This window comes from Dactylosporangium cerinum, from assembly GCF_042653625.1.
GTDB classification, from domain to species: Bacteria; Actinomycetota; Actinomycetes; order Mycobacteriales; family Micromonosporaceae; genus Dactylosporangium; species Dactylosporangium cerinum.
This window is the reverse complement of sequence record NZ_JBHSIU010000018.1, coordinates 281,591-462,590: the sequence shown is the minus strand read 5'-3', so window position 1 is coordinate 462,590 and position 181,000 is coordinate 281,591. Positions and strand designations below refer to the sequence as shown.

At 72.1% G+C, this 181,000-nt stretch carries 167 protein-coding genes and 1 pseudogene (1 of these 168 only partly in view); 97 read left to right on the top strand and 71 right to left on the bottom strand.

Translation table 11 applies throughout. The features are described from left to right. Positions 1–76: 76 nt before the first annotated feature. Positions 77–364, bottom strand: coding sequence for a winged helix-turn-helix transcriptional regulator (locus ACFPIJ_RS17715; RefSeq protein ID WP_380116180.1), 288 nt, complete (start codon positions 362–364; stop codon positions 77–79). Between the two features lie 259 nt (positions 365–623). Between ACFPIJ_RS17715 and ACFPIJ_RS17710 the strand changes: the two genes are divergently transcribed. The 6 genes from ACFPIJ_RS17710 to ACFPIJ_RS17685 all read left to right on the top strand — a co-directional run bounded on the left by ACFPIJ_RS17710 (position 624) and on the right by ACFPIJ_RS17685 (position 5,112). Continuing rightward, positions 624–779: a hypothetical protein gene (locus tag ACFPIJ_RS17710; protein WP_380116177.1), complete on the top strand. Its 156-nt coding sequence runs from the start codon at positions 624–626 to the stop codon at positions 777–779. Beyond that, on the top strand, positions 779–1,927 hold the full coding sequence (locus tag ACFPIJ_RS17705) for an HAD-IA family hydrolase (protein WP_380116175.1): 1,149 nt from the start codon (positions 779–781) through the stop codon (positions 1,925–1,927). Before ACFPIJ_RS17710 ends, ACFPIJ_RS17705 begins: the two co-directional genes overlap by 1 nt. 288 nt (positions 1,928–2,215) lie before the next feature. Beyond that, positions 2,216–2,527, top strand: coding sequence for an EthD family reductase (locus ACFPIJ_RS17700; protein WP_380116173.1), 312 nt, complete (start codon positions 2,216–2,218; stop codon positions 2,525–2,527). A 225-nt stretch (positions 2,528–2,752) separates the two neighbouring features. Further along, positions 2,753–3,358 (top strand): AAA family ATPase, encoded by a 606-nt coding sequence (locus ACFPIJ_RS17695; protein ID WP_380116171.1) that lies wholly within the window; start codon positions 2,753–2,755, stop codon positions 3,356–3,358. A gap of 130 nt (positions 3,359–3,488) precedes the next feature. Further along, complete coding sequence (locus tag ACFPIJ_RS17690; protein WP_380116170.1) at positions 3,489–4,091, top strand: GNAT family N-acetyltransferase; 603 nt, start codon at positions 3,489–3,491, stop codon at positions 4,089–4,091. Between the two features lie 73 nt (positions 4,092–4,164). Further along, positions 4,165–5,112, top strand: a complete 948-nt coding sequence (locus ACFPIJ_RS17685; RefSeq protein ID WP_380116168.1) for a phosphotransferase family protein — start codon at positions 4,165–4,167, stop codon at positions 5,110–5,112. Between the two features lie 75 nt (positions 5,113–5,187). On the opposite strand, the gene ACFPIJ_RS17680 is transcribed toward ACFPIJ_RS17685, so the two are convergent. Further along, entirely contained in the window at positions 5,188–5,505 is a 318-nt protein-coding gene (locus tag ACFPIJ_RS17680; protein ID WP_380116167.1) for a hypothetical protein, read from the bottom strand. Between the two features lie 58 nt (positions 5,506–5,563). Here ACFPIJ_RS17680 and ACFPIJ_RS17675 point away from each other — a divergent pair, with 58 nt between their 5' ends. From ACFPIJ_RS17675 to ACFPIJ_RS17665, 3 genes are all read left to right on the top strand, one after another. Then, positions 5,564–6,088: a DEAD/DEAH box helicase family protein gene (locus tag ACFPIJ_RS17675; RefSeq protein ID WP_380116165.1), complete on the top strand. Its 525-nt coding sequence runs from the start codon at positions 5,564–5,566 to the stop codon at positions 6,086–6,088. A gap of 229 nt (positions 6,089–6,317) precedes the next feature. Continuing rightward, positions 6,318–8,435: an outer membrane protein assembly factor BamB family protein gene (locus tag ACFPIJ_RS17670; RefSeq protein WP_380116163.1), complete on the top strand. Its 2,118-nt coding sequence runs from the start codon at positions 6,318–6,320 to the stop codon at positions 8,433–8,435. A 164-nt stretch (positions 8,436–8,599) separates the two neighbouring features. Then, complete coding sequence (locus ACFPIJ_RS17665; protein ID WP_380116161.1) at positions 8,600–11,332, top strand: TIM barrel protein; 2,733 nt, start codon at positions 8,600–8,602, stop codon at positions 11,330–11,332. Here the strand turns inward: ACFPIJ_RS17665 and ACFPIJ_RS17660 are convergent. Genes ACFPIJ_RS17660 through ACFPIJ_RS17650 form a run of 3 tightly spaced genes read right to left on the bottom strand, consistent with a single transcriptional unit; the run spans position 11,317 to position 14,144 of the window. Then, on the bottom strand, positions 11,317–12,111 hold the full coding sequence (locus tag ACFPIJ_RS17660) for a citryl-CoA lyase (RefSeq protein WP_380116159.1): 795 nt from the start codon (positions 12,109–12,111) through the stop codon (positions 11,317–11,319). The genes ACFPIJ_RS17665 and ACFPIJ_RS17660 overlap by 16 nt on opposite strands. Beyond that, entirely contained in the window at positions 12,108–13,310 is a 1,203-nt protein-coding gene (locus ACFPIJ_RS17655; RefSeq protein ID WP_380116158.1) for a CaiB/BaiF CoA transferase family protein, read from the bottom strand. The genes ACFPIJ_RS17660 and ACFPIJ_RS17655 overlap by 4 nt, the downstream gene beginning before the upstream one ends. A 24-nt stretch (positions 13,311–13,334) precedes the next feature. After that, positions 13,335–14,144, bottom strand: coding sequence for an IclR family transcriptional regulator (locus ACFPIJ_RS17650; protein WP_380116156.1), 810 nt, complete (start codon positions 14,142–14,144; stop codon positions 13,335–13,337). A gap of 150 nt (positions 14,145–14,294) precedes the next feature. Between ACFPIJ_RS17650 and ACFPIJ_RS17645 the strand changes: the two genes are divergently transcribed. From ACFPIJ_RS17645 to ACFPIJ_RS17610, 8 genes are read left to right on the top strand one after another with little or no spacing between them, the layout of a single operon-like run. Next, positions 14,295–15,812: an aldehyde dehydrogenase family protein gene (locus ACFPIJ_RS17645; protein ID WP_380116154.1), complete on the top strand. Its 1,518-nt coding sequence runs from the start codon at positions 14,295–14,297 to the stop codon at positions 15,810–15,812. Continuing rightward, entirely contained in the window at positions 15,809–16,795 is a 987-nt protein-coding gene (locus tag ACFPIJ_RS17640) for a zinc-dependent alcohol dehydrogenase (RefSeq protein WP_380116153.1), read from the top strand. The genes ACFPIJ_RS17645 and ACFPIJ_RS17640 overlap by 4 nt, the downstream gene beginning before the upstream one ends. Further along, a complete protein-coding gene (locus tag ACFPIJ_RS17635; RefSeq protein WP_380116152.1) occupies positions 16,792–18,540 on the top strand; it encodes a thiamine pyrophosphate-binding protein in 1,749 nt (582 codons plus the stop codon). Before ACFPIJ_RS17640 ends, ACFPIJ_RS17635 begins: the two co-directional genes overlap by 4 nt. 48 nt (positions 18,541–18,588) lie before the next feature. Next, the gene (locus ACFPIJ_RS17630) at positions 18,589–19,737 is read left to right on the top strand and encodes an ABC transporter substrate-binding protein (protein WP_380116150.1); all 1,149 of its coding nucleotides are present in this window, start codon (positions 18,589–18,591) and stop codon (positions 19,735–19,737) included. A gap of 56 nt (positions 19,738–19,793) precedes the next feature. Continuing rightward, entirely contained in the window at positions 19,794–20,663 is an 870-nt protein-coding gene (locus ACFPIJ_RS17625) for a branched-chain amino acid ABC transporter permease (RefSeq protein ID WP_380116148.1), read from the top strand. Beyond that, positions 20,660–22,462 carry a branched-chain amino acid ABC transporter ATP-binding protein/permease gene (locus ACFPIJ_RS17620; RefSeq protein WP_380116145.1) on the top strand — a complete coding sequence of 601 codons (1,803 nt, stop codon included), beginning with the start codon at positions 20,660–20,662 and terminating at the stop codon, positions 22,460–22,462. The genes ACFPIJ_RS17625 and ACFPIJ_RS17620 overlap by 4 nt, the downstream gene beginning before the upstream one ends. Next, a complete protein-coding gene (locus ACFPIJ_RS17615; RefSeq protein WP_380116143.1) occupies positions 22,459–23,175 on the top strand; it encodes an ABC transporter ATP-binding protein in 717 nt (238 codons plus the stop codon). The genes ACFPIJ_RS17620 and ACFPIJ_RS17615 overlap by 4 nt, the downstream gene beginning before the upstream one ends. Continuing rightward, positions 23,172–24,017, top strand: a complete 846-nt coding sequence (locus ACFPIJ_RS17610; protein ID WP_380116142.1) for a DMT family transporter — start codon at positions 23,172–23,174, stop codon at positions 24,015–24,017. The genes ACFPIJ_RS17615 and ACFPIJ_RS17610 overlap by 4 nt, the downstream gene beginning before the upstream one ends. Positions 24,018–24,046: 29 nt before the next feature. Here the strand turns inward: ACFPIJ_RS17610 and ACFPIJ_RS17605 are convergent, their stop codons facing one another. Beyond that, positions 24,047–25,015 (bottom strand): ThuA domain-containing protein, encoded by a 969-nt coding sequence (locus ACFPIJ_RS17605; protein ID WP_380116141.1) that lies wholly within the window; start codon positions 25,013–25,015, stop codon positions 24,047–24,049. A 329-nt stretch (positions 25,016–25,344) separates the two neighbouring features. Here ACFPIJ_RS17605 and pqqC point away from each other — a divergent pair, with 329 nt between their 5' ends. The 3 genes from pqqC to pqqB are packed head-to-tail and all read left to right on the top strand — an operon-like array spanning position 25,345 to position 28,306. Next, entirely contained in the window at positions 25,345–26,088 is a 744-nt protein-coding gene (gene pqqC / locus ACFPIJ_RS17600) for a pyrroloquinoline-quinone synthase PqqC (protein ID WP_380116139.1), read from the top strand. Next, complete coding sequence (pqqE, locus tag ACFPIJ_RS17595; RefSeq protein WP_380116138.1) at positions 26,085–27,473, top strand: pyrroloquinoline quinone biosynthesis protein PqqE; 1,389 nt, start codon at positions 26,085–26,087, stop codon at positions 27,471–27,473. The genes pqqC and pqqE overlap by 4 nt, the downstream gene beginning before the upstream one ends. Beyond that, positions 27,470–28,306, top strand: coding sequence for a pyrroloquinoline quinone biosynthesis protein PqqB (gene pqqB / locus ACFPIJ_RS17590; RefSeq protein WP_380116136.1), 837 nt, complete (start codon positions 27,470–27,472; stop codon positions 28,304–28,306). Before pqqE ends, pqqB begins: the two co-directional genes overlap by 4 nt. Here the strand turns inward: pqqB and ACFPIJ_RS17585 are convergent. Both ACFPIJ_RS17585 and ACFPIJ_RS17580 read right to left on the bottom strand, forming a co-directional pair. Then, the gene (locus ACFPIJ_RS17585) at positions 28,295–29,425 is read right to left on the bottom strand and encodes a cation:proton antiporter domain-containing protein (RefSeq protein ID WP_380116133.1); all 1,131 of its coding nucleotides are present in this window, start codon (positions 29,423–29,425) and stop codon (positions 28,295–28,297) included. The two genes, pqqB and ACFPIJ_RS17585, sit on opposite strands and share 12 nt — an antisense overlap. Before the next feature lie 122 nt (positions 29,426–29,547). Then, the gene (locus ACFPIJ_RS17580; RefSeq protein ID WP_380116131.1) at positions 29,548–31,059 is read right to left on the bottom strand and encodes a dihydrolipoyl dehydrogenase family protein; all 1,512 of its coding nucleotides are present in this window, start codon (positions 31,057–31,059) and stop codon (positions 29,548–29,550) included. Positions 31,060–31,403: 344 nt separating this feature from the next. Here ACFPIJ_RS17580 and ACFPIJ_RS17575 point away from each other — a divergent pair, with 344 nt between their 5' ends. From ACFPIJ_RS17575 to ACFPIJ_RS17565, 3 genes are all read left to right on the top strand, one after another. Continuing rightward, a complete protein-coding gene (locus tag ACFPIJ_RS17575) occupies positions 31,404–32,171 on the top strand; it encodes an SDR family NAD(P)-dependent oxidoreductase (protein WP_380116129.1) in 768 nt (255 codons plus the stop codon). 147 nt (positions 32,172–32,318) lie between these two features. Next, positions 32,319–32,765, top strand: coding sequence for a DUF6325 family protein (locus ACFPIJ_RS17570; protein WP_380116127.1), 447 nt, complete (start codon positions 32,319–32,321; stop codon positions 32,763–32,765). A gap of 74 nt (positions 32,766–32,839) precedes the next feature. Beyond that, positions 32,840–33,037: an SHOCT domain-containing protein gene (locus ACFPIJ_RS17565; protein WP_380116126.1), complete on the top strand. Its 198-nt coding sequence runs from the start codon at positions 32,840–32,842 to the stop codon at positions 33,035–33,037. 452 nt (positions 33,038–33,489) lie between these two features. Here ACFPIJ_RS17565 and ACFPIJ_RS17560 read toward each other — a convergent pair whose 3' ends face one another. Next, the gene (locus ACFPIJ_RS17560; RefSeq protein WP_380116124.1) at positions 33,490–33,645 is read right to left on the bottom strand and encodes a winged helix-turn-helix transcriptional regulator; all 156 of its coding nucleotides are present in this window, start codon (positions 33,643–33,645) and stop codon (positions 33,490–33,492) included. A gap of 344 nt (positions 33,646–33,989) precedes the next feature. On the opposite strand from ACFPIJ_RS17560, the gene ACFPIJ_RS17555 reads away from it, so the two are divergent. Beyond that, positions 33,990–34,877, top strand: a complete 888-nt coding sequence (locus tag ACFPIJ_RS17555) for an alcohol dehydrogenase catalytic domain-containing protein (RefSeq protein WP_380116122.1) — start codon at positions 33,990–33,992, stop codon at positions 34,875–34,877. Between the two features lie 65 nt (positions 34,878–34,942). Here the strand turns inward: ACFPIJ_RS17555 and ACFPIJ_RS17550 are convergent, their stop codons facing one another. The 3 genes from ACFPIJ_RS17550 to ACFPIJ_RS17540 are packed head-to-tail and all read right to left on the bottom strand — an operon-like array spanning position 34,943 to position 37,241. Further along, positions 34,943–35,581, bottom strand: coding sequence for a DUF998 domain-containing protein (locus ACFPIJ_RS17550; RefSeq protein WP_380116121.1), 639 nt, complete (start codon positions 35,579–35,581; stop codon positions 34,943–34,945). Beyond that, the gene (locus ACFPIJ_RS17545) at positions 35,578–36,834 is read right to left on the bottom strand and encodes an RNA polymerase sigma factor (protein ID WP_380116120.1); all 1,257 of its coding nucleotides are present in this window, start codon (positions 36,832–36,834) and stop codon (positions 35,578–35,580) included. The genes ACFPIJ_RS17550 and ACFPIJ_RS17545 overlap by 4 nt, the downstream gene beginning before the upstream one ends. A gap of 26 nt (positions 36,835–36,860) precedes the next feature. Continuing rightward, on the bottom strand, positions 36,861–37,241 hold the full coding sequence (locus tag ACFPIJ_RS17540; protein ID WP_380116118.1) for a YciI family protein: 381 nt from the start codon (positions 37,239–37,241) through the stop codon (positions 36,861–36,863). Between the two features lie 155 nt (positions 37,242–37,396). Here ACFPIJ_RS17540 and ACFPIJ_RS17535 point away from each other — a divergent pair, with 155 nt between their 5' ends. Genes ACFPIJ_RS17535 through ACFPIJ_RS17525 form a run of 3 tightly spaced genes read left to right on the top strand, consistent with a single transcriptional unit; the run spans position 37,397 to position 39,514 of the window. After that, positions 37,397–37,975 carry a dihydrofolate reductase family protein gene (locus tag ACFPIJ_RS17535; RefSeq protein WP_380116116.1) on the top strand — a complete coding sequence of 193 codons (579 nt, stop codon included), beginning with the start codon at positions 37,397–37,399 and terminating at the stop codon, positions 37,973–37,975. A 19-nt stretch (positions 37,976–37,994) separates the two neighbouring features. After that, positions 37,995–38,819 (top strand): alpha/beta fold hydrolase, encoded by an 825-nt coding sequence (locus tag ACFPIJ_RS17530; RefSeq protein WP_380116115.1) that lies wholly within the window; start codon positions 37,995–37,997, stop codon positions 38,817–38,819. A gap of 11 nt (positions 38,820–38,830) precedes the next feature. Then, the gene (locus ACFPIJ_RS17525) at positions 38,831–39,514 is read left to right on the top strand and encodes a DUF998 domain-containing protein (RefSeq protein ID WP_380116113.1); all 684 of its coding nucleotides are present in this window, start codon (positions 38,831–38,833) and stop codon (positions 39,512–39,514) included. On the opposite strand, the gene ACFPIJ_RS17520 is transcribed toward ACFPIJ_RS17525, so the two are convergent. Further along, on the bottom strand, positions 39,405–40,085 hold the full coding sequence (locus ACFPIJ_RS17520) for a peptidoglycan recognition protein family protein (RefSeq protein WP_380116111.1): 681 nt from the start codon (positions 40,083–40,085) through the stop codon (positions 39,405–39,407). The two genes, ACFPIJ_RS17525 and ACFPIJ_RS17520, sit on opposite strands and share 110 nt — an antisense overlap. A 210-nt stretch (positions 40,086–40,295) precedes the next feature. On the opposite strand from ACFPIJ_RS17520, the gene ACFPIJ_RS17515 reads away from it, so the two are divergent. Next, positions 40,296–41,024, top strand: coding sequence for a lysozyme (locus ACFPIJ_RS17515; RefSeq protein ID WP_380116109.1), 729 nt, complete (start codon positions 40,296–40,298; stop codon positions 41,022–41,024). Between the two features lie 256 nt (positions 41,025–41,280). Continuing rightward, the gene (locus ACFPIJ_RS17510; protein ID WP_380116107.1) at positions 41,281–42,603 is read left to right on the top strand and encodes a ricin-type beta-trefoil lectin domain protein; all 1,323 of its coding nucleotides are present in this window, start codon (positions 41,281–41,283) and stop codon (positions 42,601–42,603) included. A gap of 49 nt (positions 42,604–42,652) precedes the next feature. On the opposite strand, the gene ACFPIJ_RS17505 is transcribed toward ACFPIJ_RS17510, so the two are convergent. Beyond that, on the bottom strand, positions 42,653–42,865 hold the full coding sequence (locus tag ACFPIJ_RS17505; protein ID WP_380116105.1) for a hypothetical protein: 213 nt from the start codon (positions 42,863–42,865) through the stop codon (positions 42,653–42,655). A 31-nt stretch (positions 42,866–42,896) separates the two neighbouring features. Between ACFPIJ_RS17505 and ACFPIJ_RS17500 the strand changes: the two genes are divergently transcribed. Then, positions 42,897–43,649: a class I SAM-dependent methyltransferase gene (locus ACFPIJ_RS17500; protein ID WP_380116103.1), complete on the top strand. Its 753-nt coding sequence runs from the start codon at positions 42,897–42,899 to the stop codon at positions 43,647–43,649. Here ACFPIJ_RS17500 and ACFPIJ_RS17495 read toward each other — a convergent pair. Continuing rightward, positions 43,594–43,947 (bottom strand): STAS domain-containing protein, encoded by a 354-nt coding sequence (locus ACFPIJ_RS17495; RefSeq protein WP_380116102.1) that lies wholly within the window; start codon positions 43,945–43,947, stop codon positions 43,594–43,596. The genes ACFPIJ_RS17500 and ACFPIJ_RS17495 overlap by 56 nt on opposite strands. Before the next feature lie 25 nt (positions 43,948–43,972). Further along, positions 43,973–44,704 carry an AfsR/SARP family transcriptional regulator gene (locus ACFPIJ_RS17490; RefSeq protein ID WP_380116100.1) on the bottom strand — a complete coding sequence of 244 codons (732 nt, stop codon included), beginning with the start codon at positions 44,702–44,704 and terminating at the stop codon, positions 43,973–43,975. A gap of 260 nt (positions 44,705–44,964) precedes the next feature. On the opposite strand from ACFPIJ_RS17490, the gene ACFPIJ_RS17485 reads away from it, so the two are divergent. From ACFPIJ_RS17485 to ACFPIJ_RS17395, 19 genes are all read left to right on the top strand, one after another. Continuing rightward, the gene (locus ACFPIJ_RS17485; RefSeq protein WP_380116099.1) at positions 44,965–46,914 is read left to right on the top strand and encodes a phage tail sheath family protein; all 1,950 of its coding nucleotides are present in this window, start codon (positions 44,965–44,967) and stop codon (positions 46,912–46,914) included. 4 nt (positions 46,915–46,918) lie between these two features. Beyond that, positions 46,919–47,413: a phage tail protein gene (locus ACFPIJ_RS17480; RefSeq protein WP_380116098.1), complete on the top strand. Its 495-nt coding sequence runs from the start codon at positions 46,919–46,921 to the stop codon at positions 47,411–47,413. A gap of 4 nt (positions 47,414–47,417) precedes the next feature. Continuing rightward, positions 47,418–48,068 carry a hypothetical protein gene (locus tag ACFPIJ_RS17475; protein WP_380116097.1) on the top strand — a complete coding sequence of 217 codons (651 nt, stop codon included), beginning with the start codon at positions 47,418–47,420 and terminating at the stop codon, positions 48,066–48,068. Continuing rightward, the gene (locus ACFPIJ_RS17470; protein WP_380116096.1) at positions 48,065–48,934 is read left to right on the top strand and encodes a hypothetical protein; all 870 of its coding nucleotides are present in this window, start codon (positions 48,065–48,067) and stop codon (positions 48,932–48,934) included. The genes ACFPIJ_RS17475 and ACFPIJ_RS17470 overlap by 4 nt, the downstream gene beginning before the upstream one ends. Continuing rightward, entirely contained in the window at positions 48,931–50,052 is a 1,122-nt protein-coding gene (locus tag ACFPIJ_RS17465; protein WP_380116095.1) for a Pvc16 family protein, read from the top strand. The genes ACFPIJ_RS17470 and ACFPIJ_RS17465 overlap by 4 nt, the downstream gene beginning before the upstream one ends. Then, positions 50,049–51,956: an ATP-binding protein gene (locus ACFPIJ_RS17460; protein ID WP_380116093.1), complete on the top strand. Its 1,908-nt coding sequence runs from the start codon at positions 50,049–50,051 to the stop codon at positions 51,954–51,956. The genes ACFPIJ_RS17465 and ACFPIJ_RS17460 overlap by 4 nt, the downstream gene beginning before the upstream one ends. Then, the gene (locus tag ACFPIJ_RS17455) at positions 51,949–52,131 is read left to right on the top strand and encodes a hypothetical protein (RefSeq protein WP_380116091.1); all 183 of its coding nucleotides are present in this window, start codon (positions 51,949–51,951) and stop codon (positions 52,129–52,131) included. Before ACFPIJ_RS17460 ends, ACFPIJ_RS17455 begins: the two co-directional genes overlap by 8 nt. After that, positions 52,131–52,775, top strand: coding sequence for a hypothetical protein (locus tag ACFPIJ_RS17450; RefSeq protein WP_380116089.1), 645 nt, complete (start codon positions 52,131–52,133; stop codon positions 52,773–52,775). Before ACFPIJ_RS17455 ends, ACFPIJ_RS17450 begins: the two co-directional genes overlap by 1 nt. 1 nt (position 52,776) lies before the next feature. Then, entirely contained in the window at positions 52,777–53,043 is a 267-nt protein-coding gene (locus ACFPIJ_RS17445) for a hypothetical protein (RefSeq protein WP_380116088.1), read from the top strand. 4 nt (positions 53,044–53,047) lie between these two features. Continuing rightward, a complete protein-coding gene (locus ACFPIJ_RS17440) occupies positions 53,048–54,136 on the top strand; it encodes a hypothetical protein (protein ID WP_380116087.1) in 1,089 nt (362 codons plus the stop codon). Next, the gene (locus tag ACFPIJ_RS17435) at positions 54,136–54,621 is read left to right on the top strand and encodes a phage baseplate assembly protein V (protein WP_380116085.1); all 486 of its coding nucleotides are present in this window, start codon (positions 54,136–54,138) and stop codon (positions 54,619–54,621) included. Before ACFPIJ_RS17440 ends, ACFPIJ_RS17435 begins: the two co-directional genes overlap by 1 nt. After that, positions 54,618–54,950 carry a hypothetical protein gene (locus ACFPIJ_RS17430; RefSeq protein WP_380116084.1) on the top strand — a complete coding sequence of 111 codons (333 nt, stop codon included), beginning with the start codon at positions 54,618–54,620 and terminating at the stop codon, positions 54,948–54,950. The genes ACFPIJ_RS17435 and ACFPIJ_RS17430 overlap by 4 nt, the downstream gene beginning before the upstream one ends. Then, complete coding sequence (locus ACFPIJ_RS17425) at positions 54,947–55,318, top strand: GPW/gp25 family protein (protein WP_380116082.1); 372 nt, start codon at positions 54,947–54,949, stop codon at positions 55,316–55,318. Before ACFPIJ_RS17430 ends, ACFPIJ_RS17425 begins: the two co-directional genes overlap by 4 nt. Continuing rightward, a complete protein-coding gene (locus tag ACFPIJ_RS17420; protein ID WP_380116080.1) occupies positions 55,315–57,651 on the top strand; it encodes a baseplate J/gp47 family protein in 2,337 nt (778 codons plus the stop codon). Before ACFPIJ_RS17425 ends, ACFPIJ_RS17420 begins: the two co-directional genes overlap by 4 nt. Continuing rightward, positions 57,648–60,179 (top strand): baseplate J/gp47 family protein, encoded by a 2,532-nt coding sequence (locus ACFPIJ_RS17415; protein WP_380116078.1) that lies wholly within the window; start codon positions 57,648–57,650, stop codon positions 60,177–60,179. The genes ACFPIJ_RS17420 and ACFPIJ_RS17415 overlap by 4 nt, the downstream gene beginning before the upstream one ends. Further along, positions 60,176–62,209 carry a hypothetical protein gene (locus tag ACFPIJ_RS17410; protein ID WP_380116076.1) on the top strand — a complete coding sequence of 678 codons (2,034 nt, stop codon included), beginning with the start codon at positions 60,176–60,178 and terminating at the stop codon, positions 62,207–62,209. The genes ACFPIJ_RS17415 and ACFPIJ_RS17410 overlap by 4 nt, the downstream gene beginning before the upstream one ends. Then, positions 62,206–64,701 carry a hypothetical protein gene (locus ACFPIJ_RS17405; protein ID WP_380116074.1) on the top strand — a complete coding sequence of 832 codons (2,496 nt, stop codon included), beginning with the start codon at positions 62,206–62,208 and terminating at the stop codon, positions 64,699–64,701. The genes ACFPIJ_RS17410 and ACFPIJ_RS17405 overlap by 4 nt, the downstream gene beginning before the upstream one ends. A gap of 242 nt (positions 64,702–64,943) precedes the next feature. Continuing rightward, the gene (locus ACFPIJ_RS17400) at positions 64,944–69,650 is read left to right on the top strand and encodes a hypothetical protein (RefSeq protein WP_380116073.1); all 4,707 of its coding nucleotides are present in this window, start codon (positions 64,944–64,946) and stop codon (positions 69,648–69,650) included. A gap of 16 nt (positions 69,651–69,666) precedes the next feature. Next, complete coding sequence (locus ACFPIJ_RS17395; protein ID WP_380116071.1) at positions 69,667–71,157, top strand: eCIS core domain-containing protein; 1,491 nt, start codon at positions 69,667–69,669, stop codon at positions 71,155–71,157. Between the two features lie 4 nt (positions 71,158–71,161). On the opposite strand, the gene ACFPIJ_RS17390 is transcribed toward ACFPIJ_RS17395, so the two are convergent. The 6 genes from ACFPIJ_RS17390 to ACFPIJ_RS17365 all read right to left on the bottom strand — a co-directional run bounded on the left by ACFPIJ_RS17390 (position 71,162) and on the right by ACFPIJ_RS17365 (position 78,381). Then, on the bottom strand, positions 71,162–73,909 hold the full coding sequence (locus tag ACFPIJ_RS17390; protein ID WP_380116069.1) for an AfsR/SARP family transcriptional regulator: 2,748 nt from the start codon (positions 73,907–73,909) through the stop codon (positions 71,162–71,164). A 93-nt stretch (positions 73,910–74,002) separates the two neighbouring features. Continuing rightward, the gene (locus tag ACFPIJ_RS17385; RefSeq protein ID WP_380116067.1) at positions 74,003–74,557 is read right to left on the bottom strand and encodes an RICIN domain-containing protein; all 555 of its coding nucleotides are present in this window, start codon (positions 74,555–74,557) and stop codon (positions 74,003–74,005) included. Positions 74,558–74,650: 93 nt separating this feature from the next. Continuing rightward, positions 74,651–75,757: a nucleoside hydrolase gene (locus tag ACFPIJ_RS17380; RefSeq protein ID WP_380116066.1), complete on the bottom strand. Its 1,107-nt coding sequence runs from the start codon at positions 75,755–75,757 to the stop codon at positions 74,651–74,653. 88 nt (positions 75,758–75,845) lie between these two features. Beyond that, entirely contained in the window at positions 75,846–76,940 is a 1,095-nt protein-coding gene (locus tag ACFPIJ_RS17375; protein WP_380116064.1) for a hypothetical protein, read from the bottom strand. After that, positions 76,937–77,446, bottom strand: coding sequence for a SigE family RNA polymerase sigma factor (locus ACFPIJ_RS17370; protein WP_380116201.1), 510 nt, complete (start codon positions 77,444–77,446; stop codon positions 76,937–76,939). The genes ACFPIJ_RS17375 and ACFPIJ_RS17370 overlap by 4 nt, the downstream gene beginning before the upstream one ends. 65 nt (positions 77,447–77,511) lie before the next feature. After that, complete coding sequence (locus ACFPIJ_RS17365; RefSeq protein ID WP_380116063.1) at positions 77,512–78,381, bottom strand: SDR family NAD(P)-dependent oxidoreductase; 870 nt, start codon at positions 78,379–78,381, stop codon at positions 77,512–77,514. A 71-nt stretch (positions 78,382–78,452) separates the two neighbouring features. Here ACFPIJ_RS17365 and ACFPIJ_RS17360 point away from each other — a divergent pair, with 71 nt between their 5' ends. Continuing rightward, the gene (locus tag ACFPIJ_RS17360; protein ID WP_380116062.1) at positions 78,453–78,881 is read left to right on the top strand and encodes a winged helix-turn-helix transcriptional regulator; all 429 of its coding nucleotides are present in this window, start codon (positions 78,453–78,455) and stop codon (positions 78,879–78,881) included. 5 nt (positions 78,882–78,886) lie between these two features. On the opposite strand, the gene ACFPIJ_RS17355 is transcribed toward ACFPIJ_RS17360, so the two are convergent. Continuing rightward, positions 78,887–79,765: a hypothetical protein gene (locus ACFPIJ_RS17355; protein WP_380116061.1), complete on the bottom strand. Its 879-nt coding sequence runs from the start codon at positions 79,763–79,765 to the stop codon at positions 78,887–78,889. Between the two features lie 162 nt (positions 79,766–79,927). On the opposite strand from ACFPIJ_RS17355, the gene ACFPIJ_RS17350 reads away from it, so the two are divergent. Both ACFPIJ_RS17350 and ACFPIJ_RS17345 read left to right on the top strand, forming a co-directional pair. After that, on the top strand, positions 79,928–81,007 hold the full coding sequence (locus ACFPIJ_RS17350; RefSeq protein WP_380116060.1) for a hypothetical protein: 1,080 nt from the start codon (positions 79,928–79,930) through the stop codon (positions 81,005–81,007). A 65-nt stretch (positions 81,008–81,072) separates the two neighbouring features. Continuing rightward, complete coding sequence (locus ACFPIJ_RS17345; RefSeq protein WP_380116059.1) at positions 81,073–83,472, top strand: Hsp70 family protein; 2,400 nt, start codon at positions 81,073–81,075, stop codon at positions 83,470–83,472. A 46-nt stretch (positions 83,473–83,518) separates the two neighbouring features. On the opposite strand, the gene ACFPIJ_RS17340 is transcribed toward ACFPIJ_RS17345, so the two are convergent. Then, positions 83,519–84,748 carry a GNAT family N-acetyltransferase gene (locus tag ACFPIJ_RS17340; RefSeq protein ID WP_380116058.1) on the bottom strand — a complete coding sequence of 410 codons (1,230 nt, stop codon included), beginning with the start codon at positions 84,746–84,748 and terminating at the stop codon, positions 83,519–83,521. Between the two features lie 150 nt (positions 84,749–84,898). Here ACFPIJ_RS17340 and ACFPIJ_RS17335 point away from each other — a divergent pair, with 150 nt between their 5' ends. From ACFPIJ_RS17335 to ACFPIJ_RS17325, 3 genes are all read left to right on the top strand, one after another. Continuing rightward, positions 84,899–85,690 carry a class I SAM-dependent methyltransferase gene (locus ACFPIJ_RS17335; protein ID WP_380116057.1) on the top strand — a complete coding sequence of 264 codons (792 nt, stop codon included), beginning with the start codon at positions 84,899–84,901 and terminating at the stop codon, positions 85,688–85,690. A 266-nt stretch (positions 85,691–85,956) separates the two neighbouring features. After that, the gene (locus ACFPIJ_RS17330) at positions 85,957–87,687 is read left to right on the top strand and encodes a tetratricopeptide repeat protein (protein WP_380116055.1); all 1,731 of its coding nucleotides are present in this window, start codon (positions 85,957–85,959) and stop codon (positions 87,685–87,687) included. 126 nt (positions 87,688–87,813) lie between these two features. Continuing rightward, on the top strand, positions 87,814–89,073 hold the full coding sequence (locus ACFPIJ_RS17325; protein WP_380116053.1) for an ammonium transporter: 1,260 nt from the start codon (positions 87,814–87,816) through the stop codon (positions 89,071–89,073). Positions 89,074–89,304: 231 nt separating this feature from the next. On the opposite strand, the gene ACFPIJ_RS17320 is transcribed toward ACFPIJ_RS17325, so the two are convergent. Then, complete coding sequence (locus ACFPIJ_RS17320) at positions 89,305–89,775, bottom strand: RrF2 family transcriptional regulator (protein ID WP_380116052.1); 471 nt, start codon at positions 89,773–89,775, stop codon at positions 89,305–89,307. Between the two features lie 90 nt (positions 89,776–89,865). Here ACFPIJ_RS17320 and ACFPIJ_RS17315 point away from each other — a divergent pair, with 90 nt between their 5' ends. Then, positions 89,866–90,366 carry a cupin domain-containing protein gene (locus ACFPIJ_RS17315; protein ID WP_380116051.1) on the top strand — a complete coding sequence of 167 codons (501 nt, stop codon included), beginning with the start codon at positions 89,866–89,868 and terminating at the stop codon, positions 90,364–90,366. Here the strand turns inward: ACFPIJ_RS17315 and ACFPIJ_RS17310 are convergent. Continuing rightward, positions 90,340–91,836, bottom strand: a complete 1,497-nt coding sequence (locus tag ACFPIJ_RS17310; RefSeq protein WP_380116050.1) for an ankyrin repeat domain-containing protein — start codon at positions 91,834–91,836, stop codon at positions 90,340–90,342. The genes ACFPIJ_RS17315 and ACFPIJ_RS17310 overlap by 27 nt on opposite strands. Positions 91,837–91,903: 67 nt before the next feature. Between ACFPIJ_RS17310 and ACFPIJ_RS17305 the strand changes: the two genes are divergently transcribed. Further along, entirely contained in the window at positions 91,904–92,929 is a 1,026-nt protein-coding gene (locus ACFPIJ_RS17305) for a Gfo/Idh/MocA family protein (protein ID WP_380116048.1), read from the top strand. Positions 92,930–92,958: 29 nt separating this feature from the next. Further along, a complete protein-coding gene (locus tag ACFPIJ_RS17300) occupies positions 92,959–93,573 on the top strand; it encodes a lyase family protein (protein WP_380116047.1) in 615 nt (204 codons plus the stop codon). 6 nt (positions 93,574–93,579) lie between these two features. Here the strand turns inward: ACFPIJ_RS17300 and ACFPIJ_RS17295 are convergent, their stop codons facing one another. Then, a complete protein-coding gene (locus tag ACFPIJ_RS17295) occupies positions 93,580–94,200 on the bottom strand; it encodes an NAD(P)-dependent oxidoreductase (protein WP_380116045.1) in 621 nt (206 codons plus the stop codon). A gap of 94 nt (positions 94,201–94,294) precedes the next feature. On the opposite strand from ACFPIJ_RS17295, the gene ACFPIJ_RS17290 reads away from it, so the two are divergent. The 6 genes from ACFPIJ_RS17290 to ACFPIJ_RS17265 all read left to right on the top strand — a co-directional run bounded on the left by ACFPIJ_RS17290 (position 94,295) and on the right by ACFPIJ_RS17265 (position 99,792). Then, positions 94,295–94,582 carry a putative quinol monooxygenase gene (locus tag ACFPIJ_RS17290; RefSeq protein WP_380116043.1) on the top strand — a complete coding sequence of 96 codons (288 nt, stop codon included), beginning with the start codon at positions 94,295–94,297 and terminating at the stop codon, positions 94,580–94,582. Between the two features lie 44 nt (positions 94,583–94,626). Then, complete coding sequence (locus ACFPIJ_RS17285; protein WP_380116042.1) at positions 94,627–95,244, top strand: TetR/AcrR family transcriptional regulator; 618 nt, start codon at positions 94,627–94,629, stop codon at positions 95,242–95,244. A gap of 75 nt (positions 95,245–95,319) precedes the next feature. Further along, positions 95,320–97,527, top strand: a complete 2,208-nt coding sequence (locus ACFPIJ_RS17280) for an MMPL family transporter (protein WP_380116041.1) — start codon at positions 95,320–95,322, stop codon at positions 97,525–97,527. 47 nt (positions 97,528–97,574) lie between these two features. Then, complete coding sequence (locus tag ACFPIJ_RS17275) at positions 97,575–97,982, top strand: PPOX class F420-dependent oxidoreductase (protein WP_380116040.1); 408 nt, start codon at positions 97,575–97,577, stop codon at positions 97,980–97,982. 17 nt (positions 97,983–97,999) lie between these two features. Continuing rightward, positions 98,000–98,842, top strand: coding sequence for an MEDS domain-containing protein (locus ACFPIJ_RS17270; RefSeq protein WP_380116038.1), 843 nt, complete (start codon positions 98,000–98,002; stop codon positions 98,840–98,842). Continuing rightward, the gene (locus ACFPIJ_RS17265) at positions 98,839–99,792 is read left to right on the top strand and encodes an anti-sigma factor RsbA family regulatory protein (RefSeq protein ID WP_380116036.1); all 954 of its coding nucleotides are present in this window, start codon (positions 98,839–98,841) and stop codon (positions 99,790–99,792) included. Before ACFPIJ_RS17270 ends, ACFPIJ_RS17265 begins: the two co-directional genes overlap by 4 nt. Here ACFPIJ_RS17265 and ACFPIJ_RS17260 read toward each other — a convergent pair. Continuing rightward, positions 99,789–100,583: an AraC family transcriptional regulator gene (locus tag ACFPIJ_RS17260; RefSeq protein WP_380116034.1), complete on the bottom strand. Its 795-nt coding sequence runs from the start codon at positions 100,581–100,583 to the stop codon at positions 99,789–99,791. The two genes, ACFPIJ_RS17265 and ACFPIJ_RS17260, sit on opposite strands and share 4 nt — an antisense overlap. A gap of 55 nt (positions 100,584–100,638) precedes the next feature. Here ACFPIJ_RS17260 and ACFPIJ_RS17255 point away from each other — a divergent pair, with 55 nt between their 5' ends. Both ACFPIJ_RS17255 and ACFPIJ_RS17250 read left to right on the top strand, forming a co-directional pair. Next, positions 100,639–101,643, top strand: a complete 1,005-nt coding sequence (locus ACFPIJ_RS17255; protein ID WP_380116033.1) for a zinc-binding dehydrogenase — start codon at positions 100,639–100,641, stop codon at positions 101,641–101,643. Between the two features lie 75 nt (positions 101,644–101,718). Beyond that, on the top strand, positions 101,719–101,952 hold the full coding sequence (locus ACFPIJ_RS17250; RefSeq protein ID WP_380116032.1) for a hypothetical protein: 234 nt from the start codon (positions 101,719–101,721) through the stop codon (positions 101,950–101,952). Between the two features lie 79 nt (positions 101,953–102,031). Here ACFPIJ_RS17250 and ACFPIJ_RS17245 read toward each other — a convergent pair whose 3' ends face one another. After that, on the bottom strand, positions 102,032–102,274 hold the full coding sequence (locus tag ACFPIJ_RS17245; protein WP_380116031.1) for a hypothetical protein: 243 nt from the start codon (positions 102,272–102,274) through the stop codon (positions 102,032–102,034). A 106-nt stretch (positions 102,275–102,380) separates the two neighbouring features. Between ACFPIJ_RS17245 and ACFPIJ_RS17240 the strand changes: the two genes are divergently transcribed. Then, positions 102,381–102,641, top strand: a complete 261-nt coding sequence (locus tag ACFPIJ_RS17240) for a hypothetical protein (protein WP_380116030.1) — start codon at positions 102,381–102,383, stop codon at positions 102,639–102,641. 34 nt (positions 102,642–102,675) lie between these two features. On the opposite strand, the gene ACFPIJ_RS17235 is transcribed toward ACFPIJ_RS17240, so the two are convergent. From ACFPIJ_RS17235 to ACFPIJ_RS64570, 3 genes are all read right to left on the bottom strand, one after another. Beyond that, positions 102,676–103,248, bottom strand: coding sequence for a hypothetical protein (locus ACFPIJ_RS17235; RefSeq protein ID WP_380116029.1), 573 nt, complete (start codon positions 103,246–103,248; stop codon positions 102,676–102,678). A gap of 98 nt (positions 103,249–103,346) precedes the next feature. Then, entirely contained in the window at positions 103,347–103,604 is a 258-nt protein-coding gene (locus tag ACFPIJ_RS17230; protein WP_380116028.1) for a carboxylesterase family protein, read from the bottom strand. Beyond that, positions 103,597–104,331 (bottom strand): hypothetical protein, encoded by a 735-nt coding sequence (locus tag ACFPIJ_RS64570; RefSeq protein ID WP_460492078.1) that lies wholly within the window; start codon positions 104,329–104,331, stop codon positions 103,597–103,599. The genes ACFPIJ_RS17230 and ACFPIJ_RS64570 overlap by 8 nt, the downstream gene beginning before the upstream one ends. A gap of 141 nt (positions 104,332–104,472) precedes the next feature. Here ACFPIJ_RS64570 and ACFPIJ_RS17220 point away from each other — a divergent pair, with 141 nt between their 5' ends. Further along, positions 104,473–104,937: a PucR family transcriptional regulator gene (locus ACFPIJ_RS17220; protein ID WP_380116027.1), complete on the top strand. Its 465-nt coding sequence runs from the start codon at positions 104,473–104,475 to the stop codon at positions 104,935–104,937. 15 nt (positions 104,938–104,952) lie between these two features. Here ACFPIJ_RS17220 and ACFPIJ_RS17215 read toward each other — a convergent pair whose 3' ends face one another. From ACFPIJ_RS17215 to ACFPIJ_RS17195, 5 genes are read right to left on the bottom strand one after another with little or no spacing between them, the layout of a single operon-like run. After that, positions 104,953–107,124: an MMPL family transporter gene (locus tag ACFPIJ_RS17215; protein ID WP_380116026.1), complete on the bottom strand. Its 2,172-nt coding sequence runs from the start codon at positions 107,122–107,124 to the stop codon at positions 104,953–104,955. Between the two features lie 28 nt (positions 107,125–107,152). After that, on the bottom strand, positions 107,153–107,956 hold the full coding sequence (locus ACFPIJ_RS17210; RefSeq protein ID WP_380116025.1) for an ABC transporter permease: 804 nt from the start codon (positions 107,954–107,956) through the stop codon (positions 107,153–107,155). Further along, on the bottom strand, positions 107,953–108,906 hold the full coding sequence (locus ACFPIJ_RS17205) for an ATP-binding cassette domain-containing protein (RefSeq protein WP_380116024.1): 954 nt from the start codon (positions 108,904–108,906) through the stop codon (positions 107,953–107,955). The genes ACFPIJ_RS17210 and ACFPIJ_RS17205 overlap by 4 nt, the downstream gene beginning before the upstream one ends. Positions 108,907–108,926: 20 nt before the next feature. Further along, positions 108,927–109,772, bottom strand: a complete 846-nt coding sequence (locus tag ACFPIJ_RS17200) for a DUF4097 family beta strand repeat-containing protein (RefSeq protein ID WP_380116023.1) — start codon at positions 109,770–109,772, stop codon at positions 108,927–108,929. 33 nt (positions 109,773–109,805) lie between these two features. Next, positions 109,806–110,321: a toxin-antitoxin system HicB family antitoxin gene (locus ACFPIJ_RS17195; RefSeq protein WP_380116022.1), complete on the bottom strand. Its 516-nt coding sequence runs from the start codon at positions 110,319–110,321 to the stop codon at positions 109,806–109,808. Between the two features lie 114 nt (positions 110,322–110,435). Between ACFPIJ_RS17195 and ACFPIJ_RS17190 the strand changes: the two genes are divergently transcribed. Next, entirely contained in the window at positions 110,436–111,197 is a 762-nt protein-coding gene (locus ACFPIJ_RS17190; RefSeq protein WP_380116021.1) for an alpha/beta hydrolase family protein, read from the top strand. Between the two features lie 15 nt (positions 111,198–111,212). Here ACFPIJ_RS17190 and ACFPIJ_RS17185 read toward each other — a convergent pair whose 3' ends face one another. From ACFPIJ_RS17185 to ACFPIJ_RS17155, 7 genes are all read right to left on the bottom strand, one after another. Beyond that, a complete protein-coding gene (locus ACFPIJ_RS17185) occupies positions 111,213–111,593 on the bottom strand; it encodes a VOC family protein (protein ID WP_380116020.1) in 381 nt (126 codons plus the stop codon). Positions 111,594–111,750: 157 nt separating this feature from the next. Then, a complete protein-coding gene (locus ACFPIJ_RS17180; protein WP_380116019.1) occupies positions 111,751–112,689 on the bottom strand; it encodes a C40 family peptidase in 939 nt (312 codons plus the stop codon). Next, complete coding sequence (locus tag ACFPIJ_RS17175) at positions 112,686–113,786, bottom strand: mandelate racemase/muconate lactonizing enzyme family protein (RefSeq protein WP_380116018.1); 1,101 nt, start codon at positions 113,784–113,786, stop codon at positions 112,686–112,688. The genes ACFPIJ_RS17180 and ACFPIJ_RS17175 overlap by 4 nt, the downstream gene beginning before the upstream one ends. A 34-nt stretch (positions 113,787–113,820) precedes the next feature. After that, positions 113,821–114,600 carry a serine hydrolase gene (locus ACFPIJ_RS17170; RefSeq protein WP_380116017.1) on the bottom strand — a complete coding sequence of 260 codons (780 nt, stop codon included), beginning with the start codon at positions 114,598–114,600 and terminating at the stop codon, positions 113,821–113,823. Continuing rightward, positions 114,597–116,342: an ABC transporter substrate-binding protein gene (locus tag ACFPIJ_RS17165; RefSeq protein WP_380116016.1), complete on the bottom strand. Its 1,746-nt coding sequence runs from the start codon at positions 116,340–116,342 to the stop codon at positions 114,597–114,599. Before ACFPIJ_RS17165 ends, ACFPIJ_RS17170 begins: the two co-directional genes overlap by 4 nt. 16 nt (positions 116,343–116,358) lie before the next feature. After that, complete coding sequence (locus ACFPIJ_RS17160; protein ID WP_380116015.1) at positions 116,359–117,345, bottom strand: ABC transporter permease; 987 nt, start codon at positions 117,343–117,345, stop codon at positions 116,359–116,361. A 4-nt stretch (positions 117,346–117,349) separates the two neighbouring features. After that, positions 117,350–118,348 carry an ABC transporter permease gene (locus tag ACFPIJ_RS17155; RefSeq protein ID WP_380116014.1) on the bottom strand — a complete coding sequence of 333 codons (999 nt, stop codon included), beginning with the start codon at positions 118,346–118,348 and terminating at the stop codon, positions 117,350–117,352. Positions 118,349–118,642: 294 nt separating this feature from the next. On the opposite strand from ACFPIJ_RS17155, the gene ACFPIJ_RS17150 reads away from it, so the two are divergent. The 6 genes from ACFPIJ_RS17150 (at position 118,643) to ACFPIJ_RS17125 (ending at position 125,803) form a co-directional block, all read left to right on the top strand. After that, the gene (locus tag ACFPIJ_RS17150; protein WP_380116012.1) at positions 118,643–120,619 is read left to right on the top strand and encodes an N-acetylmuramoyl-L-alanine amidase; all 1,977 of its coding nucleotides are present in this window, start codon (positions 118,643–118,645) and stop codon (positions 120,617–120,619) included. Then, positions 120,616–121,932, top strand: coding sequence for a C39 family peptidase (locus tag ACFPIJ_RS17145; protein ID WP_380116011.1), 1,317 nt, complete (start codon positions 120,616–120,618; stop codon positions 121,930–121,932). The genes ACFPIJ_RS17150 and ACFPIJ_RS17145 overlap by 4 nt, the downstream gene beginning before the upstream one ends. A 131-nt stretch (positions 121,933–122,063) precedes the next feature. Further along, positions 122,064–123,533 (top strand): glycoside hydrolase family 10-like protein, encoded by a 1,470-nt coding sequence (locus tag ACFPIJ_RS17140; protein WP_380116010.1) that lies wholly within the window; start codon positions 122,064–122,066, stop codon positions 123,531–123,533. A 90-nt stretch (positions 123,534–123,623) separates the two neighbouring features. Next, complete coding sequence (locus tag ACFPIJ_RS17135) at positions 123,624–124,562, top strand: hypothetical protein (protein WP_380116009.1); 939 nt, start codon at positions 123,624–123,626, stop codon at positions 124,560–124,562. A gap of 44 nt (positions 124,563–124,606) precedes the next feature. After that, on the top strand, positions 124,607–124,771 hold the full coding sequence (locus ACFPIJ_RS17130; RefSeq protein WP_380116008.1) for a hypothetical protein: 165 nt from the start codon (positions 124,607–124,609) through the stop codon (positions 124,769–124,771). Positions 124,772–124,927: 156 nt separating this feature from the next. Further along, on the top strand, positions 124,928–125,803 hold the full coding sequence (locus ACFPIJ_RS17125) for a formate/nitrite transporter family protein (protein ID WP_380116007.1): 876 nt from the start codon (positions 124,928–124,930) through the stop codon (positions 125,801–125,803). Positions 125,804–126,063: 260 nt separating this feature from the next. Here ACFPIJ_RS17125 and ACFPIJ_RS17120 read toward each other — a convergent pair whose 3' ends face one another. Next, a complete protein-coding gene (locus ACFPIJ_RS17120) occupies positions 126,064–126,618 on the bottom strand; it encodes a hypothetical protein (RefSeq protein WP_380116006.1) in 555 nt (184 codons plus the stop codon). A gap of 221 nt (positions 126,619–126,839) precedes the next feature. Beyond that, positions 126,840–127,484 (bottom strand): DUF998 domain-containing protein, encoded by a 645-nt coding sequence (locus ACFPIJ_RS17115; protein WP_380116005.1) that lies wholly within the window; start codon positions 127,482–127,484, stop codon positions 126,840–126,842. 106 nt (positions 127,485–127,590) lie between these two features. Here ACFPIJ_RS17115 and ACFPIJ_RS17110 point away from each other — a divergent pair, with 106 nt between their 5' ends. After that, the gene (locus ACFPIJ_RS17110; protein WP_380116003.1) at positions 127,591–128,508 is read left to right on the top strand and encodes a LysR family transcriptional regulator; all 918 of its coding nucleotides are present in this window, start codon (positions 127,591–127,593) and stop codon (positions 128,506–128,508) included. 164 nt (positions 128,509–128,672) lie between these two features. On the opposite strand, the gene ACFPIJ_RS17105 is transcribed toward ACFPIJ_RS17110, so the two are convergent. The 3 genes from ACFPIJ_RS17105 to ACFPIJ_RS17095 form a co-directional block, all read right to left on the bottom strand. Continuing rightward, positions 128,673–129,200 (bottom strand): oxidoreductase, encoded by a 528-nt coding sequence (locus tag ACFPIJ_RS17105; RefSeq protein ID WP_380116002.1) that lies wholly within the window; start codon positions 129,198–129,200, stop codon positions 128,673–128,675. Further along, positions 129,194–130,117, bottom strand: a complete 924-nt coding sequence (locus ACFPIJ_RS17100) for a class I SAM-dependent methyltransferase (RefSeq protein WP_380116000.1) — start codon at positions 130,115–130,117, stop codon at positions 129,194–129,196. Before ACFPIJ_RS17100 ends, ACFPIJ_RS17105 begins: the two co-directional genes overlap by 7 nt. A 182-nt stretch (positions 130,118–130,299) precedes the next feature. Continuing rightward, the gene (locus tag ACFPIJ_RS17095) at positions 130,300–130,785 is read right to left on the bottom strand and encodes a hypothetical protein (RefSeq protein ID WP_380115999.1); all 486 of its coding nucleotides are present in this window, start codon (positions 130,783–130,785) and stop codon (positions 130,300–130,302) included. A 138-nt stretch (positions 130,786–130,923) separates the two neighbouring features. On the opposite strand from ACFPIJ_RS17095, the gene ACFPIJ_RS17090 reads away from it, so the two are divergent. Then, positions 130,924–131,883, top strand: coding sequence for a D-2-hydroxyacid dehydrogenase family protein (locus ACFPIJ_RS17090; RefSeq protein ID WP_380115998.1), 960 nt, complete (start codon positions 130,924–130,926; stop codon positions 131,881–131,883). Beyond that, on the top strand, positions 131,883–135,236 hold the full coding sequence (locus ACFPIJ_RS17085; RefSeq protein ID WP_380115996.1) for a BTAD domain-containing putative transcriptional regulator: 3,354 nt from the start codon (positions 131,883–131,885) through the stop codon (positions 135,234–135,236). The genes ACFPIJ_RS17090 and ACFPIJ_RS17085 overlap by 1 nt, the downstream gene beginning before the upstream one ends. On the opposite strand, the gene ACFPIJ_RS17080 is transcribed toward ACFPIJ_RS17085, so the two are convergent. Both ACFPIJ_RS17080 and ACFPIJ_RS17075 read right to left on the bottom strand, forming a co-directional pair. After that, on the bottom strand, positions 135,153–135,779 hold the full coding sequence (locus tag ACFPIJ_RS17080; protein WP_380115995.1) for a hypothetical protein: 627 nt from the start codon (positions 135,777–135,779) through the stop codon (positions 135,153–135,155). The genes ACFPIJ_RS17085 and ACFPIJ_RS17080 overlap by 84 nt on opposite strands. Position 135,780: 1 nt before the next feature. Further along, positions 135,781–136,764: a LacI family DNA-binding transcriptional regulator gene (locus ACFPIJ_RS17075; protein ID WP_380115994.1), complete on the bottom strand. Its 984-nt coding sequence runs from the start codon at positions 136,762–136,764 to the stop codon at positions 135,781–135,783. A 244-nt stretch (positions 136,765–137,008) separates the two neighbouring features. Between ACFPIJ_RS17075 and ACFPIJ_RS17070 the strand changes: the two genes are divergently transcribed. From ACFPIJ_RS17070 to ACFPIJ_RS17050, 5 genes are read left to right on the top strand one after another with little or no spacing between them, the layout of a single operon-like run. Beyond that, the gene (locus ACFPIJ_RS17070; RefSeq protein WP_380115992.1) at positions 137,009–138,289 is read left to right on the top strand and encodes an ABC transporter substrate-binding protein; all 1,281 of its coding nucleotides are present in this window, start codon (positions 137,009–137,011) and stop codon (positions 138,287–138,289) included. Next, a complete protein-coding gene (locus ACFPIJ_RS17065) occupies positions 138,265–139,149 on the top strand; it encodes a carbohydrate ABC transporter permease (protein ID WP_380115989.1) in 885 nt (294 codons plus the stop codon). The genes ACFPIJ_RS17070 and ACFPIJ_RS17065 overlap by 25 nt, the downstream gene beginning before the upstream one ends. After that, positions 139,146–139,964, top strand: a complete 819-nt coding sequence (locus ACFPIJ_RS17060) for a carbohydrate ABC transporter permease (RefSeq protein WP_380115988.1) — start codon at positions 139,146–139,148, stop codon at positions 139,962–139,964. Before ACFPIJ_RS17065 ends, ACFPIJ_RS17060 begins: the two co-directional genes overlap by 4 nt. Next, positions 139,961–142,582: a LamG domain-containing protein gene (locus ACFPIJ_RS17055; RefSeq protein ID WP_380115987.1), complete on the top strand. Its 2,622-nt coding sequence runs from the start codon at positions 139,961–139,963 to the stop codon at positions 142,580–142,582. The genes ACFPIJ_RS17060 and ACFPIJ_RS17055 overlap by 4 nt, the downstream gene beginning before the upstream one ends. A 34-nt stretch (positions 142,583–142,616) precedes the next feature. Next, positions 142,617–145,850, top strand: coding sequence for a discoidin domain-containing protein (locus ACFPIJ_RS17050; RefSeq protein WP_380115986.1), 3,234 nt, complete (start codon positions 142,617–142,619; stop codon positions 145,848–145,850). Positions 145,851–146,014: 164 nt separating this feature from the next. Here ACFPIJ_RS17050 and ACFPIJ_RS17045 read toward each other — a convergent pair whose 3' ends face one another. Together ACFPIJ_RS17045 and ACFPIJ_RS17040 are read right to left on the bottom strand one after the other, a co-directional pair. Beyond that, positions 146,015–147,016 (bottom strand): hypothetical protein, encoded by a 1,002-nt coding sequence (locus tag ACFPIJ_RS17045; RefSeq protein ID WP_380115985.1) that lies wholly within the window; start codon positions 147,014–147,016, stop codon positions 146,015–146,017. A 318-nt stretch (positions 147,017–147,334) separates the two neighbouring features. Further along, the gene (locus ACFPIJ_RS17040) at positions 147,335–148,309 is read right to left on the bottom strand and encodes a hypothetical protein (RefSeq protein WP_380115983.1); all 975 of its coding nucleotides are present in this window, start codon (positions 148,307–148,309) and stop codon (positions 147,335–147,337) included. A gap of 413 nt (positions 148,310–148,722) precedes the next feature. On the opposite strand from ACFPIJ_RS17040, the gene ACFPIJ_RS17035 reads away from it, so the two are divergent. The 3 genes from ACFPIJ_RS17035 to ACFPIJ_RS17025 all read left to right on the top strand — a co-directional run bounded on the left by ACFPIJ_RS17035 (position 148,723) and on the right by ACFPIJ_RS17025 (position 151,120). Then, positions 148,723–149,256, top strand: a complete 534-nt coding sequence (locus ACFPIJ_RS17035) for a SigE family RNA polymerase sigma factor (RefSeq protein WP_380115982.1) — start codon at positions 148,723–148,725, stop codon at positions 149,254–149,256. Continuing rightward, on the top strand, positions 149,256–150,011 hold the full coding sequence (locus ACFPIJ_RS17030; protein WP_380115981.1) for a hypothetical protein: 756 nt from the start codon (positions 149,256–149,258) through the stop codon (positions 150,009–150,011). The genes ACFPIJ_RS17035 and ACFPIJ_RS17030 overlap by 1 nt, the downstream gene beginning before the upstream one ends. A gap of 239 nt (positions 150,012–150,250) precedes the next feature. Further along, positions 150,251–151,120, top strand: coding sequence for an AraC family transcriptional regulator (locus tag ACFPIJ_RS17025; protein ID WP_380115979.1), 870 nt, complete (start codon positions 150,251–150,253; stop codon positions 151,118–151,120). Positions 151,121–151,389: 269 nt separating this feature from the next. Here ACFPIJ_RS17025 and ACFPIJ_RS17020 read toward each other — a convergent pair whose 3' ends face one another. The 4 genes from ACFPIJ_RS17020 to ACFPIJ_RS17005 all read right to left on the bottom strand — a co-directional run bounded on the left by ACFPIJ_RS17020 (position 151,390) and on the right by ACFPIJ_RS17005 (position 156,931). Continuing rightward, a complete protein-coding gene (locus ACFPIJ_RS17020; protein WP_380115978.1) occupies positions 151,390–152,172 on the bottom strand; it encodes a hypothetical protein in 783 nt (260 codons plus the stop codon). A 74-nt stretch (positions 152,173–152,246) separates the two neighbouring features. After that, on the bottom strand, positions 152,247–153,101 hold the full coding sequence (locus ACFPIJ_RS17015; RefSeq protein ID WP_380115977.1) for a fibronectin type III domain-containing protein: 855 nt from the start codon (positions 153,099–153,101) through the stop codon (positions 152,247–152,249). Between the two features lie 151 nt (positions 153,102–153,252). Further along, complete coding sequence (locus ACFPIJ_RS17010) at positions 153,253–156,531, bottom strand: BTAD domain-containing putative transcriptional regulator (RefSeq protein WP_380115976.1); 3,279 nt, start codon at positions 156,529–156,531, stop codon at positions 153,253–153,255. Positions 156,532–156,580: 49 nt separating this feature from the next. Beyond that, entirely contained in the window at positions 156,581–156,931 is a 351-nt protein-coding gene (locus tag ACFPIJ_RS17005) for a GNAT family N-acetyltransferase (protein WP_380115974.1), read from the bottom strand. Positions 156,932–157,086: 155 nt separating this feature from the next. Here ACFPIJ_RS17005 and ACFPIJ_RS17000 point away from each other — a divergent pair, with 155 nt between their 5' ends. Then, positions 157,087–158,469 (top strand): FAD-binding oxidoreductase, encoded by a 1,383-nt coding sequence (locus ACFPIJ_RS17000; RefSeq protein ID WP_380115972.1) that lies wholly within the window; start codon positions 157,087–157,089, stop codon positions 158,467–158,469. Between the two features lie 75 nt (positions 158,470–158,544). On the opposite strand, the gene ACFPIJ_RS16995 is transcribed toward ACFPIJ_RS17000, so the two are convergent. Next, a complete protein-coding gene (locus tag ACFPIJ_RS16995; protein ID WP_380115970.1) occupies positions 158,545–159,153 on the bottom strand; it encodes a TetR/AcrR family transcriptional regulator in 609 nt (202 codons plus the stop codon). Between ACFPIJ_RS16995 and ACFPIJ_RS16990 the strand changes: the two genes are divergently transcribed. Beyond that, positions 159,152–160,006, top strand: a complete 855-nt coding sequence (locus ACFPIJ_RS16990; protein ID WP_380115968.1) for an SDR family oxidoreductase — start codon at positions 159,152–159,154, stop codon at positions 160,004–160,006. The genes ACFPIJ_RS16995 and ACFPIJ_RS16990 overlap by 2 nt on opposite strands. Positions 160,007–160,107: 101 nt before the next feature. Here the strand turns inward: ACFPIJ_RS16990 and ACFPIJ_RS16985 are convergent, their stop codons facing one another. From ACFPIJ_RS16985 to ACFPIJ_RS16945, 9 genes are all read right to left on the bottom strand, one after another. Further along, complete coding sequence (locus ACFPIJ_RS16985) at positions 160,108–161,283, bottom strand: MFS transporter (protein ID WP_380115967.1); 1,176 nt, start codon at positions 161,281–161,283, stop codon at positions 160,108–160,110. 9 nt (positions 161,284–161,292) lie between these two features. Continuing rightward, the gene (locus tag ACFPIJ_RS16980; RefSeq protein WP_380115966.1) at positions 161,293–162,528 is read right to left on the bottom strand and encodes a cytochrome P450 family protein; all 1,236 of its coding nucleotides are present in this window, start codon (positions 162,526–162,528) and stop codon (positions 161,293–161,295) included. Then, positions 162,528–163,619 carry an acyltransferase family protein gene (locus ACFPIJ_RS16975; RefSeq protein WP_380115965.1) on the bottom strand — a complete coding sequence of 364 codons (1,092 nt, stop codon included), beginning with the start codon at positions 163,617–163,619 and terminating at the stop codon, positions 162,528–162,530. The genes ACFPIJ_RS16980 and ACFPIJ_RS16975 overlap by 1 nt, the downstream gene beginning before the upstream one ends. Before the next feature lie 83 nt (positions 163,620–163,702). Continuing rightward, positions 163,703–165,145 (bottom strand): FAD-binding oxidoreductase, encoded by a 1,443-nt coding sequence (locus ACFPIJ_RS16970; protein ID WP_380115964.1) that lies wholly within the window; start codon positions 165,143–165,145, stop codon positions 163,703–163,705. A gap of 210 nt (positions 165,146–165,355) precedes the next feature. Continuing rightward, positions 165,356–166,135 (bottom strand): enoyl-CoA hydratase/isomerase family protein, encoded by a 780-nt coding sequence (locus ACFPIJ_RS16965; RefSeq protein ID WP_380115963.1) that lies wholly within the window; start codon positions 166,133–166,135, stop codon positions 165,356–165,358. Next, complete coding sequence (locus ACFPIJ_RS16960; RefSeq protein WP_380115962.1) at positions 166,132–166,872, bottom strand: SDR family NAD(P)-dependent oxidoreductase; 741 nt, start codon at positions 166,870–166,872, stop codon at positions 166,132–166,134. Before ACFPIJ_RS16960 ends, ACFPIJ_RS16965 begins: the two co-directional genes overlap by 4 nt. A 12-nt stretch (positions 166,873–166,884) precedes the next feature. Beyond that, positions 166,885–167,871 (bottom strand): 3-oxoacyl-ACP synthase III family protein, encoded by a 987-nt coding sequence (locus ACFPIJ_RS16955; protein ID WP_380115961.1) that lies wholly within the window; start codon positions 167,869–167,871, stop codon positions 166,885–166,887. 13 nt (positions 167,872–167,884) lie between these two features. Further along, positions 167,885–168,928, bottom strand: a complete 1,044-nt coding sequence (locus ACFPIJ_RS16950) for a ketoacyl-ACP synthase III family protein (RefSeq protein ID WP_380115960.1) — start codon at positions 168,926–168,928, stop codon at positions 167,885–167,887. Then, positions 168,915–169,895, bottom strand: a complete 981-nt coding sequence (locus ACFPIJ_RS16945; protein ID WP_380115959.1) for a VOC family protein — start codon at positions 169,893–169,895, stop codon at positions 168,915–168,917. Before ACFPIJ_RS16945 ends, ACFPIJ_RS16950 begins: the two co-directional genes overlap by 14 nt. Positions 169,896–170,301: 406 nt before the next feature. On the opposite strand from ACFPIJ_RS16945, the gene ACFPIJ_RS16940 reads away from it, so the two are divergent. The 3 genes from ACFPIJ_RS16940 to ACFPIJ_RS16930 are packed head-to-tail and all read left to right on the top strand — an operon-like array spanning position 170,302 to position 172,648. After that, positions 170,302–171,549 (top strand): sedoheptulose 7-phosphate cyclase, encoded by a 1,248-nt coding sequence (locus tag ACFPIJ_RS16940; RefSeq protein ID WP_380115958.1) that lies wholly within the window; start codon positions 170,302–170,304, stop codon positions 171,547–171,549. Then, complete coding sequence (locus tag ACFPIJ_RS16935; protein ID WP_380115955.1) at positions 171,546–172,253, top strand: cupin domain-containing protein; 708 nt, start codon at positions 171,546–171,548, stop codon at positions 172,251–172,253. Before ACFPIJ_RS16940 ends, ACFPIJ_RS16935 begins: the two co-directional genes overlap by 4 nt. Then, positions 172,250–172,648 carry a cupin domain-containing protein gene (locus ACFPIJ_RS16930; RefSeq protein ID WP_380115953.1) on the top strand — a complete coding sequence of 133 codons (399 nt, stop codon included), beginning with the start codon at positions 172,250–172,252 and terminating at the stop codon, positions 172,646–172,648. The genes ACFPIJ_RS16935 and ACFPIJ_RS16930 overlap by 4 nt, the downstream gene beginning before the upstream one ends. 173 nt (positions 172,649–172,821) lie before the next feature. On the opposite strand, the gene ACFPIJ_RS16925 is transcribed toward ACFPIJ_RS16930, so the two are convergent. Both ACFPIJ_RS16925 and gap read right to left on the bottom strand, forming a co-directional pair. Beyond that, a complete protein-coding gene (locus ACFPIJ_RS16925; RefSeq protein WP_380115952.1) occupies positions 172,822–173,847 on the bottom strand; it encodes a hypothetical protein in 1,026 nt (341 codons plus the stop codon). 332 nt (positions 173,848–174,179) lie between these two features. Further along, entirely contained in the window at positions 174,180–175,202 is a 1,023-nt protein-coding gene (gap, locus tag ACFPIJ_RS16920; protein WP_380115951.1) for a type I glyceraldehyde-3-phosphate dehydrogenase, read from the bottom strand. A 236-nt stretch (positions 175,203–175,438) separates the two neighbouring features. Between gap and ACFPIJ_RS16915 the strand changes: the two genes are divergently transcribed. From ACFPIJ_RS16915 to ACFPIJ_RS16895, 5 genes are all read left to right on the top strand, one after another. Further along, the gene (locus tag ACFPIJ_RS16915; protein WP_380115950.1) at positions 175,439–176,257 is read left to right on the top strand and encodes a hypothetical protein; all 819 of its coding nucleotides are present in this window, start codon (positions 175,439–175,441) and stop codon (positions 176,255–176,257) included. Then, on the top strand, positions 176,254–176,613 hold the full coding sequence (locus ACFPIJ_RS16910) for a hypothetical protein (RefSeq protein WP_380115949.1): 360 nt from the start codon (positions 176,254–176,256) through the stop codon (positions 176,611–176,613). Before ACFPIJ_RS16915 ends, ACFPIJ_RS16910 begins: the two co-directional genes overlap by 4 nt. A gap of 252 nt (positions 176,614–176,865) precedes the next feature. Continuing rightward, positions 176,866–177,102 carry a hypothetical protein gene (locus ACFPIJ_RS16905; RefSeq protein WP_380115948.1) on the top strand — a complete coding sequence of 79 codons (237 nt, stop codon included), beginning with the start codon at positions 176,866–176,868 and terminating at the stop codon, positions 177,100–177,102. 301 nt (positions 177,103–177,403) lie between these two features. Beyond that, positions 177,404–177,778: a hypothetical protein gene (locus tag ACFPIJ_RS16900; RefSeq protein ID WP_380115947.1), complete on the top strand. Its 375-nt coding sequence runs from the start codon at positions 177,404–177,406 to the stop codon at positions 177,776–177,778. 144 nt (positions 177,779–177,922) lie between these two features. Beyond that, the gene (locus ACFPIJ_RS16895; protein WP_380115946.1) at positions 177,923–179,053 is read left to right on the top strand and encodes a glycoside hydrolase family 19 protein; all 1,131 of its coding nucleotides are present in this window, start codon (positions 177,923–177,925) and stop codon (positions 179,051–179,053) included. 107 nt (positions 179,054–179,160) lie between these two features. Here the strand turns inward: ACFPIJ_RS16895 and ACFPIJ_RS16890 are convergent, their stop codons facing one another. Then, positions 179,161–179,631, bottom strand: coding sequence for a MaoC family dehydratase (locus ACFPIJ_RS16890; RefSeq protein WP_380115945.1), 471 nt, complete (start codon positions 179,629–179,631; stop codon positions 179,161–179,163). Next, the gene (locus ACFPIJ_RS16885; RefSeq protein ID WP_380115944.1) at positions 179,628–180,356 is read right to left on the bottom strand and encodes an AMP-binding protein; all 729 of its coding nucleotides are present in this window, start codon (positions 180,354–180,356) and stop codon (positions 179,628–179,630) included. Before ACFPIJ_RS16885 ends, ACFPIJ_RS16890 begins: the two co-directional genes overlap by 4 nt. 11 nt (positions 180,357–180,367) lie before the next feature. Between ACFPIJ_RS16885 and ACFPIJ_RS16880 the strand changes: the two are divergent. Next, positions 180,368–181,000, top strand: a pseudogene (locus ACFPIJ_RS16880) (catalase) (its annotated part continues 639 nt past the right edge of the window); the annotation flags it as partial.

Genomic DNA, 181,000 nt, shown 5'->3' with positions numbered 1-181,000 from the left:
CCCCTCCAGGCGATTCGGATTCAGAATCACGGTAGCGATTCGGTTTCCGAAGCGCCAGGGGCGGTGCTTCACGGGTTCAGTCCTTGTCGTCCTCGCTCAGGGCTGAGGCCCACGCGTCGGACCAGCGGGCGAGCGGGCGCAATGCCTGGTAGACGCCGCGGCCCAGGTCGGTGAGCGTGTAGGTCGTGTCCGGCTGCTGGGCGACGAGCTGGGCGTCAAGGAGTTCGGTCAGCCGTTGCCGCAGGACGCTGGAGGACATGTTGTCGCAGCGCTGCCGCAGCGCGCGGAACCCGACCGGCCCGTGCCGCAGCTCCCAGACGATGCGCAGGTTCCAGCGGCGGCCGAAGAGGTCGAGGGCAGCCATGAGGGGTCGTCCGGTACTCGATCCGCGTACGGGCTGGCCTGGCCTGGGTACCGTCATCGCCTGTGTCACCCCTCTTGATGCTTCGATCTTCGATACAGTAGCGTCCGGTGAGTTGATTCGATTTCCGAAGCGGCGGGGGTGGCTTCTTGAGGCGTCTACGCACTGCGCTGTGCGACCGGATGGGCATTGATCTGCCGATCGTGCAGGCGCCTGCGGGTTCGGCTGCGAGACCGGCCGTGTCCGAGGCCGGGGCCTCGTGATGCTGGCGTTGACCTGGCAGACTCCCGAGCAGGCACGCCGCGCGTTGCGATCGGTGAACCTCGCCCACGTGGTCCTCCCCGCCGCCCGGCTTATCCACGACATGACCGAGCAGACCGTGACCATGGGTGGCCTGCCGCACAGCCTGGCGGTGTGATGACCCTTCCACCCCTGCCGGAAGAGGACCACCACTGCGAATCGTGTGGTCTGCGATACGGCGACCTGACCACCGCTGCGGCCCTCGGGCTGATCCGCAGCTATCCCACGCGGTACCGGCGCCGGCTGCAGCACCTGCCCGTTGACGTCCTGCGCCGACGGCCCACGTCCGGGGTGTGGTCGGCGCTGGAGTACGCCTGCCATGTCCGCGACGTCTACGACGTCTACGACACCCGAGTTCGCCGCACGCTGACCGAGCACGAGCCCACGCTCGAACCGATGCGCAACGACGAGCGTGCCGAGCAGCGCGCCTACAACCAGCAATCGCTGGCCGCCGTGCTGCTGGATCTCGAACGTAACGTTGACCGGTTCGCCGCCCTCACGAGCGAGATCAGCGAACCGCAGTGGAGCCGCTCAGCCGTCCGGCTCCCTCGAGAACGCCGCACCGTCCTGTGGATGGTTCGGCAGGCCGCGCACGAAGGGCTGCATCACCTCCACGACATCGGCGCGGGCGCAACCGACAAGGCAGTGTTGTTCGACGTCGACGGCGTGCTCGTCGATTCGTACCCCGCATACCGCCGGATCTGGAGCCGATGGGCAGACCACCGCAACCTCGATCCGGACATGGTCTGGTCACACACTCACGGCCGCCGGCCCGTCGACACCATTCAGGTAGTAGCACCGCACCTCGACGCCGCCGCCGAATACCGGCTGATCAGGGAATTCATGGCCCACGAAGGCGACAACTTTCCCGTGTACCCCGACGCCGCCGCGGTGTTGAGCCTGTTGAAGGACCGGCGGTGGGGCGTCGTCACCTCAGGCCGAACGCCCACGGTCCTGCACCGCCTGCGCGCCGGCGGGCTACCCGATCCTCCGGTCCTGGTCGACAGCAGCCAGGTCCGACGCGGCAAACCCGATCCGGAGGGCTACCTACGCGCGGCGCAACTCCTCAACGTGCCGGCGCCCGACTGCATGGTGATCGAGGACGCTCCCGCCGGCGTAGAAGCAGCTCGAAATGCAGGCATGACGGTGATCGCAGTACGCACCACCCACCCTGACGACGAACTCGCCGGCGCACACCACCGCGCCGACACCCTCAGCGACGCCATTCCCCTCATCACCGACTGGCTGGACAGGACGCACCCATAAACCAAAGGAACCGAACGATTCGATCTGATCGTCGTCGGTGCGGGCCCTTGGATCCGTGGCCGCCATCCGCGCCGCGCGACGTTCGCCGACGCAGGACCCCTGAACGTCACCGATTCCCCGTCGGCCCCATCCGATCGGGTTCGACCACTGCATTATCGCAACCGGCACCACCCCGCTGGTTCTGGCGGCCTCCCGTGGCCCCCTCGGGCGGCTTGACTTGGCCCCGGCGAAAAGCACCCAGCCAAGAGCGTCGACTCTGGACATTGGATCGTGTAAACGGAGGTTGTCATGCACAAGCTGGTTGTCCTGTATCCCCAACCCGCCGATCCCGACCACTTCCGCGACTACTACGTGACCACCCACCTCCCGCTGGTCACGCGCCTGCCCGGCCTGCTTGCGTGGCGCTACAGCTTCGACGTGGCAGCGACGCCGGGTCAGACGCCGTACTTCGCGGTCTTCGAAGCCGAGTTCGCTGACGCTGCGGCAATGACCGCGGCGAGGGCGTCTCCGCAGGGCCGGCAGGTGGCCGCCGATGTCGCCAACTACGCCACCGGTGGTGCGGTCGTCATCCACTATCCGGTGCAGGACGGCACCGACTGAGCCTTAACCCCGGCGGATGGCCCTCGAGCCGCGCCCGGCCTTACAGCGAAGGAAGGCGAGCGCCGCTTGATCAGTTGCTCGGACATGCCGCGATGGACTCGCACCGATCATGGCAGTGGGTCGCCAGCTCGCGGACGTGCCGATGAGCGCGCGAGTATCCGGCGCCGACGCGGCCGGTCGGTAAACGCCTCGATCGTGAGGTTAAGGACGGATAGCGTTGGCGCGGTGACCGGGACGCTGCTGTTCATCGTCGGGCCGCCGGCCGTGGGGAAGATGACCGTGGGCGAGCAGATCGCCGCCCGGACCGGCCTACGGCTGTTCCACAACCACATGGCGATTGAGCCGGTGCTTCGGTTCTTCCCGTTCGGTAGTCCGCCGTTCGGGCGGCTGGTTGACCGGTTCCGTCGCGACCTGATCGAAGAGGTGGCGGCCAGCGATCTGCCCGGACTGATCTTCACCTTTGTCTGGGCGTTCGACCTTCCCGACGATGCGTTGGCAGTGGATGGCTTCGCGGAGCCGTTCAGACGGCGCGGCGGCCGGGTCCTCTTCCTTGAGCTCGAGGCCAGTCAGGAGGAACGGCTCCAGCGCAATCGCGGCGCGTCACGCCTGGCGGAAAAGCCGTCCAAGCGGGATGTCGCCTTCTCGGAGCGCAACCTGCTGGAACTGGATCAGCAGTACCGCCTCGGCTCGGGAGGCCGGTTCGACGACCGTACCGACTACCTGCGCATCGACAACACCAGGCGGAGTCCCGCTGACGTGGCCGACATGACCATCACGCATTTCGGCATCGCTGCGCAGCCGGGCTCGCAGGGCTGCCAGACACAGGGCTGAGCGAAGGTGCCGGTTGCGATAGAGCGACATATCTCTGCAGTGCACCCAGACCGCCACGCCCGCTGATGGGCGCGAGATGGAGCCCGAGAAATGCGGTGCGCCGGCGGACCACTGACACTAAGGTCGCGCCATGGAGATCCGTACTGTGATGCCGGCCGAAGAGCTGGCTGCCGAGGAGGTCGTCTCGGCGGCATTCGGCGAGCCACCGGACGGGCGCGTTGTGCAGATGATGCGAGCTCTGCAGACCAGCGGAGCAGCTCGGGCGAGTTTGGTCGCGGTTGTCGACGAGGAGCTGGTCGGGCACGTCGGTCTCTCACGCGGCTGGGTGGACGCTCGACGCGAGCTGGTCGAAGTGATGGTGCTCTCCCCGCTGTCGGTACGTCCCGACCGCCAGCGCCACGGCGTCGGCACCGCGTTGGTCGCGGCGGCGCTGCAGACCGCCGGAGATCGTGGCGCACCAGCCGTTTTCCTCGAGGGCAGCCCGGACTACTACGGACGCCGCGGGTTCAGCTCCGCCTCCGCCCTTGGGTTCGACCCGCCCTCGACGCGCATCCCGGACCCGGGGTTCCAGGTGGCGCTTCTTTCGTCGTACCAGCCGTGGATGGTCGGCCGGCTGATCTATCCCGAAGCGTTCTGGACCACTGAAACGGTCGGCCTGCGTGACCCTGAGCTGGAACGGATAGAGGCTCTGATCGCGTCGGAGCGTGCGGGCGGACGAGCGCCGGGAGGCTGATACGACGCGGCGCGTCAACCGATCGTCATCCGTCTACATAACGATCCCGGGCTGGAGTACTGGATTGCGTGGGGTGACCGCTGACGACGGCGTGCCCTCCGACCTTTCGCATCTCGGCGCGCCGATCGGGCCGATGATCCGGGTCCACGGTGGGTTCGCCAACCGGATGTACCGGCTCGACACCGACCAGGGGTCGTTCGCGGTGAAGGAGTTGAACCTCGTCGACCGCCGCTCGACGTACCACGTCGAGGATGTGTTCAGGTTCGAGCGGGCGGCCTTCGCCGCCGGAATCCCGATGCCGGAGCCGATCTCGGCCAGCCACCACACGCTCGTCCACCGGTGGGCCGAGGGAGAGAAGGTGCCCGAAGCACCGGTGTCGGCGGCGTACGCGTTCGAGATCGGTGAGATCCTCGCGCGCATCCACGCGCTCGACGTCGAGTGGACCGACGTGTCGGTCGAGGAACCGGCGGCACGGGACTGGCCCGAGCTCGCCGGGCGGGCGGCGGCGACCGGACAGCCGTGGGCCGACGAACTCGCCTCCCACGTGGAGACGTTCCTCGCGATTGCCCACTTCGTCGACACCTGCGAACGGCCGGGCCCCGTCGTGCTGACCCACAGGGACATCCAGCCGTGGAACCTGCTCGCTCGAAACGGTCGGCCGGTGGTGCTCGACTGGGAGCTCTCGGGGATGCTCGACCTGTCCAGTGAGCTCGGCTCGACCGCGCTGAGCCTCGCGAAGGGGCCTGGCTTCGACAGCATCGAGCCCGCCATCTTCCGCTCGGTCCTCGACGGCTACGCCGCAGGGGGCGCAGCGCTGCCGCCGTCGGGTCCGAGCTGGTTCGTGTTCATGATCGGCGGCTGGCTGGGGTTCACGAGGTGGAACATCCTCCGCTGCCTCGCCGGTGGTGGGGTGAGCACCGGCCCTGACCTCGCGCTGTCACACGAGTCCGTGCGCAACGGCGTGCGCGGCCTCCCCGACATGTTCGACCGACTTCCGCAGCTCGAGGCGCTGCTCGTGTGACAGTGCCCCGGTGCTGTGCCGGGTGCGCGGTGGTGACGCACGGTGTGGCGGCACGTGAAGGAGGCGGCTGACGACTCAGCGCAGGTCGATCTCGACGTGTTCCGCTTCGAGAAGGTCAAGCAGTTCCCGGTCGTAGCCGGCCCACAGGTTCTTCTCGACCGGCCGGCCGGTGCGCCAGTGACCCAGGATGTCCAGCACGCCTGTCGGGAGCGGTTCCCGCGGGTCGCTGTCGACGGTGATGTCGAGGAGTCCGGCACCGAGTCGCGACGGCTCGCTGGCCTGGACGACGCCGGACACCACGGCATCGACGAGACGTCCCGTCGAACCGTCGGTCGCGCTTTCCCACTTCCGCTGCTCGGGCGAGGAGGCTCCGGGACCGCCGATCACTGCCACGCGGCAACCTTATCGGCCCTGGTCACGGTCATGTGCTGAGCCACTATCATCGGGTCCCGTGATCGTATGGATCAACGGCACCCACGGCGCAGGTAAGACAACGACCAGTGTGCTCGTGCAGCCGTTGATCCCGGATTCGCGGGTGTTCGACGCCGAGAAGGTTGGCGCGACGCTCATGGACATCACGCCGGGGTTGCCCGAGACGGACAACTTCCAGCACTGGCCACCGTGGCGGCCGCTCGTCGTCGAGACCGCCCGCCGCGTGCTCGACTACACCGGCGGGACCCTGGTGATCCCCATGACTGTCCTGGTCGAGCAGTACTGGCGCGAGATCAGCGCGGGCCTCGCCCAGCACGCGATCCCGGTCAGGCACTTCGTCCTCCACGCCGACCAGGACACCCTCCGTGGGCGGATCGCGGGGGAGCACCCCGTGCCGTCCCCGTTCCGCCTCAAATACCTCGAGCCCTACGCCGAGGCGGCCCGCACGTGGCTGCACGCCGAGGCGGAGGTCGTCGACACCACGCATCTCACGCCCGCCGAGGTCGCGCTGCGGATCGCCGAGGCTGTCAGGCCCGGCCCGTGATTGACGAGCGCCGCTAGGTCGGAGAAACGGTCAGGCGGAGACCGGGTGCGCGGCGACGCGTGGACAAACCGGGTCCGCCGCCATATATTCAGCCTACCCAATTGTGGTTCGATTGGTCCATCTAGCGGACCGCAAGATCGTGAATGTGCCGGACGTCCGCAAGGCCCGCAGCTTGGGTGCCCGCCGCACCGCCGCGACGTCCGGCCTCAGCTCCAAGAGGGGGCAAAGGTTGAAGCATCAGCAAACCCGTCGGCAGGTGCTCAAGGGTGCGGCGGCGACCGCGGTGGGCTCCGCGCTGGCGCAGGCCGCCACCGGTGAGGCGGATGCGGCACCTGCCGCGAGCCGCGTCCCGGGATCCTGCACCACGCCGCTGGCCAGGGACTTTCCCAAGGTCGGCGGCAACTACGGCAACCAGAACTACTCCGCGCTCAACCGCATCAACCGCGGCAACCTGCGCCGGCTCGGTGCCGCCTGGGTCAACCGCATCGAGGGCGGCCTGACCAGCGGGACCAACCAGAGCACCGCCGTCGCCGTCGACGGAGTGCTGTACATCGAGTCGGCCCTCGGCAACGTCCACGCCGTGGACGGCGCGACCGGCGTCACCAAGTGGGTCTACCGCCAGACCCGCGGCACGCTGACCCGGCGTGGCGTCGCCGTCGGTCAGGGCCTGGTCTTCACCCATGGCCGGGGCAACTGGCTCATCGCGCTCGACCAGCACACCGGCGCCGTTGTGTGGGAGCGGCAGATCGGTGAGTACGGCAACATGGAGAAGGTCGCCGTGACCTACCACGACGGCCTGCTGCACGTCGGCACCCACGACGGCGATCGGGGTGCGGCGCTCGCCGTCAACGCCGCCGACGGCGAAGTCGTCTGGCATTTCTGGGGCGCGCCCGGCCCCGGCGAGCTCGGCAACGACACCTGGGAGGGGACCTCCTGGCAGACCGGTGGTGCCACCCCGTGGTTGCATCCGGCGCTCGACCCGGAGCTCGGCCTGGTGTACTGGACGTTCGGCAACGCGCGGGGCAGCCGCTCGTCGCAGGACGGTTCACAGCGCGGCGGCACGAACCTGTTCTCCAGCTCGATCGTCGCGATGGAGATCAAGACAGGGAAGTACCGCTGGCACTTCCAGTCCGTCCATCACGGCATCTGGGACATGGACAACTCCATGGCCCCGGTCCTGGCCGACGTGCGGATCCGGGGACGGCTGCGCAAGGTCGTCGTCTACGGCAGCAAGTCCGGCATGTACTTCATCCTCGACCGCACCGACGGCTCGGCGCCGCTGGGCATCGACGAGGTGCCGGTGCCGCAGGACGAGCGGCAGAAGACCTGGCCGACGCAGCCGTTCCCGCGGCAGGGGCCGTGGACCGAGCACAGGGTCGTCGACCAGCCGCTGGGCACCGCCGTGCCCGGCGATCCCAACCGGGCCGTGCCGAACTACGTGCAGGGCAGGCTGTATGACCCGCACTGGGACGTCCCCGTGCTCTCGATCCCCGGCCACGGTGGCGGTGCCTGCTGGAACCACCAGTCCTTCAGTCACAGCACGGGGCTGGTGTACACCGGCTACGGGTACGTCGCTGCTGCGCACTCGCTGACCGAGGCGAGTAACGGCCTGCGGCCGCCGGGGGAGTACCTGACCGGCGGCGTCGTCGCGGTCGACGTGAGCACCAACCGGGTGCGGTGGAAGCGGCGCATGCCGTACTCCCTCGCGCACGGCAACGGCATCCTCACCACGGCCGCGAACCTCGGGTTCATCGGCCAGCCCGACGGCAATCTGCTGTGCCTCGACGCCGAGAACGGCCGCGAGCTGTGGCGGTTCCAGTGCGGCGCGGCGATCAGCAGCAGCCCGATCATGTACGAGGTCAACGGGGAGCAGTACCTCGCCGTCTATGCCGGCGGCACGGGCATCCCGTACGGCGACTCGGCGCCGCGCGGGGACTACCTGTGGGCGTTCAAGCTCGGTGGTGACCTGCCGCCCGCGCCGACGCCGCCAGCACCGGTGGTGCGCCGCCCGGTGTCCGGTGGGCCGGTCGAGGGCAGCGCGGTCGGGAACAAGGTGGTGCTCGCCCGCACGTACAACGCGACGACCGGTCAGGTGAGCGCTGTCGAGTCGACCGCGGTCAACGCCATGGCGCCCACGCATCTGCGGGTGCCGGTCGGCACGACCGTGACGTTCGTGAACCCGGCGGACAACGTCAACGTGCACGGCGCCACCCAGTTCTTCGAGGGGCTGTTCGACTTCCGCCTGGAGCCGGGCCAGTCCGCGACCTACACGTTCCAGCAGCGCGGCGAGTACTTCTTCAACGACTGCTTCAGCCCGCGCCCGACCGGGAAGATCGAGGTGTACTGAACGGCGGCCGGCGCGCACGGGCGGCGGCACGCTGCCGCTCGTGCGCGATCAGGCTCGGCCGTGGTGGTCCGGGCCGGTCCGAGAACGTGCCTTCCGTGCGGGTCGGCGGGGCGGTATAAGTAACTATCTAGTACGTTCACTCCACCAGTTCGAGGCGGCACCCCATGCGTTTCTCCGAGGCCGGCCCTCGTCTGAGCATCGCGACCGTGTGCCTGTCCGGCACGCTCGAGGACAAGCTCGCGGCCGCCGCCGCGGCCCGGTTCACCGGTGTCGAGCTCTTCGAACACGACCTGGTCGCCTCGCCGTGGTCGCCCGCCCGGGTGCGGCAGGAGTGCGACCGGCGAGGGCTGGGCATCGACCTGTACCAGCCGTTCCGGGACTTCGAGGCGGTGCCGCCGGACGTGTTCGCGGCCAACCTGCGCCGCGCCGAGCGCGTCTTCGACGTGCTGGAACAGCTCGGCGCGACGACGCTGCTGGTCACCTCGTCGGTGTCGCCGGACGCGGTGGACGACGACGACCTGGCCGCCGAACAGCTCGCCGAGCTCGCCGGCCGGGCCGCACGGCGAGGGCTGCGCATCGCCTACGAGGCGATCGCCTGGGGCCGGTTCGTCAGCACCACCGCGCATGCATGGCGGATCGTCAGGCGGGCCGGCCACCCGGCGCTCGGCCTGTGCGTGGACAGCTTCCACGTGCTCTCGCGCGGCGAGGACCCGGCAGCGCTGCGCGTGGTCCCCGGCGGGAAGATCTTCCACCTGCAACTCGCCGACGCGCCGCGCCTGGACATGGACGTCGTCGAGTGGAGCCGCCACCACCGGCTGTTCCCCGGCATGGGCTCGTTCGACCTGGCGGCGCTCGTGCGGCACGTGCTCAGCACCGGCTACGACGGGCCGTTCTCGCTCGAGGTGTTCAACGACGTCTACCGCCAGGCCGACCCCAGATACGCCGCGATCGACGGAATGCGCACGCTGCTGGCGCTGCGGGAGTCGGTCGGGCGCTCGGGGCTGCCCGCCGCGCCGCCGCTCGCCGGTCACGCCTTCGCCGAGCTCGCCGTCGACGAGGTGTCCGGTCCCGCCGTGGCGCGGGCCCTCACCGCGCTCGGGTTCGCCGGGGCGGCGCGGCACCGCTCCAAACCGGTCCAGCTGTGGCGGCAGGGCGAGGCCCGGGTGCTGCTCAACTTCGGTGACCAGCGCACGGTCGCGCCCGGCACCGCGGCGATCTGCGCACTGGGGGTGGAGTGCACCGACCCGGCGGCGGCAGCGAGCCGTGCGGAGGCACTGCTGGCACCGGTGCTGCCGCGGCTGTGCGAACCGGGCGAGGCGGAGCTGACGTCGGTCGCGGCGCCGGACGGGACCGCGGTCTTCCTGGTCCAGACGGCGGCGGACAGCGGCTCCTGGCTGGATGACTTCGACGGGGAAGGCCCGCAGGACGGGGAAGGCCCGCAGGACGGGCTGATCCGCGGCATCGACCACGTGTCGCTCACCGAGTCGCTCGACGACTTCGACGAGGCCGCGGTCTTCTACCGCACGGTGCTCGGCCTCACGGCACAGGAGACGACCGAGATCGCCGCGCCGTTCGGCCTGATCCGCACCCGCATCGCCACCGACCCCACCCGGCGGCTGCGGGTCGCCCTGAACACGGCACCGCTGCGCCGCGGCGACTGGGCGCCGACCGTGGCAAGCCCGCAGCACGTGGCGTTCCACACCGACGACATCGTGGCCACCGCCGCCGCGATGCGCGTCCTCGGCGGGACCGTGCTGCGCATCCCCGGCAACTACTACACCGACCTCGAGGCCCGCCTCGACCTCGCCCCAGACCGGCTGGCGCAGCTGCGCGAGCACTCGATCATGTACGACCGCGACGAGCACGGCGAATACCTGCACTTCTACACCGAGATGCTGGGCTCCCGGGTGTTCTTCGCGGTGGTCCAGCGCGTCGGTGGCTACACCGGCTACGGCGACCCGAACAGCGTGCCGGTCCGCATGGCGGCGCACCGCGAGCGCCGTCTGCTCACCTTGCGGGAAGTGCCCACGTCGGTCGCCGAGCGGCACGACTACTCGCTGGCGCACCTGACCGCGCTGAGCCTGTCGCCGCCGGACCTCGTGGAGGCAGCCGCCGACGCCGGCTACCGGTTCGTCGGCCTGCGCCTGACCCGGGTCACGCCGCAGGAGCCGCACTACCCCCTCGCCACCGACCCGGCGCTGATGCGCAGCACCAAGGTGCGGCTGGCCGCCACCGGCGTGCAGGTGCTGGACGTCGAGCTGGCCCGGATCAGCCCGGACCGGGCGCCCCGTGACTACCTGCCGTTCCTGGAGGCCGGCGCGGAGCTGGGCGCCAGGCACGTCATCACGCAGCTGCCCGACCCCGACCGCAACCGCAAGATCGACCGGTTCGCGGAGATCTGCGAGCTGGCGCGGCGGTTCGGGCTGACCGTCGACCTGGAGTTCCCGTCGTGGACGGAGACGCCCGACCTGCGCGAGGCGGTCCGGGTGTTGCGGGCCGCGGACCAGCCCAATGCTGGCATCCTCGTGGACCTGCTGCACTTCGCCCGGTCCGGGTCCAGCATCGCCGACCTGCGGCAGCTGCCGCCGCACTGGTTCCATTTCGTGCACGTCTGCGACGCGCCGCCCGGTGTGCCGCCGACGAACGAGGGCCTGATCCACACCGCCCGGTTCGAGCGGCTGTTCCCCGGTGAGGGCGGCATCGACGTGCACGGCATCCTGGACGCGCTGCCGCCCGGGTTGCCCTACACGCTGGAGATCCCGCGGGCGACGCTCGTCGCGCAGGTCGGTGCGAAGGAGCACGCCCGCCGGGCGCTCAACGCCACCCGCGACTACCTCGGCGCCCCGGCGGTCGCCGGGGCGCAGGGCGTGCCGGCGGGCCTTCAGGCGGGCCGGTAGGTGGGGCGGATGTCCGGCGGGATCGGACCCTTGATCCGCCGGCCGCCCTGCATCTCCTCCCAGGCGTGGGCCAGGATGCCGACGCTGCGGGCGATCACGAACAGTCCGCGGGCCAGCGGGGCCGGGAACCCGAGCTCGCCGTAGATGACGGCGGTGGCACCATCGATGTTCATCGGCACCGGGGCGATCGCTGCCTCGACGGCGAGGCCGGCGGCCAGGAAGTCGCCGGCGACGACGCTGTCGGCGACGGCGCGCTCGACGAGGCCGAGGAGCGGGTCGCGGCGTGGGTCGCGCGGGTGGAAGCGGTGACCGAACCCCGGCAGGTACTTGCTGCGGGCCTGCCACTGCTGCACGACGACGCGGGTCGCCTCGGCATGGCCGGTGCCGGCCGCGGCGAGGTCGCGGATCTCGGTGTACAGCTCCAGGCACTGCTGACCGGCACCGCCGTGGACGTCGCCCATGACGTTGACGCCGTTGGCGATCGCGTTGTTCAGCCCGACGCCGCAGGTCGCCGACATGCGGGCGACGGCGATCGACGGGGCGTGCGGCCCGTGGTCGAGGGAGCCGACGAGGGCCGCGTCGAGCAGCTCGGCCTGCCGCGGCGTGGGCAGGGTGCCGTGCAGCATGAGCCAGATCCCGTCGGTGAGCGAGGTGGTGCCGAGCAGCTCCTGGATCGGGTGCCCGCGCAGTTCGATCACGCCGGGCTCGATCCGCGAGACGGAGGTGCCCCACCAGTCGGCGACCCGCCGGCGCACGTCGTCGCCCGTTTCCACGGTCATTCGGGTGCCCCTTCGGAGACGAGACGGGCCGCGCGCCAGGACGCGAGCAGCTCGGGGACGGAGGTGTTGTGCTGACCGAGCAGCGGTGGTGGCTCATCGGGGGTGAGTGGCTCGCCGTCGTACAGCACGCCGCTGCTCACCACCCGCAGCGGCCGCCCGGATCCGTCGGGGAACGGCAGCTCCTGGATGAAGCCGCGATGCTGCAGCTGCTCCAGCTCGACCGCCTGCGGGACGGTGAGGATCCGGGCCGCAGGCACGCCGGCGGCGGTGAGCAGCCGTTCCCACTCCGCGGCCGGGCGCTGCCGCAGCGCCCGGTTCAGTTCGTCGTTGAGCGCCGCGCGGTGCGTCTTGCGGCCTTCGCGTTCGGCGAAGCGTACGTCGTTCATCAGGTCGGTGCGGCCGACGATCCGGCACAGCGACTCGAACTGCTCCTGCCGGTTGGCCGCGATGTTCAGCGGCCCGTCGGCGGTGTCGAACGTGCCCGACGGGGCGGCGGTCGCGTTCTGGTCGCCGGTCGGTTCGGGCGGGACGCCGGCGACGAGGTAGTTGGACACGGTCCAGCCCATCGCGGAGATCGACGCCTCGAGCATCGACACGTCGAGGTGGCAACCGGTGCCGGTGCGGTGGCGGGCAGCCACGGCGGCGGTGATCGCGAGCGCGGCGGCGAGCCCGCCGATGGAGTCGCAGACCGGGAAGCCGACGCGCAGCGGCGCGGTGTCCTGGGTGCCGGTGACGCTCATCATGCCGGACAGCCCCTGGATGATCTGGTCGTAGGCGGGTGCCTGGCTCATCGGCCCGGTCTGGCCGAATCCGGTGATGGAGCAGGCGATGAGCGCCGGGTTCAGCGCCTGCAGCCGGGGCCAGTCGTAGCCGAGCCGCGCGAGGACGCCGGCGCGGAAGTTCTCCAGGAGCACGTCGGCTGCGCCGACGAGTTCCTCGAACGCGACGCGGTCCGCGGCCTCCTTGAGGTCCAGTTCGACGGATTTCTTGCCGGCGTTCTGCGCCAGGAAGGACGCGCCGATGCCGCGCTGGTTGAGGTCCGGGTCGGAGCCCAGCTGGCGGGCGAGGTCACCGCGTCCCGGCACCTCGACCTTGACCACCTCGGCGCCCAGCAGCATGAGCTGATAGCTGCAGTACGGGCCGGCGAGGACGTTGGTCAGGTCGAGGACTCGGATACCGGCGAGCGGTCGCTCGTGCATGCGGGTGCTCCTTCGCGGGGAGGTTCAGAGCGAGCTGCCCAGCGGGTGGTCGAAGCCGCGCTCCGACATCCGCTGGGCGACGTCCTTGAGGTCTGCGGCGAACTCGGCGACGCGTTCGTCGGTGAAGCGCAGCGTGGGTCCGCTGAGGGTCAGGGCGGCCACGACCGCGCCGGAGCGGGAGTGGATCGGCACCGCGACCGCGGACAGCCCGTCCTCACGTTCGCCGTGGCTGGCGGCGTACCCCTGGTGCGCGGCCTCGTCGATCCATTCCTGCAGCCGTTTGATGTGCGGCTCGCCGTACGGGGAGCTCCTGGCCACGCGCAGCAGGCGTCCGGGCGTGGCGTTGTGCAGCAGGACCTTGGCCGACGCGCCCGCCCACAACGGCAGCTCGTCGCCGACGTGCACGACGTGCCGCAGCGGCTGCGGGCTCTCCTGCTGGGCGACGCACACCCGGTAGATGTCGCGGGCGACGTAGACGTTGACAGTCTCGCGGCGTCGGGCAGCGAGGTCGCGCATCATCCGCTGGGTCTCCGGCGGCAGCTCCCAGCTGCGGCGGGCCAGATGCGCCCAGCGCCACAGCCCGGGCCCGGCCATGTAGCCGGCGGCGGTGCCCCACAGCAGGCCGCACTGTTCGAGGGTCTGCACCAGGCGGATGACGGTGGTCTTGGCCAGCCCGGTCTCCTCGACGATGTCGCGGATCGTGACGAGCGGCCGGTCCTCGGTGAGCAGCGTGAGGATGTCCAGGGCGCGCTGGACGCTGCGGACGCCCTGCGACTCGACCTCGGTCGCCGGCTCGGTCGTCGGCTCGGTGTCACCCGTCATTGCCTTGGCCATGTGGTTCTCCATCGCTTCGTGCCATCGCTTCTGGACGCCGATTGTCGCGCGCTCGGTGCCGTTTCATGCGCTCGTAACTTTTGCGACTCGGACTCTTGCCAGCGGCGGTCAGCCGCCCGTACGTTACACCCAGTCCGCATAGTGGTCCAGATGTACCGTCAAGCGGTATCAGGTCTTCGGAGAGCGAACATGCTGAACGCGATCCTTGCATCGACCGGCGCCGAGCCGGCGCCGGCACCATCCCTGCTGGCAGGAGTGTGGCGTACGGACGGCCAGCAGGCTGATCGAATCGGTCCGTACGTCCAGCGGGCGGTCAGCCGGGCCACCGTCGCCGACGACCAAGCGATCCACAGTGCAGTCCAATTTTCCCACTCCAGCGCTCGGGCGGTGGGGGCACTCGCACCGGCCGCCCGCGCCGCGGTCCTGGAGCGGGCCGCCGAACTCGCGGTGCGCCACCGCGACGCGATCGCCCGGCTCATCGCCCTGGAACTCGGCAAACCCGTCAAGGACGGCCGCGGCGAACTCGACCGGGTCGCCGACACGTTCGCCGTCTGCGCCGCCGAGACCCGCCGCATCGGCGGGGACCTGCTGCCGGTCGCCGGCTGGGACCGGGGCGTCGGCAACACCGCACTGACCTACCGCGCACCGGCCGGCGTCGCCCTCGCGATCACCCCGTTCAACGCCCCCGCCAACCTCCTCGCGCACAAGCTCGGGGCCTCCTTCGCCGCCGGCAACACGACGATCGTGAAGGCGCCCCCGCAGGCGCCGGCCGTCTCCGCCGCGGTCGTCGCCCTGCTGCTGGAGGCCGGAGCACCGGTCGAGGCGGTGCAGCTGTTGCACGGCGGCGGCGCCGTCGGGGCCGCGCTGTGCGCAGCACCGCAGATCAGCGTCATCAGCTTCACCGGCAGCGCCGAGACCGGCGCCGCGGTCGCGCGGGCCGCCGGCGCCAAACGGCTCGTGCTGGAGCTCGGCGGCAACGCGGCCACGATCGTCTGCGACGACGCCGACATCGCCCAGGCCGCCGCCGTCTGCGCACGCACCGGCTACACCAACTCGGGGCAGAGCTGCATCTCGGTGCAGCGGGTCTACGTCCACCGGTCCCGTTTCGAGGAGTTCGTCGCCGCGTTCGGCAAGGAGGTCGCCGCGCTGCGGGTCGGTGACCCGCTCGACCCGGCCACCGACGTCGGTTCGATGGTCGACGACGAGGCCGCCGAGCGCGTCGTCGCCTGGAGCGCCGAGGCCGCCGCCGGCGGCGCCCGGATCACGCTCGGTGGCACCCGCGACGGTGCGACGGTCGCTCCGACGATCGTCGTCGACCCGCCCGCGGACGCCGCAGTCGTGACCCGCGAGGTGTTCGGCGCGCTGGTCGCAGTGCTGCCCTACGACGACTTCGACGCCGTGCTGGCCGCCTGCAACCGCAGCCGCTACGGGCTGCAGGCCGGGCTGTTCACCCACGACATCGGCCGGATCATCACCGCCTGGCGGGAGCTGGAGGTCGGCGGGCTGATCGTCAACGGCTCGTCGAACTTCCGGCTCGACCACGTGCCGTTCGGCGGGGTCAAGGACTCCGGCTTCGGCCGCGAGTCACCCGCGTACATGATCGAGGACTACACCGTGGTCAAGACGCTGCTGCTGCGCGGCCTGTCGATCTGGGGCACCCGCACGTGAGGGCCGCCGTCCTGACCGGCCCCGGCGCCGTCGAGGTCACCCGCGACTGGCCCGAGCCCGAGTGCGGGCCCGACGACGTCGTGATCGCCGTCCGCGCCGTCGGCGTGTGCGGATCCGACCTCGCCGTCGTCGACGGCAAACGCGCCGTGCCCCACCTGCCCTGGGCACTCGGTCATGAGGCGATCGGCGACATCGTGCGGGTCGGCGACAACGTCGCGCCCGACCGGCTCGGCGAACGCGTCGCCGTCGAACCCAACTTTCCCTGCCTGAGCTGCCCTGCCTGCGACGCCGGCCGGACCGCGGTCTGCCCCAAACGGCGCATCCTCGGCATCAACGAGCCCGGCGCGCTGCGCGAGCGCGTCAGCGTGCCGGCCCGGTTCGCCTGGACCGCACCGGCCGGCCTCGGTGACGAGGACCTGGTGTGCGTCGAGCCGCTCGCCGTCGCCCTGGCCGCGGTGGCCCGCGCCGGCCTCACCGCCGGCGAGCGCTGCCTCGTCGTCGGCGCCGGCGCGCAGGGCCTGCTCGTCTGCCTCGCCGCGCAGGCGCACGGTGCGGTCCCGTTCGTCGTCGACCCGCACGAGGGTCGCCTGGCCACCGCCGCCGGTCTCGGCGCCGCCGCCATGCCCGACGGCATGGACTTCCCGGTGGTGTTCGAGACCTCCGGGGTGCCGGTCGCGCTGGAGACCGCGATCGAGCGGTGCGGCCCCGACGGCCGGATCGTGCTCATCGGGCAGAGCGCCGTCCCGGCCCGGCTGTCGACGTTCGCCGTCGTGCAGCGGCGGCTGACCCTGCTCGGCTGCCTCATCTACGACCACCCGGCCGACTTCGCCGCCGCCGTCGACCGCGCCGCCGAACTGCGGCCCGGCCGCATCCTGCGCGGCCGCTACCCCCTCGCGCGGGCGCACGAGGCGTTCGCCCAGGCGCGGGAGCTGCCCGGCAAGACCTGGATCACGTTCGAGCACCTGGAGGAACACCCGCGATGAGCGTGGAGACCAAGACCGCGGCCGAGGCACTCGTCGCGCAGTTGGAGTCATACGGCGTCGAGTACATCTTCGGCACCTGCGGGCACACGAACATCGCCCTGCTGGACGCGATCGGCCGCAGCAGGATCGAGTTCGTCATCGCCCGGCACGAGCAGGCCGCCGCGCACGCCGCCGACGGTTACGCCCGCGCGTCCGGCAAGGTCGGCGTCCTGCTCGTGCACGTCGGCCCCGGCATGATGAACGCGGTCACCGGCGTGGCCACCGCCGCGCTGGACTCGGTGCCGCTGGTCACCATCGCCGGGGACGTGCCGTCCTACATGTACGGCCGCCACCCCCACCAGGAGGTCAATCTTCACGCCGACGCGGACCAGACCGCGATCTACCGGCCGTTCGTGAAGCGGGCCTGGCACGTGCACCGCGTCGAGGACCTGCCCCGCTTCACGGAGCGGGCGTTCTGGACCGCGACCGCCGGGCGGCCGGGCACGGTCCTGCTGGACGTGCCGATGGACCTCTTCTCCCGCCCACTGCCGGCCGAGCGGGCCACCACCTACCCGCTGCCCGCGGCCACCAGCGCACCGGCCCTGAGCGTCACCGACGCCGAGCGGGCCGCCGAGCTGCTCATCGGGGCGCAGCGACCGCTGGTGTACCTCGGCGGCGGCCTCGGCCCCGGCGACGGGCGCAAGGCCCTGCTGTCGCTCGTGGAGCACCTCGACATCCCGGTCGCGCACTCGCTGATGGCGAAGGGCTCGCTGCCCGACCAGCACCCGCTCGTGATGGGCATGACCGGCTTCTGGGGCCTCGAGGTCACCAACACCTACGCCCTCGAGGCCGACGTCGTCCTTGCCATCGGCACCCGCTTCGCCGAGACCGACGCGAGCTCCTGGAACCCCGCCTACACCTGGCGGGTGCCGCCGACGAAGCTCATCCAGATCGACATCGACCCGGCTGAGATCGGCCGCAACTACCCGGTGGAGCTCGGCATCGTCGCCGACGCCACGCACGCCGTGCGCGCCGTCGACGAGGCCGTGCGCCGCGCCGCCCCGCAGGCCGTGCGCCGCCCGGCGCTGCGCGACCAGATCCGGGCCGCCCGCACCGCACTGTTCGACGGCAGCACCGAACGCGGCCGCAGCGACCAGTTCCCGCTGCGGCCCGAGCGGATCCTGCTCGACCTGCGCGAGACACTGCCACCCGACACGATCCTGGTCACCGACGTCGGCTGGAACAAGAACGGCGTCGCGCAGTGCTACCCGCTGCCGCCCGAGGGCTGGTTCATCGCCCCCGGCGGCGCCTCCACCATGGGCTTCGGCCCGGCCGCCGCACTCGGCGTCCAGCTCGCGCTGCCGGACCGGGTCGTCGTCGCGCTCGTCGGCGACGGCGGCATGAGCGCGCAGCTGCCGGCGCTGCCGATGGCCGTCGAACGCGGCCTGCCGGTCCTGTTCGTGGTCATGAACAACCGCGCCCACGGCACCATCGCCGACCTGCAGGCCGCGAACTACGGCCAGACGTACGGCTGCACCTTCACCGACCCCGACGGCCACCCCTACAGCCCGGACTTCGCCGCCCTCGGCCGCGCCTGCGGCGCCGACGGGTATCTCATCGAGCGCGTCGAGGACCTGCGCGACGCGCTCCTGACCGCACACCGTCGCCGCCGCCCAGCCGTGCTGGACGTCGCGATGGTCAACGAGCCCGTGCCGACCCCTGGGCACTGGAACATCAAAGACATCTACCACGGTGTCTTCGAGTGAACACCCCTTCCGGACGCACCGTTTCCGACACCCCGAGGTGATGCGCACATGTCCGCACTTCGCTTCAGACTCATTGCCGGCGCCGCCCTGCTGGCCCTCACCCTGACCGCCTGCAGCGCCCCCGGCGAGAAGAAGGACGACCAGCCGACCAGCAACGCCGGCCCGATCAAGCTCGCGCTCGTCGACGCGCAGAGCGGGCAGCTCAGCTCGCTCGGCGCGTGGGAGCTCAAGGGTGCCAAGCTCGCCGTCGACGAGTGGAACAAGGCCGGCGGCGTCAACGGCCGGCAGATCCAGCTCGACGTCTTCGACGACCAGGGCGACCCGACCGTCGGCACCAACCTCGCCCGCAAGATCGCCAGCGAGGGGTACACGGCGATGATCGGCACCGCGGAGAGCGCGGTGACCATCGCGATGGCCCCGATCCTGCAGCAGGCACAGATCCCGAACATCACGTCCGGGCAGTCCAACGGCCTGGTCGCGGTGAAGAGCCCCTTCCTGTTCCTCAACGGCCCGACCAGCACCACCTACGACGAGACCCTGGCGAAGTACGTCGTGGACACCAAGGGCATCAAGACCATCGCGATGATCACCAACAACGGGTCCTACGGCAAGGGCGAGCACGACGCCTTCCTCAAGGCGCTGCAGACCCGCACCGTCACCCCCGTCGCCGACCAGGTCGTCACCACCGACCAGAAGGACTTCAGCGCCGCGCTGACCGCCATCCGGCAGAAGAACCCACAGCTGATCTTCCTGGGCGCCGAGGAGGTCCAGTCGGGCCTCATCGTCAAACAGGCCCGCGACCTCGGCATCACCGTCCCGTTCGCCGGCGCCGCCCCGCAGGGCACCCCGGTCTACCTCGACACCGCCGGCGCCGCCAAGGCCGAAGGCACGATCGTCAGCTCGCCCTACCTGAGCAACGACATCAACGACGCGTCGAAGAAGTTCGCCGCCGCGTACAAGGCCGCCTTCAACGAGGAGGCCGAACTGCACGGCGCCAAGGCCTACGACGGCACGCAGATCGTGCTGACCGCGCTGAAGACCAGCAACGGCGCCACCGGCAAGGCCCTCGCCGACGCGATCCGGGCCACCAAGTACAAAGGGCTGCTCGGCGACTTCGCCTTCGACGAGACCGGCGTCGGCATCCGTGCCACCGCGATCGGGATCATCACCAACGGCAAGCTGCAGGCCGCGAGCTGAGTCTGACCTCGCCGGGGCGTCCCACCGGGGCGCCCCGGTCCGGCATCGGGAGAGCCATGCAAGTCACACTGCAAACACTGATCGGCGGGCTGAGCCTCGGCGCCGTCTACGCCCTCGTCGCCATGGGATTCTCCCTCGTCTACCGCACGATGGGCCTGGTCAACTTCGCGCACGGCAACGTCGTGACGCTCGGCGCCTACGTCGCCTCGACCTTCTACATGTCCGTCAAGCTGCCGTTCGCGCTCGCCATGATCGTCGCCATCGTGGTGACCGGGATCGTCGGCTTCGTCATCGAGTTCGTCCTGCGGCCCTTGGAGAACAAGGACTTCGACCTGATGCTCATCGGCACCATCGGGTTCGGCATCGTGCTCGACGCCCTGGCCATCATCATCTGGGGCGCGACCGGGCGGGCCGTGCCCTCGCCGGTGCCGGCCGCGCCGATCGACCTGTTCGGCCTGCGGATCCGCACCTACGACCTGGTCGTGCTCGCCATCGCGGCCGTGGCGATGGTGCTGCTGATGCTGTTCCTGTCGCGGACCAAGCGCGGCACCGCGATGCAGGCGGTCGCCATGGACCACGAGGCGGCCACCGCCGTCGGCATCCACGTCGGGCGCAGCAACTCCATTGCGTTCGTCATCGGCGCCGGCCTCGCCGCCCTCGCCGGCGGCCTGGTCGGGCCGCTGCTCTACGTCAGCCCGACGATGGGCGGGGCGCTGGGCATCAAGGGCTTCGCCGGTGCGATCCTCGGCGGCTTCGGCAACATCCCGGGCGCCATCCTCGGCGGGCTCGCCATCGGGGTCCTCGACGCGTTCGCCGCCGGGCACTTCCAGGGCTACAGCGAACTCGTCACGTTCCTCGTGTTCACCGCCATCATCATGATCCGCCCCACCGGCATCTTCGGCGAAAGGACGGTGAACCGCGCATGAAACGCCGCCTCGCCATCCTCGCCGCCATCGGCGCCGCGCTGTGGATGCTGCCCTACGGCGTGGACTCCTACGCCATCCACGTCATCGACGTCACGCTCATCTTCGCGCTGCTCGCCATCGGCCTGGGCCTCGCCATGGGCATCGCGGGGCAGGTCAACCTCGCCCAGGTCGCGTTCTTCGGCGTCGGCGCCTACACCGTGGCGATCCTGACGACCAACGCCGGATTCGGCTTCTGGAGCGCGGCGCTGCTCGCCCTGGTCGCCACGGCCGTCACCGGGCTGGTCGTCGGCACCCCGGCGCTGCGGGTCCAGTCGCACTACCTCGGCATCGTGACCCTGGGACTGGCACTCGCGTTCACCAACTGGGTCACCAACGCCGAGATCAGCGGCGGCGCCGAGGGCATCAACGCCATCCCGGTGCCCGAACTGCCCGGCGTCGACCTCTCCAGCGAATACCTCTTCTACTACCTCGAACTCATCGTGTTCGCGATCGCCCTCGCCTTCGGGCTGTTCGTCGTGCGCACGCCACTCGGCCGGCGGATGCGGGCCATGCGCGACGACCCGCTCGCCGCCGGGTCCGTCGGCGTCGAGGTGCCGATGGTCCGGATGACCGCGTTCCTGCTCGCCAGCGTCTACGGCGGCACCGCCGGTGTCCTCTACGCCGGCCTCGTGCGCTACGTGGCGCCCGAGTCGTTCAGCATCGCCAACATGTTCCTGCTGCTCGCCATGGTGATCATCGGAGGGCGGCAGAGCCTGCTCGGCTGCGTCGCCGGCGCGGTCATGCTGTCGCTGCTGCGTGAGCTGCTCGTCGACTACCCCACCTACGCGCAGGTCGCCTACGGCAGCGTCGTCGTGCTGGTCGTCGTGTTCGCCCCGACCGGCCTGGCCGGGCTGCCGAAGCGGCTGTGGGAGCGTTTCGTCCGCGGTGGCGGCGGGCCCCGGCAGGAGCTGCGGCCCTTCGAGCCGTACGCGGCGACCGAGGTGTCCGAGCGCGAGGGGCCGCTGCTGGAGATCGTCGGGATCAGCAAGCAGTTCAAAGGCCTGCGGGCACTGGACGAGGTGTCCCTCGCCGTCGGCAGCGGGGAGATCCGCGGCATCGTCGGACCCAACGGCTCCGGCAAGACAACCCTGTTCAACGTCGTCACCGGGCTGTACAAGGCCACCACGGGCCGGGTCGTGTTCGACGGTCGCACCGTGAGCGGCGCCAGCCCGTATCGGCTCGCCCAGGCCGGGATGGCCCGCACATTCCAGAACCTGCGGCTGTTCACCGCGCTCAGCGTCCGCGAGAACATCCTCGTCGCCCTGGACCAGACCCGCACCCGATCCATCTGGCAGTACCTGCTGTGGCCGGTCGGTGTCTGGCGCCGCGACCGGGCCCTGCGCGTCGGCGGCGACGCGCTGCTGGCCCGCTTCGGCCTCACCGACTTCGCCGACGCCCTGCCCGGCGCGCTGCCCTACGGCACCCAGCGGCGTGTCGAGATCGCCCGGGCCATGGCCCAGCGGCCGAAGCTGCTGCTGCTCGACGAGCCCGCCGCCGGACTCAACGGCGAGGAGGTGCGCCAGCTCAGCGAGATCGTGCGCTCCATCCGCGACAGCGGGGTCACCGTCGTGCTCATCGAGCACAACATGGGCCTGGTCATGTCGCTCTGCGAACGGGTCACCGTCCTGGCCAGCGGGCGGATCATCGCCGACGGCACCCCGGCCGAAGTGGCCGCCGCGCCGCAGGTCATCGAGGCCTACCTCGGCGATTCGATGTCCGACACCATCGCCGAGGTCCCGATCGAGGAGGCAAGCCGATGACCGCACCGGCGCTGGAGGTCGAGGACCTCACCGTCCACTACGGCGGCGTCTGCGCCGTGCGCTCCGTCAGCTTCGCCGTGCCGGCCGGCGGGTGCCTCGGCATCATCGGCGCCAACGGCGCGGGCAAGACCTCGACGCTGAAGGCGGTGCTCGGCCTCGTCCCGCGCACCGTCGGCGCACTGCGCCTCGACGGCAAGGACCTGTCCCGCGTGAAGGCCCGGGACATGGTCCGGCACGGCATCGGCTACGTGCCCGAGGGACGGCACGTCTTCGCCGGGCTGACCGTGGAGAAGAACCTCCTCCTCGGCGCCTACGCGCAGAAGTGGAACGCGCAGACGCGGGAGAAACTCGCCGAGGTCTTCGCGCTGTTCCCGGTGCTGGGGGAGATGCAGCACCGGCTCGCCGGCGCGCTGTCCGGCGGGCAGCAGCAGATGCTGGCCATCGGCCGGGCGCTGATGTCCCGGCCACGGCTGCTGCTGCTCGACGAACCGTCCATGGGCCTGTCACCGAAGCTCGTCGAGGAGATCCTGGCCGCGCTGCAGCGCCTCAGCGCCGACGGGCTCAGCATGCTGCTGGTGGAGCAGAACGCGAAGCTGACGTTCGAGGCCACCGACCGTTGCCTGGTCGTGGAGAACGGGACCGTGGCGATGTCGGGCTCATCGCAGGAGCTGCGGCACGACGTGCGGGTGCGGCGCGTGTATCTCGGACTGTGAGGTTCGCCGGGCTCTTCGCCTGCGGCGCACTGTTCGGCCTGTCCTACGTCCTGGTGCGCGACGTCGTGCCGGCGACCGGGCCGGTCGGGGTCACCGTCGTGCGGACGCTCATCGGCGGCACCGCGCTGCTGCTCGCGGCGCGGGCCGCCGGCCAGCGTCCGCAGTGGCGGCGCTGGCGGGCCTACCTGCTGCTCGGCGCGCTGTCCGCCGCCGTGCCGTTCAGCCTGATCTCGCTGTCGATGCTCACCCTCAACGCCGGCACGGCCGCCGTGCTCAACGCGTCCTCGCCGCTGTTCGCGCTGGCCTTCGCCGGCCGCCGCCCGACGGGTCGCCAAGCGGCGGGACTGGTGCTGGCGATCTGCGGTGTCGCGGTGGCCATGGCCAGCCGCGGCCTGCACCTCGGCGACGGTGGCGTCCTCGGCGTTCTGGCCGGACTGGCCGGCGCGGCCGTGTTCGCCTACGGCGGCTTCTTCGCGGCGCGGCAGTTCCCGGACGAGCCTCCGGCCGTGCTTGCTGCGGGCCAGCAGCTGGCCGCGTGCCTGCTGCTGACTCCCGCGCTGCTGGTGCTGCCGGTCCGCGCGGCGCCGACCGGCGGGCTGGTGCTGCGCCTGGCGGTGCTCGGCCTCGCCGGCAGCGCGCTGGCCTACCTGCTGTTCTACCGCCTGGTCGCGGCGGAAGGCCCGGCCCGTGCGGCGAACGTGAACCTGCTGGTCCCGCTGTTCGGTGTGCTGTGGGGGTGGGCGCTGCTGTCCGAGCCGATCCCGCCGGTCAGCGTGGCCGGGATGGCGGCCACGGTCGCGGGCCTGTTCCTGGTCCTGCACCAACGCCCCGCAGCCGGTTGAGGGCTGCGGGGCGCCGGTGGCGGTGCGGGTCAGCGGCAGAACGGTGCGGCGCCGGCCGCGGACCTGATGCCACCCACCAGCATCTGCTGGAACTGCACCGCGCCGGGGAACGCGCTGCCGTCGCCGAAGATCTGACCGTCGTGGCCCAGCGTGGTCAGCCAGGCGCGGCCCCCGTCGTAGTACTGGCACCAGGTGACGGGGTGGTCGTCACCGTGGCCCGGGTGGCCCATCGAGCCCTCGACGCCCTCGGCCAGGGTGCTCTCATCAACGGTCGCCAGGACCCGGACCTTGGTCGGCGCCGGGACCAGGTTGTACCACTCGTCGCGCAGCTGCCAGGTCTGCGGCAGGCCGGCGGTGGAGACGTCACGGCGATCCACGACCCGGACCGTGCCGGGCTGTGCCGGGCCGTGGTCGTAGTAGTTCGCGCCGCCGAGCAGGCCCTCGTACCAGGGCCAGTTGTATTCGGTGCCGAAGGCGTTGTGGACGCCCACGAACCCGCCGCCGCCGCGGATGTACTGGCGCAGCGCGGTCTGTGCCGCGTCGTCCAGCGTGTCGCGGGAGGTGCTGAAGAAGATCACCGCGTTGTACCGGAACAGCTGGTTGGGGCTGCTGACCTGGGCGAGGTCCTCGGTCCAGTCGACGGCGAAGCCGTTCTTCTGACCCAGTGCCACGACGCCGTTCTGCACGACGCTGGTCGCGGCGAGGACCGGGTTGAGGCCGGTGCCGAGCGCCGGGCCGAGGTTGGCGTGGCGGGGTCCGGCGGTGCGGGTGAAGAGCAGGACCTTGTAGCCCTTCGACGGGTCGAAGTTGCCCCAGTCGTGGTAGCAGCGTTCGTCGACGCCGCGGCACACGCCGTAGTCGGGGCTGCCCAGCTCGCGGGCGCCGGTCTGGCGGTCCTTGGGGTTCTGCGCCGCACTGGGCAGGACGGCGACGAGCCCGATCGCGGCCGTCGCGGCGGCGACGAGTCCAGCGAGGAGGGCGGGACGGTTCCATTGCATGCCGGGTTCTCCATTCACGGGGGTGTCGGCGATCCGCGTGGTCCACCAGGCGGACCTTTCGTACCGGCAGGAAGCTGGCTCAATATAGGCCCGGTCCGGATCGACGCACAAGGATCGGGCTTGTGGCGGAGATGGGCGGCGGACTATGGTTCGACCATTCAGTGGCTCTGATGCACCGTCTAGCGGACCTAGGAGCAATCATGAAAGGCATCGACCAGACCGCCGCCACCTCGACCGCCGTGCCGGACCGTCGCCAATGGACCGCACCGCGGGGTCGAGTGCCTCGAGACACGGCCCGAGGTCTCGGCCTACTCCGGCGCGGGTGACCCGTGGCTGCGCCAGCACCGCTGAGCGTGCTGACCCGCGACGCGTTCGCCGAGGCCCTGCGGGGCCTCGGCACGCACTACTGGGACCGGCACCCGTTCCACGTCCGCCTGCACGCCGGGCGGTGCACCCCGGACGAGATCCGCTCCTGGGTGGCGAACCGCTGGTACTACCAGCGGTGCCTGGCCCAGAAGAACGCCGCCATCATCGCCAACTGCCCGCTGCCGGAGGTCCGACGGGCCTGGCTGCCGCGGGTGACCTTCCACGACGGCAGCCCCGACGGCACCTCTGACGGCACCTCTGACGGCACCCGGCCCGGCAGCGGGGGACTGGCCGACTGGCTCGCCCTCGCAGCTGCGGTCGGACTGACCCCGGACGAGGTCGTCGACGAGCGGCACGTGCTGCGCGGCGTGCGGTTCGCCGTCGACGGATACCTGCACTTCTGCCTCGCCCGGCCGTGGACGGAAGCCGTCGCCGCAGCACTCACCGAACTCTTCTCGCCGGACCTCATGACCGACCGGCTGCAGGCCTGGCAGCGGCACTACGACTGGATCAAACCCGACGGCCTGACCTACTTCGAGACCCGCATCCCGGTGGCCCGCACCGACAGCGCCGCCACCCTCGACCTGGTCCTCACCCACTGCACGACCGCCGAACAGCAGCACGCCGCGCTCGCAGCGCTGCGCTTCAAGTGCGACGTGCTCAACGCGATGCTCGACGCCGTCGACTACGCGGCGGCGACCACATGACCGCGTTCACGCTGCGCCGTGGCGTCCGCCTCGCCCACGACCCGGTCCGCGGCCAGGACTGCCTGCTGTATCCCGAGGGCGTCCTGCTGCTCGACCCGGTCGCCGCCGACATCGTGCGGGCCTGCGACGGCCGCCATGACCTGGACGGCATCGTCGTCCGGCTGGCCCACGACTACGACGATGTCGCACCGGCCGACGTCGAGCGGTTCCTCGCCGACCTGAGCGACCGCCGGTTGCTGACCGTCGTTCCCGCGGCAGGCCCTGAACGTCCCGGCGGCGCCCTGGCGGGCGGCGCCGCCGGGGCAACCACCTGGACCGGACGTCACCCACGCCCGACCGGCCTGCTCGCCGAGGTCACGTACCGCTGCCCGCTGCACTGCGCGTACTGCTCGAACCCGGTACAGCTCGCGGCGTACCGGGCCGAGCTCACCACCGCCGAATGGACCGGCGTGCTCGATCAGGCCCGCGCCGCCGGCGTCCTGCAGGTGCACCTGTCCGGCGGCGAGCCGCTGCTGCGCCCGGACCTGCCCGAGCTCGTCCGGCACGCCAGCAGTCTCGGCATGTACACCAACCTCGTCACGAGCGGCATCCCGCTCACCGCCGCGAGGCTCGCCGCCCTGGCAACGGCCGGCCTCGATCACCTGCAGCTGTCCATTCAGGACGCCACCGCCGACGCCGCCGACCGGGTGGCCGGCGGCCGGTTCCACGACCGCAAGCTCGCCGCCGCCGCCCTCGTCACGACCCTGGGTATCCCGTTCACCGTGAACGTCGTGCTGCACGCCGGCAACACCGACCGCCTCGCCGGCATCGCGGAACTGGCCGTGGCCCTCGGCGCGGACCGGCTGGAGCTCGCCCACACCCAGTACTACGGCTGGGGACTGCGCAACCGCGCCGCCCTGATGCCGACCCACGAACAGGTCGAGCGGGCCGCGGCCGCGGCTGCCGACGTCCACCGCCGGCACGGCGACCGGATCGAAATCGTCTACGTCGAGCCCGACTACCACACGGGGCGCGCCAAGCCCTGCATGAACGGCTGGGGAAGCCGCCAGCTGGTCGTCGCGCCCAACGGCGACCTGCTGCCCTGCCTCGCCGCCGGGCAGCTGGGCCTGCCGACCCCGTCGGCACGGACCACCGACCTGGCCGACGCCTGGCAGCACTCGGCGCTGTTCAACGCCTTCCGGGGCACCGCCTGGATGACCGAGCCGTGCCGCAGTTGCGCGCTGCGTGACGCCGACCTCGGCGGCTGCCGCTGCCAGGCCTTCCAGCTCACCGGCGACGCCGCCGCGACCGACCCGGCCTGCCACCTGTCGCCGCACCACGACCGGGTCCGCGGCGCGGCCGGCACGCCGGTCCGCCTCCCGGCGGTCCCGCGGCGGTCACGGTGAGAGTCCGGATCCTCGGCTCCGCAGCCGGTGGCGGCCTGCCGCAATGGAACTGCGCCTGCGACGGCTGCACCACCGCCCGTCGCAGCGGCGCGAACCGCACCCAGGACGGTGTGGCGGTCACCGGCGACGGCACCGCCTGGTACCTGATCAACGCCTCGCCCGACCTGCGCACGCAGCTGCTGTCGACCGGAGACCTCGACCCGGGCCCGGGCCGGCGGGACACCCCGATCCGCGGCGTGCTGCTCACCACCGCCGAGCTCGACCACACGATCGGCCTGTTCGGTCTGCGCGAGGCGGAGCGCCTGGACGTCTACGCGACGCCGACCATCCTTGCGGCACTGCCCGCCGTGCCGATCCTGCGCCGCTACACCGACCTGCACCTGCACGAGCTGACCGGCGAGCCGCTCACCCTCGACGGTGGCCTCACCGTCCACGCACTGACCGTCGGGGCGAAGCGCCCCCGATACGCCGATCCCGGCCGGGGCGACGCCTGGGTCAGCGCACTGCGCCTGCTCGACCAGCGGACCGGCCGGTCGTTCGTGTACGCCACCTGCCTGCCGACCTGGACAGACGCCTTCGACGCCTTCCTCGCCGGCGCCGACGTGGCTCTGCTCGACGGCACCTTCAGCACCGAGGACGAGCCGGCCCGCGCGGCCGGGCTGACCCGCACCCCGCGCGACATGGGCCACCTGCCGATCGCCGACGCCCTGCCCGAACTGCGCCACCACCCCGGCGTCCGCTTCCTGTTCGGACACCTCAACAACACCAACCCGTTCGCGGCTGGCCCGGCGCCGGTCGACGTGGCCCACGACGGGCAGGAGCTACTGCTGTGAACCACCGACCAGCAGATGCGAGACGATCATGTCGCCGAGCAGCCGCCGGTAGTGATCCCGCGTGCCCGGATCGACCGGATCCCGTTCGAAGATGGCGGTCAAGGTGTACCGGTTGGCGATGCGGAAGAAGCAGTACGCGCTGATCGCCAGGTGCACGTCGAACGCGTCGACGTCATCGCGGAACACCCCGTCAGCGCGGCCCCGCTTGAGAATCTGCTCGATCAGCTTGATCGCCGGGCTGTTCAGCGCCGCAAGGCTGTCCAACTGCGCGATGTGCTCTCCACGGTGGATGTTCTCGATGCTGACGAGCCGGATGAAGTCCGGGTTCGCCTCGTGATGGTCGAACGTGAACTCCGCGAGCCGGCGGATCGCCTCCGCCGGCGGCAGATGATCGAGGTTCAGCTGGTGCTCAGCTTCGCGGATGCGCGCGTAGGCCCGCTGGAGGACCTCGACGTACAACTGCCGCTTGCTGCCGAAATAGTAATAGATCATCCGCTTGGTGGTGCGGGTCCGCTCCGCGATCTCATCCACGCGCGCCCCGTCGTATCCGCGGTCGGCGAACTCCCGTGTGGCGACGTCCAGGATCTCCCGGCGGGTCCGTTCAGCATCGCGCCGACGTTCGTCTGCCTGGTCCATCGTTTCCCTTCGCGTGCTTCCGCACCAGTGTCCCACGGGCGACGATCCGCACACCCGCCGCGCAAGGTTCGGGAACGCTGCCGATACCGTCAAGCCAGCGGCGAACGCCCCGAGGATCGCTTCCAACCCGAGCGCCGCGGCCAGTGCGGCGAACCCGACGAGGAGCGCGAAGGCGGCGCGGACACGCACCTGCGCCGCGCCGCCATACAGCGGCGCGAACAGGCGGGTCAACGGTGCCACCATGACGGCGACCCGGCCGGCGACCGTCACCGCCAGCATGGCGACCGTGAACAATCCCAGCAGCAGGACGCGGACGCCGGACGTCTGGCTTCCGGCAGGGAACAGCAGCGACAACAGCACGACCGAGCCGATGTCGCCCAGCGACGAACCGAGCAGGGTCAGCTGCCCGAACGTCGCATTCGTCTGGCCCAGCGACGCGAGCAATGCCACCACGACGCCCAGCGATGTGGTGGTCAGCACCACCGCGACGAACGGGACGTTGCCGATGAGGTCCAGGCAGGATCTGCATGATGCCGGAGAGCGCACCGCCCGGCCGCACCGCCCGGCCGCACCGGACGGTCGCGGTGTCGGGCGACGCTTCACGGCTATGCGGCGACGAGCTGGCGTTGCCGGGCCTCGTCGAGCGCTTCCAGCAGGCGCAGCCACACTTCGCTGACCGTGGGGAAGCTTGGTACCGCATGCCACAGCGTGGGGATCGGCGTCGCGGCGACCACCGCTGCGGTCGCGGCATGCAGCATCTCGGCCATGCCGATGCCCATGAAGGTCGCCCCGATGATCACGTCGGCCCGCGCGTCCACCACGAGCTTCGCCCGGCCGTGGTAGGTGTCCTGCGCGAGGAAGGCGCCGTCCACGTCGCCGAAGTCGGACTCAACCACCTCGACGTCGAACCCCTGTTCGCGGGCGGCCTGTTCGGTCAGACCGACCATCGCCACCTCTGGGTCCGTGAAGATGACCTGTGGCACCCGCCCGGGCCGCACTGCATCGGTGTGCCGGTTGAACGGTTCGGTGTCGAGCGGACGTCCGGCAGCCCGCGCTGCAATGACCTCACCGGCGACACGGGCCTGGTACTTGCCCATGTGCGTCATCAACGCCGGCCCGCCGACGTCGCCGACGGCATAGAGCCACTGTCCGGGTACGTCCTTGACCGCCATGTGCCTGTCGGTGGACAGGAACTCGCCAGCGGCCAGCCCGACGGTCTGCAGGCCCAGGTCGACGCCGGCGGATACGCGTCCGGCCGCGACCAGCACCTCGTCGACGGTGAGCACATCTCCTCCGTCGAGGCGCACCATGATCGGTCCACCGTGGATGAGACCCGGGCCGGCGTCGTTGACCTCGGCCCGCTCGACGCGCTCGACCCGCTGCTCCAGGCGCACGTCGACGCCCGCGCCGCGGAACCCTGCCAGCAGAGCGTCACCGACGAACGGCTCAGCCCGGGCGAGGAGGCGCGGTGAACGCTCCACCACCGTGATGTTCCTGGCGCCGAAGGCCCGCAGCCAGGTCACGGCCTCACACGCGACCGGGCCGCCACCGAGCACCAGCACGCGGTCCGGCACCTCGTGGATGTTCGTCGCGTCGCGGGAGAACCACGGCCGCGCCTCCCGCAGGCCTGGTACCGGCGGGATGCGCGGCAAACTGCCGGTGGCCAGCACCACGGCGTGCCGCGCCGTGATGGTGCGCTCGCGGCCGTCGGCGTCGCGGACGACGACGGTCCGCTCGCCGGACAACCCGCCGCGCCCGCGCAGGACGTCGACGCCCGCACGGAGCATGCCGGCCACCTGGTCGCCGTCGTCAAGGTGGTCGTTCGCCGCGTCACGGCGACGCAGGACGCTGGGCACGTCGAGATGCCGGTCGGTCACGAGTTCCTTGACACCCGCGACGTCCTGTCCGGCTGAAAGCTGGTGTACCGGCGACAGCATCGCCTTGCTGGGGATGCACGCCCAGAAGTGGCAGTCGCCACCGACCCGCTCGGACTCCACGACAACGGCGTCGAGTCCCGAGAACCGCGTGGCGTACAGCGCCGCGGTCTGCCCCGCCGGCCCGCCACCGACCACAACGACGTCCCACTCAGAGCGGTCGGGATTCACTGATCCAGCCATGTCCGTCCCCTGCTGTGACACAACGCAACCTCGAAGGGCACTGACGGATCGACACGCCCCGGAACAGCCACGGACCTACCCACAGCCACTCGCCAGAAACCCCGACATGAACGACACGGCGGGCTCACAGTTGCGTTGTGGGATCGATGGACGCGTTGAACCCGTGCTGGGTCCGCGGTCAGATCGTTTGGGCGAGTTCGGTGAACACCGCGGCGACCCGAGTTGCCGGCGGGGCGTGGACGGCGAGTTCGTAGTGTCTCTGCACGCGCTCCGGCTGGTGTGGCCGGGCATCAGCAGGGTACATGGGCAGTTTCAGGCCAGCTCAGCGACGGGGGAGGAACATCATGCCCGGGAAACTGGACGGTAAGGTCGCCCTCATCACGGGCGGCGGCACGGGCATCGGCCTGGCCACCGCCAGAGAGTTCGCCCGGGAGGGCGCCCAGGTCTACATCACCGGCCGCCGCAAGCCTGAACTGGACGCTGCGGCGGCGTCTGTCGGACCCGGCGTCACCGCCATCCAGGGGGACGTCTCCAAGCCCGGGGACCTCGACCGGATCTACGAGCAGATCGGCCGGGAACAGGGACACGTCGACATCGTCTTCGCCAACGCCGCCACCCTTGATCGGGTCCCATTCGGCTCGATCACCGAGGAGCACATCGACCGCGCCTTCAACACCAACGTCAAGGGCACGCTGTTCACCGCGCAGAAGGCCCTGCCGCTGATGCCCGACGGCGGAACGATCATCTTGACCGGCTCCGTTGTCTCCATCAAGGGCTACCCCGCCCAGGGCGTCTACTCGGCCACCAAGGCGGCGGTGCGGTCGTTCGCCCGCACCTGGACGACGGACCTGTATGACCAGGGCCGCGACATCCGGGTGAACGTGGTCAGCCCGGGCCCGGTCGGCACGGCGATGCTCGCCGGCCACCCCGAGGGGGCGGCGATGCTCCCCGGCCAACCTGAGGGTATGGAGGTGTTGGCCTCGCGTGTCAGCATGAAACGTCTGGGCCGCCCGGACGAAATAGCCAAGACCGTCACGTTCCTCGCCTCCGACGACGCCAGCTTCATCACCGGCGCCGAATTCTTCGTCGATGGCGGGAACGCTCAGGTCTAGTTTTAGACGCTCGCCTGAGCCGGTCAGGAAGCCAAAGCCGCCCTCGCCGGCAAGGGCGCTGCCACAGGTCGTCAGAAGTAGCGCCTGCTGGTGCGATCACCCGGTGTGGATGACGCGGACACGGGCGCGGAGCGTCATGGTTTGCCCATGCGGGATCTCGATGAGATGGGACCGGTCGACTACCTGGTAGTGGAGTTTCCGGAGGGCCGGTTGACCGGCGAAGGGTTTCCGTTGCTTGCCGACCTGGTCGATCGCGGGATCATCAGGATTCTCGATCTCGTCTTCGTCAGGAAGCGCGACGACGGCGCGGTCGACGGGCTGGAACTGACCGATCTCGACCACGACGGCACGCTGGATCTGCTGATGTTCGAGGGCGTCACCACCGGGCTTGTCGACGCGGACGACCTCGCTGAGGCGGCCGACGTCCTCAGCCCGGGCAGCACGGCGGCGATCCTCGTGTACGAGAACCGGTGGGCCGGGCCGCTGGCTGCCGCGATGCGCCGGGGCGGCGGCCAGCTTGTCGCGGGTGGACGAGTCCCGGTGCAGGCGCTGCTTGCGTCCGTCGATCGCATCGACACCGAAGCCAGCCGATAGGAGGACGCTGAAACATGCCAGGACTACTTCGCGGCATCGCGCGCACGACCGTGGTTGCCGGCACTGCGACCGCCGTGTCCAACCGGGTCTCCCGGCGGCAGGCTGGCCGGTGGGCGGCGCAGGAACAGGCACAGGACCGAGCCGAATACGCTTCCGGCGACGACACGTCCGACAGGCTCGCGCAGCTCCAGCAGCTCGGTGCACTCAAAGCGCAAGGTGTGCTGACCGAGGCCGAGTTCGAGCAGCAGAAGGCTCGAATCCTCGGCGCGTGACCCCTGAGCGTCGCCAGGGACAACGCCGCCCTCGTCGCTGAACTGCAGGGCGCCGGGAAGCAGACTGGTCGCGGGGCGGTCATCGACTCCCCCCATGTGGGTGCGGCGTGACGCGGCCCGATAGCGGCCCGAGCCCGGTCAATCGTGCCCGAGCGGGCTCGAAACACCACGTCCTGATCGAGAGCGCCGGCATCCGCAACTCCACCGGCATCGCCCACCCCTATGCCCGCCAGCCGCCGGGCAACTCGACGCTCAGCGGGCACCGCGCCTGCCAATGTATGCCCGCGATGGATCCTGTCCGGCGGGCGAGCGAACACGAAACCTGGAAGCGCGCGGTCGGCCTGACCTTCGAACTGTTGATGCTTGCCGTCGCGCAGCGGTCTCAGTGCCTCCGCGAGGAGCCGCGGCCCGGACTGTGTCCGCCAGCACGACAGCCCAGCGGTGGCGGCCCGCTACACGCCGGCCATCGCGTCGTGCTGGGACCGGGCGGCCTCGATGTCACCCATGTGCCGCTCGGCCCAGTCCTTGACGTGGGCCAGGACGTCCAGCAGCGAGCGGCCCAGCGGCGTCAGTTCGTAGTCGACGCGGACCGGCATGGTCGGGGTCACCGTCCTGGTGATCAGGCCGTCCCGCTCCAGCCCGCGGCAGCGTCTGGGTGAGCATCTTCTGGCTGACGCCCATGATCTGGGCGGAGAGCTCGGAGTAGCGCAGCGGGCCGCGCAGTCCGAGCGCCACGACGACCAGGCTCACCCACTTGTCGCCGATGGTCTCGATCAGCCGGCGGCTGGGGCAACCCTGCTGGAAGGCGTCGTAGCACGCCTCCGCCGGGGCTGGTTCCGACGCTGTCACAACGAACCTCCAGGTGCGCTCTGCACTCCAAAGTGCCTACTTCCCAACGGAGAGTATGTCACCGACAGTGGGGTGACCAACAAGTTCCTGAAGGAGAAACGCCATGCAAGCCCTGATCTCCCGTGCCGGCGACCCGACCCCGCGCGTCGAGCAGCTCGACCCGCGCGAGCTCGGCCCCGACGAGGTTCGGGTCGCCGTGACCGCCGCCGGATTCACCCTGTACGACGCCGCTGCCGCCGCCGACCACGCCATGCTGGGCCTGCCGGACGTGGTCGGCCTGGGCTTCGACTTCAGCGGCACGGTCACCGAAATCGGCTCGGACGTCGCCGGAGTGGCGGTGGGCGACCGCGTCGCAGGCCTGCACGGCGACGTCACCGCCGGCGCACGGGCCCACGCGTCCGAGGTGGTCGTGCCGGCGACGAGTCTCGCGCCCGTCCCCGACACGCTCACCATGGAGGCGGCCGCGGCCGTCACCCTGAGCGCCCTCGCCGCCCGGCAGGCGCTGGATCTGCTCGGCGATGGCCGCGGCCGGCTGCTGGTGACCGGGGGAGCGGGCGGCGTCGGCAGCTGGGCCATCGCCCTCGGTGTGCGGGACGGCTGGGAGGTCGACGCGCTCGTGCGGCCCGGCGCCGAGACCGTCGCGCTGGACGCGGGAGCGTCCTCGGTGATCGCCGAGGTGCCGTCGGCGGCCTACGACGCGGTCGTGGACGCCGGTGCGTTGCAGCAGGACGCTGTGGCGGCGGTGCGTGACGGGGGCAGGTTCGTCGGCGTGAAGCCGGGTCGAGCGGTGGCGGCCGAGCGTGGTGTCACGGTCAGCACGGTTCTGACCCGGCCCGACGGCGCAGCCCTGACCGACCTGCTCGGCCTCGCCGCGAAAGGCCACGCGCCGATCCGGATCGCTGCCACGAGGCCCCTCACGCAGGCCGCCGAGCTCTACGCCGCCGCGATGGCGGCGCCGGGCTCCGACGGCCGGTGGCTGCTCATCCCGTGACGGTCGCCGCACACCACGGAGGCCGGGTCCGCATCGGACCCGGCCTCCGTACCGCGGACACCGGACTACTTCGCCGGCACCGGCCGGGACGGTGCCGCCCGGCCGCCGGTCGACGGTTGGGGCGTCGTGAAGGCGAGCCGGACGAGCCAGCCGACGCCGGCGAAGAACGCGATCCGCTCGGCCAGGCCGGCCGGCAGCGCGCGCGGGGGCTCGCCGGTGAACGCGATGCCCGCCAGCACACTGGCGGCGACCCAGGCGGCGGCAACGATGACGGCCACCAGCAGACCGCCGGGCCGGTACGGGAGGCGCCGAGTGACCCAGGCCGTCGCGAACAGGCCCAGAAAGGTCAGTGCCCCGCCGACGTCGTGGAGCTGGCCGTGCCAGGTCAACGCCTCGGGATAGCTGGTGGCGGGCGGCGCGTCGGTGACGAACAGGCCGGCGATGACCAGACCGCCGCCGGTCACGGCCGCCCACCGTCCGGGCCAGCGGCCCGCGTCGAAGCGACGCAGGTGCGCCCGCAGGAGGAAGACACCGAGGCCGGCCGCGGTGAGCGTGGCGCAGTTGATCAGGCCCCAACGGCCCAGCGACAGGTGACTGATGAAGTGCCGGATCGGCGAGAGGTCCTCGCGGAGCGCGTCCTGCGTGAGGATCGCGGCGAGCGCCGCGACGAGCAGGGCGCCGGCGAGCCGGGTGCGGATGGTCATCGGTGTCGATCCTCGTTCCTCGCACGGCCGGCCGTCCGGTCGAGCGCCTGGAGTTTCCTGGTCACGATCGCCTTGTCGGCCGCGCTGTCGGTCATCGCGATCGCCCGGCGCAGCAGGGTGATCGCCGCACCGGTGTTGCCGTCGGCGGTTTCGATCTCGGCCAGCGCCGCGGGCAGGTACGGGTAGTTCGCCAGCCGCGGATCGGACAGCAGCGGCACGAGGATCTCGCGCGCCGCGGCGCTGCCGTACGCCTTCCAGTGGGCGATGCCGCGGTTCAGCTCGGCCACGGGACCCGGGTGGCGGCGCAGGTAGGCGTCGTACAGCCGGGCGATCCGCGGCCAGTCGGTGGCCTCGACGGTGCGCGCCCGGGCGTGGCAGGCGGCGATGGCGGCCTGATGCGTGTACGGGCCGCCGCCCAAGCGGACGGCGGTGGCGAGCGCGTCGAGGCCACGACGGATCAGCAGCCGGTCCCACCGCATCCGGTCCTGATCCTCCAGCAGGACCGGGCCGTCCGGGCCGTTGCGGGCGCGGAACCGGGAGGCGCTGAGTTCCATCAGCGCGAGGAGGCCGTGCGCCTCGGCGGCCGTCGGCAGCAGGTGCACCAGCATGCGGCCGAGCCGCAACGCCTCACCGGCCAGGTCGGGCCGGGTCCAGCCGCTGCCGGAGGTGCCGGCGTAGCCCTCGTTGAAGATCAGGTAGATGACCTCCAGGACCGCGGGCAGCCGATCGACCCGCTCGGCGCCGGTCGGGTTCTCGAAGGCGAGACCGGCGTCCCTGATGGTCCGTTTGGCCCGGGCGACCCGCTGGCCGGCCGTGGCCGGCGGCACGAGCTGGGCGCGGGCGATCTCCTGCGTGGTCAGCCCGCCGAGCAGCCGCAGCGTCAACGCGATGCGTGCGTCGCGTCCCAGCGACGGATGGCAGCACACGAAGACCAGCCGCAGGATGTCGTCGTCGATGTGGCCGTCCGCGAGGTCCTCCAACGCAATGTCCTCTCTCGCCGCCGCCTGCTCGGCGACGCGCTCGTACTTCGCGTCCAGGTCGACGTCGCGCCGGAGCTGACTGACCGCGATGCGGCGGGTCACCGTCATCAGCCAGGCCCCGGGCCGGTCCGGGACGCCGCCGGACGGCCACTGCTCCAGGGCCGCCACGAACGCGTCCTGCGCCACCTGCTCGGCCATGCCCGGATCGCGCAGGACGGCGTGCGCGGCCGCAACCAGCCGGGGGAACTCGATGCGCCACTGGCTCTCGACCATCGCGTGGTCGACGGGCGTCGGCTCGCTCAGCTCGGGCCTCCCGTCGCGTCTCCGGGGCCACCGGGGCCGGTCACCTGCCGGACCTCGACCTCGCACTCGCCGTCGTGGGCGATGGCGAACCTGCGTCCCCATTCCCTGGCCTCGGCGAGGCTGCGCGCGTCGATGAACGCGAACCCACCCACGATCTCCTTGGCCTCGGCGAACGGCCCGTCGGTCACGCTGATCCGGCCGTCGTGGGCCGAGATCCGGGCGCCGTAGGAACTGGGCAGCAGGCCGTCGGCCTGCAGCAGCACCCCGGCCGCCGAGGCCTCCCGCAGGAACTCGCCCATCCGCCGCATCAGCGCGGGGCCGGGCAGGCCGCCGGCCTCGAAGTGGTCGTTCGACTTGCTCATGATCAGAAATCGCATCCGTGCGTCTCCTTGCTGCATCCGTCTTGCCACGACGTCCTTACAAGGCACGTCGTTCGGGGAGACCGGTTTTCGACACGACGCCTCGGCGCGTGGCAGAAAACACCCGGGCGCCGGCGATGTCGAAACCCCCGCGGCCCGATCGACGTAGTTGTGTGACAAACACAGACCGCGGCGCGACGCGTAGCATCACCGCCAGCTTCTTCATCTCCGTCGACGGCGTTGTCGACGCCCCGCAGCAGTGGCACTTCCCGTACGCCACCGACGACGTGGCCCGGGTGATCAGCCAAGCCACCGAGGGTGTCGACGCGTTGCTCATGGGCCGGCGCACCTTCGAGGAATGGAAGGCGTTCTGGCCCGCCCAGCAGGGTTACCCGCTGGCCGACTTCATCAACGGCACCCACAAGTACGTCGCCAGCGACACCCTCACCGACCCCGGCTGGGGCCCTGCCAGCGTGCTGTCGGGCGACGTCGCCGCCCGGGTCGCCGCCCTGAAGCGCACCGAAGGCGGCACCATCGCCATCAACGGCAGCGGCACCCTGACCCGCCACCTGCTGCAGGCCGGCCTCGTCGACGCGTTGCACCTGCTGGTCCACCCGATCGTCGTCGGCACCGGCAAGCACCTCTTCGAGGCCGGCACCGCCCCGGTCGGGCTGTCCCTGGCGTCCCAGGAGACCTTCGACAGCGGCGTGACGTACCAGATCTACACACCAGCCGCCACCACGCAGCAGTGAGGGGACACCCATGCGCGCCATGACCACGCAGGTCAGATCACCGGACGGCACCACGATCGCCGTCGACGTCATCGGATCCGGGCCGCCGCTCATCCTGGTCGGCGGGGCGTTCAGCTACCGCCGGTGGAAGGGCTTCGTCGACCTGGCCGACCGGCTCTCCGACACGTTCACCGTCTACGGCTACGACCGGCGCGGCCGGGGCGACAGCGGCCCCGGGCCCACCGCGTCCGGTCCCGCGTCGGTCATCGCTGAGGTCGGCGATCTGGCCGCCGTGACCGGACACGCCGGGGCGGACCCGCTGATCTTCGGCATGTCCTCCGGCGGTGTCCTCGCACTGCGCTCGGTTGCCGCCGGGGTGCCCGCGCGCGGCGTCGTCGTCTACCAGCCGCCGTTCGTGCTCAGCGCCGCCGGCCCCCTCCCACCGGCCGGCTTCGCGCAGCACCTGGACCGCCTGGTCGCCGCGGACCAGCGGTCGGCCGCGGTGCGCTGGTTCATGACCAGGGGCATGGGCGCTCCCGCGCCCGTCGTGGCCCTGATGCGGCTCGCGCCGTTCTGGAAGCACCTCACCGCGGTGGCCCACACGCTGCCGGCCGACATCGCCGTCATGGGCGACACCATCGAGGGCCGGCCGCTGGACCGCGACCCCTGGGCGCGGATCGAGGTGCCCGTCCTCGTCCTCGACGGCGGCAAGAGCTCGAAGGCGACCGGCCTGGCGGCCGACCAACTCGCCGACCGGCTGCCCGCCGGGCAGCGGGCCACCCTGCCCGGGCAGGGCCACAACGTCGCGATGCCGGCCCTGGAACGGGCGATCCGCGGGTTCGCCGGCCTTCTCACTCCCTCCTGAAAGGTATGCAGATGCCCACCGTTTCCGGACGACTGCTCGCGGGGGTCGTCTCCCCGGTCCTGTTCCTCGCGGTCAGCTACCTCCAAATGCCGTTCAACCCCGGCCTGGACCTGACCAGGCACGCCTTCAGCTACCTCAGCATCGGCGACACCGGCCCGATCCAGCAGACCAACTTCGTCGTCATGGGACTGCTGAACATCGTCGCCGCGACCGGTCTCCGGCAGGCGGTCGGCGGCCGCCTCGGCACCGCCACCGCGATCCTGCTCGCCCTCGACGGGCTCGGCCAGATCATCGCCGGCCTCTTCACCCTCGACCCGTCCAACGGATTCCCCGCCGGCGCTCCGGCCGGCCTGCCGGAGACCGTGAGCACCCACGGCAACCTGCACGGCGTCGGGTTCGGCCTGTCGATGGTGTCCTGGCTGGCCCTGCTGCTCCTGCTCGGCCGGGTGCACAAGGATGCCGGTGACCGCGGCTGGGCCCGGCTCAGCATCCTGGCCGCCGCGGCGCTGCTGGTCACCGCGGCGTGCCTGATGCTGCCGTTCGGGACCGTGCTGCTCTACGTCGTGCTGTCCTCGACGTGGCTGTTCATGGCCGCGACGTTCCAGCACTTCCGCTTGCGGCGACAGCGATCGCCGCGGCCACGGCCGCGCGCAGTTCCGGGAGCCGGTCGTGCAGCAGGCCGGGGCACTCGGTGACGTTGAAGTCCTTGTGGCCGTAGATCTCCGTGGCGGGGATGGCGTACTGCCGGCAGGTGAACGCGCAGAACGCGACGAGGCTGTTCCACAGGGCGGCCGGGGGTTGCCCGGTCAGGTAGGTGCCCTCGTTCTCGATGCCGATGGCCTGGTCGTTCTGGCCCTTGCAGTGTGAGCCCTGGACCATGGTCTGGCCGTGCAGGAGGGCGTACAGGCTGCCGTTGCGGCCCTCGGTGAGCCAGCCGCCGCGGCTGTTGGTGAAGTGCTGGCCGCTGTCGAGCCAGCCGTTGGTGTCCATGTGCAGGTCCTGGATGTCGCGCGAGTTCTGGAACGCGTGCGCCTGCGAGTAGTCGGTGGAGTTGGCCATCGCCGTGTGATGCACGATGATCTTGTTCGGCCGGTACTGGTCGATGGTCAGCGGGCGGGACGGCGGCCGGGCGCCCCAGGTGCCGCAGTTGGCAATCGTGGGCTGCTCGACCGCCGCCCACGCCGGGTCGGCGGGGCCCAGCAGCGTGGCGGCGCCGCCGAGCAGGACGGCGCCACGCAGGACGCCGCGGCGAGTGATTCGGGACATGGGCGCCTCCCGTTGCTGATTCACGCCGATCATCGAAGCTCGTAAACTTCTTGCAGCGGGGCACGCTACACCTGCTCAGGGGGGCCTGTCTATCGATCTGAGTCACTGTAGATTTCTCGCAGAGTTCGACGCTTGCCTATTGAAAGTTTCCGACGGCCGTGAGCTAATCGGCGAAGCTATCTGCCAAACCCCGGCTTGAAGGAGGCACCCGTGTCCAAGCGACGGCTCGGCGCACTGGCAGCCCTGTCCCTGGCGGCCGCCCTGGTCACCACCGCTCTGATCGGCAGCCCGGCCTCGGCGGCCACCGTGACCTACGGCCAGGACGTCTCCGGCCATCAGGGCAACGTCAACTGGACGGCGCAGTGGAACGCCGGCTCCCGGTTCGCGTACGTCAAGGCCACCGAGGGCACGTACTACACCAACCCCTACTTCGCTCAGCAGTACAACGGCTCGTACAACGTCGGCATGATCCGCGGCGCCTACCACTTCGCGATCCCGAACGGGGGCGGTGGCGCGGCCCAGGCCGACTACTTCGTCGGCCACGGCGGCGGCTGGTCCAAGGACGGCAAGACGCTGCCCGGCGCCCTGGACATCGAGTACAACCCGTACGGCGCAACCTGCTACGGCCTGTCCCAGTCGGGCATGGTCAGCTGGATCCGGGCGTTCCTGAACCAGTACCACACCCGCACCGGTCGCTGGGCCACCATCTACACGACCACCGACTGGTGGGTCACCTGCACCGGCAACTACAGCGGCTTCTGGGCCAACTCGCCGCTGTGGCTGGCCCGCTACAGCAGCACCCCCGGCACGCTGCCGGCGGGCGCTCCGACCTGGTCGTTCTGGCAGTACTCCAGCACCGGCCCGTTCGCCGGCGACTCCAACCAGTGGAACGGGGCGCTGGACCGGCTCAAGGTCCTCGCCTGCAACGGCCCCTGCTGAACGGATCTCCCACATCGCCCCGGCTGCTCGTGCCGGGGCGATGTTCCGTGTCCGGGGCCCGCACAGAAATCAACAGGCAACTTGCTTATTGACAAGAATCTTTCCAGTGGCCACGATGCTGAGAGCGCTCTCACGTCCGCCAACGTGGGGCGCGAGCATCTGCTGTCCGCCATCGGCCACCCCCAGGCCACCTTCCCTTCGACGAAGGGTCATCCTCGTGGAAACTGCACAGATCAAACACAGTCGCACACGGCGGTTGTCACTCCTGGCCGGCGCCGCGGTCGCCCTGCTGGGCGCCTCGATCGCCGCGTTGCCCGACGCCGGCGCGTCGGTGCCGCCCACCCCGAGCGGCTGGACCCAGGTCTTCGCCGACGACTTCAACGGTGCCGCGAACACCGGCGTCAACACCGGAAACTGGCTCTACGACCTCGGCCACGGATACCCCGGCGGCGCGGGCAACTGGGGCACCGGCGAGATCGAGAACATGACGAACAGCACGGCGAACGTCTACCTCGACGGCGGCGGCAACCTCAACATCAAGCCGATCCGCGACGGCGCCGGAAACTGGACCAGCGGCCGCATCGAGACCCAGCGCACCAACCTCGCCGCCCCGGCGGGTGGCAAACTGCGGGTCGAGGCCCGCATCCAGCAGCCGAACGTCAACACCTCCAACGGCGCCGGCTACTGGCCCGCGTTCTGGATGCTGGGCGCGGCGGCGCGCGGCACCGGCGCGACCGGCTGGCCCGGCATCGGCGAGATCGACATCCTGGAGAACATCAACGGCCGTCCGTCAGTGTTCGGCGCCCTGCACTGCGGGACCAACCCGGGTGGCCCGTGCAACGAGACCACGGGCATCGGCAGCGGCGAGCGTGCCTGCGGAGGCTGCAACACCGGCTTCCACACCTACGCCATCGAGCAGGACCGCAGCACGTCGCCGGAGCAGATCCGGTGGTACCTCGACGGCAACAACTTCTTCACCATCAACGCCAACCAGGTCGACGCGACCACCTGGAACAACGCCACGCACCACGGATTCTTCATCATCCTCAACGTGGCGATCGGCGGCGGCTTCCCGGCCGCGTTCGGCGGCGGCCCCTTCGCCTCCACCGTCTCCGGCGTACCGATGATCATCGACTACGTCGCGGCGTACACGTCCGGCGGTGGTGGCGGTGGCACCACTCCGCCGCCCACGACGGGTAAGGCCGTCAAGGGCCCGGGTGGCCTGTGCCTCGACGTCCGCTCCTCCAACAGCGCCAGCGGTACCCCGGTCCAGCTGTGGACCTGCAACGGCACCGGCGCGCAGCAGTGGACCTACGTCGAGGCGGGCAGCACGCTGCGCGCGTTCGGTAAGTGCCTGGACGTCTCGGGCGGCTCGACCGCCAACGGCGCGAAGGTCCAGATCTGGGACTGCAACAGCACCGGGGCCCAGGTCTTCATCCACCGCGCCGACAACACGTACTACAACCCGGCGTCCAACAAGTGCCTCGACGACCCGAACGGGTCGACGACACCGGGCATCCAGATGCAGATCTGGGACTGCAACGGCAACAACGCGCAGAAGTTCACGCTGCCGCAGTAACACCACGTCGGCCCGTGGGCGCCGTTCGAGCAACGGCGCCTGCGGGCTCTCACTCGCGGACGTAACCGCATTCGTCGTACAGGGCCCGCGCGTCCTCGCCGAGCGCCGCGAGGGCGTGCGCCTCCAGGAGCCGGAACCCGCCCTGCCGCGCCTTGTCCAGCGCGTCCCGGCAGCGCTGCCGCGCCTCCGCCGGCCGGTCCAGTGAGCGCCGGCTCGCGACCTTCAGCGCGGCCGGGCCGCGGACCCCGACGGCTGGGTCCACCGCGTGCCCGTCTGAGCGATACCGTGGTGCGATGGTTTCGGCTTCGGCACGGACGAGCTCGAAACGGCCGTTCTACGCGCTGCACGGCGACGCGTATGACCTGCTGGTCACCGACCCCGTGGAGCCCTGGGTGGACACGGTGCACGACGAGCTGACCGGCTCCGGGCGGTCGCCGGCCACGATCCTGGACGCCGGCTGCGGCACGGGCCGGCATGCCGCCGGTCTCATCGCGAAGGGGCACCGCGTCGACCTGGTGGACGCGTCCGCCCACCTGCTGGACCAGGCCGCCGCCCGGTGCCCGGGCTCGCGGGTGCAGCTGGCGGACCTGTGCCTCCTGCGGATGCCGACCGCCTACGACGCGGTGACCTGCCGCGGCGTGCTCAACGACATGCTCGACGATGCGGAGCGTCATTCCGCGGTGCGGGCACTGGCCGGCTGCCTCGCCCCGGGCGGCGTGCTGTTCCTCGACGTTCGCGAGGCGGAGGCGTCCCGGCTGCGCGCCGACGGCGTCGCCCGGTCCCGCGAGGTCCACTTCGACGAGGGCGGCCGGCTGACGTTCGTCGCCCGCACGACCTGGACCGGCGGGCGGCTGACGGTCGAGGAGACCTACGAGCTGGACCGTCCCGGCGAGCGGAAACGGGAGTCGCACTACAGCTTCGCCATGCGCCCCTGGACCGAGCCCGAGCTCCGCGACGTGCTGCGCGAGTGCGGCCTGCACGACGTGCGCGTCAGCCCCGGCGTGGGCCGCCGGACCCCTGACCGTCTGCTGGTGATTGCCCGCTGATCAGGTCGGCGGCGAGTCCGCGGTGGCGCAGGCGCTCCGCGATGCCGCTGTCGGGGTTGCTGAGCGCGATGCGGCAGCCGATCCGCTGGGCGATCCGGCAGGCGGTGACGAGCACGGCGAGCGCCGCCGCGTCGGCGGACGTCACCTCGGTCAGGTCGAAGACGAGGTCGCTCGGGTAGACCGTGAGGGCGGCGGCGAACGCCTGGTGGAACACGTCGATGCCGGCGTCGTCCAGTTGCCCCTGCAGGGCGACGACCACGCGGCCGGCGGCGCGGGTCCACAGATCGAAGCGGAGCACCACGCAAGTCTGCACCGCAGCCGGATCATCCGCCAACGATCCGGCGCGCGGCGTCGGCGCGCGGCAGCTTCACCTGGGCGACCAGGTGGATGATCTCCGGGGAGGGCGCGACGCCGAGTTCGCTGTCCAGCAGGTGGCTCAGTCTGCGGTAGGCCTGCACCGCCTCGGCGCGGTTACCGGCCGCCAGGTGGGCGGAGATGAGGCTGCGGTGGGCGCTCTCGCGCAGTGGCTCGTCCTGCAGGGCGGCGAGCGCGACGTCCACGGCCTCGCTGTACCGCCCGGCGGTCTCCAGCCGCGCCGCCAGCTGGTCCAGCACGTGCAGGCGGAGCATGCGCCAGCGGCCGCGCCAGCCGACGACCCACTCATCGGACCAGTCGGGGAGCAGGTCGGCGGTGAGCCAGCCGGGGAGGGTGGGTGCGAGCTCCCCGGCCTGCAGACGCTTGATCGCGGCGAAGGACTCCAGGGCGTCGACCCGGACGTCGGGGCAGAGGGTCAGATCGGTGCCGGTCACCAGCAGGACGCCGTCGCTGACCCGGCGCAGCCGCCACAGGGCGGTGCGCAGGCAGCCGGTGGAGCGGGCCGGGTCGGCGTCCGGCCAGAGCGCGCCGGCGACCCGGGCCCGCGACACCCGGCGGTTGCTGAGCGCTACGTACGCCAGCAGCCGCTCCACGGCCACCGGCACCGGTAGCCGGACGCCGTCGCGGCGCAGCGCGAAGGCCGACAGCAGTTCCAGGGTTAGGACGGGCGTACTGGTCATGGACGGCTCCCCGCGAGCGGATGGTCCGGTGTCCGTCCGCCCACCATGTCGTACCTGCGTGGGGCGCGGTGTCACCGTTCTGACCTCGAAAGTTGTATCTACGCAGCAGGCGGGCACTCGGTTCGGGTGCTGTCGGCAACTGGACGCAGAACAGGCGCGGTGACTGCGCGGTGACGGTGCGGTGACGGCACCGGCGCAATGTGGTTGTCCGGGCCGACCCGGACCGCGGGCCGCGCCACGCGCAGGCTGGAGGGAAGCCGATGCCGGTCCAGACCACATATCCAGGCGTATACGTCCAGGAGGTGCCGTCGGGCGCGCGCACCATCGTCGGCGTCTCGACCTCCGTGACCGCGTTCGTCGGCGCCGCCCGCCAGGGACCGGTGAACCGGCCCACGAAGGTGCGGTCGATGGCCGAGTACGTGCGGACGTTCGGCCCGCCGTGGGACGCGGCGCATCCGCTCGGCCACTCGGTGAACCTCTTCTTCGCCAACGGCGGGGTCGAGGCGCTGATCGTCCGGGCCGCCGGTTCCGGCGCGGCCGAGGCGACGACGACGCTGCGCAACGCCACCCCGGCCGACGTGCTCGTGCTGACCGCGAACGGGTCGGGCGCGTGGGCCAACCGGATCGGCAGCGTCGGCCTGGAGGTGGCGGTCGACCACGCCGGCACGGCGAACCCGGCCGACCTGTTCACGCTCGTGCTGCGGCAGCGCTCGGCGGACAGCGGACCGGGCGGCTCGGTCGTCGTCGCCGAGGAGACGTTCGCGAACCTGTCGATGGCGCCGAAGCATCCCCGGTACGTCGGCAAGGTCCTGCCCGGCTCGAAACTGGCCCGGGTCACCGGCCCGGCGACCGCGGTGGCGGGCACCAGCCAGGCGACCTCGACCGGCAAGAACCCGCTGCCGGCCCAGGTGAGCCTCGGCGCCGCGAACGGCGTGCTACGGGTCTCCGTCGACTACGGCCCGGTGACCGACCTGACCGTCGCGTCCGGCGCGACCGCGAACGTCGCCCGGGCCGACGTGGTCACCGCGATCAACACCGCCGCCACCGCCGCCGCGCTGCCGGTCACCGCAAGCCTCAACGGCGCCAACAACCTCGTCCTCACCACCACCGGCACGGCCGGGGCGGACCGGTCGGTCGTGGTGCACACGGCGCCGTCCGGCGACGCGGCCGCCACGCTGACGATGGGCCTGGCGGCCGGCGGCACCGAGGCGTCCGGTGCGGCCGCGCTGCGGCCGGTGCCGACCGCGGCGGGCGCCGAGCGCGGGTTCGGCGGCGGCACCGACGTCGACCCGACCGCCGCCAACCTGGTGCCGGCCAGCGGCACCGGCGGCATCTACGCCCTGGGCTCCCTCGACTTCCCCCGGTTCAACCTGCTCTGCCTGCCGAGCCTGCCGGCCACCGACCCGGCGGACGCCGGAACGAGCGCGAACAGTGCCGCGCTGTCCACCGCCCTGGCGTACTGCCGGCAGGAGCGGGCGTTCCTGATCGTGGACACCACCGACGCGTGGCCGGTGGAGAACGCGAACGTCGGGCCGCTGGCCGCACTCGGCGAGCACGGCGCGATCTACTACCCCCGGGTGACCGTCGTGGAGCAGCCGCCGGGCGGGCTGCCGGTCACGGTGAGCCTCCCCGCGTCCGGCGCGGTGGCCGGGGTGATCGCCCGCACCGACGCGGCCCGCGGGGTGTGGAAGGCGCCGGCCGGGCTGAGCGCCGGCATCGCCGGGATCTCCGGCCTGGCCAAACCGACCGACGACGGGCTCTCCGGCGACCTCAACCCGCGCGGGATCAACGTGCTGCGGACGTTCCCCGGCGCCGGCAGCGTCGTCTGGGGCGCGCGGACCCTCAAGGGCGCCGACAGCCAGGCATCGGAGCACAAGTACGTCCCGGTGCGCCGGATCACCGACTTCATCGCCAGCTCGCTGTACCTGGGCACGCAGTTCGCCGTGTTCGAGCCGAACGACCCGGACCTGTGGGCGCAGCTGCGCCTGGCCGTCGGCACGTTCATGCGGGGGCTGTTCCAGGCCGGCGCGTTCCAGCAGAGCGCGCTGAAGTCCGAGGCCGACAGCTTCTTCGTGGTCTGCGACGAGACCGTCAACCCCCAGTCGGAGATCGACCTCGGCCGGGTCAACGTGCTGGTCGGGTTCGCCCCCTTGAAACCGGCCGAGTTCGTCGTCATCACCATCACCCAGATCTCGAAGCTGGAGGGCTGACCCCATGGCGCAGTTCACCGCCAACGCCCAGCGCCACGACCCGTACAAGACATTCATGTTCCGGGTCAAAGTGGACGGGGAGTACGTGGCCGGCCTGTCGAAGATGAGCGCGCTCAAGCGGACCACCACGCCGGTGGTGCACCGCGACGGCGCCGACCCGTCGCGGGAGCGCAAGTCACCAGGCATCACCAAGTACGAGGCGGTCACGCTCGAGCGCGGCGTCACCCACGACACGACGTTCGAGGCCTGGGCCGGCCTGGTCCACTCGGTGGAGAACCCGATCTCGCTCGCCAAGTTCCGCAAGGACCTCATCGTCGACGTCTTCAACGAGGCCGGGCAGAAGGTCCTCTCGTACACCCTGGAACGGTGCTGGGTCTCGGAGTTCCAGGCCCTGCCGGCGATGGACGCGGCGAACGCGGCGGTCGCCATCGAGTCCATCAAGGTGGAGCTGGAGAACTGGAAGCGCGACGTCTCGGTGACCGAGCCGACCGAGGCGTGACCCGATGACCCCGGCCACCCTGCCCGCCGCCGCGCCGCCCTCGCTGCCGGCGCTCGCCGCGGCACTCGCGGCACCGACCGAGCTGGCCCAGGCCGTCGGGGTGCTGGCGGCCGCCGGGGTGCCGACGGCAGGGCTGACACTCGGCGGCGGGGACCGGGTGCTGCTGGGCCTGCACCGGGCGCTGACCGGCCGGGACGTCGCGATCGCGGCGGCCTGCCCGTCCTGCGGCGTGCTCGGCGAGGTGGTCCTGACCGCCGACACCCTGCCGCCGCCGTCCGGCGTGGGGGACGGGCCGGTGCGGCCCCCTACCTACGCGGACCTGGCCGGGCTGCCGGTGGGCTCCGCCGGCGCGGCCGAGCTGCTGCGCCGCTGCACGGTGGCCGGGCGCGGACCGGCCACGGCGGATGACCTGGCGGGCGTCGACGACTCGCTCTGCGGGCCGCTGGTCTTCGGCTGCCCGGCCTGCGCCGAGCCGGTCCGGTGCGCGGTCGACGCGCAGACCCTCGCGCTGCGTGGCCTGCTGGACCTGCTGCGCCGCTATGACCGCGAGATCCACCTGCTCGCCGCGGCCTACCACTGGGACCTGGCGACGATCGAGGCGCTGCCGGACTCGCGGCGCAGCCGCCTCGCCGCCTACGTGGAGGCGGAACGGTGAACCCCCTCGCCGCGCTCGTCTCCCGGGCGCACCGGCCCGCCGCGCAGCTCGGTGCGTTGAGCCCGATCGAGTACGGCCTACCGGAATCCGTGCCGGCACTGCCCGCCGAGCCGACGCCGGAGATGGCGGCCCCGGCGGCCCTGCTGGCCCCGGTGGCCGCGGCGGCCCCGGCGGACCTGAAAGCGCCGACGCCGCCGACGGACCAGGCGAATCTTGTCGTGCCGACCGGGCGCGCGGATGAACCACCTGTCGAGCCGGTCGCCACGGAACCGCCGGTCGCCGACGCGCGGCAGGTCCCCGCGCCGCCGTTCGAGACGTCCCCGCCGGACCCGGCCGCGGCGCCGTTTCCGGCGGAGGTGACCCATCCGGCCGCGGTCGTCGAACCCGGCCGCCCGGGCACGCCCACGCCTGCGGTCCCGCCGTCCTTCCCCGCGGACCTCGACGGTCCGGTGCCGACCAGCGCGGCCGTCCAACCGGCGGAAGGCGGCCCGGCGCCCGGGCAGGTGACCGTCACGGTGACCCGGGCCGGCGATTCACCGGCCGCCGTCGAGGTGTTCGACGTGCCGGCGCCGGTGAACCCGGCAATCGACCCGGACCGCCCGCCGCTGGTCGGCGCGGCGGCTGACCGGCCGGGTCGCCCCACCCGCGACGCCGCCACCTCGAGCATCCCGTCGGCGTTCAGGTTGCCGGCGGTTCCCGCCGCGCCGGCCCCCGCACCGGCGCCCGCCCCCTCGGCGCCCGCGCCGGTCGTGCGGATCGACCAGATCACCGTCGTCACCCCGCCCGCACCGCCCGCCGTGCCCGACCCGTTCGGTTCGCTGCACGCCCGGCGCGCCGGCAGCTCCCGGCACGGCGGTGCACGATGAGTACACCCGCCAACGCCATCCAGGTCGCCGACACCGTCCTGAAGCGACTCGCCGAGGCCGGCATCGCCGACGCGGGCATCCAACCGAAGCCGGACGTGACGATCGGCCCGCTCGACCGGGAGGCGGACGGGCCGCGGCTCAACTGGTACCTGTACCGGATCACCCCGCACCCCGGGTTCCGGGCGATGGAGCACCCCAGGACCGGCACCGTGACCTCCCTCGGCCGGCCACCCCTGGCGCTCACGCTGCACTACCTGCTCTCCGTGTACCCGGCCGCGCTGACCAGCGCCGGCGATCAGGAGCTCGTCGCCCACGTCACCCTGGCGGCGGCGATGCGCCGGCTGCACGAGAGCGCGATCGTCGGCGCCGGCTCGCCGTTCCTGCCCGCGTCGAGCGACCTGGTGGAGCCGCTGCGGATCACGTTGCAGAGCCTCGACCTGGAGGCACTGACCAAGGTGTGGACCGCGGCGGCCCAGCCGCTGCGGCTGTCGGTCGGCTACGAGATCAGCCTGGTCGTGGTCGAGCAGCAGGCCCGGCACGTGCCGGGCGCGCCGGTCGGGTCGGCCCGGACCCTCGTCGGCACGCTCGGCGCCCGCCTGCTCGGCGCCGCGCCGACCCGCATCGGCGCCGACACCCCCACCGTCGTGCGGGTGCTCGGCGGGTCGGCGGAGACCGCGTTCCAGCTCGCCGCCGAGGTGGACGACCCGGCGGGCGCGCCGGCCGGCGGCTGGCCGATGACCGTGCTGTCCCAGGACGTCGACGGTGTGCGGATGCGCCTGCCCCGCGACGACCTCGCGCCTGGGGTGCGCCGGCTCGACGCGGTGTCCATGATGGAGGGCCTGCCGGCCGGCCGGGACAGCATCGGCCTGACGGTCGTGCCCACGGTGCTGTCGCTGGACCGGCCGCCGACCGCCGGCAGCCCGGTCGTGCTGACCACCGCGCACTGCGCCGCGGACACCGAGGTATTCCTGGACGGCCGGGCGGTCGCCCCGGACAGCGTGTCGGCCACCTCGGTGACGGTCACCGTGCCGGCCGCGACGGCACCGGGCGGCCACGCGTTCACCCTGCGCTCGCGCCGGGTGGCCGGGCCCGCCTTCGCGTTCGAGGTGGCGCCGTGAGCCTCGACCAGCTGACCGTGGCCCCGCCGGACGGCGGCGACCTCGGCCTCGGCTGCGGGCTCGCCGCGTGGCGGCTGGCCGTCGACGGATACCTGCGCCGGCTGCGCGGCGCCTGGAGGTCGGCCGGTGGCGAGGACGACGATGTGGCGCGGCTGCTGGCCGGCATCGACCCGGCCGCGCCGGTCGACCCCAACGCCGACGAGTTCCGAGCCGCGAGCCGGACCGCGATGACCGCGGGCCGGCTGGGCGTGCTCGCCACCTCGTTCGGGCTCGACGAGGCCGGCGCGCTGACCGTCGCGGCGGCCTGGTGGGCGGACACCGACCCGCAGTTCGGGGTCGCGCTGGGCTGCTGCCACGACGACGGTGCCCGCCGGTACCCGACGGCCGCGCTGCTGCGACTACTGCTCGCCGGGTTCGACCTGCCGGCGCCGGTCGAGCACACCGACGCCGACCCACTGATCCACGGCGGCGTCCTGGCACCAGCGCCCGGGCCGCACGCGCCGCTGCGGCTGACCACCGCCGCCCGCCGCCACCTGGCCGGCACCGCACCCATAGCCTGCGCCGACCTGCCGGACAGCGGCGGCGGAACCGACCCGCTCGTGGCCGGGTTGAGCCGCGCGATCCGCGGCGGCGGCACCGTCCTGCTGCGTGGCCCGGGAGCGCGGGCGGTCGCGCTCGCCGCGGTCCTGCACGCGGGCCGTACCCCGGTCGAGGCCGACTCCGTCGCGGAGTGCCGCTTCCTGGCCAGGGTCTGCGCCGCGGTCCCGGTGATGAGCGCCGAGGACCTCGTCTCGTCCGGCTGGCGACCGGCCGACGGCGCGCTGCTCGCGCACGGCCCGCACGGCGCCGGCGGCACCCCGGACACGTACACGGTGGACCTGCCGGCCACGCCGCTCGAGGCGCGGGTCGCGGCCTGGCGGACCGCGTTCGCCCGCCACGGCCTGCCGCCCGGCGCCGCCGACGGGCTCGCCGCCCGGTACCGGTTCGGCCCGGCGGACATCGCCGACACGCTGCGTCGGGCGTTCACCCGCGCCCGGGTCGAGGGACACCCGCCCGGACCGGACGACGTCTGGCACGCCGCGCGGCACCGGCCCGGGCACGACCTCGCCCGCGTCGCGACCCCGGTGCAGCCGGTGTTCACGCTCGACGACCTGGTCCTGCCGGCCGAGACCCGCCAGCAGCTGGACGAGCTGGTCAGCCACGTCCAGCTGGCCCACCAGGTGCTGGAACGCTGGGGCTTCCGGGCGGTGCTGCCCCGCGGGCAGGGGGTCGTCGCGCTGCTGCACGGCCCGCCCGGCACCGGCAAGACGATGGCCGCCGAGGCGGTGGCGAACGCGCTGGGCCAGGACCTCTACCGGGTCGAGCTGTCCGCGGTCGTCTCCAAGTACATCGGGGAGACCGAGAAGAACCTGGCGCTCGCGTTCGAGGAGGCCGAACGGGCCGGCGCGGTGCTGCTGTTCGACGAGTGCGACTCGCTGTTCGGCAAGCGCACCGAGCAGCGCGACGCGCACGACCGGTGGGCCAACCTGGAGGTCAACTACCTGCTGCAGCGCGTGGAGACGTTCGCCGGCCTGGCGATCCTGGCGACGAACAAGCGCACGGCGCTGGACGAGGCGTTCCTGCGGCGGCTGCGGTTCACGATCCGGTTCGACCCGCCGGACCCGCAGCTGCGGGAGCAGCTGTGGCGGCGGGCGTTCCCCCGCGACGTCCCCACGCGCGGCGTCGACCCGGCGGCACTCGCCGGTGCCGAGCTGGCCGGTGGGCACATCGTGCAGGCCGCGCTCGCCGCCGCGTTCCTGGCCGCCGCGTCCGGCGGGCCGGTCGAACCGGCGCACCTGGACCGGGCCATGCGGCGCGAATACGAGAAGCTCGGCAAGTCCTGGATCGGCGGCGGTCATGGCTGACGAACCCGCCCGCCGGCTCACCGTGCACGTCGACGCGACGCCGGACCCGCACCGCCTGCGGGCCGCGATCGCCGGCGCGCTCAGCGGGCACGCCACCGGAGCCGGCCCGGAGGCCCAGATCGCCCGCGCGGTCGCGGACGCCGTCCGTGAGTCCACCGTGGAAGGACACCGCTGATGCTGCTCAAAGGGATGCTGCTGTCCTTCTCCGACCCGGTGCTCGGGCTGATCCCGACGATCGTGTTCTGCCAGTACAACCCGGTCGAGGTGACCCGGACGTTCACCGCCACCACGGCCGGTGCGGGCCCGGCCGGCGGCACCGGGTCAGCCGCGGCCCGCTCCGCCCCGGTGCCGGCCGGCGAGGAGTACACGCTGAAGCTGGAGTTCGACGCGACCGACGGGCTGGCCGACAGCGCCCCGCTGACCACCGCGCTCGGCATCTCGCCGCGCCTGGCCGCGCTGGAGATGCTGATGCAGCCGGTCGGCAGCTCGCTGCTCGGCGGGCTGGTCGGCGACCTGCTCGGCGCGGGGAAGCCGAAGGGGCACGCGATCCCGGTCGGCCGCCCGCCGCTGGTGTTCTTCGCGTGGGGACCGACCCGGATCACGCCGGTCCAGGTGAAGTCGCTGGTGATCCGGGAGACCGCGTTCGACGCGCTGCTCAACCCGATCCGGGCCACCGCCGACGTCGGGCTCACCGTGCTGCGCACCGCCGACCTGCCCAAGGACGAGAAGCTCGCCCGGCTCGCCGCCGACTTCTACCGGGGCGCCCGCGAGGTCAAGGCGGTGCTGCAACTGCCGCAGATGCTGGAACTGGGAGGCTGACATGCCGTCGCGGTACGCCGGACAACCCACGATCACCGTCCCGACCCCGGACGGCGGCACCGTCGTCATGTCCGCGCCCCGGATCGCGCCGGCGCCGGCCGGGACCACCGGCTCGTACACTGTGCGCGACGGGGACCGCCTCGACCTGCTCGCCAGGGCGGTCGTCGGGGACAGCACCGCCTGGTGGCGCATCGCCGACGCCAACGACGCCGACGACCCGGCCGACCTGGAGACCCCCGGCCGCCGCGTGAACCTGCCGGGCGCGTGACGCGATGGCCAACACCACCCTGCTGCTGGAGATCGACGGCACCGAGATCGGCGCCGACGACCTGGCGAACCTCGACGAGATCCTGGTCGAGGAGGCCACCTGGGAGGCCGACGCGGTCACCCTGTCGGCGAAGCTGGAGCCCACCGACGACGGCGAGTGGGTCAGCCTGCTCGACCCGCTGGTCGTCCCGCGGACCCCGCTCGTCGTGCAGGTCACCCGCGGCGACACGGTGTACCGCTTCGACGGCTACTCCACCGAGGCGACCTGGGAGATCGACGCCGAGGGCAGCTCGAAGCTGACCGTCAAGGCGATCGACCGCAGCCTCGACCTCGACGCGGAGGAGAAGGTGGTCGGCTGGCCGGGCAGCAGCGACTCGGCCATCGCGTCGGCCATCTTCGCCGCATACGGGATGAGCGCCGAGGTCACCGACACGCCCGAGGGACCCGACCCGGACGTGCACGTGGCGTTCCAGCGCGGCACCGACTGGGCGTTCCTGCGGGCACTGGCGGGCAAGTGGGGCTACGTCACCTACCTCGACGCCGCGGAACAGGGCGTCACCGGCTACTTCGGGCCGCTGGACCCGACCGCCGACCCGCAGGCCGAACTGGCCCTCGGCTTCGGCGGGGACGCGTTCAAGGTGAGCGTCGAAGGGCTGCTGACCGCCGGCCACCGGGTGATCGCCACCCGCGTGCCGCCGCTGTCGGACACCCCGGCGACCGGTGACTCGGCCGGTGACGCCGATGCGCAGGGCGCCACGTCGCTCGGCGGCGCCGTCACCGTGCTGCTCGCACCCTCCGATGTGGAGGGTGAGGTCGACCCTCAGGAGGCGGCCGACGGGATGGCGCGGCGCTCCGCCTACGGCATCACCCTGACCGCGGAGGTGGACACCGACCGGCTCGGGGTGCTGTTCCGGGCCCGCCGGCCGGTGCTGGCCAAGGGGCTCGGCAGCACGCTGTCCGGGCAGTACCTGGTGGAGAAGGTCCGGCACCAGGTCACGCTCGGCTCGCACCGGCAGAAGCTGACGCTGCGCCGCAACGCCCTCGGGGTCACCGGGGCCGAACCGTTCGGCGCCCTCGGCGGGGGGCTGCTCTGATGGACCGCTTCCCCGGCCGGTACGTCGGCACGGTCGCCGACAACGACGACCCCAAGGGCCTGTGCCGGCTGAAGGCGACCGTGCCCGAGGTCCTCGGCGAGGAGACGAGCGGCTGGTGCCTGCCGTCGCTGCCGTTCGCCGGCGACGGGGTGGGCCTGGCCCTCGTCCCACCCGCGGGCGCGGTCGTCTTCGTCGAGTGGCCGGCTGGGGACCTGACCCGGGTGCCGGTGTGGTCCGGCGCGGCCTGGGCCGACGGCACGGGCGTGGAGGGCGCCGGGCCGGACCGGATCCTGCTGGTCACCACCGCCGGGAACCGGCTGGAGATCCGGGACACCGCCGACGACGAGGCGATCGTGCTGACCGCCGCCTCCGGCGCCGAGATCACGCTGGACCCGTCCGGCGTCTCGGTGGTGTTCGGCGGCCAGTCCATGACCATCACCGACTCGTCCATCTCGTTCAACGACGGCGCCCTGGAGATTTCATGAGCGCGTACTTGCTGCACCAGGGGATCAGCATCACCTGCCCGCACGGCGGGACCGGCGTGGTGTCCCCGGCCGACGTGCCGGTGCGGGTCGGCGGCAACCCGGTGCTGCTGGAGGACGCGACCGTGTCGATCGCCGGGTGCGCGTTCAACGTCAGCGGCGCGCCGCAGCCGTGCGTCAAGGTGCGGTGGCAGGCCCCGGCGACCCGGGTGAAAGTGAAGGGCACGGCGGTGCTGCTGTCCTCCTCGGTCGGGCTGTGCGTCAACGGGCCGGGCGCGCCGCAGGGCCCCGCCCAGATCTCCGGATACCAGACGAAGGTGAGCGGGCGATGACCCCGGCCCGGCACCCGTACCGGCTGGCGGCGGCCCGCCGGCTGGAGGAGGCCGACCCGGCCCGGCACATCGCGGACCTGGTCCGCCTGGTCCTGCTGACCTCGCCGGGTGGACGGCTGCACCGGCCCGACTTCGGCGCCGGGCTCGGCGCCGACGCACTCTTCGAACCGGTCGGCGGTGCGCTCAGCGGCCTGGTGGAGCTGCGGGCCAGGGGCGCGCTCACCGACGCCCTCGGCGACCGGATCGTGGTCGACTCGCTGACCGTCGGCACCGAAGGGGAGAGCACGGTCACGGCCGTGGTCGCCTACCGGCTGCGGGACACCGGCGAGCCAGCCACGCTCACCGTGCGGGTGGGGGTGCCGGTATGACCACGCCGTCGCCGGTGCACCGCCCGGCGCTCCTGCTCGACCCGGCGACCGGCGTGCACGGCCTGCGGGCCGCGGGCGCCCGCCTCGACGGCGCGCTGCGGCGGGTCGACGTCTGGCTGTTCGGCCCGCCCCCGCCCGCACTCGCCGACCCGGCCCGGTGGCGGCTCACCCCGCCACCGGGCGCGCGGACCGCCCGGGTCACCGGGGCCGCGGTGGACGGCGGCCGGGTCGTGCTGACCGTCACCGGCAGCCCGGACCCCGGCCGGTACCGGCTGGACGTGCTGCCACCGCCCGCGGTCCCGTTCGACCCGTTGCGGACCTGGCTGCCGGTGCGGCTGCGGCCCGAGTGCGACGACAGCGCCAGCTGGCTGCCCGCCGCCGAGCCGGAGCCGGCACCCCGCCCGTCGCCGGTGCACGACTACCTGGCCAGGGACTGGGCCGGGCTGCGGCAGGCGCTGGTCGAGTTCCTGCACCGGGAGTACCCGGACGCCGACCTGTCGCCGGCCGACCCCGACATCACCGTCGCCGAGCTGTTCGCCCACGTCGGCGACCTCCTGCACTACCGGCTGGACCGGCAGGCCACCGAGGCATACCTGGAGACGGCCCGGCGGCGCACCTCGGTCCGCCGGCACGTCCGGCTGGTCGACTACCGGCTCGGCGAGGCCGTGTCGGCGCGGACCCAGGTGCTGGTGCAGCCACCGCCGGGCGCGGCACCCTTCGCCGTGCCGGCCGGCACGGTCGCCGCCGACGCACCCGGCTCGCCGCTGGCGTTCACCGTCGAGGCGGACCTGACCGTGCAGCCGGCCCGCGGCGAGATCCCGGTGTACGACTGGACCGGCGACGCGTTCGAGCTGCCCGAAGGGGCTACCGAGTGCGTACTGGTCCGCCCGGCGCCGGCCGACCCGCTCGGCGACGCCTGGCTCGGGCCCGGCGACCTGCTCGCGTTCGAGGTGGTCGACGCGAGCGACACCGCCCGGCAGCACGCCTGGGCGGGCCGGGCGGTGACCTGGCCGTTGCCCGGGCCGGCGTTCCGGGAACCGCTGCCGAGCCGCCCGGCGCACGTCGTCGCGCTCACCGCGGTCGCCCCGCTCAGCGACCCGCTCGCCCCGGCCCTGCCGCTGTACACGGTGCGCTGGTCGCCCGCCGAGGCGCTGCCCCGCGCGTACCCGGTGACCGTCGACGACCGGGCCGGCGCGCCGGAGGTGACCGTCGCCCGCGCGAACCTCGTGCCGGCCCACCATGGCCGGCTGGCCGCCGGACCGGGAGTGCTGCGGGCCGGGCCGCCGGGGGAGTACCACCTGGATGCCGCGGCCACCGGGCCGGTAGCCAGGCGCGCCGACGGCAGCCCGTACCGGTTGGACGTCGACGTCGTGCTGCCCTCCGGCAGCACCGTCCATCCGGATCTGGTGCCGTCGCTGGTCGAGGTCGCCGACCCGGTGCTCGCCTGCGTGCTGGAGACCGAGGACGGGGTGCCGCCGGTGCTGCGGTTCCGCACCGGCGCGACCGGACTGCTCCCGCCGGGCGGCAGCACGGTCGCCGCGGCGTACGAGGTCGGCGCCGGCACCGACGGGAACCTGCCGGCGAACGTGCTGCGCGTCCTGGAGCGTAACGTCGCCGGCCCGGGCCTGCCGCCGCAGTGGCAGCAGGTCGCCGCCGCCCGCAACCCGGTGCCCGCAGCCGGCGGCGCCGAACCGGAGCCCCTCGACCGGGCCCGCCGGGACGCGCCCGAGGCGTACGCGGCGAACCCGCGCCGCGCGGTCACCCCGGCCGACCACGCCGGCTACCTGAGCGGGCGGCCCGGGGTGCAGCGCGCCGCGGCGACCCGGGAATGGTCCGGGTCGTGGCCGGTGGTGCGGACCTCGGTCGGGTTGGCCGCCGATCCCGCCACGGTGGAGGCCGACCGGCTCGACCGGCTGCGGGCCGCCGCCGACGACGTGCGGATGCTCGGCACCGAGGTCGCCGTCGTCGCCGGAATCCCGGTCGGGCTGTTCCTCCAGCTGACCGTCTGCGCGACGCCCACCGTGGACGCCGACGCGCTGCGCGGGCAGATCCTTGCGCTGCTGCGCCCGGGCACCGTCCGCCGGCCCGGCTTCTTCCACCCGGACCGGATGGGGCTGGGCACGCCGGTGTACGTCTCGGCGGTCGTCGCCGCGGTGGCCGCGCTGCCGGGGGTGGACCGGGTCGAGGCGACCCAGGCCCGGCGGGTCACCGACCCGGCGTCGGTGCGCCTCGACGTGCTGACCGTCGGCCCGGGCGAGATCCCGGTGCTCGACGACGATCCCGCGCAGCCGTCGCGGGGCCGACTCGACGTGATCGTCGGAGGTGGCCGGTGAGCTTCGAACCCGCCGTCGTCCCGCCCGGGCTGGCCCGGCTGCGCCGCCGGCTCGCCACGTACCACGACTTCCTGGACGAGCTCGTCCGGGACATCGAGCAGTCCACTGTGGATGGTGAACCGCTGGGGCGACGGTGGGACGTGGAGGGCGACCCGAGAGCGATGAAACTCGCCCAGCTGTGGGCGTACGTCGCCGAGGGCGTCGCCGCGTACACCGAACTGGCCGCCGGTGAGGCGTACCTGCCGACCGCGCAGGACTGGACGGACCTGCGCCGGCTGGCCGGGCTGGTCGGGTACCGGCCGCAGCAGCGGGTCGCCGCGCAGGGCTGGGTCATGGTCGACACCGACCGGGGTGCCGCGCCCCTCGTGCCGGCCGGCACGAGGGTCCAGGCACCCGGCACCCCGGACCGCCCGGCGCAGGTCTTCGAGGTGGCCGAGGAGACGCAGCTGTACGCCGACCGGGCCGGCCTCACCGCCACCCCGGTCCCGGTGCCGGCCGCGCCGACCGGGCCGACCCTGCGTTTCCTGCAGGACCCAGGGTTCCGGGTCGGTGACCGGGTGCTGTTCGTCGAGGAACTGGCGCCGACCGGGCCGGCGGCCCCGCCGCCGTGGAGCGCCGACTGGTCGACCTGGTGGATCTGGCTGATCTGGTGGTGGTACCTGTACCAGGCGGCGATGAGCGCCGGCGCCACCCCGCTCGCGGTCGCCAGGGTGCGCAAGCGGGTCGCCGACCTCGGCACGGTGGTGGTGACCTTCGACCGGGACCTCGGCCCGCTGCTCAGCGACCCCAGCAAGGTGTACGCCGCGTACCGCGTGGTCACGGCGGCCGGTTCGGCCCGGCGGCAGACCGCGGCGGTGCGCATCCCGGCCACCGGCGCCCCGAGCGCGACGAACGACAAGCTGCAGCTCGCCGCCTTCTACACGGGCCCGGCCAACCTGGAGAGCGCCGCGGTCGTGCTCGACACGCAGCTCGACGAGCTGTCGCCGGGCCAGCGGGTCGCCGTCGTGGACTGGGGCCTCGGCCGGGGCGCCACGATCGAGACCACCAACCTGCCGGCCTGCGACGTGGCCGAGCCGACCATGCACTCCAGGCTCGACTGGGAGGTCGCGCCGGGCTCGACGGTGCCGGCGTCACGGCTGCAGTTCGGCAGCCAGCTCGCGGCCCTGGCCCGGGCCACCATCACCGGCCGGCCCGTCCGGGTGTACGTCGTCGGGCCCAGGATCCCCGCCCAGCACTACGACCTGCCCACGGCCGTCACCGGCAGCCCGGCCCGGCTGCGGCTCTACCCGGCGCCCGGCGCGGCCCACCCGGTGCAGCGCATCACGCTGCGGAACCCGGCCGGGACCTGGGACGTGCTCGCCTGCACGCCGGCCCCCGCCTCGGCGCAGGAGCTGCCGCCGCCCGGCGGCGGGCCGGAGGCGCCCCGCGGGCTCATCGTCGACCTCGTCGGGGTCGCCCTGCCGCTGCCCGCCGACCGGGCGCCGGCCAGCGCCAACCTGGTCCGGGTCCGGCACGGCAGCACCACGGTGAGCACCCTCGGCAGCGGCGACGCGAGCCGGCCCGGCCAGCGGTTCGCGGTGCCGAAGGCGCCGGTCACCGCCGACCTCGCACCGGACGGCACCCCGGTCAGCACGCTCGAGGTCCGCGTCGCCGGCCTGCTGTGGCCCGAACGGCCCACCCTGTACGGCGCCGGCGCCACCGACGCGTACACCACGGCGCTCGGCCCGGACGGGGCGCAGACCGTCGTGACCGGCGACGGCGTCGAGGGCAACCGCCTGCCCACCGGGCGCAACACCGTCGCCGCCACCTACCGCGTCGGCGGCGGCACGGTCGGGGAGCTGCCCGCAGGGGCGATCACCGCGCTGCTCGGCAGCGTCCGCGGGGTCAAGCGCGTCGTCGGTGCCGGGCCCACCAGCGGCGGCGCCGACCAGGACGACCCGCGCCGGATCCGCCGGCTGGCGCCGGGCCGCTCCCGCGTCGGTGACCGGGCCGTGTCCCGCGCCGACCTGGCCGACCTGGCCCGCGCGTTCCCGGGGGTCTCGCACGCGGCCGCCTGGCGGGGCGCCGGACCGGCCGGCTGCCCGTGCGGACGGACCGGCGAGCACGTGGCGTTCCTGCGGCTCGGGACCACCGGGCCCCGCCCGCCCATCGGGGCGGAGGTGGCCTCGCTCGCCGCCTACCTGGACGGCCGCCGCGACGTGACCGTCCCGCTGTGCGTCACCGCCGGGACGGTGACCCTCCTGCCGCTCACCGCGCAGATCGTGCCCGACCCGCGGGCCCGGCCGGCGGACGTGGTCGCCGCCGTCGTCGCGCTGCTCACCGCCGCCGGCGGCCCCCTGGACCCATTGGACCGGGCGCTCGGCGTGGCGCTGGACCGGTCCGACGTGATGGTGCACGTCCACGCCGCCGCGGGCGTCGTCGGGGTGCCGGTGCTGACCCTCGGCGCCGCACCCGCCCAGGGGCCACCGGCCCGGTACGAGCTGGTGGCGCTGGCACCCGACCCGGTGGTCACGGCGGTGACCCCGTGACCGGGACGGTCGCCCGGTGGCTGCCGCCGGCCGTGCGGGCCGAACCGGAGCCGGGCGCGCCGCGCCTGCTCGACGTGTTGCTCGGCGGGGTCGACCGGCAGGTCGAGGCGCTGCACGCCGACCTGGACCGGCTCTGGGAGGACTTCTTCATCGAGTCCTGCGCCGACTGGGCGGTGCCGTATCTCGGCGCGCTGCTCGGACTGCCGCCGGACGCCGGCCGGCGCGAGGTCGCGTTCGCGGTGGCGCTGCGGCGCCGCAAGGGCACCCCGGCGGCGCTGGAGGACTTCGGGTTCGTGGTGACCGGGTTGACCGTGCGGGTGCTGGAAGGCTGGCAGCACACCGTCTGGGCGCAGCGGCCCGGGCACCCGCCGCCGCTGCGGGTGGCGGTGCACGCGCCGGGCGACCGGGTGGCCCGGGCCCGGGCGAACGGGCCGTTCGAGACCGGCCGGCGGGTCTTCACTCCCGGCGGCCGCTGGCATCCGCGCGCGGTCACCGCCGTCGTCTGGCCGTGGCAGGTGCGGACGCTCACCGACACCGCGGCGGCGCCGCTGACCGAGCCGAACCGGTTCGCCCTCGACCCGCTCGGCGGGCAGGTGCCGCTGTACCTTCGCCCGCGCCGCCCGCGGATCGCGTCGGAGTCCGAGCCCGACGTCGCCGGCACCCGCACCGGCGACGAGACCGACGCCCCGGTCCGGGCCACCTACCGGGTGCTGGAGGCGCTCGGTCCGGTCACCTACGGCGCGCTGTGGGACCTTCCGGCCGCGCATCCGCTCGCCCGGCCCGGTGCGCTGCTGAGCCTGACCGCCGGTGGCGGCCCGGTGGCGGCGTCGGCGCTGCGGTTCGGCGCGGTCCCGGCGACCGGTGCGGTGCCCGCGCCGCCCGGACCCGGCCAGGTGCTCGTCGACCCGAACCGCGGCCACGTCCAGCTCGGCGGCGGGCTGACGGGGCCGGTGCGGGCCACCTGGCACCGGGCGTTCGCCGGCACGTTCGGCGCGCTCGCCAGCCGGGCCGAGGAACGGCCGGCCGCCCGGGTCGTGGTCGTGGTCAACCCGGCCGCCGCCTCGGCCGAGCCGACCCTCGCCGCCGCGTTCGCCAAGGCGCGCACGCTGTCCGCCGGCCTCGACCCGACCGCCGGCCGCGACGGTGTGCCCGACGTGGAGATCCGGCTGGAGACCTCCGACCGGCTCGCCGCGCCGCCGCCGCAGGCGTTCACTCCGGCCGCGCCGCGCTGGCGGATCGTCGCGGCCGGGGCCACCCCGACCGTCGTCGGCGACCTCGCGCTCGACCTCGACGGCGGCCGGCTGGAACTGGCCGGGTTCCTGCACAGCGGGGCCCTGCGGCTCGGCGCCAGGCTCGCCGCCGTCACCCTGGACGGGATCACCCAGGACCCGGCGGCCGGCGGTGTCGAGGTCGCGGCGGACGCGTGGGAGCTCGCACTCACGTTCCGGCGTTGCGTCGTCGGACCGCTGCGCGCCGACCTGGGTGCGCTGCCGGTGACGATCGCGGACAGCGTGGTGGACGGCCGGCGCCGCCGCGCCCGCCCGTGCGGCGGCGACCCGCAGGCCGCCCCGCCGGTCGCCGCGGTCGACCGGGCCAGCCGCTTCGCCCCGGCGCTGGTGACCAGCGCGGTGACGTTCCTCGGGCCGGTCGCGGCGGAGTCGGTGTCCGCGGTGGACTCCGTCTTCGCCGACGGCCTGGAGGTCGTGCAGCAACAGGAGGGCGGCGTCCGGCACAGCTACCTGGCCCGGCCCGCGAGCGGCCCCACCCGGTGGCCGGTCACCTATGCCAGCGGGCCGCACCCGCCGCCCAGGTTCGTCTCCGACGGCTTCGGCGCGGCCGGATACGCGGCACTCGACTACGCCGACGACGCGCACCCGCTGCTGCGGGCGGCCGGCGACGGCGGCGAGGTGGGCGCCTACCACGAGGCCGGCCGGGCGGCACTGATCCGGCGGTTCGCCGGGCGTATCGAGGAGTTCGTGCCGCTGGGGCTGCGTGCGTCGGTGGTCGTGGCGGATTGGGAGGAACGATGACCGGCGACTACACCAAGGTGCCCTTGCGGCGGGACGAGCGGTGGACCGGCGCCCGGCTGCAGCAGGGCCGGGTCCTGGTCGAGCACGAGTGGAACCTCAACCTCGACGCCACCACCCGGGCGCTGGCCGAGGCGGCCCGTGACGTGGTCGGGGCGGCCGGCGTGCCCGACGGCAGCACCGCGTTCAACGTCTCGGTGGTCACCGCGCCGGCGCTCGACCTGGAGATCGCCGCGGGCCGGATCTGGGTCGACGGTCAGGCCGCCTTCGCACCCGGTCCGGTCCGGTACAGCCAGCAGGACCGCATCGCCCCGCCACTGCCGGCCGGTGGCCGGGTCCTGGTGTACCTGGAGGTGTTCCAGGAGCACGTCCAGCCGGCCGAGGACTGGACGGCGCTGGTCGACCCGGCGCTGCACCCGGTCGACTCGGCGGCCCGGACCAGGGTCGGCTGGCGGGTCCGGGCGGTGCCGACCGCCCAGACCACCTGCGCCCAGGCGATGTCCGCGGCGAACCTGGTGCCGCTGTCGACGGGGCGGCTGACGATCGACCGCACCGCGCCGCCCTCGGCCGGCGACCCGTGCTCGCCGCCCGGCGACCCGCGCGGGACCGTGCCGGACGGGCTGCTGCGCGTCGAGGTGCTCGACCCGGGCACCGCGACCACCGCCCGGTTCGCGTGGTCCTACGAGAACGGCGCGGCCGCGGTGCCCGTGCAGGCGTTCACCGGCGACACGGTGACGCTCGCGTTCGCCGGCGGGGTGAAGTTCGCCCGGGACGACCTGGTCGAGGTCTCCTGGCTGGCCCGCCGGCAGGACCGTCAGCCGCACGGCGCCCTCTACCGGGTGGTGGACGTGACCGCCGGCGCCGGCGGTGACGTGCTGCAGCTCGGCCGGGCGGTCGGCGCGCCGGCGGGCGCAGCCGGTCTGGCCGTGCGGCGATGGGACGGCGAGTCGGTCGGCGGGACCGGCCAGGTGCCGGCGCCGCGCGGCACCCGCAACCTGGGGGTGTTCTTCACCGCCGGCTCCGGCAACTACCAGACCGGCGACTGGTGGGGCGCGGCGCTGCGGCCCGAGACCGAGCCGTCCGTGGAGCGGCGGGTCACCGCGGCGCCCGACGGGGTGCCCCGGGCGTTCGTCCCGCTCGCCCTGGTCAACCTGGACACGAAGGTGGTCGAGCGGGACTGCCGGCCGAAGTTCCGGCCGCTGACCGAGCTGCGCGACCGGTCCACCTGCACGGTGACCGTGTTCCCCGGCGAGGACCTGCAGACCGCGGTCAACGCGTTGCCGGCCACCGGCGGCGAGATCTGCCTCGCGGCCGGCGAGTACGTGGTGCACACGCCGGTGGTGATCAGCGCGCCCAGGGTCACCCTCACCGGCGTCGGCCCGGCGACGGTCATCCGGGGCGCGTCCGGCGTGGAGTCCGTCATCGCGTTCTCCGGCTGCCAGGACGCCCGGCTCAGCGACGTCCAGGTGGTCGCCGGCGCCGGGCCCGCGCCGCAGCAGGGCGGGGCGGTGACGTTCGTCAACTGCGGCGAGGTGACCGTCACCGGCGCCGTGCTGGGCCGGCCGGACGGCCCGACGCCGGACGGGTCTGCGCTGACCGTCCGCAACTGCCTGCGGGTGCGGGTCACCGGCAACCAGTGCACCGCCGGCGCCTGGCAGACCGGCATCCTGGTCACCGGCGGCCTGGACGTGCTCATCAAGGACAACACGGTCCGGTACGTGCCGGCCAAGACCGCCGGTCTGGACACCCTGCCCCGGGAGATGTTCGCCAGCGTCCTCGCCGCCACGATCCGCCTGGTGCCGGCGGCGCAGCTGCAACCGTCGGTCCTGGCATTCGCGCAGGAGTTCGACAAGCGGGCGCCGGTCCTGATCGGCCAGCACGGCACCCGGCGGCGCGCCTCCGTGGTCTTCGCCCGCTACGTCACCGGACCCACCCGCCCGGCCGACATCCCCGAGTCGTGGTGGAACGGGCTGCGCGACGCGCTCAGCAACTACCTGGCCGGCGGCGCGGGCATCAAGCTGGCCGGGGCGATGAACTCGATCCGGGTGCTGGACAACACGGTGCACGACTTCACCCAGGGCATCCACGTCGGGTACGCCGCCAGCCAGGGACGCACGGTCCAGGTGCGCGGCAACACCGTGCGGGTGATGGTGCCGTTCGACCACCGCCGCGACCGGCACGCCGTGGCTGTCAGCAACGTGCACTCCACCTGGATCACCGACACGTTCGCGGAGCTGGTCGTCACCGGCCGGCGGCTGACCAAGCTGAACACCCCGGTCGACGGGGTCAGCCTGTACGGCCAGCTCGGCCCGTTCGCGCTGGTGCGGCAGAACAGCTTCCTCGGCTTCAGCACCGGCGTGCGCTGCCAGCAGAGCACCCTCGCGCCGAACGTCAACAACCGCGCGTGGGTGGTCGCCGAGACCGTCGCGTCCGGCGGCACCGCCCTCGTCACCACGCTGCCCGTCGTGGCGGAGAACAACTTCCCGAAACCGTGAGAGGGGAAGTCAGGTGTCCGACTCGACGCTCGTCAGCGGCGGAATGATCACGTATCGTAGGAATTGCATGCGGTTCCGCGTGGTTGCGTTCGGGCTTGATCTAGGCGTCGTCCGTCGAAATCGTCGGGTGCGTTTGTCTGAAGGGTTCGATTCCCTACGCCGCAGCAACAGTGGTGAAGCCGTGTCCTTCGGGGCGCGGCTTCATCCGTGCCCGGCGGTCCACTGTGGACCCAGGGGGCGGCGTGCCCGGCGGTGAGCTGACCGCCGAGGCGACCCGCGCCCCGGCACCCAAGCCCACGGCGACCCGGCCCCGTGGCGCGACGGTCCCGCCGGCGCAGCGGCCGCGCGGCGCCGGCGCGCAGGTGCTCGCGAAGTCGCCCGCCGGCCAGCAGGCGGCCGCCGGCCCCGTCCCGGTCGCCGCGACCGGCACCACCACCGCCGAGGTCCTCGTCGACCTGCAACGCATCATGGCCGGCTTCCCCGGGATCGAGGGGGTGGCGGTCCTGATCGTCGACGGCCAGACCGCCCAGGTGTTCGGCTGGCCCGACAAGCCGCTGACCCCGCGCCTGCGACTGATCCCGGGCAAGGCCGAGATCGGCTCCGCCGCCATCTCGACCCAGATCGCCGGCACGGGCCGCACGCTGCACCCGCTGGTACGCGGGCCCGACGGGAAGCTCTTCTTCGCCCGCGACCTGGTCGTCGGGGCCAGCAGCGGCGACCTGAGCACCGCGTTCAGCCCCGACGACATGGCCACGATGCTGCGGGTCGTCGCCGGGTACACCGACCTCGTCACCGTCTTCCCTGGCGCGCCGGCCGGCCAGGAGGCGCTGCCGCCGCCACCGGACAACGCCGACGTGCCGGAGCTGTTCAAGCCGTCGAACGCGGTGCCCGGCGCGATGCTGAAGGCATACCCGGCCGACCTGCAGCCGCTGACGCCGCTGGTGACCGCGACCAACAGCACCGGCAGCTTCCTGATGCACCTGGACAAGACGACCGGCACGCAGGACACCCTGGACGCGGTGACGAACATCCTCCAGCCGGTCACGTTCCGGTGGGAGGTCGTCAAGCTCCACCCGAAGGACGGGGTGCAGGACAAGCTGGCCGCGCTGATCGAGGCGTACCGCGCGGAGCAGGCGTCCGCGCGTGACGCAACCAGGCTCGACGCCGTCGTCGCCGGTTTCGAGAAGCGGGTCCGGCACGCCGAGGAGGACCGCGAGGTGATCCTCGGCGAGCGGCCGGAGGAGCAGGGCTATGTCGAGCAGGCCGTGCGGCGGCTCACCGCGGACCTGCTGCACGACGCGCGGATCACCCTCGGAGTCGCCGGTGAGATCGCGCTGACCGTGATCCGGGCCCTGCTGCCGGGCCCGGGCATGCCCACCGTCGACGACATCATCGACATCCCGTTCCGCGAGGAAGGCCTGTACCTGGTCCGCGGGCTCGCCACCCCGCAGCCCGGCGACTCGCCCAGCCACACCCGCGCCACCTCGGTGGTCGGCACGTTCGTCGAGGTGCGCAACCTGGAGGCGCTGGCCCGCAACGCCATGCCGAGCCAGCAGACCCAGCGCGACGAGTTCACCAAGGCGGCCGACGACCTGGAGGCGCAGATCGAGGCCGCCGTCGACCGGCTCGCCGAAGGGGAGATCCCACCGGCGGAGGCGAAGCAGCTGGACGCGAAGGTGGAGCAGGCCGAGGCGCAGCTGGCGTACCTGCGGGCGAAGGCCGAGGCCGCGGGCGACCCCAGGACCGGCGTCAAGCTCGACCACGACGAGATGGCCCGCCAGGTCGCCGAACTGGAGAAGCTCCTGGCGGAGAAGACGAAGAAGGGCGGCGTGGCGGACCCGGACCTGGAGCGGCGGATCACGGCGATGAAGGCCGAGGCCGCCCGGCTCGCCGGGCAGCTCGGCCGGCTCGACGCGGCGAAGGGCGACCTCTGGACGACCGTCACACCGATGAACGCGGTGCTCGTCGACGACGCCACAGGCTCACCGACCGACCTGCTGTTCACGATCACCGCCCGCACGTACGTCACCCGCTCGCCGATCGTGGAGATCGCCGACGTCACGGCGGCCGAGGGGCGCACCGCGTCGGGCAGCGGCGCGACCCTGCCCGATGCCTGGGCCGCAGCGCTGCAGGACCTGCGGCGCAACCTCGGCCGTGGCCGCGGCTACCTCAACTACCGGCCGCCGGCGCCGTACGACAGTTACCAGGTCGACGTGCCGAACCCCATGCGGCTGCAGATCGGGTTCACCGACCAGCTGGTCGAGACCGTCGACGACGCCGCGAACGTGGCAACGCTCGCCGCGCTCATCGCCGTGCCGTTCACCGGTGGGGCGTCCCTGGCGGTCCTCGCCCCGCTGGGCGTGCTCGGCGCGGCCACCAGTGCATACCGCATCCTCGACCGCGCCGCCTACGGCAACCTGAGCCTGGACGCCGCCGCGATCAGCGACCTGCTCAACATCGGCTCGCTCGGGCTGGGCAAGATCGGGCCGGCGGGCCAGTTCGCCACCCGCAGCCAGATCATCTTCAGCCGGGGCGGACAGATCGGTGCCCGCCTCTTCGACGCCGGCGGATACCTGGTGATGGGCTACCAGCAGTGGCAGTCCTTCACCACGCCCAGCGGGAGCGCGGATCCGCGCGTCGACCAGGAGCGGCGACTGCTGGCGTTCCTGCAGTTCCTGCAGGCGGGTGCGGTGCCGGTGGCCAGCCACCTGTGGCCCGCCGGCCACGCCCCGACCCAGCTGCCCGGCGCCGAGCCGGCACCCCGACCTGATGGCGCGCCGGTCCCGAAACCTGACGGTCCGCCGGTGCTGAAGCCCGACGGGCCGCCGGTGCCGCAACCGGAGGCCCGGCCGCCGGTCGGGGGACCGGTCGTCGAGGCGCCTCCACCGCCGAAGCTGCCGGTCCCGGCGCCCGAGCTCAAGGCCGGCCTGCCGCCCGGCCTCGACGTGGACGTGCTGCGCGACGCCGGGCTGACCGGCGACACCGTCCGGGTGCACTACACCCTCGACCGGTTCGGCCTCGTCGCCGACGTCCACATCCTGGCCGGCCCGCTCGCCGGCGCCGAACAGGTCGGCAAGCACGCCGAGACGGCGCAGCTGATGCTGCGGTACAAGGGCGTCTCCGGACTGATGCGCGTCCTGCTCGACCGGGTGACCGGCCTGCTCGACCCGAAGGCGGCCCCGCCACCGGTCGGCTCCCGGGCCTGGGAGGCGATGCTGGAGGTCCGCAAGCTCCCGGCGATCATCGAGTACCGGATGCGCACGCTCGCCGAGAGCACCGACCCGGAGGCGGTCGGCCGCGCCGTCACGGACCTCGCGTACCTGGAGGCCCAGCTCGACCTGCACCGGTCCACATTGGACCGCTGGGACCTGGAGCGCGGCGTGGGCTACGTCGCCGCGGAGGGCTCGCACCACGACGACGCGGTCAAGGCCGGCTACCCGCCGCTCACGGACGCCCCGGGGCACTACTACGAACCGGCTCCGGGCGGCGGGTACACGCTGCACCAGCTCGCCGGCAGTACCGACCCGCCCAAAAGGCTTGTCAAGGAAGGGAAGAACTGGGTCCTGAAGGACCACGTCCGGCCCGATGCGCTGGCCGGTGCGCTCCGGCCCGACCAGCACGCCAAGCTGCTCAGCCAGGTGAGCGCGCCGGAGGCCGCGGCGCTGGCGCATTTCCTGGGCGACTACCTGCCGGTCGCGGTCGACCTGCCCACCATCGGCTACCTCAAGGAACTGGCCGCGATCGCGGTCGAACTGGAGGCCAACGCCGGCGACGCGAAGGTGGCCCGCGGCCTCGAACGGCTGACCGGCAAGGGCCAGACCCAACGCAGCCCGCTGAAGCTGGCGAAGCTGCTCGCGCCGCCGCTGCCGCCGGACCGGATCGCGAGCCTGCTGACCGTCGTTTCGCACAAGGAGTTCCCGGTGTACCAGACCCGCTGGACCCGGGAGATGGCGCTGATGCCGGAGCTGCTGCGGTTCCTGGAAAGCGCCGGTGGGACCGAGCAGTTCCTGACGATGTACACCGACGCGCCGCTGATCAACGGCTTCCTGGAGAAGGTGCCGGGCCGCACCGAGGCCGAGGTGCTCGACCTGGCCCGCCAGATCAAGGCGGCCAAGACCCGCAACGAACGGCTCACCCTGGTCGGCGCCGGGCCGCGGCCCAAACCGCCGCCGCTGCCGGCCGACCTCCAGCTGCCGGCGGCGGACGTCGCCGCCCGGCTGCCGGAGGGCGAGAAATGGGTCAAGGAGCACCGGGACCGGCCGGAGAACGCCACCGCCGAGAAGCCGTTCGCGGGCACCCCGGAGGAGGCGCACGCCTACGCGGAGTACCTGGCCCGGCGCGACGATCTTGAGGCGCGGGTCGCCGACTACCAGAAGTTCAGCCACCAGGAGCGGCTGGACCTGCTCGACCGGTTCGAGGCGATGATGCGCGGCTACACGTTCCAGGTCCAGTGGGTCAACAACTGGCGTGGCGCGCTGAGCGAGCTGCTGTTCATCCCGGCTACCCGGCAGCTGGACAAGGTGCGGATCCCGCACCCGCCGTCCAGCGGCGGCGGGGTCAGCGTCCTGGACTACTCCCTGGCGGCGAGCGATCCGGCACCGTCGCGGCCGCCGTCACTGCCGAACGGGTCACCTGAGTACATCCGCTGGGTGGAGCAGAAATCCGACCTGATCACCGCGCCGGCCGGCACCACGGGTGTCTACGCCTACGCCAAGGCCCGGGCCACGACGTACGCGAAGCACGCCGCGCTGGACTACCTGTCGTTGCGGCACAACACCGCCAACAAGCACGACGTCATCTTCATCGAGTTCGTCCGGCCGGCCGGCAACGCGGCCACGGAGGCCGCGATGCTCGAGGTCCTGTTCACGTACGACCCGCCGGTCCAGGCGGTGCGGTTCGCCGACGGCCCGTGGCAGTCGCGCGCCGACTGGCTGAAGACCCGGCCCTGACCTCGCGGAGGCCATCATGTCCTACGAACACGAACCGGCGCCCGAGCCGGAACCCGGTCCGGTGCGGGCGCGGCGGTCCACCGGCGACCGGTTGGACCCCGCGGTCGAACAGGACCTCGGCGAGCGCTTCGGCGCGGACTTCTCCACCGTGCGGGTGCACACCGGCCCGGACGCCGGCCGGTCGGCCGGCGCGGCCCGCGCCGCCGCGTACACGGTCGGGGAGGACATCGTCTTCGCCCCCGGCCGGTACGCGCCACGAACCGGCCCGGGGCGGCGGCTGCTCACCCACGAGCTGGCCCACGTCGTCCAGCAGCGGGCCGACGGCGGTCCACAGTCGACGGTCGGGCCGGTCGACGACACCGGCGAGGGATACGCGCACCGGGCCACCGAGGCGGTGGAGGCCGGCCGGCGACCCGACCCACCCGCTGCGACCGGGCGGCCGGGACCGCGCGTGCAGCGCTCGCCCGACGTGCCGGACACGCCCGCGCGGGACGACAACGCGCGGCAGGCGGCCGCGTTGAAGCTGCGCCTCGCCGCGGCCCGCGCGCAGGAGGCGGCCAGCAACACGTCCAGCGCCGCGGTGCCCACCCTGGAGGCCGAGCTGTCCTGGCGGGAGCAGCTGGCCGCCGAGCCGGACCTGACCCGGCAGCGGATCATCTTCCTGCGTGCCCAGCTGCGCCGGCTCAAGCAGCAGCTGGTCGTGGCGCCGCCGTCGTCGGAGCGGGAGCGGCTCGGCGAGACGATCCACGGCCATGAGCTGGCGCTGGCCACCGCCCTGGAGACCAACATCGCGCGGCTCAGCGCGGAGGCGTTGCGGCTGCGGGAGGTGCTCGCCGGCGCCACTGACCCGGCCGCGAGCCAGACCCTGGTGGCGGTCGAGGCGGAGCTCCTGGAAAACACCGCCGACCTCGCCTTCCTGCGCCGCGTCTTCAAGCCGGCCACCGCGCCGGCGGTCGCCACGAAGTACCTGAAGGAGGTCCGTCCGCTGCCCGGTGGCGGCTGCATGACGGCCGTCTACAAGGGACTGGAGGCGCTCTACACCCCGGCGACCTCGAAGGAGATCCAGACGACGGTGCAGGCGGACGCGGCGCGCATCCTCGCCCAGACCAAGCGGGACACCAACCACGTCGACCGGATCATGGAGACGGTGCGCTCACGGGGTCTGGCCGGTCCGGTCAACCTCGCCCGGTACGACGGCCGGCGCGGCGCCTGGGTGCCCACCGTCGAGCAGACGGTGCTCAATCTGGTCAGCGCCGACTACCCCGGCTGGTACTTCTTCGGCCTGTCGGTTTCCGGCGCGTACCACTCGGTGATCATCGCCGTGGACAACTCGTCCGGCGGCACCCCCCAGGTGTACTGGCTCGACCAGTACAGCAAGGGCTTCACCAAGAACGTCACGGGCAAGCTCGACGCGGCGGTGCGGCAGTACGAGCCGGGCTACGGGTTCGCCGACTGCAAGGTCTGGGCGCTGCTCCCGGCACCCGACGCGGTCGTCCCGATCCCTTGAAACGTCAGATGGTGTCGAGCTTGCGTCGCACCTCGCCGGAACGGTCATCGCCGAGGGCCTCGAAGTGGCGCAGGGCCCGGCGCCAGCTGTCGCCGGCCGCGGTGCGGTCGCCGGCGGCGTGGTGCCGGTCGCCGGCGTTGACGAGGATGTCGGCGGCGGTGGGACGGTCGCCGAGCTGCTCGAACAGCGCGATCGCCTTCTCGTAGCAGCGCGTCGCCTGGGCGTGGTCGCCGAGGTGGTCGTGCGCGACGGCGAGGCTGTCCCAGGTGCCGGCCTCGCCGTGCCGGTCGCCGAGCTGCTGCAGCAGCTGCAGCGCCCGCCCGCACAGGTCCAGGGTGCGCCGGTGGTTGCCGAGCTGGGCGTGCAGCCAGCCCGCCGCGTTGGAGGTCCGGGCCTGCCACAGCACGTCGCCCGCCGTCTCGAACAGGTGCAACGCCTGCTCGCTGTGGGTCAGCGCGTCGCCGTGCCGCTGCTGGGCCTGCAGCATCCAGCCGATGTTGTGGTGCGTGCGGGCCTGCCCGACGGTGTCACCGAGCGCGCGGTAGAGCTCGAGGGCCCGGTCGAGGTGGCCGGCCGCGTCGTCGAAGCGGCCGACCCGCGCCAGCGTGCGGCCCAGGTCGCGGTGCACGTGGGCGCGGCCGGCCAGATCGCCGGCCCGCAGCAGCGCCTGCAGGGCGACGGACTGCGTGTCGATGAGGTCGTCCCAACGGCCCAGCCACTCGAGGTACGTGGTCAGCGTCCACGCGAGCTTCCACACGTGGTCGTCGAGGCCCTCGTCGGCGCCGCCGCGCACCGCCGCGAGGAGCACGGCGTCCTCGGCGGTGAACCAGGCCATCGCGGCGTCGCCGTCGCGGACCCGCTCGACGGTCACGCCGGCCACGGGACGGGTCAGGCCGGCCGGCGCCCGGCCGGAGTCCAGCCGCAGCACCGCACCGTGCGCGGCGTGCAGGTAGTGGTCGAACACCCGGCGGACCGCGTCGGCGCGCTCCGGCGTCCGGCCGGCCTGTTCGGCGGCGTAGCTGCGCAGCAGGTCATGGAAGCCGTACCGGCCGGGAGTGTGCTCGGTGAGCAGGTTCGCCTCGACCAGCTCGTGCAGCAGCGCCCGCACCTGCGGCACCGTGCCCCCGGCGAGGCTGGCCGCGGCCGGTGCGCCCAGGTCCGGGCCGGGATGCAGGCCCAGCAGGCGGAACAGGCGCGCGGCGGGGTCGGTCAGCGCCAGATACGACCAGGAGAACACCGCGCGGACGTCGGTGATCGGGTCGCCGCCGTCCAGGGCGTTCAGACCGCCGGCGGTGTCGCGCAGCTGCGCCGCCTGCGCCGCGAGCGACGTGCCGGGCCTCGTGGCGGCGTGCGCGGCGGCGATGGCCAGGGCCAGGGGCAGCCGCGCGCAGCGTGCCACGATGTCCGTGACCGCGGCGGGTTCGGCGGCGGCACGGGCCGCGCCGAGCCGATGGGTGAGCAGCTCGCGGGCCTCACCGGCGCTCAGCAGGTCGAGCGCGAGCGGGTAGGCACCCTCGGCCGCGACCAGCGGCGTGAGCTGGTTGCGGCTGGTGACCAGCACCAGGCAGCCGGGCGTGCCGGGCAGCAGCGGGCGGACCTGGTCCGCGTCGCGGGCGTTGTCCAGGATGATCAGCACCCGTTTGCCGGCCAGGAGGCTACGGAACCGGGTGGCCCGCTCGTCCAGCGCGGCCGGGAGCTGCTCGTCGGGCCGGAACGCGCGCAGGAAGCCCCGCAGCGCCTCCGCCGGGTCCATGACCGCGCCGCGGTGGTCGAAGCCGCGCAGGTTCACGTACAGCTGACCATCGGGGAACCGGTCGGCGACGCGGTGCGCCCAGTGCACGGCGAGGCTGGTCTTGCCGACGCCGGGCGGCCCGGACACGGCGCACACGACCATGCTGCGCGCAGCTCCCTGCGCAAGGGCGTCGAGCTGGGCCACGCTGCCGGCGTGGCCGGCGAAACCGCGCACCGCCAGCGGCAGCTGCGCCGGCGCGGAGACGGTGGCGGCCTGCGGGGCGGCCAGGTCCAGGGCCGCGTCGCCGCGCAGGACGGCGGCCTCCAGGTCGCGGATGCCCGGCCCGGGGTCGAGGCCCAGTTCGTCGGCGAGCGCCTGGCGCAGCCGCTGATACGTGGCGAGGGCGTCGGCGGGCCGCCCCGACCGGTGCAGCGCGGTCATCAGGTGGGCGTGCAGCCCCTCGTCGAGCGGGTGGTCGCGGGTGAGCCGCTCCAGCTCCGGCACCAGCTGCGCATGCTCGCCGAGCTGCAACCGGCTCTCGACGAGCGCCGCCTGCGCGTGCAGCCGCAGCGCCTCGAGGCGCTCGGCCTCCAGGTCCAGTCCGGTCAGCCCGGCGACGTCGGCGAGCGGCCGGCCGCGCCACAACGCGAGCGCGGCGCGCAGGCACCGCACCCGCTCGGCCTGCTCCTGCGTGCCGGTCCCCTGCTGGATCAGCCGCTCGGCGACCGCGACGTCGGTGGCGTCGTCGTCCAGCGCGAGGAGGTACCCGGGCGGGCGGGCCAGGATCGTGTCGCGGCCGCCCAGCACCTGCCGCAGGTACGACACGTGCCGCTGCAACGTGTTCACGGCTGTCGCCGGCGGGTCCTCGCCCCAGACGGTGTCGATCAGCCGGTCGGTGCTGACCACCTCGCCCCGGCCCATCGCCAGGGTCGCCAGCACCGCCTTGCGGCGCAGGCCCGGCACCTCCCGCGGCGCGCCGCCGAGCGTCACGTCGATCGGCCCGAGGAGCCTGACCTGCATACGTTTCCCCCACCCGTCCGACGACTGGCAAGGGTATCCGGCGGCCCCGGGGGTGCCCGGTCGGCGACCTGACACCCCCGGGGCCGATTTCGGTCAGGCGCCCAGGATCCGCCACACCTGCGAGTTGGCGCCGTTGAACGGCCGGGTGACCGCCCGGAAGTCCTGCGCGCTGGACAGGTACGCGTCCAGGTACCGGCCGCTGCTGACCTGCTGGACGGTGTAGAACGCGCCGCCGTAGTCCTGCAGCCGCCACAGCTGCGTGGCGTCGAACGTCTGCCTCGGCCGGGTCACGACCCGGAAGTCGAGCCCGGCGATCTCGTGCGCGTCGAGGTACCGGCCGCTGCTGGCCTGCTGCAACGTGTACACGCCGCCGCCCTGGTCGGTCAGCCACCACTTCTGCGTGGAGTCCGACTGGTAGGGCCGGGTGACCACGTTGTAGTCCTGCGACGCGATCTCGTGCGCGTCCAGCAGCCGTGCCCCGCCGTCCTGGGCCAGGATCACCAGCCGTGGCGGCGCGAGCGCGGCTCGCGTGGTGGTGGCCGCGTCGCCCGGTGCGGCCGACGCCGTGGCGGCCGACGCGACGAGCATCGCCCCCGCGGCGACGATCACCGCGAAGATCCGCCGGCAGTATCCGCTGTGTGCCTTCATGGTGCTACCTCCTGCTCAGGCCGACCGACGGGCTCGGCCGACCCGCCTACCGTCGCCGGAGGGGCTGAAACCACGCTGAAACGCGGGATGTCGTCAGGACTCCAACAGGGTGGCGACGAACTTCGCGTGGTCGTGGCCGACGGTGATGAAGACGCCGGAGCCGGGTGCGAGCCGGGAGCCCCAGGCCCCGCGTTCGCGGTACAGGTCGACCTCCGCCCACTGCGCGATCGACGGGTCGATCGCGCAGCAGGCCGCGAGCGGGTCGTGCAGCATCTTGCCCTGCGGGTCCGCCGACTCGCGGTGCTCCACGGCCGGTGGCATCGCCCGGCAGACCGGCACGGCGTCGGCGGTGACCGCGACGAGGTCGAGACCCCGGGCCGCGGCACCGGCGATCGCGTCGTCACGGCCGATCAGGTTGAGCGAGCCGTCGTCCCCGGCGAGGCGCACCTCGGTGGCGGTGATCGCGGTGTTCCGCGGCGGTGCGGGACGCCCGGCGTGCTTGTCCAGGTATCTGTCCATGCCCTGCCAGATCAGGCGGAGCGAGGTGGCGCGGTCGCGCACGGCGGCGACCTCGGCGTGCAGGGCACGGTCGTAGACGACGCCGTGGCAGACGTTCTTCGACACGAACCGCTTGCGGGCGATCGTCTCCGCCGCGATCACCGCGAGCGCCGACCTGCTGTCACCGTTGAGGTTGTACGACGGGCAGGTCGCCAGGCCGCGGAACTTCTCCAGCTGCCGTTCCGGCGGCACCACGCCCGCACCCGCGAAGCCGCCCTGCACGACGACCTCACCGAGCTGGAACCCCGGCAGCTTCAGCGCGCCGCCGAGGTTCTTCAGCGGCGCCCCGGTGACGAGAGTGGTCGACGGGCCGCACAGGTCGCGGAGCAGTTCGGGCCCCGGCACGGCGTCCGTCGACGGCGGCATGTCACCGAAGGCCGCGTAATGCCACGACGAGACGCAGGCCCCGCGCCGCCCCTGCCCGCCCTGCCCCGGGTCCCGGACCGTGTGCCCGAGGTTGAACGCACCGACCGGGATCGACCGGCCGAACCAGTCCAGGGCCCGCCGGACCACCCCGACCTGGTCCGGCGTCCCCGGTGTGACGGTGACGCCGATCAGGTTCACCCGCGGATGCCCGAGCAGGAGCAGCAGCGTGATGAAGTCGTCCGGATCGCTGGTCTCCATGTCCCAGATGACGTCCATCTGCCGCTCCCGCCCGTCCTGTCGACACCGCCGGGGCCAGGGTAGGCAACCCGCCCGAGCCCGTCATGCGCATTCCGGCGCCCGGGCCTCAGCGGACCGGGTCGTCCGTCGGGGGGCCGGACTGGATGCCGGTGAGCACGTGCAGTTGCTGGTCCTTGGTCAGGCCCGAGTCGCCGGGCTCGATGAGGTACCCGCGGCCGTCGACCACGATCCACGAGCCGTCCCGGCCGGACTGCACCTGCTTGCCGGCGTACGTGGTGTTCGGCTGCCAGTCGGCCGCGTCCGTGTCGGAGACGTGGAACGTGCCGCGGCCCGGCACCGTGAACGCGAAGCTGGCGGAGCCCGTGGTCCCGGTCCACTGCAGCGAGCAGGCTGACGTCTTCGTGCCGGGCGGGGCCCAGGTGAGGCGGAACTGCGCCGTGCAGCGCAGCACCCGGTCGTAGCGGACCGCGCTGGACACCTCCAGCATCGCGCCGCGGGCGTCGTCGGCGGTGATCACCGGCAGCGGGTCGGGCACGCTGTCGTGGAACCGCACCCAGGCCATGGCCCAGACGTCCGGCAACGGCTGCCAGCGCAGCGTGGCCATCTCCTGGCTCCAGCGCAGTATCCCGGTGGCGCCGCCGTTGATCCGCAACGGCTCGGTCTGCGGTTCGCCGGCGAACAGGTGCGCCGTCTCCTGGTCCAGGCGCTCCGCGGTCTGGGCGACCAGCACCGAGTACGTGCTGTAACCGAACTTCGAGGTCTTGCCGCGGCTGGCCTGGATCGTCTCCACGCCGTTGCCCGAGCCCCAGGCCAGGGTGAACGGGGTCGGGTCGACGGTGTCGAGGTGGATCTGGTGGCCCTCGCCGATCCGGCCGCCGGCGGTCAGCGGCGCCAGGGACGCCGCCGGCGGGCGCGGCTTCTCCACGACCGACGACGCGGCCGGCGATGAGGCGGTGGCGGTGCGGCTCGTCGGCGGCGCCGAGCCGCCGGGCGCCGGGGCGGTGGCGCCGCGGGGGAGCAGCGTGGTCGCGGCGAGCACGGCCGCGACGGCCAGGCCCGCACCGGCACCGGTGGCCAGGCGCCGGTTGCGGCGGTGTCGGACCCCGCGCCGGCGGGCGCCGTCGAGCAGGGCCTCGACGCGCACGTCGCCGTCGGCGCGTTCCTGCAGGGCGGTGGTGAAGACCGGGTCGATGTCGTTCATCGCGTGGCGTCCTTCCTGAGGGCCGGCACCTCGGCCAGCCGGCGGCGCAGGGTGGCCAGCGCCCGCATCGCCTGCGAGCGCACCGTGACCTGGGAGCACTGCAGGATCTGCGCGATCGTGGCGTCGTCGAGGTCCTCGTAGTAGCGCAGCACGAGCGTCGCGCGCTGCTTCGGCGGCAGTTCGGCGATGAGCTGCCAGGCGGCGTCGCGCTCGGCTGTCTCGGTGCCGATGTCGCCGAGCCCGGCCCGGTCCAGGTGCGTGGCCGACGTGTCGATCGCGACCTCGGTGGAGGAGCGCCGGCGCCGCCAGGAGATGTGCCGGTTCACGAGCATCCGCCGCACGTACACGTCGACGTCGTCGGCCCGGCTCACCCGGTCCCACCGCACGTAGGCGCGGCCGAGCACCTCCTGCACCAGGTCCTCGGCCAGGTGCCGGTCGCGGACCAGCAGCCGCGCCAGGCGGACCAGCCGGTCGCCGCGCAGCCGCACGTACTCGTCGAATTCGATCACCGCAGTATCGCCTTCATACCTGGCTCGACGCCGCGACCACGGCGTCCTGTTGCATGCCCGGTTCACCCGGCGCTGTTGTCGAACGGATCCGGATCAATGCCCGACCGGATCAGCAGGCGCGCCGTCATCGCCAGGACCTGATCGCCGTACCGCGGGTCGCGGGACGTGGCCGAGGAGCGCGCCGGCCGGCCCTTCGCGTAGTAGCCGCCGGTCGCGGAGTCGAGGGCGCGGTCGCCGGCGAGCCTGACGGCGGTGCGGGCGCCGTGTTCGGGGCTGGCCAGCAGGAACCGGGCCGGTCCCTGGAAGAACCGGAAGGCGCCGCCGTTGCGCCCGAAGCCGGTGGCGACGTTGCCGGGGTCGGCGGCGTTGACGGTGATCTCGTGGTGGTCGAACCGCCGCGCGAGGGCATAGGTGAACGCGAGGTTGAGCAGCTTCGCGTCGCAGTACGCCCGCCATTGGCTGAACCGCTCCGGGTACGACCAGTCGGCCAGCCGCCGGCCGAGACGCTCCACCGTGGACGACACGTTGACCACCCGCGACGGCCGCCCGGCGGCGACGGCGCCGCGGCGCAGCACCGGGAGCAGCAACGCGGTCAGCGCGGCCGGGGCGACGTGGTTGACCGCGATCGTGCGTGCAATGCCGTCCGGCGACAGGTCCCGCCGCGGCGACGCGCCGCCGGCATTGTTGACCAGGACGTGCAGCCCGTCCTGCGCGGCGGCGGTGACCTGCTCGGCGAGGGCGCACACACCGGCCACCGAACCGAGGTCCGCCCACACCGGCACACCACGCAGGTCGCGGGCCGCCGCCACCGCGCGCTCCTCGGTCCGGGCATGGACGAGCACCCTCGCCCCGGCCCCGGCGAGGGCCTGCGCGGTCGCCCTGCCCAGGCCGCCGGACGCCCCCGAGACGAGCACGGTCGTTGCTGATGACATTGCCATGCACCGAGCCTCGCGGCGGCGGTGCCGCATGACAACCAGGCACCCTCAGGGTATATAGGTACCTCGTGGATACTATCGCTGACCTGCGCCAGTTCGGCGGCGCGGATGTCTATCTGCGGTCCTGCCCGTCCCGCGGCGTGCTGGACGTGATCGGTAGCAAGTGGACGGTGCTCATCGTCCCGGCCCTCATCGACCGGCCGCTGCGCTTCGGCGAGCTCAGGCGCAGGCTCGACGGCATCACACAGAAGAGTCTCACCCAGGCGCTGCGCCAACTGGAGCGGGACGGCTTCGTCAACCGGACGCAGTTCCCGACCATCCCGCCCCGGGTCGACTACGCGCTGACCCCGCTCGGCCGCCGGGCGGCCGATCTGCTGAGCTCGATCCGCGACTGGGCCCAGGACAACCTCGTCGAGGTGCTCACCGCCCGCGCCGCCTACGACACCCGCCCCGCCGAGCCGCCGTTCCCGCCGCCGGGTCACGCCGAGGCCCCATGACGCGGTTACAGGCCGACGGTCGTCAGGTCGCGCAGGCGGGCCGGCAGCGGGGGCACCTGCAGCGCGCCCGCGCACGCGTCGAGTTGCCTGCGCACGTCGGCGCCCCACAACGTCCAGGTCCAGCCGGGCCATGCCGGCGCGGTGTCGATGAGCGCGCCGCAGAGCCGGTCGATGCACCACAGCGCGCCGGTGCGGGCGGCCTGGTCCAGGTGCAGCCCCCAGCGGGGCAGTTCTGACCGCTCGAGGCCGGCGAAACCGGGCGCCATGGCTTCGACCTTCGCGGCGGTGGTGTAGGCGATCGAGGTCTGGTCATCGGCGGCCAGGTACAGATCCAGCGAGTCGTCGGGGCGCCGGATGCTCAGCACGCCCTTGTACCAGTCGTTGGGCCGGTCCGGGCGCAGATCGTCCGGACCGTCGAACGGGACCGGCAGGTCCGCGAGCCGTTGCTGGTCCGGAAACTGCGTGTCCCGTAGCGGAGCGCGGTCCAGGCCGAGATACGCCGCGAGGTCGAGCACCCCGTCGAACGCCCACCGCACGTGCCAGCCCGGCCACGTCTCGACCAGCCCGGCGAACCCGTCGACGAACGTGGCGTAGTCGTCGGGTTCGTCGAACGCGAGCAGCACCCGCCGGTCGTGGTCGATCAGGGCGGCACCCTGACAGCTGCCGTCGGTCATGAGCCCGTTGACGGGTGTGACACCCGTCCATCGCAGCGCCTCGGAGGTGTTCGGCGGCACTGCATCGGGCAGTTCCTGCGGTCGCAGCGCCGCGGTCGCCGCTTCGGGCCCGGGGAGCAGATCGGCCACGATGGACGTGGCACCCCAGCGCGACCAGCCCAGCACCGTCGTGCCCCGCTCGATGATGGCGTAATTGGCTCGGTTTCCCACAAGCAGCCATCATGCCGCCCGGCGCGCCGGCCGCCGAACGGTTTAACGCTCCCATCGTACGACCCGGCCGGTGCCGGCGTCGTCAGCCCTGACGTGGATCTTTCGGCGGCCCGGCTCGGATACGTTGACCAGGCCCTACCGGCCACCAGGGAGCGAGGCACCGTGGACCTGCCGCACCAGACCCTGCCCGCCCGGATCGGCGGTCGCATCGAGACCGCGGAAGCCCTGACCCACAACGAGGGCAACGCCGCGACCGGCGGGATCTGGCGGGTCCGCGGCCCCGGCGGCAGTGCGATCCTCAAGGTCGCCCGGCCGCCCACGGCCGGACCGGCCGGCTCGCCCGCGTGGCAGACCAGCGATGAACCCACCCACTGGAACTTCTGGCACCGGGAGGTGTCGGCGTACACGACCGGCTTCGCGGCACGGGTCTACGCCGATGCCGGCATCGCCGCGCCCGAGCTGCTGGACGTCGCGGAGCGCTCCGACGGTGCGGTCGAGCTGTGGCTGGCCGACGCCCGCGGCGCCCCCGGCATGTCCTGGCCGGTGGATCGCCTGGCGCGGTTCGCCCGGCAACTGGGCGTGGCGCAGGCACGGTGGGTCGACCGGGTGCCGGACCTGCCGTGGCTGTCCCGTCGCTGGCTGCCGCAGTACCTCGCCGAAGGACCGGGCCGCGCCGCCTGGACCGACGGCGACGAGCACTGGGACCATCCCGTCGCCGCGGTCTGGCCGGCCGCCGTGCGGGACCAGCTGCGGCGGCTGCGGGCCCAGCGGCACACCGTCCTCACCGCCGCCGAGGAGGCCCCGCGGACGCTCTGCCACCTGGACGTGTGGCCCACCAACCTGATCGAGGACGGTGCGACCACGGTGCTGCTGGACTGGTCGTTCACCGGTGAGGGCGGCATCGGCGAGGACGTCGCCAACCTCATCGTGGACAGCGTCGCCGACGGGCTGATGGACGCCGCGCTCCTGCCGGACATCGCCGCCGCCGTCACCGCGGAGTACATCGGCGGCCTGCGCGACGGCGGGTGGACCGGGCCACCGGACCAGGTTTGCCGGGCGATCGCCGCCTGCGGCGCGGCGAAGTACAGTTGGTTCGCGCCGCTCGCGCTCGCCCGCGTGGTCCGCGACGGCACGTTCGGGCACCCGCAGTACGGCCGCGACACCTCCGCGGCGTCCGCCCTGCAACGACTCCACGGCCTGGTCACGCTCCTGGCGGACTGGTCCCGGACGATCGTGCACTGATCCGGTCCCGCGAACGGACGCATCGGCCGGTGTTCTTCCGGACCGGAGATCCCTAGATTGGCCGCGTGATCACGGATGGCTTCCGGCTGGGCATCGACTTCGGCACCTCCTCGACCGTCGCGGTGCTCGCCGACGGCGACGGACGCGCCCAGCCCCTGCTCTTCGACGCCTCGCCGCTGCTGTCCTCGGCCGTGTCGGCCGGCGACGGCGTGGCGCTGTTCACCGGGATGGACGCCGAGCGGGCCGCGGTCGCCGCACCGGCCGGGCTCGAGGCCAACCCGAAACGGCGCATCGACGACGGGACGGTGTGGCTCGGCGACCGCGAGCACGCGGTGGGCGACCTCGTCGCCGCCGTGCTCGGCCGGGTCGCTGCGGAGGCGGCCCGGGTCGCCGGGGGACCGCTGTCCGGGGTCGTGCTGACCCACCCGGCGGTCTGGAGCCGCCCGCGCCTCGCCGTCCTCGTCGACGCGGCCCGCCGCGCCGGGTTCGGCGACGTCGGGCTGGTGGCCGAGCCGGTCGCCGCCGCGGCCTACTTCCTCACGGTGCTCGGCCGGGAGATCCCGGCGGGGAAGTCCCTCGTCGTGTACGACCTGGGCGCCGGCACGTTCGACGTGAGCGTCGTGCGGCAGAACCTCGACGGCGTCGTGGAGGTGGTGGCGACCAACGGCCTGAACGACGTCGGCGGCCTCGACCTCGACGCCGTGGTCGTCGCGCACGCCCGCACCCTGACCGCGGACGCGGCGGCATGGGGCCGCCTGGACTGGCCACAGTCGGCGGCGGACCGGCAGGCCCGGCAGACGCTGTGGCGGGGCGCACGGGCGGTGAAGGAGCAGCTGTCGCGGCACCCGGCGGCGCGGCTGCTGGTGCCGCTGGTCGACGTCGAACTGCACCTGACCCGCGAGGAGTTCGAGCGGGCAGCCCACCCGCACCTGGACCGGACGGTGCAGCTGACGCTGCGGACCCTGCGCGAGGCGGGCCTGCCGCCCGAGGCGATCGCCGGCGTGTTCCTGGTCGGCGGTGCTTCGCGGGTACCGCTGGCCGGGACGCTGCTGCACCGGACACTGGGCATCGCGCCGACCGTGATCGACCAGCCCGAGCTCGTGGTCGCCGCCGGCAGCCTCCTGAGCCGGCCGACCCCCGCGCCGGCCGTGCACCCGCCGTCCGCGCCCGTCTCGCCGCAGCCGTCCGAACCGATCTCGGCGGTGCCGGTCGCGCCGGTCTCCCCGGCGCCGCCGATGCCAGCCGTCGCACCGGTTTCGGCGGTGCCCGTCGCGCCGGTCTCCCCGCCGCCGTCCATGCCCGCCGCCCCACCCGTCTCGGCGGTGCCGCCCGAACCGGAACCCGGACCCGGGCCTGAACCCTCGCCCGAACCCGGGCCTGAACCTGGGCCTGTGGCCGCCGCCGGACCGGACCTCGAGGACGGGGAGGCGCCGACGCGCAGGCCCGTCTCGAGGCGTGCGCTGCTGCTGGCCGGGATCGCCGCTCCCGTGGCCGTGGCGGGCGCCGGCACGGCGATCTGGCGGCCATGGGAACCCCGGACGCTGGCACAGGTGCGGGGCGCGACCTTCGTCACCCAGCTGACCGGGCACACCGGCACCGTGTCGTTCCTGGAGTTCCTGGCCGAGGAGTCCGGGGTGCTGTTCTCGTCGGGTCAGGACGGCAGCGTCCGCTTCTGGAACACCGCCGACCACAGCCAGATCGGCAACCCGCTGAACAGCCACACCGGGTCGATCAGGGGGTACCAACTGAGCCCCGACGGCAGGACCCTCGTCACCGGCGGCTCCGAAGGCTTCGTCTACCTGTGGGACACCAGGAACCGCAGGTCGGCGGCCAGGCCGCTCACCACGCTGGCGCAGATCCAGAGCGTGGCCCTGAGCGCCGACTGCAAGCGGGTCGCCGCCGTTGACTCCAGCAGCCATCTGCTGCAGCTGTGGGGAGCGGCCGACGCCAAGCCCACCCAGGCGCTGAACGACAAGAACCATCCGATCAACTTCGTCACGTTCCACCCCACGAACCGCGGCGTCTTCGCGACCGACTGGGGCCACGACGTGCGGCTGTGGAACGCCGACTCGGGCCAGCCGACGGGCACCGACATGAGCGGCAACACCGATGGCATCAACCGGATCCGCTTCAGCCCCGACGGCAAGCTGGTCGCGTCGGTCGGTCACGACCGGCGGGTCCATCTCTGGGACACCGCCACCCGGCAGGCGGCCGGCACACCGATGGAAGGCCATCAGGGCGGCCCGATCCTCGGCGTGGCGTTCTCGCCGGACGGCGCGACCATGGCCACGGGCGGCTCCGACAACGCGGTCCGGCTGTGGAACGTCGCCACCCGCACGCAGATCGGGCAGCCGCTGACCGGCCACACCAGGTCGGTCTACAGCGTCGCGTTCTCGCCCGACGGCCAACTGCTCGCCAGCGGCTCGGACGACGAGACGATCCGCCTGTGGAACCTGACCCGCTAGGGCCGTCACAACCCGGATGGCTTCACCGGGTTGTGACGGCCGTGGGTCAGAACCAGTGCAGGCAGTGCGGGTGCCGCTCGGCGCGGAACAGGATGTCGGCGAGGGTGGCCGCGTCCGAGCGGTGGGCGCGGATGTGTCCGGCCCGGACGAGCGTGCTGGGCGCAGTGCCGCCGAGGTAGATCGAGCCGAGGTCCCTCACGTCCAGGGAGAGGTCGGGGTCCCGATCCGTGGGAACGCAGTCGGCCTTGCCGTCCCGGACGGTCAGCAGGTAGCGGTGGCGCTCGCCGAGGAACGGGTCATCGACGTCGAGGACGAGTTCGCCGTCGGTGAACCAGCCGCGTGCGGTCAACGCCTGCGGCACGTCCAGCAGCCGCACCCAGAGCCAGTCGGTGTCGCTGCTCACCTGGGCGGCACGGAAGTCCGCCAGCTGCCAGCGCAGCGGGTGCCCGGGCGGGAAGTGCTTGAACGCGACCTGAGTGACGAGGTCGTGGCCGAGCAGGAATCCGATCAGGGCGGTGGAGACGGCGTCGTCGGTGGCGATGGTCTCGTCGACCGTCAACGTGCCGTCGCTGAGCGAGTAGCTGGCGTATCCGTCCGGGACACCGTCGGCGTCGCGGTGGACGGCGACGTAGCGCGGCGCCTGAGCGATCGGGGGTTGCCCCGCGCCGAGGGCCCACCAGCGGTGCGGCCGGGACAGTGCGCCAGGCTGTGCACGGCGGTACCGGTCATAGACCTCTTCAAGGATCTCGCCGCACTCGGCACGCCGCATCACCTCGACCGAGCTGGTGCCCGAGTCGGCCGCGACGTCTGCCCGTCCGTGCGCCCGCAGTGCAGCGAGGGCGCCCTGGTGGCGGGCCACCGTGATCCGTCCCGTGTAGGTCGCCGGTCCGTAGCCGAACCTGCCGTAGATCGGGGCCTCGGAGGCCAGCAGGACGCAGAGGTACTCCCCGCGTGCCCGCAGCCCGGTGAGCTGGTGTCGCATCATCGCGGTGAGCACGCCCTGACGTCGGTGCGAGGGCAGGACGCCGACGGCGCTGACTCCAGCGGCCGGGGCGAGGATCTCGCCGGGCAGGGTGAGCTCGAACGAGTATGCGGCGGCGGTCCCAACGGGCCGCCCGTCCGCGGTCACGGCCAGCAGCCCGCGGTCCATCTCGAACGCCGACCACCAGACGCCGCTGCCGTCCTCGTCCGGGGTTTCCGGGTGGAGCCCGAACGCAGCATGGAGCGTGTTGACGAAGACGTCGAGGTCCTGGTCGGTCGTGGGACGGATTTCCATTGTTGCCGCAGCCTCCCCTGGAATTCGGGCACCACGACTGGCGGTGCCCGGCCCACAGTGCAGGGTTGACCGTTGGCCGGGTCAAGTGAATTTCGCAGGGCTCGGGAGCTGGCCAGGGCCGGTTGACTCCAGTGGAATAGGGTGGGGCGCATGGCGGGGCGGGTTCGGGCGCGGGTGTTCGGTGAGGTGGCGGACGACTATGAGCGGTTCCGGCCCGACTATCCGCCGGCGTTGATCGATGACGTGCTCGCGTATGCGGGGCTCGACGGTGCCGCGGCGCTGGAGGTCGGGGCGGGCACCGGCAAGGCCACCGTGGCCTTCGCGGAGCGGGGTGTCGCCGTCACGGCGCTGGAGCCGGACGAGGCGATGGCCCGGGTGCTGGCCCGACGGGTGGCCGGCCACCCGGATGTGACCGTCGAGGTCGGCGCGTTCGAGGACTACCGGCCGCCGCAGCCGTTCGGCCTGCTGTTGAGCGCGCAGGCGTGGCACTGGACCGATCCGGCCGTGCGGTGGCAGCGGGCCGCTGCGACCCTCGCGCCGGGCGGGACACTGGCCCTGTTCTGGAACGGTGGCCGGCCGGCGGACCCAGACGTGCGGGCCGCGATCGTGGCGGCGCACCACGCCCACGCGCCCGACATCGACACCGCCGTCGAGATCGATCCCGAGCCGACGCAGGAGGCCGAGCTCGCGACGTCGTGGCCGGGCACGGACCTGCGGGCGCTGCCACAGTTCGGTGCGCTGTCCGAGCGGCTGTACCAACGGGAACGCACCCTGTCCACAGTGGACTACGTGGCCTACCACTCGACCAAGTCGGCGTGCCGGATGCTCAGCGAACAGACCCGCGCGAAGCTGTTCCAGGCGATCCTCGACACGGCCGGGGAGCAGGTCACGCTCACGGTGGAGACGATCCTGTATCTGGCCCGCCGGCAGCACTCCGGCTGACCTTCAGCCGAACCACCGGAAGAGGAACGAGCCGAGCAGGGCCACGACCGCCACGCCGGCCAGCCGGCGGGACAGGCCGAGCCGGCCGCGGCTGTATGTGAACGCCGCCTCCTGCAGGCCCCGGCGGCATCGGATGGCCTCTCTTCCGCGTGTACCAGAAGCGATTATGCCGACGATTCCGATGGAAACGGGTGTAACCGCCCGTCTGACGTGTATCCGTCAACGCGGGGCCGCGCGGGCGGCGTCGGAGGTTCACACTGGCGGGCGTGCAGATTGTCGAACACAGCGTCATCGGCACCCGCTCGGCCGTGCTGCGGCTGCGCCGGCCGGGTGATGGACTGCAGTTCGTCGTGTTCCCCATGTTCCATGTGGCCAGCCCGGAGTTCTACGCCGAGGTGAGCGAGCGGCTCCGCCGCTGTGACCTGCTCGTGGTCGAGGGTGTCAGCGGCCGTTCGGTGCTGAGCTGGGCCCTCACGGCCACCTACCGGTTCATGCCGGTCAACCAACGGTCCGGTCTGGTGGAGGACCGCATCCCGTACGGCGCGCTGGGCGTACCGGTGATCAACCCGGACGTGACCGCGGGTGAGTTCATCCAGGACTGGCGGCGGCTGCCGTTGCGGACCCGGCTGCTCGTGTGGCTGGTCATGCCGGTGGTGACCGTGCTGCAATGCTTCGGTGGCCGCCGAAGGTTGCTCGGCCGCGAGATCGAGCTGGACGACCTGTCGGCCGACGCCGCCGACCACGAGCTGGCCGGGGAGCTGGCCGGGGAGCTCGACGGCGTGTTCGGCGGGACCCGCGACGAGCGCCTGCTGGCCGCGCTGTCGGAGATCCATCGGGAACGTTCGGCCGAGCGGATCGACGTGGCGGTCGTGTACGGCGCGGCGCACACGGCGGCGATCGTCCACGGCCTGCTCCGGCGGCATGGGTACCGCCCCCGCTCCTCCGAATGGCTCACCGTCGTGGCGCCCACCGAGCCGGCGCTGGTGCACGTACCGAAGCCTCGAACGGAACCGAAGCCGCAAGCGGAACCGAAGCCGCAAGCGGAACCGGAGACAGCGCCGGCGCGCCCCGAGGCGACCGATGCCCGCTCGGAACTCGTGCAGGTCGCCCTGGCGCGCCGGATGGCGGTCGCCGAGCCGGCCGCCTACCGGCCGAAGCTGGCCTACGCGCTCGACGCCCTGGCGCTCCGGCTGGGCGACCTGGGCCACCGCGAGGAGGCCCTGAGCGCCGCAGACGAGGCCGTGGACATCTACGAGGAGCTGGAGGAGCTGCATCCGGGCACGTACCGCACCTCGCTGGGGATCGCGACCAGCAACTTCGCGCTGCACCTGGATCGCATCGGCCGCCACGAGGACGCCCTGGCCGTCGACGAGCAGGCGGTCGAGCTGCTTCGCCTGGCGGACCGCAACGAACCCGGTCGGCGCGCGGACGGCCTCGGCCACGCGCTGACCAACCTGGCCGTCAGCCTGGCCCACTTCGACCGGGACGACGAGGCCCTCGCCGTCGCCCGGGAGGCGGTCGAGCTGCACCGCGCTGCCGGTCACCGGCCGGCCGCCTACAGCCGGGCGCTGGTCATCCTGGCCGAGCGGCTGTCTGACGTGGGCGCGTTCGACGAGGCGCTCGCCACCGCCGTCCGCGCCGCGTCCGCGGCCCGCGGAGCGACGCCGAAGGAGCTGGCCGCGGCCCTGCGCAAGAAGTCGGTGCTGCTGCTGCGCCGCTTTGCGCGGGCCGGCGAGGCGCTGGCCGCGGCCGAGGAGGCGCTGGCGCTGCAACGCCGGACGGGGCCGGCCGACAGTGCGGAGCTCGCGTGGTCGCTGCGGTACGCGGCCGAGGCGCTGCACGCCCTCGACCGCTCGGGTGAGGCGGTGGCCCTCGACGAGGAGGCGCTGCCCATCTGGCGGTCCCTGGCCGAGCGGTACCCGGCAGCCCACGAAGCCGAACTGGCCGACGCGCTCGCCGTCCACGCCGAGCACCGTCGCGCACTGCATCAGTCGTAGCGGGAATGTGACCCCGGAAACATGTCGGAAACAAGCACGTTCACCGGCTGAAACGCGGGGCCGCGACGCTGCATGCCACGCGATCAACGGCGATCACGGACCACATCGGGAAGGGGAGGGTCCGGGATGCCGGAGGGGTTCAGCGCGGGCGACACCGCCTGGCTGCTGGTGAGCGCGGCACTGGTGCTGCTGATGGTGCCGGGCCTGGCCCTGTTCTACGGCGGCATGGTGCGCATCAAGAGCGCGCTCAACATGCTCATGATGTCGTTCGCCTGCCTCGCCGTGGTCACCGTCGTCTGGGTCGTCGCCGGCTACAGCCTCGCGTTCGGCACGGACACCGCCGGCGGCCTGATCGGCTCCCTCGAGCACGCCGGGATGGCCGGCATCGGCCCCCGCGACCTCACCGGCTCCGTGCCCACCATGGCGTTCGCGGGCTTCCAGCTGATGTTCGCCATCATCACCGCCGCCCTGCTCAGTGGGGCGATCGCCGACCGCGCGAAATTCGGCGCCTGGATCGGCTTCGTGGCGATCTGGGTGCTGGTGGTGTACGTCCCGATCGCGCACTGGGTCTTCGGCGGCGGATGGATCGCCACCCACCTGCGCATCCTCGACCTCGCCGGCGGCACCGTGGTCGAGGTCAACTCCGGCGCGTCCGCCCTCGCCCTCGCCCTGGTGCTCGGGCCCCGGCTCGGCTTCCGCACCGAGGCGATGCGTCCGCACAGCCTGCCGCTGGTCATCCTCGGCGCCGGCCTGCTGTGGTTCGGCTGGTTCGGCTTCAACGCCGGCTCGGCGCTGACCACCGGCGGGGTCGCCTCGACCGCGTTCTTCAACACCCAGGTGGCCGGCGCCGCCGCGGTCGGCGGCTGGCTCATCGTCGAACGCTGGCGCGACGGCCACCCGACCACCCTCGGCGCCGCCTCCGGAGCCGTCGCCGGCCTGGTCGGGATCACCCCCTCCTGCGGCGCCGTCAACCCCCTCGGCGCCCTCGCCATCGGCGCCGTCGCCGGCGTCGTCTGCTGCTACGCCGTCGGCCTCAAGTACAAGCTCGGCTACGACGACTCCCTCGACGTCGTCGGCGTCCACGGCGTCGGTGGCCTCATCGGCATGCTGCTCATCGGCGTCCTCGCCACCGCCACGATCACCGGCGGCGACCGCGGCCTCGTCTTCGGCGGCGGCCTGGACCTGCTCGGCCGGCAGGCCCTGGCGGTGCTGGTGGTCGCGGTGTACGCGTTCGCCGTCACCTGGGTGGTCGCGAAGGTCATCGACCGCACGGTCGGCTTCCGGGTCAGCCCGGAGCACGAGCGCGGCGGCCTCGACCTCGTCATCCACGCCGAGAGCGCCTACGAGCAGCACGCCACCACCGGCCGCGTCAGCCACCTGGCGTAGGCATCCCTGGCCGGACCGGACGTGCGTACGATCTCGACGTGAGCTTCGATCTTGGGGTGTGGAAGGCCTCCGACACACCACTGTCAGTGGCAGTACGCCGTCGAGCACCGCGACGGATCCCCGGACCGGCACCGGCGGGCGGTCGCGCAGGCGATGCGCGAGTATCGGGACGGGAACGGCGACTGGGAGAAGCGATTCTCCTGGCGGAGCATTCAGCTGTGACGGCGGCGCTCACCGCAGGGCGTCGATCCTGGCCCGGGTGTCGGCCGAGGACGAGGGGTGCAGGCGGGTGACGTCGGCGCGGATGTCGGCGACGGTCTTGGCGGCCAGCTCGCGCCGCCAGGCCAGGTCGGCGCCCCGCATCGCCTGGGCGAACGCGCAGGACTGCCGGTAGTCGACGCCGGCGTGGGAGCCGGGGCCCTTGTTGAGGATCTGGTCGCAGCGCAACAGCTCCTCGGGCCCCTCGATCGCGGTCACGATGTCCAGCAGCGAGATCGTCTCCGGGGCCCGGGCCAGCTGGAAGCCGCCGCGTGGCCCCGGGACCGACGTCAGGATCCCGGCCCGGACCAGGGCCTGGAGCTGCTTGTTCAGATACGCCGGTGGCAGCTCGTAGAACGCTGCGAGCACCCCCGCCGGGGCCGGGGTGTCCAGCCAGGTCAGGTTCAGGCAGGTGTGGAGGGCCCATTCGACGCCCTGACTCATCCGCATAATCCTGGACTCTACATGTCCAGGACTTGTGACGCTCGCCATGATCGGTGGCGGCTGGAGATCCTGGACATCTAGTATCCAGGAATGACAACGAACGCCGCACTGATCCGCGCGAACACGGCCGAGGTCCTCGACAGCGACCCGGCGAGCGTCATCACGCTGCTGCTGGACCCCGAGCACACCGGCGGCGCCCTCACCGCCAACCGGACGCTGCTCAAGCACGGCACCGACGGCGCGCCGCCGCACCTGCACACCCGCTCGGGCGAGCTGTTCTTCGTCCTCGACGGCGCCCTCGAGCTGCTCGTCGGTGACGAGCTGCACACCCTGCACCGAGGGGACACGCTGTTCGTGCCGCCGAACACCCCGCACGCGTTCGCACCGGCGGACGGCCGCGACGCCGACTTCCTGGTCGTGATCACGCCGGGCAAGCCGCGGTTCGACTATTACCGGCTGCTCGACCAGGTGCACCGGGGCGAGGCCACCTGGCAGCAGGTCGGCGAGACCCAGGACCGCTACGACAACCACTATGTGGACAGCCGGGTCTGGGCGGACCGGCGCTCAGCCCTCCAGCATGGCGATCGTTGACGGGTTCCGGGACAGTTCGGCGGGGCGTTCGCCCTGGTCGTTCGTCGCCCGCGGGTCGGCACCGGCGCGCAGCAGCGCCGCGATGAGGTCGGTGCCGGCCTCGGGGTGGGCCAGCGCGGTGTGCAGGGGCGTCGCGCCGGACCGCGTCCGGGCGTTGACGTCCAGGCCGAGCGCGAGCAGCCGCGGCAGCGCCTGCGCATGGTCGAGCGAGCGCAGCGCGTGCATGAGCGTGGCGCCGTTGCGTTCGACGGCCGGCGGGAATCCGGCGTCCAGCAGCCGCAGGACGCCGTCGGTGTCGCCGTGATGGACCCGCATCCAGAGCTCGTCGTGCAGGTCCTGCACCGGCGGGGGCAGCAGCCGGAGCCCTTGGCCGCCGGTCTGCCAGTGCAGCAGCGCGTCGGCGCAGCCGTCGATGGGACCGCCCAGCGCGGCCAGCACCCTCTCGCGGGCCACGTGCCCCGGCTCGTGGTCCAGCAGGTGCCAGCGCCCGTCGCGGGCGGCCAGCCGGTGGGCCCGCCCACCGCAGTCGATCGACACGACGGCGGGCACGGGCGGGACCCACGGCCGCCTGGTCTGGGCCCGGCCCGGCAGGAGACCGGCGTGGACGAGCGGGTGCAGCGCGTCCGGGTCGAGGAGGCCGTGGCGCACGAGCTCGGCATCCAGCGGTTCCTGCCAGTCCGAGATCTGCAGCAGCGGTACGTTTGGCGGCCGGTCCCGCAGGTGCGGCACGGCGACGACGGTCGGACGGTCCCTGAGGTCGAGCCAGCCCTCACCGAGATCGACCATCCCGGCATCGCTGCCGTTGCGCTCCAGCAGGGCGAGAGCGGCGGGCACCAGCCGTGACCAGACCAGGGGGTAGCCGGCCAGGCTGTACTGCGACGTGGGTGCGGCCAGCGCCGACGCGTCGATGCCCGCGGCCGCGGCCGCCTTGCGTTGCCGGCCGGTCGTGTGCGGGCAGACCGCGTCGGTGCCGACCGGCTCCGGCCCGCACAGGGTGTGCAGCAGCGGCGCCCGCCGGACGTCCCACAGGTGCCGGTCGATCAGCGGGGTGCCGCGCGAGATGCCGACGCGGAGGCGGAACGGCCGCCGGTGCCCTTGCCTGGCACCCTGGACGAGGTGGAGGCCCGCGCCGCCGGCGAGCCGGGTCATCGGCACCGGTTCGCTGCTGGATGACCAGGAGTAGTGCCGGTCGAGTGGTTCGTGCCAGCGCAGCAGGTCCGGCGCCAGGTGCCGCAGGTCGTCCTCGACGGTGGCGGCGACCTGCGCGCCGTGCTCCCGCTCGACGGCGCGCAGGTCGATGTCCGGTGTCACGTGCGCGGCCGCGCAGGCACCACGCCAGTCCCCGGAGAGCCGGCACCCGGTCGCCGCATCGATCATGGCCGGTGGTACGGCGTACCGCCGGTGCAGCAGCCACGTCCGCACGGTGTTCGGGCTGGGCGGCATCGCCGACATCTGACGCGCTATGGCCATGATCGTAGCGGCCGGCGACGCGGTGTAGTTTTCGCTGGGAGTACCCGAGCCAACTCGAAGGACGAACGTGAGCACTCTGCCCAACGCCCGCACCGCCGACCCGCAGGACGCCCCGCCGATCAAGTGGGGCATCATCGCGCCCGGATGGATTGCGGACCAGTTCGCCGCCGCCGTCCACCGCCACTCGAAGTCCAAGGTGGTCGCGGTCGGATCGAGCTCGGCGGAGCGGGCCCAGGAGTTCGCCGCGCGGCACGGCGTCGCCCGGGCGTACGGCTCCTACGAGCAGCTCGTCGCCGACGACGACATCGACGCGGTCTACGTCGCGTCGCCGCACAGCCACCACTTCGAGCAGACCCGCCTGGCGCTGGCCGCCGGCCGGCCGGTCCTGGTCGAGAAGGCCTTCACGCAGAACGCCGCGCAGGCGTCGGAGCTCATCGAGCTGGCCCGCACCTCTGGGCTGCTGCTGATGGAGGCCATGTGGAGCCGCTTCCTGCCGCACTACGACATCGTGCGCCAGCTGCTCGCCGACGGCGCGCTCGGCGACGTGCAGACGGTGATCGGTGACCACGGCCAGCACTTCGACCTGGCCCCGACGCACCGGCTGCTCAACCCGGCCCTCGCCGGTGGCGCGCTGCTGGACCTCGGCATCTACCCGATCTCGTTCACGTCCTTCGTCCTCGGCGCCCCCGAGGAGATCCAGGCGACCGGCACCATGACCGACACCGGCGTCGACGCCCAGGTGTCCGCGGTGCTGCGGACCGGCCGCGCGCACGGGATCATCTCCACCACCCAGACCTCGGCGACGCCGACCACGGCCAGCGTCTCCGGCACCGCGGCCCGGATCGAGCTCGCGGGCCCGTTCTACCAGCCGCAGTCGGTGCGCTTCACGGACCTGACCGGCGACACGCAGCAGAGCGCGCCGGGCACCATCGCCGGCCACGAGGGCCTCGTCTACCAGGCGGCGCACTTCGCGGATCTGCTGACGGCCGGTGCCGCCGAGTCGCCGCTGCTGCCGCTGAGCGAGACCCTGTCGATCATGCAGACGATGGATGAGATCCGGCGCCAGATCGGACTCGTCTACCCCAACGAGTAGGGCCTGCCCCGTCACCGGCGATGCCGCGAATGAGGCCGGAGTTCGGCGAGGTCGAGGAGCCGGCGGCCACCGTCGGCAGCTCGACCATGCCGCACAAGCGAAACCCGCACCTGGTGGCCGTCTCGGCGGCCGTCCGCGCGCTCGTCCCGCTCGCGCTCGGGGCGCTGCAGGGTGAGCACGAGGCCGACGGCGCGGCCGAGTGGACGATGTTCGACGCCGTCACCCGCGCCTGCGTGCTGACCGGCGCCGCCCTGCCCCGGCTGCACCTGATCACCGCCGGGCTGCGCCTCGACGAGCGGCGGATGCGCGCCAACACCGGCCTCACCGCCGGTGCGTTGACCTCCGAGGCGGTCATGCTCGAACTGGGCGCCGTCGTGGGGCGCCAGGTCGCGCACGCGATCGTCGCCGAGGCGGCGCGGGTGGCGGCGGGCACCGGCCGGCGCTTCGACGGGGTGCTCGCCGCCGACCCGTCCGTCGCGGCGCACCTCGACCCCGCCGCGTCGCGCGGCTGGTCGATCCGGACTGGTACACCCGGCCTGTCCACCGACATCGCGGTGTCGACGGCCGCCCGCGCCCGCGAGACCGCCGCCGCGATCAGAGCCGGCGGTGGTGCACCCGCGAAGGCGGCCCCGGCACTGAGCTGACCCCCGTCATCCGGCTTGGGAAGTCACTGCCACCGACCGGCGGACGTAGGCGTTGCCGTGGAGTTCGGTGAGCATGAACTCCGCGAGGTCGGCGCGGGAGATCCGGGCGGTGAAGGAAAGCCTGAGGTCGGTCCCGGCGCGGCAGCGGCCGGTGCGGGGCCCGTCGGTGAGCACGGGTGCGCGCACGACGGTCCAGTCGGTGTCGCTGTCGCGCAGGAGCGCCTCCATCCGCTCCTTGTCGCGGAGCACGGCCCGTTCGAGCAGCCACGACACGGCGACATACGCGGTGCGGTGCCGGCTGTCCGCGACCCCGTAGTTGCTCAGGACGACGAGCCGGCGCGGGTCGCCGCCGGCCATGGCGGACAGCACCGTGCGGATGCCGTCGGTGCAGGTGTCGGGGCCTCGCCGCGGCCGGCCGAGGGCGCTGACGACCGCGCCGGCGCCGTCGAGCGTCCTGGCGACCGCCGCGGGGTCGCGCACGTCGCCGCCGACGACGTGCAGGCCGGCCCGTGGGTGGATGCGGGCCGGGTCGCGGGTGAGCGCGCTGACCTCATGGCCTCGTTGCAGGGCCCGGTCGACGACGACGCGACCGGCGCGGCCGGTTGCGCCGAGAACAGCCAGACGCACGTGGTCCTCCTTGATCAACTTATCCGGCACGCATGTGCCGTTTAGCTGCTACAGTGCCCCGGAGGTATCGAGACGTCAACCCTGGAGGCCAGTCATGCTGATCGTCGCCGGAACCGGCTACGTCGACTCCGACCACCGCGACGCACTCCTGGAGAGCCTGGCTCCGGCCGTGCGCCGGGCCCGGACCGCACCCGGATGCCTGGACTACGTGGTGGCGGCCGACCCGATCGAGCCCGACCGGGTCAACATCTATGAGCGGTGGGAGTCCGAGGCGCACCTCGGCACCCACCTGGCCGGGAGTGCGCCGGCGCCGATGCCGGAGGTGCGCGCCGTGGAGGTCGTGCGCTACGACGTCAGCGGCGCCCGCCCCCTGCAGGGCTGAGACGTGCGGCGTGCCCCCGGCTCGGCCCGGTTACGATCGCAGCGATGGCACCATCGGACCGGACCCCGGACGCTGTGCACGCCGACGCGCCGGGCCGCCCGCAGCGCGCCGACGGCAGGCGCAATCAGGCGCGGGTGCTCGAAGAGGCCTTCGCCGCCTTCGCGGAGCACGGTGCCGCGGTCCCGATCCGCGAGATCGCCCGCCGGGCGGGGGTCAGCACCGGCACGGTCACCCGGCACTACCCCACCAAGGAGGCGCTCTTCCGGGCGGTCGCGCTCCACCGGATCGAGCACCTCGTCCGCAGCGCGGAGGAGATCACCGCCCGCGAAGACCCGGCCACGGCCTTCTTCACCTTCTTCGCGCTGCTGGTGCGGCAGAGCGCCGCCGACCACGCCGTCGGTGACGCCCTCACCGGCGCCGGCTTCGACCTGCAGGCCGCGGCCTCGACGGCGATCCACGACTTCGGCGCGGCCATGGCGGGCCTGCTCACCCGGGCGCAGCACGCCGGCGCGGTGCGCGGCGACGCCGACACCGCCGACGTCAAGGCCCTCATCGCCGGCTGCATCGCCCGGCCCGACGACGGCGCCGCCCAGCAGCGCATGATCGAGATCGCCTGCGACGGACTGCGACCTACCAGTCGTTGGCGCGGCCAACACCCGTGATCCCGCCCGAGCAACCTTCTGCGTCGTCTGGCACGTTGGGTGCTTCGGATCGGCGGTTTACGGAGGACCGGGCGGATGGCTGAGGGGTTCATGGCGCGGCTGGGCGGCTGGTGTTTCCGGCGCCGCTGGTGGGTGCTGGGGTTCTGGCTGGTCGTGGTCGCCGGCGGGGTCATGGCCGCCGGGCCGCTGCTCGACGCGATCTCCGAAGGCAACAGCGTGCGCAAGAAGGTCGAGTCGATCGAGGCGTACGACCTGATCAGCACCGCCGAGGACTCGTCCGGTCAGGTGGTCGCCCTGGTGGACGGCGTCGACCCGGCCGCGGCCGACGTCCGTGCCGCCGTCGACGCGGCCGCGGCCCGCCTCCGCGGCGTCGATCACGTCCGGCAGGTCGAGGCGACGGCCGTGTCGGCCGACGGCCGCGCGCTGCTGGTCGTGGCCACCCTGGAGAAGGTCGACAAGCCCGTCCGCAACGCCGCCGTCGACCGGGTCGAGACCGAGTTCGACCGGCTCGACGCCGAACTGCCGGCCGGCGCCGACGTCCGCGTCGGCGGGTCCGCCACGATCAGCCGCGACTCGGGGGCGACCCTCGCCGCCGACCGCAACCGGGCCGAGCTGCTGTCGCTGCCGCTCACCCTCCTCGTGCTCGTCGTCGTGTTCGGCGGTCTGATCGCGGCCGGCCTGCCGGTCCTCGCCGCGGTCGTGTCCGTCGCCGCCGTCTTCCCGGTCCTGTACGTGTTCACCACGTTCACGGACGTCGACTCCAACGCGTTGACGGTCGCGTCGCTGCTCGGCCTGGGCCTGTCCGTCGACTACGGGCTGCTGCTCGTGGCCCGGTACCGCGAGGAGCTCGCCGCCGGGTTCGGGCCCGACGTCGCGATCGGCCGGGCCTGGGCGACCGCAGGGCGCACCATCCTGTTCAGCGCGCTCACCGTCGCCGCCGCGCTCGCCGGTCTCCTCGCGTTCTCGGTGCGCCAGCTCACCGCGCTCGGCGCGGCGGGGGTGTCGATCGCGCTGGTCGCGATGCTGGTGTCGCTGACGTTCACCGCCGCGCTGATCGGCGTGGCCCGCCGCCGCCTCAAGCCGTCCCGCCGGGCTGGCCGGGCTGGCCGTGCCGGCCGTGCCGGCCGTGCCGGCGGTGAAGAGGCCGGCGGTGAAGAGGCCGGCGGGGACGAGGCCGGCCGCGGGTTCTTCGCCGCCCTCGCCGCGCTCGTGCAGCGCCGCGCGGTGCTGGTCGCCGTGCTCACCGCGGCGCTGCTGCTGGCCGCCGGTCTGCCACTGCTGTCCGCGACGGTGAAGCTGCCCGGCCAGGACGGCATCCCGCGCGACATCGAGTCGATCCAGGTCGCCGGCGAGCTCAAGACCCGATTCGGCCGGTCGTTCGCGCCGTCGGTCACGATCATCGCGCGGACCGGCACGGCGGACCTCGACACGTACGCCGCCCGCTGGGCCGGCGACCCGGCCGTCGCCACGGTCCAGCCGGCGAAGCCCGCCGGGTCCGGCCTCGCTGCCGTCGAGCTGCGGCTGCGCGGCGGCGCGCAGGACGACGCGGCCCAGGACCTCGTGCGCCGGCTGCGGTCCGACCGTCCCACCGGCACGCAGTCCTGGGTGACCGGTGACGCGGCGGTCCTGGTCGACCTGGTCGACCTCATCATCGACGACCTGCCCCTCGCCCTGGGGATCACCCTGACCGCGATGCTCGTGCTGCTGTACGCGATGACCGGTTCGGTGGTGGTGCCGGTGAAGGCGATCCTGGCCAACGTCGTGTCCCTCGGCGCGACGCTCGGCGTCATGGTCGCCGTGTTCGAGCACGGCTGGCTGGCCGGGGTGCTCGGCACCCTCACCGTCGGCGGCCTGGACCCGTTCGTGGTGGTCATCCTCTTCGCGTTCGCGTTCGCGCTGTCCATGGACTACGAGGTGTTCCTGCTCGGCCGGGTCAAGGAGTACGTCGACGCCGGCGACGACACGAACACCGCCGTCCGGCGCGGCCTGCAGCACACCGGCCGGGTCATCACGTCCGCCGCGCTGCTCATGGTCATCGTGTTCGGCTGCTTCGCCGCGGCGCGGATGGGCAGCATCGAACAGATCGGCCTCGGCCTGGCCACCGCGGTCCTCATCGACGCGACCGTGGTGCGCTGCCTGCTGGTCCCGGCCACGATGACGCTGCTCGGCCGCTGGAACTGGTGGGCGCCGGCGCCGCTGCGCCGCCTGCACCGGCGCGTCGGCCTGAAGGAGTCGACGCTGCCGCCGGTGGAGGAGCCGGTGAGCGTCCCCGCCATGAGGTGAGTTGCGTCGATTCGCATCGACGGAGGCGGCCTGGGTACGACCCGATCATGACCCATACGCACACGACGGCCGCCGCGGCGCTCGGCGCCCAGCGGTTCGTCTCGCTGACCACGTTCAAGAAGGACGGCGCCGCGGTCGCCACCCCCGTGTGGATCACGCCGGACGGCGCCGCGCTCGTCGTCACCACCCCCGCGGAGAGCTGGAAGGTCAGGCGCCTGCGCCGTGACCCGCGGGTGCTGCTGGTGCCGTGCGGGCGCACCGGCAAGGTCCGCGAGGGGGACCGGCCGGTCGAGGGGATCGGGCGGATCGTCACCGACCCCGCCGAAGTGGACCGGATGGCGACGCTCGTGCGCCGCAAGTACGGCCTGGAGTACCGCGTGATGATGCTCGTCGAGCGGCTCGTCGCCGGCCGCCGCAGGTCACGGGTGATCGTGCGGATCACACCTTCTGAGTAGACGTGTACCGTTGGGCGATGCGTCGGACCGGGTTCGTCGACACGGTCCATGGCCTGGGCGGCCACGATCACGTCTGCTGGGTGTTCGACGCGCCCGGGGACTACCTGCCCGTCGTGGCGCGGTTCCTGGCCGACGGGCTCGCCGGCGGTCAGCGGGTGGTGTTCGTCGCCGACGGTGCCCACCCTGACGACCTGGACGGCGTCGACGGTTTCGCTGCGGCCCGGGCGGCCGGCGCCGCGCAGGTGTGGGACCTCGCGGCCTACGGTGGCGCGGGGCCCGTCGATCCGGACGCGCAGGTCCGCGCCTATGCGGCGATGACCGAGCAGGCGATCGCCGACGGCTTCGCCGGCCTGCGGGTCGCCGCGAACGCGACGCCGCTGGTCCGCACCGCCGAGGCACGCGCCGCGTTCGCCCGATACGAGTTCCTGATCGACGGCTACATGGCCCGGCGTCCGATGTCGGCGATGTGCGGCTATCACCGCGGTGAGCTGGGCGGGGCCGCCGCGGCCGAGCTGGCCGGCATGCACCCGCTGGCGCGGCCGGCGTCGACGGCGCTGCGGCTGTTCGCCGCCGACCCGCGGACCACGACCGCCGCGGCGGCGCTGGCGGGGGAGATCGACGTGGCGGGGCACGAGCAGCTGCGGACCGCCCTGGCCCGCGCCGACCTCACCCCCGTCGGCGGCACCATCACCGTCGACGCGCGCGAGCTGGCCTTCATCGACCATCGGGGCCTGACCCAGCTCGCCGGGCACTTCCGCGACCGCGGTGCCACCATTGAGCTGCTGGTGGGCCGGCACGGTTCCGTGTCGCTGCTGGCCGATGTGCTGCAACTGGACAATCTGCGAGTGGTGACGTCATGAGAACAGGACCGGCCGTCGGCCACGAGGGGATCTTCCACGAGGCCGCCTTCTACGCCTCCGACGAGGAGTTCCTCGCGGTGGTGCTGCCGTTCCTCCAGGGCGGAGTGGCGGCCGGCGAGCCGACCGTCTGCATCTTCGGCGGGCACCGCCAGAAGCTGATCCGCACCGCGCTGGGGGCCGGCAGCGGCGTCGTGTTCGTCGACGGCGGCGCCCACTACCAGCGCCCGGCCGCGGCGATCCGGCGGCACCGGGAGATGCTGGCCGGCTACGTCGGCGGCGGTGCGACGCAGATCCGCATCACCGGCGACGTGCCGCATCCCGGCGTCGGGGTGCCGTGGGAGTGGTGGGCCCGCTACGAGGCCGCTGCCAACGAGGTCTACGACGAGTTCCCGATGTACGGTTTGTGCCCGTACGACACCCGCACCGCACCGCTCGACGTCCTCGACGACGTCCGGCGCACGCATACGCATGTCGTGACGGCGGACGGGCAGCGGCAGCGCAGCGCCACCTACCACGAGCCGCGGGACTTCCTCGCGACGGCGGTGACCACGCGGCCGGACCCGGTCGAGGCCCGCCCGCCCGCGTGTGAGCTGTCCGACCCGTTGCCCGCCCACGCCCGCGCCGCGGTCGCGGACCTGGAGCGGGTGGCGGCGCTCGGCGACGACGAGCTCAACGGGCTCCTGCTCAGCGTCAGCGAGGCGGTCACCAACGCGCTGACGCACGGCCGCCCGCCGGTGCGCGTGCGCGCCTGGGCGGAGCCGTCCCGGATCGTCGTCGCCGTCACCGACGGTGGCCCCGGACCGGCCGACCCGGCGGCAGGGCTGATGCCCATGGGCGGACCGGGCGGCCTCGGCCTGTGGATGGCCCACCAGCTGTGCAGCTACGTCTCGCTGCGGCGCGATCCCGACGGCTTCACGATCCGCCTGATCGCCGAGAACCCCGCAACCTAGTCGGTCGCGATCGTCGCCAGGTGCGGACCTGGGGCACCGGCCTGGGTGCCGGCGCGGTGCCGGCCGGGAGTGGTGCCGACGATCGCGGTGAAGGCGGCGATGAAGCCGCTCGGATTCGCCCACCCGCAGGCGCGGGCGACGCGCGTCGTGTCGTGCCCCTCGGCGAGCAGGACGAGCGCGTGACAGATGCGCAGCTGGGTGCGCCACTCGTAGAACGTCATGCCCAGCTCGTCGTGGAAGAGCCGGCTGAGCGTCCGGGCCCCGGCGCCGACCTGGCGCCCGAGCACCGCCAGCGAGCTGGTGTCCGCGGGGTCGGCGCCCAGGATGCGAGCGACCGCCCGCAACCGGTCGTCGCGCGGCTCGGGCAGGTGCGTGGGCTGCTCGTGTGCCTCCCGGAGCTCGTCGACCAGGACCCTGTGCAGGCGGGCACGGGCGCCCCGGTCGAAGCGCCGCGAGCCGGTGAGTGCCAGCAGGACCTCGCGGGCGAGGCCGGAGGCGAGGAACACCGCCGGGCGGTCGGGCGCGCGCCGGGCCAGCGACGCCGGCAGGAACACGATCCGCATGTCGGTGTCGCCGTGCGCGCGGTGGTGATGCGGGGACGAGGCGGGGACCCAGGCGACCCGGTTGGCCGGAACCACCCAGGTGCCGTGCTCGGTGTGGACGGACAGGACGCCGCTGGCCGCGTACACCAGATGCCCGCGCGGGTGGGAGTGCGACCGGCTGGTCGAGCCGGACGGCCACAGGTGCACGCCCCCGGACGGCCAGATCCGGGATTGGCGGGCTACGGGCATGACTTGGCATTGTAGCGGTGGGCGGCCATTCGCCCCGGCGGCGACAGTTCAGGGCATGCGAACGACGATGCGAGCGGCCGTCTGCGTACGGCCGGGTGGCCCCGAGGTCCTGGAAATCCATGCACTGCCGGTGCCCGCGGCGCGGGAAGGCTGGACCCTGGTGCGGGTGATGGCCGCCGGCCTCAACCGCTCGGAGCTGCGCACCCGCCAAGGGCACTCACCAGGCGTCAGGTTCCCGCGGGTGCTGGGGATCGAGTGCGTCGGCGTCGTCGCGGAATCGGCCGGCGCCGCGCTGCCGGCCGGCACGACCGTCGCGGCGGTGATGGGGGAGATGGGCCGGGCCTTCGACGGTGGCTACGCCGAGTACGCGCTGCTGCCGGACGCGCTGCTCATGCCCGTGACCACCACGCTGCCCTGGGACGTGCTGGCCGCGCTGCCGGAGACGTACCTGACCGCCCAGGGCGCGCTGGACGCCCTGGGCATCCGGTCAGGCGATCAGTTGCTCATCCGCGGCGGTACGTCGTCGGTCGGCCTGGCCGCCGCGTCGATCGCGCACGCTCACGGCGTCGAGATCGCGGCGACGACCCGGCGGCCGGAGAAGGCCGCCGCGCTGGCCGCGGCCGGCGCCGACCATGTGCTCCTGGATGCGGCCGGGCCGCTGCGCACGCCGTGGGCCGCCGGCCCGAGCCATGTCCTGGAGCTCGTCGGGGCAAGGACGGTCGCCGACTCGCTGCGCCTGGTCCGCCGGGGCGGGACGGTCTGCGTGGCCGGCTCCCTCAGCGGCTGGCAGGTCCCGGATTTCGAGCCGATCGCGATGATCCCCTCCGGCACCCGGCTCACCGCCTTCCACAGCGACGACCTCAAGGGCAGCGCGGGGGCGGCCGTGCTCCAGCGGGTGGTCCGTAACGTCGAGACCGGCGTATACCGGCCGAACATCGACACGGTCTTCGGCCTGGACGACATCGTCGCGGCGCACCGGCACATGGAGGACAACCGGGCCACCGGCAAGGTGGTCCTGCTGCCCGGCGGCGGTCACGCCGCGCTGCCGGCTTTGCCGTAGCCGCCCGCGAGGATGTCCTCGACCAGGGTGGGGCCGACGGACACCGGCCTGCAACTGCCCGACAGGGACGGGACCGTGCGCGCGTCCGACTGGTCCAACGTGGACAGCGCCAGTGTCACCGGCGGCCGGTGGTCGCCGCAGCTGGCGGTGACGTTCGTCGACCCCGACCGGCTGCGGCCGGCACCCGATCCGTGGCAGCTGGCCGCCGCGTTCCGGCGTGGCCGGTACCGCATCGTCGTGCCGCTGGGCGGCAGCCGCGCAGACGTGGCTCGCCTTGCCGAAGGCCTGGCGGCAACTCCCCAGCGCTGAACCGTCCGCCGTTGCCGGTGCACCGCAACGTTGCGAGGCTGGGATCATGCTCAGCAACGGCGATGCGATCCTGTTTCGTTCACAGGACGGCGCGACACTCTTCACGCGGGGCGGGGACGGCCTGCTCAACGACGTCCCAGCGCACGAGCACCGCGGGCGCTGGCGGGTTGACGACCGGCATCGGGTGCTTGCCGCGGCCTGCGACCGGTTCGGGCTGTGGGACCACCTGGGTGCCGACGAACGAGCGGCGGCGCGGCGGGATGCGGAGACCGGCTGCTATCCGCTCGACTTCGACCGGCTGATCGAGCGCGTGCTGTTCCACGCCGATGGCGAGAATCTGGCCGAGGGCGGCGTCGAGCGGTTCATGACCAGGGTCGCACCGGCGCTGACCCGGTTCGGGCTCGCGTTGGAGGTGACCACGGTCGCGAGTGATCGCCCTCAACGGTCTGCGGTGCACGGTCTGGACCGCCGACGAGTGGCAGGCCGCCGGCGACATGTGGAAGAGGGCGACCGTGCGCCCCTTGGCGGTGCTCAACCGTCTCCTCGCCGACGTCAGCCCTGTCCGGGCGCACACCCTGATCGCCGGCGGCAACGAGGGCCTGCTGCTGATCGCCGATCCGCGCGCGGTCGACGCGATGCGCGCCAGCGGCCTGTTCGGCGAGCACGGCATCCCGGCGCTTGCCCGGTAACGGCGCTGTCGATCGGGGCGCTGCTGAGCGTCGGTCAGCTGTCGCGTCCGCGGGCGTGCTCTTCCCGCTGCTGGCGGGCCAGCTCCGGCGGCGTCGACCACAGCGCGACGTCGATGGCCGCCATGCCCAGGTCGCCTCGGGCGGCGTTGAGGAACGCCTGTTCCGACGGCTGGAAGATGCGGAAGCTCGAGTCCGGGACGATGCCGTCCGGGCTGTTCGCGCGGTCGATCGCGAAACGGAGGACGGCGACGCGAAGCTCGCGGGCCTGCTCGGCGACGTCCAGTGAACTGGTAGCCATGAGCAGGTCCGCGGAGGCGGCCTCGACGGCCTGGCGCAACGCGGCACCGTCGCCGGAAAGTATCGGCACGATGAGCTGACCGTCCGGCGACCGGACGACATCAACCGGGTTCGCGGGCTGCTTGAGGTAGTCGACGAACTGGCGGCACGCGGTGAGATAGCGTGAATAGGCGCGCCGGAGTTCTTCGCGCTCGCGGTGCCGCTGCTCGGCCTGTGCCGTCTGCCGCTCGTTGCGCAGCGTCAGCCAGGAACCGAGCCACACGCCGATCAACGCGACCAGCGGACCCATGACCGCGACGAAGGCATTCATACGGCCGCCACTGTATCGACCAGTTCGCGGGTCGATCCATCGCCGGCGGTGTCCGATACACGTCGGTCCGGCGAGGGGTTTCCGGGCAGCGGGGATGCTCAACGTATGAACGGCTGCGGCGCGCGCCATCGCAGGTCGCCGACGGGTGCGGCGGCGTAGGGCAGGCCCTTGAAGGCGGCCACGCCGGCCTGGTCGGCGGTGCCCTGGAACCTGCCGGACGCGGTCGACACGACCGGGTCGGCTGTGACGGCCGCCGCGGCCGAAGACGCGACCACCAGAGCGGTCACCAGAGCGGCCACCAGGGCGGCCAGCGGCAGGCCGGTGAACGTGCGGAAGAAGCACCGTCGGTCACTCATGAGCGACCAGCCAGGTGCGCGCTTCCTTGGTGAGGCGGGCCACGACGTCGGGGCGGTCGTCGCCGGGCAGGTCCGGGTCGACCTGGTAGCCGAGCCGGTCGAGGACCCAGGCCAGGCAGCGGTAGCTGGGCCGGAACCCGGCCAGCGCGGCCGGGTCGACGTCGAGCACGGCACCGGGCACCGCCGCGGTCAGCGTGTCGCGTTCGTAGACGCCGTCGAGGGACCGCAGCCGCCATCCGGTGGCGTCGCGTTCGGCCCGGTACAGCAGCCGCAGGTAGGACACGAGGTGTGCTCTTTCGTCGGCGGAAGGGGCGGTCAGACGTAGAACTGGTCCCAGAAGTCGCAGTGGTGGTCCGCGGCGAACTCCGTGGTGACGTGCGGTTCCGGCGCCCGCAGCGCGAGGTAGGCGTCGCGCGCCGCGGTGTAGGCCGGCCAGTGCGGCGATCCACCGCCGGCGTTCGGGTCGCCGGTGTGCGCGAAGCTGGCCCAGTACCCGCACCATGTGCGCGGCGAGCGCCTGGTGCTCCTCGTTCAGCTTGTGGCGCGTACCGCCGCCGCCGGCGAAACCGGGGAACAGGAACTGCACCTCCTGGACGCGACCGGACCCGTAGCCGAACGACACCGCCGGCCACGCAACGGGGGCGTCCGGGACGTCGAACTCGTAGGCCCACACCGGCACGTGCGCGCCGAGCATCCGGGTGGTGTGCCGGCCACCGGCGGAGATCACGCCGCAGTCGCCGACGGCGGCGGCCAGGGCGCGGCTCGGGGCGGGGAACCGCTTCCCTCGAGGTGCCCCGACGGCACGTCGTCGCTGTGGGCCTGGGGCTCCTGGCGGTCCCGCGATGCCATCCCGGAGCCTCCCGGCGACGTGTCCCCGCCGGAGGCGATCCACATCGCCGCCGGCACCGTGGCCAAGGGACTCGCGGGGTTCCGGCAGAGCCACCTCGAGGCGGCGCGGGCCGCGGCGCTGACCCGCGCCAGCCGGCACCCCGCCGGCTTCACCCGCTACCACGACGTCGAACTGGCGGTCCTGCTCGCCCAGGACATCGACCGGGCCCAGACGTTCGTCGCCCGCGAGCTGGGAGACGCGGCCGCCCGCACCCAGACCGCCGGCGAGCTGCGCGACACCGTCGCGGCGTACCTGGCCCATGACCGCAGCCTGATGCGCGCCGCGACGGAGCTGCATGTCGCCCGCAACACCGTCGCCTACCGAGTCAAGAAGTTCGAGGAGCTCACCGGCCGCTCGGTCGCCGAGCGGCGGCTGGAGCTGGAGGCCGCGCTGCGGCTCGCCAACGTGCTCGGCGACCGGGTCACCACGGGCGAGGACCCGTGATGACCCGGTCACTTCTTATGGGTGCACGGCCGGGCCGGGCTCCTTCTCCAGCTCGACGGCGCCGCCGGCCGGCTGGTGCGGTGCCGGCGCCCGGTCGCCGTGGCCGGGCCACCAGGCGGCGTGCCCGATGAGCGCGGTGAACGCCGGGACGAAGAAGAACGACATCACGAACGCCGACAGCACGATGCCGATCGCGACCGCGAAGCCCATCTGCTGCAGGAACGAGATGGGCGCCAGCATCAGCACCCCGAACGTGCCGGCGAGGATCAGGCCGGCCGCGGCCACGGTCGGGCCGCCGTGCTCGACGCCGAGCGCCGCCGCCTCGCGCGGCTCCTTGCCCTCCCGGGCCTCCTCCCGCAGCCGCGCGATCATCAGGATGTTGTAGTCGGTGCCGATCGCGACGACGAACAGGTACAGGATGATCGGCAGCTGGAACGTGACGCCGGGCTTGTCCTGGAGGCCCTGGAACAGGTACACCGTGGCGCCCAGCGTCGCGGCGTAGTTCAGCAGCACCGCGACCACCAGGTAGATCGGCGCGACGAGGCTGCGCAGCAGCAGGGCCAGGATGATCGCGATCAGTGCGGCGGCCACCGGCAGGATCACCGACAGGTCGCGGTTGTTGGCGGTGTTGATGTCGGCGAACACGGCGGTCGTGCCGCCGACCACGGCCCTGGTCCCGCCCGGCGCCTGAGCGTGCAGGTAGTCGCGCAGGTCGCCGCGGACGAGCTCGATGGCCTCGTTCGACACGGGGTTGATGTTCAGCAGCAGATCGATGCGCACGATGTCCTGCCTGTTGCTGAGCACGACCTCGCCGACCTGGCCGACGCCGGGGGCGTCCCTGGCCGCGGACCGGAACAGCTCGATCGTCTGCATATTCACCGGTTCGCCGTTGTCGGTGGTGAGGTACACCTGGGTGGGCTGGGCGGCCCCGGCCGCGAACGCGCGACCCAGGTCCGCCTGCGCCTGGGCGGACTCGGTGTCCTGCGGGAAGCCGGAGCTGAAGTCGTAGTCGGCCTTGTACATCAGCGTGCCACCGGCCAGGGCGACCAGCACCAGGCCGGACACCACCGCGACGAGCGCCGGCCGGCGCCCGACGAGCGCGCCGAGCTTGCGCGAGACCGTGGCCTTCGGCGGGTGCTGCCAGGCCTTGGACGGCCAGAACACGAACCGGCCGAGCTTCGACACGAGCGCCGGGATCAGCGTCAGCGACGTGATCAGCATGACGCCGACCGCGATCGCCAGGCCGGGGCCGAGCGAGCCGAAGAACCCGAGGGACGCGAGCAGCAGCACCAGGAAGGCGACCACGACCGCGCCGGCCGCCGACGCGATGACCTCGCCGACCCGCTGCACCGACACGATCATCGCGGTCTGCTTGTCGTCGCCGGCGCGCAGCCGTTCGCGGTAGCGGAACAGCAGGAACAGGATGTAGTCGGTGCCGATGCCGTAGAGCACGATCAGCAGGATCGTCTGCAGATCCTGCCCGACGTTCCAGTCCAGGGCCTTGCCGACGACCGCGATGATGCTGGTGGTCACCTGCATCACGATGCCGATCACGATGATCGGCAGCAGCGCGGCGATCGGGCTGCGGAAGATGACCAGGATCAGGACGATGATGAGCACGAACGTGGCGATGCCGACGATCGCGAAGGCGCCGTTGAACGTGTCCTCGTTGTCGACGTACGCCGCCACGTCGCCGCCGACGCGGGCGCTGAGCCCGGTGCCGTTGAGGTCCTCGGTGAGGGCGGTGCGCAGGCTGCGGATCGCGTCGAGCAGCGCCGGGTCGTCCGGGGTCGGTGCCTCCAGGCCCACGTTGATGAGCTGGATCGACTTGTCCGGCGCCAGCGCCTGCGGCCCGGTGACGTAGCCCTCGGTGGCCGGGATGTTGCGGGCCTTGAGCTTGTCCGCGAGGGTGGTGACCGCGGCACTGTCCTGATCGGACAGTGCGGCGCCGTCGGTGCGTTTGACCACGATCAGCGCGCTCGCGGTGGCCTGCTTGGCGAACGCCGTCTGCGACAGCTTGATCGCCTGGATCGACTCGTACTTGGACGGAAGAAAGTCGCTCTGCTCCGCGGACGTGATGTCACTCAACGACGGCGAGAGCCCGATGATCGCCACCGAGGCGACCAGCCAGCCGGCGATCACCCACCAGGCTCTGCGAACGACGAACCTACCCAACCAGCCGAACATTGACGCCTCCCTGCATCGTGATTTCGATTTATCGGGTCGACTCGCGATTGAACAGTTTCTTGGCCCAGAGATAGCCGCCGAGCGTGACGGCGGCGCACCAGCCGATGGCGATGACCGCATTGTTCCCGATCGGGGTGCCCATCAGCAGCCCGCGAATCGTTTCGATGAGCGGTGTAAAGGGCTGATACTCGGCGAACCAGCGCAGCGCGGTGGGCATCGAGTCGGTCGGGACGAACCCGCTGCCGAGGAACGGCAGCAGGATCAGCGGCAGGCCGACATTGCTCGACGACTCGACGGACTTGCTGGACAGGCCGAGCGCGACCGACAACCAGATGAACGCGAACGCCATCATCACCAGCACGCCGGCGAGGGCCAGCCACTCGATCGGGCTCGCCGTCGGGCGGAAGCCGATGAGCAACGCGACGCCGATGACCGCCGTGATGGCGAGCACCGCCTGGATGAGGCTGCCGAGGACATGTCCGGTGAGGACGGAGACACGCGCGATCGCCATGGTGCGGAACCGGTCGATGATGCCCTCGGTCATGTCCATCGCGACCGAGATCATGGTGCCCTGCACGATGGAGGTGATCGTCATCAGGATGATCGCCGGGGTCACGTAGTTGATGTACTCCGCCCGACCGCCGGCGGCGCCGTTTCCGGCGCCGCCGAGCCCCGCGCCGAGCGTGCCGCCGAAGACGTAGACGAACAGCAGCAGGAAGACGATCGGCATCGCGACCAGCATCACCGTCAGCGACGGATACCGCATCATGCGGATCAGCTGGCGGCGCAGCATCGTCGCGGAGTCGGCGAGCGCATAGGACACCGTGCTCATGGCGTGGCCACCTTCTCGGGTCGGGGGTTGCCGGTCAGGGCGAGGAACACGTCGTCGAGGTCGGGGGTGTGCACGCTGAGCGAGTCGACCGCGACCGCGTGCGCGTCGAGCCGGTCGATCAGCGCCTTCAGCGCGCCGAGGCTGCCGTCGTGCGGGACCCGCAGGGCGAGCGCGTCGCTGTCGCGGGTCGCCTGGGCCACGGCCCGTTCGGCGGCCTCCAGGTCGGCCGGCCCGGCGAACCGCAGCTCGATGTGGCCGCCGGGGATGCGGCGCTTGAGTTCGCCCGGGGTGCCCTCGGCGACGATCCGGCCGTGGTCCAGCACCGCGATCCGGTCGGCCAGCTCGTCGGCCTCGTCCAGGTACTGCGTGGTGAGGAAGACGGTGACACCGCCGGCGACGAGGTCCCGCACGATCTGCCACATGCCGCGGCGGCTGCGCGGGTCCAGCCCGGTCGTCGGCTCGTCCAGGAAGATCACCTCGGGCGAGGCGACCAGGGTCATCGCGAGGTCGAGCCGCCGGCGCATGCCGCCGGAGTAGGTGGAGACCGGCTTGCGGGCCGCGTCGGCGAGGTCGAACTGGTCGAGCAGTCCGGCCGCCCGGCGCCGGCCGGCCCGGCCGAGGTGGTGCAGGTCGGCCATCAGGAACAGGTTCTCCTGGCCGTTGAGCAGGTTGTCGACCGCGGAGAACTGGCCGGTCACACCGATCGCGGCGCGGACCGCGTCCGGTGCGGTGCTCACGTCGTGGCCGGCGACCGTCGCGGTGCCGCCGCCGGCGCGGATCAGCGTGGACAGGATCTTCACCGTGGTGGTCTTGCCCGCGCCGTTCGCGCCGAGCAACGAGAACACGGTGCCGCGCGGGACGTCCAGGTCGATGCCGTCGAGCACCACGTGGTCGCCGAAGGACCTGCGCAGTCCGGTCGCCGTGATCGCCGGCTGGGATGGCGTGGTCATGGGGGTGTCCCTTCGAGAGGTCAGGTGCGGTGGATGCTGATGTCGCCGAAGCCGGTCTGCACGTGGACCTCGACGGTCTCCTCGGACTTCTCCGGTCCCTGGTCGATGTCGGTGAGCTCGTTGCGGACCCGCCCATGTCCCGTCTTCAGATCGAGCCACGCGGCCGTGCCCTTGGCGACCCCGACCTCCAGGTCACCGTGCGCGGTGACCAGGGTGACCGTCTCGCGGACGACCCGGCCGATGCGGATCGCACCGTTGGAGGTCTTCGCGTCGACCGCGGCGTCGGCCCGGGCGACGGTGATGGTGCCGTTGGCCGTCCGGGCCCGCAGCGAGCCCGCGACGGTGCCGATCTCGATGGGGCCGTTGGAGCTCTTGATGACGGCGGCGCCGCGGATCTCATTGATGTGCACGTCGCCGCTGCCGGTGGCGACCTCGGCGTCGCCCGCGACGGTGCCGACGGCGACGTGGCCGAGGGTGTCCGCGTGCAGGTGGCCGGTCTGGTCGAGGCGGAACCGCCCGACGGACGACTTGAACCGGCAGTCGCCGAGCGCGCCGATGCCGTCGATGTCACCGACCGCCACGTCACCGCGCACCCCGGAGCCGGTGGGCAGCTCCACCAGCACGGTGATCGACCGGGTCTTCTTCGAGAAGTCGAACAGCCGGGACTTCGGCCCGCGCACGGTCAGCGTGCCGTTGGCGTATTCGACCCGGGTCTGCTGCGCGGCCTGCACGTCGGACTCGTCGGCGTCGTCGCTCGGCCGCACCTCGACGACGGTGTCGGTGCGGTCGCCGGCGACGAGGCGCAGCTCGCCGACGGAGATGTCGATCGTGACGGAAATCGGCTCGGGGGTGGCGAAAACAGGCATGGTTGTCCCCTTGAATTGGGTTCGGTACGGCTTTTAGCGGGCCCAGCCGGTGTGGTGTTGGGCGCCTGGCTTGCCGCGGCGGACGGTGTCGTTGTCGCGGTCGGAGGCGCGCAGGGCGAGGACGGCGGCCCGGGCCAGCCAGGCGTTGACCGACCGTCCCTCCTTGCCGGCGGCCTCCTCGATCGCGGCCTTGAGCTGCTCCGGGAGGCGGACGTTGATGCGCGCCGTGGCACCGTCGTCGTAGCTCGCGCCGTCGTCGGCTGGCGCCGCGCCGCGGCCGGTGTCCTCGTCCCGTGGCTGCTGCGTCGGGGGAGCGGTGACGATGAACTCCGGGTCACGGCCGCGCAGGCGCACCTGGACCGACCCGGGGACGAGGTCCCTGGTGATCTCGTCGGCGGCGGCCGACAGCGCCTCGAGCAGCGCGAGCCGGATCGCCGACTCCATCGCGACGGTGAGCCGCTCGATCGACGCGGTGCCGCCGTCCGCCCCGGTCTCCGCGGCCGTCAGCAGCTCACGTCCGAGGGAGGCCACATACGGGTTCAGGTCCATGGCACAACTATGGCACACGGTGGTGCCATGGTCAAGCAATCTGGCTCAGCTTGGCTCAATGTGGCTCAGGCTGGTGTCAGCCCTTCGGTGGCGGAGGTGCGTACGCTGGCCGACGTGCAGCGTCCCGCTTACCTGGCACCGCTCGTGGTCCCGGTCGACCCGGTCGAGCCGGAGCGCGGCGACCCGGCGGACCTCTACCTCCCCGATGGCAGCGATGGACGCTCCCGGCCCGCAGTGGTGCTGGTCCACGGCGGACCGGTGCCGGCCGGGCGCCGGCCCACGCCGCGGGACTGGCCGGTCTATCGCGGTTACGGCTCGCTGCTCGCCGGCCGTGGTGTCGTCGCCGTGACCATCGACCATCCGCTGCACAGCCTCGACGACTACCCGCGGTCCGCGACGCTGCTCCACGAGGCGGTCGACCGGGCCCGCGAGCACCCGCGCGTCGACGGCGACCGCATCGCACTGTGGTTCTTCTCCGGCGGCGGACCGCTGAGCGCCGGCTGGCTGCGTGATCCGCCGTCGTGGCTGCGCTGCGTCGCGCTGACCTACCCGTGGCTGGGCAGCTCCGTGCTGGAGCCGAGCTTCCGGCCGATCGACGCGGTCGAGGCGGTCGGTGCGGCGGCCGCGACCGGCGTGGCCGGTGCGATGCGGGCCAACGCTCTGCCGATCGTGCTCACCCGGGTGGGGCTGGAACGCCCGGACATCGCCGCCACCGTCGCGGCATTCGTGGCCGCGGCGCAGACCGCCGAGGCGGACCTGACCATCATCGACGTGCCGGCCGGGCAGCACGGCTTCGACACCCTCGACGACACCGACGCCTCACGGCAAGCCGTCGCACAGGCGGTCGACCACGTGCTGGTGACACTGCGTTCGTAGCGACCCGCCTCGAGGTCACGGCTCCGGGGAGAGGAACTCCAGCCGGTTGCCGAGGGGATCGAAGGCGTAGAAGCGGCGGTGGCCCGGGAAGTTGCCGTCCCAGTCGACGGCGACGCCGGCGTCGGTCAGCCGCTTCGCCACGGCGTCGAGGTCGGTGACCAGCAGGCCTGGGTGGGCCTTGCGGGCGGGCACGAAGTCCTGCTCGACGCCGAAGTGCAGCTCCAGGGCGCCGCCGCGGAACCAGCAGCCGCCGCGGGCGGCGAGCACCGGCGGCTTCTCCAGCTCCGTCATGCCCAGGATGTCGCCGTAGAACGCCCTGATCTGGGGCTCGGCGCCCGGCGGGATCGCCAGCTGGGTGTGGTGCAGGCCGTCGAACGTGTACAGGGGAGCCTCCATGGCGTCGTCAGCGGCGGCGCATCAGCAGGACGATGAACACACCCACGGCGGCCAGTGCGACGAAACCGATCCCGTACAGGGCGATGGTCATCAGCGTCATCGCGGCGAGCCCTTCCGTCAGGGGAGCACCGACGATGCCGGTCGATGCACGGTCAGGCTAGTCAATCGCCGTGCGGACCGTTGTCCCGTCGCTGACGACCAGGCGGTGAATGCCGGTGAGGGTGTCGACCCGGTCCTGCGGCATCGGCTCCTCGACGACCTGGTGCAGACCGGCCGACGCGTGCAGCAGCACCCGGTCCTCGGGGGTGACCACGATGCCGACGTGGTGGACCGGCCGGCCGGGGCGGGCGAAGAAGTACAGGTCGCCGGGGCGCTCGGTGCCCGGGGCGACAGGGGTGGTCGCGGCCGCCTGGTCGTGGGCGTCGCGGGGCAGGCGCACCCCGAGCCGGCGCCACACCAGATGGACCAGGCCGGAGCAGTCGATGCCGGGCGTGGACAGGCCGCCCCACACGTACACGGCGCCGCGCAGGCGGCGGGCCACCGCGACGACCTCGTCGCCCGTCGGCGGCCGGTCCGGCACCGGTGCCAGGTCACCGGCGGGGGCCCAGAGCGTGCGGCCGGCGACGCCGACGGGCAACCAGCCCCCGGTCGCCGCGCCGGCCGGCGACAGCAGGGTGCCGAGCATGACACCGGGCAGCACGACCCGCCCGCCCGGGGCGTCGCGCAGGGCGGTGGTCAGGGCGTCGACCACGAGCGGCGCTTCGCCGGGGGACGGGGTGGTTTCGCCGGGGGACGGGGTGGTGAGCTGGGCCGTGCGGATCCAGCCCGGGTAGCCCCGGGGGTCGAGATCCGGGGCGGCCTGGCCCGGCACGACGACCCGGGACCAGCCGTCCGGGCGGGCCTCGTCGACCAGCACCGGATCCCCCAGCAGCAGCTGGGTGTCGACGCCGCTGCCGGTCTGCTCGTCGGGGCTCATCGCCGCGATCCACGCGCCGATGTCGGGGGAGTCCAGCAGGGCGGCCGTGTCGCTGGGCCGGGTCCGGTCCGGGGACGACCACAGTGTCGCCACCGTGACCCCGACTGCCGCGTGGTTCACAGGTCCTCCAGGGGTAGGGTGACGCCGAGGCCGGGACGGTCGGGCAGGTGCACGTGGTCGCCCTCGTATCGCAGCCCGCCCCGCAGCGGTGAGGACGCGAGCCACCAGACGGCGTCGAGGTCGGACACGGCGCTCGTGCCGTAGGCGGCGGCGAGGCTCGCGGCGGCACCGACGCCGACCTGGGTCTCCATCATCGAGCCGATCAGCGTGCCCATGTCGTGCGCGGCGGCGAGCTCGAGGAGGGTGCGGGCGGGGCCGAGTCCGCCGGACTTGGCGAGCTTGACGTTGACCAGGTCGGCGGCGCGGCGGCGGATCACCTCGACGAGGTCGCGGACGCCGAACACGGCCTCGTCGGCGAGGATCGGCACGCCGACGCGGTCGCTGACCCAGGCGAGCCCGTCGAGGTCGTGCCGGGGGACCGGCTGTTCGACGAGTTCGACGTCGAGACCGGCGTCCTCGATGCCGCGGATGACGCGGACCGCCTGCCGCGGGGTCCAGCCCTGGTTGGCGTCGAGGCGCAGCAGCACGTCGGGGCCGACGGCGGCGCGGATGTCGCGGACCCGGGCGATGTCGGCCGCGGCGGCGTCGCGTTCGCCGGCGCCGGGCTTGCCGACCTTCACCTTGAGGACCCGGAAGCCTTCGTCGACGCGGGCCCGGGCGGCGGCGGCCAGGGCCTCCGGCCGGTCGGCGGCGAGGGTCACGTCGGTCGGCACGGACAGGGCGACGCCGCCGAGGTAGCGGACCAGCGGCACGCCCAGCCGGCGGGCCGCGAGGTCGTGCAGGGCGACGTCGACGGCGGCCTTCGCGCCCTCGTTGCGCTGCACCGCACGCTGCACCAGCCGGCCGTTGCCGGCCACGTCGTCGGCATCGCGGCCGATCAGCAGCGGGCCGAGGATCTGCTGGACGCAGGCCTCGGCGGCGGCGACCGAGCCGCCGGTCACCTGCCACACCTGCGGCGCCTCGCCAAACCCCGCATCGCTGCCGTCGGAGATGGAGACCAGCAGCGACTCGGCGGTCGTGGCGCGGCGCAGCGCGGTGACGAACGGCGTGTGGAACGGCGCGGACACGCGGTGCGTGCGCACCTCCTTGATGGTCACGGCAGCTCCCGGCGGTTGTCCTGGACGGCAATGGTCACGGCAACTCCTTCCGGGCGTCCCAGGCGACCCGGGACAGGCGGGCGATCACACCGTCCGGGGCGCCGGTGGTGCAGACCGCGAGCACGTACGGCGGCGCGTCGGCGGGCAGGACCACGCCGGCGGCGTGCCGCACGCCGGTGACCCAGCCGCTCTTCTGCGCGACCCGGGCCCCGTCGGGCACCTCGAAAGCGAGGTCTTCCTGGGCGGCGAGCACGTCGAGCATCTCGGTGCACGACGCGGGTCCGGCGACCGAGCCGGTCGCGATGCCGCCCATCAGCCGGGCGAGGTCCGCGGCCGTGACCGTGTTGTCCACCGGGGCCGGGTCCTCGATGCCGCGGGCGGTCACGCTGCCGGTCGCGCCGGCCACTCGCCACGCCCCGGCGACCGCGGGCAGTCCGATCAGGCCGATGAGCAGGTTGGTCGCGAGGTTGCTGGACCGCACGATCATCCGGCGGGCCAGCCAGCGCGCCGGGGCGGTGGATCCGAGGCGCCGCCACACCTCGTCCTCGTTGTCGTAGCCGGGATCGCAGGTGTACCGGGAGCCACCGACCGACGCGAAGTCGTTCACCACGGGCACCGGTGCGTCCAGGTCGAGGATGCCGGCGTCGGCGGCCCGGTGCAGCGCCACCAGCACGGCGACCTTCATCGTGCTGGCGGCGTAGTGCGGTGCGTCCGGCGAACGGGTGTACGCCGGTGGTGCGCCGAGGCGCCCGAGGGACACCGAGACCAGGCCCGGTGTCCCGTCGAGCACCCCTTCGAGGAACGACAGTGTCACTGCTTCACGTAGGCGTTGGTGACCGCGACGCTGCCCCAGATGGAGTCGATGAAGATGCCGCCGACCTTCGAGCCGTGGATCGTGAACATCACGTCGACGTACAGCGGCACGACCGGCGCGTACTCCTTCATGATCTTCTCGTCGAGCTTGCCCCACTCGGGCCCCTGCTCGCCGACGGGCAGCGCGAGGACCCGGTCGAACTCGGCGTTGAGCGCGGACGCGTTGAGGTAGGACGCGCCGTTGTTGCTGCCGCCGTCCTTGATCGCCCGGCCGTCGTAGAGCACCGGCAGGATCGACGCACCGCTGGGCCAGTCCGCACCCCACGAGCCGATGTACAGGTCCCAGGGGTTGTCCTTCTTCTTCGTCTCGTCGAGGAAGGTGTCCGCGGCGATCGGCTTCAGCGTGATCTTGAAGCCGGCCTTTTCCAGGTTGCCCTTGAGGTGGGTGCTGAGCTCCTGGTTCTCGGCGTCGTCGGCGAATCCGAGCACGAGCTCCGGCGTCTTGCCGCCGAGCAGTTCCTTCGCCTTGTCGGGGTTGCCGCTCTTGCCGGCCGGGTACGCCTCGTAGTCCTTCCAGCCGATCGTCGCCGGCGGCATGAGCGTGGTCACGGCGCGGGCCACCGTGTCACCGCCGAGGGTCTTGACGACGCCGTCCCGGTCGATGGCGTAGTTGAGGGCCTGGCGGATCTTCAGGTCGGTGACCTTGTTGTTGTTGATGGTGAGGGTGTACTCGCTGGGCGTGGGCTCCTGCAGCGTGCGCGCCTTCAGCGCCGGGTCACTGACCACTTTGGACACCAGCGAGGAGTCGACGCCGTTGAACGACACGGCGCTCGCGTCGGCGCCACTGTCGGCGATGATGCGGTTGGTCTGGGTCACCGGGTTGGCGCCGAACTCGTAGACGTACGCGTCCGGGTACTGGTGGCGCATCGCGTCGGTCGCCGGGTCCCAGAACGTGTTGCGCTCGAACGTGAGCCGGGTGCCGGCCTCGTTCTTGGTGAGCTTGTAAGGGCCGGAGGAGAACGGAGACTTGTCGTAGTCGGTGCCGGTGTCCTTCGCCGCCGGCACGGGCGCGGTGGACGGCAGCGACGCCGCGAACGGCAGGTCGCAGTGCGGCTTGTTGAACGTGAACTTCAGCGTCTTGGGATCCGGGGCGCTCAGCCCCGGCGGCAGGGACGTCTTGTTGGCCGCGAAGTTGAACTTGGTGTCGAACTGGGCCGAGTCGGCCAGCCATTCCTGGATGTAGGTGGGGCCGCCGGTCAGGGCAAGGTCGAAGGAGCGGGCGATGCCGTAGGCGATCTCCGCCGACGTGATCGCGCTGCCGTCCTCGAACTTCACCCCGTCCTTGATCTTGAATTCCCAGGTCTTGCAGTCCTTGTTGACGTCGGTGCCGGGCGTCTCGGCCAGGTCGCCGACGAGGACCACCTTGCCCTTGCCGTCGTCCTTGTACGTGGTGAGCCGCCGCGCGTACAGCTGCGAGGCGGTCAGGCCCACGAACGAGTACACGCGCTGCGGGTCCAGGTGCGAGACCTTGCTCTGCCGCAGGACCGTGACCGTCCCGCCCTTGGCGGCGCCGGGAATCTCCGCGGCGGGGCCCTTCGAGTCCTTCGGGTCGGTCGCGATCGAGCCGCTGGCCTGCCGGTTCTCGGTCTTCGCGTCGTCGTCGGTGCGCTTGTTGTTGCTGCAGGCGCCGAGACCGGCGACGAGCGTCAGCAGTACCAACGCCGTCAAGGGTTTTCGTGGCATGTCGTTCTCCCTGGTTTCACCGCAGCCGGACGCGCGGGTCGATGATGGTGTAGAGCACGTCGACGACGAGGTTGGCGGCGACGATGAAGGCGGCCGCGATCAGGACGGTGCCCATGATCGTCGGCAGGTCCCCGTCCTTGACCGCGTCGATCGCGGTCCGGCCGAGGCCGCGCAGGCCGAACGTGGTCTCGGTGATGACCGTCCCGCCGAGCGCGGCGCCGACCTCGACGCCGGCGGTCGTGACCAGCGGGGTGAGCGCGGCCCGCAGCGCGTGCCGGCGCACGACGGTGCCGAACCGCAGCCCCTTGGCCTCGGCGGTGCGCACGTAGTCCTCGGACAGCGTCTCCAGCATCTGCGCGCGAGACAGCCGGGCGTAGACGGCGGAGAAGAGCACCGCGAGGGCGCACCACGGCAGGATCAGTGCCGTCGCCCAGTCCCACGGGTTGTCCAGGATGGAGGTGTACCGCGGGTACGGCAGGACCTTCAGCGTGTACACGAACGTCAGCAGCAGCACGCCGCCCACGAAGTACAGCTGCAGCGACGCCCCCGTCAGCGACAGGCCGATCGCCAGGCGGTCGAAGACGGTGCCCAGGCGGAGGGCGGAGAGCATGCCCAGCCCGATGCCGACCGCCAGCCACAGGATCGAGGCCGGGACCACGATGCTCAACGTCACCGGGATGACCCGGCCGAACGTCTCCGTCACCGGCTCGCTGTTGACGTAGGAGTAGCCCAGGCACGGCGCGTCGCAGTGCCCGCCCTGGGAGGCGCCCAGGTCGCGGCCGGCGAAGATGCCCTGCACGTAGTGCAGGTACTGCAGGTACTTGGGGTCGTTGAGGCCGAGCTCGTCGCGGACCCGCTCGAGGCGGGCCGCGTCGCAGTTCTTCGGGCACATCGCGGTCGCCGGGTCGCGGGGGAGCGCGAAGAACATCAGGAACGTCAGCACGCTCACCGCGAACAGCGTGAGGATCGCCAGCAGGATCCGCCGGATCAGGAAGTTCAGCACGGCGTCACCTCGTCATGGACTTCGGGTCGAGCGCGTCCCGGACCGCGTCGCCGAACAGGTTGAAGGCGAGGACCAGCATGAAGATCGTGATGCCGGGGAAGAACACGTACGCCGGGTCGGTCTGCAGGTAGTTGAGGCTGCGGAAGATCGTGCGCCCGAAGTCCGGGGTCGGCTCCAACATGCCGATGCCGAGGAACGACAGTGCCGCCTCGCTGGTGATGTAGGCCGGGATCGACAGCGAGAACACCACGATGATCGGCGCCCACAGGTTCGGCAGCAGCTCCTTGAACAGGATCCGCGAGGTGCGGGCGCCGGTGGCCCGGGCGGCCTCGATGAACTCGCGTTCGCGCAGTGACAGCACCTGCCCGCGGACGAGCCGGGCGGTGGCCGTCCAGCCGAACGCGGCGAACAGGCTGATCAGCACGATGACCCGGAACCAGCCCGGCACCGCCTCCCGCGGGCCGTAGAAGGCCAGCTCGAGGGGGCGGATCAGGGCGAGGGTGAAGATGAGGAACGGCAGCGCGAGGGCGACGTCGGTGATCCAGTTGATGATCCCGTCGACCCAGCCGCCGAGGTAGCCGGAGACGATGCCGGTCAGCACGCCGAGCGTCGTGGTGACGATCGCGGCCGCGAACGCGATGCCCAGTGAGGTGCGCATCCCGTAGACCATCTGGATGAACAGGTCGCGGCCGAGGCCGGGCTCGATGCCGAACCAGTGCGCGCCGGAGATGCCGCCGGCCACCCCGTAGGGCATGCCGTAGCGGTCGAGGTCGCCCTTGAACGAGTCCTGCGGGTCGACCCCGTAGCCGAGCTCGATCAGCGGGGCGGCCAGCGCGACCGCGATGAGCAGCGCCGACACGATGCCGCTGACCAGTGCGGTGCGGTCGCGTCGCAGCCGGCGCCAGACGGCCTGCCCCAGTGACCGCGCGGCGATCGCCTCGTCGTCCCGGGCCGGTGGGTCGTCCTGCTCCACCCGCTCCGCGTCTAACGGCACCACGCTCATGCCATCCCACCTCCCCAGCATCGACGGCAGCGACTGTAGGTAACCGTCGAACGCCGACGATAGGGTGAAGGTAATCTACGAACCGGTCGCCGTCATCCGGTGCTTGTAACGACTCTGCAAATCCTGCGGCACGGTCACCGGCACGGAGACTCGGCCGAAACATGCACGAAATCGGTCAATGCGGTGCCCGGCTGTGTAGGTTACCCACATGCCGGAGCAACTGACCGCAAGGTATTGACGTAAAAGATTCCTGTGCGGCACGCTGTGCCGAACCACCCGTAGTCAGGAGGTTCGATGCGCCGTTGTCGCCGCTCCTTCACCTCGACAGCCACGCTCGGCGCCGCGATGCTCCTCGCGCTGAGTGCTGCCGTCCTTCCCACCGGCACCGCAGCCGCCGCCGAAACCGACGCGCGCCAGGCCGAATACGCCTCGGCGTCCACGACCTGGGGCGTGCCGCAGAGCATCCTGCTCGGCGTGTCCTACCTGGAATCGCGCTGGGACACCAACGGCGGCGCGCCGAGCACCAGCGCCGGCTACGGCCCGATGCACCTGACCGACGCGGCCACCCTCGCCGCGGCGGCGCACCACGAGAACGACGCCCGCGGGGACGACTCCCGGGCGCCCAAGACCGTCCAGCCCGGCGCCACCGCGACCGGCCCGGCATTGCGGACGTTGCAGCGCGCCGCCGAGCTCACCGGCACGGCGGAGCAGGACCTGCGCACCGACCCCGCGGCCAACATCCGCGGCGGTGCGGCGCTGCTCGCCGCGTATCAGCGCGACGCCGGCGGCCCGGCCGGCGCCGGCAGCGACCCGGCCGCCTGGTACGGCGCGGTCGCGAAGTACAGCGGCGCCGACACCACCGACGCCGCGGCCGCCTTCGCCGACGAGGTCTACGCGACCCTGCGCGACGGCATGACCCGCACCACCGACGACGGGCACCCGCTGACCCTGGCCGCGCAGCCCGCCATCAGCCCGATCAAGGCCTGGCTGGACCGGCTCGGCCTGCGCCGCCCACCGGCCCGCCCCGACGGCCTGGAATGCCCGGTCGACATCTCGTGCGAGTGGATCCCGGCACCCTACGAGCAGTACGGGCCCGGCGCCGGCGACTACGGCAACCACGACCTCAGCGACCGCCCGCAGCGGCAGCGCATCGAGTACATCGTCATCCACGACACCGAGGCGACCTACGACACCACGCTCAAACTGGTCCAGGACCCGGAGTACGTCAGCTGGCACTACACGCTGCGCTCCGTGGACGGGCACGTCGCCCAGCACGTGAAGACCAAGGACGTGGCCTGGCACGCCGGCAACTGGTACGTCAACGCCAAGTCCGTCGGCCTGGAACACGAGGGCTTCGCCGCGCAGCAGGGCGCCTGGTACACCGAGGCGATGTACCGCTCCTCGGCGAAACTGGTGCGGTACCTGGCCGCGCGGCTGGCGATCCCGCTGGACCGGCAGCACATCATCGGCCACGACAACGTCCCCGGCACCGTGCCGTCCACCGTGCGCGGCATGCACTGGGATCCGGGCCCGTACTGGGACTGGGACCACTACTTCGACCTGTTGCACGCCCCGTTCATCACGTTCGGTACGCCCAAGACCGGGCTGGTCACGATCGACCCCGACTACGGGACGAACCAGCCGCAGTACACCGGCTGCACGGGAGCCGCGGGCAACCCGTGCCCGCTGCACGGCTCCTCGTCGGTGCTGCTGCGCACCGCACCGTCCCAGGACGCGCCGCTGCTGAGCGACATCGGCCTGCGCCCCGGTGGTGAACCGGCCACGATGCAGATCGCCGACCACGGCGCCCGCGCCGCCGCCGGGCAGACCTACGCCGTCGCCGGCCGGCAGGGCGACTGGACCGCGATCTGGTACCTCGGCCAGAAGGGCTGGTTCTTCAACCCGCCGTCGCACCCGGCGGCGAAGTGGTCGACCGGCCTCGTCGTCACCCCGAAGGCCGGCAAGGCGACCATCCCCGTCTACGGGCGCGCCTACCCGGAGCAGTCCGCATACCCGGCCGGCGTGCCGTATCAGGCGATCACCCCGCTGCAGTACACGCTCAGCGCCGGTCAGCGGTACACCCTCGGCGGCGTCGTGCCCGGCGAGTACTACCGGGCCGTGACCTTCGACGGCTCCGGCCCCGGTGACTGGACGGTCATCCGCGGCCAGAACAGATACGCACAGGTCCAGTTCGGGCACCGAGTCATGTTCGTGAACCTCGACGACGTGCAGATCCTGCCGTCGTTCATCGCGCCCCCGGAGGGGTCATGAGACGATCCGCAGCCGTCGTCGCACTCGCTGTCGCCATGGCGTTCATCGCGCCCGCGTCCGCTGCGACGGCGCACCCAACGACGCATGACGAGCAGATCACGTTCGACCGCTGGCAGACGTTCCCGCAGTGGCTCAGCGGGCGGTCGGAGGGCACCCGGGCGGTGCCGGGCCGTAAGCCGTACCTGAGCATCGGCCGGAGCGCGGGCACCACGTCGTTCACCGACCCGCACACCGGCACCACCGCCTCGTGGGAGTACGCCACCTGGACCTCGCCGCAGCGGCGGATCGGCTTCGGCGCCAGCGAGCTCGTCGCGTCCTGGAACGCCGACACCCCGGCCGGCACCTGGCTGCAGGTCGAGCTGGAGGGCACCTACACCGACGGCCGGCAGACGCCGCGGTACGTGATGGGCCGCTGGGCCTCCGGGGACCAGGACATCCGGCGGGCCACCGTCGACGGCCAGAGCGACGGCGTGTCCTCGATCTGGACCGACACGTTCTCCATCGACGACGCCTCCGCCGGGGTGCTGCTGCAGTCGTACCGGCTGCGCGTCACCCTGTTCCGCAAGCCCGGCCAGTCCGCGTCGCCGCAGGTGTTCCAGGTCGGCGCGATGGCCTCCAACGTCCCGGACCGCTTCACCGTCACCCCGAGCGCCGGGCACATCGCGTGGGGCCGCGAGCTGGCCGTGCCGCGCTACTCGCAGAACATCCACGAGGGCGAGTACCCCGAGTACGACGGCGGCGGCGAGGCCTGGTGCTCGCCGACGTCGACGGAGATGGTCGTCGAGTACTGGGGGCACCGCCCCAGACCGGCGGACCTCGCCTGGGTCGACCCGTCCTACGCCGACCCGCAGGTCGACCACGCCGCCCGCAGCACCTACGACTACACCTACGAGGGCGCCGGCAACTGGCCGTTCAACACCGCCTACGCCGCAAGCTACGGGCTCACCGGCATCGTGACCCGGCTGCACTCCCTGGACGAGGTCGAACGGTTCATCGCCGCCGGCATCCCGGTCGTGACGTCCCAGTCGTTCCTGGCCACGGAGCTCACCGACGCGAACTACTCGACCTCCGGGCACCTGTTCGTCGTCGTCGGCTTCACCGCCACCGGCGACGTGATCATCAACGACCCCGCGTCGTCGTCGAACGATGCGGTACGCAACGTGTACCAGCGATCGGAGTTCGAGCAGGTGTGGCTGCGCACGAAGCGGTACCGTGCGAACGGCACCGTGGCCTCCGGTAGCGGCGGCGTCGCGTACATCATCGCCCCGAGCTGGAAGCAGCTGCCGCGAGTGCCCGGATCGGACAACTGGTGAAAATTCGTCTGCTGCTGGCATTCGTGCTGGCCTTGAGTAGTGCGTCATTGGTTTCCGCTTCGCCGGCCTCGGCCGCTCCGGCCGCCGCCTGTGTGTCGAACCCGGCCACGCCGAAGCATCAGATGCGGGCCATGTGGATCGCCAGCGTGGTCAACATCGACTGGCCCAGCGCGCCCGGCAAGTCCGAAGCCGAACTGAAGGCCGAGTACGACGGCTGGCTGGCGCTGGCCAAGTCGTACAACTTCAACGCCGTCATCGTGCAGGTCCGCCCGCACGCGGACGCGTTCTGGCCGTCGCCGCTGGAGCCGTGGTCGCAGTACCTCACCGGCGTCGCGGGCCAGGACCCCGGCTGGGATCCCCTCGCGTACCTGGTCGAGCGGGCCCACGCGGAGAACCTGGAGTTCCACGCCTGGTTCAACCCGTACCGGGCGAGCATGCCCGCCCCGGGCGGCGCCGGCACCGACCTGTCGAAGCTGCCGGCGAACCATCCGCTGGCGGTGCATCCCGACTGGGCCGTCGCCTACCCGGTGAACAACGCCGGCGGCCGGCTCTACTTCAACCCCGGCATCCCCGAGGCCCGCACCTGGGTCGAGGACGCCGTCATGGACGCGGTCACGAAGTACGACATCGACGGTGTGCACTTCGACGACTACTTCTACCCGTACCCGGCCGCCGGCCAGGACTTCGGTGACGAGGCCACGTTCGCGCAGTACGGCGGCGGCTTCGCGACCAAGGGCGACTGGCGGCGCGACAACATCGACCGGCTCATCCGCGAGCTGGACGGCCGCATCCACGCCGCCAAGCCGTGGGTCAAGTTCGGCGTGAGCCCGTTCGGCATCTGGCGCAACAAGGCCGCGGACCCGCTCGGCTCCGACACCAACGGCACCCAGTCCTACGACGCCAACTTCGCCGACACCCGCAAATGGGTGAAGGAAGGCTGGATCGACTACATCGTGCCGCAGGTGTACTGGAACATCGGCCTCGCGGTCGCCGACTACGCCAAGCTGGTCCCGTGGTGGGCCGACGTGGTCGCCGGCACCGACGTGCAGCTCTACATCGGCCAGGCCGACTACAAGGTCGCCACCGCCGGCCAGCCGGCCGCCTGGTTCGACCCCGCCGAACTGTCCAACCACCTGACACTCAACCGGCAGTACCCCCAGGTGCTCGGCGACGTGCACTTCAGCGCCGTGCAGGTCAGGGCGAACCGCCTGTCGTCGGAATCCATCCTCGCCGCCGAACACCACAGCCGCCCGGCGTTCCCACCCGCCTGGCAGCCGGCTTCGGGCCCGGCCAAACCGCTGCTCTTCCCGGTGATCACCGCCGCCCGGCGGACCGACGCCGGGGTCGAGCTCCGGTGGCGCCCGACGGTCAGCGGCGCCGGCCCGTTCGGCGAGGTGACCTCCTACGGCGTGTACCGCCTCGACACGGCGACCATCCCGCGCGGCTGCGACCTGGCCGACGCGTCCAACCTCGTGGCGACGTTGCGGGGCACCACGTACACCGACCCCACCGCCGAACCCGGCAAGCACTACACCTACGTCATCACCGCCCTCGACCGACTCTGGCGCGAGAGCGCGGCTTCGCCGCCCCGCTGGATCTGACCGGTTCGCCGGCCCGGCGGTCACGGGTGGATCTCACCTTGACCGCCGGGCCGGCGTCCGCGGGCTCCGGCGCGGGAGAATCCAGGGACGATGTTCGTGTGCGGGGGATGCGGCGCCGCGCTGACCGTGCCGTTGGTGCAGGTCGCGCTGCCGGTCCATGCGCATCAGCATCTCTTCCACGAACTGCTCGGTGTCCTGATGGAGGCTGGCACGTTCGCCGTCGAACCAGACCCGGCGGGGGAGTTGCGTGGCCGCGTGGTGATCGCGCCGGGCGATGTGCGCGGCACCGTGCTCCGACACGACCTCGCCGACGGGTACTGCCTCGGCGTCGGGTGGGGCGGGCCGAACCTCGCGTGCGAGCGGTGCGGCCGGTTGGTCGCCACCCGCGTCGACGACTGCGGGTATTGGCAGGCGGTCTGGCTGGAGCCCGGGGCGGTGCACCACGTCGCCGACGTCGGGGCCGGGCGGGCGCCGCTCGCCTGGGAGGATCTGCGGGCACAGCGCGGCGGTGTCGGCCCGTTGGACCAGGACGGCTACTGGCTGCCGGAGTGGCAGGCCGCGCTCGCGGCGGCGCTGGCCCGGCTGCTGGTCGTGTCCGGTGGTGCGCCGGTCGTGGTCCCCGACGGACTTCTCACCGAACTGCTGGGGCGGGCGCTCGCCGCGATGCTGCCGGCCGGGCCGCCGCCGCGGAGCGTGACCCTCGCCGGGCCGCACCTGCCGGTCGGCAACGTCGACATCGCCTTCGTCCCGCGACATCCGCAGACCGGCGAGGCATGGCCGCTGCCGGGCGCCGGTGACGCGGTGCCGCTGGAGTGGGACGTGTGGGCGCACCTGGCGTACCGGCCGGTGCGCGGGCCGGTCCCGTGGCCCACCGACGAACGCCGCGACGATCCGCCGCCGCTGCTGCCGAACCGGCGGTTCTGGATCGACCGGGGTGTGTTCTTCGAGACCCTGCGCCGGCAGCCGGAGCTCAGCCAGCCATGGCTGCGCGAGATCCACGACCGGGTCGGGGCCCGCGGCTACGGCTGAACGGTGATGTGAACGCCTTGTGGGCAGCGGATACCGTAGCTGCCGTGGCCGTTGAGCGTGAGGTTGAGCGTGAACCGGTGTGGCGGCGCAACTGGCTGACCGTGGTGCTGCACGGCGCGCTGCTGGTGCCGCCGACACCCAGGACGCGTTCCGCGACGCGTGACGCGCCGCCGTTGCGGTTGTCATGTTTCTGGCCGGGAACGAAGTGATGACGTTGGGATTTCCCGGCTGGTGAGGGCGACGTGACCGGAGACTTTCGGTCATGCAACACGTCGGAAACGTGTGCTGCGCAGACTTCGACCGCAGTCGAGTTGTCCCCAGCTGTCCCATCTGCGGCGCCCGCCCGCCGCCGGAGGAGCGACGTCGTGTCCTATGTGAACCCATCCGAGCTCGCCAAGAAGATGATCGACGCCGGTGAGGCGAAGGTCTTCATGTCCACCCGGGACACGCTGATCCGGGCGTACATGGCCGGCGCCATCCTGTCCCTGGCCGCCGCCTTCGCGGTCACCGTCACCGTGCAGACCGGCCAGCCCGTCGTCGGCGCCCTGCTGTTCCCGGTCGGTTTCTGCCTGCTGTACCTGCTCGGGTTCGACCTGCTCACCGGCGTGTTCACGCTGGTGCCCCTGGCCCTGATCGACAAGCGCCCGGGCGTGCGCCTGCGCGGCGTGCTGCGCAACTGGGGCCTGGTGTTCGTCGGCAACTTCGCCGGCGCGCTCACCGTCGCGGTGATGATGGCCGTGATCTTCACCTTCGCCTTCAGCGTCGAGCCGAGCGCGGTCGGCAAGGCCATCGGCAAGATCGGGGAGAGCCGCACCGTCGGCTACGCCGACCACGGCGCCGCCGGCATGCTGACCCTCTTCATCCGCGGCGTCCTGTGCAACTGGATGGTCTCCACCGGCGTCGTCGCCGCCATGATCTCCACCAACGTCTCCGGCAAGGTCATCGGCATGTGGGGGCCCGTGCTGGTCTTCTTCTACATGGGCTTCGAGCACTCGATCGTGAACATGTACCTGTTCCCGTCCGGGCTGATGCTCGGCGGCAACTTCTCGATCGCGGACTACTTCATCTGGAACGAGATCCCCACCGTCGTCGGCAACCTCGTCGGCGGGCTCACGTTCGTGGGTCTCACGCTCTACGCCACCCACGCCCGGACGGCCGCGCCCCGCCGCCGCCCGGCCGCCCCGGCGACCCCCGCGACCTCCGCACCGGTCGCCGAGGATGTTCCTGCCCTCGTGCAATAGCCCCTCATGACGAGGCCGGCCCGGAGCCGGGGCGGCAGGTCATGGGGCGGGCGGCACCGCCGGGCCGGTGGTCAGGGCCGTCCGGACGACGTCGACGTCGATGCGGCCGGCGGTGCGGCCTCCACGCCAGGCCCGGCGTGGAGGCGGCCGCGGCCAGCGGCCCACGGTCGGTGTGGGCGCGGCGGGCGGGCGCGACCCCGTCGTGGCGACCCAGCGGTTCCCACATCCGGGCGGGCGCCCGGGTGCGGTAACCCGTCTTTTCAGTCGTTGAGCAACCGGTCGATGACGTCGCGGGGTTCGTCGTCGGTGGCGCCGGCCGCGGCCTGGATGTCGAGCTCCCGGCTCTTCGCCTCCGCGTAGGCCCTGGCGTCGCGGCGGCGGTCGAGGAACGTGGATGTGTCCGGGGCCAGGTGGAGCAGGACGGTGTCGTCGCTCCACTCGTTGGTCACCGTCACCAGACCGTGGTCACCGTCGGCCATGAACCCGGCGACGCCGCGCAGGAGGGTGACCGCCCAGATCATGGTCGGCAGCCGGAAGTCGGCCCGGGACGAGAACTCCACGACCAGCGATCCGGTGTCCTCGTCGAACTGGAACGTCAGGTCGTCTTGCGCCAGGTCAAGGAACACGTCGGCATAGTCGCCGTCGAGCCAGCTGTCGCATTCGTCGATCGCGGAAGGCAGCTCGTCCAGCTCGGAGACCCCGGCCCACTCCTGCGGCGACCAGGCGTTTGCCGGTGCGACCGGCGATCGCAGGCAGGTCTGGAGGCGCGGCTTTGCGATGAGCAGGGCGGCAGTCACGAATACCGACTCGGACACGGGCTCAGCCTATCGCGTCACTACCTAGCTGCCTAGGAAGCTCTGCGGGGTGCGTCCCGGATCATAGGCAGCAGGAGTGACGTGACGACCCGGACGATGACCGCCGGCGACGCCGGCTTCGACGACACCGCACCCGGCACCGGCATCGGCGACTGGCGGCTGGGGCGGCACGGGGGACCGGTGGCGGGACGTCGTCCTGTTGGAGCGCCGCAGCCCGGCCGTCAGCTGACCCGCCCGCCGTCGGGGGCTGGGGCCCTGAGCCGGACTGCGACCAGGGAGACCCAGCCCCAGCCGATCGCGACGGCCAGGGCCACCAGCCGCCAGTCGCCGATGCCGGTGCCGGCCGCCGCCAGCGCCACGAACGCGATCCCGGCGGCGAGGCTGCCCCGGGACCACCGGCGGTCGCCCGCCGCCGCGAACCCGTAGGCCATCGTGAAGAACGCGGCCACCAGCGCGGTCATGCCGACCATGAAGGCGAACCCGTGGGCGGTCCCGTGCCAGGTCGCCGCGGCCGCGCCGGTCGGTGCCGCGCCGGCCGGGAAGCCGAGGGCCGGGTCCGCGACGAACACCCCGCCGCCGATCGAACCGAGCCCGAACAGCGCGGTCAGCAGCGGCCCCCAGGTGCCCGCCGGGCGGTGCCGCAGCACCCGGCGCATCCCGGCGGCGCAGGCGACGAACAGCGCCCCGCACAGCACGAAGTTGACGATCTGGATCCAGCCGGCGGTGCCGAGGCTGAGCAGGCTGAACGGGTGCCGGCGCAGGTCGAATCCCGGGCGGGCGGCGGCCTGGACCAGCGCGACCGCGACGAAGAGCGGGCCGGCGACGGTGCCGCAGGCCAGCAGGACGGTGGTGCGTGGAGCCTGCATGGTGTGTCCCAGGGCTCGGATCGGGTGGGTCGCCGTCCACGCTGGCCGATGCGGCGGCGGTGATCAACGGCGGTCCGGCACTGGCACCGAGTAGCCTGGCTCATCGATGTGGGAGACGATCGAACTCCGGGAGCTGCGGGCGTTTCTGGTGCTCGCCGAAGAGCTGCATTTCGGGCGGACCGCGCAGCGGCTCGGGCTCACCCAGTCCCGGGTCAGCCAGACGATCCGCGCGCTGGAACGCAAGCTCGGCACGCAGCTGGCGCATCGCACGAGCCGGCGGGTCGCCCTCACCGGTGCCGGGGAGCGGTTCCGCGCCGAGGCCGGCGAGCGGGTCGCGGCCCTGGAGGCGGTGCTGCGCGCCACCAGCGACCGGGGACGCCGGGCGGCCGGCACGGTGCGTCTCGGGGTGGTGACGGCCGCTGTGGTCGACGCCCGGTTGCGGTCGGGCATCGACCGCTACACGGCCGCCGCCCCGGGCAACGCGGTGGAGGTCGTCGGGCTGCCGTTCCAGGACCGGTTCGGCCCGCTGCGCCGCGGTGAGGCCGAGCTGATGGTGACGGGCTCGCCGCTGTGCCAGCCCGACCTGGTGACCGGTCCGGTGCTCGCCCGGCTGCCGCGCATGCTCGCCGTCGGCCGCGGGCATCCGCTCGCCGCCTTTGGTGACGTGTCCGTCGAGGACCTCGCCGACCACCCGATCGCGGACCTCGACATCGAGCTTCCCGACGAGCTCCGTGCGGCACTCACCCCGCGCCGCACGCCGGGCGGCCGGCCGATCCCCAGGGTCGGGGCACGGGTGCGCGAGGTCAGCGAACTGCTGCTGGTGATCGCCGGCAACCGGGTCGTGCAGCCGGTCACCGGTGCCTTCGCCGGCACCTACGGCCACCCTGATGTGGTGTACCGGCCGATCCGGGACCTGCCGAAGGACCGGTTCGTGCTGGCGTGGCGGCGGCGGAACCGGCACGCGGGGCTGCGGGAGTTCCTGCGGACGCTGACGACCGGGGGCACGGCGTGCTCGTCGACCTGAACGGCGCCGCGGTCGATGTGGCGCTGACGGCCCTCATCGGCATCGCCTACCTGTGCGCCGCCGACGTTCGGGACACGTTCCGCGGCGCGTGACGCGGCGATCGGATGGACCCGCGCCGACGTCGACCGGGTGCCCGCGTTCGTCCGGGAACTCCCTTGCCGGCGTCAGGCCGGTTCGGTGTACCACCGGCGGTGCACCCACGGTTCGACGGCCAGCACGCTCGTCGCGGCCAGGACGGCACACACCGCGGTCAGCGGATCGGGTGCCGTCCAGGCCGCGGTGAGACCGGCGGTCACCGTGACCCACGGGCGGATGAGGGTCAGCGGGCCGAGGCCGAGCAGGATGAGGAAGGTCGCCGGGCGCCGGGGCAGAACCGCGTAGCCGGCGAGGGACGCCACCACGACGGCCGCGAAGGGGCCGATGACCCACAGCATGCTGATGCCGGCGCGGGTGAGGCCGGTGTACCGCACGCCCGGGTCGGGCGCCGTGGCCAGGACGGCACCGAGGACGAGGGCCAGGCAGCCGAGGACGGCCGCGCCGGCGGCGAGCCCGCGCCGCATCGCGACGACGTAGTAGGCGCGTTTGCGGATCAGGCCGTTGCGTCCGGTCGCCGCGCGGAACCCCGCGAGGGCGGCATCGACCAGCGCGATCGAGGCCAGGACCACCGGCACCGCGACGGCGGCGTTCACCACGGCCGGCGCATGGGACGGCTGTCGGTGACCAGGTGGCGCGCGGCGGGGCCGAGCGCGGTGCGCAGCGCCGGCACCTCGTCTGGGCGCACCCCCAGCAGCGGCCGGACCGACGCGCAGAACGGGTTGCTGTGGTGGGTCGGCCGGTACAGCAGCGGCACCAGGCCGGGCGCCGACCGTGCCGCGGTCATCAGGTCATGGTCGGTGTGGGCGCGGCGGGCCGACGCGACCCCGTCGTGGCGGCCCAGCGGTTCGCGCATCCGGGCCCGGTGGAACATCCACGCGCCGACCGGCGCCAACCGGGTCGCGGCGATGTCGAAGTGGCAGTACGCCTGGGCGCCGGCGTCGGCCTGTGCCCGGAAGAACGCGCCGAGGTCGTCGCCGTGCAGGTGGTGCAGCACGCCGACGGAGATGTACACCGTGGCCGAGCCGGGCAGCGCGAACGCGTCGCCGCGCACGAACCGGCACGCGAGCCCTTCGACCTCGGCGAGCCTGGTCGCCTCCGCGACGAGCGCCGGGTTGAAGTCGACGCCGCTGAGGTCGACGTCGCCGAGCACACCGGTGGCCGCGAGCCAGCGGACGGCGTATCCGATGCCGCAGCCGACGTCGACGACCCGCGGCCGTTCACCGCCGGGGGTCACCGCGGTCAGCAGCGGACCGAGCAGCTCCGCCAGCTGCTCGGCGATGCGGAGTTCCTCGTTGAGCCGCTGCAGCTCGGTGTGCGTGCGCACCAGCAGCCGGTCCACCGCGGCCGCCTCGAGCACACCGTCACGGTGTGGCAGCCCTGCCACGATCCGGGCGCCGCGCCGATCGCCGGCGCCGCGCAGCGCGGCGATCACCTCGTCGCGGCGCACCGGCAGGCTCGCCCCGGTCGCCACGTCGTGGCGGATGATGAGGTCGGAGATCTCCAAGATCGGCACCCGCGTACGGTAACCCGCGGGGCCAGGCCCGCGGAGCACGCTCAGGCTTCGAGCAGCCGCTCGATGACGCCGCGTGCCGCCGGCGTGACCGGGGCCAGCAGGTGGTCCCGCAGGCGTGCGCTCGCCACGACGGCGGCGGCGCTGACGAACACCGACTCGGACGCCGGCCCACCTGAACTGCGTCAGCCGTCGCCGTAGTGCATGACCCAGGCGGTGGTCCGCACCCCTCCGCGAGCCGCGATGTCCTGTCGCAACTGCCGTTCCTGGGCACCGGACAGGCCCGGCGCGGCGCCGGCCGGCAGTTCGAACGCCTCGGCCCGGTACTGGCGCCCGGCCGACAGCCTGGAGTAGTCGATCCGGATCGCCGCCGTCCCCGACCCGGTCGCCAGCAGCAGTGAGATGCTGCCGTCGACGGCACCCCACAGCGGGACGCTGCGGTCCAGGACGGTGCAGCCGGTGACGGCCCCGAACGGGGACTCCCCGCCGACCTGCATCGGTGTCGCGGTGAACCGGCCGCAGATGCCGTCCGTCTTGTCCCGCAACTGGCCGAGGTGCGAGAGGTACCGGGAGCCGAAGCCGGCCACCGCGGCCACCAGGAGGACGGCGACGAGGGTGACGGCGAAGCGCAGCACCTGCTGCGCCTGCCGATTGCCGACGACTCCGGTCATGGCCGATCTCCTGTCGGACAGTGGCGCGGTCAGGTCAGTCTGCCCGATCGGCGGGCCCATGGGTTGATGACGCCACCGGAATCCTGACCCGCGCAGCCTCGTCCCCGCCGAAGGGCGAGCCGCGCGTACCGTGGACGCATGAAGATCGTCGTCCTGGACGACTATCAGCGGGTGGCTCGGGAGTTCGGGCCGTTCGACTCGCTGCGCGGCGACACGGTCGAGGTGCTGCACGAGCACCTCGCCGGCCTGGACGCTCTCACCGCCGCGCTGCGCGGGGCGGAGGTCGTCGTCGCGATGCGCGAGCGGACGCCGTTTCGCGCCGAGACGTTCGCACGGCTGCCGGACCTGCGGCTGCTGGTGACCACGGGCATGGCCAACGCGGCCATCGACCTGGCGGCGGCCGCGGCCCACGGCGTCACGGTCGCCGGCACCGCCGCGACCGGATCGACCAGGAGTTCGAACACCGCCGAGTTGACCTGGGCGCTGATCCTGGCCTGCCGGCGGCACGTGGTGACCGAGGACCGGGCGCTGCGCGACGGCCGCTGGCAGACCACCGTCGGCACCGACCTGGCCGGCACCACCCTCGGCGTGCTCGGGCTGGGGCGGCTCGGCACGCAGGTGGCGCGGATCGGGCAGGCGTTCGACATGCGGGTCATCGCGTGGAGCGAGCACCTGACCCCCGAACGGGCGGCCGGGGTCGGCGCGACCTGGGTGTCCAAGGACGAGTTGCTCGCCACCAGCGACGTCCTGACCGTCCACCTGAAGCTCAGCGACCGGACCGCCGGGCTGATCGGCGCGGCCGAACTGGGCGCCATGCGCCGCACCGCGATCCTGGTCAACACCTCGCGCGGGCCGATCGTGGACGAGCGGGCCCTGGTCACGGCGCTGGCGGCCGGCACGATCGCCGGGGCCGGGCTGGACGTCTACGACGCCGAGCCGCTGCCCGCCCGCCACCCGCTGCGCGGCGCGCCCAACACGGTGCTGCTGCCGCACCTCGGCTATGTCACCGAGGCCGGGTACCGCTCGATGTACGAGCAGGTCGTCGAGGACATCACGGCCTGGCGGGCCGGGTCCCCGGTGCGGGTCCTGACGGCCTGATGACACTACGGGTGACGCTGCTCGGTGCCCTGGAGGTGCGCCGCGGCGACGTCGAGGTGACCGTCCCCGGCGCCCGGCTCCGCCACCTGATCACACGACTGGCGCTGGCCGGCGGCCGGCCGGTCGACCCGGGCCTGCTGGTCGAGGCGCTGTGGCCGCAGGACCGGCCGACCGACCCGGCCAACGCGCTGCAGTCGCTGGTGTCCCGGCTGCGCCGGCTGCTCGGCGATGCCGCCGCTGTCACCCAGTCCGAGGCCGGGTACCGCCTGGACGTCGCCAAGGACGACGTCGACGCGCTGCGGTTCGAGCGGCTGGCCGCGCGCGGCCGGGACCGGCTGCGCGCCGGCGATCCCCGGGCGGCGGCGGAGGTCCTCGGCGAGGCGGTCGCGCTGGCCGGTGGACCGTCGGTGATCGCCGCGGTCGCCCCCGCCGTCGCGATGCGGCTGGACCGCGCCGCGGTCGAGGCCGCCGCAGACCTCGCCGAGGCGGAGCTGGCGCTGGGCCGTGCCGGCGACGCCGCCACCCGCCTCGCGGCGCTGCTCACCGAGCATCCGGCCGACGAGCGGGTCGCCGCGCTGCAGATGGACGCCCTGGCCGCCCAGGGTCGCCAGGCCGACGCCCTCGACCTGTACGAGCGGACGCGGGAGACGCTTGCCGACCGGCTCGGCGCCGATCCCGGCGCGGCCCTGCGGGAACGCCATCTGCGTCTGCTGCAGTCACCGACGCACGTCCCAAACCCTGCGAGCAACCTGCCCGCCGCCCTGACCAGCTTCGTCGGGCGCGACGACGACCTCGCCCGGATCGACACGCTGCTCGCCCGCGGGCGCCTCGTCACCGTCGTCGGGCCGGGCGGAGCGGGTAAGACCCGCCTCGCGGTCGAGGCCGGCCGCCGCCGGCACGAGTTCCGCGACGGCACCTGGCTGGTCGACCTGGCCGCGGTCACCGAACCGGCCAAGGTCGGCGCGGCCGTGCTCGCCGCGATCGGGCTGCGCGGCGGGGCGCTCTTCGAGGGTCGGATGCCGGCCGAGGGCGCTCTCCCGGTCGACGCCGCCGGGCGGCCGGTCGGCGAACTGGACGTGCTCACCGGGCTGGAGAGCCTGCTCGTGGTGGACAACTGCGAGCACCTGATCGACGCCGTCGCGCACCTCGTCGCGGCGCTGCTGCCGCGCTGCGCCGGGTTGCGGATCCTCGCCACCAGCCGCGAACCCCTTGCGATCGACGGCGAAGCCCTCGTCCCGCTCGGCCCACTCGCCCTGCCGGACGCCGCGGGCGGCCTCGAGGACGTCCGTCGCTGTGCGTCGGTGCGGCTGTTCACCGAGCGGGCCGCGGCGGTGCGCCCCGGCTTCGCCGTCGACGAACGGACGCGCGCGGATGTGGTCCGGCTGGTAACCGGCCTGGACGGCCTGCCCCTGGCCCTCGAACTGGCCGCGGCCCGGCTGCGGACCCGGTCCCTCGCCGAGCTCGCCGGCGGGCTGTCCGACCGGTTCCGGCTGCTCACCACGGGCAGCCGGGCCGCGCCGCCGCGGCACCGGACGCTGCGCGCCGTGATCGCCTGGAGCTGGGACCTGCTCGGCGAGGACGAGCGGACGGTGGCCGAGCGGGTGTCGGTCCTGCCCGGTGGCGTGACGGCGGAGTCGGCCGCCGCGGTCTGCGCCGGCACGAGGGTGCCTCCGGACGGGATCCCCGACCTGCTCGCCGCCCTGACCGACAAGTCGATGCTGCACCTGGCGCCCGAGGCGGGCCGCTACCGGATGCTCGAAACGCTGCGGGAGTACGGGATCGAACGGCTCGCCGACCGGGACGCCGTCCGGGATCTCGCCGCCCGCCACCTCGCCGGTCTGGTCGCGCGCGAGGAGTCGCTGCTGCGCGGGCCCGGCCAGCTCGCCGCGCTGCGGGTGCTGCGCGCGGAGTACGACAACGCCCTGGCCGCCCTTCGCCACCTGTGCGACGCCGGCGACGCCACCGCGGCGGTCAAGCTCGCCATGGACCTCTCCTGGTACTGGCACGTGCTGGGCCGGCACGCCGAAGCGGCGTACTGGCAGGGGGAGGCCCTCGCCGTTCCGGGCGGCGGGCACACGCTGGAGCGCGACTGCGCCGAGGCGGTCCACCTGTTGCACCGCATCAACGCCCGCTCCGCGCTGACCCTCGAAAGCTTGGACGAGCACGAGTCCTCGCTGCGTGACCTGGCCGACCGGCTGCTCGCCCACCCGGCGCCGCCAGGGTTCGCCGGTGTCCTGGCCGCGGTCACGCTGTACTTCCTGCAGGAGCACGAGGCGTCTCTCGACATGACGCAGCGGTACGTCGACGGCCCCGACGTGTGGCTGTCCGGGCTGGCGCACATGTTCCGGGCGTCGCTCGCGGAGAACGAGGGCGACCTCGAGCAGGTGCGCGCCGACGTGGCCGCCGCGCTCGACGCGTTCGGCCGGGCCGGCGACCGCTGGGGGCTGGCCACCACGCTGCCGATGCGCGCACTGCTGCGGCAGTACGACGGCGACCTCGACGGCGCCCTCGCAGACCTGCACGAGGTCCGGGCGCAGGCGCGGGCGTTCGGCTCGCTGAGCCCGGCCGACGAGATCTTCCTCGACGTGCGCTGGATCGACCTGCACCTGCGGCGCGGCGAGGACGCCCAGGCGACGGCCATGCTCGACGCGGTCCGCGAGCGGGCGGAGCGCTCGGCGGTGCCGGACGTCGTCGTCATCGTCACCGCCCTGGAGGCCGCCACCTGGCTGCGGCTCGGTGACCCGGACCGCGCCCAGGCCCGGGTCGAAGCGGCCGAGGCGACCCCGACCGGGGACCACGGCCAGGTGCTCGTCGGCTCCGTGCGGGCCGCGCTGTGCGGGCGCCGCGGCGACATCGCTGGCGCCGAGGAGGCCCTGACCCGGGCGTACGCGGCCGCTCTGCGGAGCCGGGACCTGCCGATCATGGCGGTGGTCGCGGTGACCGGGGCCGAACTGGCCGGCCTGCGCGACCGGCACCGGGACGTGGCCCTGCTGCTCGGCGTGGCCGCCCGCCTGCGCGGCACCCATGACCGCAGCGACCGGCAGATCCAGGCGATGGCCGCCCGCGGCAGCGCGGCGCTGGGCGAGGCCGCGTTCGCCGCGGCGTACCAGGACGGCTGGCGGCTGGACGGGAAGGCGGCAACGCTGCAGGCCGACCCGGCCCGCATGCGTGGGGCCGACGCAACGCCGTTGGGAGGAGCCCGAGCGCGAAGCACGGGCTCGGTCGTGCCGCATGGTCGCCCGGGAGCCGGCGTGGCGGGCGGCGAACCGTCAGCGCAGGTCGATGGGTTGCAGGCCGATCCTGACCAGACGGACCCGCCCGGCAGCGTCTCTGGCCAGGACAGGAACGCCTGACTGGCGCAGGGCGCGGACCTCGAACAGCACGTTGCGTTCGTGGACGTCGCGGTACCGCCGGCGGTAGGCGTCGAACCGCCCGCCGTAGACGAGCCGCAGGAACCCGGTCATCGGGTGATCGAGCCAGCTGCGGCGGTCGGGGCGCCACTGGAACCGGGCCCACTCATAGCCGTCGGCGAACTCCCGGACCTTGACCAGGCCGGTGAAGCGCAGCCCGATCAGCGCCCTGCGGTCGAAGGCGACGCCGGACAGCCCCACGACGCGGCGCTCGAGGAAGTAGGTCCCGGTGACGAACCTGCCGTTGAGATAGGTCCGCTCGTCGATCACCTCGACGACGAAGACCCGCTGCTGGTGGTCGCAGACGAGGAAGGCGGCCTTCTCCTCGCCTTTGCCGAGGTACGTGCAGCGCCAACGAGGATCCGTGAAGTGCAGCGACCGGTCGGCGTAGGTCATGGCGGCGAACTGCTCCTCGTGCCACGGGGTGAAGTCCGCCGCGACGGCCTTCGACACCTCGACCACGTCGCCGTTCATCGTGACGAGCACGTCACGCCCCGGAGTGGGGTGGCCGCTCGCCGGAGCCGCGCACGATCAGCTCCACGCTGACGGTGACGGTCTGCACGGGCCGGGTGTGGTCGGCGATGCGGTGCCGCAGCAGGTCGATCGCGGTGCGCCCGATCGTGTCGCTGTCCTGGGCGACGACGGTGATCGCGGGCCGGAGCAGGTCGGCGACGGCGAAGTCGTCGAAGCCGACGATGGCCAGGTCCGCGGCGGCGGAGCCGAGGTGGCGCAGCACCTCCAGGGTGGTGGACGCGTTGCCGGTGATGACCGCGGTCGCGGGGTCGGGGCCGCGCAGCGCGGCGTCGAGCGCGGCGGCGATCCGGGCGGGCGCCACGACGCCGGGGTGGACCAGGCCGGTGACCGGTTCGCCGCTCGCCGCCATGCAGGCCCGGAAGGCGGCGGCCCGTTCGTGGCCGGTGAAGATCCGCTCCTCGTCGCCGATGTAGGCGACCCGGCGGTGCCCGTGGCCGCGCAGGTGCCGGAACGCGGTGCCGATGCCGGCGGCGTTGTCGGAGATGACCGTGTCGACCGTGATCCCGCCGGCGGGCCGGTCGAAGGCCACGATCGGCGTGCCGGCGTCGATCTCCCGGCTCAGGTACTGGTGGCTGTCGCCGACCGGCTCCAGGACGATGCCGTCGAGGTGCCGGCCGCACATCGACAGCACCACCTCGCGCTCCCGGTCCTCCTCGTCGGCGGTCGCGGTCGCCAGGACCGTGAGGCCGTGCGCACGGGCGGTGGTGTCGAGGGCGCCGAGGACCGGGTGACCGGCGGACAGGTTGCGCACGGCCGCGCCGACGAGCCCGCTGCGCCCGCCACGCAGGTGCCGGGCGCGCTCGTCCGGGGTGTAGCCGAGCGCGGTGATGGCGGCCTGCACCCGGTTGGCGAACACGGTGCCGACGGTCGGGTCGTTGTTGACGACCCGCGACACGGTGCGCAGCGCGACACCGGCGTGCTCGGCTACGTCGATCATGGTCGGCCGCTTCCGGCGCGTCATGCCACTCCTCCCGGGCCCAGCAACCGGTGTCAGCGTACCGGCGGGCGCATTCATCCCATGACTGCATGTGAGGCCAGAGCATAGCCTCAGGATTCTCGATCGAGATAACGTTATTTCGCGGTGCCAGAACTGTTGACATCGGATGTTTGGCGGTCGTATGGTCGGCGCCACCATCCGCCGGGTCCATCGTTATCTCGCCCCGTCCGCCAGGAGGTCCCCCGTGCACCGCACCCGCCGCTCGGTCCTGCTCAGCGCACTGTCCGCCGCCGCCCTACTCGCCGTCGCCGGGTGCACGCCCGGTGAGTCCAGCAACGGCGGGGGCACGACCCTGACGTTCCTGACCTTCGAGACCCCGGCGCTGACCGCGAAGTTCTGGGATGACTCCATCACCGACGCCACGAAGCAGCTCCCCGGCGTCACGGTCAAGAAGATCGTCGCGCCGACCAGCGACCGCAACGCCTACGCCAAGCAGTTGCAGGCCTCCGGGCAGTTCCCCGACGTCCTCGCCTCGATCAACCCGAAGGACTTCCTCGACGCGGGCCTGCTGCAGCCGTTCGACCAGGCCTGGCTGGACGCCAACTTCCTGCAGCCGAACGGCAACGCCATCAACGGCAAGACCTACATCCCGCCGACCAACTCGCAGATCCTGCCGATGGTCTTCTACAACAAGGACCTCTTCGCCAAGCACAACCTCACGGTGCCGACCACGTGGGCCCAGTTCACCGACGTCGCCGCCAAGCTCAAGGCCGCCGGGGTCACCCCGATCCAGCTCGCCGGCGCCGAACCGTGGTCGGCCAGCATGCCCCTCGTCGGCCTGGTCAGCGCCGACGTGCTCGGCAAGAACCCCAACTGGATCAAGGACCGCTACGCGGGCAAGGTGAAGTTCACCGACCCCGACGTCGTCGCCGCCGTCACCAAGCAACGCGCCCTGGTCAAGGCCGGCGCGTTCGGCGAGGGCGCGCTCGGCGTCAACTACGCCGACGCCAACAAGCAGTTCCTCGACGGCAAGGCCGGCATGTACCTCATGGGCAGCTGGTTCATCGGCCAGATCACCGCCGCGCAGGCGAAGTCCTTCGGCGGGTTCCTGCTCCCCACCGACGACGGCAAGCAGATCGTGCCGTTCAACGTCGGCGGCACCACCAGCGTCAACGCCAGGTCGCCGAACGCCGCCAAGGCCGCCGAGTTCGCCAAGGCGTGGTCGCTGTCGCCGAACAACCTCAAGACGCTCATCGAGACCGACGGCGCGTTCCCCATGCTCAAGACCGTCAAGCTCGAGGACTTCGGCGCCACCGTCACCCCGGTCTTCACCGACTGCTACAAGTACGTGCAGGACAACAACACGAAGGTCAGCTCCATCGGCTGGGTCAACAACGACGACGCCCTGCCGCCCGGGGTCTCCGACCTGTTCTACGCGCTGTCGCAGCAGCTGTTCACCAACGACGACGTCAAGGCACAGCTCGCGGCGCTGGACACCGCATGGGACAAGGCCGCGAAGAAGTGACCAGGCGCGCCGGCCTCGCGCCCATCGCCTGGCTCGCGGTCCTGCTCTACCTGCTGTTCCTGGTGTACCCGCTGGGCCGCAGCCTGTTCCTCAGCTTCACCGACCGCAACCCACTCAAGGCCGACAGCACCTTTGTCGGCCTCACCAACTACCTCGACATGCTCGACGACCCGCGGCTGCTCGCGACGCTGCGGTTCACGCTGCTGGTCGTCGTCGTGGTCACTGTCGTGGCCAACGTGTTCGGGCTGGCGTTCGCGCTGCTGCTCAACCGCAACACCGCCAACTACCGGGTGATGCGCACGCTGATCTTCATCCCGCAGGTGCTGTCCGGGGTCATCGTCGCGTTCATCTGGCGCAGCATCCTCACCCAGAACGGCCTGCTGAACGCGGCCCTGGCGCAGGCAGGTGCCCGGCCGGTGGCGTGGCTGGGCAGCACCGACCTCGCCACCGTGTCGATCTGCGCCGTGGTCAGCTGGATGACGATCGCGTTCGCCACCGTCGTCTACTCCGCGGCGCTGCGCACCGTGCCGCCGGAGCTGTACGAGGCGGCCCGCGTCGACGGCGCCGGCGCCCTGGCCCGCTTCCGGGCCGTGACACTGCCGATGATCGCGCCCGGCATGACCATCAACGTCGTGCTGTGCCTGATCACGACGTTCAAGCTCTACGACGTCATCGCCGTGCTCACCGGCGGCGGACCTGCCAACACCACCCAGTCCACCGCGTACTACCTGCTCGAGGTCGCGTTCACTTCCAACCTCTTCGGCTACTCCTCGGCGATCGCGATGCTGCTGCTCGCACTCACCGCCGGGATCGCCTACACCGTCACGTTCCTGCTCCGCAAACGGGAGGCCCGGCTGTGAGACGTCGACTCCACACCGGCTTCGCCTGGCTGGCGACACTGCTGTTCTGCCTGCCGATCTACCTGGCGCTCGTCAACGCGTTCAAGGACCAGCGGCAGATCCTCGCCAACCCGGCCGCCCCTCCGGCGCCGTTCACCCTCGGCAACCTCACCCGCGCCCTGCACCGCCCCGACCTGCTGGTGCAGGCCGGGCTCATCAACTCCGTCGTCGTCACCGCCGCGTCGGTGCTCATCCTGGTGCCCCTGTCCAGCGCGCTGTCGTTCTACCTCTCCGAACGCACGCCCAGGGTGAAGGCCGCCCTGCTGGCCATGTTCGCGCTCGGGCTCATGGTGCCGCCGCAGGTGGTGCTGCTGCCGATCGTCGGGCTGCTGCAAACCGTCGGGCTGCAGCACACGTACACCGGCCTCATCCTCGCCAACGTCGGCGGCGGCTACCTGTCCTTCGCCGTGTTCGTCTACGTCGGGTTCCTGCGCGGCGTGCCCCGCGAGGTGATCGAGGCGGCCCGCGTCGACGGCGCCGGGGACCTGCGCGTGTGGTGGCAGGTCGTGTTCCCGATGGTGCGCCCGGCAACCGCGACCGTGGCCATCTTCCTCGGCCTGTGGGTGTGGAACGACTTCCTCAACCCGCTGTTCATCCTCGGCCCGCTCAAGGGCCAGACCATCACGACCGGCGTCTACCTGTCCGTCGGCACCTACTCCACCGACTACGGCCAGCTCTTCGGCATCATGTTCCTCGCCGCGATCATCCCGGTGATCGGCTACCTGGTCAGTCAGCGCGAATTCATCCACGGACTGATGTCAGGAGCCTCGAAGTGACACCCCCACCACCACTTGACGACTTCGCCGGCGACTGGCTCGACCGCGGCGAACTCGCGCACCTGCCGTCGCTGCGCAACCAGTGGGGGCAGGCGCACGTCAACGAGGACCTCACATCACTGTCGTGGCTCGCGATGCCGCCCTACAGCGGCGGATACCACACCGGCGTCCTGCGCGTCGACGGCCGGGTCGTGCGCGCCGACCAGCTGCGCTGGGCGCCGTGGGGCGTGTCCCGGTCGGGTCGTTCGAACGGCGTCGTCGTTACCAGCGACACCCGCCTCGGCTACGAACAGCACACCGTGTACTGGCGGACCCGGCTGACCAACAGTTCCGGCGCCCCCGCGACCGTCACTGTCGAGCAGGAGCTCTACGCGCCGATCGCGGACAGTCCGGTCGACTGGGGCTGGCTCTACGGCACGCCGTGGAGCGCCGGGCACCACCACGACTACTACGCCACCGAACGGATCCGGGCCGAGGTCCTCGCGTGGGTGCCGCGCCACGTGCACCTCCTCGCGACCGACACCCGCTGGATCCGCCTCGGCAGCCCCCGCATCCCCGGCATCCAGCGCGACGAGGACACCGCGCCGATGCTCCTCGAATCGGAGCTGCCCGACCACTCCACTTCGGACAGTGGACGCACCCGGGCCCCGTCCGTGCTCGGCACCGTCCGGGGGATCAGCGGCGCGCCGGGCGAGTTCGAGCTGACCGCGCCGACCGCGGAGCACCGGCTCGCACCGGTCGCGCTCGGCCCGGAAGCGGTGCTGCGCCTGGAGTTCCGGCCCGCCGTCGACGATCAGACCGGCGTCATCCTCACCCACGGCAACCACCCTGACTCGGTGCAGGTCGGGCTCGCCGACGGCCGGCCCTGGCTGCGCATCGCCGGTGAGCTCGTCACCGGTGATGCGCAGCTGCGCGCGGGGCAGTGGCACCGCCTCGAGGTGCGGATCACCGGCGACGGCGCCGCGCTGAGCGTCGACGGTGCCAGGGTCGCCTGGACCCAGCCGTGGTGGGGCGCACAACGCTGGACGTCCACGGTGGACGACGGCCGGGTCGTCGTCACCGACGGGCGCAGCCCCGCGGTGTCCACCTACGCGTTCGCCACCGCCCCCGACTCGCTCGAACTGCACGGCGGGGGAGCGGTCGCCCGGTGGGTGTGCACCGTCGAGCCCGGCGACACCGTCGAGTTGGGTGTGGTGCTGGCCATCGCGTCGGACCGGCCGCGATCGGTGGACGTGGCGCGTTCGGGAGCGCGCGGGTTCCCGGACGCCTTCGCGGCCGTTGCCGACCGGTGGCGCTCGACGTGGACGGCCGCCTTCACGCCCGGCAACGGCTCGTTCTCGGGCCACCTGCCGGTGCTGCACGGCGCGCCGGCCGGCCTGGCCCGCACCTACTACCTCGGCGTGCTGCTCGCCATCTACCTGCGCAACACCGGGGTCAGCCCGATCGGGCCGGTGTTCCTCACCGGCGGGCCGCGGCTCGGACCGACCACCACGTTCTTCTGGGACCAGTCGGAGTGGGCGCACACGGCGGCCATGCTGGAACCGGTCGGGACGCGGGCGTGGATCCTCGCGGCGCTCAGCCAGCCCTACGACCGGTGCCACTCCTTTGACACCCGCAACCTGCTGCCCGTCGGCAACCACTACGCCGCCAACGACCACGCGCTGTTCCGGACCGTCCAGGCGTACCTCGCCGTCACCGGCGACCTGGACCTGCTGACCGAGAAGGCGGGAACCTCGACGGTCCTGGACCACCTGCGGACGCTTGCCAACCGCCCCCGGGCTGCCTTCGGCGACGGCGTCCTCGCCGACTTCGGCCGGGACGCGTGGGAGCTCCTCGAATGCGTGCCGAACTACCGCGACGGGGTGGTGTCGTTCAACGCCGGCTACGCGGGGATGCTGCGCGGGCTGGCCGCGCTGCTGCGGCGTCTCGGCCCGTCGTCGCCGTCGCCGTCGCTGTCGCCGTCGTTGTCGCCGTCGTTGTCGTTGTCGGAGGAGGCGGACCGCGCCGACGCCGACGCCGACGCGCTGGCCGCCGCGGTGCTCCGGCAGTACGCGGGCGGGGGTCGCTGGAACATCGCGCACCCGGAGGGCGACGAGACCATCGGGCACGTCCTGGACTTCGTCTTCGTCGCCGCCGAACTCGCCGACGACCTGAGTCCGCGGGTGCGCGCGGAGATGGTCGAGTTCGTGACCGGGCACCTGCTCGACGGCGACTGGATGCGGGCCCTCGACCCGGACGACCCGATCGCGCCCCGCTCCGACCGCCCCGACCACGGCGCCGCGGGCGCGTTCTGCGCGTGGCCGGGTGCCACCGCATACGGGTTGTGCCGGCTCGGGCGGCCCGACCTCGCCGCCGCGCTGCTGTCCCGCATCCACGCCAGCACGTCTGGCGCGGTGTGGGGCCAGGCGATGGAATCGGTCGGCGACGGCCGGTTCCGGGTCGCCGAACGCGGCGTCGCCAACCGCGACAGCCTCGCCGGCGCCGCCGCCACCGAAGCGATCCTCGTCGGGCTCTTCGGCCTGCCCGCCACCGGATCACCGGTCATGCCCGGGATCGGCACCCTGCACCACCCACGCGTCCAGCAACCCTCGCCCCAACCCCGTCATCCCACCGGATGACCCGTCATCCCGCCAGATGAAAGGAGCGATGCACATGACCAGGATGCGCAGCACCGTCACCGCAGCCGCGGTCGGACTGCTGACCGCCGGCGTCGCCGCGATCGTCGTCGTCGCGGCCCCGGACGCCCGGGCCGTGACCCCCACCCCGGCCCAGCAGTGGACCGACGTGCAGAACCTGATCGGCCCCATCCGCGGCGTCTGGACCAGTCAGGACTACCCCGGGGCGGTCAGCCGGTCGATGCCGGACACGGCCCTGCTCGGCAACGGTGACATCGGCGTCACCTCCGGCGGCGGCCCCGGGTACAAGACCTTCTCCGTGTCCAAGGGCAACTTCTGGGCCGGCAACCCGAACCCGTCGTTCGTGGCCCTCGGCGGCGTCACCATCGCCCCGGCCACCGCCGCGCCGTCGGCGAACCTGGCGCTCGGCGCGGTCGCCACCGCGTCCAGCGCCGACGCCAACTTCCCGCCGGCGCGGGCCGTCAACGGCCAGTGGGGTGCCGGCTACGAGGGCTGGGTCTCCCAGGTCGGCAAGCCGCAGACCCTGACCCTGGATCTGGGCAGTGCGAAATCGTTTACGCGCTATCTCGTACGGCACGATGCGGCGGCCCGGCCGGCGGAGACCGCGAACGTGACGAAGAACTTCGCCCTCCAGGTGTCCGGTGACGGCAGCACCTGGTCCACTGTGGACACCGTCACGAACAACACCGCCGCCACCACCGACCGGACCGTGGCGGCGCAGTCGGCGCGGTACGTCCGGCTGAACATCACGGAGCCCACCCAGGGGACCACCGCGGACTCGCAGACCAACCCGCGGGCGCGGATCGGCCAGATCGAACTCTACGGCGCGGCGCCGGTGTCGAACGTGGCACTCGGCGCCGCTGCCTCCGCTTCCAGCACCGAGGGCAGTTTCAGCCCGTCGCGGGCCGTCAACGGCCAGTGGGCCGCCGGGTATGAGGGCTGGGTCTCCCAGGTCGGGAAACCGCAGACCCTGACGCTCGATCTGGGCAGTGCGAAATCGTTCACGCGTTATCTGATCCGGCACGACGCGGCGGCCCGGCCGGCGGAGACCGCCAACACCACGAAGAACTGGACCCTGCAGGTGTCCAGCAACGGCAGCACCTGGTCCACTGTGGACACCGTCACGAACAACACCGCCGCCACCACGGACCGGACGATCGCCGCGCAGAACGTGCGGTACGTGCGGCTCAGCATCACCGAGCCGACCCAGGGCACCACCGCCGACTCGCAGACCAACCCGCGGGCCCGCATCGGCCAGATCGAGCTCTACGGCCCCGGATCCGGACCGACCACGCCACCGCCGTCCGGCGCCTTCCGCGAGGAACAGAACATCCTCAAGGGCGACGTCGACACCACCATGACCATCGGCGGCCAGCCGGTCACGATGAAGACCTGGACCGCCGCCAACGACAACCTCATGGTCACCCAGCTCCGCTCCACCGGCACCGGCACCGTCTCCCTGAAGGCCGAGACGTTCGCCGGCGCCGCCGACGCGCGCAGCGGCTTCACCAACACCGCTGGCGTCAACGGGCAGACCACGTGGGCGACCCGGCGCACCCCGACCGGCGGCAACTGGGTGTCCGAGGCGTCCCTCGCCACCCGGCTGATCGGCGGCACCGGCGCCGCCTCCTCCTCCGGTGCGACCGCCCGCCTCGCGTTCGACCTCGCCCCGGGCCAGACCGTCCAGCTCGTCACCGCCGTCGCGGGCGGCGGGCAGAATCCCACCGGTACCGCAGCCAATGCCCAGAGTCTCGTCAACGCGCAGAGCAGCACCGCGCTCGACACGCAGTACACCACCCATCTGGACTGGTGGAAGCAGTACTGGTTGAAGTCCTACCTCAACGTCGGCGACGACACCCTGCACCGGTACTACTACGGCGCGCTCTACCTGCTGGGTTCCTCGATCCGCGCGGGCAAGATGTCGCCCGGCCTCTACGGCATCTGGGCGACCAGCGACTCACCGCAGTTCAGCGGCGACATGCACCTCAACTACAACTACATGGCCAACTTCTACGGCGTGTACTCCACCAACCGCCCGGAGCTGGCGCTGCCGTACTTCGACCTGATCGGCGCCTACCTGCCGGAGGCGCGGCGGCGGGCGCAGCAGGACCTGAACCGCGTCAAACCCGACTACGTCAGCCGGCGCTTCCCGTCCGGCGGCATGCCCGCAGGGCTGCTGTTCCCCGTCGGCATCGCCCCCTACGGCGCCACCGCCGACAACAACTACCACCAGCAGGTCGGCAACTCGCTGTTCACCGCGACGCAGTACGTCGCCTACTACGAGTACACCCGTGACCGGACGTTCCTGCAGAACACCGCCTACCCGGTGCTGAAGGAGGTGGCGGCGTTCTTCCAGAACTGGCTCGAGTACGACGCCGCGACGCAGCGCTACAACCTGTGGTCCGGCCCGCACGAAGGCCTGTGGGGCCGCAACTCCAGCCCCGACCTGGGACTGCTGCGGTACGTCCTGTCGACGCTCGTCGACGCGTCGCTCTCCCTGGATGTCGACGCGACCCTGCGCTCCACGTGGCAGAACATCCTGTCGCACCTGCCGCCGATCCCGACGACCGTCTCCAACGGACAGACCGTGTACGCCCTCGCCGACGCCGGCACGATCAGCGGCTCCGACACCCGGCCCATCCACCCGGGCGACAACACCGTCAACCTCGAGTTCATCCACCCCGGCTTCGGCCTCGGCCTGGGCTCACCCGCCACCGACCGGCAGATCGCCGTCAACACACTCAACGCGATGAACTCCTGGGGCCAGGACAACAGCTTCCCGAAGGTCTTCACCCAGGCGGCCCGCGTCGGGTACCCGGCGCAGAGCCTCATCGACCAGCTGAAGAACCAGATCACCCAGAAGCAAGGGCCGAACCTGCGGATCAAGGACCCGTTCCACGGCCTGGAGAAGTCCGGCGCCGTCGAGGCTGTCGACAACCTGCTGCTGCAGAGCGACAACGGCGTCATCCGGGTCTTCCCCGTCTGGCCCACGTCCCGCAACGCCCAGTTCGTCAACCTCCGCGAGAAGGGCGCGTTCCTGGTGTCCAGCCAGCTCAGCGGCGGCCAGGTGACCTACGTCGACATCGCCAGCCAGGCCGGGCTCCCGGTCACCCTGCTCAACCCGTGGGGCAGCGGCCGGACGGTCACGGTCACCCGGGTCGGCGGTGGCACGGTCGCGCACACCACGCCGAACGGCACCATCACCTTCCCGACCCAGGCCGGCGCGACCTACCAGATCGTGCCGAACTGATCTGTTCCGCCTTTGTCACGTCCCCGGCGGCGGACCGCGCCGCCGGGGACGTGGCGCCCTGCTGATCGACAGTGAGGATGACGGCCCGCCTGGTGGCTGCGGCCTTGCGGTAGAAGTCGCGGGCTTGCGTGGACACCGCAACCGTGGACCGAGCGGCATACCGGTCAGCGGCTGTGGGGCCAGGGGCCGTCCCGGACGGTGACGTGGTGGAGGTGGACCGTCTGCCAGGTCTCGAGCGCCGCAGTGAATGTCGTCGCCGTGGCTCCGCCCAGGATCAGGACGAGGCTCACCCCGCCTGGCACGTGGCCGGTGCTGCCGCCGGCCAGCAGTGAGGTTCCTGCCGTCAGCCAGGCCATGCCGGTGGCCACGGTCGGTGGCAGCAGCGGGTGGCCGTCGACGGTGTTGAACCAGTTCTGGCTGACCAGGTAGGCGCTGCGGAGGCACAGGACGACGAGCCAGAGCCCGAAGACGCCGCCGTAGATGAACCCGTCCAAGGGGATGCGCAGATCCGGCACGCCATGCCGGAGCCTGCCGCTGACGTAGTTGGCGCCTTTGCCGAAGAGGTACAGCAGGACCAGGACGCCGACGAAGGCGACGAGCGACAGTGCCGGCCAGCGCATCTGGCGGAGGGCGGCGCGGCGCAGTGGGGCCTTGGTCAGCCCGACGAATGCGGCCATGGCGATCAGGGTCGTGGGGATGGCCAGCAGGCCGGTCGTGACCCAGTTCTGGATGAGGGCCGGCGCGGCGAACTGCTCGTAGCTGCGGTACCACAGGGCGACCCCGACCACGATGGCTACGCCGAGTATCACCCGGACCCGACTCAACACGTCGATGACGCGGTCGGGCGGGACCAGGCGGTGGCGGGGCGAGAACAGGAAGGCGGCCGGCTTCCAGGGCAGGACGATCATCCGCGCCACCGCCGAGACGCGGCTGATGGCGAGCAGGACGGTGTCGTGGAGTCCGCCGGCCGGTTCCGGCGGGCCGGTCGCGAGCCAGGTGCGGCCGCATCGCCGACACGACCAGGCCGTCTGGTGGGGCATGGACGGGTCGTCGCCGTCCGGCATCAGCATCCGGTCCAGCACCGCCAGTGCCAGAAGGACAGCCAGCCCCACGTCGACGACCAGCGTCCAGGCCGATGTGGCACCGGGCGTGAACGGTATCTGCATCAGTCCAATGACACACAGGACAACGGCGGCGCCGCCGCCGACCCGGGGCGACCACCGCCGCCGGAAGTCCTTGGTGAGGGCTGCCACGCCCCACGCGAATTCGGCCCTGCGCGGCGGGTCGGGAAGCCGGTGGACGTCGCCCTCGGCACCACAGACCGGGCAGGACATCATGGCCGGCAACGATACCGACCTATCGCCAGGGCCATCGACCCATTTGCGTGGTCGAATGCCGCCGCGCGCTGCCGGTCGTCACCTGCCGGCCCGTCCTACAACCGGAACGGGACGGAAGGCGTCATCGACGGTGTGCCGTCCGTGCTGTCATCTGGCGGTGATGCGGCGCCGGCGGGCCGCCAGCACCCTCACGAGGATGACGACGGCCACCGCTACCGGTGTCAGCAGGCACAGCACGAACAGCGCTTCCTGCGCGACGGCCGACCAGCGGGCGGGCAGGATCGCCGGTGCCGGCACCCGACCGTCGAACCGCCCGTTGCGGACCAGGTCCTGTGCGATATCGATGGAACTGACGTCGCCCGGCGGCTCCAACACCACATCCACAGCGCCTCCGGGCCGAAGCGCCAGCACGCGGACGTGCCGGGTCCCGAACGCGTCCGTGTCGTCGGTGGTGCTCGCGGTGACGTCGTCCTCCGACTCGTACTGCACGACGACGAGGGCATCACCGTGCCAGCCGAGCGCCCGCACCGCCGCGCCGGTCAGCTCGGACAGTGCCGGCCCCTCGCGGTCGGCACCCGTGGCGGCGTCGATGTACGAGACCCGCCACCGTCGGGCGTCGCGCTGATCGTGGTCGCATTGGAACGGACACTCGTCGACGGTCAGCAGCGCCACCGTCGAACTGTCCGAGGTGTAGGCGCCCGAGCCCGCCAGGCGCCGGCCACCGTCGAGGTCGCGGGTCCATAGCCGGCGGCCGGTGGCGTCGTAGCCGCGCAGCTCGGTGCCCTTGCCGGCCGGTCTCGCCGCGATGAACCCCCGGCCGTCAGGGGCGAACGCCGCCGCCCACGCCGAGGCGTTGCCGTCCCACCGAAGCTTGTCGTCGACCGATGTCACCGCGCCGCTGGCCAGGTCGACCAGGACGTACCGCACCGGCGGGCCGTCGATCGGGGAGCTGACGCCGTCCTGGTCCTGCAGAACCAGGACGGCGCCGCTGTCCGGCCGCCACGCCACAACCTCCGCGCAGCAGGTTGTCTCGCCACCGCCGTAGCCGCGACTGCGGCCGGTGCGCAGGTCGGTGACCACCAGCAGCGGTGTGCGCTTGCAGGTCAGAGTGCGGCTGTCCATCCTCAACCGACCGTGTCAGGAGATAGAACGTCCCGAGGGTGCCGTAGACCGTGAGTAGTCCGAAGTTCCGGGCCGTCGATGCACTCGGCTGGTCCGACGCTGCCTGGGTCTCGACGAGACGTGCGAAGATCTCTTCGGACAGCACCTGTCGATCGTAGGACGTGCGCGCTCATCGGCCAGTTGCGGACGCCGGCGAGCGGCATCGCGGTCGCCTTCGGTGACGAGCGCATCGCGGCAGAATCGGTCGCTCGACCTTGCTGGCGTCGGCGATGCGCGGATGGTCCTGTCGGGCATGGCTTGGGGCTGACTTTTCTCAGCCCGTTGACAACGTTCAGCAATGCTGCTGCGTGGTGCTTGGTGTGAGCATGGACAGCGAACCATCTGCCGTAGGCCCCGCTTCCGTGGTGCCCACGGTGGTTGACGAGCTGGAGGCCGCCCGCCTCCGCGTCGGGGCAGTGGGCACGCGTGACCAGGAGTTCCTCGAGTTCGTGCGCGCGTCCGGTCGCTACCTGCTCCACACTGCTGTGCTGCTGTGTGGTGACCCGGTCCGGGCGGAGGAGCTGGTCCAGGCCACCTACGAGCGCACGTATCGCGCGTGGCGCGTGGCGCGCGACGGCGACCCGCAGGCGTACGCGCGTCGTGTGCTGGTCAACCTGCGGGTCGACGGGTGGCGGCGCACGCGTCGCGAGGTCGTCGTCGACCCGGCCGCCCTCCCCGATCGGGCCGGGCCCGACCACACGGGCGCCGTAGTCGCCCGTAACGCCGTGGTCCAGGCTCTGGCCCGGCTGCCGCTCGCGCAGCGGCGGGTCGTGGTGCTGCGACACCTGCTCGACCTCACCGAGGCCGAGGTTGCCCGCGAACTGGAGATCTCGGTCGGCACGGTCAAGTCCCACCATGCGCGGGGCATCGCACGGCTGCGCGAGATCTTCGCGGAAGGGGATCTGTGATGAGCGTCCAGCTAGACGATGACGACGTCGTCGCCCGCCTGCGGGCCGGCGCCCCGGACTACCCGGATGCCGGTCCCGACGCCGGGCGTACGCTCGCCGCCGCCCGACGAGCGCTGCGCCGCGGCCGGGGCCGGCGGGCGCTTGGCAGCGTGGCCGCGGTCGTGGCCGCGGTCGTCGGACTCACGGCGGTCGGCCCGATCGAGCTGCCCGGCGGCGGCGCGTTCGTCATGCCTGGCCGGCACGACATCGATGCGCTCCCGAACCAGGGTGAGCCGCCCGTGTACCCGCGCCAGCGGCTGCTCCACGACGTCGCGGACCTGGAGCTGCAGGTACTGCCGGCGGCCGAGGACTTGGAGCTCACCCGGTACATCGACGATGGCGGGGCACGGGGTCGTCCGGCGTGCCGCGTGTTCACCTGGTCGCACGGAGCGTTCCTGGACCGCGACTCGGGTTGCGCGAACCCCGACGATCCCGGGCTGCCGTTCGACGCCGAGAGCGAGGCTGCGTTCACCCGGGTATCCGACGCGATCGAGCGCTCTGACGTGAACGTGTACCGGATCGAGAAGGGCGGCTGGGGCCCCGGCACGTCGTTCCACCTCCGCGACAGCTCCGTGAGGTGGAACTGGTACTACTCCCACGTTCCCGGCACCCCGGCCGACGCCCCGGAAGAGGTGCGGGAGGAGACAACACTCGGCATCAGGCTGCAGGTCCACGTCAGCGGTGACTGGTGGTTCACCGTGGAGCCCGACGACTGACCCAGCGACGTCGGCCGGCGGCCGTTACGTCCATGGCCATCCGACAGAACGCCCAGTCAGACTGCGCGTTCTGTCGGATGATCGTGCACGGCGCCGCGGCCCGCAAGATCGAATGCGCGCTCATCGGCATGAACGAGCGTTAGCGCCGCGACGGTCCACGGACATGATCGGATCGGGCAACAACGGTCGGGCGCGGTCGGGGTGCTTTCGGTCAGGGTTGACGTTGAAAGGAGGGCCTCATGATCTCGGCACTCAACCGGCTTGTCGACCTTGTCGAGGAGCACCTCACAGAGGAGCTCGACGTCAACGGATTGGCCAGGGCGTTCGGCACGACCGAATACCACCTGCGCCGGATGTTCTCGTCGTTGGCCGGCATGCCGCTGTCGGAGTACGTGCGCCGACGCCGCATGACTGTCGCGGCTGCCGCCGTCGTGCGGGGTGAGGACGATCTGCTGCGCATCGCGGTCCGGCACGGATACGGCTCGACCGAGGCGTTCGGACGTGCGTTCCGGGCGGTTCACGGCGCCGGCCCTGGTGACGTACGCCGTGACGGAGGCCCTCTTCGCACACAACCGCAAGTCAGGTTCCGCCTGACCGTCGAAGGGAGCATCTCTATGGACACCCGCATCGTCGACCGCCCCGTATTCCGGCTCGTCGGATACGCAGCCCGGGTTCCGCTGATCCACCATGGCGTCAACCCGCACATTCAGCACCTCATCACCGCACTGCCGCAGGAGGAGCATGTCCGGTTGAAGACCCTCAGCGACACCGAGCCGGCGGGCCTGCTGCAAGTCAGCGACGACCTCGACCCCGACGCCATCGAGGGCAGCGCACTCACCTACCTGCACGGGGTCGCTGTCTCCTGGGACACACGGGCCCCCGACGACCTCCACGCCATCGAGGTACCGGCCGGCATGTGGGCGGTCTTCCGCACCGCCGGGTCCTACCCGCAGGCGCTGCAGCAGACCTGGGCCGCGACCGCGACCGAGTGGTTCCCCTCCAACCCGTGGCGTCTGCGGCCAGATCCCTCGATCGTTGCGGTCCTGGAGCGCGCGGACGACTTCAGCACCGCGACCTGCGAGCTATGGCTGCCCGTCGAACCGACGTGACGGACCCTGCGGGAATCCAGACAACATCGAAGATCCGGCCCGGCCGCCTTCCCGTCACCGGGCTGGTACCGCAACGTGAACACCCGCACATCGGCCAGAAGTGCCATCAACACGTCCGGACACCGCTCTTCTAACCAAGATCTACTCGAAAGATCAACCAATACACCACGTCCAGGGACTTGACCGCTACCTACGGCTACCCGCCGCAGCGGCCATACTGACGCCATGGTGCGGCGGCATCCGTGATGGTGCCGCCGCACAACGGGAGATCAGTCGAACAGGGCGTAAACCGCGGTGGGTGCCGTGATCGCGTTGGCTGGCCTGGTGACCGGTGGGACCGCGCCGAAGTCGGCGAACGTCAGTTTCACCGCCAGCTCAGGGTCGATCGAGGCGCCGTTGACGGTGAAGACCGTCAGGTGTCCCTGGCTGTCGACGGTGGCCGTGAACGGCACGGCTTTGGCTTTGCCGCCGGCGTCCTTCACCACGTCGCCGGACGGGGCGAACACGCTGTCGGCGGCGGTCATGTCGACTGTGCCGGTGAAGTGGGTGGCGTCGGTCCGCTGCACCTGAGTGAGGCCGTGCTTGAACAGGTCGGTGACGCCGAACCGCGGGGCGCCGGCCTCGTCCACCGGGAGCGTCGCCGAGTCGCTGGCCTTCGACGTGTCGATGAGCATCCACGTGTCGCCGGGAAATCCCCACCGCTGGTTCAGTTCCTCACCGAAGTCGGCCTTGACCCACAGCTCGGGAGTAATGACGGTATACGCGACCGAGGCCGTGACCTGGTCGACGGTGCCGCCCAAGGTCGCGGTCGCGGACTTGGCTGCGGGGTCGATCCGGCCGCTGCCGGACTTGCTGCCCTGCTTGATGGTGAAGCTGTACGCGGTGGCGTCCACCGCGTGCACGGCCGCGAGCAGCGCCTCTTCGGGCGGCAGGGCGGACGCCGTCGCGATTGGTCGGCCGTCGGCGGTCGTGCCGGATTGAGCGTCGACGGTGCAGCCGGCGAGACCGCCGGCCGTCAGGGTGAGCGCGAGCAGCGCGGTTATGTGTTTCATCTGAACAGTCCTCCGGATCGTTCCGCTGGAGCGGGCCCGGGTTCAGCCCGGGCCCGCCCTTCATCGGTCAGGCCTTACGGCGTGGGGTAGTTGTGCAGTTCCGCGGTCTTCTCGCCCTCGGCGGTGTGGCCGAGCCAGGTCTGGAGGTAGATCCAGTCCTGGACGAACGGTGCCTTGACCCCGACGAGCACCTTCTGGCAGGACGGGAGCTGGATGCGCTTGTATTGCTTGGCGGCCACCTGACCCAGGTCGGTGATCAGCACGGTGCCGCTGGCGTTGTAGAAGCCGACGTTCATCACGCTGTTGCTGTTGTTGTAGAACAGGATGGTGTTCGCCATCAGGTTCTGGGAGGACCGGCCGACGGTGAACGTCTTGCGCACGGACGTGTTGTCCGGCCCGTAGGCAGTGATGACGTAGTTGACCCCGCCGTCGTTGCTGCCGCCGCTCACCGTGTTGTCCCACTGCTCGAGGCCGTGGGGCTGGTCGAACACGGTGGTGACGGTCGCGCCGACGACGCGCTCGACCTTGACCCGGTTGGCACCGGCCACGCTGTAGGTCAGCTTGACGTCTACCGCCTGGCAGGCGGTGACCTGCGTCGGGTTGGCTGTGAACGACTTGATCACGATCGCGCCGGTGGTGGTCGCCGTGGCCCGGCCGGCCTGGGCGTCCTCGATGTTGGCCGCGTTGTCCTGCACCGGCCGCACGAGGAAGGTGTAGGCGGTCAGCGGGTCCAGCCCGGTGACGGTGTGGGTGCTGGTGTCGGCCGGCAGGTTGATCGACCGGGACGGGTTGCCGGGAGCCGAAACGTCGACCCGGTAACCGTTCTCGGCCGTGGCCCGGTCGGTCCAGGTCAGCGAGACCGTGGTGTCACCGACGGCGGTCACCCGCGTGTCGGTCGGGGCCGCCCCGAGGATTGATCGGCATTTCATGGACGCTATCCAGCCGCAGGGCGCTTCAAGACGACTTACGGCTGACTTGTTGCGCAGGTCAGCCGTAATTCGGGTGCGGTGACCAGAGGTGTTGTGCGGACCTGGGTCTGTTCGTCGATGACTGTGCGCTGCGGTCACCGGTGCCGGCTGGTCACCAGTCCGCGGTGGGATCAGCCTGCCATGGTGAGCCGATGGCCCGGCCGAGGTCCACAGCCGCCTGTTTATGGCGCGCCGCGATCTGGTCCAGGCCGGCACGCCGCGCCACGCGGGCCAGGAGTGCGTCGTATGAGCCCCAACATGCGGTTGCGGTGCCGATGACGATCTGACGGGACTGGTACGGCAGGAGGGCCTGGTATGCCGCGTCGAGATCCCCGTCGAGGGTCAGCGCCAGTTCCGCGCGCGCGGCGACCAGGGCATCCGCGGTCCAGTCGGCCGGCTCGGCGGGAGCCCACCGACGGGCCAGCCGCGCCGCCTCGGCGGTGTCGCCGATCTCCGCCACGGCGAGGATGGCGATCGTCTGTACCAGCGGGATCTGCAGATCTGCCGTGTCGACCAGCAGATCCAGCACGTCCGCCAGGCGCCGGTCGCGACGACGGAAGGTGAACTGGTGCAGTGCGTAGCAGCACTGCGATCCCCAGAGGCTGGTCGCCCGGTACAGCTCGCAGGCCTCCGTACTGAGCTCCTCGGCAAGGTCCCACTCGCCCCGCAGCATGGCCAGCCCGGTCTGCTGGAAGAGCAGATGCGGGCGAACCTCGGGGCCGGTGAGGCCGTCGGCAAGGCGCGTCGCGGCGGTCAGGTCGGCCTCGAAACCGGGCGCGTCGCCCAGGTGCAGGCGAAGCGGGCCGCGGTGCAGGCGGGCGAGAAACTCGGTCCGTGCCGGCAGCCCATGGCCGGCCAGGGCCAAGGCCTCGTCCGTGGCATTCAGCCGTTGCCGCACGCCGTCCGACGACCCCCAGGTCACCAGGCCGTAATTGTTGAGCGTGCGGCCGAGCAGGGCCGGGTCGCGCAGTTGCCGGGCCAGTGCCACACCCTGCTCGGCGTAGTGGATCCCGTCGTCTCGCCGGACCGGATGGTAGGCAAGTTCGACGCCGAGCGTTCCGAGCAACTCCGCGCGCAGCCGAGGGTCGTCGTCCTCAGCGTCCGCGGCCAGATCTTCCAGCAGCGCCACCAGCGACTCGTCGACGACGCCGTAGGAGCGCCAGTTCCACAGCGTGACGCCGCCCCAGACGGACGCGGCGGCGGCAAGCCGGGCGCGGTCGCCCAGCCGGCGGGCGATGTCGATTGCCTCGCCGATCACCTCCTGGGCCAGGTGCGGATGACCACTGCGCAGCAGGTCGTTGCCCAACGCGACGAGCAGTTCGTGGCGCCGGCGAGCGCCAGCGTCGTCGGTCGCGTCCAGCAGGGCGAGCGCGCGGCGGGTGTGCGCTGCCGCCTCGTCGTGCGCCAGCCGGCCCCGTGCGACGGACGCGGCCTCGACGGCGTACCCGATCGCGGGCTCGGTGCCGGTGACCGGCACCGCCTGGAAGAAGTGGTGTGCGAGACGTTCGACGTCGGGTCGACCGGCCCAGCCACGCGTTTCGAGCGCGAGCCCGGCCTGCCGGTGCAGCCGGGCGCGCTGCACACGGGACAACCCGGCGATCAGCGTCTCCTGGACCAGTGCATGGCTGAACCGCCACACCCAACGGTCGTCGTCCTCGCTGATCACCTGACTGATCACGGCAGGCTCCAGCACGGTGATCACGCGCTCCGCGTCGAGACTCGCGGCGGCTTGGATGAGATCCAGCGGGAAGTCACGTCCGATGACGGCGGCGAGCGCCAGCAAACTGCGCGTGTCGTCGGGTAACCGCGCCAGCCGGCGGTCCAGGACGGCCCGTACCGACGGTGGAATCTGGCGTGCTGACGAGACCTGGCGCTGCTCGCTGCTGAGCAGCCGGGCCAGCTCCACGACGAAGAACGGGTTGCCCTCGGTTCGTGCATGGATTTCCGAGGCGAGTTGGTCGCCGTCCGGGGCGCCGAGACCGGCCAGAAGCTGACGGATGTCTCCCTCGCCGAGCCCGGACAGCACGACACGGGTGCTGCGCCGTTCCCGAGCCAACGCCGCCAGCTCGTCCGTCGTCGTCCGTGGAAGCTGTTCGCCGACCGTGCGCGCGGTCGCCACGGTCACGAGGCGGACGTCATCGAGGTGGCGCGCCAGCAGCACGAGCAGGTGCAGCGAGATGACGTCGGCCGCTTGGACGTCGTCGAGCACCAGCATGACCGGTTGCGCCGCGGCCGCCCGGGCCAAACGCGCGCGAAGCTGCTCGAACAGGGCGAAACGCTGCCGGTCGGGGTCACCCACCGGATCGGGCAGCAGTCCCGCCGGCTCGACCTCACCGGACCGTTCGAGCTGGCGGAGGATCTGTAGCCAGGGCCACAACGCCGGCGCGCCGATGTCGTCGGCGCAGCGGCCCCAGGCCACCCGCCAGCCCTGCGCGAGCGCCATCTCGGCCGCTTCCTCAGCCAGCCGGGTCTTGCCGATACCCGCCTCGCCTTCCAGAACCAGCACGCTGCCCCGACCGTTGACCGCATCGCTCAGCACGGCGCGCAGCCGGGCCCGTTCGCCCCGCCGTCCGACCAGGCCGGTCCCGGGGTCCTCCGCCGATGGCGCGTCCTGGGCCGCCTCGACCGGCGGCAGGACGAGCTTCGACGGGGACGACGCCAAGTCCTGGCGCAGCACGGCCTGCTCGACCTCGCGCAACTCCGGCCCCGCCTCCAAACCGAGCTCGGCGCGCAGCATCGCGGCACACCGACGCACGGCGTCGAGTGCGTCGGCCTGCCGACTTGCCTGATACAGAGCGGTGGCGAGGCGGACCCACAGCCGCTCCCGCAGCGGCTGCTCCACCACCAGCCGGTCGAACACGACCACTGCCGTCTCGGCCCGACCAAGAGCGAGCAGCGTCTCGCCGTAGCGCTCCCGGGCGGTGACGTACAGCTCTTGCAGGCGCGTCCGCTCGGCCCCGAAGACGGGCTCGTCCACCAGGTCGGCGAGTGGATCCCCCCGCCACAGCGCCAGCCCCTCCCGCAGGAGCGTCTCAGCCGCCTGCGGGTCGCCGCCGTGTAGCGCCGTTGCGCCGTCGGCGACGAGGCGCGAGAAGCGCAGGAGATCGAGGTCGTCCTCGGAAGCCCGGATCAGATAGCCGGGCGGCCTGGTCAGGAGCCGTTCGGCGGGCTGCCGTGGACCCCGGGCGGGTTCGAGGATCCTTCGGAGCTGAGAGATGTACGACTGGAGATTGCCGGTCGCGGAGGCAGGCGGTTCGTCGCCCCACAGCTGGTCGATCAGCCGGTCGAGCGGCACCACCCGGTTGGCGTCGAGGAGGAGCAGACTCAGGACCGCGCGGAGCTTCGGCGCGCCGAGGTCCACGATCCCGCCGTCGCCTCCAACGATCTCCATCGGACCGAGAATCCGGAACTGCACGGTGTCGATCTTAGTGTCCAAGCGATCACAGGACGAGCTCGGCGAAGCCGTCGCAGACGACAAAGCCGCTGTTCATCAGCCATCCGACAGCAGCCACCGGGGCCACCCGCAGGCGGCGGGCGCCGACCGCGCGAGCGTCGGCGGCAGCTTCGCGCAGCAACCGCCGCCCGAGGCCACGGCCGCGGGCGGATGCGACGACCTCGATGCGCAGCAGCAGGGCCACCGGTGCGCCCTGGTGCGCCGCTAGCAGCGCGTCGGCCACCGGTGGCGCCGTCGGATCGCCGACATCCTCGAGGCAGATCCGCAGCCAGCCTGGCTGTCCTCCCGGGTGCCGGCGCGTGATCAACACTGGCGCGTCGTCCTGCTGGTCGGGCATGAGCTCCATCCTCGGCCCTGGCGCTTGCGTCCCACTACATGCCGCCTGACGCGGCCCTGTAGCGGGCAATGTATTGCGCTCGAACCGGATCGCAACTGCCGCCGAGCACCGTCGAGGCATCGGAAATCCCGTCACGACGCTAAGAGGGAACCACCATGCTGAACACCGACGAACCGCCGGCCGACGACCTCACCGCGCTGCGGTCGCAGGTCCGTGGACCCGTGTACACGCCGGGCGACCCTGAGTTACCCGCCGAGACGATGACCTTCAACACGGCGATTGCGCACCAGCCCACGGTCGTGGTCGGTGCCACGGACGCAGACGATGTCGCCGCCGCTGTCCGGTGGGCCGCAGCACACCAGCTTCCAGTCGCCGTCCAGGCCACCGGTCACTCGCCGGTCGTACCCGTCGATGCCATGCTTGTCACGACCAACCGCATGCGACGGGTCACCGTGGACCCGCAGCAGCGGACCGCGCACATCGAGGCCGGTGTCCGATGGCAGGCCGTGATCGATGAGGCCGCCGGGCACGGATTGGCACCGCTGAGCGGTTCGTCGAGCTCGGTCGGCGCGGTCGGCTACACGCTCGGCGGTGGCATCGGCCTGCTGAGCCGCGAGTACGGCTTCGCCGCCGACCACGTGCTCTCGATCGACCTGGTGACCGCCGACGGGCGGCTGCGCCACGTCACGGCCGAGACGGACCCGGAGCTGTTCTGGGCGGTACGAGGCGGCAAGGGCAACTTCGGCATCGCCACCGCGATCCGGGTACGGCTGTTCCCGGTGGCGACGCTCTACGCCGGCGGACTGTTCTTCGCCGCAAGCTCCGCCGCCGACGTACTGCACGCCTACCGCAGCTGGGCGCCGACGCTGCCCGAGAACGCCAGTAGCTCCGTCGCGCTGCTGCGGATGCCGCCGTCGGAGCGGGTGCCCGGGCCGCTGCGCGGAAAGTTCGTCGTACACCTGCGATTCTCGTACCACGGACCAGCAGCCGATGGCGAGTACCTGCTCACCCCGATGCGGTCGGCGGGAGCTGTCGTTCTCGAGCAGGTCGGCGAGTTGCCGTACGGGGCGACGGACATGGTCCACCAGGACCCGACAGATCCGATGCCGGTGTGGGAGCGTGGCGGTCTGCTGCACTCCATCGAGGTGGACACCGTGGAAGCGCTGCTGAAGGCCGCCGGTCCGGAGGTCGAGGTGCCACTCATCATGGTCGAGATCCGGCAGCTTGGCGGCGCGCTTTCCCGCCCCGCCTCCCCACCCAACGCGGCTTCCGGCCGAGAGGGCGCCTACAGCGTGTATGTCCTGGCTCCGAGCCCACCGCCGCTCAAGGAGATCGTCCCGGTCGTCGGCGGCGCCGTCCTCGACGCCCTCCAGCCGTGGCTGACCGGCACCAAACTGGTCAACTTTCTCGGTGACGCCACCACACCACAGCAGGTGGCGACCGCGTGGAAACCAGACGTGAGCACGCGGCTGCGCACAGTCAAGAGCTCTGTCGACCCGACGAACCTGTTTCGATTCGGCCACGCCATCGGGATCTAGGCACAACCCGCCCCGGCCGGCGGGGGCGACCCCGCCGGCCGGCAAGGTCGTCGCGGCGAGACTTCACCGTGGCGATCAAGCGGCGACGGCGACCGGCCACACCTTGAGGGCTGCGGTGGCGATCTGATCGAGTTCCTCCCGGGTGGCGCCGTCGCGGGCCTGGTTGGACATGCCCTGCACGACGGCGGCGAAGAAGGCGGCGAGGCCGTGTGTGTCGGTGTCGGCCGGCAGGATGCCGGCCTCGACGTCGGCGGTGAGCTTCGCCTTGATCGCGGCGCGGCCGGCCGTGCGCAACTCCCGCATCACGTCGGAGATCTCCGAACTCTGTGGGGTCAAGCCGTTGGCGGCGCTGATGATGAGGCAGCCCTTGGGGTGGGCGGGGTCGGTGTAGACGACGGCGGCCTCGCGCAGCATCCGGGTGATGGCGCGCAGGGCGGTGGGCTCGTCGCCGAGGGCGTGCACGGTGAAGGCGCCGTAGGTCTTCTGGTAGAACGCGACGACCTCGAAGAAGAGTGCGCGCTTGTCACCGAACGCGGCATACAGGCTCGGCGGGTTGACCCCCGTGAGCGACGTGAGGTCCGCCAGCGACGTGCCGTCGTAGCCGCTGCGCCAGAACGCGTGCGTGATCATGTCGAGGACCTGCTGCGTGTCGAACTGCCGACGGCGCCCTCGAGAAACGGTCATGGGTCAACTCTATAACGACCACTACAGCTATGCTATCGTCTCAATTTGTAATGCTCGTTATGAAATTCGCTGCAAGGGAGAAGCGGTGGCAAACCTCGAGGGCAAGATCGCACTCGTCACGGGTGCAAGCAGGGGCATCGGCCGGGCGATCGCCGAGCGTCTGGGTCGCGACGGTGCCTTGGTCGTCGTGCACTATGCCCAGGACGAGACGGCCGCGAAGGAGGTCGTGGAGACCATCACGACCGCCGGCGGGGCGGCGTTCGCAGTGCGCGCCGAGCTGGGCACCGAGGGTGACGTGGACACGCTGTTCGCCGGAGTGACGGAGGGTCTGCTGGCTGCCGGGCGCCCCGAGGCCCTGGACATCCTCGTCAACAATGCCGGGATCGGCCTGCCGGCCGCGATCGAGAACGTGGATGTCGCCGGGTTCGACCGGGTGTTCGCGGTCAACGTTCGGGCGCCGTTCTTCATCACGCAGCGGGCGCTGACCCTGCTCCGCGACGGTGGCCGAATCATCAACATCTCCTCCGGTGTCACCAGGATCGCGTTCCCCGACGGCATCGCCTACGCGATGACGAAGGGCGCGCTGGACACGTTCACCCGCACCCTTGCCAAGCCGCTCGGCGCGCGCGGCATCACCGTGAACACGGTGGCCCCGGGTGTGGTGGACACCGACGTCAATGCGGGCTGGCTGCGGGGCAACCCTGCGGCCGAGGAGGCCGTGTCGGCACAGGCCGCGCTTGGCCGCGTCGGTCAGCCGGTCGACATCGCCGCCGCGGTGGCGCTGCTCGCCTCCGACGACGCCCACTGGGTGACCGCCACCGTCGTCGACGCCACCGGCGGCGCAGCGCTGTAAGCCAAAAGCGGTAAGTCAAAGCGGCTGTAAAACCAGCCGGCGCAGAAACGTCGAGGCGGCGTCATCGGGACCAGGAGCCCGGAACGCCGCCTCGACTTTCGTTACCGACCAACCCCGACGTCAACGGAAGCCGGCGACCGGCGCAGCTCCCACACGCTCATCGCCAGCCCCAGCGCCGTCACCGCCGCACCGGCGACCATCACCGCCCGGTTGCCGAACCCGGCGTCCAGAACGCGCCCGCCGAACCACCCGCCGAACGCGATTGCGACCTGCACCGACGACACCCCGACCGCGACTGCGAGGGTGGGCGCCTCTCCCGAGGCCAGGGTGATGATCCTGGCCCCCATCAACGGGTTGAGCGCGAAGAACACCGCCCCGAACACAAAGACCAGTCCGATCGTCGGCCACCGCAGCGACGCCGCCGCCGCGATCAGCAGCAGCACGATGGCAAGGACGCCGAGTGTACCGACGGTGCCGGGCAGAACGGCCCGGTCGGCGAGGCGCCCTCCGAGGATGCCTCCGAGGAACGACCCGACGCCGAACACCAGCAGCACGATTCCGACCGCCCGTCCGTCCAGGCCGGTCACGGAGACCAGCAGTGGCGTCAGGTAGGTGAACGCGGTGAACGCCCCGGCCATCCCCAGCGCCGTCAGCAGCAACGCCATCTGGACCCGCCGGTTGCCCAGTACCCGCAGTTCCGACGCCACGTTTCCGGACGACGCGGCCGCGCCGCGGTCGCCGCGCATGGTCACCACCGCGACCGCGGTCGAGACCAGGCTGAGCGCGGCGACGAGCCAGAACGTGGCCCGCCATCCGGCCACGTCGGCAACCACGATGCCGAGCGGGACGCCGACGACGGTGGCGAGGTTGACCCCGAGGATCACCTTTGCCACCGCCGACCCGGCCTTCTCCGGCGGGACCAGGCTGCTGGCCACCACCAGGGCGAGCGCGAACAGCGTGCAGTGGGTGAGCGCCGAGACGATCCGGGCCGCCATCAGTACCCCGTAGTTGGGCGCGATGGCGGCCAGGACGTTGCCGGCGGCGAAGCAGCCGGTGAGGCCGACGAGCAGTGCCCGGCGCGGCAGCCGTGTGGTGAGCAGCGTGACAACGGGGCCGGCCACGACGACCGTGAGGGCATACGCGGAGACGAGCAGCCCGGCGGAGGCGACCGACACCTCCAGGTCCCCGGCGAGAAACGGCAGCAGCCCGGCGATCACCGACTCGGCGGTGCCGAGGCTGAAGACCGCGAGGATGAGCGCGACCAGCGGCAACGGCACGGCGGCCGCCTACCGTACGTGCACGGGCAGTGCGTGGACGCCGCGGATGAGCATCCCGTCCCGCCAGCGCAGCTCGTCGACGGGCACGGCGAGACGCAGGTCGGGATACCTGGCCAGCACCGAGGTGACCGCGACCTGGGCCTGCATCCGGGCCAGCGGCGCGCCCATGCAGTAGTGGATGCCGTGCCCGAACGCGAGGTGCCCCTGGGTCTTGCGGTAGGGGTCGAACCGGTCCGGGTCGGCGAACTGGGTCGGGTCCCGGTCGGCGGCGGCGAGGGAGACCAGGACGGGGGCACCGGCCGGGATCGGGGTGCCGCCGTAGTCCTCGATCGTCTCCAGCGCGAACCGCCAGGTGGCGGCGGCGATGGAGCCTTCCCAGCGCAGCGACTCCTCGACCACCTTCGGCACCAGCGACGGGTCGGCCCGCACGGCCGTCAGGTGCTCCGGGTGGCGCAGGAGCGCGTAGACGGTGTTGGAGATGAGGTGCACGGTCGTCTCGTGGCCGCCGACGATGAGCAGGAACCCCATCGCGGTCAGCTCACCGTGGTCGAGGCGCTGGCCTTCGTCGCGGGCCGCGATGAGGGCGCTGAGCAGGTCCTCGCCGGGTTCGCGTTCCTTGCGGGCGATGAGCACCGACAGGTATTCCGACAGCTCCGCGGCGGCCCGGCCGACCGCGGCGAGCGCCTCCGCATCGGCGACGAGCGTCGACAGCGCCTGCGACCAGCGGTGCAGGCTCGCCTGCTCGTCCAAGGGGACACCGAGCAGCTCGCAGATGACGGTGATCGGCAACGGGAACGCAAAGGTGTCCACCAGGTCGACCGGTCCGCCGTCACGGGCGGCGCCGGCGACGTCGTCGAGCAGGCCGTCGGTGATCGCCTGGATCCGGGGCCGTAGCGCGTCGACCCGGCCGGCGGTGAACGCCTTGAGCACCAGCCGCCGCAGTCGGCTGTGGTCCGGCGGGTCGGCGTTGAGCATGTGCCGCACCAGGGAGGTGTCCTCGCCGTCGGACGGCTGCACGGCGACCGCCTGCCACTGCGGGGCGGCGTTGGCCGGGTTCTTGCTCAGCCGCGGGTCAGCCAGAGCCCGCCGGGCCTCAGCGTAGCGGGTGACGAGCCACAGGTCGGCGCCGTCGGGCAGTCGCACATGATGCACCGGGTCGGCGTCGCGCATGCGGCTGTAGGTGGTGTACGGGTCGGCGGTGCCGCCCGGGTCGAACGTGGTGGGGATGCTCTCGGTCTGGGTCATCACACTGCTCCCTGGGCTGCTGGGACTGGTTCGGGGGCGACCGCGCGACCGCGGCGGGGGCTGCTGAACCGGCGCATCATGGGGCGTTCGACCAGCACGTACAGCAGCCAGGCGGCGACGATCGCGGCGGCCAGGTTGGCCAGGATCACCAGGGACGCGACCGGACCGCTGAACAGGGCGGTCTCGCCGAACAGGGGCCGGCCGCCGATCATCACCAGGACGTGCACGAGATAGAACGCGAAGGAGATCTCCCCGAGCCAGGTCATGACCCGGCCGCGGAGCACCGAGGCGGTGCCGTCGGCGTCGGCGTATGCGGCGGCCGGGACGAGCAGGGCCAGCGGCACAATCGTGGCGGCGGTGAGGCCGTAGATGTACGGCAGCTGCGTCGCCGCGAGGTACACCACGACGAACAGCACCGAGGCGGGCAGCAGCCGCAGCCCGACCCACCGGCCGTTGAGCGCCAGGGCGGCCACCAGCATGCCCAGGACGAAGTCCAGGGCCCGCACGGGCGGCAGGACGTACACCACCCAGAACTGCGTCATGCTCAGCGGCTGCCCGTCGGGCATCGTCGGGGTGGACGGCAGCAGCAGCCCGGCCAGCACGGTCACGGCGAGAATCGCGACGACGACGCCGCCGGCCCACCACCACAGCCGCTCCACCGGAATCCGCCGCACCGCCTTGAGCAGGAACGGGAACGCCAGGTAGAACAGCAGCTCGCAGGAGAGCGACCAGCTGGGCGGGTCGACGCTGAAGATGACGCCGTAGTCCGGCACCCATGCCTGCACGAGCAGCAGGTTGGCCAGGACGCCGTGGCTGGCCGCCCCTGCGATGATCACCAGGCCGAGTCCGAACGTCACGAGATGGTTCGGGTAGATCTTGAAGAACCGGCGCCGGTAGAAGTGCGGCAGGGTGTCGGAGTCGCGGGCCGAGACGGTGAGGATGAAGCCACTGAGCACGAAGAAGAACGACACCCCGGCGTGTCCGGCGTTGATGAACAGGGTTCGGTACCCGGCGGCGGTGCCGGCCTCGGCGAACACGTTGAGCCAGATGACGTGGTGGAAGAACACCAGGACGGCGGCGATAAAACGCATCCCGGTCAGCGACGGCAGCCGCGTCCCGCGCGCGATCGCGCCCCGGATGAACAGCGCGTTGGACACTGTGAACCTCCTGCGGGTCAGGGCAGCTCGATGGACAGGCCGTGCCGGAACACGTTGCGCGGGTCCCACTTGGCCTTGGCGGCCTGCAGCCGGGGGTAGTTCTGCTTGAAGTACAGCGCCGACCACGGCACCCCGGACGTGTTCCACTGCGGGTCGCGCACGTCAACGTCGGCGTAGTTGATGAACATGCCGTCGTTGACGTCGTCGGGGACCGGCACCCCTCCGGTGGCGGCGTACAGGTCACGGAAGAACTCCCGGACCCACGCCAGGTGCCGCGTCTCGTCGTCGCCGCTCGGCCACAGCACGGCGGTCTGCAGCTTCAGGATCGAGTCGCGTTGCGCGACGGCAGTCGCGGTCGGGGCGACGTTGCGCACCGCGCCGCCGTAGCCGCTGATGAGCATCAGCGCGCCGCCGTGGCTGTAGTCGGTGCGGGTCAGGTGCCGGTACATCGCGGACACCTGCGCGGCGGTGAAGGTGCGGCGCAGGTAGGCCGGCTTGCCCTTGAAGCACATCGTCGGGTCGGGTCCGGTGAACCCGGACCAGCGGGTCGCATGCAGCCACGGGATCCGGCGCCGTTCCCCGACTGCGAACTGGACGCCGACCTCGTGGTTGACGGCGGCGAGGTAGTCGTCCAGGAGCCGGTCCGCGCCGGGGGCGGCGGTGTCGACCTGGGTTGTGAGTCCGATCGCGCCGGCCGCGCGGTGCGTCGGCTTCAGCTCGCTGAACAGCGCCGTATAGGGGGAGGAGGGGTCGCTGTTGCGCTCGTACCAGCCACTGAAGTTGCGCATGAGCCGGCTGAAGGACGTCTCATTCAGCTCGCTCCACGCCCAGGAGACGTTGCTGACGAGCAGCTCGCGGGGTGGGCGCGGCAGCAGCTGCGACGGTTCGGTGCCGCGCGGCGCGCCGTTGCTGAGCCAGAACCGGGTGACGACCCCGAAGTTGCCGCCGCCCGCGCCGGTGTGCGCCCACCACAGCTCACGGTTGGGGTCACCGGTGGCGGAGGTGGCCACGACGACCTTCACCGTGCCGGCGGCGGTGACCGTGACCACCTCAACGGCCTGCACGTAGTCGACGGACAGCCCGTACGTGCGGGCCAGAGCGCCGTAGCCGCCGCCGGTGATGTGCCCGCCGACCCCGACGGTCGGGCAGGCGCCGGCCGGGATGGTGACCCCCCAGCCCTTGTACAGCGTGTCGTTGACCTCGCCGAGGGTGGCGCCGGCCTCGACGCAGAACGCGTTGCGGACCGGGTCGAAGGTGATCGCGCGCATCGGCGAGAGATCGATGACGACCCGGACGGCGGGGTCGGCGACGAAGTTCTCGTAGCAGTGCCCGCCGCTGCGCACAGCGAGCCGGCGACCGGACTGCACCGCCTGCCGCACGGTGGCGACGACCTGCTCGGTGCTGTGCACCAGGTGCACGGCGTCGGGGCTGCCGACGAACCGCAGGTTGGTCCCGCGCACCAGGTCCGGGTACTGGGCGTCAGCGGGGGTGATCGTGGTGGCCGGGGCGACCGGGCGCCCGGCGACCCGCGGCTCGGCGTGGGCCGGGGCCGCGCCGCCGACGGTGACGAGTCCGCCGGAGACGGCGGAGGTGACTAAGACGCGGCGGCGGGTGAACTTGGGCACTGTGATCCTCACGTTTTCGGTGGAAGGGGTTGGTGGTGCGGGGCTTCAGCGGCCGACGAACCGTGCGCCGCCGGGGGTGCGGGACACGAACGCGTCCATGCCGATGGCCCGGTCGGCGGTGCCGAACAGCCCGGCGAACAGGGTGCGTTCCAGTTGCAGCCCGGAGCGCAGGTCGGTGCCGGCGCCGAGGTCGACGGCCTGTTTCGCGGCCCGCAACGCGAGCGCCGGGCCGCCGACGAACTGCGCCGCCCATGCCCTGGCGGCCGGCAGGACCTGGTGGTCGGGGACGACCTCGTCGACCAGGCCGATCTCGTAGGCGCGGACCGCGTCAACGGGCCGACCGGTGAGGATCATGTTCTTCGCGCGGGACGGCCCGACGAGCCGGCTGAGCCGCTGGGTGCCGCCGGCGCCCGGGATGACCCCGAGCTGGATCTCCGGCAGGCCGATCGTGGCGCTCTCACCGCAGACCCGGTAGTCGGCGGTGAGGGCCAGCTCGCAGCCGCCGCCGAGGGCGAACCCGGCGACGGCCGCGACGACGGGTTTGGCGATGTCGGCAACGGCGGTGAACGCGGCCTGCAACCGTTCGGCGTGCACGACCATGTCGGCGTGGCTCATCTGCGCCATCTGCTTGATGTCGGCGCCGGCCGAGAACATCTGCTCGCCGCCGGACACGACGACCGCGGCGACGTCGTCGCGTTCCGCGGCCTCGGCCGCGGCGTCGCGCAGCGCCTGTTGCGCAGCGATGTCGAGGGCGTTGACGGGTGGGCGGTCCAGCCGGATCGTGCCGATCCCGTCGAGGACCTCGAGCCGCACGGAGGGGGTCACGCCCACAGCAGACCCCCGTTGACCTCCAGGACGTGGCCGTTGACGTAGGAGCTGCCGTCGGCAACGAGGTAGACCGCGGCGTCGGCGGCCTCGTCGAGGCGCCCGGCCCGGCCGAGGGAGATCCGGGACTGGTAGGCCGCCCACAGCTTGGGATTGGTCGCGACCTCCCGGCCCATGCCCTCCTCCAGGATGCCCGGGGCCAGGCAGTTGACCCGGATCCCCTTGCGGCCCAGCTCGATCGCGGCGGTGCGGGTGAACTGCTCCACGGCGGCCTTCGTCGCGGAGTAGCCGGCGGCGCCGATCGCGACCCGGCTCGACATGCACGAGGAGACGGTGACGATCGCGCCGCTGCCCTGGGCGAGCATCTGCCTCGCGGCGGCCTGGACGCTGTAGAAGACGCCGTTGAGGTTGGTGTCGACCATGGCGCGCCAGGCGGCGGGGTCGATCCGGTCGATCTTGCCGTCGTGGTTGACCCCGGCGTTGGCCACCACGATGTCGAGCCCGCCGAAGCGGTCCGCCGTGTATCGCATCACCCCGGCGACGCTGTCGGGGTCGGTGACGTCGACCGGCTGGAACTCGGCCTGGTCCGGGAACTGGGCGATCATCGTGTGGAGCTCGTGCGGGCTGCGGGCGGCGCACACCACGTTGGCGCCCTCGTCGAGGTAGCGCTGGGCGATGGCCCGGCCGAGCCCTCTGCTGCCGCCGGTGATGACGGCGGTCCTGCCTTTCAGACGCACAGCTGCGCTCCTTCAGTACCAGACGAGCACGGACGCGCCGGCGGTCATGCCCCCGCCGACGGCGGCGAGCAGGACCCGTTCACCGCGCTGGAACGGTCGTTCGGCATTGGCCTTGTGCAGGGTGATCGGGATGGACGCGGCACCGGTGTTGCCGTATTGCGGTGCGGTCAGCGGCACCCGGTCCATGCCGACGCCGAGCTCCTGCGCGAGGGCCTCGACGAGCCGGGCGTTGCCCTGGTGCATCACCACCCGGTCGATGTCACCGACGGTGAGCCCGGCGGCCGACAGGGCCTCGTCGATGACCTTCGGCACGGCGTGCATCGCGAAGTCGCGTACCCCGCGCCCGTTCATCCGGAACAGGTCCCGCCCTGCGGCCAGCGCCGCCGAAGTGGTGCGTTCGCGGGTGCCGCCGGCGACGACCTCGACCAGCTCCCGGTAGGATCCCTGGGTGGTGAGGCGGCTCGCGAGCAGCCCGTAGCCATCGGGGACCGGGCCGATGAGGACCGCGCCCGCACCGTCGCCGAAGAGGCTGACCGTGCGCTTGTCGGTGCGGTCCATGATGGTGGAGTACATGTCGGCGCCGACGACGAGCGCGGACTCCCCGCCGCCGTGCGCGTCCAGCAGCGCCGCGGCGGTGGCCAGGGCGTAGACGAATCCGGAGCACACGGCGTTGACGTCGAACGCGGGCAGCGTCGACATGCCGAGCTTGTGCTGCAGGATCGCCGCGGTCGCCGGCTGCGGCTGGTCCGGGGTCGAGGTGGCCAGGACGATCAGGCCGATGCGCTGCCGGGCTTCGGCGTCGTCGCCGAAGAGGTTCTCGATGGCGGCGCGGGCGAGGTCGGACGTGGTGGTGCCGGGTCCGGCGTAGCGGCGGTGCACCACACCGGTCCGCTCCGACACCCAGTGCGCGGGCGCGCCGGTCCAGCTGCTGATCTGTGTGTTGTCGATGGTCCGTTCCGGCAGGTGCACGCCGATGCCCAGGATTCCGTTGGCTGGCATGGTCGGCTCCTCATCAGGTCGCGACGCTGGCCCAGGAGGGTTCGTCGAGGATCTCCACGACGGCGCAGCTCCAGGAGAAGCCACCGCCGACGCCGAACAGGAACACGCGGTCGCCGGCGTTCAGCGCACCGCGCTCGGCGAGGTGATTGAGCCCGGCGAACTGGTCGCCGGGGCCGAGGTGGCCGACCTGCCGGGCGAACTCCCACGTGGTGCGATCGAGGTCGGCGCCGCCCATCGGCTCCAGGCACTGCTTGGTGATCAAGTTGCGGCCGAAGTGCGGCACGACGATGTGCTCGACGTCGGCGAGGCTCAGGTCGGCCTCCTGCAGCGCGGTTGTCGCCGCGGTCTTGGCGCCGGCCTGGACCCGCTGCCACACCTCGTCCTTGTCGAACGTCTCCAGGAACTCCTCATGCCGCCGGTGCAGGTCGATCGGCTGCTCCGCGCTGAACTGGAACGGCCCCCACGGTTGCCGGCCCCGGTGCATCGCCTCCAGGGTCGGGTCGGTGACGTTGACCAGTGACACGATCCGCGCGAACCCGCCCCGGGTGGACAGGGCGACCGCGGCCGCGCCGTCGCCGTACAGGATCCGGTCGGCGCGCCACCGGTCGAAGTACGGCGCTGACCACAGGTCCCCGGCGGTGGCGACGGCGAGCGTCGCGGCGGGGTGGGTGGCCAGGTAGGAGGCGGCGACCTCGACCGCGACGAGACCGCCGTTTGACCCGGCGCGGACCTCGGCGGCGAACGCGCCCTCCGCGGCCACGCCCTGCTGGATGTAGGCTGCGGCGTTCCACACGTCGATGCCGTTGTGGAGCACCACGGAGTAGAACACCGCGCCGACGTCGGCGGGGCCGGCACCGGCCCGCGCGGCCGCCTCCCGGCCGGCATGCACGGCCATGTCGGCGATGTTCTCGCCGTCGGGGGCGACGGTGACCGACAGATGGTCGGTGTGCACGGCGCTGTCGGCGTCGTAGCGCCCCTCAGCGATGGCGTCTTCGACGCTCTCGGTCTTGGGCAGGTAGGCGCCGGTCCCGGCGATGTACAGATCAGTCCAGCGCATCGATCATCCTTCTCTGCGTCATGGGCCGGGTCGGAGTCCGGTTCGTCGGGTCGGGCGCGGCCAGCCAGTCGCTGACCGTCGCACGGCGCGCGGTGGTGTCCCGCTCGTAGGGCAGCGCACCGTCGGGCATGTGCAGCACCTCCATCTGCAAGCCGACCGGAGTGGCGAAATACACCCATCGGTCGCCGGCGATGGGACCGTCCGGGACGGTCTCCGGGGTGCCGAGCACGGTGACGCCGGGCTGCCGGTCCAGATACCGCGCGGCGGCGTCGACGTCCTCGACGTGCAGCGCGAGGTGGTGACCACCGACGTCGCTGTTGCGCGGTGGAACGCGCCGGCCGCCGGTGCGGTGCTCGACCAGCTCGACCAGCGTGGCCGGGCCGAGCCGCACGGTCACCCGCCGCACCGTGCCGGGCCGCACCCCGAGTTCTTGGGCGTCCGGGTCTGCAGTAGTGTCCATCGTGGTCACCGCTCCGACCGGTGTCCCGCCGAGCACCTCGACGACGAACGCCAGGGTCGCGTCGAGGTCGGCCACGCCGTAGGACACGTGCTCCGGTCCGGTGGTCAGCTTGATCCGGCCGGCCGGTGTGTCCAAGAAGGACGGTCCGAGGCGGCGCACTCCGCCCGCCGCGGCGAGCCGGTCCGCCGCGGCGGCCACGTCCTGGACATGGACCCCGAGGTGGAAGGCGCCGACATCGTCGGCCGCGGGTGGCGTGGTGCGCTGGTCCGGCGCGGTGTAGCCGAACAGCTCGAGGTTGCGCAGCCGGCCCAGCCGCACCATCGCGATGTGGGCGACGGCTCGTGGGTGCACGGCCAACTTGCGGGTCATCCAGTCACCGACCGGGTCCTGGACCGGGCCCTGCCGGTAGCAGCAGGCGCCGCCGAGGTGCTCCCCGAGGAAGTCGACGGCCGCGTCGAGATCGGGCACGGTCCACGCCAGATGGTCGACCGCACGCGCAGTCGGCACCCGGAGTCCGGATTCTTCCGTAACAATTGACATGGCAAATAAACCCCCCGTTCACGATGCGCTCACTCATCTAAATAGGTGGCGCATGAACTGCGCGGATGCCAGTCCGAGCCGCAGTCATGTCGGCGTGAATCGATGATCCCCCCGTCGTCGCCGGAACTATAACAGACGATAAAGCTAGCGGGCAACCCGCGGTCTGAGCGACGCAAGATCTACAATTCGTATCGCAAATCAGCAGTTCAGAGCGTACATGAGCAGATAATGACTGTGATGGTCATCACTTGAACTTGAGGCGCGTGAGGTCGCCTGGTGTATTAATCGTGCCAGTCGGCTCCCTTTCTCGCGTCGTCAGTAAATGTCATTTCTGCGCCAGTTGCCAGCATCGCATGACAGCAGCTTTGCACAAATGTTTCCGTTCGATGAACAGGCAATCGGTAGACACCAGCGAGGGGAACAATCCGTGCTACCCACGACGCACCCAAGCGAGCAATCCGCCGGATTGTTTGCACTCGGCGCCCCGGTCACGCACTGGGCCGTCAAGGCGACCCAGTCGGTCAGCTACGAGATCCAGCTCTGCGACGACGTCTTCGCTTTGGACAACCTGACGCTGCTGGAGGACGTCACTCCGGCCGGCGGACGGCCTCGACGGCTCCTGGTCGTCGACGCCAACGTCGACCGGCTTTACGGCGCCCGAATCCGTGCCTACCTGGAGCACCACGACGTCATTCACCGCATCTGCGTCATCGACAGCGGCGAGACCGCGAAGGCCATGGACACGACCCTGCGCATCATCGACGCGCTCGACGACTTCGGCATCGACCGGCGCCGCGAGCCTGTCATCGGGGTCGGCGGCGGCGTCCTGCTGGACATGGTGGGCTTCGCCTGCGGCATGTATCGGCGGGCCACGCCGTACGTCCGCGTGCCGACCACCCTGATCGGCCTGGTCGACGCTGCGGTCGGGATCAAGACCGGCATCAACAACAACGGCCACAAGAACCGGCTCGGCAGCTACTTCGCCGCCGACCGCACCTTGCTGGACCGCACCTTCCTCGGCACGCTGCCGCACCGGCACGTCAGCAACGGCCTCGCCGAAGTGCTGAAGATCGCGCTGATCAAGGACGGCCGGCTGTTCGAACTGTTCGCCCAGCACGCCGGGCAGTTCGTCACCACCCGTATGCAGCACCCCGCCGATGCGGCCACCGAGCTGCTTGAGCGGGCCATCCAGGGGATGTTGGAGGAGCTGCAGCCCAATCTGTGGGAGAAGGTTCTCGAGCGGGTCGTCGACTACGGGCACACGTTCAGCCCGACGCTCGAGATGCACGCCCTGCCGGAACTGCTGCACGGTGAAGCGGTCAGCGTCGACATGGCGCTCACCACCGTGCTGGCCGAACGGCGCGGTCTGCTCGACGCCGGGCAACGCCGGGAGATCCTGGCGGTGATGGCGGCGCTGCGGCTGCCGACGTGGCATCCGCTGTGCACCCCGGACACCCTAGGCCGGGCGCTGCGTGACACCGTGCGGCACCGCGACGGTCAGCAGCGGCTGCCGCTGCCGATCGGCATCGGCTCGGCGACGTTCGTCAACGACGTCACCGACGCCGAACTCGCCGAGGCCGCCCGCGCCTTGGCCGAGGCCCGCTTCGAGGTGACCCGGTGACCGTGTCGCGCCCGGCCACCGTCGGCACCACCGCGCACCCGGCGGTCGTGCACGGCGTGCACGGGGCGGCCGGGGCGACCCGGTGGACCTGCTTCGCCGGTCGGCGCCAACTGAGCTCACCGTGCGAGGCGGTGGAATGGGCGTCGATTCCGGCCGGCGGGATCAGCGGTGAGCACCTGCACAGCCGCACCGAGGAGAGCTACCTCATCCTGTCCGGCCAGGGCGAGTTGCTGCTCGACGGCGTCGCCCACCCGGTGCGCGCCGGGTCGCTGGCGCTGACCGGCATCGGCCACACCCACGGACTGCGCAACGTCGGCGACAGTGACCTTGACTGGCTCGTCGTGGAGTCCATCGCCCCAGCCACCGACCGTGCCCTGCGGGGCCACAGCAGTGAAGGAGCCCCGATGGGCGGCGTCGTGCTCAGAGATCTGTTCGCCGACGGGGTCGTGGACACGGCGGGCGTCTTCACCGGTCCGTTGCGGCGCATCGAGTCCCTCGACGTGACCGCACCGGTGGTGCTCGGCCACGACGACACGGAACTGGCGGTCTACGTCGTGCGCGGCCACGGCGCGTTGCACAGCGACGCGACCGGCGACGTGGCCCTGTTCCCCGGCACCTGCGTCCTCGTGCCGGCGGGCGCCCGGGCACGGGTCACCTCGCCGGCGCTGCACCTGGCCGTCGTGCACCTGGCGGTGGCGCCGTGATCGTCGCGCCCGGCACCGGGCCCGCGCTGGTCCGGTCGACCGGCTCGGCGCCCGGGCGCTGGCAGTGCCTGGCCCGGCGTGGGATGCTCTTCAGCGAGTGCGAGTCCGTGGAGCACTGGGACCTGCCGCTCGGCGCGGTCATCCCGGTCGAGGCGGCGCACGGCGTCGAGGAGGCTGTGGTGGTCCTCACCGGCGCGCTCACCGCAACCATCGACGGGGCCACCGTCCACGCGTCGGCCGGCACCTGCCTGTTCATCCCGGCCGGCAGCGACGGGATCCTGTGCGCCGGCACCGACCGGACCCGGCTGCTCAGCGTGCGATGCCTGCCGGCGCAGATCGCCGCCCGGCTGCCGGTGCGCATCCCGGAGCTGCGCCCGGCGGCCGCCCCGACCTGAACGAGCGCGGCCGGAGCCGGATCACCCGATGACCCGGCTCCGACCGGCCGGCAACGCGAAGCTGCCCATGCCCGCTACCAGGGTGCACGGCACCGCCAGGGGCAGGGCCGCAGAAGACCTCCCGCCGTGGTCTGGTGTTGTATGCCGAGGCCAGCGTGTTGATCGCTGCGTTGTCAGCCTCGGGACTCGCGCAGGACCTGCCACTGCCTCCAGGCGAGCTCGGGCTCGAGGTCTGCGTAACCGCGACTGCGTTCGAGCTGCTGCGCATCGGCATGGGCCATCATCATGCAGGTGCCTTCGCTGGTGACCCGTTCCACCTCTTCGTGGCGGAGGCGCCGACCGGCCTCTGCCTCGGCGGCAGTGAGGAGGGCCACCAGCGCGGGAATGAACACGGGTCGAAGTTCGCTCCGCGAATCCGCCTCACCTCCCTCGGCGCCCAGACGCCAGACGCCAAAGGGGTTGTGGCAAGCGTGGCCCGGCGGATACCCGTCATCGGGCCAGCGCTCGAGGCGGCGGCGAGGGGTATCCAGGTCGGGCCTGAACGTGTCGCCACTGACCAGCACGGGGTCCTCCGCCAGTTGATACACGTTGAACTCGCCAAGGAACCGGTTGGCCTCCAACGGTGGAGCCTCGACTCGCGCGTCCGGCAACCCGAACGCGTGCATGCCGCAGGATCGCGACACACTGCGGTCCTGCAGCACCACGACGGCGCAGCGGTACAGCGCCCACGGGTTGCCGCCCTCGAGACTCCGAAGCCAGTGTGCGACGGACCAGTCCAGCTTCGACTGCTCGAGCCGCACCCCCAACGCACCGGCGTCGGCCAGCGCGGCGATCAGCGTCGCCACCCCTCCCGCCGCCGCGCCGAGGTACACCGGCAGATCCAGGACCAGGGCGCTGCCGGCCGCAGCGACCGCGCGCTGTTCCTCCGCTGACATCGTGCCGTGACCGAACGCCTGGGCGAACGAGCCGTCGTTCTCCACCCACTCCGCCAACACGCGAAAGCCAAGGTGCTGCGATGTCAGCGACTCGCCGTCCAGGGTCAGACCGGAACGTCCGAGCGAGCCCTGCCACTGAGCCATCGTCGCCGCAACCCCTGGGACGAAGAACCGCACACCGTACACATGATCGTCAGGCATGCAGCAGAGGATATGTGGCGTGGTTTCCGTGACGGGTTGCTTCCGGTTGACGACGAAGATCACGAATGGTCCTGCTCCGAGCGTGAAGCTCGAACTACCGGGCAACGCACCTGATGCTGGAGCCGCCATGTGCCGGGCCGAGTCGAGGAGGGCTGTGCAATGAGCACGGTGCTGCACCAAGCGGCGCAGAACCCCAGCTGGCCCCGTCGATCCTCAACAGCCAGCCGTGGCGCTGGCAGGTGCACGACGATGTCCTCGACCTGTACGCCGATGCCGACCGGTGGCTGCCGGATGTCGACCCGCACAGGCGGCTGATGACCGTCAGCCGTGGGCGCTGTGACGGACCAGGGCAGTCGGCGGGAGGCCGCTGTCCCGGTCCGCCGCAGCATCACCGGTCAGTGTTTCGTCCCGGCGAACATCTCGGCCAGGTCCACCAGCCGGTTGGTGTATCCCCACTCGTTGTCGTACCAGCCGAAGACCTTGACCAGGCGGCCGTCGGCGGCGGTGAGGCCGGCGTCGAAGACGCACGAGGAGGGGTCGCCGATGATGTCGCGGGAGACCAGCGGTTCCTCGCTGTAGCGCAGGACGCCGGCGAGGGGTCCGGCTGCCGCGGCGGCGAAAGCCGCGTTGATCTGCTCCGTCGTCGCGGGCTGCGCGAGCCGGACAGTCAGGTCGGTCATCGAGCCGTTCTCGACCGGCACCCGCAGGGCGACGCCGCCGAGCTTGCCGGCGAGGTCGGGCAGGACCAGGCCGACGGCCTTCGCGGCGCCGGTGTTGGTGGGGATGATGTTGACGGCCGCGGTGCGCGCGCGCCGCAGGTCCTTGTGCGGAGCGTCGAGGACCATCTGGTCGTTCGTGTAGGCGTGCACGGTGGTCAGGTATCCCTGCTCGATCCCGAACGCCTGATGCAGGATCTGCGCCATGGGCGCGGCGCAGTTGGTCGTGCAGGATGCCGCGGAGACGACGTCGTGCTGGGCCGCGTCGTAGCTGCCGGTGTTGACGCCGAGGACGATGGTGGCGTCGACGTCCTTGCCGGGTGCGGAGATGAGCACCTTGCGGGCGCCGGCCTTGAGGTGTGTCGCAGCGTCGTCGCGGGTGCGGAACTTGCCGGTGGACTCGATGACGAGGTCGACGTCGAGGTCCTCCCACGGCAGGAACAGTGGGTCTCGCTGGCGGAGCACCTCGACGTACTGGCCTTCGACGGTCATACCGCCGCCTGACGGGTCGACGTCCACGGTGGTGCGCAGGCGGCCGAAGGTCGAGTCGTGCTGCAGCAGGTGGGCGAGCGTCGAGGTGTCGTAGAGGTCGTTGACCGCGACGATCGTGTAGCCCTCGCCGAGTAGCCCGCGCTCGACGAGACACCGGATGAAGTCCCGGCCGATCCGGCCGAATCCGTTGATGGCGATCCGGTATGTCATGGCGTCCTCCTGGTGCCCCGGCCGTGGGACCGCAGCGGCCCCATCCGTCTCACCATCACCCGCGGGTGAGCCCGTCGCATGGGCCGAAGGGCACCTGGTGCAGGGTCGACCGGGCGCGATGTCTGGGGGCCGGTGCTGCTGGGCACGGCCGCAGAGGACCTTCGCCCCTGCCGGTCGCGTCCGCTTTCCAGGACCGTGGTGGGTAACTGACGATGTGAGTCCTTGAGGGGCGCGCCATGGTGACGATTCACTACACCGCTGGCGGTGTCGCGGCCCGGGCCGGCGCGGTCAGCCGGTCCTTGACGCAGGCGACGTTCGCGGCGCTCAGCGCACCGTCCGTGTCGGACACGCAGCCGTGGCGGTGGCGCATCAACGAGGATCGCATCGAACTGTACGCCGACTGGCGGCGCCAGCTGGCTGACATCGACCCGGACGGACGGCTGCTGCTGATCAGCTGCGGCGCGGCCCTGCACCACACCCGTGTGGCATTGGCGGCAGAGGGCGTGGGCGTCGACATACTGCGCTTTCCCGGTTCCAGCGACCCGGATCTGCTGACCGAGCTGCGGTACACCGGCCCGGTCGAGCGGGCTCCCAGGAGCGGGGCGCTGTACCGGGCGATCGCCGTCCGGCGCAGTGACCAACGTCCGATTGTCGGTGGCTTCGTCCCCGGCAGAGACCTCACCCTGCTCAGGGAGGCGGCGGAACAGGTCGGTGCCGGGGCGTACACGCTGACCGGGCAGGAGCTTCCCGGAAGCGTGAATGAGACCGCGTATGTCGTCATCACCACGCCGGGTGTAGCGAGGAATGACTGGTTGACGGCGGGTGAAGCCGTTTCGGCTGTGCTGCTCACCGCCGTCGCGGCTGGTCTTGCCACAGCGTCGGTCAGCGACGTGACGGCGATTGCCCGGCACAGGGCGCCGCGCCGGCTGCCAGCGGCCGGCAGGTATCCCGCCGCAGCCATCCGGGTCGGTGTCGCCGGCAGGGTCGGCGACCGGCCGGTCACGCAGCCGCGGGCGCCCGTCGTCCCTGCACCCGGCACGCAGGAGCCATCATGAACAACACCCCAACCTGGGACCGGGAGACGTCCGCCGCCGCTGTCGGCGACGCGGTGTGGGCACCGTCGATCCACAACAGTCAGCTGTGGCGGTGCTGTCGCACCGGGGACCCTGTCGTGCGCGAACAGCTGAGGCTCGCCGTGCACCGGGTCCACGATCCGCAGCTGGTCCTGCGCTTCGGATGTGCCCCCACCCGCGGCATGCTGCGGCACATGCTCGGCAACGTGGGACATCCCGCGGTCGGCGTCCAGATCGGGGTTCCCGGAAACGGTGCCGCACCACCTCAGGCGCCGCGGCGTGCCGCGGCCGAGGCCATCGAGGTCGTCGCGGGTCTCTCCACTGAACAGCCCCGATAGTGCTCCGCCGCGGCCAGGGCTGATGTCGGTCGCCCGTGCGACCCGCCGACGTTCTGGTCGGAGGACCGCACCGGGGTCGCGTCGGCCGATCAGGCGTCCGGCGGGTGCTGTCGGCGGCGAAGCATAGAGACCGGCATCCACGGGGGGAGATGCCGGTCTTGCCAAGCAGATTAGTATGCCGGCGATCTGCGCACCAGTATCAACTGGAGGTACGTCAACGCCACCCGGACAGCCACTGCGGCGGACGTCGCGGTGAATGGTGCCGGGCGCGCCCTCGCCGCGTCCAGAGGCTGGGGCCGGTGGATCGCCCAAGATATCGACCGGGCGTTGGTGGTGTTGCTGTCCAACCATGCCGACGACGACAAGATCCGCTACACCGAGCTGGCCCCTGCCTTACGCCACCATGGTTTGACGATCGAACGCACCGTCGACGTCCCTCACGACCTGGACCTGTTCCACGACGACAAGACACCCGCCTTCGACAGGTGACCGGACCGCAAACTCGGACCCCTCACCCCCGGCATCCGACACGACGTCGAGACATGGCTGCGTGTCCTGCACGACGGAGGCCCACGAACCCGGGCCCGCAACCCTGAAACCGCCTGGAGCTACCTCAACCACATCCGTCCGCTGCCCCTGGGTTGGTCGGACCGTCTCGGACACCTCCGCGAAGTCACCCGCCAGGACATCCTCGACGCCACCGACGGCCTGCACGGCAGCAACCGTCACATCACCCTCAGCGTCCTACGATCACTGTTCCGCCACTGCAAGAAGACCGGCGTGATCTTCCGTGACCCCACCACCCGGATCCGGCCGAACCGCGTCCGCGCTGGACGGGTTCACCTTCGACCACGTCGTCGATGGCGTCGTCGAGGCCAAGGGCGAGTGGCCCGACGATCGGTGGCGCATCGAGGTGCGCGCCAACGCCGTCTACGTGGTCCGGCTGCTGACCGAACCGGACTATGCCGAGTACCCCCGCACCCACCGCGACGACTGGACCGACGAGCAGCGGGCCGACTTCGCCGCGCGGACCCGGCACATTTCGTGTACCTGGTGCGGGACGGGGGGCATGAGGTGGGCCCGGCGGACGGGACGTCGTTCGACCCGATCCCGGCCGGCGCGCAGAGTCGGGCGGCAGATGGTTGAGGGCCTGCAGCCGACGTAGATGGCGTTGGATGTCTTCGGATCTCGCAGCGATGTGTCCAGATAAAGGAAAGACTCTTTACAGTTAACTAACTTTGCGATATGAAAAAAGCCCCCAGAGATCAGGGTCCATGTCCCGCCCACTCCCTCACTCAGGAGCATCACCATGGACAGATCACGATCGGCTTACCTACGCCGAGTGTTCGTCGCGGCAGCGGCTGCCCTCCTCGGCACCTTCATCCTCATCCCGGGCACCGCGGCCGCAGCGGGCACCGGCGCGATCACCGGCTACGGCGGCAAGTGCGTCGACGTCGCCGGCGCCAGCACCACGAACGGCACCAAGGTCCAGCTGTGGACGTGCAACGGCACCGGCGCGCAGAGCTGGACCGTGGGCACCGACGGCACGATCCGGGCCCTCGGCAAGTGCCTCGACGTCTCCGCCGGCTCGACGGCCGACGGGGCCAAGGTCCAGCTCTGGGACTGCAACGGCAGCGGCGCCCAGCAGTGGGTCGCCAACGCCGCCCGCGACATCGTCAACCCCCAGTCCAACAAGTGCCTCGACGCCACCGGTGTGAGCTCGGCCGACGGCACGGCTCTGCAGATCTGGACCTGCGGCGGCGGCGCCAACCAGAAGTGGACGGTCCCGGGCGGTAGCACCGGCGGTGGAGGCGGTGGTGGGAGCGGCTTCGTGGTCAGCGAGGCGCAGTTCAACCAGATGTTCCCGAGCCGGAACTCGTTCTACACCTACGCCGGGCTGACCGACGCCATGAAGAAGTACCCCGCGTTCGCCACCACCGGCAGCGACACGATCAAGCGGCAGGAGGCCGCCGCGTTCCTGGCCAACGTCAGCCACGAGACCGGCGGGCTGGTGTACATCAACGAAATCAACACCGCCAACTACCCGCACTACTGCGACACCAGCCAGCCCTACGGCTGCCCCGCCGGTCAGGCCGCGTACTACGGCCGCGGCCCGATCCAGCTGAGTTGGAACTTCAACTACAAGGCTGCCGGCGACGCGCTCGGCGTCAACCTGCTCAACAACCCGAACCTCGTGGCGACCAACTCGTCGATCTCCTGGCAGACGGGCCTGTGGTACTGGATGACCGGCACCGGCGGCGCCGGCACCACGTCGCACAACGCGATGGTGAACAGCCAGGGTTTCGGCGTCACGATCCGCGCGATCAACAGCATCGAGTGCAACGGCGCCAACCCTGCCCAGGTGCAGAGCCGCGTGAACAACTACAACCGGTTCGTCGGGATCCTGGGCGTTCCCGCGGGCGGCAACCTGTACTGCTGACGCGAACGAGCACCACCATCGACGGGCCGGTCACGCCACAGCGCGACCGGCCCGTCGGACCTGTGCCACGGCGGGCGCCGCGCGACCTATGGGGGTGCCGAACCCCACTACGCGGACGGCCGCTTCCGGTAGAACATCCGCTTGCCGTACACCGCCACGATCTCCTCCCGGTCGTTGCGGACCTCGTGGTCGAAGACGACCAGCCCACGGTCGCCCCGGTCGTCGAGCGAGGCGACCGTGCCGACCAGGTGGATGGTGTCATCGACGAACACCGGCTTGAGGAAGCGCACCCGGTCCATGCCGGAGAACACGAGCAGCCCCCGCTCCTCGCTGCCGGTCATGGCGAACTCCAGCCCGGTCACGAGCGAGAGGGTCAGTGCCCCCTGCGCGGTGATGCGGCCGAAGATGCTGTGGGCGGCGTCCTCCGGCGAGGTGTGCAGGGGATGGGCGTCGCCGGAGAGGTCGGTGTACCGGTTGATGTCCTCCTGGGTGATGGTGCGGCCGGCCGTCACGAACCGGTCCCCGACCGCGAAGTCCTCGAAGTAGTCGTTGAGCGAGGTGATGGTGCGGCCGGTCATGGGTTGGCTCCTCGTCGGCGGTCGTAGGTGTCGATGACGGTCGCGTCGGGACGGTCGAGCAGCTTCATCAGCACCTGACGCTCGATCTTCCCGGCCGACGTGGTCGGCAGGGCCCGCACGAGCTGCACCACGTCGGGCACGTGCGAGCGCTCAAGTTGGGCCGCGACCAGGGCGATCAGGGCCTGCGGGTCGCAGTCCGCGCCGGGGACGGGCAGGACCGCGGCCACGATGTCGGACTCTCCGGGGGCTCCGGTGTCGGACGGGATCCCGTACACGAACACGTCGGCCACGGTCGGCTCGGCGGCCAGCACGCGGGTGATGTAGCCGTCGGCGATGAACTCGCCGAGCTTGCGGATCGCGCCCTGTTCCTTGCGATGGGCGTAGAACAGCCAGCCGTCGTCGTCGCGGGTGACCATGTCGCCGGTGTGCAGCCAGCCGCCCCGGACCTTCTCGGCCGACGCTTCGGGCTGGCCGATGTAGGTCAGCTGAGCATCCACACCGGACGATCGCGCGATCAGCTCGCCGGGGACGCCAGGTGGCACGGAGTGTCCCTCGTCGTCCACAACGTCCATCTCGATGACGCCCGCCGGCGGCTTGCCGAAGGATCCGACCGGCCCCTGGCCGACCGGTTTGTAGGCGAACGCGACGCCCTCGGTGGTGCCGTACCACTCGAGGATCCGGGAGCCGAAGCGCTCCTCGAACTCGGACCACACCCCGCGTGGCATGCCGGCGCTGAGCAGGCGCGTTCCCGGTGTGGGAGCTGGGCATCCAGGTGCTGCCCGACACCCCGGACGAGACGTTCGAAGGCATCGACCTGCTCGACCCGACGAAGCTCGTGCCCGAGGAACTGGCCCCGGTACAGCCGATCGGGAAGATGACGCTGAACCGCACACCGACGAACTTCTTCGCCGAGGTCGAGCAGGTCGCCTTCCACCTGGGCAACCTGCCGCCCGGGATCGACGTGACCAACGACCCGCTGCTGCAGGCGCGGCTGTTCTCCTACGTCGACACGCAAATCACCCGCCTCGCCGGGCCGAACTTCTCGCAGATTCCGATCAACCGGCCGCACGCTGCGGTCAACGACATGCTCCGTGACGGGTTCCACCAGCAGGCGGTCCACGGGGGCGTCGCGCCGTACCGGCCGAACTCCCTGGACGGTGGCAACCCCTCGGTCGCAGGTGACGCCGAGCAGGCGTTCCTCGACGTCCCGGTGACGGTGACCGAGGCGAGCAAGGTGCGCTCCAGTCCCGCGTCCTTCGACGACCACTACAGCCACGCCCGACTGTTCTGGCTGAGCATGTCGCCGGTGGAGCGGGAGCACATCATCCGCGCGTACACCTTCGAACTTGCCAAATGCTACGAGCAGCCG

Excerpts from the sequence above, each read along its gene's own strand:
- ACFPIJ_RS17300 (WP_380116047.1), top strand. The coding sequence starts at position 92,959 with ATGAGGCCGGAGTTCGGCGAGGTCGAGGAGCCGGCGGCCACCGTCGGC.
- ACFPIJ_RS17075 (WP_380115994.1), bottom strand. The coding sequence starts at position 136,764 with ATGATCGACGTAGCCGAGCACGCCGGTGTCGCGCTGCGCACCGTGTCG.
- ACFPIJ_RS17195 (WP_380116022.1), bottom strand. The coding sequence starts at position 110,321 with ATGGACCTGAACCCGTATGTGGCCTCCCTCGGACGTGAGCTGCTGACG.
- ACFPIJ_RS16910 (WP_380115949.1), top strand. The coding sequence starts at position 176,254 with ATGAACAACACCCCAACCTGGGACCGGGAGACGTCCGCCGCCGCTGTC.
- ACFPIJ_RS17085 (WP_380115996.1), top strand. The coding sequence starts at position 131,883 with ATGACACTACGGGTGACGCTGCTCGGTGCCCTGGAGGTGCGCCGCGGC.
- ACFPIJ_RS17215 (WP_380116026.1), bottom strand. The coding sequence starts at position 107,124 with ATGTTCGGCTGGTTGGGTAGGTTCGTCGTTCGCAGAGCCTGGTGGGTG.
- ACFPIJ_RS17405 (WP_380116074.1), top strand. The coding sequence starts at position 62,206 with ATGACCGGCGACTACACCAAGGTGCCCTTGCGGCGGGACGAGCGGTGG.
- ACFPIJ_RS17380 (WP_380116066.1), bottom strand. The coding sequence starts at position 75,757 with ATGGACGTCATCTGGGACATGGAGACCAGCGATCCGGACGACTTCATC.
- ACFPIJ_RS17025 (WP_380115979.1), top strand. The coding sequence starts at position 150,251 with ATGATCTCGGCACTCAACCGGCTTGTCGACCTTGTCGAGGAGCACCTC.
- ACFPIJ_RS17050 (WP_380115986.1), top strand. The coding sequence starts at position 142,617 with ATGACCAGGATGCGCAGCACCGTCACCGCAGCCGCGGTCGGACTGCTG.
- ACFPIJ_RS16895 (WP_380115946.1), top strand. The coding sequence starts at position 177,923 with ATGGACAGATCACGATCGGCTTACCTACGCCGAGTGTTCGTCGCGGCA.
- ACFPIJ_RS17500 (WP_380116103.1), top strand. The coding sequence starts at position 42,897 with ATGGTTTCGGCTTCGGCACGGACGAGCTCGAAACGGCCGTTCTACGCG.
- ACFPIJ_RS17630 (WP_380116150.1), top strand. The coding sequence starts at position 18,589 with ATGTCCGCACTTCGCTTCAGACTCATTGCCGGCGCCGCCCTGCTGGCC.
- ACFPIJ_RS17700 (WP_380116173.1), top strand. The coding sequence starts at position 2,216 with ATGCACAAGCTGGTTGTCCTGTATCCCCAACCCGCCGATCCCGACCAC.
- ACFPIJ_RS17555 (WP_380116122.1), top strand. The coding sequence starts at position 33,990 with ATGCAAGCCCTGATCTCCCGTGCCGGCGACCCGACCCCGCGCGTCGAG.
- ACFPIJ_RS17200 (WP_380116023.1), bottom strand. The coding sequence starts at position 109,772 with ATGCCTGTTTTCGCCACCCCCGAGCCGATTTCCGTCACGATCGACATC.
- ACFPIJ_RS17485 (WP_380116099.1), top strand. The coding sequence starts at position 44,965 with ATGCCGGTCCAGACCACATATCCAGGCGTATACGTCCAGGAGGTGCCG.
- ACFPIJ_RS17315 (WP_380116051.1), top strand. The coding sequence starts at position 89,866 with ATGACAACGAACGCCGCACTGATCCGCGCGAACACGGCCGAGGTCCTC.
- ACFPIJ_RS17465 (WP_380116095.1), top strand. The coding sequence starts at position 48,931 with ATGAGTACACCCGCCAACGCCATCCAGGTCGCCGACACCGTCCTGAAG.
- ACFPIJ_RS16990 (WP_380115968.1), top strand. The coding sequence starts at position 159,152 with ATGGGTCAACTCTATAACGACCACTACAGCTATGCTATCGTCTCAATT.
- ACFPIJ_RS17385 (WP_380116067.1), bottom strand. The coding sequence starts at position 74,557 with ATGAAGGCACACAGCGGATACTGCCGGCGGATCTTCGCGGTGATCGTC.
- ACFPIJ_RS16950 (WP_380115960.1), bottom strand. The coding sequence starts at position 168,928 with ATGCGCTGGACTGATCTGTACATCGCCGGGACCGGCGCCTACCTGCCC.
- ACFPIJ_RS17210 (WP_380116025.1), bottom strand. The coding sequence starts at position 107,956 with ATGAGCACGGTGTCCTATGCGCTCGCCGACTCCGCGACGATGCTGCGC.
- ACFPIJ_RS17660 (WP_380116159.1), bottom strand. The coding sequence starts at position 12,111 with ATGACCGTGGAAACGGGCGACGACGTGCGCCGGCGGGTCGCCGACTGG.
- ACFPIJ_RS17430 (WP_380116084.1), top strand. The coding sequence starts at position 54,618 with ATGAGCGCGTACTTGCTGCACCAGGGGATCAGCATCACCTGCCCGCAC.
- ACFPIJ_RS17040 (WP_380115983.1), bottom strand. The coding sequence starts at position 148,309 with ATGGACAGCCGCACTCTGACCTGCAAGCGCACACCGCTGCTGGTGGTC.
- ACFPIJ_RS17710 (WP_380116177.1), top strand. The coding sequence starts at position 624 with ATGCTGGCGTTGACCTGGCAGACTCCCGAGCAGGCACGCCGCGCGTTG.
- ACFPIJ_RS17005 (WP_380115974.1), bottom strand. The coding sequence starts at position 156,931 with ATGCCCGACCAGCAGGACGACGCGCCAGTGTTGATCACGCGCCGGCAC.
- ACFPIJ_RS17205 (WP_380116024.1), bottom strand. The coding sequence starts at position 108,906 with ATGACCACGCCATCCCAGCCGGCGATCACGGCGACCGGACTGCGCAGG.
- ACFPIJ_RS16940 (WP_380115958.1), top strand. The coding sequence starts at position 170,302 with ATGTTTCCGTTCGATGAACAGGCAATCGGTAGACACCAGCGAGGGGAA.
- ACFPIJ_RS16885 (WP_380115944.1), bottom strand. The coding sequence starts at position 180,356 with ATGCCACGCGGGGTGTGGTCCGAGTTCGAGGAGCGCTTCGGCTCCCGG.
- ACFPIJ_RS16955 (WP_380115961.1), bottom strand. The coding sequence starts at position 167,871 with ATGCCAGCCAACGGAATCCTGGGCATCGGCGTGCACCTGCCGGAACGG.
- ACFPIJ_RS17440 (WP_380116087.1), top strand. The coding sequence starts at position 53,048 with ATGGCCAACACCACCCTGCTGCTGGAGATCGACGGCACCGAGATCGGC.
- ACFPIJ_RS17655 (WP_380116158.1), bottom strand. The coding sequence starts at position 13,310 with ATGCACGAGCGACCGCTCGCCGGTATCCGAGTCCTCGACCTGACCAAC.
- ACFPIJ_RS17185 (WP_380116020.1), bottom strand. The coding sequence starts at position 111,593 with ATGGAGGCTCCCCTGTACACGTTCGACGGCCTGCACCACACCCAGCTG.
- ACFPIJ_RS17635 (WP_380116152.1), top strand. The coding sequence starts at position 16,792 with ATGAGCGTGGAGACCAAGACCGCGGCCGAGGCACTCGTCGCGCAGTTG.
- ACFPIJ_RS17155 (WP_380116014.1), bottom strand. The coding sequence starts at position 118,348 with ATGAGCGTGGTGCCGTTAGACGCGGAGCGGGTGGAGCAGGACGACCCA.
- gap (WP_380115951.1), bottom strand. The coding sequence starts at position 175,202 with ATGACATACCGGATCGCCATCAACGGATTCGGCCGGATCGGCCGGGAC.
- ACFPIJ_RS17065 (WP_380115989.1), top strand. The coding sequence starts at position 138,265 with ATGGGACAAGGCCGCGAAGAAGTGACCAGGCGCGCCGGCCTCGCGCCC.
- ACFPIJ_RS17095 (WP_380115999.1), bottom strand. The coding sequence starts at position 130,785 with ATGACCGGAGTCGTCGGCAATCGGCAGGCGCAGCAGGTGCTGCGCTTC.
- ACFPIJ_RS17090 (WP_380115998.1), top strand. The coding sequence starts at position 130,924 with ATGAAGATCGTCGTCCTGGACGACTATCAGCGGGTGGCTCGGGAGTTC.
- ACFPIJ_RS16975 (WP_380115965.1), bottom strand. The coding sequence starts at position 163,619 with ATGCGTTTTATCGCCGCCGTCCTGGTGTTCTTCCACCACGTCATCTGG.
- ACFPIJ_RS17540 (WP_380116118.1), bottom strand. The coding sequence starts at position 37,241 with ATGCGATTTCTGATCATGAGCAAGTCGAACGACCACTTCGAGGCCGGC.
- ACFPIJ_RS17575 (WP_380116129.1), top strand. The coding sequence starts at position 31,404 with ATGCCCGGGAAACTGGACGGTAAGGTCGCCCTCATCACGGGCGGCGGC.
- ACFPIJ_RS16980 (WP_380115966.1), bottom strand. The coding sequence starts at position 162,528 with ATGACCCAGACCGAGAGCATCCCCACCACGTTCGACCCGGGCGGCACC.
- ACFPIJ_RS17285 (WP_380116042.1), top strand. The coding sequence starts at position 94,627 with ATGGCACCATCGGACCGGACCCCGGACGCTGTGCACGCCGACGCGCCG.
- ACFPIJ_RS17650 (WP_380116156.1), bottom strand. The coding sequence starts at position 14,144 with ATGGCCAAGGCAATGACGGGTGACACCGAGCCGACGACCGAGCCGGCG.
- ACFPIJ_RS17010 (WP_380115976.1), bottom strand. The coding sequence starts at position 156,531 with ATGGAGATCGTTGGAGGCGACGGCGGGATCGTGGACCTCGGCGCGCCG.
- ACFPIJ_RS17115 (WP_380116005.1), bottom strand. The coding sequence starts at position 127,484 with ATGCAGGCTCCACGCACCACCGTCCTGCTGGCCTGCGGCACCGTCGCC.
- ACFPIJ_RS17015 (WP_380115977.1), bottom strand. The coding sequence starts at position 153,101 with ATGAAATGCCGATCAATCCTCGGGGCGGCCCCGACCGACACGCGGGTG.
- ACFPIJ_RS17520 (WP_380116111.1), bottom strand. The coding sequence starts at position 40,085 with ATGTCCCGAATCACTCGCCGCGGCGTCCTGCGTGGCGCCGTCCTGCTC.
- ACFPIJ_RS17140 (WP_380116010.1), top strand. The coding sequence starts at position 122,064 with ATGTGGATCGCCAGCGTGGTCAACATCGACTGGCCCAGCGCGCCCGGC.
- ACFPIJ_RS17490 (WP_380116100.1), bottom strand. The coding sequence starts at position 44,704 with ATGACCAGTACGCCCGTCCTAACCCTGGAACTGCTGTCGGCCTTCGCG.
- ACFPIJ_RS17135 (WP_380116009.1), top strand. The coding sequence starts at position 123,624 with ATGTTCGTGTGCGGGGGATGCGGCGCCGCGCTGACCGTGCCGTTGGTG.
- ACFPIJ_RS17045 (WP_380115985.1), bottom strand. The coding sequence starts at position 147,016 with ATGCAGATACCGTTCACGCCCGGTGCCACATCGGCCTGGACGCTGGTC.
- ACFPIJ_RS17530 (WP_380116115.1), top strand. The coding sequence starts at position 37,995 with ATGACCACGCAGGTCAGATCACCGGACGGCACCACGATCGCCGTCGAC.
- ACFPIJ_RS17280 (WP_380116041.1), top strand. The coding sequence starts at position 95,320 with ATGGCTGAGGGGTTCATGGCGCGGCTGGGCGGCTGGTGTTTCCGGCGC.
- ACFPIJ_RS16995 (WP_380115970.1), bottom strand. The coding sequence starts at position 159,153 with ATGACCGTTTCTCGAGGGCGCCGTCGGCAGTTCGACACGCAGCAGGTC.
- ACFPIJ_RS17265 (WP_380116036.1), top strand. The coding sequence starts at position 98,839 with ATGAGAACAGGACCGGCCGTCGGCCACGAGGGGATCTTCCACGAGGCC.
- ACFPIJ_RS17255 (WP_380116033.1), top strand. The coding sequence starts at position 100,639 with ATGCGAACGACGATGCGAGCGGCCGTCTGCGTACGGCCGGGTGGCCCC.
- ACFPIJ_RS17340 (WP_380116058.1), bottom strand. The coding sequence starts at position 84,748 with ATGGAAATCCGTCCCACGACCGACCAGGACCTCGACGTCTTCGTCAAC.
- ACFPIJ_RS17030 (WP_380115981.1), top strand. The coding sequence starts at position 149,256 with ATGAGCGTCCAGCTAGACGATGACGACGTCGTCGCCCGCCTGCGGGCC.
- ACFPIJ_RS17605 (WP_380116141.1), bottom strand. The coding sequence starts at position 25,015 with ATGCAATGGAACCGTCCCGCCCTCCTCGCTGGACTCGTCGCCGCCGCG.
- ACFPIJ_RS17325 (WP_380116053.1), top strand. The coding sequence starts at position 87,814 with ATGCCGGAGGGGTTCAGCGCGGGCGACACCGCCTGGCTGCTGGTGAGC.
- pqqE (WP_380116138.1), top strand. The coding sequence starts at position 26,085 with ATGACCGCGTTCACGCTGCGCCGTGGCGTCCGCCTCGCCCACGACCCG.
- ACFPIJ_RS17690 (WP_380116170.1), top strand. The coding sequence starts at position 3,489 with ATGGAGATCCGTACTGTGATGCCGGCCGAAGAGCTGGCTGCCGAGGAG.
- ACFPIJ_RS17275 (WP_380116040.1), top strand. The coding sequence starts at position 97,575 with ATGACCCATACGCACACGACGGCCGCCGCGGCGCTCGGCGCCCAGCGG.
- ACFPIJ_RS17000 (WP_380115972.1), top strand. The coding sequence starts at position 157,087 with ATGCTGAACACCGACGAACCGCCGGCCGACGACCTCACCGCGCTGCGG.
- ACFPIJ_RS17450 (WP_380116089.1), top strand. The coding sequence starts at position 52,131 with ATGCTGCTCAAAGGGATGCTGCTGTCCTTCTCCGACCCGGTGCTCGGG.
- ACFPIJ_RS17705 (WP_380116175.1), top strand. The coding sequence starts at position 779 with ATGACCCTTCCACCCCTGCCGGAAGAGGACCACCACTGCGAATCGTGT.
- ACFPIJ_RS17395 (WP_380116071.1), top strand. The coding sequence starts at position 69,667 with ATGTCCTACGAACACGAACCGGCGCCCGAGCCGGAACCCGGTCCGGTG.
- ACFPIJ_RS17375 (WP_380116064.1), bottom strand. The coding sequence starts at position 76,940 with ATGAACGACATCGACCCGGTCTTCACCACCGCCCTGCAGGAACGCGCC.
- ACFPIJ_RS17445 (WP_380116088.1), top strand. The coding sequence starts at position 52,777 with ATGCCGTCGCGGTACGCCGGACAACCCACGATCACCGTCCCGACCCCG.
- ACFPIJ_RS17235 (WP_380116029.1), bottom strand. The coding sequence starts at position 103,248 with ATGAATGCCTTCGTCGCGGTCATGGGTCCGCTGGTCGCGTTGATCGGC.
- ACFPIJ_RS17435 (WP_380116085.1), top strand. The coding sequence starts at position 54,136 with ATGGACCGCTTCCCCGGCCGGTACGTCGGCACGGTCGCCGACAACGAC.
- ACFPIJ_RS17145 (WP_380116011.1), top strand. The coding sequence starts at position 120,616 with ATGAGACGATCCGCAGCCGTCGTCGCACTCGCTGTCGCCATGGCGTTC.
- ACFPIJ_RS17165 (WP_380116016.1), bottom strand. The coding sequence starts at position 116,342 with ATGCCACGAAAACCCTTGACGGCGTTGGTACTGCTGACGCTCGTCGCC.
- ACFPIJ_RS17525 (WP_380116113.1), top strand. The coding sequence starts at position 38,831 with ATGCCCACCGTTTCCGGACGACTGCTCGCGGGGGTCGTCTCCCCGGTC.
- ACFPIJ_RS17715 (WP_380116180.1), bottom strand. The coding sequence starts at position 364 with ATGGCTGCCCTCGACCTCTTCGGCCGCCGCTGGAACCTGCGCATCGTC.
- ACFPIJ_RS17270 (WP_380116038.1), top strand. The coding sequence starts at position 98,000 with ATGCGTCGGACCGGGTTCGTCGACACGGTCCATGGCCTGGGCGGCCAC.
- ACFPIJ_RS17455 (WP_380116091.1), top strand. The coding sequence starts at position 51,949 with ATGGCTGACGAACCCGCCCGCCGGCTCACCGTGCACGTCGACGCGACG.
- ACFPIJ_RS17645 (WP_380116154.1), top strand. The coding sequence starts at position 14,295 with ATGTACCGTCAAGCGGTATCAGGTCTTCGGAGAGCGAACATGCTGAAC.
- ACFPIJ_RS17425 (WP_380116082.1), top strand. The coding sequence starts at position 54,947 with ATGACCCCGGCCCGGCACCCGTACCGGCTGGCGGCGGCCCGCCGGCTG.
- ACFPIJ_RS17580 (WP_380116131.1), bottom strand. The coding sequence starts at position 31,059 with ATGGCTGGATCAGTGAATCCCGACCGCTCTGAGTGGGACGTCGTTGTG.
- ACFPIJ_RS17615 (WP_380116143.1), top strand. The coding sequence starts at position 22,459 with ATGACCGCACCGGCGCTGGAGGTCGAGGACCTCACCGTCCACTACGGC.
- ACFPIJ_RS17665 (WP_380116161.1), top strand. The coding sequence starts at position 8,600 with ATGCGTTTCTCCGAGGCCGGCCCTCGTCTGAGCATCGCGACCGTGTGC.
- ACFPIJ_RS17110 (WP_380116003.1), top strand. The coding sequence starts at position 127,591 with ATGTGGGAGACGATCGAACTCCGGGAGCTGCGGGCGTTTCTGGTGCTC.
- ACFPIJ_RS17150 (WP_380116012.1), top strand. The coding sequence starts at position 118,643 with ATGCGCCGTTGTCGCCGCTCCTTCACCTCGACAGCCACGCTCGGCGCC.
- ACFPIJ_RS17480 (WP_380116098.1), top strand. The coding sequence starts at position 46,919 with ATGGCGCAGTTCACCGCCAACGCCCAGCGCCACGACCCGTACAAGACA.
- ACFPIJ_RS17290 (WP_380116043.1), top strand. The coding sequence starts at position 94,295 with ATGCTGATCGTCGCCGGAACCGGCTACGTCGACTCCGACCACCGCGAC.
- ACFPIJ_RS17335 (WP_380116057.1), top strand. The coding sequence starts at position 84,899 with ATGGCGGGGCGGGTTCGGGCGCGGGTGTTCGGTGAGGTGGCGGACGAC.
- ACFPIJ_RS17620 (WP_380116145.1), top strand. The coding sequence starts at position 20,660 with ATGAAACGCCGCCTCGCCATCCTCGCCGCCATCGGCGCCGCGCTGTGG.
- ACFPIJ_RS17230 (WP_380116028.1), bottom strand. The coding sequence starts at position 103,604 with ATGAGTGACCGACGGTGCTTCTTCCGCACGTTCACCGGCCTGCCGCTG.
- ACFPIJ_RS17420 (WP_380116080.1), top strand. The coding sequence starts at position 55,315 with ATGACCACGCCGTCGCCGGTGCACCGCCCGGCGCTCCTGCTCGACCCG.
- ACFPIJ_RS16915 (WP_380115950.1), top strand. The coding sequence starts at position 175,439 with ATGGTGACGATTCACTACACCGCTGGCGGTGTCGCGGCCCGGGCCGGC.
- ACFPIJ_RS17570 (WP_380116127.1), top strand. The coding sequence starts at position 32,319 with ATGCGGGATCTCGATGAGATGGGACCGGTCGACTACCTGGTAGTGGAG.
- ACFPIJ_RS17625 (WP_380116148.1), top strand. The coding sequence starts at position 19,794 with ATGCAAGTCACACTGCAAACACTGATCGGCGGGCTGAGCCTCGGCGCC.
- ACFPIJ_RS17260 (WP_380116034.1), bottom strand. The coding sequence starts at position 100,583 with ATGCCCGTAGCCCGCCAATCCCGGATCTGGCCGTCCGGGGGCGTGCAC.
- ACFPIJ_RS17310 (WP_380116050.1), bottom strand. The coding sequence starts at position 91,836 with ATGGCCATAGCGCGTCAGATGTCGGCGATGCCGCCCAGCCCGAACACC.
- ACFPIJ_RS17320 (WP_380116052.1), bottom strand. The coding sequence starts at position 89,775 with ATGAGTCAGGGCGTCGAATGGGCCCTCCACACCTGCCTGAACCTGACC.
- ACFPIJ_RS17550 (WP_380116121.1), bottom strand. The coding sequence starts at position 35,581 with ATGACCATCCGCACCCGGCTCGCCGGCGCCCTGCTCGTCGCGGCGCTC.
- ACFPIJ_RS17365 (WP_380116063.1), bottom strand. The coding sequence starts at position 78,381 with ATGTCATCAGCAACGACCGTGCTCGTCTCGGGGGCGTCCGGCGGCCTG.
- ACFPIJ_RS17475 (WP_380116097.1), top strand. The coding sequence starts at position 47,418 with ATGACCCCGGCCACCCTGCCCGCCGCCGCGCCGCCCTCGCTGCCGGCG.
- ACFPIJ_RS17545 (WP_380116120.1), bottom strand. The coding sequence starts at position 36,834 with ATGGTCGAGAGCCAGTGGCGCATCGAGTTCCCCCGGCTGGTTGCGGCC.
- ACFPIJ_RS16890 (WP_380115945.1), bottom strand. The coding sequence starts at position 179,631 with ATGACCGGCCGCACCATCACCTCGCTCAACGACTACTTCGAGGACTTC.
- ACFPIJ_RS17020 (WP_380115978.1), bottom strand. The coding sequence starts at position 152,172 with ATGAAACACATAACCGCGCTGCTCGCGCTCACCCTGACGGCCGGCGGT.
- ACFPIJ_RS17390 (WP_380116069.1), bottom strand. The coding sequence starts at position 73,909 with ATGCAGGTCAGGCTCCTCGGGCCGATCGACGTGACGCTCGGCGGCGCG.